Source organism: Bradyrhizobium sp. RT6a, assembly GCF_040547675.1.
In the GTDB taxonomy this organism is placed as follows: domain Bacteria; phylum Pseudomonadota; class Alphaproteobacteria; order Rhizobiales; family Xanthobacteraceae; genus Bradyrhizobium.
Genome location: NZ_JBEPQC010000002.1, coordinates 1,459,785 through 1,656,333, shown reverse-complemented (window position 1 = coordinate 1,656,333; position 196,549 = coordinate 1,459,785). Strand labels below are relative to the sequence as shown.

The 196,549-nt window shown below is 63.3% G+C and carries 188 protein-coding genes and 4 tRNA genes (1 of these 192 running past the window's edge); 104 read left to right on the top strand and 88 right to left on the bottom strand.

All coding sequences use genetic code 11. The features are described 5' to 3' along the window. Both ABIC03_RS17940 and ABIC03_RS17935 read left to right on the top strand, forming a co-directional pair. On the top strand, window positions 1-530 hold a 530-nt coding region (locus tag ABIC03_RS17940; protein WP_502917341.1), incomplete at its 5' end, for an O-linked N-acetylglucosamine transferase family protein. Between the two features lie 128 nt (window positions 531-658). Further along, the gene (locus ABIC03_RS17935; RefSeq protein ID WP_354059600.1) at window positions 659-1,192 is read left to right on the top strand and encodes a DUF805 domain-containing protein; all 534 of its coding nucleotides are present in this window, start codon (window positions 659-661) and stop codon (window positions 1,190-1,192) included. Between the two features lie 22 nt (window positions 1,193-1,214). Here the strand turns inward: ABIC03_RS17935 and ABIC03_RS17930 are convergent, their stop codons facing one another. Next, a complete protein-coding gene (locus tag ABIC03_RS17930) occupies window positions 1,215-2,249 on the bottom strand; it encodes a cysteine synthase A (protein WP_275172609.1) in 1,035 nt (344 codons plus the stop codon). Between the two features lie 628 nt (window positions 2,250-2,877). On the opposite strand from ABIC03_RS17930, the gene ABIC03_RS17925 reads away from it, so the two are divergent. From ABIC03_RS17925 to ABIC03_RS17895, 7 genes are all read left to right on the top strand, one after another. Continuing rightward, on the top strand, window positions 2,878-4,362 hold the full coding sequence (locus tag ABIC03_RS17925) for an efflux transporter outer membrane subunit (RefSeq protein ID WP_354059597.1): 1,485 nt from the start codon (window positions 2,878-2,880) through the stop codon (window positions 4,360-4,362). Next, the gene (locus ABIC03_RS17920; RefSeq protein WP_275172607.1) at window positions 4,352-5,749 is read left to right on the top strand and encodes an efflux RND transporter periplasmic adaptor subunit; all 1,398 of its coding nucleotides are present in this window, start codon (window positions 4,352-4,354) and stop codon (window positions 5,747-5,749) included. Before ABIC03_RS17925 ends, ABIC03_RS17920 begins: the two co-directional genes overlap by 11 nt. A gap of 36 nt (window positions 5,750-5,785) precedes the next feature. Beyond that, entirely contained in the window at window positions 5,786-8,935 is a 3,150-nt protein-coding gene (locus ABIC03_RS17915; protein WP_354059595.1) for an efflux RND transporter permease subunit, read from the top strand. Continuing rightward, window positions 8,935-12,039 (top strand): efflux RND transporter permease subunit, encoded by a 3,105-nt coding sequence (locus ABIC03_RS17910; RefSeq protein WP_354059593.1) that lies wholly within the window; start codon window positions 8,935-8,937, stop codon window positions 12,037-12,039. Before ABIC03_RS17915 ends, ABIC03_RS17910 begins: the two co-directional genes overlap by 1 nt. A gap of 41 nt (window positions 12,040-12,080) precedes the next feature. Beyond that, on the top strand, window positions 12,081-12,815 hold the full coding sequence (locus ABIC03_RS17905; protein WP_354059591.1) for a tRNA-uridine aminocarboxypropyltransferase: 735 nt from the start codon (window positions 12,081-12,083) through the stop codon (window positions 12,813-12,815). A 55-nt stretch (window positions 12,816-12,870) separates the two neighbouring features. Beyond that, a tRNA-Cys gene (locus ABIC03_RS17900) sits at window positions 12,871-12,944 on the top strand. A 186-nt stretch (window positions 12,945-13,130) separates the two neighbouring features. Continuing rightward, window positions 13,131-13,277: a hypothetical protein gene (locus tag ABIC03_RS17895; RefSeq protein ID WP_354059589.1), complete on the top strand. Its 147-nt coding sequence runs from the start codon at window positions 13,131-13,133 to the stop codon at window positions 13,275-13,277. An 86-nt stretch (window positions 13,278-13,363) separates the two neighbouring features. On the opposite strand, the gene ABIC03_RS17890 is transcribed toward ABIC03_RS17895, so the two are convergent. Then, window positions 13,364-13,558, bottom strand: a complete 195-nt coding sequence (locus tag ABIC03_RS17890; RefSeq protein ID WP_007591187.1) for a hypothetical protein — start codon at window positions 13,556-13,558, stop codon at window positions 13,364-13,366. 254 nt (window positions 13,559-13,812) lie between these two features. Here ABIC03_RS17890 and ABIC03_RS17885 point away from each other — a divergent pair, with 254 nt between their 5' ends. The 13 genes from ABIC03_RS17885 to ABIC03_RS17825 all read left to right on the top strand — a co-directional run bounded on the left by ABIC03_RS17885 (window position 13,813) and on the right by ABIC03_RS17825 (window position 29,736). Further along, the gene (locus ABIC03_RS17885; protein WP_354059587.1) at window positions 13,813-14,076 is read left to right on the top strand and encodes a hypothetical protein; all 264 of its coding nucleotides are present in this window, start codon (window positions 13,813-13,815) and stop codon (window positions 14,074-14,076) included. A gap of 426 nt (window positions 14,077-14,502) precedes the next feature. Next, window positions 14,503-15,420, top strand: coding sequence for an ABC transporter substrate-binding protein (locus tag ABIC03_RS17880; protein WP_354059585.1), 918 nt, complete (start codon window positions 14,503-14,505; stop codon window positions 15,418-15,420). Next, complete coding sequence (locus ABIC03_RS17875) at window positions 15,420-17,042, top strand: amino acid ABC transporter permease/ATP-binding protein (protein WP_354059583.1); 1,623 nt, start codon at window positions 15,420-15,422, stop codon at window positions 17,040-17,042. The genes ABIC03_RS17880 and ABIC03_RS17875 overlap by 1 nt, the downstream gene beginning before the upstream one ends. Window positions 17,043-17,091: 49 nt before the next feature. Continuing rightward, complete coding sequence (locus ABIC03_RS17870) at window positions 17,092-18,333, top strand: acetamidase/formamidase family protein (protein WP_354059581.1); 1,242 nt, start codon at window positions 17,092-17,094, stop codon at window positions 18,331-18,333. 258 nt (window positions 18,334-18,591) lie between these two features. Further along, the gene (locus tag ABIC03_RS17865; protein ID WP_354059696.1) at window positions 18,592-20,925 is read left to right on the top strand and encodes an acetamidase/formamidase family protein; all 2,334 of its coding nucleotides are present in this window, start codon (window positions 18,592-18,594) and stop codon (window positions 20,923-20,925) included. A 15-nt stretch (window positions 20,926-20,940) separates the two neighbouring features. Next, the gene (locus tag ABIC03_RS17860; protein WP_354059579.1) at window positions 20,941-21,339 is read left to right on the top strand and encodes a RidA family protein; all 399 of its coding nucleotides are present in this window, start codon (window positions 20,941-20,943) and stop codon (window positions 21,337-21,339) included. Between the two features lie 959 nt (window positions 21,340-22,298). Beyond that, window positions 22,299-22,667 (top strand): hypothetical protein, encoded by a 369-nt coding sequence (locus ABIC03_RS17855; RefSeq protein ID WP_275172595.1) that lies wholly within the window; start codon window positions 22,299-22,301, stop codon window positions 22,665-22,667. A gap of 134 nt (window positions 22,668-22,801) precedes the next feature. Next, window positions 22,802-22,876 (top strand) — tRNA-Asn (locus tag ABIC03_RS17850). Window positions 22,877-23,051: 175 nt separating this feature from the next. Then, entirely contained in the window at window positions 23,052-23,231 is a 180-nt protein-coding gene (locus tag ABIC03_RS17845) for a hypothetical protein (protein WP_007591158.1), read from the top strand. A gap of 135 nt (window positions 23,232-23,366) precedes the next feature. Beyond that, window positions 23,367-24,029 carry a protein-L-isoaspartate O-methyltransferase family protein gene (locus ABIC03_RS17840; protein WP_275172594.1) on the top strand — a complete coding sequence of 221 codons (663 nt, stop codon included), beginning with the start codon at window positions 23,367-23,369 and terminating at the stop codon, window positions 24,027-24,029. 214 nt (window positions 24,030-24,243) lie between these two features. Beyond that, window positions 24,244-25,635 carry a TolC family outer membrane protein gene (locus ABIC03_RS17835; protein WP_354059575.1) on the top strand — a complete coding sequence of 464 codons (1,392 nt, stop codon included), beginning with the start codon at window positions 24,244-24,246 and terminating at the stop codon, window positions 25,633-25,635. Between the two features lie 305 nt (window positions 25,636-25,940). Continuing rightward, window positions 25,941-26,714 carry a PopZ family protein gene (locus ABIC03_RS17830; protein ID WP_354059573.1) on the top strand — a complete coding sequence of 258 codons (774 nt, stop codon included), beginning with the start codon at window positions 25,941-25,943 and terminating at the stop codon, window positions 26,712-26,714. A gap of 145 nt (window positions 26,715-26,859) precedes the next feature. Beyond that, window positions 26,860-29,736, top strand: coding sequence for a valine--tRNA ligase (locus ABIC03_RS17825; RefSeq protein WP_354059571.1), 2,877 nt, complete (start codon window positions 26,860-26,862; stop codon window positions 29,734-29,736). A 2-nt stretch (window positions 29,737-29,738) separates the two neighbouring features. Here ABIC03_RS17825 and ABIC03_RS17820 read toward each other — a convergent pair whose 3' ends face one another. Next, complete coding sequence (locus ABIC03_RS17820; protein ID WP_275172590.1) at window positions 29,739-30,341, bottom strand: DNA-3-methyladenine glycosylase; 603 nt, start codon at window positions 30,339-30,341, stop codon at window positions 29,739-29,741. Window positions 30,342-30,471: 130 nt separating this feature from the next. Here ABIC03_RS17820 and lipA point away from each other — a divergent pair, with 130 nt between their 5' ends. Together lipA and ABIC03_RS17810 are read left to right on the top strand one after the other, a co-directional pair. Then, window positions 30,472-31,428, top strand: coding sequence for a lipoyl synthase (gene lipA, locus ABIC03_RS17815; protein WP_354059568.1), 957 nt, complete (start codon window positions 30,472-30,474; stop codon window positions 31,426-31,428). Window positions 31,429-31,434: 6 nt separating this feature from the next. Beyond that, window positions 31,435-31,905 (top strand): type II toxin-antitoxin system RatA family toxin, encoded by a 471-nt coding sequence (locus ABIC03_RS17810; protein ID WP_007591145.1) that lies wholly within the window; start codon window positions 31,435-31,437, stop codon window positions 31,903-31,905. Between the two features lie 17 nt (window positions 31,906-31,922). On the opposite strand, the gene ABIC03_RS17805 is transcribed toward ABIC03_RS17810, so the two are convergent. Genes ABIC03_RS17805 through ABIC03_RS17780 form a run of 6 tightly spaced genes read right to left on the bottom strand, consistent with a single transcriptional unit; the run spans window position 31,923 to window position 37,081 of the window. Then, window positions 31,923-32,738 (bottom strand): c-type cytochrome, encoded by an 816-nt coding sequence (locus ABIC03_RS17805; protein WP_354059565.1) that lies wholly within the window; start codon window positions 32,736-32,738, stop codon window positions 31,923-31,925. Further along, window positions 32,738-34,360, bottom strand: a complete 1,623-nt coding sequence (locus tag ABIC03_RS17800; RefSeq protein WP_354059563.1) for a b(o/a)3-type cytochrome-c oxidase subunit 1 — start codon at window positions 34,358-34,360, stop codon at window positions 32,738-32,740. The genes ABIC03_RS17805 and ABIC03_RS17800 overlap by 1 nt, the downstream gene beginning before the upstream one ends. After that, a complete protein-coding gene (locus ABIC03_RS17795) occupies window positions 34,347-34,922 on the bottom strand; it encodes a cupredoxin domain-containing protein (RefSeq protein ID WP_354059561.1) in 576 nt (191 codons plus the stop codon). Before ABIC03_RS17795 ends, ABIC03_RS17800 begins: the two co-directional genes overlap by 14 nt. Continuing rightward, window positions 34,919-35,095: a hypothetical protein gene (locus ABIC03_RS17790; protein WP_275172584.1), complete on the bottom strand. Its 177-nt coding sequence runs from the start codon at window positions 35,093-35,095 to the stop codon at window positions 34,919-34,921. Before ABIC03_RS17790 ends, ABIC03_RS17795 begins: the two co-directional genes overlap by 4 nt. A 7-nt stretch (window positions 35,096-35,102) precedes the next feature. Continuing rightward, on the bottom strand, window positions 35,103-36,365 hold the full coding sequence (locus ABIC03_RS17785; protein WP_354059558.1) for a cytochrome c: 1,263 nt from the start codon (window positions 36,363-36,365) through the stop codon (window positions 35,103-35,105). An 8-nt stretch (window positions 36,366-36,373) separates the two neighbouring features. Further along, window positions 36,374-37,081: a c-type cytochrome gene (locus tag ABIC03_RS17780; protein WP_354059556.1), complete on the bottom strand. Its 708-nt coding sequence runs from the start codon at window positions 37,079-37,081 to the stop codon at window positions 36,374-36,376. Between the two features lie 913 nt (window positions 37,082-37,994). Between ABIC03_RS17780 and ABIC03_RS17775 the strand changes: the two genes are divergently transcribed. Next, complete coding sequence (locus tag ABIC03_RS17775) at window positions 37,995-38,420, top strand: GFA family protein (protein ID WP_354059694.1); 426 nt, start codon at window positions 37,995-37,997, stop codon at window positions 38,418-38,420. A gap of 17 nt (window positions 38,421-38,437) precedes the next feature. On the opposite strand, the gene ABIC03_RS17770 is transcribed toward ABIC03_RS17775, so the two are convergent. Both ABIC03_RS17770 and ABIC03_RS17765 read right to left on the bottom strand, forming a co-directional pair. Continuing rightward, window positions 38,438-39,046, bottom strand: a complete 609-nt coding sequence (locus ABIC03_RS17770; RefSeq protein WP_354059554.1) for a CinA family protein — start codon at window positions 39,044-39,046, stop codon at window positions 38,438-38,440. Window positions 39,047-39,049: 3 nt separating this feature from the next. Next, window positions 39,050-40,231 (bottom strand): bifunctional 2-C-methyl-D-erythritol 4-phosphate cytidylyltransferase/2-C-methyl-D-erythritol 2,4-cyclodiphosphate synthase, encoded by a 1,182-nt coding sequence (locus ABIC03_RS17765; RefSeq protein ID WP_354059552.1) that lies wholly within the window; start codon window positions 40,229-40,231, stop codon window positions 39,050-39,052. 281 nt (window positions 40,232-40,512) lie between these two features. Between ABIC03_RS17765 and dusB the strand changes: the two genes are divergently transcribed. Genes dusB through ntrC form a run of 3 tightly spaced genes read left to right on the top strand, consistent with a single transcriptional unit; the run spans window position 40,513 to window position 44,138 of the window. Beyond that, window positions 40,513-41,514, top strand: coding sequence for a tRNA dihydrouridine synthase DusB (dusB, locus tag ABIC03_RS17760; RefSeq protein ID WP_354059550.1), 1,002 nt, complete (start codon window positions 40,513-40,515; stop codon window positions 41,512-41,514). Beyond that, a complete protein-coding gene (locus ABIC03_RS17755) occupies window positions 41,511-42,686 on the top strand; it encodes a two-component system sensor histidine kinase NtrB (protein ID WP_354059548.1) in 1,176 nt (391 codons plus the stop codon). The genes dusB and ABIC03_RS17755 overlap by 4 nt, the downstream gene beginning before the upstream one ends. 9 nt (window positions 42,687-42,695) lie before the next feature. Beyond that, window positions 42,696-44,138, top strand: coding sequence for a nitrogen regulation protein NR(I) (gene ntrC / locus ABIC03_RS17750; RefSeq protein WP_007610301.1), 1,443 nt, complete (start codon window positions 42,696-42,698; stop codon window positions 44,136-44,138). Between the two features lie 169 nt (window positions 44,139-44,307). Here the strand turns inward: ntrC and ABIC03_RS17745 are convergent, their stop codons facing one another. Beyond that, window positions 44,308-44,463 carry a hypothetical protein gene (locus tag ABIC03_RS17745; protein ID WP_354059700.1) on the bottom strand — a complete coding sequence of 52 codons (156 nt, stop codon included), beginning with the start codon at window positions 44,461-44,463 and terminating at the stop codon, window positions 44,308-44,310. Window positions 44,464-44,627: 164 nt separating this feature from the next. Here ABIC03_RS17745 and ABIC03_RS17740 point away from each other — a divergent pair, with 164 nt between their 5' ends. The 4 genes from ABIC03_RS17740 (at window position 44,628) to hflX (ending at window position 50,287) form a co-directional block, all read left to right on the top strand. Then, complete coding sequence (locus ABIC03_RS17740; RefSeq protein ID WP_354059546.1) at window positions 44,628-47,021, top strand: sensor histidine kinase; 2,394 nt, start codon at window positions 44,628-44,630, stop codon at window positions 47,019-47,021. A gap of 17 nt (window positions 47,022-47,038) precedes the next feature. Further along, entirely contained in the window at window positions 47,039-48,409 is a 1,371-nt protein-coding gene (gene ntrX, locus ABIC03_RS17735) for a nitrogen assimilation response regulator NtrX (protein ID WP_007591127.1), read from the top strand. A 238-nt stretch (window positions 48,410-48,647) separates the two neighbouring features. Continuing rightward, a complete protein-coding gene (hfq, locus tag ABIC03_RS17730) occupies window positions 48,648-48,896 on the top strand; it encodes an RNA chaperone Hfq (protein WP_007591126.1) in 249 nt (82 codons plus the stop codon). Between the two features lie 11 nt (window positions 48,897-48,907). Further along, window positions 48,908-50,287: a GTPase HflX gene (hflX, locus tag ABIC03_RS17725; protein WP_354059543.1), complete on the top strand. Its 1,380-nt coding sequence runs from the start codon at window positions 48,908-48,910 to the stop codon at window positions 50,285-50,287. A 13-nt stretch (window positions 50,288-50,300) separates the two neighbouring features. Here hflX and ABIC03_RS17720 read toward each other — a convergent pair whose 3' ends face one another. Together ABIC03_RS17720 and mazG are read right to left on the bottom strand one after the other, a co-directional pair. Further along, on the bottom strand, window positions 50,301-50,717 hold the full coding sequence (locus tag ABIC03_RS17720; protein ID WP_354059541.1) for a hypothetical protein: 417 nt from the start codon (window positions 50,715-50,717) through the stop codon (window positions 50,301-50,303). Window positions 50,718-50,729: 12 nt separating this feature from the next. Continuing rightward, window positions 50,730-51,566, bottom strand: coding sequence for a nucleoside triphosphate pyrophosphohydrolase (gene mazG / locus ABIC03_RS17715; protein WP_354059539.1), 837 nt, complete (start codon window positions 51,564-51,566; stop codon window positions 50,730-50,732). A gap of 139 nt (window positions 51,567-51,705) precedes the next feature. On the opposite strand from mazG, the gene queC reads away from it, so the two are divergent. Beyond that, the gene (queC, locus tag ABIC03_RS17710) at window positions 51,706-52,419 is read left to right on the top strand and encodes a 7-cyano-7-deazaguanine synthase QueC (RefSeq protein WP_275172574.1); all 714 of its coding nucleotides are present in this window, start codon (window positions 51,706-51,708) and stop codon (window positions 52,417-52,419) included. Window positions 52,420-52,538: 119 nt separating this feature from the next. On the opposite strand, the gene ABIC03_RS17705 is transcribed toward queC, so the two are convergent. Genes ABIC03_RS17705 through nthA form a run of 3 tightly spaced genes read right to left on the bottom strand, consistent with a single transcriptional unit; the run spans window position 52,539 to window position 54,198 of the window. Beyond that, a complete protein-coding gene (locus tag ABIC03_RS17705) occupies window positions 52,539-52,916 on the bottom strand; it encodes a nitrile hydratase accessory protein (RefSeq protein ID WP_275172573.1) in 378 nt (125 codons plus the stop codon). Next, window positions 52,916-53,575: a nitrile hydratase subunit beta gene (gene nthB, locus ABIC03_RS17700; protein ID WP_275172572.1), complete on the bottom strand. Its 660-nt coding sequence runs from the start codon at window positions 53,573-53,575 to the stop codon at window positions 52,916-52,918. The genes ABIC03_RS17705 and nthB overlap by 1 nt, the downstream gene beginning before the upstream one ends. After that, window positions 53,572-54,198 (bottom strand): nitrile hydratase subunit alpha, encoded by a 627-nt coding sequence (gene nthA / locus ABIC03_RS17695; protein ID WP_275172570.1) that lies wholly within the window; start codon window positions 54,196-54,198, stop codon window positions 53,572-53,574. Before nthA ends, nthB begins: the two co-directional genes overlap by 4 nt. Before the next feature lie 62 nt (window positions 54,199-54,260). On the opposite strand from nthA, the gene ABIC03_RS17690 reads away from it, so the two are divergent. From ABIC03_RS17690 to mdoH, 10 genes are all read left to right on the top strand, one after another. Beyond that, window positions 54,261-55,019 carry a PA4824 family protein gene (locus ABIC03_RS17690; protein WP_354059536.1) on the top strand — a complete coding sequence of 253 codons (759 nt, stop codon included), beginning with the start codon at window positions 54,261-54,263 and terminating at the stop codon, window positions 55,017-55,019. Between the two features lie 33 nt (window positions 55,020-55,052). Beyond that, the gene (locus ABIC03_RS17685; protein ID WP_354059534.1) at window positions 55,053-55,859 is read left to right on the top strand and encodes an enoyl-CoA hydratase/isomerase family protein; all 807 of its coding nucleotides are present in this window, start codon (window positions 55,053-55,055) and stop codon (window positions 55,857-55,859) included. Window positions 55,860-55,971: 112 nt separating this feature from the next. After that, entirely contained in the window at window positions 55,972-57,444 is a 1,473-nt protein-coding gene (locus tag ABIC03_RS17680; protein ID WP_354059532.1) for a DASS family sodium-coupled anion symporter, read from the top strand. A 231-nt stretch (window positions 57,445-57,675) separates the two neighbouring features. Beyond that, window positions 57,676-58,827 carry a methionine ABC transporter ATP-binding protein gene (locus ABIC03_RS17675; protein ID WP_354059530.1) on the top strand — a complete coding sequence of 384 codons (1,152 nt, stop codon included), beginning with the start codon at window positions 57,676-57,678 and terminating at the stop codon, window positions 58,825-58,827. Continuing rightward, complete coding sequence (locus ABIC03_RS17670; RefSeq protein ID WP_106943594.1) at window positions 58,817-59,482, top strand: methionine ABC transporter permease; 666 nt, start codon at window positions 58,817-58,819, stop codon at window positions 59,480-59,482. The genes ABIC03_RS17675 and ABIC03_RS17670 overlap by 11 nt, the downstream gene beginning before the upstream one ends. A 212-nt stretch (window positions 59,483-59,694) precedes the next feature. Continuing rightward, a complete protein-coding gene (locus ABIC03_RS17665; RefSeq protein ID WP_502916893.1) occupies window positions 59,695-61,989 on the top strand; it encodes a TonB-dependent siderophore receptor in 2,295 nt (764 codons plus the stop codon). 176 nt (window positions 61,990-62,165) lie between these two features. Continuing rightward, entirely contained in the window at window positions 62,166-63,458 is a 1,293-nt protein-coding gene (gene fsrB / locus ABIC03_RS17660) for a siderophore utilization protein FsrB (RefSeq protein ID WP_354059527.1), read from the top strand. Window positions 63,459-63,541: 83 nt separating this feature from the next. Further along, window positions 63,542-64,369, top strand: a complete 828-nt coding sequence (locus tag ABIC03_RS17655; RefSeq protein WP_354059525.1) for a hypothetical protein — start codon at window positions 63,542-63,544, stop codon at window positions 64,367-64,369. Between the two features lie 238 nt (window positions 64,370-64,607). Next, window positions 64,608-66,113, top strand: a complete 1,506-nt coding sequence (locus tag ABIC03_RS17650; RefSeq protein WP_354059690.1) for a glucan biosynthesis protein G — start codon at window positions 64,608-64,610, stop codon at window positions 66,111-66,113. Continuing rightward, the gene (mdoH, locus tag ABIC03_RS17645; RefSeq protein ID WP_354059523.1) at window positions 66,101-68,245 is read left to right on the top strand and encodes a glucans biosynthesis glucosyltransferase MdoH; all 2,145 of its coding nucleotides are present in this window, start codon (window positions 66,101-66,103) and stop codon (window positions 68,243-68,245) included. Before ABIC03_RS17650 ends, mdoH begins: the two co-directional genes overlap by 13 nt. 91 nt (window positions 68,246-68,336) lie before the next feature. Here mdoH and ABIC03_RS17640 read toward each other — a convergent pair whose 3' ends face one another. Further along, complete coding sequence (locus ABIC03_RS17640; protein ID WP_354059521.1) at window positions 68,337-69,533, bottom strand: M24 family metallopeptidase; 1,197 nt, start codon at window positions 69,531-69,533, stop codon at window positions 68,337-68,339. Between the two features lie 456 nt (window positions 69,534-69,989). Here ABIC03_RS17640 and ABIC03_RS17635 point away from each other — a divergent pair, with 456 nt between their 5' ends. From ABIC03_RS17635 to ABIC03_RS17625, 3 genes are read left to right on the top strand one after another with little or no spacing between them, the layout of a single operon-like run. Beyond that, a complete protein-coding gene (locus ABIC03_RS17635; protein ID WP_354059519.1) occupies window positions 69,990-71,009 on the top strand; it encodes a TRAP transporter substrate-binding protein in 1,020 nt (339 codons plus the stop codon). Window positions 71,010-71,024: 15 nt separating this feature from the next. After that, window positions 71,025-72,914 (top strand): TRAP transporter large permease, encoded by a 1,890-nt coding sequence (locus ABIC03_RS17630; RefSeq protein WP_354059517.1) that lies wholly within the window; start codon window positions 71,025-71,027, stop codon window positions 72,912-72,914. 23 nt (window positions 72,915-72,937) lie between these two features. Then, the gene (locus ABIC03_RS17625; protein WP_354059515.1) at window positions 72,938-74,587 is read left to right on the top strand and encodes an acyl-CoA synthetase; all 1,650 of its coding nucleotides are present in this window, start codon (window positions 72,938-72,940) and stop codon (window positions 74,585-74,587) included. Between the two features lie 87 nt (window positions 74,588-74,674). On the opposite strand, the gene ABIC03_RS17620 is transcribed toward ABIC03_RS17625, so the two are convergent. The 9 genes from ABIC03_RS17620 to ABIC03_RS17580 form a co-directional block, all read right to left on the bottom strand. Beyond that, on the bottom strand, window positions 74,675-75,652 hold the full coding sequence (locus ABIC03_RS17620; RefSeq protein ID WP_354059513.1) for a TRAP transporter substrate-binding protein: 978 nt from the start codon (window positions 75,650-75,652) through the stop codon (window positions 74,675-74,677). A gap of 37 nt (window positions 75,653-75,689) precedes the next feature. Continuing rightward, complete coding sequence (locus ABIC03_RS17615; RefSeq protein ID WP_275172555.1) at window positions 75,690-77,003, bottom strand: TRAP transporter large permease; 1,314 nt, start codon at window positions 77,001-77,003, stop codon at window positions 75,690-75,692. Window positions 77,004-77,005: 2 nt separating this feature from the next. Then, a complete protein-coding gene (locus ABIC03_RS17610) occupies window positions 77,006-77,599 on the bottom strand; it encodes a TRAP transporter small permease (protein ID WP_354059510.1) in 594 nt (197 codons plus the stop codon). 165 nt (window positions 77,600-77,764) lie between these two features. After that, entirely contained in the window at window positions 77,765-78,562 is a 798-nt protein-coding gene (locus ABIC03_RS17605) for an MBL fold metallo-hydrolase (RefSeq protein WP_275172553.1), read from the bottom strand. 13 nt (window positions 78,563-78,575) lie between these two features. Next, on the bottom strand, window positions 78,576-79,352 hold the full coding sequence (locus tag ABIC03_RS17600) for a TatD family hydrolase (protein WP_354059508.1): 777 nt from the start codon (window positions 79,350-79,352) through the stop codon (window positions 78,576-78,578). 13 nt (window positions 79,353-79,365) lie between these two features. Beyond that, window positions 79,366-81,363 carry a methionine--tRNA ligase gene (metG, locus tag ABIC03_RS17595; protein ID WP_354059506.1) on the bottom strand — a complete coding sequence of 666 codons (1,998 nt, stop codon included), beginning with the start codon at window positions 81,361-81,363 and terminating at the stop codon, window positions 79,366-79,368. A gap of 109 nt (window positions 81,364-81,472) precedes the next feature. Next, window positions 81,473-82,519, bottom strand: a complete 1,047-nt coding sequence (locus tag ABIC03_RS17590) for a DNA polymerase III subunit delta' (protein WP_354059504.1) — start codon at window positions 82,517-82,519, stop codon at window positions 81,473-81,475. Beyond that, window positions 82,516-83,202, bottom strand: coding sequence for a dTMP kinase (gene tmk / locus ABIC03_RS17585; RefSeq protein WP_354059502.1), 687 nt, complete (start codon window positions 83,200-83,202; stop codon window positions 82,516-82,518). The genes ABIC03_RS17590 and tmk overlap by 4 nt, the downstream gene beginning before the upstream one ends. A 2-nt stretch (window positions 83,203-83,204) precedes the next feature. Then, a complete protein-coding gene (locus ABIC03_RS17580; RefSeq protein WP_354059500.1) occupies window positions 83,205-84,467 on the bottom strand; it encodes a D-alanyl-D-alanine carboxypeptidase family protein in 1,263 nt (420 codons plus the stop codon). Window positions 84,468-84,618: 151 nt separating this feature from the next. Between ABIC03_RS17580 and ABIC03_RS17575 the strand changes: the two genes are divergently transcribed. After that, window positions 84,619-85,572, top strand: a complete 954-nt coding sequence (locus tag ABIC03_RS17575; RefSeq protein WP_354059498.1) for an alpha/beta fold hydrolase — start codon at window positions 84,619-84,621, stop codon at window positions 85,570-85,572. Here ABIC03_RS17575 and ABIC03_RS17570 read toward each other — a convergent pair. Then, complete coding sequence (locus ABIC03_RS17570) at window positions 85,569-86,504, bottom strand: septal ring lytic transglycosylase RlpA family protein (RefSeq protein ID WP_354059496.1); 936 nt, start codon at window positions 86,502-86,504, stop codon at window positions 85,569-85,571. The genes ABIC03_RS17575 and ABIC03_RS17570 overlap by 4 nt on opposite strands. 675 nt (window positions 86,505-87,179) lie before the next feature. After that, complete coding sequence (locus tag ABIC03_RS17565; RefSeq protein WP_354059688.1) at window positions 87,180-87,482, bottom strand: hypothetical protein; 303 nt, start codon at window positions 87,480-87,482, stop codon at window positions 87,180-87,182. Between the two features lie 150 nt (window positions 87,483-87,632). Here ABIC03_RS17565 and ABIC03_RS17560 point away from each other — a divergent pair, with 150 nt between their 5' ends. Further along, entirely contained in the window at window positions 87,633-88,223 is a 591-nt protein-coding gene (locus ABIC03_RS17560; protein ID WP_354059494.1) for a TIGR00645 family protein, read from the top strand. A gap of 18 nt (window positions 88,224-88,241) precedes the next feature. Here the strand turns inward: ABIC03_RS17560 and ABIC03_RS17555 are convergent, their stop codons facing one another. Further along, window positions 88,242-88,559, bottom strand: a complete 318-nt coding sequence (locus ABIC03_RS17555) for a DUF1476 domain-containing protein (protein ID WP_354059492.1) — start codon at window positions 88,557-88,559, stop codon at window positions 88,242-88,244. Window positions 88,560-88,796: 237 nt separating this feature from the next. Here ABIC03_RS17555 and ABIC03_RS17550 point away from each other — a divergent pair, with 237 nt between their 5' ends. Continuing rightward, window positions 88,797-89,021, top strand: coding sequence for a hypothetical protein (locus ABIC03_RS17550; RefSeq protein WP_275172542.1), 225 nt, complete (start codon window positions 88,797-88,799; stop codon window positions 89,019-89,021). Window positions 89,022-89,074: 53 nt separating this feature from the next. Here ABIC03_RS17550 and ABIC03_RS17545 read toward each other — a convergent pair whose 3' ends face one another. The 4 genes from ABIC03_RS17545 to ABIC03_RS17530 form a co-directional block, all read right to left on the bottom strand. Further along, window positions 89,075-89,266: a hypothetical protein gene (locus ABIC03_RS17545; protein WP_354059490.1), complete on the bottom strand. Its 192-nt coding sequence runs from the start codon at window positions 89,264-89,266 to the stop codon at window positions 89,075-89,077. A gap of 131 nt (window positions 89,267-89,397) precedes the next feature. After that, the gene (locus ABIC03_RS17540; RefSeq protein ID WP_354059488.1) at window positions 89,398-90,090 is read right to left on the bottom strand and encodes an endonuclease/exonuclease/phosphatase family protein; all 693 of its coding nucleotides are present in this window, start codon (window positions 90,088-90,090) and stop codon (window positions 89,398-89,400) included. Beyond that, window positions 90,090-92,330 (bottom strand): VTT domain-containing protein, encoded by a 2,241-nt coding sequence (locus tag ABIC03_RS17535; protein WP_354059486.1) that lies wholly within the window; start codon window positions 92,328-92,330, stop codon window positions 90,090-90,092. Before ABIC03_RS17535 ends, ABIC03_RS17540 begins: the two co-directional genes overlap by 1 nt. Next, the gene (locus tag ABIC03_RS17530; protein WP_354059484.1) at window positions 92,305-92,601 is read right to left on the bottom strand and encodes a hypothetical protein; all 297 of its coding nucleotides are present in this window, start codon (window positions 92,599-92,601) and stop codon (window positions 92,305-92,307) included. The genes ABIC03_RS17535 and ABIC03_RS17530 overlap by 26 nt, the downstream gene beginning before the upstream one ends. 305 nt (window positions 92,602-92,906) lie before the next feature. Here ABIC03_RS17530 and ABIC03_RS17525 point away from each other — a divergent pair, with 305 nt between their 5' ends. After that, entirely contained in the window at window positions 92,907-93,113 is a 207-nt protein-coding gene (locus tag ABIC03_RS17525; RefSeq protein ID WP_007591053.1) for a hypothetical protein, read from the top strand. 41 nt (window positions 93,114-93,154) lie between these two features. Here ABIC03_RS17525 and ABIC03_RS17520 read toward each other — a convergent pair whose 3' ends face one another. Continuing rightward, window positions 93,155-93,910 carry a DUF7168 domain-containing protein gene (locus ABIC03_RS17520; RefSeq protein WP_354059482.1) on the bottom strand — a complete coding sequence of 252 codons (756 nt, stop codon included), beginning with the start codon at window positions 93,908-93,910 and terminating at the stop codon, window positions 93,155-93,157. A 522-nt stretch (window positions 93,911-94,432) separates the two neighbouring features. Between ABIC03_RS17520 and ABIC03_RS17515 the strand changes: the two genes are divergently transcribed. Next, the gene (locus ABIC03_RS17515; protein WP_354059480.1) at window positions 94,433-94,612 is read left to right on the top strand and encodes a hypothetical protein; all 180 of its coding nucleotides are present in this window, start codon (window positions 94,433-94,435) and stop codon (window positions 94,610-94,612) included. Window positions 94,613-94,628: 16 nt separating this feature from the next. Further along, a complete protein-coding gene (locus tag ABIC03_RS17510) occupies window positions 94,629-94,877 on the top strand; it encodes a hypothetical protein (protein WP_354059478.1) in 249 nt (82 codons plus the stop codon). A 531-nt stretch (window positions 94,878-95,408) separates the two neighbouring features. On the opposite strand, the gene ABIC03_RS17505 is transcribed toward ABIC03_RS17510, so the two are convergent. Beyond that, on the bottom strand, window positions 95,409-95,813 hold the full coding sequence (locus ABIC03_RS17505; RefSeq protein WP_354059476.1) for a hypothetical protein: 405 nt from the start codon (window positions 95,811-95,813) through the stop codon (window positions 95,409-95,411). Window positions 95,814-96,063: 250 nt separating this feature from the next. Between ABIC03_RS17505 and ABIC03_RS17500 the strand changes: the two genes are divergently transcribed. The 6 genes from ABIC03_RS17500 to ABIC03_RS17475 all read left to right on the top strand — a co-directional run bounded on the left by ABIC03_RS17500 (window position 96,064) and on the right by ABIC03_RS17475 (window position 100,779). Further along, window positions 96,064-96,561 (top strand): helix-turn-helix transcriptional regulator, encoded by a 498-nt coding sequence (locus tag ABIC03_RS17500; RefSeq protein WP_354059686.1) that lies wholly within the window; start codon window positions 96,064-96,066, stop codon window positions 96,559-96,561. 125 nt (window positions 96,562-96,686) lie between these two features. After that, window positions 96,687-97,010 carry a hypothetical protein gene (locus ABIC03_RS17495; protein ID WP_354059474.1) on the top strand — a complete coding sequence of 108 codons (324 nt, stop codon included), beginning with the start codon at window positions 96,687-96,689 and terminating at the stop codon, window positions 97,008-97,010. Beyond that, window positions 97,007-98,806, top strand: coding sequence for a bifunctional DNA primase/polymerase (locus tag ABIC03_RS17490; RefSeq protein WP_354059472.1), 1,800 nt, complete (start codon window positions 97,007-97,009; stop codon window positions 98,804-98,806). Before ABIC03_RS17495 ends, ABIC03_RS17490 begins: the two co-directional genes overlap by 4 nt. A 289-nt stretch (window positions 98,807-99,095) precedes the next feature. Further along, on the top strand, window positions 99,096-99,536 hold the full coding sequence (locus ABIC03_RS17485) for a hypothetical protein (protein ID WP_354059470.1): 441 nt from the start codon (window positions 99,096-99,098) through the stop codon (window positions 99,534-99,536). Continuing rightward, window positions 99,533-100,093 carry a hypothetical protein gene (locus ABIC03_RS17480; RefSeq protein WP_354059468.1) on the top strand — a complete coding sequence of 187 codons (561 nt, stop codon included), beginning with the start codon at window positions 99,533-99,535 and terminating at the stop codon, window positions 100,091-100,093. The genes ABIC03_RS17485 and ABIC03_RS17480 overlap by 4 nt, the downstream gene beginning before the upstream one ends. Beyond that, window positions 100,093-100,779, top strand: coding sequence for an HK97 family phage prohead protease (locus ABIC03_RS17475; protein ID WP_354059466.1), 687 nt, complete (start codon window positions 100,093-100,095; stop codon window positions 100,777-100,779). Before ABIC03_RS17480 ends, ABIC03_RS17475 begins: the two co-directional genes overlap by 1 nt. 202 nt (window positions 100,780-100,981) lie before the next feature. Here the strand turns inward: ABIC03_RS17475 and ABIC03_RS17470 are convergent, their stop codons facing one another. The 3 genes from ABIC03_RS17470 to ABIC03_RS17460 all read right to left on the bottom strand — a co-directional run bounded on the left by ABIC03_RS17470 (window position 100,982) and on the right by ABIC03_RS17460 (window position 106,342). Then, entirely contained in the window at window positions 100,982-102,400 is a 1,419-nt protein-coding gene (locus ABIC03_RS17470) for a DUF1254 domain-containing protein (RefSeq protein ID WP_354059684.1), read from the bottom strand. Window positions 102,401-102,682: 282 nt separating this feature from the next. Then, entirely contained in the window at window positions 102,683-104,575 is a 1,893-nt protein-coding gene (locus tag ABIC03_RS17465) for an NACHT domain-containing protein (RefSeq protein WP_354059464.1), read from the bottom strand. 90 nt (window positions 104,576-104,665) lie between these two features. Then, the gene (locus tag ABIC03_RS17460) at window positions 104,666-106,342 is read right to left on the bottom strand and encodes an NACHT domain-containing protein (RefSeq protein ID WP_354059462.1); all 1,677 of its coding nucleotides are present in this window, start codon (window positions 106,340-106,342) and stop codon (window positions 104,666-104,668) included. Window positions 106,343-106,478: 136 nt separating this feature from the next. Between ABIC03_RS17460 and ABIC03_RS17455 the strand changes: the two genes are divergently transcribed. From ABIC03_RS17455 to ABIC03_RS17445, 3 genes are read left to right on the top strand one after another with little or no spacing between them, the layout of a single operon-like run. Beyond that, window positions 106,479-106,850 carry a hypothetical protein gene (locus ABIC03_RS17455; RefSeq protein ID WP_354059460.1) on the top strand — a complete coding sequence of 124 codons (372 nt, stop codon included), beginning with the start codon at window positions 106,479-106,481 and terminating at the stop codon, window positions 106,848-106,850. Window positions 106,851-106,863: 13 nt separating this feature from the next. Further along, window positions 106,864-107,196, top strand: a complete 333-nt coding sequence (locus ABIC03_RS17450) for a hypothetical protein (protein ID WP_354059458.1) — start codon at window positions 106,864-106,866, stop codon at window positions 107,194-107,196. A 6-nt stretch (window positions 107,197-107,202) separates the two neighbouring features. Beyond that, entirely contained in the window at window positions 107,203-107,856 is a 654-nt protein-coding gene (locus ABIC03_RS17445; RefSeq protein ID WP_354059456.1) for an SOS response-associated peptidase, read from the top strand. Window positions 107,857-107,877: 21 nt separating this feature from the next. On the opposite strand, the gene ABIC03_RS17440 is transcribed toward ABIC03_RS17445, so the two are convergent. Continuing rightward, window positions 107,878-108,366, bottom strand: a complete 489-nt coding sequence (locus tag ABIC03_RS17440; RefSeq protein WP_354059454.1) for a hypothetical protein — start codon at window positions 108,364-108,366, stop codon at window positions 107,878-107,880. 146 nt (window positions 108,367-108,512) lie between these two features. Here ABIC03_RS17440 and ABIC03_RS17435 point away from each other — a divergent pair, with 146 nt between their 5' ends. The 6 genes from ABIC03_RS17435 (at window position 108,513) to ABIC03_RS17410 (ending at window position 111,746) form a co-directional block, all read left to right on the top strand. Continuing rightward, on the top strand, window positions 108,513-109,058 hold the full coding sequence (locus tag ABIC03_RS17435; RefSeq protein ID WP_354059452.1) for a thermonuclease family protein: 546 nt from the start codon (window positions 108,513-108,515) through the stop codon (window positions 109,056-109,058). A gap of 28 nt (window positions 109,059-109,086) precedes the next feature. After that, window positions 109,087-109,530 carry a DpnI domain-containing protein gene (locus tag ABIC03_RS17430; RefSeq protein WP_354059450.1) on the top strand — a complete coding sequence of 148 codons (444 nt, stop codon included), beginning with the start codon at window positions 109,087-109,089 and terminating at the stop codon, window positions 109,528-109,530. 90 nt (window positions 109,531-109,620) lie between these two features. Then, window positions 109,621-110,532, top strand: coding sequence for a non-homologous end-joining DNA ligase (ligD, locus tag ABIC03_RS17425; RefSeq protein WP_354059448.1), 912 nt, complete (start codon window positions 109,621-109,623; stop codon window positions 110,530-110,532). After that, entirely contained in the window at window positions 110,529-110,837 is a 309-nt protein-coding gene (locus tag ABIC03_RS17420; protein ID WP_354059446.1) for a hypothetical protein, read from the top strand. Before ligD ends, ABIC03_RS17420 begins: the two co-directional genes overlap by 4 nt. A 2-nt stretch (window positions 110,838-110,839) precedes the next feature. Then, window positions 110,840-111,196, top strand: a complete 357-nt coding sequence (locus tag ABIC03_RS17415) for a hypothetical protein (protein WP_354059444.1) — start codon at window positions 110,840-110,842, stop codon at window positions 111,194-111,196. 73 nt (window positions 111,197-111,269) lie between these two features. After that, entirely contained in the window at window positions 111,270-111,746 is a 477-nt protein-coding gene (locus ABIC03_RS17410; protein ID WP_354059442.1) for a DUF3833 family protein, read from the top strand. Here the strand turns inward: ABIC03_RS17410 and ABIC03_RS17405 are convergent. From ABIC03_RS17405 to pncA, 17 genes are all read right to left on the bottom strand, one after another. Further along, complete coding sequence (locus ABIC03_RS17405) at window positions 111,743-112,027, bottom strand: phasin family protein (RefSeq protein ID WP_354059440.1); 285 nt, start codon at window positions 112,025-112,027, stop codon at window positions 111,743-111,745. The genes ABIC03_RS17410 and ABIC03_RS17405 overlap by 4 nt on opposite strands. Beyond that, window positions 111,999-112,217 carry a hypothetical protein gene (locus ABIC03_RS17400; RefSeq protein ID WP_354059438.1) on the bottom strand — a complete coding sequence of 73 codons (219 nt, stop codon included), beginning with the start codon at window positions 112,215-112,217 and terminating at the stop codon, window positions 111,999-112,001. Before ABIC03_RS17400 ends, ABIC03_RS17405 begins: the two co-directional genes overlap by 29 nt. 42 nt (window positions 112,218-112,259) lie before the next feature. Then, a complete protein-coding gene (locus ABIC03_RS17395; RefSeq protein ID WP_354059436.1) occupies window positions 112,260-113,498 on the bottom strand; it encodes a tyrosine-type recombinase/integrase in 1,239 nt (412 codons plus the stop codon). 153 nt (window positions 113,499-113,651) lie between these two features. After that, window positions 113,652-113,741: transfer RNA gene (locus ABIC03_RS17390), tRNA-Ser, on the bottom strand. 277 nt (window positions 113,742-114,018) lie between these two features. After that, window positions 114,019-114,342, bottom strand: coding sequence for a hypothetical protein (locus ABIC03_RS17385; protein ID WP_354059682.1), 324 nt, complete (start codon window positions 114,340-114,342; stop codon window positions 114,019-114,021). 231 nt (window positions 114,343-114,573) lie between these two features. Continuing rightward, complete coding sequence (gene ilvD / locus ABIC03_RS17380) at window positions 114,574-116,424, bottom strand: dihydroxy-acid dehydratase (protein WP_354059434.1); 1,851 nt, start codon at window positions 116,422-116,424, stop codon at window positions 114,574-114,576. A 273-nt stretch (window positions 116,425-116,697) separates the two neighbouring features. Then, window positions 116,698-117,558: an ABC transporter permease gene (locus ABIC03_RS17375; RefSeq protein ID WP_354059432.1), complete on the bottom strand. Its 861-nt coding sequence runs from the start codon at window positions 117,556-117,558 to the stop codon at window positions 116,698-116,700. After that, window positions 117,555-118,484: an ABC transporter permease gene (locus ABIC03_RS17370; RefSeq protein WP_354059430.1), complete on the bottom strand. Its 930-nt coding sequence runs from the start codon at window positions 118,482-118,484 to the stop codon at window positions 117,555-117,557. The genes ABIC03_RS17375 and ABIC03_RS17370 overlap by 4 nt, the downstream gene beginning before the upstream one ends. Further along, on the bottom strand, window positions 118,484-119,476 hold the full coding sequence (locus ABIC03_RS17365) for an ABC transporter ATP-binding protein (protein WP_354059428.1): 993 nt from the start codon (window positions 119,474-119,476) through the stop codon (window positions 118,484-118,486). Before ABIC03_RS17365 ends, ABIC03_RS17370 begins: the two co-directional genes overlap by 1 nt. Continuing rightward, window positions 119,473-120,456: an ABC transporter ATP-binding protein gene (locus tag ABIC03_RS17360; protein ID WP_354059426.1), complete on the bottom strand. Its 984-nt coding sequence runs from the start codon at window positions 120,454-120,456 to the stop codon at window positions 119,473-119,475. Before ABIC03_RS17360 ends, ABIC03_RS17365 begins: the two co-directional genes overlap by 4 nt. 3 nt (window positions 120,457-120,459) lie before the next feature. Continuing rightward, window positions 120,460-122,097, bottom strand: a complete 1,638-nt coding sequence (locus tag ABIC03_RS17355; RefSeq protein ID WP_354059424.1) for an ABC transporter substrate-binding protein — start codon at window positions 122,095-122,097, stop codon at window positions 120,460-120,462. A 29-nt stretch (window positions 122,098-122,126) separates the two neighbouring features. Next, a complete protein-coding gene (locus tag ABIC03_RS17350; protein ID WP_354059422.1) occupies window positions 122,127-122,942 on the bottom strand; it encodes a sugar phosphate isomerase/epimerase family protein in 816 nt (271 codons plus the stop codon). A 451-nt stretch (window positions 122,943-123,393) separates the two neighbouring features. Beyond that, window positions 123,394-124,671 carry a DUF1236 domain-containing protein gene (locus tag ABIC03_RS17345; RefSeq protein WP_354059420.1) on the bottom strand — a complete coding sequence of 426 codons (1,278 nt, stop codon included), beginning with the start codon at window positions 124,669-124,671 and terminating at the stop codon, window positions 123,394-123,396. A gap of 110 nt (window positions 124,672-124,781) precedes the next feature. Beyond that, complete coding sequence (locus tag ABIC03_RS17340) at window positions 124,782-125,168, bottom strand: GrlR family regulatory protein (RefSeq protein WP_354059418.1); 387 nt, start codon at window positions 125,166-125,168, stop codon at window positions 124,782-124,784. A gap of 14 nt (window positions 125,169-125,182) precedes the next feature. Continuing rightward, on the bottom strand, window positions 125,183-127,216 hold the full coding sequence (locus tag ABIC03_RS17335) for an NAD(+) synthase (RefSeq protein ID WP_354059416.1): 2,034 nt from the start codon (window positions 127,214-127,216) through the stop codon (window positions 125,183-125,185). Window positions 127,217-127,367: 151 nt separating this feature from the next. Further along, window positions 127,368-128,483: an alpha/beta fold hydrolase gene (locus ABIC03_RS17330; RefSeq protein WP_354059414.1), complete on the bottom strand. Its 1,116-nt coding sequence runs from the start codon at window positions 128,481-128,483 to the stop codon at window positions 127,368-127,370. A gap of 16 nt (window positions 128,484-128,499) precedes the next feature. Further along, window positions 128,500-129,138, bottom strand: coding sequence for a bifunctional nicotinamidase/pyrazinamidase (pncA, locus tag ABIC03_RS17325; RefSeq protein ID WP_354059412.1), 639 nt, complete (start codon window positions 129,136-129,138; stop codon window positions 128,500-128,502). Between the two features lie 254 nt (window positions 129,139-129,392). Between pncA and glk the strand changes: the two genes are divergently transcribed. From glk to ABIC03_RS17310, 3 genes are all read left to right on the top strand, one after another. Then, window positions 129,393-130,364 carry a glucokinase gene (gene glk, locus ABIC03_RS17320; RefSeq protein WP_354059411.1) on the top strand — a complete coding sequence of 324 codons (972 nt, stop codon included), beginning with the start codon at window positions 129,393-129,395 and terminating at the stop codon, window positions 130,362-130,364. Window positions 130,365-130,508: 144 nt separating this feature from the next. Next, window positions 130,509-130,712: a hypothetical protein gene (locus ABIC03_RS17315; RefSeq protein WP_018457896.1), complete on the top strand. Its 204-nt coding sequence runs from the start codon at window positions 130,509-130,511 to the stop codon at window positions 130,710-130,712. Between the two features lie 144 nt (window positions 130,713-130,856). After that, window positions 130,857-131,012: a hypothetical protein gene (locus ABIC03_RS17310; protein WP_354059408.1), complete on the top strand. Its 156-nt coding sequence runs from the start codon at window positions 130,857-130,859 to the stop codon at window positions 131,010-131,012. Between the two features lie 60 nt (window positions 131,013-131,072). Here the strand turns inward: ABIC03_RS17310 and ABIC03_RS17305 are convergent, their stop codons facing one another. Both ABIC03_RS17305 and ABIC03_RS17300 read right to left on the bottom strand, forming a co-directional pair. Further along, a complete protein-coding gene (locus ABIC03_RS17305; RefSeq protein WP_354059406.1) occupies window positions 131,073-131,450 on the bottom strand; it encodes a response regulator in 378 nt (125 codons plus the stop codon). A gap of 111 nt (window positions 131,451-131,561) precedes the next feature. Further along, on the bottom strand, window positions 131,562-132,353 hold the full coding sequence (locus ABIC03_RS17300; RefSeq protein ID WP_275171097.1) for a Spy/CpxP family protein refolding chaperone: 792 nt from the start codon (window positions 132,351-132,353) through the stop codon (window positions 131,562-131,564). Between the two features lie 482 nt (window positions 132,354-132,835). Between ABIC03_RS17300 and ABIC03_RS17295 the strand changes: the two genes are divergently transcribed. The 6 genes from ABIC03_RS17295 to ABIC03_RS17270 all read left to right on the top strand — a co-directional run bounded on the left by ABIC03_RS17295 (window position 132,836) and on the right by ABIC03_RS17270 (window position 138,991). Then, entirely contained in the window at window positions 132,836-134,176 is a 1,341-nt protein-coding gene (locus ABIC03_RS17295) for an ABC transporter substrate-binding protein (protein ID WP_354059404.1), read from the top strand. A gap of 134 nt (window positions 134,177-134,310) precedes the next feature. Next, complete coding sequence (locus ABIC03_RS17290) at window positions 134,311-135,249, top strand: carbohydrate ABC transporter permease (RefSeq protein ID WP_275171099.1); 939 nt, start codon at window positions 134,311-134,313, stop codon at window positions 135,247-135,249. Further along, entirely contained in the window at window positions 135,249-136,160 is a 912-nt protein-coding gene (locus ABIC03_RS17285; RefSeq protein ID WP_027517994.1) for a carbohydrate ABC transporter permease, read from the top strand. Before ABIC03_RS17290 ends, ABIC03_RS17285 begins: the two co-directional genes overlap by 1 nt. Before the next feature lie 6 nt (window positions 136,161-136,166). Continuing rightward, window positions 136,167-137,267 (top strand): ABC transporter ATP-binding protein, encoded by a 1,101-nt coding sequence (locus ABIC03_RS17280; RefSeq protein WP_354059401.1) that lies wholly within the window; start codon window positions 136,167-136,169, stop codon window positions 137,265-137,267. A 33-nt stretch (window positions 137,268-137,300) separates the two neighbouring features. After that, on the top strand, window positions 137,301-138,290 hold the full coding sequence (locus ABIC03_RS17275; protein WP_354059399.1) for a hydroxyacid dehydrogenase: 990 nt from the start codon (window positions 137,301-137,303) through the stop codon (window positions 138,288-138,290). Window positions 138,291-138,475: 185 nt separating this feature from the next. Beyond that, window positions 138,476-138,991: a hypothetical protein gene (locus tag ABIC03_RS17270; protein ID WP_354059397.1), complete on the top strand. Its 516-nt coding sequence runs from the start codon at window positions 138,476-138,478 to the stop codon at window positions 138,989-138,991. Window positions 138,992-139,023: 32 nt separating this feature from the next. Here ABIC03_RS17270 and ABIC03_RS17265 read toward each other — a convergent pair whose 3' ends face one another. Next, window positions 139,024-139,521, bottom strand: coding sequence for a DUF1993 domain-containing protein (locus tag ABIC03_RS17265; RefSeq protein ID WP_354059680.1), 498 nt, complete (start codon window positions 139,519-139,521; stop codon window positions 139,024-139,026). A gap of 126 nt (window positions 139,522-139,647) precedes the next feature. Here ABIC03_RS17265 and ABIC03_RS17260 point away from each other — a divergent pair, with 126 nt between their 5' ends. The 3 genes from ABIC03_RS17260 (at window position 139,648) to ABIC03_RS17250 (ending at window position 142,040) form a co-directional block, all read left to right on the top strand. Next, window positions 139,648-140,430: a transporter substrate-binding domain-containing protein gene (locus tag ABIC03_RS17260; RefSeq protein ID WP_354059395.1), complete on the top strand. Its 783-nt coding sequence runs from the start codon at window positions 139,648-139,650 to the stop codon at window positions 140,428-140,430. A 173-nt stretch (window positions 140,431-140,603) separates the two neighbouring features. Continuing rightward, window positions 140,604-141,512, top strand: coding sequence for a DUF2147 domain-containing protein (locus tag ABIC03_RS17255; RefSeq protein ID WP_354059393.1), 909 nt, complete (start codon window positions 140,604-140,606; stop codon window positions 141,510-141,512). A gap of 177 nt (window positions 141,513-141,689) precedes the next feature. Continuing rightward, complete coding sequence (locus ABIC03_RS17250; protein WP_275171105.1) at window positions 141,690-142,040, top strand: hypothetical protein; 351 nt, start codon at window positions 141,690-141,692, stop codon at window positions 142,038-142,040. A 144-nt stretch (window positions 142,041-142,184) separates the two neighbouring features. Here the strand turns inward: ABIC03_RS17250 and ABIC03_RS17245 are convergent, their stop codons facing one another. Both ABIC03_RS17245 and ABIC03_RS17240 read right to left on the bottom strand, forming a co-directional pair. After that, complete coding sequence (locus ABIC03_RS17245) at window positions 142,185-142,589, bottom strand: (R)-mandelonitrile lyase (RefSeq protein ID WP_354059391.1); 405 nt, start codon at window positions 142,587-142,589, stop codon at window positions 142,185-142,187. Window positions 142,590-142,614: 25 nt separating this feature from the next. Further along, window positions 142,615-143,313: a ribonuclease activity regulator RraA gene (locus ABIC03_RS17240; RefSeq protein ID WP_354059388.1), complete on the bottom strand. Its 699-nt coding sequence runs from the start codon at window positions 143,311-143,313 to the stop codon at window positions 142,615-142,617. Between the two features lie 247 nt (window positions 143,314-143,560). Here ABIC03_RS17240 and pxpB point away from each other — a divergent pair, with 247 nt between their 5' ends. From pxpB to ABIC03_RS17225, 3 genes are read left to right on the top strand one after another with little or no spacing between them, the layout of a single operon-like run. Then, complete coding sequence (pxpB, locus tag ABIC03_RS17235) at window positions 143,561-144,292, top strand: 5-oxoprolinase subunit PxpB (protein WP_354059386.1); 732 nt, start codon at window positions 143,561-143,563, stop codon at window positions 144,290-144,292. Then, window positions 144,289-145,326 carry a 5-oxoprolinase subunit C family protein gene (locus ABIC03_RS17230; RefSeq protein WP_354059384.1) on the top strand — a complete coding sequence of 346 codons (1,038 nt, stop codon included), beginning with the start codon at window positions 144,289-144,291 and terminating at the stop codon, window positions 145,324-145,326. The genes pxpB and ABIC03_RS17230 overlap by 4 nt, the downstream gene beginning before the upstream one ends. 32 nt (window positions 145,327-145,358) lie before the next feature. Further along, on the top strand, window positions 145,359-146,129 hold the full coding sequence (locus ABIC03_RS17225) for a LamB/YcsF family protein (protein WP_354059382.1): 771 nt from the start codon (window positions 145,359-145,361) through the stop codon (window positions 146,127-146,129). Here the strand turns inward: ABIC03_RS17225 and ABIC03_RS17220 are convergent, their stop codons facing one another. The 5 genes from ABIC03_RS17220 to ABIC03_RS17200 all read right to left on the bottom strand — a co-directional run bounded on the left by ABIC03_RS17220 (window position 146,130) and on the right by ABIC03_RS17200 (window position 151,962). Continuing rightward, window positions 146,130-146,282 carry a hypothetical protein gene (locus ABIC03_RS17220; RefSeq protein WP_007590908.1) on the bottom strand — a complete coding sequence of 51 codons (153 nt, stop codon included), beginning with the start codon at window positions 146,280-146,282 and terminating at the stop codon, window positions 146,130-146,132. Between the two features lie 200 nt (window positions 146,283-146,482). Then, window positions 146,483-148,102 carry a sulfite reductase subunit alpha gene (locus tag ABIC03_RS17215; RefSeq protein ID WP_275171109.1) on the bottom strand — a complete coding sequence of 540 codons (1,620 nt, stop codon included), beginning with the start codon at window positions 148,100-148,102 and terminating at the stop codon, window positions 146,483-146,485. Further along, window positions 148,099-149,880, bottom strand: coding sequence for a NirA family protein (locus ABIC03_RS17210; protein WP_354059379.1), 1,782 nt, complete (start codon window positions 149,878-149,880; stop codon window positions 148,099-148,101). The genes ABIC03_RS17215 and ABIC03_RS17210 overlap by 4 nt, the downstream gene beginning before the upstream one ends. Before the next feature lie 331 nt (window positions 149,881-150,211). Then, on the bottom strand, window positions 150,212-151,375 hold the full coding sequence (locus tag ABIC03_RS17205) for a CmpA/NrtA family ABC transporter substrate-binding protein (RefSeq protein ID WP_354059377.1): 1,164 nt from the start codon (window positions 151,373-151,375) through the stop codon (window positions 150,212-150,214). Next, window positions 151,372-151,962 (bottom strand): ANTAR domain-containing response regulator, encoded by a 591-nt coding sequence (locus ABIC03_RS17200; RefSeq protein WP_106944809.1) that lies wholly within the window; start codon window positions 151,960-151,962, stop codon window positions 151,372-151,374. The genes ABIC03_RS17205 and ABIC03_RS17200 overlap by 4 nt, the downstream gene beginning before the upstream one ends. 111 nt (window positions 151,963-152,073) lie before the next feature. On the opposite strand from ABIC03_RS17200, the gene rimO reads away from it, so the two are divergent. Next, on the top strand, window positions 152,074-153,399 hold the full coding sequence (gene rimO, locus ABIC03_RS17195; RefSeq protein WP_354059375.1) for a 30S ribosomal protein S12 methylthiotransferase RimO: 1,326 nt from the start codon (window positions 152,074-152,076) through the stop codon (window positions 153,397-153,399). 77 nt (window positions 153,400-153,476) lie between these two features. Here rimO and ABIC03_RS17190 read toward each other — a convergent pair whose 3' ends face one another. The 3 genes from ABIC03_RS17190 to ABIC03_RS17180 form a co-directional block, all read right to left on the bottom strand. Further along, window positions 153,477-153,920, bottom strand: coding sequence for a carboxymuconolactone decarboxylase family protein (locus tag ABIC03_RS17190; protein ID WP_275171113.1), 444 nt, complete (start codon window positions 153,918-153,920; stop codon window positions 153,477-153,479). Then, window positions 153,853-154,284 (bottom strand): MerR family transcriptional regulator, encoded by a 432-nt coding sequence (locus ABIC03_RS17185; RefSeq protein ID WP_354059373.1) that lies wholly within the window; start codon window positions 154,282-154,284, stop codon window positions 153,853-153,855. The genes ABIC03_RS17190 and ABIC03_RS17185 overlap by 68 nt, the downstream gene beginning before the upstream one ends. Window positions 154,285-154,441: 157 nt before the next feature. Then, window positions 154,442-155,389, bottom strand: a complete 948-nt coding sequence (locus ABIC03_RS17180) for a hypothetical protein (RefSeq protein ID WP_354059678.1) — start codon at window positions 155,387-155,389, stop codon at window positions 154,442-154,444. A 404-nt stretch (window positions 155,390-155,793) separates the two neighbouring features. On the opposite strand from ABIC03_RS17180, the gene ABIC03_RS17175 reads away from it, so the two are divergent. After that, the gene (locus ABIC03_RS17175; protein WP_354059371.1) at window positions 155,794-156,990 is read left to right on the top strand and encodes an acetylornithine transaminase; all 1,197 of its coding nucleotides are present in this window, start codon (window positions 155,794-155,796) and stop codon (window positions 156,988-156,990) included. A 94-nt stretch (window positions 156,991-157,084) separates the two neighbouring features. On the opposite strand, the gene ABIC03_RS17170 is transcribed toward ABIC03_RS17175, so the two are convergent. From ABIC03_RS17170 to pcsA, 3 genes are all read right to left on the bottom strand, one after another. Further along, entirely contained in the window at window positions 157,085-158,059 is a 975-nt protein-coding gene (locus tag ABIC03_RS17170; RefSeq protein ID WP_247499072.1) for a quinone oxidoreductase family protein, read from the bottom strand. Between the two features lie 75 nt (window positions 158,060-158,134). After that, window positions 158,135-158,869 (bottom strand): TerC family protein, encoded by a 735-nt coding sequence (locus tag ABIC03_RS17165; RefSeq protein WP_275171116.1) that lies wholly within the window; start codon window positions 158,867-158,869, stop codon window positions 158,135-158,137. After that, the gene (gene pcsA, locus ABIC03_RS17160) at window positions 158,866-159,633 is read right to left on the bottom strand and encodes a phosphatidylcholine synthase (RefSeq protein WP_354059368.1); all 768 of its coding nucleotides are present in this window, start codon (window positions 159,631-159,633) and stop codon (window positions 158,866-158,868) included. The genes ABIC03_RS17165 and pcsA overlap by 4 nt, the downstream gene beginning before the upstream one ends. A gap of 87 nt (window positions 159,634-159,720) precedes the next feature. Here pcsA and ABIC03_RS17155 point away from each other — a divergent pair, with 87 nt between their 5' ends. After that, entirely contained in the window at window positions 159,721-160,905 is a 1,185-nt protein-coding gene (locus tag ABIC03_RS17155; protein ID WP_354059366.1) for a UbiH/UbiF family hydroxylase, read from the top strand. Between the two features lie 5 nt (window positions 160,906-160,910). Here the strand turns inward: ABIC03_RS17155 and ABIC03_RS17150 are convergent, their stop codons facing one another. Continuing rightward, window positions 160,911-161,864 (bottom strand): AEC family transporter, encoded by a 954-nt coding sequence (locus tag ABIC03_RS17150; protein WP_354059364.1) that lies wholly within the window; start codon window positions 161,862-161,864, stop codon window positions 160,911-160,913. Window positions 161,865-161,970: 106 nt separating this feature from the next. On the opposite strand from ABIC03_RS17150, the gene hspQ reads away from it, so the two are divergent. Next, window positions 161,971-162,303, top strand: coding sequence for a heat shock protein HspQ (gene hspQ / locus ABIC03_RS17145; RefSeq protein WP_027518019.1), 333 nt, complete (start codon window positions 161,971-161,973; stop codon window positions 162,301-162,303). Between the two features lie 78 nt (window positions 162,304-162,381). Here the strand turns inward: hspQ and ABIC03_RS17140 are convergent, their stop codons facing one another. Next, window positions 162,382-163,191, bottom strand: coding sequence for an invasion associated locus B family protein (locus tag ABIC03_RS17140; protein ID WP_275171120.1), 810 nt, complete (start codon window positions 163,189-163,191; stop codon window positions 162,382-162,384). Between the two features lie 262 nt (window positions 163,192-163,453). On the opposite strand from ABIC03_RS17140, the gene ABIC03_RS17135 reads away from it, so the two are divergent. The 3 genes from ABIC03_RS17135 (at window position 163,454) to ABIC03_RS17125 (ending at window position 168,123) form a co-directional block, all read left to right on the top strand. Then, window positions 163,454-165,304, top strand: coding sequence for an extracellular solute-binding protein (locus ABIC03_RS17135; RefSeq protein WP_354059676.1), 1,851 nt, complete (start codon window positions 163,454-163,456; stop codon window positions 165,302-165,304). Window positions 165,305-165,308: 4 nt separating this feature from the next. Beyond that, window positions 165,309-166,811, top strand: coding sequence for an AMP-binding protein (locus ABIC03_RS17130; RefSeq protein WP_354059361.1), 1,503 nt, complete (start codon window positions 165,309-165,311; stop codon window positions 166,809-166,811). A gap of 85 nt (window positions 166,812-166,896) precedes the next feature. Further along, window positions 166,897-168,123, top strand: a complete 1,227-nt coding sequence (locus tag ABIC03_RS17125; RefSeq protein ID WP_354059359.1) for a GGDEF domain-containing protein — start codon at window positions 166,897-166,899, stop codon at window positions 168,121-168,123. Window positions 168,124-168,248: 125 nt separating this feature from the next. Here the strand turns inward: ABIC03_RS17125 and mfd are convergent, their stop codons facing one another. Both mfd and ABIC03_RS17115 read right to left on the bottom strand, forming a co-directional pair. Continuing rightward, complete coding sequence (mfd, locus tag ABIC03_RS17120; protein WP_354059357.1) at window positions 168,249-171,767, bottom strand: transcription-repair coupling factor; 3,519 nt, start codon at window positions 171,765-171,767, stop codon at window positions 168,249-168,251. After that, entirely contained in the window at window positions 171,764-172,054 is a 291-nt protein-coding gene (locus ABIC03_RS17115) for an FAD assembly factor SdhE (RefSeq protein WP_275171124.1), read from the bottom strand. Before ABIC03_RS17115 ends, mfd begins: the two co-directional genes overlap by 4 nt. Before the next feature lie 184 nt (window positions 172,055-172,238). Here ABIC03_RS17115 and recG point away from each other — a divergent pair, with 184 nt between their 5' ends. Further along, window positions 172,239-174,347, top strand: coding sequence for an ATP-dependent DNA helicase RecG (gene recG / locus ABIC03_RS17110; RefSeq protein ID WP_354059355.1), 2,109 nt, complete (start codon window positions 172,239-172,241; stop codon window positions 174,345-174,347). Here recG and panE read toward each other — a convergent pair. Then, complete coding sequence (panE, locus tag ABIC03_RS17105; protein WP_354059353.1) at window positions 174,344-175,273, bottom strand: 2-dehydropantoate 2-reductase; 930 nt, start codon at window positions 175,271-175,273, stop codon at window positions 174,344-174,346. The two genes, recG and panE, sit on opposite strands and share 4 nt — an antisense overlap. A 247-nt stretch (window positions 175,274-175,520) precedes the next feature. Between panE and ABIC03_RS17100 the strand changes: the two genes are divergently transcribed. Then, on the top strand, window positions 175,521-176,036 hold the full coding sequence (locus ABIC03_RS17100; protein WP_275171127.1) for a P-loop NTPase family protein: 516 nt from the start codon (window positions 175,521-175,523) through the stop codon (window positions 176,034-176,036). A gap of 28 nt (window positions 176,037-176,064) precedes the next feature. Here the strand turns inward: ABIC03_RS17100 and ABIC03_RS17095 are convergent, their stop codons facing one another. The 3 genes from ABIC03_RS17095 to glmS form a co-directional block, all read right to left on the bottom strand. Next, window positions 176,065-176,922, bottom strand: a complete 858-nt coding sequence (locus tag ABIC03_RS17095) for an NAD(P)-dependent oxidoreductase (RefSeq protein ID WP_354059351.1) — start codon at window positions 176,920-176,922, stop codon at window positions 176,065-176,067. 104 nt (window positions 176,923-177,026) lie between these two features. After that, complete coding sequence (locus tag ABIC03_RS17090; RefSeq protein WP_354059349.1) at window positions 177,027-177,797, bottom strand: DUF502 domain-containing protein; 771 nt, start codon at window positions 177,795-177,797, stop codon at window positions 177,027-177,029. An 88-nt stretch (window positions 177,798-177,885) separates the two neighbouring features. Next, entirely contained in the window at window positions 177,886-179,712 is a 1,827-nt protein-coding gene (glmS, locus tag ABIC03_RS17085; RefSeq protein WP_354059347.1) for a glutamine--fructose-6-phosphate transaminase (isomerizing), read from the bottom strand. 180 nt (window positions 179,713-179,892) lie between these two features. Here glmS and ABIC03_RS17080 point away from each other — a divergent pair, with 180 nt between their 5' ends. Further along, window positions 179,893-180,111: a hypothetical protein gene (locus ABIC03_RS17080; RefSeq protein WP_106944786.1), complete on the top strand. Its 219-nt coding sequence runs from the start codon at window positions 179,893-179,895 to the stop codon at window positions 180,109-180,111. A 6-nt stretch (window positions 180,112-180,117) separates the two neighbouring features. Here the strand turns inward: ABIC03_RS17080 and glmU are convergent, their stop codons facing one another. Further along, the gene (gene glmU / locus ABIC03_RS17075; protein ID WP_354059345.1) at window positions 180,118-181,473 is read right to left on the bottom strand and encodes a bifunctional UDP-N-acetylglucosamine diphosphorylase/glucosamine-1-phosphate N-acetyltransferase GlmU; all 1,356 of its coding nucleotides are present in this window, start codon (window positions 181,471-181,473) and stop codon (window positions 180,118-180,120) included. A gap of 174 nt (window positions 181,474-181,647) precedes the next feature. On the opposite strand from glmU, the gene ABIC03_RS17070 reads away from it, so the two are divergent. Both ABIC03_RS17070 and ABIC03_RS17065 read left to right on the top strand, forming a co-directional pair. Beyond that, window positions 181,648-182,988, top strand: coding sequence for a hypothetical protein (locus ABIC03_RS17070; protein WP_354059343.1), 1,341 nt, complete (start codon window positions 181,648-181,650; stop codon window positions 182,986-182,988). Between the two features lie 115 nt (window positions 182,989-183,103). Beyond that, window positions 183,104-183,259 (top strand): hypothetical protein, encoded by a 156-nt coding sequence (locus tag ABIC03_RS17065; RefSeq protein WP_354059341.1) that lies wholly within the window; start codon window positions 183,104-183,106, stop codon window positions 183,257-183,259. A 24-nt stretch (window positions 183,260-183,283) separates the two neighbouring features. Here the strand turns inward: ABIC03_RS17065 and ABIC03_RS17060 are convergent, their stop codons facing one another. Continuing rightward, window positions 183,284-183,430: a hypothetical protein gene (locus tag ABIC03_RS17060; protein ID WP_354059339.1), complete on the bottom strand. Its 147-nt coding sequence runs from the start codon at window positions 183,428-183,430 to the stop codon at window positions 183,284-183,286. 183 nt (window positions 183,431-183,613) lie between these two features. Between ABIC03_RS17060 and ABIC03_RS17055 the strand changes: the two genes are divergently transcribed. Further along, window positions 183,614-183,994: a hypothetical protein gene (locus ABIC03_RS17055; protein WP_063996284.1), complete on the top strand. Its 381-nt coding sequence runs from the start codon at window positions 183,614-183,616 to the stop codon at window positions 183,992-183,994. On the opposite strand, the gene ABIC03_RS17050 is transcribed toward ABIC03_RS17055, so the two are convergent. Further along, window positions 183,954-185,513 carry a glycoside hydrolase family 17 protein gene (locus ABIC03_RS17050; protein ID WP_354059337.1) on the bottom strand — a complete coding sequence of 520 codons (1,560 nt, stop codon included), beginning with the start codon at window positions 185,511-185,513 and terminating at the stop codon, window positions 183,954-183,956. The two genes, ABIC03_RS17055 and ABIC03_RS17050, sit on opposite strands and share 41 nt — an antisense overlap. A gap of 329 nt (window positions 185,514-185,842) precedes the next feature. Here ABIC03_RS17050 and ABIC03_RS17045 point away from each other — a divergent pair, with 329 nt between their 5' ends. The 3 genes from ABIC03_RS17045 to ABIC03_RS17035 all read left to right on the top strand — a co-directional run bounded on the left by ABIC03_RS17045 (window position 185,843) and on the right by ABIC03_RS17035 (window position 189,708). Next, on the top strand, window positions 185,843-186,427 hold the full coding sequence (locus ABIC03_RS17045; protein WP_354059335.1) for a beta-1-3, beta-1-6-glucan biosynthesis protein: 585 nt from the start codon (window positions 185,843-185,845) through the stop codon (window positions 186,425-186,427). A 214-nt stretch (window positions 186,428-186,641) separates the two neighbouring features. Then, window positions 186,642-189,317 (top strand): glycosyltransferase, encoded by a 2,676-nt coding sequence (locus tag ABIC03_RS17040; protein ID WP_354059333.1) that lies wholly within the window; start codon window positions 186,642-186,644, stop codon window positions 189,315-189,317. Window positions 189,318-189,632: 315 nt separating this feature from the next. Next, a tRNA-Lys gene (locus ABIC03_RS17035) sits at window positions 189,633-189,708 on the top strand. Between the two features lie 56 nt (window positions 189,709-189,764). On the opposite strand, the gene ABIC03_RS17030 is transcribed toward ABIC03_RS17035, so the two are convergent. After that, a complete protein-coding gene (locus ABIC03_RS17030; protein ID WP_354059331.1) occupies window positions 189,765-190,853 on the bottom strand; it encodes a tyrosine-type recombinase/integrase in 1,089 nt (362 codons plus the stop codon). A 113-nt stretch (window positions 190,854-190,966) separates the two neighbouring features. Further along, window positions 190,967-191,143, bottom strand: coding sequence for a hypothetical protein (locus tag ABIC03_RS17025; RefSeq protein WP_354059329.1), 177 nt, complete (start codon window positions 191,141-191,143; stop codon window positions 190,967-190,969). 456 nt (window positions 191,144-191,599) lie between these two features. Here ABIC03_RS17025 and ABIC03_RS17020 point away from each other — a divergent pair, with 456 nt between their 5' ends. From ABIC03_RS17020 to ABIC03_RS17005, 4 genes are all read left to right on the top strand, one after another. After that, window positions 191,600-192,259 (top strand): hypothetical protein, encoded by a 660-nt coding sequence (locus ABIC03_RS17020; RefSeq protein WP_354059327.1) that lies wholly within the window; start codon window positions 191,600-191,602, stop codon window positions 192,257-192,259. 90 nt (window positions 192,260-192,349) lie between these two features. Then, on the top strand, window positions 192,350-192,628 hold the full coding sequence (locus tag ABIC03_RS17015) for a hypothetical protein (protein WP_354059325.1): 279 nt from the start codon (window positions 192,350-192,352) through the stop codon (window positions 192,626-192,628). Between the two features lie 152 nt (window positions 192,629-192,780). Then, window positions 192,781-192,984 carry a hypothetical protein gene (locus ABIC03_RS17010; RefSeq protein WP_354059323.1) on the top strand — a complete coding sequence of 68 codons (204 nt, stop codon included), beginning with the start codon at window positions 192,781-192,783 and terminating at the stop codon, window positions 192,982-192,984. Window positions 192,985-193,135: 151 nt separating this feature from the next. After that, window positions 193,136-193,291, top strand: coding sequence for a hypothetical protein (locus ABIC03_RS17005; RefSeq protein WP_354059321.1), 156 nt, complete (start codon window positions 193,136-193,138; stop codon window positions 193,289-193,291). Between the two features lie 27 nt (window positions 193,292-193,318). On the opposite strand, the gene ABIC03_RS17000 is transcribed toward ABIC03_RS17005, so the two are convergent. Then, a complete protein-coding gene (locus ABIC03_RS17000; protein ID WP_354059319.1) occupies window positions 193,319-193,801 on the bottom strand; it encodes a hypothetical protein in 483 nt (160 codons plus the stop codon). A 177-nt stretch (window positions 193,802-193,978) separates the two neighbouring features. Here ABIC03_RS17000 and ABIC03_RS16995 point away from each other — a divergent pair, with 177 nt between their 5' ends. Both ABIC03_RS16995 and ABIC03_RS16990 read left to right on the top strand, forming a co-directional pair. After that, window positions 193,979-194,422, top strand: a complete 444-nt coding sequence (locus ABIC03_RS16995) for a hypothetical protein (RefSeq protein ID WP_354059317.1) — start codon at window positions 193,979-193,981, stop codon at window positions 194,420-194,422. 82 nt (window positions 194,423-194,504) lie between these two features. Further along, on the top strand, window positions 194,505-194,708 hold the full coding sequence (locus tag ABIC03_RS16990) for a hypothetical protein (RefSeq protein WP_275174535.1): 204 nt from the start codon (window positions 194,505-194,507) through the stop codon (window positions 194,706-194,708). 1,495 nt (window positions 194,709-196,203) lie between these two features. Here ABIC03_RS16990 and ABIC03_RS16985 read toward each other — a convergent pair. After that, on the bottom strand, window positions 196,204-196,549 hold the end of the coding sequence (locus ABIC03_RS16985; RefSeq protein ID WP_354059315.1) for a hypothetical protein. It continues 413 nt past the right edge of the window; only the last 346 of its 759 coding nucleotides appear in the window; the start codon falls outside the window, past its right edge; the stop codon is at window positions 196,204-196,206.

Genomic DNA, 196,549 nt, shown 5'->3' with positions numbered 1-196,549 from the left:
GCGAGGTGACGGGTTCGAGGATCATCATCAAGCATACCCTGCTTGACGATCCCATGCTGCGCGACAATTTGGTCGCACGGTTCGTGGCGCAGGGCGTTGCCGAAGACAATGTCACCTGCCTGGGCTCGTCCCCGCGCCACGAGCACCTGCGGGCGTTTGCGAAGGTCGACATATCGCTCGACACGTTCCCGCAAAACGGCGGCGTCAGCACCTGGGAATCGCTCTATGCGGGTGTTCCGGTCGTCGCCAAGCTCGGCAACGGCGCCTCATCGCGTGCCGGCGGTTCGATCGTGGCGGCGGTCGGTCTCGACGACTGGGTCGCCGAGGATGACGAGGGCTATGCTGCGATCGCCTGCAAATATGCGGCGCAGCCGGCGCATCTGGCGAAGTTGCGCGCGGAGTTGCCGGCCCGGATCGCCGCGTCCCCCGCCGGCAATGTCGAGATCTACACGCGCGAGGTCGAAGCGGCTTACCGCCGGTTCTGGCGCGACTATTGTGCTGCGGCCTCGGAAGGCGGCGAGGGCGCCTGACTCTGCCTGCAGGCCCCAAATTGCGAAGGTCAGGTTAGTCCTCCGGAAACCATGCACCGGCGCGCGACCGTGCCGGTTCATGGCTCCGAAAGCTATGTCTGGGCATATGGCGCCAAAAGGGTGCGCCTATGCTCGGTTTCGTCTTCGGCTTGAACGCCCGGCTCGGGCGATTGCATTTCTTCCTCGCCACGGTCGCGCTTGCGATCGTGATGACGGCGATCTGCTTTGCAATCGCAATGGCCGTGCTGAACAACACCTCGCCCGGCGCGATCCGGCCTGAAGACCTCACCAAGAGTTGGGCGATGATCGCCGCGATCGTCTTCTTCGGAGTTGCGACCTTCACGCTGCAATCGATGCGCATTCGCGACGTCGGCTGGGATCCGGTCTGCGTGGTGCCTGCCTGGTTCGCGCTCATGATCGTCGACCATGTCGTGGCGGGTCGGTTTCCGGCTTGGGCGATCGGGCAGGAGCACCAGGCAACGGCGGTCGGCGCGCTCGTCAACCTCGCGCTGATGCTCGCGCTCGTGTTCTGGCCGAGCGGCGACAGCGAAGGCTCCTACGGCGCTCCCGTCCCGCCGCGCACGCGCGCGATCAAGCCTTCGCTATCGAACGAGCGTCTCGCGCGGGTGTCGCAGGGATCGTCTCGCTCGAACTGGAGCTAGACGGCCGGCTTCCGGAAACGTTCTATACGAACGGCAGCTTGATATTGCTGCGCTTCTCCAGCCATTCCGGCACCGGAAGGCTCTTGGCGCGCATGAAGTCGGCGTTGAACAGCTTCGACTGGTAACGGCTGCCGGAATCGCAGAGCACGGTGACGATCGTCTTGCCGGGCCCGAGCTGTTTTGCGAGACGCATCGCGCCGGCAACGTTGATGCCGGTCGAGCCGCCGAGGCAGAGGCCTTCGTGCTGGAGCAGTTCGTAGATCACCGTGACCGCTTCGGCATCGGGAATGAGATAGGCGTCATCGACCTTTGCGCTCTCGACGATTGCGGTCGCCCGGTTGAGGCCGATGCCCTCGGTGATCGAGCCGCCCGGCGTCGCCTTGGCATCGCCCGTTCTGAAGTATTCATACATGCCGGCGCCATGCGGATCTGCGCAGGCGATCCTGATGTCCTTGCTCTTCTCTTTCAGGAAGCGGCTGGTGCCGGCCAGCGTGCCGCCGCTGCCCACGGAGCAGACGAAACCGTCGATCTTGCCACCGGTCTGTTCCCAGATCTCGGGCCCTGTGGACTCGTAATGCGCCTTCGCATTGTCGAGGTTGTTCCATTGGTCGGCAAACAGCACGCCGTTGGGCTCGGTCTTGCGCAACTCGTCGGCAAGACGGCGGCCGACATGCTGGTAGTTGTTCGGATTGGAATAGGGCAGGGCCGGCGATTCCAGCAGCTCGGCGCCGCACAGTTTCAGAAAATCCTTCTTTTCCTGGCTCTGCGTCTCCGGGATCACGATCAGCGTGCGGTAGCCGCGCGCGCTGGCCACGACAGCAAGGCCGATGCCGGTATTGCCGGCGGTCGATTCCACCACGAGACCGCCGGGCTTGAGCTCGCCGCGCTTCTCGGCCTCCAGGATCATCCATTTGCCGGCGCGATCCTTTACCGACTGGCCGGGATTCATGAACTCGGCCTTGCCCAGGATGGTGCAGCCGGTCAGTTCGGAAGCGCGCTTGAGCTTGATCAGCGGAGTGTTGCCGATGGCTTCGACAACGTCGTTTTTGATGGTCATCTCAGGGGAAATCACTGGCAAAGGGGTTGATCAGGTTGGCCAGAACCTAGTGCTTGCGCGGTCAAAGGGGAAGACTTTTGCGCTGCGGCGAAACCGGCGAAAATGCCGGTAAGCAGTGAAAATTTGGAAGGAAAGATCGCCGATGCTGCTGCTGTGCTACGCCGCGGGATATCGCTAGGAGGATGTGGCCAGCCTCTGCCAAAACATGGAAGATAAGGGTCGTCGCCAGCATGCCTTCGCCATGGACGTGAGGCGTCGCGTCGGTTTCGAGACGGGGCTGAAGCCGCATCGCGAGCGGTGCAGGCGGATTGAAGGGACTGGCGTCGGTGTGGCGGCAATATCACATGAAATCTTGGTAAGCTTGAACGCACTCTGAAATAGCCTTGAAATCGAAGAAAGTCCTGCAGGACAGCGCCCTTTTGCATTCTCTAAGTTTTGAGATCGCGGTGCTTTGGGGGCTATCTCGCAACTGCGGGACTGTCCCGCAGTTGCGCGCCCGGCTAGGATAGGCGTCAGGTTCCGCAGAAAGCATCACCGCTGTGAACGAGTTGTCCAAAGCCTCCCGATGGTCGCGCCGCGAATCGGTTACTCCCGCTGCGCGGTGGCGGCTCGATCTGCCCGGCGGGGGGTGTGTGTGACACAGGATGTTCCTGCGATCGCCGTGCGGCGGTCTCCAGGCGCCACGTCCCGGGCGCGACGTGCGGCGCGCTGGTTTGCGGTCGCTTGCCTCGCCGCGGGTTCGGGCGCCTGCGTGCTGACGCAGGATCTTCCTGATCCCGCGCTCGATGTTCCCACGCAGTACAAATACGCGGGCAAGGCGGATGCGCTGCCGTCGCTGGATTGGTGGCGCAGCTTTCGCTCCGCGGAGCTGACACAGCTGATGGAAGAGGCGCAGACCGTCAACCTCGACATTGCCGCCGCCGTTTCGCGCATCGTCCAGGCCGACGCGCAGGCGCGGCAGGCGGGTGCGGCGCTGCTGCCGAGCCTTTCCGGCACCGGGCAGGAGGCCTATTCGCGCACTTCCGGCTCCTCCGCCTCGGGGCTCACCAATGGCGGCCGTGAGGTCGTCAACTACCAGGCTTCGCTGAGCGCGAGCTACCAGCTCGATTTCTGGGGTCAGAATCGGGACGCCTTGCAAACGGCGGAAGAGACGGCAAATGCCAACCGCTTCGATCGCGACGTCGTTGCGCTGACCACGCTCGCAGGCGTCGCTAACGCTTATTTCCAGGTGCTGGCCTCGCAGGATCGCATCCGGACCTCACAGCGCAACATCGCGAGCGCGCAGCGCATTCTCGATGCCGTCAGGGAACGGCGCAAGGCCGGCACCGGCACCGATCTCGACGTTGCCCAGCAGGAGAGCGTGCTCGCAAACCAGAAGGCCCTGGTGCCGCCGCTGCGCCAGACGCTCGACCAGAACGTCAATGCGCTTGCGGTCCTGGTGTCGCGGCCGCCGGAGAGCGTGCGCGTGCTCGGGGGCTCGCTGAACCGGATCGCTATACCCCGCGTGACGCCCGGCCTGCCGTCGGAGCTCCTGACACAGCGGCCCGACATTCGGCGGCAGGAGGCACAACTTGCTTCCGCCACCGCGAACGTCGGCAATGCTCGCGCGCAGTTCTTTCCGACCATCCAGCTCACCGGCAATGGCGGCTATCAGAGCGCGGCCCTGGTCTCGCTGTTCCAGCCGCATGCGGCGTTCTTCCAGCTCGTCGGCAGCGCGACGCAACCGATCTTCGACGGCGGCAGGATCCTCGGGAATTTCGAATTTGCCAAGGCGCGGCAGGACGAACTGCTGCAGACCTACCGCAAGACCATCATCCAGTCCTTTGCCGATGTCGACAATGCGCTGTTCTCGATCAAGCAGACCACGATCAGGCTGCAATTGCAGCGTGACGTCCTCAATGCCTCCCGCCGCGCCTTCGATCTCTCCGAGCAGCAATTGCGCGCCGGCACCGCCGACATCGTCACCGTGCTCAATACGCAACTGACCCTGTTCCAGGCGGAAGACGCGCTGTCGCAGGCGCAACTTGCCCGCCTTCTTGCTATCGTCAGCCTGTATCAGGCGCTCGGCGGCGGCTGGGAGCCGAGGATGGAGAAACCGGTCAATGCTCTTTAAGCCGGATACGAAGCGAGGCGCGAAGGAGGGAACGGCGAAGAAATCGCGCGGGCGCGGCTTCGTCATGACCCTGATCACGCTGGCGATCCTCGGCGGGCTTGGCTACTACGGCTGGACCACTTGGCACCAGCAGCCGCAGCAGGCGAACGGCCGCAACCAGCGGCCCGATCTGCCGGTGCCGGTGCTGGCGGCGACACCCCGCATCCAGGACGTTCCCGTTTATCTCGACGGCGTCGGCGCGATCCGCGCACTCAACACCGTGACCGTCCGCTCACAGGTCGACGGCAAGCTGATCGCGGTCAATTTCACCGAGGGACAGGACGTCAAGAAAGGTGACGTGGTCGGTGAGATCGACCCGGCGCTCTACCAGGCGACGTACGATCAGGCGGTTGCCAAGAAGGCGCAGGACCAGGCCCAGCTCGCCAACCAGCGTATCGACCTCACGCGCTACGAGCAGTTAGCTGCCTCCAATGCCGGATCCAAGCAGCAGGCGGACACCCAGCGCGCGCTGGTCGCTCAGACCGAGGCGCTGGTCAAGGCCGACCAGGCCGCGATTGACAATGCGGCGGCGACGCTGAGCTACACCAAGATCGTGGCGCCGATCTCGGGCCGCGCCGGCCTGCGCCAGGTCGATCAGGGCAACATCATCCACGCCTCAGACACCACCGGCCTCGTGGTGATCACGCAATTGCAGCCGATCGCGGTGTGGTTCAGCCTGCCGCAGCAGCAGATCATGCGCGTCAATGCCGCCGCGTCGAAGGGCACGCTCGCGGTGGACGTCTTCGGCAATGACGGCCTCACCGTGATCGACACCGGAAAGCTCACCGGCATCGACAACCAGGTCGACCAGACCACGGGCACGCTCAGGCTCAAGGCCGAATTCCCCAACGCCAATTACCAGCTCTGGCCGGGCCAGTTCGTCAATGTCCGCCTCAAGGTCGAGACCTTGACGCAGGCGCTGGTGGTGCCGACCTCAGCCGTGCAGCGCGGACCGATCGGCACCTTCAGCTATGTCATCGGCGAGGATAACATCGTCTCGGCCAAGCCGGTGACGGTGACGCAACAGAACGAGCATGACGCGGTCATCGCCAGCGGCCTCTCGGCGACCGACAAGGTCGTCACCACCGGCTTTGCTAATTTGTCTGACGGTTCCAAAGTGGTCATCGGCCGCGACGACCAGACCCCTTCGGCCGATCTCGCGCCGCGCAAGCGCTCGCGCGGGCCGGATGGCCAGAAGAAGGAGGGCGCAAAAGACGGCCAGAAGGACGGACAAGATAAGGACGGCGAGTTCCGCGCCAAACGCAAGAGCAGCGAAGGCGACCAGAAGGGCCAGACCGGACCGGCACCAGGGCCGGGTGCATCGGGAAGTGGAGCCAAGCAGCCATGATCCCGACAACAGCCGCCTGAGCGGCAGGCGTATCCCATGGGCGTCTCCGAACCCTTCATCCGACGGCCGATCGCGACCTCGTTGCTCGGCATCGCGCTTCTGATCGGGGGACTGCTCGGCTATTTCGCGCTGCCGGTGTCTGCACTGCCGCAGGTCGATTTCCCGACCGTGCAGGTGACGACGCAATTGCCCGGCGCGAGCCCCGACGTGATCGCCTCGCTGATCACCGCGCCGCTGGAGCGGCAACTCGGCCAGATCCCGTCGCTGTCGGCGATGAACTCGACGAGCTCGTTCGGCGTCAGCCAGATCTCGCTCCAGTTCGATCTCAACCGCGACATCGACGGCGCGACCCAGGACGTCCAGGCCGCGATCAATGCCGCGGCCGGCGTGCTGCCGAAGACGCTGCCTTATCCGCCGACCTACGCCAAGGTGAACCCGGCCGATGCGCCGGTGATGACATTGGCGCTGCGCTCCGACACGATCTCGTTGCGGGCGATGAGCGACATCGCCGACACGCTTCTGGCGCAGCGGCTGAGCCAGATTTCCGGCGTCGGGCGCGTCTCTGTGCTCGGCGGACTGAAGCCGGCCGTCCGCATCCAGGCGGATCTCGCGCGGTTAGCTGCCTATGGCATCGCCATGGAAGACCTGCGCACCGCGATTGCCAATGCCAACGTGTCGGGGCCGAAAGGCTCGCTCGACGGCGCGCAGCAATCCTACATCATCGCCGCCAACGACCAGATCGCTGCCGCCGACGCCTACAAGCCTGTCATCATCGCCTACCGTAACGGCTCGCCGGTTACGATTGCCGACGTCGCCCAGATCGTCGACGGCCTCGAGAACGACCGCACCGGCGGCTGGTACCAGGGCTCGGCCGCCGTCATCATCGACATCCAGCGTCAGCCCGGCGCCAATGTGATCGACGTCGTCAGCCAGATCCGCGCGGAAATCCCAAAGGTCCAGCGCGCTATTCCGGCCGGCGTGAACCTGACCATCGTCTCCGACCGCACCGTCACCATCCGCGCCTCAGTCCGCGACGTGCAGTTCACGCTGATCCTGAGCGTCGTGCTGGTGACGCTGGTGGTGCTGCTGTTCCTGCGTTCGCTGCGCGCCACGCTGATCGCCGGCGTGGCATTGCCGCTGTCGCTGATCACCAGCTTCGGCATCATGTATTTCGCCGGTTTCAGCCTCGACAATCTGTCGCTGATGGCGCTCACCATCGGCACCGGCTTCGTCGTCGACGACGCCATCGTGATGATCGAGAACATCGTCCGCCACATGGAAAACGGCGACAGCGCGATGGAGGCTTCGCTGAAGGGCGCTAGCGAGATCGGCTTCACCGTGATCTCGTTGACGGTGTCGCTGATCGCGGTGTTCATCCCGCTGCTGTTCATGTCGGGCCTCGTGGGCCGCATGTTCCGCGAATTCGCGCTGACGCTGACGATCGCGGTCGTGACCTCCGCCGTGGTCTCGCTGACGCTGACGCCGATGATGTGCTCGCGTCTGCTCAAGCATGCCCATGAAGAGCTGGCGGTGCCGGGTCTTGCCGCGGTCAGCCGCTTCATCGATCGCACCGTCGAGTTCTATCACCGCACGCTGCTCTGGGTGCTGGAGCGCCAGCGCGCGACGCTAGTCGTCACCTTCGCCACGCTGATTGCGACGCTGGCGCTCTATGTCGTGGCGCCAAAGGGCTTCCTGCCGCTGCAGGACACCGCCTCGATTACGGCGGTGACGGAAGCCGGTCCCGACGTCTCGTTCGCGGAAATGCAGAAGCGGCAGGCCGCGGCGGCCGACGCCATCAAGGCCGACCCCGATGTAACAGGCGTGGTCTCTGTGATCGGTGCAGGCTCGGTCAATCCGACCACCAATGTCGGCCGTCTTGTCATGACGCTGAAACCGCGAGGCGAGCGGCGCGACGATGTCAGCATCGTCATCAACCGGCTGAAGGAGCGGGTGGCCGCCATCCCCGGCATGACGGTCTACTTCCAGCCGGTGCAGGACGTGCAGATCTCGACCCAGTCGAGCCGCTCGCAATACCAGTATACGCTGACCGGCACCGACGCCGCCCTGGTGTCGGAATGGGCGCGCAAGCTGGTTGCCGAGATGCGGCGCGATCCGCTGTTCCGCGACGTCTCCTCGGAGGCGCAGGAAGGCGGTCTGCGGGCGCAGCTCACGGTCGACCGCACGCGCGCCGGCCAGCTCGGCGTCAGCCTCCAAGGCATCACCGACACGCTCAACGACGCCTTCGCGCAGCGTCAGATCTCGACCATCTACGGCCAGGCCAACCAGTACCGCGTGGTGCTGGAAGCGCTGCCGATGTACCAGCGCGATCCCTCGATCCTGTCGAAGCTTTATCTGCCGGGCGCGGCGAGCGCGACCGCCGGCGCGCCCAACGCACAGGTGCCGCTCTCCGCCGTGGCGACGCTGACCCGCACCACCGCGCCTCTTGCGATTTCGCACCAGGCGCAATTCCCGTCGATCTCGCTCAGCTTCAACCTCGCGCCGGGCGCGGCGCTCGGCGATGCCGTCGAGGCTGTGAAGACCATCGAGACCCGGATCGGGATGCCCAACAGCATCGTTGGCGTCTATGCCGGCGACGCCGCCGAATTCGCCAAGGCGCTCGCCGGCCAGCCCTGGCTGCTGCTGGCCGCGGTGATCACGATCTATATCGTGCTCGGCGTGCTCTACGAGAGCTACATCCATCCGATCACGATCCTCTCGACACTGCCTTCGGCCGGCGTCGGCGCCATCCTGGCGCTGATGCTGTGCGGGCAGGATCTCTCGGTGATCGGGCTGATCGGCATCATCCTGCTGATGGGCATCGTCAAGAAGAACGCGATCATGATGATCGACTTCGCTCTGGACGCGGAGCGCAATCAAGGCATGCCGCCGCATGAGGCGATCGTGCAGGCTTGTCTCCTGCGCTTCCGCCCGATCATGATGACGACGCTGGCCGCGCTGTTCGGCGCGCTGCCGCTGGCGATCGAGAGCGGCACCGGCGCCGAGCTGCGCTTCCCCCTCGGCATCTCCATCATCGGCGGCCTGCTGCTCAGCCAATTGCTCACGCTCTACACCACGCCGGTAATCTACCTCGCACTCGACCGCATCAACCGCCGCCTCGAACAGGCGCTGCCGCCGGCGGAATCCGGCGGGCCACCCGTCGCGGGCGCGACCGAGGGGATGCAGTGATGGCATCGATCTCGGAGCCCTTCATCCGGCGCCCGGTCGCGACCACGCTGCTGTCGATCGGGTTGTTCCTGCTGGGCATCGTGGCCTACGAGTTCCTGCCGGTGGCCTCGGTCCCGAACGTCGATTTCCCCGCCATCTTCGTTTCCGCCAGCCGTCCCGGCGCCGATCCGTCCGTGATGGCCGCCACGGTCGCCTCGCCATTGGAGCGGCGGCTTGGCGAGATATCGGGCATCAACCAGATCACCTCGACCTCGTCGCTCGGCACGACCAACATCCAGCTCCAGTTCGACATCGGCCGCAACATCGACAAGGCCGCGCGCGACGTGCAGGCGGCGATCAACGCATCGCTGGTCGATCTGCCGAGCGATTTGCCGACGCTGCCGCGGTTCCGCAAGGCCAACACTGCCGGCGCTCCCGTATTCGTGCTGGCGCTGACCTCGAAGACGCTGTCGGCGAGCGCGATTTACGACGTCGCCGATACGGTTCTGGCGCAGCGTATCTCGCAGGTGCCGGGCGTCGGCGACGTGACCGTGAGCGGCGCCGATCAGCCCGCAGTGCGGGTGCAGCTCAACCCCGTCGCACTGTCCAACGCCGGCATCGCCACCGACGACGTGCGGACTGCGATCATCAACGCCAACCCGCTCGGTCCGGTCGGCATCTTCAACGGCGAGCGCCAGAGCGAGACGCTGGCCCTCAACCGGCAGATGCGGACCGCGAAAGAGTTCCGCGATATCGTCATCAAAAGCTCGAACGGCAATTTCGTCCGGCTGGCCGACGTCGCCGACATCGAGGACTCCGTCCGCAACGCCCGTTCCATCGCCTGGTTCAACAAGCAGCCGGCGGTGCTGATCCAGATCACCAAGCAGGGCGACGCCAATGTCATCGACACCGTCGACCGGGTGAAGGCGCTGATCCCCGCGCTGAAGCAGTGGATCCCGGCCGGCGTCGATATCTCCACCTTGGTCGACCGCACCAGCACGATCCGCGCCAGCGTGCTCGACATGCAGTGGACCTTGTTCGCGACGGCCATTCTCGTGATGGTCGTCGTGTTTGTATTCTTGCGGCGGCTCACGCCGACGATCGCGGCCGGAATCTCCGTGCCGCTGGCGCTGGCCGGAACCTGCGCCGGCATGTGGGTCGCCGGCTTCTCGATCGACAATCTGTCGCTGATGGCGCTGGCGATCTCCGTCGGCTTCGTGGTCGACGACGCCATCGTCATGATCGAGAACATGTACCGCAATCTCGAGCACGGCATGCGCCCGCTCCAGGCGGCGTTGGACGGCGCCCGGCAGATCGGCTTCACCGTGGTGTCGATCAGCCTGTCGCTGATCGCGGCCTTCACGCCACTGATCTTCATGGACGGCATCGTCGGCCGGCTGCTGCGCGAGTTCTCGCTGACGCTGACCTTCGCCATCCTGGTCTCGACCCTGGTGTCGCTCACGGTGACGCCGATGATCTGCGCGCACTACATCCGGCAGACCACGTCCGGCACGGCGACCCTGTTCGACCGGATCATCGAGGGCTCGCTGTCGCGCATCGTCGCTTTCTACACCCGCACCTTGCGCACCGTGCTGGAATATCCGCTGCTGACGCTGCTGGTGTTCTTCGCCACCATTGCGTTGACGGTGACGCTCTATATCAAGGTGCCCAAGGGCTATTTCCCGACCGACGATTCCGGCTTCGTCATCGGCGCGACACGTGCCTCGGCCGACATCTCGTTCCAGTCGATGCTGAGCCTGCAGCAGCGGCTCGCCGACATCGTGATGCGGGATCCGGCGGTGGCCGGCATCGGCTCCACCGTCGGCAGCGGCGGCGGGCCGGGCGGCGCGACCTCCAATCGCGGCACCATGTTCATCAGCCTGAAGCCGCCGGAACAGCGCGACCACATCTCGACCCAGGTGGTGATCGACCGTCTCAGGCGGGCGTTATACCCGGTGCCCGGCATCCGCCTGTTCATGTTCGCCGCCCAGGACGTGCGCGCCGGCGGACGGCAGAGCGATTCCGACTACCAGTACACGCTGACCAGCACCGACCTCGGCCTGTTGCAGAAGTGGGCGCCGATCGTGGCCAAACGCATGGAGAGCGTCGAGGGCATCACCGACATCTCCAGCGACCGCGATCCCGGCGGGCTTCAACTGACCTTGTCGATCGACCGCCAGAAGGCCTCGGCACTCGGCGTCCGCGTCCAGGATATCGACAACGCACTCAACAACGCGTTCTCGCAGCGGCAGATCGGGATCATCTACACTCAGCGCAACCAGTACATGACCGTGCTGGAGATCGACCCGAAATTCCAGGTCGACCCATCCAACCTCGATCGCATCTATGTCGCCGGAGCGGGCGATGCGCAGGTGCCGCTGTCGGCCGTGGTGCATGCGACGCGCGGGCTCGCCGCGCTCGCGGTCTATCATTCGCAGTCGTTCCCATCGACCACGGTGTCGTTCAATCTGTTGCCGGACGTGCAGATCCAGGCCGCAACGCAGAACATCCAGCGCGCGGTCGAGGAGCTGCACATGCCGGAGGGCATCCGCGGCAGTTTTGACGGCAATGCCGGCGATTTCGCCAAGACCAGCGGCCGCCAGCCGCTCCTGATCCTCGGCGCGCTGGTGGCGATGTATATCGTGCTCGGCGTGCTCTACGAGAGCCTCGCCCATCCGCTCACGATCATCTCGACGCTGCCCTCGGCGGGCCTCGGCGCGCTGCTGGCCTTGCAGCTCACCAACACGCCACTGACGGTGATCGCGTTCGTCGGCATCATCCTCTTGATCGGCATCGTCAAGAAGAACGGCATCATGATGGTGGATTTCGCGCTCGATGCCGAGCGCCAGCGCGGCCTGTCGTCGGCGGAGGCGATCTTCGAGGCCTGCCAGGCGCGTTTCCGCCCGATCTTGATGACGACCATGGCGGCGCTGTTTGCCGGCATTCCGCTGGTGGTCGCGACGGGCCCCGGCACGGAGCTGCGCCGTCCGCTCGGCATCACCATCATCGGCGGGCTGTTCGTCTCGCAGATCCTGACGCTCTACACCACGCCCGTGATCTACCTGCTGATCGACCGCCTGCGGCGGCGCCGCGAGCCGCGCCCGCTGGCCGCGCCGGCGGAATAGGCGGGTTGTTGAACCGCCGTGCAGAGCGTATAGCGGCGACCATGTCGAACCCCACCGCCGCCGCGCCGGCCGATCCGATCCCCGAATGCCCGTACTGCCAGAAGCCGATGCCGCTGTGCATCTGCGACAGCGTCACGCCGATCAAGAACCGGCTCTCGCTCCTGATCCTTCAGCATCCGCAGGAGCAGGACAGGGCGCTCGGTACCGCCCGGCTGCTTGCGAAGCATTTCGAAGGTGCCACGCTGCGGGTCGGCTTGTCCTGGCCGAGCCTGTCCAAGGCGCTGGCGCAGCCGATTGAGAACGCCTCGCACTGGGCCGTGCTCTATCTCGGCTCGGCGCACGCCGCCGATCTCGAGGCCGAGGGCGAAATCCTGGCGCTCAACCGCAAGGGCGAGGTCGCGGACAACCAGCGCGCGCTCCTCGGCAAGCTCGAAGGCGTAGTGCTGCTCGACGGCACCTGGAGCCAGGCCAAGGCGCTGTGGTGGCGCAACCCGTGGATGCTGAAATGCCAGCGCGTCATCCTCAACCCGGCGGCCCCGTCGCGCTACGGCCGGCTGCGCAAGGAACCTCGGAAGGACGGACTGTCGACCATCGAGGCCGCAGCCACGATCCTCTCCGTTCTGGAGAAGCGCCCGGACATCGCGGAGACGCTGAATGCCAGTTTCGAACGGATGCTAACCCGCTACCGCGAGGTCCAGGTCGAGATGCCCGAACTGGCTCCGAAGCCGCCGGTGAAGGACCGCCGGCGCGGTGTCCGGCGGGGCAAGCGAGCCTGACTCCAGTCGGGGTTGCCTAAACCCGTGATCCCCTATATTGCTCCGCCCTCGTTGGGGCCACGTGGCGGAGTGGTTACGCGCCGGTCTGCAAAACCGTTTACTCGGGTTCGAGTCCCGACGTGGCCTCCATCACAACCTCCTGATATATAAGCAATATTCGACCGTAGCGCGGCTGCCATCGCCCGCGCGGGCGACGCGTGCTGGCGGCGCACACCGGGTTTGCCCGGGGCCCGGCGGAAACCCGCCATTCAGCCCCTGGCATAGTCTTCGCATCTGCGAAGTGATGCATCCCAACGATCGAGCGCTGGAGAGCACGTGAGCGAAATCGTCCGATTTGTCCCGAAATCCGAGCTGGAGCGGGCTCGCCTCATTCGCGAGGCCCGCGCGATCTATGACAGCATCTTTCCGCCGGCCGCACCCGACCAGGGGCCGCAGGACGGCGGCGAGCGCGTCAAGACCTGATCGCGGCCACGCCGGATTTCGCAGCGTAGCCGCCATAGCAAAACGCCCGCAGAGCGCGGGCGCATCGGCTCACGGTGAAATTGGCTTCAGCAGGCCGCGTACCAGCCGTCCGGAAACGGCAGCAGGGGCCAGGCGCCCTCGTTGTCATTGGCAGCTTTGGGCTTCGCGTAATAGGTCCACGAGCGCGGCACGAAATCCTCCCCCGGCACGAACGCCAGATCTTCATGGACCATGGCGTCCTGGACGGCATCCAGCAGCAAGTTGAATTCGGCTTCGCTCATCACACCCTCCGGACCGCGGATGGCGCAATGTCGCAAAGCCGGTTTGTTTCCCGGTTGAGCCGATCGTTCGCATTTTAACGATCCGCCAATCGGGTCCCGATTGGTTAGCGAGTCATGAAATCCCCTTGGGGATATTAGGTTCCTGCCGCGTGCCCGCAGTGTGAAGGAGGTCACATCTTCCGCTGTTTGTTTCTCCTACCCCTTTGCTCACCGGCCAATGCAGGCCGGCGGGCAGGGCAGACGGGAGACTGGTCATGAAAGCGAGGTTCTTGCGGTTTGCGGGTGTGAAAAGCCGGGCGCGTCGCGCCTCAACGGTCGGGCTGTTCCTGACGCTGTTTGCCTCCGTTGCCCACGCGCAGCAGGGGACGGCCGAGCAACGCCGGGCCTGTACCCCCGACGTCTACCGACTCTGTGCCGGCGAAATCCCCAACGTTCGCGCCATCACGGCCTGCCTGCGCCGTAACAGGCCAAGCTTGAGTGAGGCTTGCCGCTCCGTGTTCGATCAGGCCGGCGGCTGACATACCGGCCCTGTGGGTTTGTGCGCAGCAAGTGGCTCGCGGGAGCTGGCGAATCCGGCATAGTCGGCCTGTGGATATGCCTGTGGTTATGCTGCGGACAGGCTGTGGACGGCAGTGATGTGGATGTCGGCCGCAGATGCGTCCTGCGATTGTCATATCTCTGTCAAATGACCTCACCAAATGATTCCCTGATCGGGCAGATCGCGGCGTAACGCAAGATCATGTGGTTCTTCCGAATTCGGAAATACATTCCGCGAGCGTCCCGCATTCACGAACAGTTTTTGGGCAGCCGCCTGCCCAAATCACGGGCTCCTCCATCCAATTTTTTGTACGCCCGCGGACAAGCTTTCCGGTCCGCTCTCCTCCTAGGCTCGCTTCCGAGATCTGGAACATGGCCATTGCCATGACAATTCGAAGGAGCTGGACATGGAAAGACCGGTATTGCCCCAGGCTTGGGGGAACGCGCGTGCATCGCTGTCTTGGCGCAAGGCCGCGCTCGGCGCTGCCGTCACCTTCGGCGCGCTGGCAGCCGCGCCCCTGAGCGCGCAAGCTGCGGCGCCTGCGGCCTGCGCCGCGCTCCAGGACAAATATCCGGACTGGAAGGGCAAGACGCTGGTCAATGCCATCAATCCGCACACGCCGGGCTATGAGACCATCGATCCGAAGAACCCCAGCCAATATATCGGCTTCGACATCGATCTGGGCGAAGCCATCGGCGAATGCCTCGGCTTCAAGCTGACCTACAAGCCGGTGACGTTCGCGGCACTCCTGACCACGCTCGCCGCGGGACAAGCTGACATCGTCATTTCCGACATCTATGCCACCAAGGAGCGCGCCAAGGCGGCCGACTTCATCACCTACTCGAAAGTGTTCGACGGTGTGCTGGTCGCCAAGGGCAATCCGAAGGGCATCAACGGCATCAACATGTCGATGTGCGGCGCCGCTGCCGCCGAAAACACCGGCTATGTCGAGGTGCCCCTGATCCAGGCGCTGATGCCCGAGTGCAAGAAGGCCGGCAAGGCCGAGCCGACCATCCAGCTCTACGACAACAACGCCAACTGCATCCAGGCGATCCTCGCCGGTCGTGCCGACACCTATGTCAACGACGTCAACACCGTCGACAGCGCGGTCAAGGCTTATCCGGACAAGCTGGAGAAGGCGACCGCGGTGACGATCCCGTATTCGGTCGGCATCGCCGTCCCGAAGGACAAGCCGAAATTCCGCGACGCCGTGCTCGCCGCCCTGATCGAGGTGCAGAAGGCCGGCACGCATATGGAGCTTTTAAAGAAGCACGGGCTCGACGTGAACAATTTCAAGGAGCCTGACATCCTGACGGCTGACTGATGTCGCTGTTCCTCCATTACCTGAGCATGCCGTATCTGCTCGAGGGCATCGAGCTCACCCTCGAGGTGACTGCCCTCGGGCTCGGCGGCGGATTGATCCTCGGATTGATCCTCGCCAGCATGCAGCTCTCCCGCTTCTGGCTGCTGGCGGCGATCGCCAGGGCCTACACCGTGATCTTCCGCGGCACGCCGCTGATCCTGCAAATGGTGTTCGCCTACGACGCGCTGCCACATATCGGCATCAAACTGCCGGCGGTGCTGGCCGCCGGCCTTGCGCTCGCCTGCAACGAGGCGCCGTTCATCGCCGAGATGCTGCGCGCCGGCGTGCTGGGTGTCGATCGCGGGCAGGTGACGGCCGGCCAGGCGCTCGGCATGACGCCACGGATCCTGATGTGGCGGGTGATCGCGCCGCAGGCGATCCGCACCATGATCCCGGCCTTCGGCAACGAGGCTGTGAGCGCGCTGAAGAACTCCTCGCTGGCCTCCGTAGTCGCGGTCCAGGAGCTGACGCTGCGCTCGACCCAACTTGCGTCCTCGACGTTCGACTTCTTCTCGATCTTCTTCGCCTCGGGCCTGCTGTATCTGGTGCTGACCTTTGCCATCAGCATCATCCAGCTTTTCGTCGAATGGCTGCTCGATCTCGATCGCACCAAAGGTCGCCAGCGCAAGCTCGCCGATTATCTGCCCTGGCGCCGCGTCGATCTCGCCACCAAGCTCGAACTTGCCGCGGTCACGGCGCATGAGCCCGAACCCGTGCAGGCGCAGCCTGTCGACACGCCGCCGCGGGCGCTGACCCGCGAGGAGCGCACCCGGCGTGCGGCGACGATTTCGCGCAACAACATCGCGGTCGAGACCAGGGACCTCACCAAGAGCTACGGCGCGCAAAAGGTGCTCGGCGGCCTCGATCTCACGGTGCGTGTCGGCGAGGTCGTCGCGCTGCTCGGGCCCAGCGGCTCCGGCAAGAGCACGCTGCTCCGCTGCATCAATCATCTCGAAAGCTGGGACGGAGGCACCGTGCGTGTCGGCGGCCGGCGTCTCGGTTTTGACGACGACGGCAAGCTGCTGCCGCCACGCGCGATCGCCAATGAGCGGGCAAGCGTGGGCGTGGGCATGGTGTTCCAGCAATTCAACCTGTTCGCCCATCTCTCGGCCAAGGAGAACATCGCGGGTCCCTTGCGCTGGGTGCACGGCATGACCCGCATCGATGCCGATCGCCGCGCCGCCGAGCTGCTCGACCGGGTCGGGCTGTCGCACCGTGCCGACGCGCTGCCGCGGCATCTCTCCGGCGGCCAGCAGCAGCGCGTCGCAATCGCCCGAGCGCTCGCACCGAACCCCAGCGTGCTGCTCCTGGACGAGCCGACCTCGGCGCTCGATCCCGAGCTCGTCAGCGAGGTGCTGGAGGTGATCCGGCGGCTCGCCATCGATGACGGCCTCACCATGATCATCTCGACCCACCAGATCCGCTTCGCCGACGAGGTCGCCGACCGTGTCGCGTTCCTGAGCGGCGGCACGATCATCGAGGAGGGGCCCGCGCACGAGGTGCTCTCCAATCCCCGCAATCCGCTGACGGCACGTTTCCTCAGCGTGATGGAAGCCGACAAGACTCCGGAGGCGGTGCGATGAGAGCCGCACCCACACCGTTCAAGACCGCGTTTCCAGAAGAGGCCACCTCATGAAGCATTTCACGCTGCCGGTTTCGCCGAAGACCGTTCACTGGGGCTATTTCTCCAAAAAGGTCGCGCCGGCCGTGACGCTGCGCTCGGGCGACCGCGCCACCATCGAGACGCTGACCCACCACGCCAACGATGATTACGAGCGCATGATCCAAGGCGATCCCGGCGCCGAGAGCGTGTTCCAGTGGACGCGCGAGCACAAGGCCGTCGCGCGGCGCGGTTCGGGCCCGACGGAAGGCCCGTTCATCCGCGGCGCAGGCGAGGGGATCGGCGTGCATCTCCTCACTGGTCCGGTCGCGATCGAAGGCGCCGAGCCCGGCGATATCCTCGAAGTGCGCATCCTCGATATCAGGCCGCGGCCGAGCTGCAGCGCCTGTCATGCCGGGCGCTGCTTCGGCTCCAACGTCGCCGCGAACTGGGGGTTTCACTATCACGATCTGATCGAGGAGCCGAAGCCGCGCGAGGTCGTCACCATCTTCGAGCTCGACACGTCAGGCGAGCCCTGCGCCAAGGCCGTCTACAATTACGTCTGGACGCCGCAGACCGATCCTGACGGCATCGTGCATCCGACCATCGATTATCCCGGCGTGCGCGTCGATCACGCCACCATCAAGAAGCGCGAGAACATCCTCGCAAGCGTCAAGGTGCCGGCACGGCTGCATTTCGGCACCATGGGGCTCGCACCGTCGGAGGCCGATTTCGTCAGCTCGATCCCGCCGGGCTATACTGGCGGCAATATCGATGACTGGCGCATCGGCAAGGGAGCGCGGATGTTCTATCCGGTCGCGGTCCCCGGCGCCTATTTCTCGGTCGGCGATCCCCACGCCGCGCAAGGTGACAGCGAGCTTGGCGGCACCGCGATCGAGACCTCGCTGACTGGCGATTTCGAGTTCGTCCTGCACAAGAAGGCCGATCTTGCCGGCACCAGCCTCGAAGGTCTCGACCATCCGATGCTGGAGACCGATCAGGCCTGGTCGTTCTACGGCTTCACCTATCCGAACTACCTCGCCGCGCTCGGCGCCCATGCACAAACCGAGATTGCCAATCACTCGAGTCTCGACCGCGCGATGCGCGATGCGTTCCGCAAGCTCAGGAGGTTCCTGATGACCGTGCACGGTTTGAGCGAGGACGAGGCGATCTCGCTGCTATCGGTCGGCGCCGATTTCGGCGTCACCCAGGTGGTCGACGCCAATTGGGGCGTACACGGCACGATCCGCAAGAACATCTTTCGGTGCGACTGATGTGCCGTAGCCCGGAGGGAGCGAAGCGTAATCCGGGTTTGTCACGGCGGACTCAAAAGGCCCCGGATTACGCTTCGCTCCATCCGGGCTACGCATCGTGCTCGACGTTGATATCCCGCTCTAACACTCTGAAGAACAGCTCGTTTCCAGGATGAGCGCGTGACCAAAGACCGTCATTTGCGGCCCGTCGCTGCGACGGATGACCGCGTGCGTCTGGCACAGAGGTTGCTTCGATCCACTGCAATCTGGGTCGATCCGATGAGCTTCCGTCCCTTCACGAGCGAGTCCTACGCGCAAGACGACCGCCCCGAAGCCTGGCGGGACGTGCTGGCCGCGGTCGGCCTGCAGCCGGCGGCGGGCCATTCCTTCCTCGACGGGCACGCAACGGCGTCGCATCGCCACGCCGCAGGCGTCGCGCTGACGCGCATGGCGGCCGGCGCCCAGACCATTGGTCCGCGCACGCAGGCCAACGAAGACCTGCCGATTGCGCTGATGCCGGTCGAAGACGGCATGGTGCTCAAGAGCGCCGGCGGCCATCGCATCGTTCCGGTCGGTCATCTCGTGCTGCTGCCGCGGAGCGGGGACTGGAGCATCGTGTTCCAGCGCGACATGCGCGCCATCGTGCTGTCGGTGACGTCGGAGGCGCTGCACGGCCGCCTCTCGGGTAGGCCGCGGCTCGGCGAACCCAGGGTTGTTCCGCCCAGCGGCTTTGCCGACGTCTTCGCGCGCTTGATGGACGCGACTGCGCGCACGCTCGACACGCTGAGCGATGCCGAATGGAATGCGGTCACGCAGTCGCTCGTCGATCTCCTGCTGACACTCGCCCATCAATTGGCGGCTTCGACATCCGACGCCGGATCGAGTGCGACGCAGTCGGCACTGCTGCACCGGATCTGCCAGACCATCGAACGCCGCCTCGACGATCCCGAACTGGTGCCGGCGCGCGTCGCGCAGGCGGAAGGGATTTCCGAGCGCTATCTGCAAAAGCTGTTCGAGACCGTCGGCGACAACTTTACTCACTACGTGCGCGAGCGGAGGCTGCAGCGCGCCTGGGCCGATCTGTCCAATCCGTCCGAGTCGCATCGCTCGATCTCGGAGATCGCCTACGCCTATGGCTTTGGCGATTCCGCGCATTTCAGCCGCGCCTTCCGCCATCGCTTCGGACTGCCGCCGCGCGAGTTTCGCCAGCAGGAGGCGGAGCGGGCGACGACGCAGCAGGGGATAGCCGGTCAGCGCGGCTGGCCGCAGGATGCGCTGGCCCAGCTTCGCGTGCACCAGGCGAGCGCCAAGGCGCGCGGCCATCTCGCTCCTACCGACATCGATGAGCCGAGAACGGCCGAACGCAAGCATCATCATCTTCCGATCGAAGCCAACCGTGTTCATTGGGGATATTTCAGTCGCGCGCTACAACCGCAGATCGAGATCAATTCGGGTGATACCGTCACGATCGAAACGCTGACGCAGCACGCCTCCGACGATCCTGAGCTGATGATCGCGGGCGATGCGGCCGCCGAAGGCGTATTCGGTTGGACCAAGGCGAGGAAGAACGTCGATCGCCGCGGCGCGGGTCCGATGGATGCCAGCATATTCGGGCGCGGCGCCGGCGAAGGCTTTGGCGTGCACATCTGTACGGGGCCTGTGTCGGTGAAGGACGCCCAGCCCGGCGACGTGCTGGAAGTGCGGATCCTCGACATCGTACCGCGCACAAGTCGTCATCCGAAACATTCAGGCCGCGTGTTCGGCTCCTCGGTCGCGGCCTGGTGGGGCTATCATTACGACGAATTTCTTTCAGGGCCGAAGCCGCGCGAGGTCGTGACGATCTACGAGATCTTCGACGACACCGATGCGCCGCATGCCCGCGCGCTGTATTCCTACCGCTGGGAGCCGCAGACCGACCCGTTTGGAGTGGTGCACCCCACCTATGACTATCCCGGCGTTCCGGTCTTGCCCGGCACGGTAAAGCGCCGCCACGCCGTGCTCGACGGCATCCGCATTCCCTTGCGCCCGCATTTCGGCGTGATCGCGGTGGCGCCGCGCGAGGTCGATTTCATCGACTCCGTGCCGCCGTCCTATTTCGGCGGCAATCTCGACAATTGGCGCTTGGGGAAGGGGGCGACCGTCTATCTTCCGGTCTCCGTTCCCGGCGCATTGCTGTCGGTCGGCGATCCCCATGCCACGCAAGGTGACGGCGAATTGAGCGGCACCGCGATTGAATGCTCGATGACCGGAACCTTCGAGGTGATCCTGCACAAGAAGGCCGACCTCGGCGGTCAGCCGTTCGCCGATCTCTCTTATCCCCTGATCGAGACCGAGTCCGATTGGGTCCTGACCGGATTCAGCCATCCCAACTACCTCGCCGAGTTCGGCGCGCAGGGCCAGAGCGAGGTCTACGCAAAGTCCTCGCTCGACCTCGCCATGAAAGATGCGTTTCGCAAGATGCGACGCTTCCTGATGAACGTGAAGGGCCTGAGCGAGGACGAGGCGATCGCGCTGATGTCGGCCGCGGTCGACTTCGGCGTCACGCAGGTGGTCGACGGCAATTGGGGCGTGCACGCGATCATCAGCAAGCGCCTGTTTCAGAACGCGCCTTAAACCGAAGGATACCCAGTGAAATTCCACATGATCAGCGGCGGACCGAAGCCGGTCGCGCCCTTCAGCCACGCGGTGGAGACCGACGGTTTTGTCTTCGTCACCGGCCAAATGCCGGACACGCCGCAAACACCGGGCGTGTTGCCCGACGGCATCGTCGCACAGACGAGGGCGGCGATGGAGAACCTGAAAGTTGTTTTGGCGGGCGTCGACCTCGGTCTCGAGCACGTCGTGATGACACGCATCTATCTCACGCGTTTCAAGGAAGACTACACCGCGATGAACGAGATCTATCGCGAATTCTTCGCGCCCGGACGGCTGCCGGCCCGCACCTGCGTCGGCGTCACCGGACTTGCCTATGACGCACTGATCGAGATCGACCTGGTGTGCCGTCGGCCGTCAGACGACAGTCCGTAGCCCGGATGGAGCGCAGCGCAATCCGGGATTCGTTCCGCGGAGACAGGGCCCCCGGATCACGCTGCGCTCCATCCGGGCTACAAGACCTTGCGTCGCCCGACGGGCAAAACACCCAAACGACAGGTCAATCCGCTCGCGCGAAAATATTCGCCTTTACAGAAATTCTGATTTATCGCATCTTGTCGGCACCTCACCCCGGTCAGAGGGGGCGTATCGCGATCGTCACGAAACGTGGGGTGAGCTGCGGTGGACGCGGGCAGCATCGGCGCGAAGGGCCTCGCAGGGCGGGAAACCGTGAGCGAAGGCGTCGCGCACACGACCGGTGTGGCTCGCGTACGGCAAAACCGTGTCGTCCTGACGCCCGGGGTCTGTGCGTCAAGTCTTGTGGTGATGTCGCTGCCCGACCGGGCACGCAGCATCAGCCATCCACAAGGCGACGGGGGCAATAGTGCATCGCTCCCCGGGGAGAGCTCGGCATAAGCCGTCAACCACTGCGCAGGGAAGGCCGTGTGTTGGGCTTCACCTGTATGCCGCTGCAGCCTCTTGTAGTGCAACCTTCGCACAGTGGACCGTGGGTGCCAGCCGGCACCCGGTCTTCCCTGCGCCCTCTGACGAGGAGGGTGTACGAGACGAAGCAAAGCTCGGGCGAGCCAAGCCGCGAGGACGCGAAGCTGTGGCCGCGACGAAAATCACATCCTGCGGTGCCGGCGCCCGCGCCGGAGACAACAAACCGCGCCGATCTATGAATGCCGGTTCATTGCTGCGGAGAATTCGAATCGATAAGAATTGGCTCGTTGCGCGTCTCGCGTCGTGCAACGAGCCGGAGGCGGATCGATCGCGTCTCGAACCTTTCGATTCCGCCTCCGACGAATCCTTCAAGGCAACGCCATTAGTTGCCGCGGCGCCTGCGCCGATCGACGTCAGGCACCGAAAGCCCGTTTCGATCGGGGGAATTTCATATGAAGTATTTTCTGTCTGCACTGATCGCGATCGGCCTATCGATTGCGGCCGCGCCGTCGTTCGCGGCTGACGCCCGGAACGTCACCGTCGTCAACGAGACTGGCTATGCCATCAAATTCCTGGGCTTCAACGCCCCGGACGATGGCATGGACGAATGGGACAACGAGTTGGAGAAGGTTTTGCAGAACCAGGCGAGCACCTATGTCGAGTTCGACGATGACGACGATGGCTGTGTCTGGAACGTCCGCGTCGACTGGCAGAACTATGACGAGACCGTGCTCTGGAAGAACGTCAACCTCTGCAAGTTCACCGCGCTCCGGCTGCGCTACGATTCCGGCACCAAGACCACTTCGTTCGTCGCCGAGTAACTTGACCTGAGGCCAGGCGGAGGAGGGGCCATGCGCCCTTCCTCGCCGCAATGTGCCAGATAGCGAATTCGTCCTTTGCAAGCGCAAGCGGCTTTGTTATACGCAGCCGCGCGCGAACGACGGGTTCGCCCTTTTCCTCGGTAGCTCAGCGGTAGAGCATCCGACTGTTAATCGGATGGTCGCTGGTTCGAATCCAGCCCGGGGAGCCAAATTCCGGCTTATTTTCAGTGGCTTGCGTCCAGACTCTGATCTGGCGTGCGATCTCGTTGCGGCAAATTCTCAATTAGATGTGTACCGGGGCGAGCCGGCATCCTCCGCGGTGACGCCAAAACGACTCAATTGAAATCGAGCTTCCAGAGGCCGGTCTTTTAGGAGCTGATTCCCATGCGAGACATCCAGGTCGACCGTTCCCCGCTGGCTCCCTCCATTTTGCCGGCGGACATCCCCGAACTCAGCGATGACGAATGCCTCGCCTGTCTGGCGCGCGCGGTCGAGACCCACGATTCGGCACGGCTGGATGAAGTCGCCGCATTGATCGGCCGTCTCGCGGTCACGATCGAATAGGCCTCGCCCTCGACATTGCGAGTTGCGGAAGGGCCCGGTTCGCGGGGCCAGAGCCATGTTGCGTTTTCGCAGGGCCTGTTCCAAAGATGCCGCCAACTTTCGTCCGCGGCATCGTCCGCCTTGCAGGGTCCGCAAATGTCCGTTTTCTCGACGGCGCGCCTAAAAATGGTCGATGGCCAGGTGCGCACCAGTGACGTCACCGACCGTCGTGTTCTCGACGCCATGCTCACGGTTCCGCGCGAGGCCTTCGTGCCGGCCAGCCGGCAGGCATTGGCGTATCTCGACCTCGATCTCGACGTCAGCGAGGGGGGCGGCAAGCGGTTCCTGATGAAGCCGCAGCTGACCGGCAAGCTGCTCCAGGCCGCCGAGATCGGCGAGGGTGACAACGTGCTGGTCGTCGGCTGCGCCACGGGCTATCTCGCTGCGCTGACCGCCAAGCTCGCCCGCCAGGTCACCGCGACGGAATGCGATTCGGCGCTGGCCAAGAAGGCCAATGACGTCTTCGCCGCCCTCGGGCTCGCTAACGTGGCCTGCAAGGCCGCGGCCTGTACCGAGGGTGATCCCGCTGCTGGCCCCTATGATGTGATCGTCCTCAACGGCGCCACCGAGGTGACGCCGGCAGGGCTGCTCGGGCAGCTCAAGGAGGGTGGGCGCCTGTTGGGGGTTTCGGCCGAATCCAGGCCGCCGCGAGCCATGATCGTGACCCATACCCACGGCGAATTCGGCCATCGGGCGCTGTTCGATGCCGCGGCCCCGGTCCTTCCCGGGCTGGAACGGGCGGCCGCCTTCGTCTTCTGACGGCCCGATAGCGGCTTTAGCCCGTTAAAATCCCGTTCTGAATCAGAAGTGTGGCCGGGATGCTGCACGTCAAGAGTTTCCACTGCGGACACCCCTCAGGTAGTTCCGTCGCGCTTGACCGCGTCCTATGTTGCGACGGGGCAACGACTCCACTCGTAGACGGTAACCCAGCTCGCGGGCACGAGCCGGGCGTTAGAATGAACGGAATTTTTGGATGCATGGGGTGAAGCTCTTCACCGGAGCAGCGGTTTCGGTCCTGCTGCTGGCGCTTACCGCGCCTACGCCTGCCTTGGCGGATACGATCGAGGCTGCGCTGGTGCGCGCCTATCAGAACAATCCGCAGCTCAATGCGCAGCGCGCCCAGGTGCGCTCGACTGACGAGAACGTGCCGCAGGCGCTGTCGGGCTATCGCCCCAGGGTCGGGGTCAACCTCAGCACCGGCTATCAATATCAGGATATTCAGCAGACGCAGAAGGCTGTGCCGATCCATAGCGACCCGCCCCTTCAGCCCAATAGCGCCAGCCTGACCATCAACCAGACGCTCTACAACGGCAATCAGACCGCCAACAGGACGCGCGCGGCGGAGAGCCAGGTCTCGGGGTCCCGCGAGGCGTTGCGCGTGCTCGAGCAGACGGTCCTGTTGCAGGCTGCCACCAGCTACATGGATTACCTTCGTGACTCCGCCACCCTCGAAGTTCAACGCAGCAATGTGCGCGTCCTCGAACAGACGCTCAAGCAAACGCGCGATCGCTTCAATGTCGGCGAGGTGACGCGCACGGACGTGGCGCAATCCGAAGCACAGCTCGCGGCCGGCAGGACCCAGGCCCTGACTGCCGAATCGAATCTCACGACGACGCGCGCGAATTTCCGCCGGATCATCGGCAACGAGCCGACGAACCTTGCGCCGGGCTCGCCGGTCGATCGTTTCCTGCCCGGGACGCTCGCCTCCGCCGTCGGTCTCAGCCTGGTGGAGAACCCCAACGTCACGGCCTCGATGTTCGGCATTGACGTCAATTATCTCCAGGTCAAGATCAACGAAGGCGCGCTGCTGCCGACCCTCACGGTTCAGGCTGGCATCACCCAGTCGTACCAGCAGACCCTGACGGTCTTCCGAACGACGACCGCTTCCGCCATCGCGACCGCCTCCGTGCCGATCTATCAGGGCGGCGCTGAATATGCGCTCATCCGGCAATCGAAAGAGAATCTGGCGCAGCAGCGTCTGAATCTCGAAACCACACGCGATCAGACCCGTGCCAACGTCGTGCAGGCCTGGGGCCAGTTGGAAGCCGGCAAGGCGCAGGTGCAATCTGCGCAGGCGCAGGTCACGGCCTCCGAGATCGCGCTGAACGGCGTGCGCGAGGAAGCCAAGGCCGGCCAGCGCACCACGCTCGACGTGCTCAACGCGCAGCAGGCGCTGGTCAACGCGCGCGTCGCGCTCGTCACTGCCCAGCATGACCGCGTGGTGGCGTCCTATTCGGTGCTCAACGCGGTCGGCCGTCTCGCGCCGCAAGTCCTCGGCCTCAACACCACGGTCTACGATCCCAGCGTTCACTACCAGCAGGTTCGCGACAGCTGGGCCGGCGTCCGCACGCCAGACGGACGCTAGAGTCCCGTAATCATCCGGTCGGCCTCGCGAATAGCGGAAGCCGACCGGTGCTTTGCTTGCAATCAGCAAAATCCCTGACATAGCCTTGCCAAGAAGATGCGGGCCGATTCGCTCCGCATCCGATGCCGTGTGCGTAAAGCATGAGTGCCGAGGGCAGGGGCGCACCGCTGCACGTTGAGCCGTCATCTGGGGACAAGTCGGGCTGCCGCGCCGAAAATGGCGGGCCGTCCATCCGGAACCGGCCAATCCTGTCGTGCTTGGTGTAAAACAACGCATGCGAGGGCGTTGATGATGTGGAGTCGGAGATGACGCAGCCTGCAAAGGTCACAGAACCCTCGATGGAGGAGATTCTGGCCTCGATCCGGCGCATCATTGCCGACGATGAGGCCAAGCCGCCACCGGCGGATGCTGCCAAGCCCGAGAAAGCTGCCGCCCCCGCCGCGCCAGCGAAGCCGCAGGCGATCAGCGATATTCCGCCATCCAAGGTCGCGCCGCCCAAACCGGCCGCCGAGAAGCCCGCACCGCCTCCGGCTGCCAAGCCGGCGCCGCCGCCGGCCCCCGCACCTGAGGCGGATGCATCCAACAATCAGGACGATATCGACGCGCTGCTGGCAGGGCTCGACACGGCCACCGCTGCGCCGGAAATCCGTGCTCCCGAGCCGGAGCCCGAACCTGAGCCCGACGTGCTGGAATTGACCGACGATATGGCGCTGGCGATGGAGCCAACGCCGTCTCCGCCGCCGCCGAGCTTCCGCAAGGTCGAGCCGCGCGACGATCTCGAATTCGCCGAATCGCCGCCGCCGCGTCCGACGCCGGCATCCTATGCGCCGGTGGACTTCGATGCGCCGCCACTGCCACCCCAACAGCCGATCCTGGCGCAATCGACGGTCTCCGCGGTCGAATCCGCCTTCAATTCCCTGGCCCACACGGTGCTCAGCAGCAATGCGCGAACCCTGGAGGATCTGGTCAAGGAGATGCTGCGTCCGATGCTGAAATCCTGGCTGGACGACAATTTGCCGGGCCTCGTTGAACGCATCGTGAAGGCCGAAATCGAGCGGGTATCGCGCGGCGGCAGGTAGATCGGGCCGCAGAGCCCTCATAAAGCCCTGCTTGTGCGTCATATTCCGACCGGACCGGAAAGCCCTGTTGCCGCCTGGCTTTCCCTGACCTTTCCGTTGACTTGTCCGTTGACTTGGACCCCGTGCGCGGCTTTCTAACAGCGCCATGATCGAGAAAAATTACCAGCCCGCCGATATCGAAGCCCGCATGTCCGTCGTGTGGGAGGATAGCCTTGCCTTCAAGGCCGGCCGCCCCGACCGCCGCGACGCAGTGCCCTTTACCATCGTGATCCCGCCGCCGAACGTGACGGGCTCGCTGCACATGGGCCACGCCCTCAACAACACGCTCCAGGACATCCTGTGCCGCTTCGAGCGCATGCGCGGCCGCGACGTGCTGTGGCAGCCCGGCACCGACCATGCCGGCATCGCCACCCAGATGGTGGTGGAGCGGCAGCTGATGGAGCGCCAGCAGCCCAGCCGTCGCGAGATGGGCCGCGAGAAGTTTCTGGAGCGGGTCTGGCAGTGGAAGGCCGAGAGCGGCGACACCATCATCAACCAGCTCAAGCGGCTCGGCGCCTCCTGCGACTGGTCGCGCGAACGCTTCACCATGGACGAGGGCCTGTCCAAGGCCGTGGTCAAGGTGTTCGTCGAGCTGCACCGCGACGGCCTGATCTATAAGGACAAGCGGCTGGTGAACTGGGACACCAAGCTGCTCACCGCGATCTCCGATCTCGAAGTGCAACAGACCGAGGTCAAGGGTAGCCTCTGGTACTTGCGCTATCCGATCGAGGGCACGACGTTCAGCCCCGAGGATCCCTCGAGCTTCATCGTCGTTGCCACCACGCGCCCGGAGACCATGCTCGGCGATACCGGCGTCGCCGTGCATCCCGAAGACGAGCGCTATCAGAAGCTGGTCGGCAAGAACGTGATCCTGCCGCTGGTCGGCCGCAAGATCCGGATCGTCGCCGACGACTATTCCGATCCGGAGAAGGGCTCGGGCGCGGTGAAGGTGACACCGGCGCACGACTTCAACGACTTCGAAGTCGGCAATCGCCACGGCCTCGCCCGGATCAGCGTCATCGACAAGGAAGGTTGTCTCGATCTCCTCGACAACGAGGATTATCTGCGAGACCTGCCGGAAGGTGCCGCGCAGTTCGCCGAGGAGTTCAACAAGCTCGATCGCTTTGCAGCGCGCAAGCGCATCGTCGAGCGGCTGGAATCGTTCGGCTTCGTCGAGCGGATCGAGCCCCACACCCACATGGTGCCGCATGGCGACCGCTCCGGCACGGTGATCGAGCCCTATCTGACCGACCAGTGGTATGTCGACGCCAAGACGCTGGCGAAGCCCGCGATGGCCGCCGTGCGTTCGGGCGAAACCACCTTCGTGCCGAAGAACTGGGAAAAGACTTACTTCGAGTGGATGGAGAACATCCAGCCCTGGTGCATCTCGCGCCAGCTCTGGTGGGGTCACCAGATCCCGGCCTGGTACGGTCCCGACGGCAAGGTGTTCGTCGCCGAGACCGAGGAGGAGGCCGTCAGCCACGCCCTCGGCTATTACGTCGAGCAGGAAGTCATCACGGTCGAGCAAGGCCGCGAGATGGCGCTCGACCGCAACAAGCGTGATGGCTTCATCACGCGCGACGAAGACGTGCTCGACACCTGGTTCTCCTCGGCGCTGTGGCCCTTCTCGACCCTCGGCTGGCCCGCAGACGCGCCGGAAGTGCAGCGTTACTACCCGACCAATGCGCTGGTGACCGGCTTCGACATCATCTTCTTCTGGGTCGCCCGCATGATGATGATGGGCCTCCACTTCATGAAGGAGGTGCCATTCTCGACCATCTACATCCATGCCCTCGTCCGTGACGAGAAGGGCGCCAAGATGTCGAAGTCGAAGGGCAACGTCATCGATCCGCTCAGCCTGATCGACCAATATGGCGCCGACGCGCTGCGCTTCACGCTGGCGGCGATGGCCGCACAGGGACGCGACATCAAGCTCGCCACCAGCCGTGTCGAGGGCTATCGCAATTTCGCGACCAAGCTCTGGAATGCGTCGCGCTTCGCGGAGATGAACCACTGCGCCGTGCCCGAGGGTTTCGAGCCGGCCAAGGTCAAGGAGACGCTGAACCGCTGGATCGCGCATGAGAGCGCGCACACCACGCGCGAGGTGACCGAGGCGATCGACGCCTATCGCTTCAACGACGCCGCCGGCAGCATCTATCGCTTCGTCTGGAACGTCTATTGCGATTGGTATCTCGAGCTCGCAAAACCCGTGCTGCTCGGTCCCGACAGTCCTGCCAAGGCCGAGACCCGCGCCATGGTGGCATGGGCGCGCGACGAGATCCTGAAACTGCTGCACCCCTTCATGCCCTTCATCACCGAGGAGCTGTGGGAGGTGACGGCCAAGCGCGACGGTTTGCTCGCGCTGGCACCGTGGCCGCTGAAGCCGGCCGGGCCGACGCCGGAGCAGCTTGCGATGCTCGCGGCGACGGCGGGGCCGACCGACGCGCTCGTCTCGCCGGTTTGGGTGCTGCCGATCTTCGACCATGCCGACTTCAACGATCCCGCGGCCGAGGCCGAGATCGGCTGGGTGATCGACCTCGTCACGCAGATCCGTTCGGTGCGCGCCGAGATGAACATCCCGCCGGCGACCCTCACGGCGCTGGTGCTCGCAGGGGCCTCGGCCGAGACGAAGGAGCGCGCGCCGCGCTGGAGCGACGTCATCAAGCGCATGGCCCGGCTGTCGGACATCGCCTTCGCCGACCGTGCGCCCGACGGCGCGGTCCAGCTCCTGGTGCGCGGCGAGGTGGCTGCGCTGCCGCTGAAGGGCGTGATCGACGTCGCCGCCGAGCGCACGCGTCTCGACAAGGAGATCGGCAAGGCCGACGCCGACATCAAGCGCGCCGAGTCCAAGCTGGCAAACGAGAAATTCGTGGCCAACGCCGCCGAGGAGGTCGTCGAGGAGGAGCGCGAGAAGCGCGAGGCCGCGCTCGCCCGCAAAGCCAAGCTGCTCGAGGCGCTGGAGCGGCTCAAGCAGGCGTCGTAAGCTTATTTCGGAAACGGCTTGCTGAGGAATTTCGAGCCCCTGACGCCATAGCGCCAGGGCAGCTCGACGGCTTTGGTGATGCCGATCCGGATTCCGGCCACGACCTCCAAATCCTCCGTCCGCGCATGCAGCGCGATCGGCGGACGGTCCAGCGGCAAGGCATTGTGCACGATGGTGATGCCGAGCGCTTCGGTCAGCTTGCCCGGGCCCGAGCACAACGCGTGCAAATCCTGGAGATGGCGCCGCCGACGCATCGCGGCGATGCCGTGGGTCGGCTCCAGCGCGCGGATCAGCACGGCGCTGGCCGAGCCTTCCTCCTCGCAGACGAAGTTCACGCACCAGTGGATGCCGTAGGAGCGGTAGACATAGGCAAAGCCGGGCGGGCCGAACATCACCTGGTTCCGCGGCGTCGGGCCTCGATAGGAGTGCGCCGCCGGCTCGGTATGATGATAGGCCTCGACTTCGACAATGAGGCCGCCGACGCCATCGACCAGCATGGTCGCACCGATCAGGTCGGGCGCGACCTCGTGGACGCTGCGTGCGAAAAAGGCACGCTTCAGGGCTTTGCCGAGCCGGGGGGTAGAGGTCTTCGAGACTGGAGCCATTCGAGGTGAGAATCGCCAGAGAACAGAGCAGGATATTGCCCATATCTGCCATGTTCCCTGAAGCGGGGCGAGCCGGGTTGCGATGCCCGGCCAGACCGACTAGGTAGGACTTGGTCAGACCGGACACCCCATGGTCGTTATTGTCGATACCATCTCGAACCCGCTGCGCCCACGTCACCCCGAAAAGGTGAATCGGCCCGATTCCGCTTCGCCGCCGAAGCCGGACTGGATCCGCGTACGCGCGCCCAACACCCGCGGCTATGCCGACACCCGCAACATCGTGCGCGCCAACGGCCTGCACACGGTGTGCGAGGAGGCGGGCTGCCCGAATATCGGCGAGTGCTGGGACAAGAAGCACGCGACCTTCATGATCATGGGCGACACCTGCACCCGCGCCTGTGCGTTCTGCAACGTCAAGACCGGCATGCCGAACGCGCTCGACGCGGCCGAGCCGCAGAACGTTGGTGAGGCCGTGGCCAAGCTCGGCCTTGCCCATGTCGTCATCACCTCCGTCGACCGCGACGATCTCGCCGACGGCGGCGCCGATCATTTCGCCCAGACCATCCGCGCGATCCGCGCCGCGTGCCCCTCGACCACGATCGAGATCCTGACACCGGATTTCTTGCGCAAGGAGGGGGCGCTGGAGGTCGTCGTCGCGGCGAAGCCCGACGTGTTCAACCACAATCTCGAGACCGTGCCGTCGTGCTATCTCACCGTGCGGCCGGGCGCGCGCTATTTCCATTCGATCCGGCTGCTGCAGCGGGTCAAGGAGCTCGATCCCACCATCTTCACCAAGTCCGGCATCATGGTCGGCCTCGGCGAGGAGCGCCACGAGGTGCAGCAGGTGATGGACGATCTGCGTTCGGCCGACGTCGATTTCCTGACCATCGGGCAATATCTCCAGCCGACCCGCAAGCATCACGCCGTGATGCGTTACGTGCCGCCGGACGAGTTTTCGTCCTACGAGAAGGTCGCCTACACCAAGGGCTTCCTGATGGTGTCGGCGAGCCCGCTCACCCGTTCGTCGCATCATGCCGGCGAGGATTTTGCGAAACTGAAGGCCGCGCGGGCAGCAAGCGCCCGCTGAATCGCCATGCCCAATTTTTCGAGCAAGCGCCGTGTCGATCACAGCGCGTCCGAGATGTTTGATCTGGTCGCCGACGTCGAGCGCTACCCGGAATTCGTGCCGCTGTGCAGCGCGCTGAAGGTCCGTCAGCGCATGGCGAAACCCGACGGCACCGAGGTGCTGGTCGCGGACATGACGGTGTCGTTCAAGCTGGTCAGGGAATCCTTCACCAGCCGCGTGACACTCGACCGCGCCAATTTGAAGATCCTGGTCGAATATCTGCAAGGTCCCTTCAGCAATCTGGAAAACCGTTGGACGTTCGAGCCCAAAGGCGAGAGCGTTTGCGATGTCGGCTTCTTCCTTGCCTACGAGTTCAAGAGCCGCATGCTGGCGCTCCTGATGGGCTCGATGTTCGACGCCGCGTTCGCGCGATTTTCCATCGCGTTCGAGAAGCGAGCGGACGCGATCTACGGACGGCGGAAGCTGGCGTCGTCGTAGTGGATTAAGAGCCCGTCTCAATCCACCGCCTTCACGACATCCGGTGGCTGCGAGGCATAGTACCCTGCGGCCTGCTCGATCTCCTGCGGCGTCATCGCACGCGCGATGTTGCGCATCTGCTGGCTGATGTCGTTACGGCGCTCACCGGTGGCGAAGGCCTGCAGTTGTGCCTTCATGTAGGCCTCGGACTGGCCTTCGAGCCACGGGCTGCCGGTCTTGTTGTCGAGGCTGCCGTGGCAGGCGCCGCAGGGCGCGATGCCGCGCATCGGTGCGCCGTAGATCACGATGTTTGGCTTGGGCAATTGCGGCGTCGGGTGATAGGCCGGCAGCCGCGGCAGGTAAGCGTAATAGTTCGAGAGATCTGCGATCTCCTGGTCCGTCAAATTGACGGCGAACGGCGACATCACTGCATTGGTGCGCGCGCCCGTGCGGAAATCGTGCAGCTCCTTGTAGATCACGGCGGCATATTGACCCGCGAGATTGGGTGAGTCCGCGCGGCTGACACCCGTCGGGCCATGACAGATCGCGCAGCGCTGCGCCAACGTGGCACCGCGGCCGATCGCCTCCTGGCTCGGGCGCGACAGCGTGTTCGACGTCAGCACGACTCCCGACAGGCGCTTGATCTGCTCCGGCGGAGTCACGCTTGCCGCGCGTTGCGGCACACCGGCCGCGCTGCAGATCGCGTCCCAGACATTGGCGAACTGAACCCAGGGCTGTGCGAAAGGCAGCACGATAAAGCCCGCAATCGCCGTCACGACGAAGAACGCGGCCGTGATGCCGACACTCGTCTTGAAATGACGATTGGTGAGGGTGAAGAGATCGCGCGCACTCATCACTGCGCTCCCACATAGACGGCGGGCACCGACGTGCCCTCGCTCAGCGCCAGATTCAGGATCGGATAGCCGTAATTGGTGAGGGTCAGCGCGATCATCAGCGCCACCCACAGCGCGTGGGTGTTGAGCGCGACCGGGACCGTTGTGGGCTGGTGCACGGCCAGCGCAAAGCGATAGGGGCCGGCGTCGACCAGCGGCGCACGCATGCCGCGGGCCAGGATAACGATGAACATGATGCCCGACGCCAGCAGGATGAAGCCGCCAATTGCCGAGAGGGTGACCGAGAGTGCCTGCGGAGCGATCGCGGGATCGCCGAAGTCGAAATAGGCCATGCGGCGCGGCATCCCGAGAATGCCGACCCAATGCCAGGGAAAGGTCGTGACGATCATGCCGATGAACCACAGCCAGAGCTGGGTGCGGATCAGGCGGAGATCGATCAGCTCGCGCCCGGTCAGATGCGGCCACAGATCATATGCGATTGCAAAATACATGATCACGATGGCGCCGCCGAAAATCAGGTGGAAATGGCCGGTGATCCACTGCGTGTTGTGGATCGACGCATCGAGCTGATAGCTCATATTGATGAGGCCGCCGGCGCCGCCGAAGCCGAGCATGACGAAGGAAAAGGCGAGGGCCAGCATCATCAGGTTGTCCCAGGGCAGGGCCCTGATCCAGCCGAACATGCCGCGGCCGCCGCGCAGGCGCGCCGCGATCTCGACGGAGGCGCAGATCGTGAACACGGTCAGCAGCGTAGGCAGCGCGACCAGCGCGGTGAAGGCCGAATGAATGAACTTGAAGCCGGCGCCGACCTGCGGATCGGCGAAGGTGTGGTGCATGCCGATCGGCATCGCGACCACCAGGAACAGGATGAAGGAGATCCGCGCCATGCTGTCGGAATAGATGCGACCACCGATCGCGCGCGGCACGATTGTGTAATAGGCGATGTAGGTCGGCATCAGCCAGAAATAGACGATGGCGTGCAGCGTCCAGGAGAAGAACACGCGCGCAAGGCCGGCGTCGATGGTGGCCTTCAGCCCGGCCGCGACCGGAATGATCTGGAGCAGCAGCTCGAGCGCGGCGCCGACCGCGGTCCAGGCCCACAGATACGAGCCCGCGACATTGGCGAACATCGCCAGCGGCACCGGCGCGCCGGGATGGGCCCTGCGCCAGACGCGCAGATTGACCGACATCAGCGCGACCCAGATCCAGGAGCCGACCACGACCAGCACGACGCCGAGATAGTAGAAGACGTTGCCGATCAGCGGCGGATAGAAGGTGTAGAGCACCGAGGCGCGGCCGAGCCCGACCGGGACCATTGCCATGATCGCGCCGACCACAATCAGCCAGAATCCCGCCCAGGCCCAGCGCACACCGACCAGCCGCTGCTGCAGCGCAGACTCGCTGATGACGTAGCCGAAGCCCATCGCGACCAGGGTCGGGAAGACGTAGCCCATCACCGTGCCGTGCGCGGTCAGCGAGCGGTAATAGAGCTCGGGATTGGACAGCCAGGTGCCGATCGGGCTGCGGATGAACATTTGCCAGGCGCCGAGCGTGAGCGCGATGCCGAACACGGCGAAGGCCAGCCAGAAATGGGCGAGGATGAGCTTTCTATTGACCAACACAGCTCAGCCTCCCGCCACCCTTAGCGCGGTTCGCGAAGTCCGCCTTGTCGATCACCTTGACCTTGCCCCACATGCCCTCGTGGCCGAAGGAGCAAAACTCCTGGCAGGGCATCAGATAGTCGCCGCTCTTGGTAAAGCGCATGAGCTGCTCGGAGATGTAGCCCGGCACCAGCATGGTGTTGACGTTGGTGCCCTGGATCAGGATGCCGTGGACGACGTCGGCGCTGGTGGCGCGCAGCGTGATCGGCGTGTCGACGGGCACCACGATGCAGGCCGGCGTGAAGGAATATTGCTGGCCGATCGCGCGCACGGTCACATTGCCATTGGTTTCCAGCACGCTGCCGAGATTGCTTTCGACAAATTCGCCGGTCAAATGCAGCCGCGAGGGATCGGTGGTCTCGACGCGCGGTTGCGGCATGGTCGCGCGATGGATGCCGGCGAATGCCGCCAGCAACGCCATCATCACGACGATGATCACCGCGATGCTAGCCCAGCGCCGCTCGACGCGGGCTGCGACCTCGGCGCTGGCGCTGCCGTTGCTGTGAGATCCCTCGACGCTCATTGCAGCGACCCGCGCGGCAGGAACACGAACAGATAGAAGGCGAACCACATCGCGACCACGCAGGCCGTAGCGATGCCGGCGACCACGATCGCGCCTGATGGGCCCTGCGCCACGACCTCCTCGATCGCCTGGTCGGCGGCGGCTGGGCTGGTCGGCGGATCGGAATTGAACATGGGGCCCTCAGTTCAGCGGTGCCGAGCGCAGCTCGTTGGCCTCGCGCGCCGAGACCGTCGTGCCGCGATTGCCCCAGGCGGTGCGGATGTAGGAGACGACGGCGGCGACCTCGTTGTCGGAGAGGAGGCCGGCGAAGGGCGGCATGCCGTAGGGCATCGGGTTGCCCTTGGTGCCAGGCGGATAGCCGCCATTGAGCACCATGCGGATCGGGTTGACCGCCGACTGCATCTCGATCGACTGGTTGTTGGCAAGCGGCGGCCAGTGCGGCGGCTTGCCCTCGCCCTGGGTGCCATGACAGCTCGCGCAATTCTTGTCGTAGACGGTCTTGCCGAGGCTGATCAGAAGGCTGCTCTCGCTGGTCGGCAGCGCCGAGCTCGCGGCCGGCGGAGGCGAGGGCTCCGCGATACCCTTGAGGTAGACCGCCATCGCCCTGGTGTCTTCGTCGTTGAGATATTGCAGGCTGTTGTGCACGACCTCGGCCATCGGGCCGTAAACCACGCCGCGCATGGAGACGCCGGTCTGGAGCAGATCCGTGATGTCCTTGATGCTCCAATCGCCGAGCCCGGCCTCACGGTTTGACGTCAGCGAGGGCGCGTACCAGTTCTGCATCGGGATCAGGCCGCCTTTGAAGGCGTCCGATTGCGAGGTGCCGCCGAGCGCGTTGATCGGCGAATGGCACATGCCGCAATGGCCGAGGCCCTCGACCAGATAGGCGCCGCGATTCCATTCCGCAGATTTCTTCGGATCAGGCTTGAACTCGCCCTCGCTGAAGAACAGCGTGCGCCAGCCGAGGATGAGCTGGCGGTTATCGTAAGGGAAACGCAATTCGTGCGGCTTGTTCTTCTGGTTCACCGGCGCAACCGAGCGCAGATAGGCGAAGATCGCGTCGCTGTCGGCGCGCGTGACCTTGGTGTAGGACGCAAACGGCATCGCCGGGTAGATCAGCCCGCCATCGGGAAAGCGGCCGCTGTGCATGGTCTTGTAGAAGTCGTCGGCACTCCACTTGCCGATGCCGGTCTCCGGATCTGGCGTGATGTTGGAGGTGTACAGCGTGCCAAACGGGGTCGGCATGGCACGGCCGCCGGCAAACAGACGTCCTTCCGGTGCGGTATGACAGGCGGTGCAATCGCCGGCCCGGGCCAGATATTCGCCGCGTGCGACGATGTCGCCTGTCTTGTCCTTGTCCTGCGCTGCTGCTGCCGTGATGAACGCGGCGATGGCGAGCAACTTGATGGACAGGAGCTTGATCGACAATTTGAAGCCCATCATCCGCCTCGTCAGTTCGGCTGGCTACCGCAGCCGAATGGCAGCGCGTAGGTGCCTTTCGGCACGGGGGCTGGGTTGGCGGGGGCAGGCTGCGTCGCAAGCCAGGCTGCGACGGCGGTGACATCCGCCTCGGTCAGGTGACCGGCCACGAGCTGCATGCAATCAGGCGATTTCGCGGTGCGGGTGCCATAACGCCAGCCGCCGAGCTGGGCGCTGATGTAGTTGGCGCGCAAGCCGAGCAGGCCGGGGATGCCCGGCTGCATCCCCGTCAGTCCCGGGCCATGGCAGCTGACGCAGGCCGGAATGTTGCGGCCGGCATCGCCGCTGGTGGCAAGCAGTTCACCGTGCGCCAGGACGTCCTTGCTGACGTCGCTCGGCGCGGGCTGTGGCAGCGGCGGGTGCTCGCTGGCAAAATATTCCGCCATCGCCTCCAGGTAGGGATCGGGCAGGAACTCCAGCAGATAGTTCATCGGCGGGTATTTGCGCCGGCCGCTGCGGAAAGCGAGGAGCTGGTTGTAGAGATAACCGGCCGGCTTGCCTGCGAGACGCGGAAAATAGACGTCGTTGGTGCCTTCGCCCTTGTTGCCGTGACAGGGCGTGCAGGCCTCCACCCGCGCCGCCATCGTATCCGGGGGCTGGTTGGCGGGTTGCGCGGCCGCACCATCAAAGGCGCTCAGGACGGCAATGGCGATTGCCGGAGCAGTGAAGCGAGCGAACACGCCGTCGCCCTCCAGAAAACAGGACCGGGTTGATTCCCGGCCGCAACGTAGAGCATCATTATTGCGCCAATAATTTTCCCACGCCAAGTTCAGACAGAAGCCAGACGTTTGGCCGCGGTTGATATCTGCGATCCCGATCGGATTCGACAAAATTTGCGTGCTTTTTGAAAACTGGACATAACGCTGCGGCCTCGCGACAGTTCCTGCCCGAGTCTGCGTGTGCGTGTCGCCCTCCTCGTCAGAGGGCGCAGGGAAGACCGGGTGCCGGCTGGCACCCACGGTCCACTGTGCGAAGGTTGCACTACAAGAGGCTGCACAGCGGCATACAGGTGAAGCCCAACACACGGCCTTCCCTGCGCAGTGGTTTGACGGCTTATGCCGAGCTCTCCCCGGGGAGCGATGCACTATTGCCCCCGTCGCCTTGCGGATGGCTGATGCGCCTGCCCGGTCGGGCAGCGACATCACCACAAGACTTGACGCACAGACCCCGGGCGTCAGGACGACACGGTTTTGCCGTACGCGAGCCACACCGGTCGTATGCGCGACGCCTTCGCTCACGGTTTCCCGCCCTGCGAAGCCCTTCGCGTCGATGCTGCCCGCGTCCACCGCAGCTCACCCCACGTTTCGTGACGATCGCGATACGCCCCTCTGACGGGGTGAGGTGGCGACAAGATGCGATAAATCAGAATTTCTGTAAAGGCGAATATTTTCGCACGAGCGGATTGACCTGTCGTTTGGGTGTTTTGCCCGACAGGCAACGCAAAGTCTTGTAGCCGCGGAACGAATCCCGGATTGCGCTTCGCTCCATCCGGGCTACGGGACTCGCGGCGGCATGATGAGGGCTTGGTGATCCTGCGCGGGATATCGTAGAAGCGATCCGAACAGGAGAGTCTAAACAGGAGACTTCGGCGTGATGGTGGGCGACACGAACGTTCGGGCTGGCCAGTGCCATTGCGGCACCGTGCGTTTCGAGGCCACGCTCAGCGACGGCTTCAATTCGATCCGCCGCTGCACCTGCTCCTACTGCCGCATGCGCGGCGCCGTCGTCGTCATGGCGGAGATGGGCGGCATCAAGTTCCTCCAGGGCGAGGATGTGCTCACAAGCTACCGCTTCCATACCGGATCAGCGCAGCACTTCTTCTGCTCCCGCTGCGGAATCTACACGCACCATCAGCGACGATCCGACCAATCTCTCTATGCCGTCAACGTCGCCTGCCTGGACGGGGTGAGCCCATTCGATTTCACCGAGGTGCCGGTCATGGATGGCATCAATCACACCAACGACACTGGTCAGCCGACGCGGCGGGCCGGCACGCTCCGCTTCATTCCGGCTGACTGAAGGCGGGGTTGCCTGGCTCAGCCGCGCGGCGACCGCGGAGTCCTGCGCTTTACGGCGTGCCGGCGCGGCGAGCGTGTTACGCGGGGGCGCAGGCGGGTTACGGCGGCTTCACGGCGCGGCTTGGCCTGGACTGGGCCGCGGGCGAGATCCATCAGCATGCGCAGCGCCTCGACCACGGAGCGCTGACGCACGGCGGTGCGGCCGATGGCGCCAAAACGATGCTCGCGGTGAACGATGCGTCCGTCGCGCGCGGCGGCGGCGAAGTGGACGAGGCCCACCGGCTTGCCCGGCGTGGCGCCGCCGGGGCCGGCAATGCCGGTGATGGCGACCGCAAGATCGACGCCGGCACGCTCCAGCGCGCCGACCGCCATCGCGGTCGCGGTCTCCTTGCTCACGGCGCCGAAGTTGGTGAGCGTGCTTGCCTCGACCCCTAACATCGCGCGCTTGGCGTCGTTGGAATAGGTGACGAAGCCGCGATCGATGACGTCGGACGAGCCGGGGATGTCGGTCAGCGCGCCGGCAACCAGGCCGCCGGTGCAGGATTCGGCGGTCGCGATCGTCAGCTTGCGCATCCGGCACAAATCGAGCAGCGAGCGGGAGAGTGCGCGTGCGTCGCTGCCGGCCATGGCCTAGACACTCCAGGGCAGGCGGATGGTGGCGCTCGCGGTGGCCGCGATGCCTTCCTCGCGGCCGGTGAACCCGAGCCGCTCGCTGGTGGTCGCCTTGACCGCTACGCGGGAGATGTCGACGCCGGAAATCTCGGCGATGCGCGCGCGCATGGTGTCGCGCAAGGGACCGATCTTCGGCCGCTCGCAGATCATGGTGACCTCGAGATTGGCGATGCGGCCGCCGCGCTGGGTGACGCGCTCGATGGCGTATTGCAAAAACTGGTCGGAGGAGGCGCCCTTCCACTTCGCGTCGCTCGGCGGAAAGTGCGAGCCGATATCGCCATCGGCGAGCGCACCGAGGATGGCGTCGACCAGCGCATGCAGGCCGACATCGCCGTCGGAATGAGCCAGGAAGCCCTTGGTGTGCGGCACGCGCACGCCGCAGATCATGAGATGGTCGCCTTGGCCGAAGGCGTGCACGTCGTATCCCGTGCCGGTCCTGATGTCGCCGAGCAGGCTCGCCAGCCGCGCTTCCTCGCGCACGAAATCCTCGGGAGTGGTGAGCTTCATGTTGGCAACATCGCCTTCAAAGGTTGCAACCGTCAATCCCGCCCATTCGGCAATCGCGGCATCATCGGTGAAATCGCTGCGCCCGTCCTTGGCCGCGCGACGATGCGCTTCGAGGATGACGTCGAAACGAAAGGATTGCGGCGTCTGCGCAATTCGCAACCGCACCCGATCCGGCGTGTCCTCGACATTGCCGTTCTCGCCGGTGACCTTGATGGTGTCGGTGACGGGAACAACGGGGATCGCAGCGCCGGTGCGGCTGGCCGCATCGATCGCGCGGGTGATCACGCCTTCGGAAACGAAGGGGCGCGCGGCGTCGTGGATCAGGACGATGTCGGGCTTGTGCCTGGCGAGCGCTTCGAGACCGGCGAGCACCGAGGCCTGTCGGGTCGCGCCGCCATTGACCGGCGCCTCGTGGCTGAGCCCTGCGACCGCTGCCGTGAACATGGCGCTGTCGTCGGGGTTCACGACCGGCTGAACCGCGAACACGTCCGCATGACGGCTGAAGGCTTCCATGGCGCGATAGATCACCGGCACGCCGCCGATCTCGCGATATTGCTTGGGACCACCGGCGCCTGCGCGCAGGCCGCGTCCGGCCGCGACGAGGACGACTGCGGTGCGCTGTGATTTCGCCATAGGACTCAAATACTCATTTGATGATGAAGAGAGTCGGGGGGTGGGTGATTGCCGCATGCCTCTAGCACGGCAGGCCCGCAAAAAAAGGGGGTTTCCCCGGATTGTGGGAAACAGCATTTTGCTGCACTGCACTTGAAAGATTGGCAGAACTGTCTAAACTGTAGGCATGACGCTTGACTGCACAAGAATTGTGCGCAAGATAGGTCATGGCAGGCGCGATGAGGCGCTGCCAACGTAACGAGACCCCTGTGACCGGCTCGGCAGTATCAGGCTTTAAGCCATTGAAGATAGGCGATATTGACGTCGCCACCCCGGTCTTCCTGGCGCCGATGTCGGGGGTGACTGACTCACCCGTCCGCCGGCTGGCCGCGGAGTTGGGCGCCGGTCTCGTCGTGTCCGAAATGACGGCCAGCGACGAACTCGCCACCGGCCATCGGATGTCCCGGTTGCGCTGCGAAGCCACGGGGATCGGTCCGCACGTGGTCCAGCTCGCCGGTTGCGAGACGCATTGGATGGCGGAGGGCGCCCGGATCGCCGAAGCCGAAGGCGCCGACATCATCGACATCAACATGGGCTGTCCGGCCCGTCACGTCACCGGCGGCCAGTCCGGTTCCGCCTTGATGCGCGACCTCGACCACGCCGTCAGCTTGATCGAAGCGACGATCGCGGCGGTGAAGGTGCCGGTGACGCTGAAGATGCGGCTTGGCTGGGACGATCGTACCCGCAACGCGCCGGAACTGGCGCGGCGCGCGCAGGCATCAGGCATCAAGCTCGTCACCGTGCACGGCCGCACCCGCTGCCAGTTCTACAAGGGCGAGGCCGATTGGGATGCGATCCGCGCCGTGCGCGAGGCCATCACCATTCCGCTCGTCGTCAATGGCGACATCACGACTTACGAGAAGGCGCTCGCGGCGTTGGAGGCCTCCGGCGCCGACGCGGTGATGATCGGCCGCGGCGCGCAGGGACAGCCCTGGCTGCCCGGTGAGATCGGCCGGCGCCTGAAGGGCGGGGCGGCGGAAGCCACGCCGTCGCTCGAGACGCAGCTGCATTATGTTCGCACGCTTTATGAAGGCGTCTGCGCGCTCTACGGCCTGCGCGTCGGACTGCGGCACGCGCGAAAACATCTGGGCTGGGCCCTCGACGTCGCCGCCGATGTGAGCCGTGCGCCGGCCGAGAAGCTGAAATCCTGGCGCCAGAAAATCCTCACCTCGGAGGATCCGCGCCTTGTCCACCGGTCACTGCAAGATGCCTTCGACGACTTCGCATGGAGCGCCGCTGCATGAGCTCAGTTGCTGAACATCGTCGGCCGTTTCCGTCCGACAGCGATGCCATCCTGGACGCACTGCCCAATCCCATGCTCATGATCGGGCCGGACGGCAAGATCGTCGCCGCCAACATCGCAACCGAGGCCTTCTTCGATATCTCGACGCAGTTTTTGAAGCGGCAGTCGCTGAAAGAGCTGGTGCCGTTCGGCAGCCCGTTGCTGGCGCTGATCGACCAGGTGCGTTCGTCGAACGCGCCGGTCAACGAGTACAAGGTCGATCTGGGCACGCCACGCATGGGCGGAGACCGCCAGGTCGATCTGCACGTTGCCCCCGTCACGGAACGGCCCGGCCATATCGTGGTGATGCTGCAAGAGCGCTCCATCGCCGACAAGATGGACCGCCAGCTCACCCATCGCAGCGCCGCGCGCTCCGTGATCGCGCTCGCCGCGATGCTGGCGCATGAGATCAAGAACCCGCTCTCCGGCATCCGCGGCGCGGCGCAGCTCCTGGAGCAGCAGGCCTCCTCGGAAGACCGCATGCTGACGCGGCTGATCTGCGACGAGGCCGACCGCATCGTGACGCTGGTCGACCGCATGGAGGTGTTCGGCGACGAGCGCCCCGTGGTGCGCGGCCCCGTCAACATCCATTCGGTGCTCGATCACGTCAAACGGCTGGCGCAGTCCGGCTTTGCCCGCAACATCCGCTTCGTCGAGGACTACGATCCCTCGCTGCCGCCGGTGCTGGCGAACCAGGACCAGCTCATCCAGGTGTTCCTCAATCTCGTGAAGAACGCCGCCGAAGCGCTGATCGACGTTCCCGACGGCGAAATCCAGCTCACCACCGCGTTCCGCCCCGGCGTGCGCCTGTCAGTCCCCGGTCAAAAATCCCGTGTATCCCTGCCGCTCGAATTCTGCGTGAAGGACAACGGACCAGGCGTGCCGGACGATCTTCTACCCAACCTGTTCGATCCCTTCGTCACCACCAAGCAGACCGGCTCGGGTCTGGGCCTCGCGTTGGTCGCAAAGATCATCGGGGATCACGGGGGCATCATCGAATGCGAATCTCAGCCGCGGAAGACCACCTTCCGCGTGCTGATGCCGATGTATTCCACATCGGTGAAACATGCCGATCAAAGCAGTCGCGACGGCTCTGCCGGGAAGTCGTCGTCTGCGTCACAGGGGGCAAAATGAGGATTAACGATGCCCGCAGGTAGCATTCTCGTTGCTGATGACGACACCGCCATCCGCACGGTTCTGAACCAGGCACTATCCCGCGCCGGCTACGAAGTGCGGCTGACCGGCAATGCCGCGACGCTGTGGCGCTGGGTCAGCCAGGGGGAGGGCGATCTCGTCATCACCGACGTGGTGATGCCCGACGAGAACGCGTTCGACCTGTTGCCGCGGATCAAGAAGATGCGGCCGAATTTGCCCGTCATCGTCATGAGCGCGCAAAACACCTTCATGACGGCGATCCGCGCCTCCGAGCGCGGCGCCTATGAATATCTGCCGAAGCCCTTCGACCTGAAGGAGCTGATCGCCATCGTCGGCCGCGCGTTGGCCGAGCCGAAGGAGCGGGTCTCGACGCCGAACGAGGACGCCGAGATGGAGGCGATCCCGCTGGTCGGCCGCTCGCCGGCGATGCAGGAAATCTATCGCGTGCTGGCGCGGTTGATGCAGACCGACCTCACCGTGATGATCACGGGCGAGTCCGGTACAGGCAAGGAGCTGGTGGCGCGCGCGTTGCACGACTACGGCAAGCGCCGCAACGGCCCGTTCGTCGCGGTCAACATGGCGGCGATCCCGCGCGACCTGATCGAGTCGGAACTGTTCGGCCATGAGCGCGGCGCCTTTACCGGCGCCAACACCCGCGCCTCCGGCCGGTTCGAGCAGGCCGAGGGCGGCACGCTGTTCCTGGACGAGATCGGCGACATGCCGATGGAGGCCCAGACCCGCCTGCTGCGCGTGCTTCAGCAGGGCGAATACACCACGGTCGGCGGCCGCACCCCGATCAAGACCGACGTGCGCATCGTCGCGGCCTCCAACAAGGATCTGCGCGTCCTGATCCAGCAGGGCCTGTTCCGCGAAGATCTGTTCTTCCGCCTCAACGTGGTGCCGCTGCGGCTGCCGCCCTTGCGCGAGCGCATCGAGGATCTGCCCGATCTGATCCGTCATTTCTTCGCGCTCGCCGAGAAGGACGGACTGCCGCCGAAAAAGCTCGACACGCTGGCGCTGGAGCGGATGAAGCAGCACCGCTGGCCGGGCAACGTGCGCGAGCTCGAGAACCTCGCCCGCCGCCTCGCGGCGCTCTATCCGCAGGACGTGATCACCGGCTCCGTCATCGACGGCGAGCTGGCGCCACCCACGGTCAGCCCGGGTGCCGCAGTCCAGCATGGCGTCGACAATCTCGGCGGCGCCGTGGAAGCGTATCTCTCCTCGCACTTCCAGGGCTTCCCGAACGGCGTGCCGCCGCCGGGCCTCTATCACCGCATCCTGAAGGAGATCGAGGTGCCGCTGCTCACGGCCGCGCTTGCCGCCACCCGCGGCAACCAGATCCGCGCGGCCGATCTGCTCGGCCTCAACCGCAACACGCTGCGGAAGAAGATCCGGGATCTCGATATCCAGGTGTATCGGAGCGGGGGCTAGCCTTCGCCGCAACGGACGGTGGCTCAGCTCCCCCTACCAAGCGGAGCTGAGCCTGTCCGGATCGCGCTGGCCGTTGTGGCTGACGCGGTGAGCAGAAGTCCCGATCGGACCGAAATGTTCCGCTGGAACATTCAAATGGTGATTTCAGCCGCGGGAAGCAGCCTCCCAATCATCTGATAAATCGGCCTGCTACCTGAATCGCGCTGGCGACGTTCGCATTGGGCTCCTGCACCCCGACACCATTGACCAGCAGGTCCGCTGCCACGATCAGCAGCAGCACGGCCGACACCATCATTGCGAGAAAGAATTTGTGCATGGTGGTCAAGCCGCCGGGGCCGAAATCCGTTCCCGTCCTCCGGCATATCGCTGTGGATGCGCGGGTCGGTCGCGGCGGGGGCGCCGCGGAATTGTCGCAATTCGGCAACAATGTGGTACGAATACATCAGTACCCGCCCGCCGCGGACCCCGTTTTCAGCACCCATTGCCGGAATGATCAGCGCAGACACCTCGGCCGCATCCTTTGACACGGCCCCAGCGGAAGAGCCCCGGCGTTGGTCGGCGCGACGCTGGCTGGCGCCGTTCGCCGTGGCCCTGGCCCTGCTGTCGGCCTTGCTCACCTTCCTGGTCCTGACCGGCCTCACCAGCATCGAACTGACGCCGCAAGTTGTCCGTTCGTTCTATCTGAGCAACGCAGCCACCATCCTGCTGCTGGTCGGCATCATCATCCGCGAGCTCTGGCAGTTGATCCTGGCGCGCCGGCGGGGCAGGGCGGCGGCGCGCCTCCATGTCCAGATCGTCAGCCTGTTCTCGATCGTGGCGGTGCTGCCGGCGGTGCTGGTCGCCGTCGTCGCCAACGTCACCATCGAGCGCGGCCTCGACCGCCTGTTCTCCGGCCCGACCAAGGAGGTGATCCAGAATTCGCTGACGATTGCGCGGGCCTACATGCAGGACCACGCGCAGCTGATCCGGGGCGACATTCTCGGCATGGCCAACGACATCGCCCACGCGCGGCCGCTCTACGACCAGGATCGCCGCTCTTTTCGCGAATTGCTGACGTCCAGCGCCGCCTCCCGCAACCTGCCGGGCGCGATGATCATCGACAAGAACACCAACATTCTCGAATCCGCCGACACCGGCATGCGGCTGGCCTATTCGCCGCCGGCGCCGGACTTCCTCAGCAACGTCAACGAAGCCGAGCCCGAGATCGCGGTGCTGCCCGATGCGAGCTTCGTCGCCGCGGTGGTCCGCTTGCGCGCCTTCAGCGACACCTTCCTGTATGTCGCGCGGCCGCTCGATCCCAACGTGGTCCAGCAGCTCAAGCAGACCGAGGTCAGCGTCGCCGAATATGCCCAGATCGAGTCGCGCCGGCTCGGCATCCAGGTCGCGTTCGCGCTAATGTTCGCGGTGATCGCGCTGACCATCCTGATGGCGTCGGTACTGATCGGCCTCAACTTCGCCAACTCGCTGGTCTCGCCGATCCGGCGGCTAATGAATGCGGCCCAGACGGTCTCGACCGGCGATCTCCATGTGAAAGTGCCGGTGCACCAGTCGGAAGGCGACCTCGCCCAGCTGGGTGAAACCTTCAACAAGATGACGGAGGAGTTGCGCAGCCAGCGTGACGAGCTCGTCAACGCCAGCGACCTCATCGACAGCCGCCGCCGCTTCATCGAGGCGGTGCTGTCGTCCGCGAGCGCCGGCATCATCGGCGTGGATAATTCAGGCAGCGTCGGCATTCTCAACCGTTCCGCCGAAAAGCTGATCGGGCACTCCGAAGCCGAGACGCTCGGCCATCCGCTCTCCGATGTGCTGCCCGAGCTCGAAGAGATGATGAAGACAGCGCGGGAAGGGACCCAGCGCCTGGTGCAGGGGCAGATCACGATCACGCGTGACGGGCAGGAACGCAATCTGTCGGTCCGCGTCAGCGCCGAGAAGACCAGCCAGCCGCACGACAGCTACATCATCACGCTCGACGACATCACCGAACTGGTCTCGGCGCAACGCACCTCGGCCTGGGGCGACGTCGCGCGCCGCATCGCGCATGAGATCAAGAACCCGCTGACCCCGATCCAGCTCTCCGCCGAGCGTATTCGCCGCAAATTCGGCAAGGACATTACCGAGGGCAAGGACAAGCAGATCTTCGAACAGTGCACCGACACCATCGTCCGCCAGGTCGACGATATCCGCCGCATGGTCGACGAGTTCTCCCGCTTTGCGCGGATGCCGAAGCCGGTGATGGAAGGTGAGGACGTCGCCGACACAGTGCGGCAGGCGGTGTTCCTGATGAAGGTCGCTCACCCCGAGATCGATATCGAGGCCGAGTTCAGGGAAGACCCGCTGCGCGCCCAGTTCGACCGGCGGCTGATCTCGCAGGCCGTCACCAACATCGTCAAGAACGCCACCGAGGCGATCGAGCAGGTCCCCCTCGAGGAGCTCGGCAAGGGCCGGATCGACGTCGTGGTCTCGCGCGAGGGCGAGGACGTGCTGATCGACGTCGTCGACAACGGCATCGGCCTGCCCAAGGTGGCGCGCTCGCGCCTTCTCGAGCCCTATGTGACGACACGCGCCAAGGGCACCGGCCTTGGGCTCGCGATCGTCGGTCGCGTGCTGGAAGACCATGGCGGGCGCATCGAACTGAAGGATGCCTCGGACTTCCGCGAGGGCCAGCGTGGCGCCTGGATGCGGATGCGTTTTGCGATCTCCGGCGCTCCCGCGAAAAGCGAGGGGGCCGAACCGGCAGCCGCGGCAACGGCCAAGCCGGAAATCGGTGAAACGGCCACGCAATCCGTCAAGGATCCGGAAACAAAACAGGCGGCCGCCGAAACCAAAGAGCCGGCTGAAAAGACCAATGATTCAACGAAGATCGAAGCCTCAACAGGCAGCTGAGAAAACAGGCGCGACCCATGGCAAGTGAAATTCTGATTGTCGATGATGAGGCCGATATTCGGGATCTCGTTGCGGGCATCCTCGAAGACGAGGGCTTCGTGACCCGGACCGCGCGCGACAGCGATACGGCGCTCGCTGAGATCGCCAACCGCAGGCCGCATCTGGTGTTCCTCGACATCTGGCTGCAGGGCTCCAAGCTCGACGGCTTGCAGCTCTTGGAGCAGGTCAAGAAGGACAACCCCGATCTCCCGGTCGTGATGATCTCCGGCCACGGCAACATCGAGACCGCGGTCGCCGCGATCAAGCGTGGCGCCTACGACTTCATCGAGAAGCCGTTCAAGACCGACCGGCTGATCCTGGTCGCGAACCGTGCACTGGAGAACTCGCGGCTCAAGCGCGAGGTCAAGGAGCTGAAGCAGCTCGCGCCGAGCGCAAGCTCGCTGGTCGGCCGCTCCCCCAGCATGAACCAGCTGCGCCAGACCATCGAGCGTGCGGCCAAGGCCAACAGCCGCATCCTGATCGTCGGCCCCGCCGGCGCCGGCAAGGAACTGACCGCGCGCACGCTGCACACGGCCTCGGGCCGCGCCGACGGCCCCTTCGTCGTCATCAACGCCGCTGCGATCACGCCCGAGCGGATGGAGCACGAGCTGTTCGGCATCGAGCAGTCCAACGGCGAGCACGCGCGCAAGCCCGGCGCGCTCGAAGAGGCCCATGGTGGCACGCTGTTCATCGACGAAATCGCGGACATGCCGCGCGAGACCCAGAACAAGATCTTGCGCGTGCTGGTCGAGCAGTCGTTCCAGCGCGTCGGCGGCAACGGCAAGGTGCAGGTCGACGTCCGCATCATCTCGTCCACCGCGCGCAACCTCGAAGAGGAGATCGCGGCCGGTCATTTCCGCGAGGACCTCTATCACCGGCTCTCGGTGGTCCCGATCCGCGTGCCCGCATTGTCGGAGCGGCGTGAGGACATTCCGGAATTGATCGACTATTTCATGGAGCAGATCTCCGCGGGCAGCGGCCTGCCCAAGCGGCAGATCGGCCAGGACGCGATGGCGGTGCTGCAGTCGCATGTTTGGCCGGGCAATGTGCGCCAGCTCCGCAACAACGTTGAGAGAGTCATGATTCTGGCCGCGGGCGGGCCTGAAGTCATCATCACGGCCGACATGCTGCCGCAGGACGTCGGCTCCATGGTGCCGGCGATGCCGACCAGCAACAATGGCGAGCACATCATGGGCCTGCCGCTGCGCGAAGCGCGCGAAGTGTTCGAGCGCGACTATTTGATTGCACAGATCAGCCGTTTCTCAGGAAATATTTCTCGCACGGCCGAGTTTGTTGGCATGGAACGCTCGGCACTGCACCGGAAGTTGAAGGCGCTCGGCGTCGGCTAACGCTGCGACGTCGTTGGAATAGGCGAGGAAAATCATCGATTTCCGTAGTTTTTCGGGGCAATACGGCGTGGGCTGCCGCGTGAAGCGGCTTGCCTAATAAGCCTACCTGTCCTCTAATTGAACCGCTGTTCCTCCGAGGGGGATCTCATGAGGGACGGCAACCGGACGAGGACCCCCAATTTTCAAAAGAGGGCCGCAACCGGCGCAATAAAAAGAAACTCAAAGCGAGAAAAAAACAATGGCGGCAGACCGCGCACAAAACCTGCAGGACACCTTCCTTAATCACGTTCGCAAAACCAAAACGCCACTGACGATCTTTCTGGTCAACGGAGTGAAGCTCCAGGGCATCGTGACCTGGTTCGACAATTTCTGTTTGCTGCTTCGGCGCGACGGTCACTCGCAGCTCGTCTACAAGCATGCGATCTCGACCATCATGCCGGGCGCTCCGATCCAGTTGTTCGAAGGCGGCGAGGACCAGCCGGCTTGAGAGTGATCTGATTGGAACCCCGGAATTTCGACGGGGATGCCGACCGTCCGCGGTCGGCAGGGGATAAGCAGACGGGGCGGGTGCTTGTCATCGGTCCCTATTTGCGAGTGCGCGCAGGCAATGCCGACGCGCAATCGGAAGCTCATGTCCTGCGTGACGCGGAAGCCCGGCTCGACGAAGCTGCCGGCCTCGCGCGCGCGATCGATCTCGTCGTTGCCGATGCCATCATCGCGCCGATCAACCAGATCCGCCCTGCGACCTATATCGGCAAGGGCAAGGTCGAGGAGATCGCTGCGCTCGCCAAGAGCCTCGACGTCGAGCTCGTGGTGATGGATTGCGCGCTTGCGCCGATCCAGCAGCGCAATCTTGAGAAGGAGCTGCAGGCAAAGGTGCTCGACCGCACCGGGCTCATTTTGGAAATCTTCGGCCGCCGCGCCAAGACCAAGGAAGGCTCGCTCCAGGTCGAGCTCGCGCATCTCAACTATCAACGTTCGCGCCTGGTGCGCTCATGGACCCATCTCGAACGCCAGCGCGGCGGCTTTGGATTCATGGGCGGTCCCGGCGAGACCCAGATCGAAGCCGACCGCCGCCTGATCCAGGAGCGCATCTCCAAGCTCGAGGGCGAGCTGAAGAAGGTGCAGGCCACACGCCGCCTGCATCGCGCAGGCCGCCAGCGCGTGCCATACCGCGTCGTGGCGCTGGTCGGCTACACCAATGCCGGCAAATCGACGCTGTTCAACCGTCTAACCCGCGCCGACGTGCAGGCCGCCGATATGCTGTTCGCCACGCTGGATCCTACCCTGCGCGCGCTCACGCTGCCGCATGGCGGCAAGGCGATGCTGTCGGACACCGTTGGTTTCATCTCCAATTTGCCGACGCAGCTCGTCGCCGCCTTCCGCGCCACGCTGGAGGAGGTGCTGGAAGCCGACGTCATCCTGCATGTGCGCGATATCTCGCACGACGACGCCGAGGCGCAGCAGAGCGACGTTGACGCCGTGCTGCGCCAGCTCGGCATCAATCCCGATGATTCAGGCCGCATCATTGAGGTCTGGAACAAGATCGACCGTTATGGTCCCGAACAGCGCGAAGAGCTTTTGAACATCGCCGCGCGCAGGCCGGAGGATCATCCGGCGATGCTGGTGTCGGCCGTGTCGGGCGAGGGGGTCGACGCGCTGCTCGCCGCGATCGAGGAGCGCTTGGCCGCCAAACGCATCACGCTCGACCTCTCGATCGATGCCTCCGACGGCGCCGGCATCAGCTGGCTGCATCGGAATTCCGAGGTGCTGGCCAAAGAGCTGCACGACGGCCGCTTCGACATGACGGTGCGGGTGGACGAGACCAAGCGGGACATCGTGGTCAACCGCTTCGACGCGGTGCCGCATCCGATCTAGCCCGTCTGGCGGGTCAGTCGTAGTCCTCCACCCACAAGCACCCTCCGTTGGCAAGACCAATTACGAGGACACCGAGATCAATGGTGGCGTCAGTCGCGGGACTAAATTGGCAAAAGTCTGATGATCGGCAGTTTGTCAGAAATTGTACGGGTTCATCGAACAACGCCGCGAATTGTTGCCAGAGTTCGGCTGCACGCGAGGGTTTCATCTCTTCTCCGCCAAAGGTAAGCGATGTAGTCAACACGTAGGTTACGAGAGCCGCAGCTTCATCGCTCGTGACGGTAGTATAGATTTCAACATCGTCTGAAAGTCCGAAAGCCCGTGCGACTTCCAGTGGCGTGACCGGCCCTGGAATCACGCCGCATCTTGTCTTGCCAAAGGGCCGCTCGGTCGCGATCTGGCGACAAACTTCAGGCTCAGGCACAACCATAAGAAGTTTTCCTCAACCCGGAGCGACCGGCTTCTCGTCCGCCTTCGCCGCATCCCACAGCGCGTCCATCTCCTGTAGCGACGCCTGCTCCAGCGTCCGCCCCTGCGCCTCCAGCGCGCGTTCGATATAGGCAAAGCGCCGCTCGAACTTCGCATTCGTCGCGCGCAGCGCAGCTTCCGGATCGGCATCGACATGGCGGGCGAGGTTGACGAGCGCGAACATCAGGTCGCCGGTCTCCTCCGCCAATCCCTTGCTGTCGTTGCGATCAAGCGCGGCCTCGATCTCGTCGGCTTCCTCGCGGATTTTTGCCAGCACCGCGCGCGGATCGTTCCAGTCGAAGCCGACAGTGGAGGCCTTGCGCTGCAGCTCCATGGCGCGCGTCAGTGCGGGCTGGCCGGCCTTCACGCCTGACAGCAGCGACTTGTGGGACGGCGCTTCCTGCGGCGGCCGGCGCGCGGCGCGCTCGGCTTTCTCCTCCGCCTTGATGCGGTTCCAGACTTCCTTCACGTGGGAGGAGGCGAGGTTGCCCTCCTTGTCGGCGAAGACGTGGGGATGGCGCCGGATCATTTTTCGCGTGATGACCTCGACGACATCGCCAAACGCGAACGCGTTCTGCTCCGACGCCATCTGGGCGTGGAAGACGACCTGGAGCAGGAGGTCGCCGAGCTCCTCGCAGAGATCGTCGAGGTCGCCGCGGCTGATGGCCTCGACCACCTCATAGGCTTCCTCGATCGTATACGGCGCGATGGTCGCAAAATTCTGCTCGAGGTCCCAGGGGCAGCCGGTCACCGGCGTGCGCAGCGCCGCCATGATCTCGATCAGGCGGGAAATGTCGCGGGAAGGGGTCATTGCGGGGCAGTCTCCTGGCTCCCAAGCCTTATGCCAAAAGCGGGCCCTCGTTCCCAGCGCAGCGCGGCGGAACAAGGTGATTTCCACCGGTTGGCGGGCCAGATTGGCGAGCCGTGCGCGCAGTGCTAAAGCGCGGGCCATGAATGACGCATCTTCATCCGAAACCGCGCTGGTGCTGTTTTCCGGCGGCCAGGATTCCACCACCTGCCTCGCCTGGGCGCTGAACCGCTTTGCACGCGTGGAGACGCTGGGATTCGATTACGGCCAGCGCCACGCCATCGAGCTTGCCTGCCGCGACCGGCTGTTCGACGGCATCAAGGGCCTGCGCGTGGATTGGGCTTCCAGGCTTGGCGAGAGCCACACGCTGTCGATCCCGACGCTGGCGGCGGTGTCCGAGACGGCGCTGACGCGCGACGTCGCGATTGCGATGGGCGCTGACGGCCTGCCGAACACGTTCGTGCCCGGCCGCAACCTGGTGTTCTTGACATTCGCCGCGGCGCTGGCCTACCGGCGCGGCATCAGTCACATCGTCGGCGGCATGTGCGAGACCGACTATTCCGGCTACCCCGATTGCCGCGACGACACCATCCGCGCCATGCAGGCCGCGCTGTCGCTCGGCATGGCGCGCAAGTTCGAGCTGCATACCCCGCTGATGTGGATCGACAAAGCGGCGACGTGGAAGCTCGCTCACGACCTCGGCGGCGACGGGCTGGTCGATCTCATTCGCGAGCAGTCGCACACCTGCTATCTCGGCGAACGCGGCGCGCAACATGATTGGGGCTACGGCTGCGGCGAGTGCCCGGCGTGCAGCCTGCGGGCGAAGGGGTGGCGGGAGTATGTGGCGGGACGGTGACACGCCTCACTCCGCCGTCATTGCGAGGAGCTCTTGCGACGAAGCAATCCAGACTACCTTTGAGGAGGGATTCTGGATTGCTTCGCTACGCTCGCAATGACGGAATATGTCGAGGCAGCTTACCGAAAATCCTCCGCCTTCAGCTCGATCGGCTTGCCGTGCGGGGTGCGATCCGCCGCGTGGTCCCAGGCGTCGCGGTAGCGGTGCAACGTCTCCGCAGACGCAACGCCCTTGCCTGCGACGAGGCCCTCCAGCGTGGCGAGCCAATGGAGATAGTAGGTCTCGCCCGTGTCAGGATCGCCGGCCGCCTGCGCGCGCTTGATCTCGGAGGCCAGGGCTGCCGCCCATTCGGGCCAGGTGAACACGCCGCGTTCGTGCAGGGTCAGCGCCATCGCGAAGGCGTGCGCCTCCCAGGGTGCGCGAAACACCGGGCCGTCATCGTCGCGCGGAATGCTCGGGATCGCTGCCGTCGCGGCAGCAGCAGCCGTGCTGCTCATCACGCCGGGTCCAGATACGGCTCGAACGCATCGATCGAGACTTTCGAGGTCGGATCGCCGTCCGCGCCCCAGAGATCGCGGCCCTCGAATACCACCGTGTAGAGCCATTGCGGATTCTCGCCGAGCTCCATCGCCGCCGAATCCGGAAACACGTGGCAGCCATGGTTCAGCTCGACGACGCCGACATGGCCGCGCACGTAGCGCGGCAGGCGGGTGTGGGTCGCGGGATGAATGTTCTTCGCACGCACGCGGTCGCCGATGTTGAATTTGGCCGGCGCCGAGGCAGGACGGGCGAACTTGCCGCGCACCATGATGCGTTCGACCTGGCCGAGATCGAACTTGCCGTGCTTGAGCGCCTTGGCCGGCTGCATCGCGTGGCCGGCGGCGACTTCCTCCCGGGTGAGATACCCTTTCTCGATCAGCATCTCCTCGAGCCCGAGAAACCATTTCTTGTAATAGGAGCTCGAGAGATAGACGTGCGGCGGGATCGTCTCGCGATAGAAGCGCGAGGTGTCGATATTGAAGGCGCCGGCCGCGCCCATCGCCCGCACCATGGCGAGAACACGCGACTCCCATTCTTCGTGGAACACCGGCTCGTTCGGCTCGGGCTCGACCTTGCCGAAGCCGTCCATGCCGCCCATGTCGTGCACGCCGTTCATGACGGCGCTCCGGGCACCTTGGGAAAGCCGGTGCCGATCATGGAATCGCGCGTGACCAGCTCGGCGAGCTGCTCCTCGCTCCAGCCATCGGTCCCAGCGGGACGCATCGGCAGCACAAGAAAGCGCGTTTCGGCGGTCGAATCCCATACTCGGATTTCAACGTCCTTGGCGACCTGCACGCCGAAATCGGCGAGCACGCCGCGCGGGTCCTTCACCGCGCGGGAGCGATAGGGTGCGGCCTTGTACCAGACCGGCGGCAGCCCCAGCATTTCCCAGGGGTAGCAGGAGCACAGCGTGCACACGACCATGTTGTGACGCTGCGGCGTGTTCTCGACCACGACGAGGTGGTCGCCGACGCGGCTGACATGGCCGAGCGTGCCGATCGCCTTCGAGCCGTCCTCCAGCAGTGCCGTCTTGAAAGCCGGATCGCTCCAGGCCTTGGCGACGACGCGCGCGCCGTTATGGGGACCGATCCGGGTCTCATAGGCCTGGATGATGGCGTCGAGCGCGGCCGGCTCGACATAGCCTTTTTCGGTCAGGATCGTCTCGAGCGCGCGCACGCGCAGCTCGGTCTCCGACAGCTCGGAATGGTCGTGATCGTGGTGATGATGATGGTCGCTCATGGGGCGAAGATAGTCCCAGAATCCGGGCGTTGTCGAGGCGAAGACTCTGCTAACATCGCACCATGGGTTGGGCTGCAAGAACCGGAATAACCGCCGCAATCGCCGCTCTTGGCGCATTCGCGGCGCAGGATGCGCGCGCCGCGAATGGCGCCTATGCGGTCGATGCCGCCGACATTTCCGACGTCGGCTCCTGCAAGGTGGAAAGCTGGCTGTCGACGGCTTCCAACACGGATTTTTCGGCGGTCGCCAATCCCTCCTGTGTCGTCGATCCCTTCAGGCCGATCGAGCTGAGCCTGCAGACCGTCCGGGCCCGGAGCGATGGCGACTGGAGCACGACGCTCGCTCCAAAGGCCAAGACCAATTTCGTCCCGACCGGATTAGGCCGATGGGGATTGTCGGCCTATGGCGGCGGATCATTCGACGCGTCGACCGGCGATGCCCTGTCCGCCTTTGTCGTCATCCCCGCGACCTTCCGCCTGTCGGACACCACGCGCATCAACATCAACGGCGGCTGGCTCTGGGATCGCACGGTGGATCGCCATTACCTGACCTACGGCGTCGGCTTCGATTGGAAATTCACCGACACCCTGCAATGGACGATCGAGGCGTACGGCCAGGCCGACGCCTCCGAGATCACAAGCGTCGTGCAGCCGCGTTTCCAGACCGGTGTCCGCTACCGTCCGAACGAGATATTCTCCCTCGATGTGATCTATGGCCGCAACATCACCGGCGAAAATGCCAACTGGATCACCATCGGGACCACGGCCCGGTTTCCGGTCCATGGAAGCGAACCCGAACATCGGCGTACCGGGCATCTGTGAGCACCAAAAGGACCAAGACCAAGGGAGATTGCGTTGCCTGACTATGTGAAGATCGAGAAGGGCCTCGGGCCGGAGGGGCGGATTGCGGTGGTGCGGTTCGACCGCGGCGACGGCATCAACGCGCTGTCGCCGGAGGCGCTGCGCCAGCTCACCGCGGCCGCGCGCAGTTTCGAGGATGACGCCGCAACCTCTGTCGTGGTGCTGACAGGCAGCGCGGACGCGTTCAGTGCCGGCTTCGACCTCAAGGATGCCGAAGGCCGCTCGCGCAAGGACATGGACCTCGGCACGCTGCGGCGGCATCTCAAGCTCGGACCGCGCCTGACCCACGCCTGGCAGGAGATGGAGCAGATCACGATCGCCGCCATCGAGGGCTTTTGCGTCGGCGGCGGCGTGGCGCTGGCTGTCGCCCTCGACTTCCGTGTCATGGGACGCGATGCCCATCTGCGCGTGCCCGAGATCGGGCTCGGCATGAACATGAGCTGGCAGAGCATCCCCCGCATGCTGCACCTGATCGGCCCGGCTCGCACCAAGCAGGCGGTGATCCTGGCCGATCAGCGCATCAGCGCGGATGAGGCCTATGAGTGGGGCCTGGTCGAGCAGGTGGTCGATCCCGGCCATGCGTTCGATGCCGCGATGGAGCTTGCGCGCAAGGTGGCAGCGCAGCCGCCGCTCTCCGTCGCCATGACGAAACTCACGGTCAACCGGCTGGCGCATGCGCTGGATAATCTCGCCAGCCATATGGACGTCGACCAGTTCGCCCTGGCAAGCCTTAGCGACGACCACAAGGAGGGCGTCGAGGCGTTCCTGACGCGACGCAAACCGAAGTTCAGAGGGCGGTAGAAGCCGGCGCGGTCCATTGATTGCGCCGCAGACAAAACGTATACGCCGCGCTGGGACAAAAGCGGCTCGGTCAACGGGCCGGTAGAACATGACGGCAATCGAGGGAGGGCCTATGACCACTAGCTCGCAGGCGCCTGAGGCGAAAGGGTTTCGCTGGAAGCTGATCGCGCCGCTCGCGGTATGGCTGGTGATCTATCTGTGGCCGGTGCCGGCAGGGCTCAACGCCAATCAGTGGCACTATTTTGCCGTCTTCGCGGCCGTCATCACCGGGCTCATCCTGGAATCGATGCCGGTCGGCGCGGTCGGCCTGATCGGGCTGACGGTTGCCGGTGTCGGCGGTTATATCGATCCCGACCCGACCAAGTCGCTGCGCTGGATGCTGGCGGGCTTTGCCGAGAGCACGGTGTGGCTGATCGTCGGCGCCTTCGTGTTCTCGATCGGTTATCGCAAGAGCCAGCTGGGCCGCCGCATCGCGCTCGTGCTGGTGCAAAAGCTCGGCCGCAACACGCTCGGCCTCGGCTATGCGGTGGCGATGTCGGACTTCTTGCTGGCGCCGGCGACACCGTCCAACACCGCGCGCAGCGGAGGCATCGTCTATCCCATCATCAGCAACATCCCGCGCATCTACGGCTCCGAGCCTGGACCGACCGCCGGCAAAATCGGCACCTACGTGATGTGGACCGCGTTCGCGTCTACCGCCGTCACCAGCTCATTGTTTTTCACCGCGCTCGCGCCCAATGCGGCGGCGCTGGCCATCGCCAAGAAGACCGCCGGAATCGACGTCAGCTGGGCACAGTGGTTCTTGGGCTTTGCGCCGCTCGGCCTCCTCCTGATGGTGCTGGTCCCGCTGCTCAGCTACGCGGTCTGCCGCCCCGAGGTGAAGAGCAGCCCGGAAATTTCCGAATGGGCATCGAAGGAGCTCGCGGAGATGGGCTCGATGTCGCGCAACGAGTGGATCATGCTGGCGCTGATCCTGCTCGCGATGTTCCTGTGGATCGCGGGCTCAAGCCCGGACATCCGCGTGCCGCTTCTGGGCTCGAATTTCGTCAACGCCACCACCGTCGTGTTCATCGTGATCTCGCTGATGCTGGTGACGGGCGTGATCGAGTTTGCCGACATCGTCGCGGAAAAGAGCGCCTGGGAGGTGTTCTTCTATTTCACCTCGCTGTTGACGCTGGCCTCGGGCCTCAACGAGATCGGGTTCATCAAATGGTTCGCGACCGAATATGCAAAGCCGCTCGCCGGGCTGTCGCCGTCGACCGCGATGCTTCTGCTGGTCGCGCTGTTCTTCTGGATCCATTATTTCTTCTCGAGCATCACCTCGCATGCCGCCGCCGTGCTGCCCGTGGTGCTCGCGGTCGGATCCGGCATCCCCGACCTGCCGGTCACGACGCTCGCCATGCTCTGCATGTATTCGCTCGGCCTGATGGGGGTGATCTCGCCTTACGCGACGGGGCCGGCGCCGATGTATTTCGGCAGCGGCTATATCGGCAAGGGTCAGTTCTGGGGTTTTGGGCTGATGTTCGGGGTGCTCTATTTCGCGGGGCTCCTGCTGATCGTATGGCCTTGGTTGCGGGTCACCTGAGCCGGGCGCGAGGCCAATACGGCGGCAGATGAATTTTCTTCAGCGGGGAGAAATTTGGAAAACTTCGTCCAACTCCCCGCAGATATCTGACATTGCCAGAGAGAGCTGAAAGGGCGATGGTGCCTGCTGCGGTGCAGCGCGCTCCAGCCGAGTCCTCATCGCGGTTTCACTCTCCGTCGCTTGATGCGACCGGTTCCCGGATGCCCCAAGGGGGCAAGCGGAACTATGTGCATGAAGGCCGGCTCCATGAACGTCCACCCGTCGCTCGCGATCGGACAACCGATCGAAAAGCTTGACGCGATCTCGCCTGCCGCGACTGCGCCCGACGCGATGGTCCGCTTCGAAGGTATCTCGAAAACCTATCCGGCCTATCGCGGCAAGCCCGGCGTCAATGCCCTGCAAAACATCGACTTCGCGATCCCGCGCGGTTCGATCACCGGCGTCATCGGCCGTTCCGGCGCCGGCAAATCGAGCCTGGTCCGGCTCATCAACGGGCTGGAGAGGCCGACCACGGGCCGCGTTGTCGTCGATAACAGAGACATCTCGGCCCTCTCAGGTCGCGAACTGCGGCTCGCGCAGCGCTCGATCGGCATGATCTTCCAGCACTTCAACCTGCTGTCCTCACGTACCGCAGCCGCCAACATCGCGCTGCCGTTGGAGATCGCCGGCTGGGCCAAGGCCGATATCCGCGCGCGCGTGGCCGAGCTGCTTGCCCTCGTCGGGATCGGCGACAAGCACGACCGCTATCCATCAGAGCTCTCCGGCGGCCAGAAGCAGCGCATCGGCATCGCGCGGGCCTTGGCGACGCGACCGAGCGTGCTGCTGTCGGACGAGGCGACCTCTGCGCTGGATCCGCAGACCACGCGGGCGATCCTCGATCTGCTCGCGAACATCAACCGCGAGCTGGGCGTGACCATCGTGCTGATCACCCACGAGATGTCCGTGGTGCGCCAGCTCGCCAAGGACGTCGTGGTGCTCGATGCCGGCCGCGTCGTCGAGAGCGGCCATGTCGCCGACATCTTCACCCACCCCAAGCATCCGATCACGCAATCCTTCCTGGCTGAAGCGATCGGAGACAGCCTGCCGGTGTCGCTGGCGAGCCGGATCGTTTCGGTGCCGCTTGCGGGCGGACAGGCGGTGATCCGCGTCCAGGTGCGCGGGGCAGGGGCCGGCGACACGCTGGTGGCGCGGCTGGCGCGCGAGCTCGGCCTCGACGTGTCGCTGCTGTCGGCCCGCATCGACGAGATCGGCGGCCAGCACGTGGGCTCGCTGACGCTTGGTATCCCTCTCGGCACGTCCGGCGGCGAGGACGCGACGACGCGCACGCTGGCCTGGCTCTCACAATATCAATTCCCCGCGGAGCGTCTCGGCTATGTCGCCTGAACTCATCAACCTGATCGTCCAGGCCACCGGCGAGAGCTTGTACATGGTCGGGCTCGCGGCGCTGATCGGCACCGCCTTTGGCCTGCCGCTCGGCGTCTTTCTCGCGACCAGCCGGAAGGGCGAGCTGTTCGCGGCGCCCGTCGTCAATCGGGTGCTCGGCATCGTCGTTAATGCGACGCGGTCCACGCCCTTCATCATCCTGGTCGTCGCTATCATCCCGTTCACGCGGCTGGTGGCCGGCACCTCGATCGGATCGACGGCCGCGATCGTGCCGTTGACGATCGCGTCGGCGCCGTTCATCGCGCGCCTGGTCGAGGCCGCGATCCGCGAGGTCGATGGCGGCCTGATCGAGACCGCGTCTTCGTTCGGGGCATCGCCGATGCAGATCGTGCTCAAGGTACTGATTCCCGAAGCGCTCCCGGGTCTTCTGCTGGCACTGACGCTCGCGGTGGTCAGCCTGCTCGGCTATTCCGCCATGGTCGGCGCCGTCGGAGGCGGGGGCCTGGGCGATCTCGGCATCCGCTACGGCTATCAGCGCTTCATGCCGGAGATGATGCTCGCCGTAGTGGTGGTGCTGATCGCGCTGGTGCAGCTGGTCCAGAGCGCCGGCGATTATCTCGCGCGCCGGGTCAATCGCCGGCTGCGACATCGCTGACGCCCTTCCAGACATTTCGAACAAGCAGGTTCTTGTCGGTCTGGAAACATTCCAAACTTCGCGACACGACTGAGCGCATTCGTCGCACGCGTTGCGCACGCGTCTGGAGAAATTCTAACACGGTTCCTATCGCACTCCGAAATCGCCTGCGTTAGGGCGAGGCATCAAGAACGATACCGGCGAAGCCGGCAGTGCGTGGGGCCTCGACAAACGTGACCGACTTCCAACTTGCTTCGCGTTCCGACACGCGTCGTCGACAGATACGGATTCTCTTCCTCGGGGCGGCCAGCACATTTGCTCTCGTCATTCCCTTCGGTGCCGTGGAGGCGCAGACGCAGATTCCCGCCGTCACCGTCGAAGCCCCGGCTCAGCGCGCCCGGCCTGTAGCTGTCGCTTCATCGCGAAGGTCAGGCGCGACACGCACCGCGCGCGCCGATCGTCGCTCCCCGGCGCAGCAAGCCGCGCCAACCCAGTCGGCATCCTCGAACGGCGTCACGGGTGAACGCGCCAATGGTCCGGTGCGCGGTTTCGTTGCGACGCGCAGCGGCACCGCGACCAAGACGGATACACCGCTGATCGAAACCCCGCAGTCCGTCTCCGTCGTCACCACCGACCAGGTCCGGAATCAGGGCGCGGTCTCGATCGGCGAGGCGCTGCGCTACACCGCCGGCGTCAGCGGCGACGTCAATGGTGGTTCGGACACCCGCTTCGGCGCCCTCCAGATCCGCGGCTTCGACACCACCATGTCGGGCCTCTACGTCGACGGCTTGCGGATTCCCTCAAGCAATTACGTGCACTTCAACGGCCTCGATCCCTACGGCGCCGAGCGTCTCGAGGTCCTCAAGGGTCCGTCCTCGGCGATGTATGGCGGCAGCGGCACCGGCGGCATCCTCAACTACGTCACCAAGCTGCCGACGGCCCAGCAATTCGGCGAGGTCTCGATCTCCGGCGGCAGCTTCAACCGCTATCAAGGCCAGTTCGACATGGGCGGTCCCGCCAACAAGGACGGCACTGTGCTGTGGCGCCTGACCGGCGTCGTCCGTGACGGCGAGACCCAGGTCGACTTCACCAAGGACAACCGCGTCTTCATCGCGCCGGCCGTCACGTTCAAGCCGAACGAGGACACCACCATCACGATTCTCGCCAACTACCAGCGCGACCGGGCAGGGTGGGGCCTCCAGTTCCTGCCGGCCTCGGGCACCGTGTGGCCGAACAACGGCAGCGCCATCCCCGTCTCGTTCTTCGCGGGCGTACCGAGCTTCAACGCGTTCAACACCGAAATCGCGACCGCCGGCTACCAGCTCTCGCACAATTTCACCGACAACATCACGTTCCGGCAGAATTTGCGCTACGCCTATCAGCACAACGAGGAGAAGGTGTTCTTCGGCGGAGGCTATACCGACGAGGCCGCGGGACAGCTCGCCCGTTTCGGCAGCTACAGCAACTCCTACATCAACTCTTTCGCGGTGGACAATCAGCTCCAGGGCAAGTTCACCACCGGCTTCCTCAGCCACACCACGCTGGTGGGGATAGACTATCGCAACACCAGATTCCGCGACACCGCCTTTGGCGTCACGACGTCCGCGCCCGAGATCAACGTCTTCAACCCGGTCTACAGCTACGACTGGACCATGGGCGCCATGAGCGACGACACCGGCGTCAAGCAGTCGCAGGTCGGCCTCTACGCGCAGGACCAGATCAAGCTCGGCCGGCTCTCGTTCCAGCTCAGTGGGCGTCAGGATTTCGTGACGACGCAGGTGGACAGCGGCATCTTCAATACGTCGGTCTCGAAGGATGCGTCGGCGTTCACCGGCCGCGCCGCATTGATGTACAATTTCGACAACGGCATCGCGCCTTATTTCAGCTACTCCGAGTCATTTCTGCCGGTGCTCGCGACCGGGATGACCGGACAGCTGCTCAATCCCGAGACCGGAGTGCAGTACGAGGTGGGCGTCAAGTACCAGCCGCTCGGCTGGAACGCGCTGTTCACCTTCGCCGCCTTCGACCTGACGCGCGACAACGTCGTCACCTTTGCGCCTCCGCTCAACATTGCCGAACAGACTGGGCAGGTAAAATCGCGCGGCCTCGAACTCGAAGGCACGATGTCGCTCGCCGACGGCTGGAACCTGCGCGCGGCCTATGCCTATGTCGATGCAACCGTCACCCAGGATCCTGTCAATGTCGGCAAGGCGCCGGTCACCGTGCCGCTCAACCGCGCCTCGCTGTGGAACGATTACACGCTTCAGACCGGGCCACTCGCGGGCCTGCAGTTCGGTGGCGGCGTCCGCTATGTCGGCGCGACCTGGGGCGATGACGCCAACACCTTCAAGGTCGGATCCGCGACCGTGCTGGACGCGCTGCTCGCCTACACCAGGGACAATTGGCGCCTGTCGCTGAACGTCACCAACCTCGCCGACACCCGCTATGTCGCCGCCTGTTACAGCCTGTCGGGCTGCTTCTACGCGGAGGGACGCAAGGCCATCGGCAAGCTGACTTATCGGTGGTGAGTTGAAATGAGGACGATGAGGCTCCACGAGAGGTCGTCATCGCCGGGCTTGTCCCGGCCATCCAGGATCTTTCACGCGGCACTAAGAACGTGGATGCCCGGGACAAGCCCGGGCATGACGTTGCGGAAGCTTCGGCACTCACACACTTTGCTCGTGTACTTGGCGAGATCTGAACGATGAGAGCGATATTCGGCAAGCTACATCGCTGGGCGGGACTGCTCACGGCCGGCTTCCTGTTCTTCTCCGGCATCACCGGGGCGATCATCTCCTGGGATCATGAGATCGACGAGGTCCTGAACAGCCATCTGTTCGACGTCAGCAGCAAGGGCCCGGCGATTCCATCGATCGATCTCGCGAAGATGATCGAGCAGCGCGATCCCCATGCGCGCGTGGTTTACCTTTTCATGACGCCGGAGGAGGGCCACTCGCTGTGGTTCTTCGTCATGCCGCGGATTGATCCCGCGACCGGCAAGCGCTACGCGCTCGACTACAATCAAATCTTCCTCGACCCCAACACCGGCGCGGAGCTCGGTCGGCGCTATTGGGGCGCGGTATGGCCGGTGACGCGCGAAAACTTCGTCTCGTTTCTCTACAAGCTGCACTACACCATGCACATCCCGGAATTCTGGGGCAGCGACCGCTGGGGCATGCGCCTGCTCGGAATTATCGCCATCATCTGGACCATCGACTGCTTCGTCGGCCTCTACCTGACGCTGCCCTCGCGGCGGCGTGCCAGCGCGGCCCGGGCGCCCCAAGTCACGCGCCAGCTCGAACGCGGCTTCTGGGCGCGTTGGGCGCCGGCGTGGACCATCAAGACGTCAGGCAGCGCCTACCGGATCAATTTCGACATCCATCGCGCTTTCAGCCTGTGGACCTGGGGCGTGCTGTTCATCATCGCCTTCACGGCATTCTCGCTGAACCTCTATTTCGAAGTGTTCTCGCCGCTGATGAAGATGGTGTCGAACTACACGCCGACGCCCTATGAGCAGCGGCCGTATCGCGATCTCGACGATCCCATCGAGCCCAAGGTGAGCTTCGCCGACATCGCCGCGCGCGCGGCGGTCGACGGCAAGGGGCGTGGGTGGACCGTCCCGGTCGGCTCGGTCAATTACGGCCCGGCCCATGGTGTCTATGCCGCGGCCTTCTTCCATCCAGGCGACGATCACGGCGCCGGCGGCGTCGGCCCGGCGCAGCTCTATTACGACAGCGAGGACGGCCGTCCGATTGGCGAAAGGCTGCCCTGGGTCGGCACCGCCGCCGACATCTTCGTGCAGGCGCAATTCCCACTCCATTCGGGCCGCATCGTCGGGCTGTTCGGCCGCATCCTGATCTCGATCATGGGGCTGGTCGTGGCGGCGCTCTCGGTCACCGGAATCGTGATCTGGTGGCGCAAGCGCCGCGCGCGTGTCCGCGTACGGGAGATGGCAGCGATGCGCCCGAGTCGGCAGCAACTGACGCCGGCGGAGTAGGGCGTTCGTCCGGCGCGGATGAACCTTCCCGCCCGGCACCGGCACAAAGACTGGAGATCACACCCCGTTTTGCCGGAAATCGCATGAGATCGCTCGCCTTGCTCTGCCTGCTCGTTCTGGCCGCGCCTGCCCATGCGGCTGGCCCCGAGCAGCGCTATCTCGACCTCCGCGATCGCTACATCGCAAAGTTCTCGAAAGCCAAGGAGAACGACGAGACCTATAAGCAGCACGATGCGGCGCTCAAGGAGTTGACTGGCGTCCTGCGCGGTCTGGTGGGCCCCGTCGCGATCAAGGGATTGCCGGCCGATGGCAAGACGAACGCGGACACGCTCTTCAAGGGCGACTCCGGCTTCGGCCATCTCGACGGGCTCGGCTTCGCCTCCGAAGGCGACAAGATGCAGGCCGTCGTGACCACTACCGCCCTGCTCAAGCACTGGCTGCGCGAGCACCGCGAGGACGGCATGCCGCAGGAGATCGGCGCGGCATTCAAGTCGGACCGCTTTTACTATCAAGCCATCCAGGACTCCGCCTTCGCCAAATATGCCGAGTTGCCGATCACGAAGCCCACGGGGACGAGCGTCGCGGTCGCCGTGCTAGGCGTGCGCGGCAATGGCGACCTGAAGGGACCTCCGCAAGAAATCGACGTCGTCGCGATTCAAGGCGACAAGGTCTACTTCCTCGCCGCAAACGATGCGGTGAAGACAGCCGAGATCCCGACCTGCGAGAAAGTCTGGAAGCAGATGATGGCCAAACCCATCGACAAGAAGGACCCGCGCGGCGACATCACCCGCGAAGACAATGCGATGACCGCGTACACGGCGTGCTTCGCCAAGGAAGCGCCAAGCCAGGGCTGGTTCGCAGCGGCCGTCAAGAAGGCGCAAAGCCAGTTGGAGCTGCTGCCGCTGCGCTAGAGCGATCATTCAATTACCTTCGAACGCTGCAGCGTTGCGCGCGGCGCCATCGCTCGAGAATGCGCAATCGGAAATTGCAGCTCGTCCCCCAGATGCAACCGAGGCCGAGCAGCGCGAAATCACCCCGAGCCGCATCGACGAGGTCGTCGGCAACACCGTGGTCGGATTCGGCGACGACCCTGGAACTCGTTCGCGACGAGGGGGTTGCACTGCGGTTGGAACCGAACGGGTAGCACACTTGAATCGTCGACAATTCCTGGAAGCCTCGGCATTGCCATTGGCAACGCTGCTACCTGGCGCAGTCTCTGCGGCATCGGCGGCGGAGTTGCCGTTTGGCCCCTCTTATGTCCGCGAGCTTGCCCGCAATTTGGCGAGTAAGCCCTTTGCGCCACCAGAGGAAAAGGTCCCGGACGCGCTTAGGGATCTCACCTACGATCAGTACCGATCAATTCGCTTTCTGCCGGAGCGCGCGGCTTGGCGCAGCGAGAAGCTGCCCTTCGAGGTCCAGTTTTTCCACCGCGGCTTTTTCTATAAGAACAAGGTCGACATTTACGAGGTCTCCGGCGGACGAGCGGTACCGATCAGGTACCGACGCGACGATTTCGCATTCGGTGACAATATCGGTCAGGTACCGGACGCCGATCTCGGATTTGCCGGCTTTCGCATTCACGCCCCGATCAATCGGCCCGACTACTACGACGAGGTTTGCGCGTTTCTCGGCGCCAGCTACTTCCGTGCCGTTGCCAAAGGCGAGACCTATGGCCTGTCCGCGCGCGGTCTTTCGATCGATACCGGCGAGAGCAAGGGAGAGGAATTTCCTCTCTTCAAGGCCTTTTGGCTGGAGAAGCCCGCGCCGGGTGCCACATCCGTCGTGGTACATGCGCTGCTCGACAGCAAGAGCGCTACGGCAAGCTATCGCTTCACTATCAGGCCAGGCGCTCCGACGGTCTTCGACGTGGAAATGTCGCTCTATCCGCGGATCGAGCTGCAACATGCCGGCCTGGCGCCCATGACGAGCATGTTCTTTTTCGGCCCGAACGACCGACACGATGTCGACGATTTCCGTCCTGCCGTACATGACTCCGATGGGCTCGCCGTGTTCAACGGAAAGGGCGAGCAACTCTGGCGTCCGCTCAACAATCCACGCGATCTGCAGGCCAGCACATTCAATGACCTCAATCCGCGCGGCTTCGGTCTGATGCAGCGGGAGAGAAATTTCTTTGCCTACGAGGACATCGAATCGCGCTTTGAGCGTCGCCCGAGCGTCTGGGTCGAACCGATTGGAGATTGGGGAGAGGGCAGTGTGGTCCTCTTTGAGATCCCGACGAAGGAGGAAGTTCACGACAACATCGCCGCCTTCTGGCGCCCGAAGACGGCCCTCCAGGCCAAGAGCGAAAACAACTACACCTACCGCCTGCACTGGGGTCCGGACGCGCCGAAGCCCAATTCGCTGGCCCGGTTCACCCGCACAGGCGTTGGCGCGCGGGGCGACGACAGCAAATTGTTCGTGCTCGAACTCGTTGGTGACGGACTGAAGGCGGTCGATCCCAACAAGGTAAGGGGTGCCGTCAGCGCCGACAAATCCGAGATCAAGAACGTCGTCACACAACCAAACCCGGAAACGGGTGGGTGGCGCCTTAGTTTTCAGTGCGCCGTGAAGGACGCGCCGATCGAGTTGAGGGCGATCTTGATGCAGGGCGACCAACCGATCTCTGAAGTCTGGGTTTACCGATGGGCGCCCTGACGTCGTCACCCGCGCTCTCGCCTGAGCTTGGCATTCGGTATCTTCCCGATGAAACGCCTCTCCCGATGCTGCCCTGCCGATTGGACGCGACCAATCGTGCCGATCCGGGGCGACTGCGGACCGCCCCTGCCGTTACAGCGCGGCGCCTGTTCATTCTTGGCGGAACGGTCGCTATTACCGCTGCGGGCGCTGTTGAGATGTACGATGTTCTCAAGGTTGGTGGCGTCACGGTCCTCGAAGGCATGGTGTTCGGGCTGTTCCTCGTGCTGCTCGCCTGGATCGCGTTTTCGTTCGTGTCTTCAGTGGCCGGCTTTTTTGTGCTCCTGCGGGGCCGACCGGATGTGCTGCCAATTAACAGCCACGGTCCGCTGCCCGCGATCACCGGCCGAACGGCTATGCTGTTGCCGACCTATAACGAGGATCAGCACCATCTCATGGCGCGCCTCCGCGCTATGTACGAGTCGGTAGGCGAAACCGGACAGGCCCCGTTGTTCGATTGGTTTCTGCTCAGCGACACGACAGATCCGGACATCTGGATTGCCGAGGAGCTTGCGTTTCTGGAGCTGCAGCGAAACTGCGGTTCGGGCCATCTCTACTATCGTCACCGATCCGACAACACCGCTCGAAAGTCCGGCAACATTGCCGAATGGGTGAGGCGGTTCGGTGGCGCCTACGACTACATGATCATTCTGGACGCGGACAGTCTGATGAGCGGAGAGACCATCGTTCGGCTGGCCGGCGCGATGGAAGCGAACCCGCAAGCCGCGCTGATTCAGACGCTTCCGATCGTCGTCAATGCGCGAACCCTGATCAGTAGGCTTCAGCAGTTCTCGGGTCGGTTGTACGGTCCGCTGATCGCGGCCGGGAACGCCTGGTGGCACGCCTCAGAGGGCAACTACTGGGGACACAATGCCATCATCCGCGTGCAGGCTTTTGCGCAAGAGGCGGGCTTGCCCGAATTGCGCGGGAGGAAGCCTTTCGGCGGGCACATCCTCAGCCATGATTTTGTCGAAGCCGCACTGATGCGGCGGGCGGGGTGGGGGATTTTCATGGCCCCCGATCTCGGTGGGAGTTTCGAGGAGGTGCCACCGTCGCTACTGGATTTCGCCGCGCGTGACCGCCGCTGGTGTCAGGGCAATCTCCAGCACCTCGCCGTTCTGCCGGCCCGAGGCCTACACTGGGTCTCCAGGCTTCACCTGTTGACCGGGATCGGCTCTTATCTCACCGCCCCCCTGTGGCTGCTGTTTCTATTGCTCGGAATCCTGATCTCCTTGCAGGCCTATTTCGTCAAGCCGGAGTACTTTCCCAAGGGCTTTTCTTTGTTTCCAACGTGGCCCGCACAGGATCCTGTGCTTGCCGCCTGGGTCTTTGCCGCGACGATGGGGCTGCTTATCGTGCCCAAATTGCTGGCCTACCTCGTTTTGCTCACCAGGCGTGCGGAACGGCAGGCATTCGGCGGCGGATTTCGCGTGCTGCTGGCGGTGGTCGCCGAGAGCCTGCTTGCCGCGTTGATCGCCCCATCCATGATGATCTTTCAATCCACCGCTGTGGCGGAGATCCTGCTGGGGCGTGATGCGGGCTGGCAAGTGCAACGGCGAAGCGATGGCAGGATCACGCGCGACGAAGTCTATCGTAAATTCACGGTGCCGACCCTATGCGGTCTGGCCATGGCGGCAAGCGCCTATGCCGTGTCGCTTCCGCTGCTGCTCTGGATGTCCCCGGTGATCATCGGCCTGGTGTGTGCCATTCCGATCGGTCTCGTCACGTCGACGGCGCTGCCAATCGCGCATCTGTTTGCGACCCCGGAGGACAATCGCGTGCCGGCACTGCTGCAGAGGGCGAGAGAGCTTGCCGGCCTGGATCGGATCCGGGCACGCGCGGCTCTGATCGAACTTAGACAGAACCCCGCGTTGCTGGGACCGCACATGCAGTCCCTCGAAGCGCCGCCGCGCAAATCGGGCCGGATCGACATAGATCTCGCGATCGCCCGTGCAAAGATTGAACAGAGCGACGATTTCGAGGAAGCCGTCAACAGCCTCAGCGCACGCGAGACCCTTGCCGTGCTGAAGCACCGACACGCCCTCGAGCAAGTCATGCGAATGCCGCGAGCTACCGCTTCCGCGGATGTCTAGGTCATCGCGTTGTAGGTGAGGGCGTTGACGACCCGGTGGTGCTCGGGCAGAGGGCGAGATTTCTGCTGTGAGCGCGGTGGGTGGTGCCAGCCTACAGCGCGCTGCCGCCGAGATTCCACCCACGACCACCCTCGCCAAAGATCTCGTAGCCCGTTGCCGTCACTGCAACCGTGTCCTCGAGCTTGATGAACCCGCGCTTCGGATGCTTCATCGTGGTCTCGATTGACACCACCATGCCTGTTTCGAGCGGCAGCCGGGCATCCGTGTCGTCGTAAGGGATCGGGCCCTTGGCGGTCAGGCGAGGGGCCTCGTGGCTGACGAGGCCCATGCCGTGAGCCAAAAAGTCCGTGCAGTCACGCTGGCTGATCTTCGCGAGCTGCCGCTCGGCTGCGACGTAGATGTCGCCGCCCATGGCGCCGGGCCGGACCGCGGCGAAGGCGGCGCGCTGGACGGCTTCGATCTCGGCCAGACAGTCCTTCAGCTCGGTACCGGGATCGCCGAGCACCGCCATGCGCGCGAGATCGCCGATATAGCCGTGATAATTGCCGCCGGAATCAAGCGACAGCACGTCACCTTGCTCCCAGCGCTGAGCCGATGGCGCCCGGTTGTGACTATTGCCGCAGGCGAGCAGGCAGTATTCGAATGTCAGGCCGCGATTGGCCTCGGCGATGCGCAAGGCGTCCGACAATTGTTGCTTGGTCGTGCCCGGCCCGTGCCCGGCGATCACCTCCAGCATCGAGGCGATCACCAGTTCGGACGCCGTCTTGAGTTTTGCGAGCTCGTCGGCCGACTTGACTGCCCGCAGCCGCTCCAGCACCAGCAGCGCGTCCTTGAGCTCGGCACCGGGCAGGGCGTCACTGAGCGCCCGGCCCGCATCCATCGGCAGGAACGCCATCTCGACCCCGACCCGCTTCAGGGGCACGCCGGCGCCGCGGATCAGGCTTACGGCCCGCGTGATGGCATCGACCGAGCCGTTGGACTCGGTCCGGACCTGCGCCACCCATGGCGGCGCTACGGCGCGCTGATGGGTCTCCAGCCGGTGCCCGACATACACCGCGTGCTCCGGTGCGCCCTTGGGATAGATCAGAACCGGCAGATAGCGGCTGACGCCCAGCGCATCCATGTAGTCGAAGAAGATCGCGCGCTCGGCACCCAGCAGGTACTGCACATTGTGCTTGGAGGTCGCGACCAGGACGTCGAGGCCGGCGGCCTCCATCAGACGGTCTAGTTTGGCGGCATCGAATGGAATGGCCCGCGAGCGGTCTGCGCGGGCGACGTTCTCCTGCATGACGAACCTCCAAATGCTGCCGTGGCCTCAACCGCTGCGTCGGTTTGCCCGGGGATTGTTGATGGCAAGTGTGAGCCGAGAGAGGGGTTCTGGGTAGGTGTGGATTTATCTGGCCTGATCTGCACAGCCATATCCACGATTCGCATAAGGTATATTATGGAATATCTTTATATACAATCAGATCAGTTGTTTAGCTTGAATTCCTCTCGCTGCACCTTCGTTCCACGTCCTTTTCCGGCCCAGCCGTCGCACGTCGTCCCGGCTTTCGACGGCTACTGTGCATGGGATTGTTTTTCGGTTTTTGAATCCGGCCCATGCCTCCGAAAGCCGATATTGCCGTGACGATGTCCGGCTGCAATAAGCGAGGCTTCGCGAGATCGCAGATGACCTTCTGACCTTCCGTCCGTATAGGTTTGCATCTCAGAACAACAACAAACTTTCCGAGGAAGCAGACCCATGAGCTTTTCCCGCCGCACGCTTCTCAAGGCCTCCGCCGCGACCGCGGTCCTGGGCGGCCTCAGTGCGCCCCATGTGGCCCGCGCCCAGAGCGCCGAGTTTACCTATAAATACGCCAACAACCTGCCAGACACCCATCCGCTGAACGTGCGCGCCAAGGAGATGGCTGCGGCGATCAAGGCCGAGACCAACGGCAAGTTCGACCTCCAGATCTTCCCGAACAACCAGCTCGGGTCCGACACCGACATGCTGAGCCAGATCCGGTCCGGCGGCGTCGAGTTCTTCACGCTGTCCGGACTGATCCTGTCGACCCTGGTGCCGGCGGCGTCCATCAACGGCATCGGCTTCGCGTTCCCGGATTACGGCACGGTCTGGAAGGCCATGGACGGCGATCTCGGCGCCTTCGTCCGCGGCGAGATCAAGAAGGCCGGGCTCGAGGTTATGGACAAGATCTGGGACAACGGCTTCCGCCAGACTACGTCGTCGAGCAAGCCGATCACCGGTCCGGACGATCTCAAGGGATTCAAGATCCGCGTGCCGGTGTCGCCGCTGTGGACCTCGATGTTCAAGGCGTTCGATGCGGCGCCCGCCTCGATCAACTTCGCCGAGGTCTATTCCGCGCTGCAGACCAGGATCGTCGAGGGCCAGGAGAACCCGCTGGCGATCATCTCGACGGCCAAGCTCTACGAGGTGCAGAAATACTGCTCGCTGACCAACCACATGTGGGACGGCTTCTGGTTCCTGGCCAACCGCAAGGCGTGGAGCAGCCTGCCCGAGGATGTGCGCACCATCGTCGCCAAGAACATCAATGCCGCGGCGCTTAGGGAGCGTGAGGACACCGCCAAGCTCAATGCCAATCTCCAGCAGGAGCTCGCGACCAAGGGCCTGACCTTCAACCAGCCCGCGGTCGCGCCATTCCGCGATAAGCTGCGGTCCGCCGGCTTCTATGCCGAGTGGAAGGGCAAATATGGCGACCACGCCTGGGATCTGCTGGAAAAGGCCGTCGGCAAGCTGTCTTAACGCGTTGGAGCCGTCATGGCTCATATCGAGGTCCAGGTGAGCGGAGTGGCGGGCGAGGCGGCTGTTCGGTCCCCTCGCCGATCTCCCTTGCTGGCCTCGACGGAGCGCGCACTCGGCCTCTTCGTTGAAATCCCGGCGGCCATTTTGGTGGTCGCCGAGATCGCGATCCTGTTTGCCGGCGTGGTCGCGCGCTACGGTCTGCACCGGCCGCTGATCTGGTCGGACGAGCTCGCCTCGATACTGTTCCTGTGGCTCGCCATGCTGGGCGCGGCGGTCGCATTCCGCCGTTCTGAGCACATGCGCATGACCGCGGTCGTCGCCAGCACCAAGCCGGCCACGCGGGCCTGGCTCGATCTCGTGGCGACCTGCGCGGCGCTGGCCTTCCTCGCGCTGATCGTCTGGCCGTCCTGGGACTACGCCTACGAGGAAAGCTTCATCACCACGCCGGCGCTGCAGATCTCCAATATGTGGCGCGCCGCGGCGCTTCCGGCCGGCATCTGCCTGATGGCGGTGTTCGCGCTGTTGCGGCTGCTTCGCGCAGCCGATTACCGCATGGTGCTGACGGCCGCGGTGTCCGTGGCTGTCGTCGTCGGCTTGTTCTGGCTGGCGCAGCCTTATCTCCGACCGCTCGGCAACCTCAACCTCGTCATCTTCTTCGTCGGCGTCGCCGGCTTCTGCGTTTTTGCCGGCGTTCCCATCGCGTTTGGCTTCGGGCTCGCCATCTTCGGCTATCTGGCACTGACCACGCGCACGCCCGTCATGGTGCTGGTCGGGCGGATGGACGAGGGCATGAGCCACCTCATTTTGCTCTCGGTGCCGCTCTTCGTATTTTTAGGGCTCCTGATTGAAATGACCGGCATGGCACGGGCCATGGTCGCGTTCCTGGCGAGCCTGCTCGGCCATGTCCGCGGCGGGCTGCATTACGTCCTCGTCGGCGCGATGTACCTGGTCTCCGGTATCTCCGGCGCCAAGGCGGCCGACATGGCGGCGGTCGCGCCCGTGCTGTTCCCGGAGATGAAGCAGCGCGGCGCCAAGCCCGGCGATCTTGTCGCGCTTCTTGCGGCCACCGGCGCACAGACCGAAACCATTCCGCCGAGCCTCGTGCTGATCACGATCGGATCGGTCACCGGCGTCTCGATCGCCGCGCTGTTCACCGGCGGCCTCCTGCCCGGCGTCGTGCTCGCCATCACGCTGTGCATGCTGGTGTGGTGGCGCTACCGCCACGAGGACATGAGCCATGTCCGCCGCGCCACGGGCGGCGAGATCGGCAAGACCTTCGTCATCGCCCTGCCCGCGCTCGCGCTGCCCTTCGTGATCCGCTACGCCGTGGTCGAAGGCATCGCGACCGCCACCGAAGTCTCCACCATCGGCATCGTCTATGGCGCCCTGGTCGGCCTCCTCGTCTACCGCCGCTTCGACTGGCGGCGGCTGTTTCCGATGCTGGTCGAAACCGCTGCGCTGTCTGGCGCGATCCTGCTGATCATCGGCACGGCCACCGGCATGGCCTGGGGCCTGACGCAATCAGGGTTCTCGCGCTCGCTGGCGTCCGCCATGACGGGATTGCCGGGCGGCGCGGCGACCTTCATCGCCGTCTCAATCCTGGCCTTCACCATCCTCGGCAGCGTGCTGGAGGGCATCCCGGCGATCGTGCTGTTCGGGCCGCTGTTGTTTCCGATTGCGCGTGCGGTCGGCGTGCACGAGGTGCACTATGCGATGGTGATCATTCTCGCCATGGGTATCGGGCTATTCGCCCCACCCTTCGGCGTCGGCTATTATGCCGCCTGCGCCATCGGCCGCGTCGATCCGGCCGAAGGCATCAGGCCGATCTGGGGCTATTTGCTGGCGCTGCTGGTAGGACTGATCGTCGTCGCCGTCTTTCCGTGGATCTCCATCGGATTCCTGTAGGCCGGCGCGTGAGGGAGGTGTCGATGAGCGAGCGGCAGAACCAGTACAATATCGGCCTCGACAAGACGCCCGCCAACTACGTGCCGCTGAGCCCGTTGAGCTTCCTCGCACGCAGCGCCGCGGTCTATCCCGATCATTTCAGCACGGTCTACGAGGGCCGCAGCTTCACCTGGCGCGAGACGCATGAGCGCTGCAAGCGCTTTGCTTCCTATCTTGCCGGCAAGGGCATCGGCGTCGGCGACACCGTCGCGGCGATGCTGCCGAACATTCCGGCGATGAACGAGGTGCATTTCGCCGTCCCCATGACGGGTGCCGTGCTCAACGCGCTGAACATCCGGCTCGATGCCCCTTCGATCGCATTTCAGCTCGACCATGGTGGCGCAAAGATCATTCTGGTCGATCCGGAATTCTCGGGCGTGATCACCGATGCGCTCGCGCAGATGAGTGGCCCAAAACCGTTCGTGATCGACGTCGACGACGCCGCGTTCAAGGGCGGCAGGCGCGTCGGCGAGATCGAGTACGAGACCGCCGTCGCGCAAGGCGATCCCGATTTCACCGCCATCCCGCCGAAGGACGAATGGGACGCGATCGCGCTGAGCTACACGTCGGGCACCACGGGCAATCCCAAGGGCGTCGTGACCCATCATCGCGGCGCCTATCTGAATGCCGTCAGCAACATCCTCGCGGGCCAACTTGGCCAGCATCCGGTCTATCTCTGGACGCTACCGATGTTCCACTGCAACGGCTGGTGCTTCCCCTGGACCATCGCGGCGGCCGCCGGCATCAATGTCTGCCTGCGCAAGGTCGAGCCGACGAAGATCTTCGAGCTGATCAAGCAGCACGGCGTCACGCACATGTGCGGTGCACCGATCGTCTATAACACGCTGATCAACGCGCCTGATGCACCGAAGGGCGGCGCCGCCCGCCGCGTCGTCGGCCTGATCGCCGGTGCCGCGCCGCCTGTCGCGGTGCTCGAAGGCGCCGAAAGCATCGGCATCAAGCTGACGCACGTCTACGGACTGACCGAGGTCTACGGCCCCGCCTCGGTCTGCGCCGAGCAGCCCGGCTGGGATGATCTGCCCGCAGCCGAGCGCGCCAGCCTGAAGCGGCGGCAGGGCGTGCCCTACCCGCTCGAGGAAGCCGTCACCGTCATCGATCCCCAGACCATGAGGCAGGTGCCGCGCGACGGCGAGACCATCGGCGAGGTCATGTTCCGCGGCAACATCGTGATGAAGGGCTACCTCAAGAACGACAAGGCGACGAAGGAAGCCTTCGAGGGCGGCTGGTTTCACACCGGCGACCTCGGCGTGCTCGACGCGCACGGTTATGTCATCATCAAGGATCGCTCGAAGGACATCATCATCTCCGGCGGCGAGAACATTTCCTCCGTCGAGGTCGAGGACATCCTCTACAAGCACCCGGCCGTGCTGTTCGCCGCCGTGGTCGCAAAGCCCGATCCGAAATGGGGCGAAGTGCCCTGCGCCTTCGTCGAGCTGAAGGACGGCGCAAGCGCGAGCGAAGCCGACATCATCGCCTTCTGCCGCTCGCATATGAGCGGCTTCAAGACGCCGAAGGCCGTGGTGTTCGGGCCGATCCCGAAAACGTCGACGGGAAAGATCCAGAAATTCCTGCTGCGCAACGCAGCAGGATCGGCGAAGGCGATCTCGGCCTGAGCTTGTCTCGACCTCCGCGGCGTTTGCATGTCGCCGCGAAGTCGTTGCGCAATTTCGACCGCGTCGGGTTGGCCAAGCCCCCCGTCCTCACATCTTCTTGTAGGCTTCAACCAGCGCCTGGCCGTCGGCTCCCGCCTTCTTGAGCCAGTCGGCGGTGAGCTGTTCGCCGATCTTCTGGAAGCCGGCCTTCAGGGCCGGGCTCGGCGGCTCGACCGTCATGCCCTTGGCCTTGAGCTGGTCGATGTACCAGGTGCTCTTGTCCTGCCAGGCCTTCCAGCCGCGGGTTTCCGCGGTCGCGGCGGCCTTGAGGATGGCCTCCTGGGTCGGCTTGTCGAGCGCCTCGAACGCAGCCTTGTTGACGAAGGTGTAGTCCTTCGGGATCCAGGCTTGCACGTCATAGAAGTACTTCAGCGACTCCCATGCCTTCGCATCGTAGCCCGTGCCGCCTGATGACATGAAGGAGTTCACGACGCCGGTCGCAAGCGCCTGCGGCAGCTCGGCGGCCTGGATGGTGACGGACTGCGCGCCCACCAGTTCGCCAATGCGCGCGGTCCCGACATTGTAGGCCCGCCATTTCAGGCCCTTCATGTCCTCAATGGTCGCGAGCGGCTTGTTGACATAGACCCCCTGCGGTGCCCACGGCACGACGAACAGCAACTTGAGGCCTTGGGCATCGAGCTTCTTGGCAATCAACGGCTTCGACGCCTGATACAGCTTCATGGCGTCCGGGAAGCTGGTCGCCAGAAATGGCACGACGTCGACCCCGAACACCGGATCCTCGTTCTCGTGGATCGACAGCAAGACTTCGCCCATCTGCGCCTGCCCGGTCATCACCGCGCGCTTGATGTCGGGCGCCTTGAACAGCGAGGCGCCGGGATGAACCGTGATCTGGAGCTTGCCGGATGTCGCGGCTTCGACGTCCTTGGCGAACGCGACGAGGTTCTCGGAGTGCGGATTGTCGGCTGGATACGCTGCCGGCAGATTCCATTTGGTTTGAGCCAATGCGGGCGTCGCGGCCAGCACGGCACCGGCGATCAGGGATGCGCGGAACAAACGAGAGATCATGGGGCTTCTCCTCACAGTCAATTTCAAAACGGTACGCTCAGTCTGGGAAAGCGAGCTTGGGCAAGAACATCACGATCTGCGGATATTCCGTGATGATGAACACGGCCGCGAGCAGCAAGATGAAGAAAGGGAATGCTGCCCGGGCGACGGTCAAGGTATCGCGCCCGCTCATATTCTGGAGCACGAAAAGGTTGAAACCGACCGGTGGCGTGATCTGCGCCATCTCGACGTGAATGATGAGATAGACGCCGAACCAGACCAGGTCGAGGCCGGCCTGCTTGACCATCGGCAGCACGATCACGGCGGTCAGGACGATCATCGAGATGCCGTCGATCAGGCATCCCAGGATGATGTACATGATGCTCAGATACAGCGCGAGCATGCCCGGCGTGAGGTGCTGGCCCTGGACCCATGTGGCGAGCGCTGCCGGAATTCCCGTATAGGCCATCGCTGCGGTCGTGTAGGCCGCGCCTGCCAGGATCAGCATGATCATGCAGGTCAGGCGCGTCGCGCTCATGATGCTTTCGAGGAAGTTCTTGCGTGTGAGCGTGCGGCTCCACCACGCCAGCAGCAGCGCGCCGGAAACGCCCCAGGCGGCACACTCGGTCGCGGTCGCAAACCCCAACACGAGCGACAGGAAGACGGCCAGGATCAGAAGCAGGCATGGGGCGAGCTTGGCGGATTCTTGCAGCTTCCGGCGAAACGACATCGGCGGGTCGCGCGGCGGAACCTTTTTCGGATTGAGCAGCGACCAGATGATGATGTAGCCGGAATAGAGCACCATCACGAGCACGCCCGGCAAGAAGCCGCCGAGGAAGACCTGAAGCACGGAGACATTCGCCGTGACCGCATAGACCACCATCGGGATCGACGGCGGGATCAGCAGGCCGAGCGTTCCGGAGCCAGCGAGCGACCCGAGACTTAAGCCCTTGTCGTAACCACGCTTGTCCAGTTCGGGCAGCGCGATCTTGCCGATGGTCGCACAGGTTGCCGCCGACGAGCCCGACACCGCCGCGAAGATGCCGCAGCCGATCACGTTGACATGCGTCAGGCGCCCGGGCAGCCACTGAACCCAGGGCGATAGGCCTCGAAACATCTCCTCGGATAATTTAGTGCGGAAGAGGATCTCACCCATCCAGATGAACAACGGTAGCGCGGCCAGTGTCCATGACGAGCTTGCGCTCCATGTCGTCGTCGCAAGCACCGAGCCGAGCGGCAGGCTCGTGGTCAGCGCCATCGCTACGAAACCGACGAGCCCGAGCGAAACCGCGATCCAGATGCCGCTTCCCAGCAGCACGATCATGACGCCGAGCAGAATAAACGACAGTTCGATCATGCCGAGATTGGCCATCGTCAACCTCCGCCGCCCTGTGAGATCCGCTCGATGAATTCGTCCGGGGTCTCGTCCGGCGAGCCCTTCTCGTAGCTCGGCCGGTTGCCGCCGATGACACTGATCATTTCATCAATGAGCGCGATCGAGAGGATCACGAGTCCGCCGGAAAACCCGAGCTGTGGAATCCAGAGCGGAAGCGGGACGACGCCCTGCGCCACGTCGTTGAAGCGCCAGGAATCGTACGTCATCTGCACGGCATGCCGGGTGAAATAGAGGATGAAAGCGGCGGCAATACCGAGGGCCACGACCTCCGCAACCTGTTTGGAGCGCCCATGAAGACGCTCCAGCAACAGGCCGACGCGGATCATCTCTCCGCGCTTGAAGGTGTGAGCGAGGCCAAGGAATGCCATCGCGGCCATGCACCAGGAGGCGAAATCATCGCCGGCGGGAATGTTGACCGCAAACTGGCGCCCGATCGACATGATCATCATGATTGCAAAGATCGCAACCATGAAGGCCCCGGCGGCGTAGCCCGCACCGAGATAAAGGAGATCCAGCACGCGTCGCGCTGGTCCCCGGCTCGTGACATCGTCCCCTGCCAACGCGATCCCCATCCTCACACGAGGCGATTCAGACGGTCCCAGCGATCGCACGTCGCGCGCCGGTTCTGCATGAATATCGCCCCTGCCCAGCGCCTGTCTTTCAGACGTTAGATCAACATGATGGGGCTAGCGCAAGCAAGGAGTATGCCGGCTCTCGCCGGAATTACCACCGCAGGTTCAGCGCGTCTCCAGCCGCAGCCCGTCATACGCGGGCACCACTCCCGCCGGCAGCGATTGCCGGATCACCTCATAATCGACGTCGGCCGTCATGTTGGTGATGACGGCGCGCTTCGGCTTGAAACGCTCGATCCAGGACAACGCGTCGTTGATGCTGAAATGGCTGACGTGGCTGGTGTAGCGGAGGCCGTCGACGATCCAGAGATCCAGATTTTCCAGGGCGCCCCAGCTCTCGCGCGGAATGTCGTTGAGGTCGGGTGTATAGGCGGCATCGCCGATGCGATAGCCCAGCGCGGGAATGTTGCCGTGCTGCACCAGGAAGGCCGTCATCGTCACCGCGCCGCCCTTCCCCTGGATGGTCTGGCTTTCCCCGGCCTCGATCGATTGCGCCGTCAGGATCGGCGGATAGTCGCTGCCCGCCGGCGAGACGAAGCAATAGGAGAACCGCGACATGATGTCGTTCGCAGTCGTCTGATTGAGATAGGTCGGAATCCGCCGGCGCATGTGCATCACGACCGAACGCAGATCGTCCATGCCATGGGTCTGATCGGCATGCTCGTGGGTCAGGAACACTGCATCGATGTGGTCGACATTGGTCGAGAGCAATTGTTCGCGCAGGTCCGGCGAGGTGTCGATCACGATACGCGTGGTGCCCTCGCCCGAGGTCTGCTCGACCAGCAGCGAACAGCGGCGACGGCGGTTCTTGGGATTGTTGGGATCGCAGGCACCCCAGCCGAGTGCCGGGCGCGGCACGCCGGCGGAGGAGCCGCAGCCCAGGATCGTCAGCGTCAGCGTCATGCGGCTCCCAGTTCTAAGCTTTCACCCTGGAGAACAGGCGAAAGAAGTTTTCGCTTGTCTGGCGCGAGATCTCGTCAAACGACACGCCGCGTGTTTCGGCGAGCACTTTTGCGACCTCGACCACATAGGCCGGTTCGTTGCGCTTGCCCCGGAATTTGCCCGGCGCAAGGTAGGGCGAGTCCGTTTCAACCAGAATACGGTCGGACGGCAGTTCGGCCGCAAGCGCGCGCAAGGCCTCGGACTTCTTGAAGGTCAGGATGCCCGTGAAACCGATATAGAGCCCGAGCGACACCGCCTTCAGCGCCAGCTCGCGTCCGCCAGTGTAACAATGCAACACGGCGCGAAACGATCCCTTCGCAGCTTCCTCTTCAAGGATGCGGCCGCAATCCTCGTCCGCCTCGCGGGTGTGGATCACCAGCGGCAGGCCGGTGACGCGGGCGGCGGCGATGTGGGCACGAAAGCCCCTCGCCTGCGCCTCCGGCGAGCCGTTGTCGTAGAAATAGTCGAGCCCGGCTTCGCCGAGCGCGACGACCTTGGGATGCTGCGTCAGCGCGATCAGTTCGTCCGGCGCGATGCCGTCTTCCTCATCGGCGTTATGCGGATGGGTGCCGACCGAGCAATAGACGTCGTCGTAGCGCTCGGCGATGGCCAAGAGCTGGTTCAGCTTATTCACCCGCGTCGAGATCGTGACCATGCGGCCGATGCCGGCCGCTCGCGCCCGCGACACGATCCCGTCGAGATCCTCCGCAAAGTCCGGAAAATCCAAATGGCAGTGGCTGTCGACCAGCATGGTGCGAACGCCTTTAGGCTGCCGGCTCGATGTAGCGCGGGAAGGCCGGCGTCGGCGCGGGCAGCGTCGTACCGGGCGCGATGCGCGTTGCGCCGCCGAGCGCGGCGAAGTTGCGCTCCACTTCGGGGATACCGAGGCTGTCCAGCAGCAATCCCGAGGCCGTCGGCATCGCCGGCTGGGCCAGGACCGCGATCTGGCGCACGACTTCGGCTGTGACATAGAGCACCGTCCTCTGCCTGACAGGATCGGTCTTGGCGAGCGCCCACGGCGCTTCGCCCGCGAAATAGCGGTTGGCTTCCGCCACCACGGCCCACACGGCATTGAGCCAGTGATGGATTTGCTGCGTCGCCATCGCTTCGCGGGACGCCGCGAGCATGCCGTCTGCTTGTGACAGGATCGCCTTGTCGTTGTCGCTGAATTCGCCGGGCTCCGGGAGCACGCCGCCGAGCTGCTTGGCGATCATCGACAGCGAGCGTTGGGCGAGATTGCCGAGATCGTTGGCGAGATCGGCATTGATGCGCGCGACGATGGCCTCGTGATTATAATTGCCGTCCTGGCCGAACGGCACCTCACGCAAAAAGAAATAGCGCATCTGGTCGACTCCGTACTGGTCGGCGAGGTTGAAGGGATCGACCACGTTGCCGACCGACTTCGACATCTTCTCGCCCCTGCTGAACAGGAAGCCATGTGCATAGACCCGCTTCGGTAGTGGGATCCCGGCCGACAGCAGGAAAGCCGGCCAGTACACCGCATGGAAGCGGATGATGTCCTTGCCGATGATGTGCACGTCGGCAGGCCAATAGCGCCAGTTCTTGTCGCCCTCGTCGGGGAAGCCGACGCCGGTGATGTAGTTGGTGAGCGCATCGACCCAGACGTACATCACGTGCTCTTCGTCGTCGGGCACCTTGACGCCCCAGTCGAACGTCGTGCGCGAGATCGAGAGATCGCGCAGGCCGCCTCGTACGAAGCTCACCACCTCGTTCTTGCGCGAGTCGGGGCCGATGAAATTGGGCTGCGTCTCGTAGAGCTTGAGCAGCCTGTCCTGATAGGTCGACAGACGGAAGAAGTAGCTCTTCTCCTCGACCCATTCGACCGGCGTGCCCTGCGGCCCGAGCCGCACGCCGTCGTCGTTCAGGCGCGTCTCGTCCTCGGCGTAATAGGCTTCGTCGCGCACGGAATACCAGCCGGCATAGATGTCGGCATAGATGTCCCCGTTCGCTTCCATGCGCCGCCAGATTTCCTGGCTGGAGCGATGATGCTGCTCCTCGGTGGTGCGGATGAAGCGGTCGAACGAGACGTTCAGGCGCTCGTCCATCTGCTTAAAACGGCCGGCATTGCGGGCCGCGAGCTCCGAGACGGACATTTTTTCGCTGGCCGCGGTCTGGACCATCTTCTGGCCGTGCTCATCGGTGCCGGTCAGGAAGAACACGTCCTTGCCGTCGAGTCGCGCGAACCGCGCCAACGTATCGGTCGCGATTGCCTCATAGGCGTGGCCGATATGCGGGCTGCCATTGGGATAGGCGATCGCTGTCGTGATGTAGAAGACGTTGTCGCGTGCGGGGGCGACCGCGGGCGTGGTGGTCTGCGGCGCTGCGATGGACTTCGGTGCGCGCGGGGCTTTGGGCTTGGCAATTTTCGACGGCGTGGCGACAGGAGCCGGTGCTGCGGTCACGTGCGGTGCAGCCACCCTTGCGTTCTTGACCGCTTTCTTCGCCGGAGCCTTGTTTTTCGCCGAAGTCTTGGCTGGCTTTTTGGTCGCCGTCCTCACCGCCTTCTTTGCAACGACCTGCTTCTTCGCAGCCTTCTTGCCGGCCTTCTTTGCCGTCGTCGCAGCGCTCTTCTTCACGGCTTTCTTCACCGCTTTCTTGGCGGTCGTCTTTTTGGTCTTTGCGGTTTTCTCGGCCTTCTTGGCAACCTTGCGCGCCCGCGCTTTCACGGCCTTCGCGGCTTTCTTCGTAGCCTTCTTCTTGCCGCTCTTGCCTTTATTGATATTCTTAGCTCGCGTTGCCACGACGAATTCCTTTACCGGCTTCTCGAAATTTGGAAGCGAACCTGCGTTAGTTTATTGTCTTGAACATGATCCCATCGGAAAACCGCTGCACACTTTTCCGGATCATGCTCTAGCGCGTTGCGTCCGCCAGCCAGCCGAACACCGAGAAAACCAAGGGCTTTCGCTCCAGATTGTAGGTTTCGGTGTCGCGCGCGGCGCGGACGATCTTTTCCCATACCTCAGCTAGGCGCGCAAGGCGCGGCAGATTCTGGTTGGCATTGGCCTCGTCGGCGTGCAGGCGTTCCGCGATCCAGCGATCGATGCCGTCGATGAAGGCGGCAAGCGCAACGCGATCGCTGGTGCCGAGCGATTCGCCGAGCGTGTGCAATTCGCGCGGATCGACCTGCGGCAGTCGCGCCAGCAGCGCGGCCGTGCGCTGCTGGAGCTTCAGGGCGTCACCGCCGAGCAGCGTCAGCGCCCGCGCGACGCTGCCCTCGGACGCCTCTGCCGCCTCGCGCAACGCCGGATCATTCGGGTCGAGATCGGCAGCGGTTGCGGCTGCACCAATCACATCGTCGGTTGCGAGTGCACGCAGGCGTAGCTTGCGGCAGCGCGACTGAATCGTGGCGAGCACGCGCGCCGGCGCGTGGCTCACCAGCAGGAACAGCGATTGCTGCGGCGGCTCCTCGAGAATTTTCAATAGCGCGTTGGCGGCATTCGGATTGAGCTCGTCGACGGTGTCGACGATGCAGACGCGCCAACCTTCGGCCGCTGCTGTCGAGCCGAAGAAGCCAATCGTCTCGCGCGTCTCGTCCACGGTGATCACGGTGCGCATCACGCCGCGGTCGTTGGCGGTGCGCTCCAGCGTCAGCAAGCCACCATGCGAACTCGCTGCAACCTGCCGCGCCACGGCGTTATCAGGATCGATGGCGAGGTCTTCGGCGCGCTGCACGGAAGGCGCCAGCGGCTGGCTGTGAGCGAGCACGAAGCGCGCCATCCGATATGCCAGCGTCGCCTTGCCGATGCCTTGCGGCCCGCCGATCAGCCAGGCATGCGGGATGCGCCCACTGCGATAGGCGGCGAGCAGCGCGGTCTCGGCCTCGCGATGGCCGAACAGAACGCTCGTGTCGCGCGGATGAGACATGGCAGCTTCGCGCTCGGTCTGACGCGGGCTCATATGGACACCACCGATGCAGGCGTCGGAAGCAGGCGATCACGCAGCGCGGTCCAGATTCGTCCGGCAACCGTGTCGGGATCGGAATTGGCGTCGATCAGCACGCAGCGCGCGGGATCGTCCGCCGCGATCTTGCAATAGGCCTCGCGCAGGCCCTGATGGAAACCGAGCTTCTCGGCCTCGAACCTGTCTGGCGTGCCGCTGCCGCGGCGCGCGGCCGCGCGCTGCAAGCCGATCTCGACCGGCAGGTCCAGAATGATGGTGAGGTCCGGCTTGAGATCGCCGATCGTGACCCGCTGCATCGCGTTGATCAGCGCCGCCGGCACCTGGCCGAGGCTGCCCTGATAGGCCCGCGTCGAGTCGGCGAAGCGGTCGCACAGCACCCAAGTGCCCTGGTTGAGCGCGGGCTGGATCACGGTGCGAACATGGTCGTCGCGGGCGGCCGCGAACAGCAGCGTCTCGGCCTCGGGTCCGAGCAGCTTGCCCATGCCTGACAGCACCAGATGCCGCATGATCTCGGCGCCCGGCGAGCCGCCCGGCTCGCGCGTGACGAGGATGCGCATCCTGGCTGCCTTGAGACGATCGGCAAGCTTCTTGATCTGGGTCGACTTGCCCGTCCCCTCGCCGCCTTCAAAGGTGACGAAACGCCCGCGTCCGGACGGCCACTTTACCGCGCTTTCACTCATGATCAGAGCTTCTCGGCGCCCGCGCGGAACATACCGATCACGAGCTCGCTGGCGCCGTCGATCGCGCGACGCACGGTCGAGCCGGTGCCGATCGCGTCAGCGGCGTAGACCGGCGTCTCCACCGCGATGTTGCCGCTGCGCCAGACCCTGACCAGCCCGACCTTCTGGCCGGCCTCGACCGGCGCGCGCACCGGACCGCTATAGACGACGCGCGCGATAAGCTTGTCGCTTCCGTTCTTGTGCACCATCACTTTCACGGGCGTCTTGGCCACCAGTTTCACCGAGCGGCTCTCGCCGCCGAACACCTTGGCGTAGCCGACGGGCTGATCGGCCGCGATCAGCGTGCGGGTCTCGAAATTGCGAAAACCCCATTCCAGCATCTTCTTGGCTTCGGTGGCGCGATCGTCGGGGTCATCCAGCCCGTTGATGACGACGATCAGCCGCGTGCCATTCTGCACAGCCGAGCCGACCATGCCGTATCCGCCTTCCTTGGTGTAGCCGGTCTTCAGACCGTCGGCGCCTTCCATGGAATTGAGCAACGGATTGCGGTTGGGCTGGCGGATCTTGTTCCAGGTGTATTCCTTCTCGCCGAACAGTTTGTAGAATTCGGGGAAGTCGAGAATGATGTGCCGGGCAAGGATGCCGAGCTCGCGCACCGTCATCTTGTTGGCGGGGTCGGGCAAGCCGTTGGAATTGCCGAAGGTCGACTTCGTCAAGCCAAGTTCACGGGCGCGCTTGGTCATGAAGTCGGCGGCGAAAATCCGTTCGTTGCCCGCCATGGCTTCGGCCAGCGCAATGCAGGCGTCGTTGCCGCTCTGGATGATCGCCCCGTGCAGGAGATCGTCGACCGTGACCTTGCTGTTGATCGCGGCGAACATGGTCGAGCCGCCGGAGGGCGCTCCGCCCCTGCGCCAGGCATTCTCGCTGATCCGGTATTCGTCAGTCAGCTTGATGTCGCCCTTCTTGATGGCGTTGAAGACGACCTCGGCGGTCATCAGCTTCATCATGCTGGAGGGCGCGCGCAGCTCGTCGGCGTTCTTCTCGAACAGCACGCTGCCGCTGGAGGCCTCGATCAGGATCGCGGTCGGGGCGTCGCCGTCGAAGCCGGAATCATCTGTTTTCTTGGCGCCCTGAACGCTCTGGTTGGCGGCGTAGAGTGCCCCGCTCCAGCCAATGGCGGCCACCAGGGCCGTCGCGATCAACCCACGCGCCAGCGCTCCGGGGGTGAACCGGGTGCGCCCAAACGAGGAAAGATGAAATTCCATGGCCAAGCCCTGAGAGCGGCGTTCTAACAGTTGGAGCGGGTGCGAACAACACGGGGTGGCCGCTTGTCCCGAGATTGCACGATTCTCGTCCCGCCCCTATCGTGGCACCTCAGATTTTCTGACCAAACCCCTGAAACAAGGCGGAAAAGCGATGTCCTCCACCCGCGTGACCAAGGCCAACGGCATCGACCTGTTCATCCGCGAAGCCGGTCAGGGGCCGCTGGTGGTGCTGTGCCACGGCTGGCCGGAACTCTCCTACTCCTGGCGCCACCAGATCCCGGCGCTGGCGCAGGCCGGGTTTCGCGTCGTCGCCCCCGACATGCGCGGCTATGGCCAGAGCTCAGCGCCGCCCGAGGCGACGGCCTATTCGATCTTCGACACGGTCGGCGATATCGTCGGCCTCGTGCAGGCGCTTGGCGAGACCAAGGCCATGGTGGTCGGCCACGATTGGGGTGCACCGGTGGCATGGCACGCGGCGCTGTTCCGGCCCGACATCTTCACGGCGGTCGCCGGCCTGAGCGTGCCGCCGCCGTTCCGCGGCCGCGGCAAGCCGCTCGACCTCCTGCGCCAGGGCGGCATCACCAATTTCTATTGGCAGTATTTCCAGGCGCCCGGCGTTGCCGAAGCCGAGTTCGAGCATGACATCGCGCGCACCATGCGCATCGTGCTCGGCGGGCGCGGCCTTGCCGATCCCTCCGCAGCGATGTTCGTGCAGGAAGGCAAGGGATTCCTCGGCCACGGCAACCCGGAGGAGCCTCTGCCGGCCTGGCTCACCGAGACTGACCTTGCCTATTTCACCGAAGCCTTCCGCAAGTCCGGCTTCCGCGGCGGGCTGAACTGGTATCGCAACCTCGACCGCAATTGGGAGCTGACGGCGCCCTGGCAGGATGCGCAAATCCACCAGCCCTCGCTCTTCATTGCCGGCTCGAAAGATGCCGTCATCACCGGCCTGATCGGAGCCAAGCGCGTCAACGAGCTCGAGCGTGTGCTGCCCAATCTCAAGCGAAAGCTGATCATCGAGGGCGCCGGGCATTGGGTCCAGCAGGAGCGGCCCGACGAGGTGAACGCGGCGCTGGTGAGGTTCTTGAAGGAAAGCGAGGCCTAGTAGAGGCCGCGGCCGCTCAGGATGCCCCGGGCCTCGGCAGCGCCGTCCGAGGCGTAGGCACCGGACGGTGCGCTCTCGGTCGCATAGCGGCCGTCCCCGTCATAGGACACAGCGCGCGCGTTCTGGAGCGCCCGGCCCCGGTTGCGGCTGGAGGCCGACATTTCCGAGGTCGCATTGAGCGAAGCCATGTCGGCGGAGGTGTTGCCGAGATTGTAGGGCCGTCCCTCCGGCGTCGGAACTTCGCCGCGCATGGCACCGCGGTTCGATGATGGCAGCTCCGGCACGAAGGGCCTCGCCGAGGCGACACGGACCATCGAGGGTGACGGCGCCGGGGTCCCGGTGCGCAAGGTGGCCATCAGCTGGCGGTCGTCGGAGCCTTCCAGCGGCGCCCGGCCGACATATTCGACACGGACCTTGGCGATGCCATTGCCTTTGAATTCAAGCAGTTCGGCGGCCTTGTTCGAGACGTCGATGAGCCGGTTGCCGTGATAGGGCCCGCGGTCATTGACGCGGACGATCAGCGATTTGCCGTTCGATACGTTGGTCACCCGCGCATAGGACGGCATCGGCAGGGTCGGATGCGCCGCGGTCAGCGAACCCATGTCGAACACTTCGCCATTGGCGGTCAGACGGCCGTGGAAATCGTCGCCGTACCAGGACGCCATGCCCTCGGCACGGTAGTTGACGTCCTCTTCGGGCACATAGGTCCGGCCACCCACCACATAGGGCTTGCCGACGCGGTAGGCGCCGCCGCCCTTCGGGACCGGATCACCCAAAGCCACGACCCGGGGGCTCGAGGACACGCCGTATTTCGGATCGACCCGGCTGGCGAATTTGTTGGAGGACGCACAATTGGCGAGCGCAAGGCAGGTCGCGACCGCCGCAACACCGCGCGCGGCCTGCAAAACCGAATCTGACCGTCGGATCCCCATTCGCCCCAAATACCACTTTGCCGGGAGGCGTACCTAACCCGCTTTGTCTACGGGGCAGCGCTGTCCGGTCCTTTGCTCCGAGGCGGCCCACCACCGCGTCGGAAGTGGTAACGATAACGCAACCCGAACACGGCGGAAATGGGGAGCCCACAGCGATCACGCCGGGATGGTAAACGGGGCGTATGCGTTCGCCCCGTTGAAATACGGAGCGCGGGCACCCTGCTCTGTGCCATGGCCGGACATTCTGTTGCGCCAAATCCTCACTCCACCCCCATTGTCGCGCCGCTCACTGGAATTCTTTTGACTGTGCAAGGCCGCCCGCGTTTTCTCGCGTGCAGGGCGGAATGGAATGAGACGATGATCGAGACGGTTTCGGCACTGATGGGTTTGGTAAGCGCGGGGATCTTCCTGGCCCATGCGTTTGAAGGTTACCGCACGAGGGCCTGAGGCACTCGCGCGGACGGCAAGCATCACCCTTTCAAGACGGCGCGTTCGGACATTTTTAATCGATCCGATCGAGCATCCAAGACGAGAGCGGCAGGTGTCCCATGCGCAACCATGACCTCGTATCCGATGGCTTCCTGGCATTGACCGCCAGTGGTTTGGTCCTGCTGTGCTCCAGCCTCGTGGCATTGGCCTTCGCCTGAGCACCCCAGCACTTCCCGACAAATACCCTTACCGCAGTCCAAGCAGCGAACGCCGATAGAGGCTGTCGCGGGCTTCGCTCAAGCAAACGAAGCTGCCGTCAAAACCCTGGGCGTACCGCTTCTGGCCCTTGCCGTAGTAGACGCCTTTGCTGAAATCGAGCCAGACCACCCGGTCGTGCGGGCAATGACGCTGCGCCTGCGCCTCGTAGCGAAATGGCGTCAGCGGCGTGGCGGATAACTCGGCACCGCTGCAGCCGACCAGGATCGCAGCCGCGAGCGCAATCGCGCCGGGCCATTTGCCGAAGCTGCTCCAAGATACTCCGCAAGACACCACCCGCCTCCCGATCCCGGCCGTCGCACGATAGCCGCTCGGCACGGTAGCACGAAACGGTACGGTCATCGGAGGGCCTCGCGTCTTCCGCCCGCCACCTTGTCGGGCTACATGCAAGCGAGATGATCCCGGTGCGAGGATACTGCCTGAATGTCGGTTGAGCCTGGACCCAAATCCGAACTCCGCACCGAACCCCGCCTGCCCTTGCCGCGGCTGGGCTTGATCCCGATGGTCATCTTCGGCTCACGCTGGCTGCAACTGCCGCTCTATTTCGGTCTGATCGTGTCGCAGTGCGTTTACATCGCGCTGTTCCTCAAGGAGCTCTGGCATCTCTCCTGGCACGCCCTCGACCTCACCGAACAGCAGATCATGATGAGCGTGCTGGCGCTGATCGACGTGGTGATGATCTCCAACCTGCTCGTGATGGTGATCGTTGGCGGTTACGAGACGTTCGTCTCGCGGCTCGAGCTCCAGGGCCACCCCGACGAACCGGAATGGCTCGGCCACGTCAACGCCAGCGTTCTGAAGATCAAGCTCGCCATGGCCATCATCGGCATCTCCTCGATCGCGTTGCTGCGCACCTTCATCGAGGCCGGCAATCTCGGCTCGGACCGCGCCGGGTTTACCGAGACCGGTGTGATGTGGCAGGTGCTGATCCACCTCACCTTCGTCGTCTCGGCGATCGGCATTGCCTACGTCGATCGACTGAGCGACTCCGGGGCGCGCAAGCATGCGGAGTGAGGCCCGAGGGCCGGCTTGCTACTTGTCCGCTTCGAGTTGCTGCAACGCCTGGTGCAGGCATTCCTGAAGCTTGGCTGCGACCTGCTCGCGCGCGACGCCTTTGGCGGCAAGATCGCCTGACACCTTGTCGAGGATCTCGTCCATCGTCTGGTTCTCCAGATGGTCCGTCACCAACGCCGTCGCGTAGCTGGCCGCGGCATCGCCGCTGAGGCCGAGCTGGCTTGCGGCCCAGAGCCCGAGCAGCTTGTTGGACCGGGCCGTGGCCTTGAACATGAGCTCCTCGTCGTGGACGAATTTGGCCTCAAAGCCCTGCTCGCGCTTATCGAACGTGGTCATGGTCAGCTCCATTGTCGTTTTCGCTGATCGGGATCGGACTGGCTGAAAGCGAACGTCTCCGTGGTTCACGTCAGGATTATGTGAAGCTTCCGGCGGAAGCCAAACGCCGTCAAGCCTGCTGGGCGCGTCTAAGGCACCCCACCAGCTCTACGACAGCCAGCTCGGCTAGGCTGAGATGTTTACTATTCGTTAAGCAGACTCAGTGCCGCATGGCGCGGGGACATCGAGAGCTGACGCATGAACAAAGAGCTGCGGGAGTTTCGACGACTTGAACGGGTCTGCCTGGAGCAGGCAGACCTCTCCACCATGGACCTGGCGCGAAGCGGGTTGCTCAAGGTCGCAGAGGATTGTCGCATCGCAGCCGAAGCGATCGAGGCGCAATCGCCTCGCAGACCGTTCGCAACTGCTGTTCAGGCGCTGAAGCAGGCGTTGAGTGTGACGCGCGTCCCTCACCGGCACTGAGGCCGGCGCTCGCGGGCAAGGACATCTTTGATTTGACGGGGCGGCGCGTGCGGTCAGCCCTTTGCTTCCGTCTGTTCACGTGCCAACCGTTCGGCCCTCAACCGTTCCTTGTTGGCATAAAACGCCTTCTGCGCCGCTTCATGATCGCGCATGGCTTTTTCGGCTTCGATGCGGCGTGACGCATCGCGCGCCTGCCGCTGCTCGGGGGTCAAGGGCTTGCGCCGGTAGGAAATGTCTTCCGTCATGGCCAGATAACGCGGCGGTGAGGAAAGAGTTCCCTTGGTCCCGCTGGGCAGCACTGTGGGCCGACTGCATAAATGGGCGAAAACAACCCCATGCACAGTAGCCAAGTGCTTCTGCAGAAAGCACTTTTTTATCACGCTGACGATGCGTTTGATCCGGCGGCGATCTCGATGTCCGCAATAACAGGCAAATGGTCCGAATAGGCCCTTGCCCCTTCGTCGGTCCAGACTTTCCCGATCGGGCTGTCGGACGTTGCGTAGATCCGGTCAAGCCGCAGAAGGGGTAAATGCGACGGGAAAGTTCGCAGCCGCGTCCGGTTTGGACAGGCCTGCGCGAGCACGCGCCGCACCGATTTGATCCAGAACCAGTCGTTGAAATCCCCGAGGACGACGGTCCTTCCAGGTCTCACCAGGCTCACCAGTGCCTGAGCCTGCGCATGGCGCTCGTGGATACTCAAGCCGAGATGCGTGGCGACCACGCGGACATCGCCAACCGGCGTCAGCAGTCCCGCGGCGATCGCTCGGCGCGGCTCGCGCTCACGATACGACACGTCGACGATCTCGGGCGGGCCGGAGAATGGGAAGCGGCTCAGGAGCGTCTGGCCGTATTCGCCATCAGCCGTGACGATCGACTTGGCGTGAACACGGTGATCGCCGACGACACTCGCCAGCTTCGCAAACGGATCGTCTGATCGCGATCGCGAATCCACCTCCTGAAGCGCGACGACATCGGGAGTCCATTTGCGAATGATGGAGCAGATACCCTCCAGATCGAACTTCGGATTGAGATTGAAGGTGCCATGCACATTCCACGTCATGAAGCGCATCAGCGCCTCCCGGCGAGCCACGTCGCGACGAATTGCGCGCCTGCGCAGATCGCGAGCCAGCCCAGGAACGCCAATGCGAGCAGCAATATGTTGACCCAGGACGCATTCCTGGCGAGATCTGCGATCTGAGCCCCCAAAACTGCCATGGCGAGAATGCCGGGCGTCATGCCGAGCAGCGTTCCGACCAGGAAATCACGCAGCGGCAGCGTGCTCGCGCCAGCCACGACATTCACCACCGAGAACGGCGCGATCGGAATCATCCGGATGACGACGACAGCCAGAATGCCCTTGCCGACAACACGTTCCTGGATGCGCGCGGTACGTCGTCCGAGCAAACGCTGCAGGCGTTCGCGGCCGAGTGCCCGTCCGATCGCAAACAGGACAAAGGCGCTGAGCGAGACGCCCGTCATGGCGGTGACGAAGCCTAACCATGGTCCTAGCGCGGCAGCAGTTGCCGCAATGAGCACGAGAACCGGAAAAACCACCAGCCCGCCGACGACGAAAGCTGCAATCGCGAATGGCGGCCCCCAGATGGACTGCGCGTAGCCAGACAGCAATTTCGACATCCGGCCTGCGTCGGCGAAATCGCTCAATGACGTGTACGACCAGGCCATCGCCAGGCCAAAAAGCGCCACGGCAATCGATACCACCCCGATGATCGTCTTCGTGTTCCACATGCGAGATGCCGCCCGCTCCAGATGAAGAGGCCGCTCAGGGTCCGCCACGGGCTGAACCATTGTGGCCAGAGTGCTGGTCAGGACCGAGGATTCCACGTCCCGCAGCGCCTTCGTCCCACCGGCTTTGGAGACGTCGTCCAGGAGCGCAAGAAGACGGTCTTGGTTTTGCGCGACGGTCTGTTCGTCCAGATCGCAGAAGTGGGCGATCAGGCGACGGCGCACGGAGGCGATGAAGTTTCGATGCTCGTCTGATGCGGCTTCAAAGATCAGGTCACATTCGCTGTCGGCGCCCATCGATCGATTGTTCAAATTGGCCGAACCGATCCTCAAGATCCGATCGTCGACGATCATGAGCTTGCTGTGCACCATCACGGCCGCTTCCGTATCCCCATTCCCCGACACCGGATAGACGAAGCGAATGCGATCGGCGATGCCGGCCGAACTGAAGCAGTCGATGAAGGCACCCCGGCCGTTCTGCATGGCCTGGGATTCCAGCCACGAGGAATGCAGTTTTGGCGTGACGACCAGAACCCGAAGCGAAGGCACGCGCAGCATCTGCTCCGCCAGTTCGCGCGCGATCTTGGTCGCGCTGGTGAACTGGTTCTCGATGTACACGAAGCTCGTCGCGGACCGGATCGCTGCGATCAACGAGCGTTCGACCTCCCGGAGCGTCGAACCTGCCGGACAAACCACCTCGGTCCTGGCGATACCGACCGGCATATGCTCAGCCTCGACCGGCACATTCGCCGGCCAACGCAAGCTCTTCAGCGGGCGCCGATCGTCAATCTGTTGGCCTGCCGCGCGCCAGCGTTCCTCCACGAGTTCGCACAGCCACGCCGCCGCGTCCCCGTCGACCATGCATTGAACATCATGAAACGGAAGGTATGGCTTGCCCTGGGGATCACAGCGCGATGCGTGATCAGCGCGATGATCACTCGTGTCCCAGCGCCTGATCGTCAAATCGAGCCCGCCGACGAACGCCAGTGAACCGTCGACACAGACGATCTTCTGGTGTTGGGCCGAACCAAACGGAAGCGTGGAATCCAGGTGAAACCGGACGCGGCCATCCGTGTCGGCGGTAAACTTGGCCGCGGAATTCCATTCCCTCTCGGAAGCGTAGAACGAGACGAAGTCCCAAACCAGAATGTTGATCCGCAAGGTGGGACGGCGTTGGACCAGCGCGCGCAGGAATGGGCCGAGCTGTTCCGGCAAGCCATCATCCGCTCGCCCGGATTCTCCGACCAGCCTGGTCTCACTATGGATATCCCAACCGACGATGTAGACGAGATCCTGCGCCTGCAGCAGCGACTCCCGCAGGGCCGCGAAATAAGCGGCAGCATCGTTCAGAACCGCTACACGCCGCGCCTCGCACCGCCGCCAGACGGTGTCGCCGGGGATCAGGGTCGATGAGCTCTGAAGCAGGTCAACCTCGCCATTCGCATTCGCGTCTAAACGCGCTGAACGCTGAACGGGTTCCTTGTCTTCACGGCCGGGGCTCGCGTGCGGCGCGCCCGTATGCTGGAGCGCACGATTGCCGCTACTTGGTTCGGACAGACTTTGCACCGGCGCCTTTCAAGGCGTCTGCAATCTTTTCAGGCGCATCGCCGTGAAAATCCACGGAGACCTCGATCGGGCCTTCCAGCTTCTGGTGCCCCTCCGGCGCAGGCGCGGCCTTGGCGTCAGGACCGGCCGGGCGTGTCCCCGATGTGTTCGCGCCACCGACGGCCTGGACGAAGACATCGGTTCGCGGCACGCCGCATTCCTGCACGACATGCTCAACCGCGAGCTCGGCGCCGCGGCGCGTGTCGAATTCTCCGATGATCGTACTTTCCAAGGGCGCCCTCCGTGGCTGGACCAGAGTGCCAACAACAGGCCAGCGCGGGCCAGGTTCCTGAACGCGCGGGCGTTTAGAACCGAATGATCCCAAACATGAACAGCAGCGCGAGAGTGATCAACCCGGAGACCAGCAGCGAGCCGAGACATCCCAGCCGATTCGAGAAAAAGAAGAACATGCCTCGCCGATCCCATAGCTTCGTGACGGGCTAAGTTCTCCCATTCGACAGCGTTCCTGGGCGTTTTGGGACGCGCGAACAAGTACCAATCCAAGAACCAATCATCGCGCGGGACGTTGAGTCCGCGATGTCAGACGCTTTTGATTATTTCCGAGCGCATGCGGTTCGAGCCCTTTGCAAGGCCCGGGCGATGCCGCGCGGACGAATGAAACATCTCCAAACCGTCGTGGCCCGCATCTACCATCTGCTGACCAAGGAGGCTGCGTACGGGCCGAACCTGCAGCATATGGACGACTTCCGGGCAGCCCAGAAACTCGAGAAGTCGATCGACTGAACTGCAATGACGGTGACGCTGCACGCCCTCCCCCGACGCGTTCAGCTTCCTTTGGGAGCGGTTCTTGACTGCGATTCGCCAAGGGACTTGCCGAGCCCGGGATTGATGGCGAGCGATGCTCCGGCGGCGCCGCCGGCTTCATAGGCCGTCATCGACACCATCCGGCTGGTGCTGCGCTGGGTCCGCATCCTCAGGTCGAGCTTGTCGAACTCCGCATCGACCACCGAGGTCTTGAGAACCACCAGCCCGCGGCCGGTGCTTTCGTTGACCTGATCGCGCCTGCCCTTGATCGCCAGCAGCCTGTCCGCGATCGACGCCACCATCCCGAGCGCGAAGGAGGCATTGGCCAGATGCCGCTCCTGGTGCCGGAACCTGCTGTAGTCGACCGAGGTCTTGAAGCGGCCAAGTTCAGCGCGCACGGCGCCGTCGATCAATTCGGCCAGATAATGCGCGACCTCGATATCAGCGCCGAGACCGAAGAACACATAGCGGCTCTCGCCGGCCTCATTCTTCTCGCGCCAGACCCGACAATCGCAGAAATGAGCGATCGCGCCGATGCAGTCGTCCAGGGGAATGCGCTTCTTGCGAAAAGTCTCGTAGACCCTCCGTTCGCATGGCGACGCGCGCAGCTCGACGTCCGAGAGCGACAGATCGTGGCGATCCAGCAGCTCGGCGACCTTGGCGGCCGCAGACAGCGCTTCGTCCTCGGTGCAGCCATTGGCGATCGTCTTGGCACGCAACGCCTGAATGCGGAGCTTCAGCTTGTCGAGCGCGGCCGGATTAGAGGTCTGATGCACTGATTACCTGTCCGGGAAAGCCCGACGGATAGAACCCGGTCGGATAGACTGGCGGAAGGGGTGTCTTGTCAACTGTATTGATCTTCGACTTTTTTCGAACGGACCTCACTCCTTCTACGTGCGGTGCACGACTCGCCGCACTGACCATAAAATGCAGAGACGAGGCTTCACTACAATCGACGTTCTCGTCTATTTCCACCGCAGCTGACAAATCACTGTCGGGAGCAGACCACCACACGCCGAACGAGGTTGGGTTGGCGCCTTGGCATTGGCGGCTGCGTCTTGTTCACAGTATTTCGAGCTTGCAGTCAGCCGGCTTTGATCCCTGCGCTTGCTGAGTAGTCGGCAGCAGCCTGGTGGATTGAAAGACGCACTGATCAAGGCCGTCGATCGGTTTTGTGCCGCGACACATTCCTGAAGGGACTGGACCCACTGTTAAGGTTTAGCGGTCAGGTTAACCCCAGCGAACGTTTTGCTGAGAGCGTCGAATTCGATATGACCTCGAAATAGAGGAATATTCGAATGTCCAATAGAACCGCATTTCAAATTGCAGATGCAGACGAGCCCCACAACTTTTTTGATCCCGTCATTCCCCTCACCTTCAGCGCTGTAGCCCTCCTGGCCACAGCTGTTTCGCTGGAGGCGATTGGGTTCATCGCTTGGCAGCCAGCCACCTTTTTGGTTGCCTATATCTTTGGCTGACGCGCGATTGGCTGGCATGAGCGAATTCGAAGGCCTATCTGACCAGTTCATTCTGCGGATGCACGAGTTCATCCGCCAAGAGGTGCAAGCAGATAGGCTAGCCGGCACGCGTTTTGTCGGATTGCCAGCGAGGCTGCGCGCGGAAGCTCTTGCAGGGGAAATCGAGCGACGCGGCTTGTTCTGCACGGCAATTGAATGGCCTCAGCATCTTGAGCCTGGAGCGGACAAATACGCACCGACCATTGGACACCGGAAGACGATCTAAAAGGCTCCCGCGTAGCGGCCTCGGTCTAACCAGTCCCCGGCCCCTCCGACCCGGGGCCGCCTCTCCATGAGCCTACCGCCTGGTTGGCGCCTCGCGCAGCTAACTCCCGGTCCAGATCTTTCAGTCGCCCGAGCAGGTTCTCGACGATCTCCATGCAATCGGAATGTCCCAACGACTGCACGCCATTTGAATGCTCACGAAATCTCCGCCGACTTCGCCCCAGAGACGGTACGGCTCAAATTAGAAATGGGTTTCGCTAAAGCGAAAGGCCGCAGGGTGGTTCCAGCCCCCACTGCGGCCATCCCGGTCAAATTACAAACTGGTACTTAAATCTCGCCGGTGTTCTCACAGTAGAACACCGTGTTCCGAAAAAGGATTCCGTAAGACTACCGGAATTCAAGGTGGCCCGGATTGTCACTCGGGCGCAAAACTGGCACCGATTCCTCACCAGCCCCCATGCTCCCGGCTGCCGATCAATTGCGGATCAGAGCGCCGGGAGCGACGCTAGGACTTCCCAGACTCCGGAGGTCGCTATCGCCACAGCCGGCGCGTGATGTTGAACAACGCCGCAAGCGGGACGCCCGCCAAGACACCCAGCATGCTGCACGACGTGACCAGCAGCGCAGCGCTAAGCGGCCCCGCGCTTGTCACAAATCCGCAGGCTGCGCCTAAGCCTCCCAGCGTTCCGGCAAAGACGACCATGTTGAGGTCGTTGCGCGCCTCGACGTTATAGATCGGGGGCCCTTTGCGGTGAAGAATGGGAGACCGAACGGCACCTTCGAGCCGCAATTTGGGCAGGCCGACGCACTCGGTGAAACCGGGTGGTCGCAGTCGTGGCAATCGATCAGCTTTTTGATCCGTCCCATGCCGCAAATCGTAGCGGCGGGGCGGCCAGTCCACAAGTTCGGCAGCTACTCCCAGCACACCGTCCTGCATGACCACAGCAGGGCCGCTCTGATCCCCGCATTCCCCGCGTTTGACTGGCGTTGAAAACCTGCGCGCCGTGCGCCATCGGACTAGGAGATGGCGGAAGGGGTGTCTTTCTGAAAAATAGCCTAAGACACTGAAAACACCATGCATTTATTAAACATGCACTGATTATACCCGGGATCATACCCGGTTGTCTCAGCATCGGACTTTGCCCGGCGTTTTCTACGGTGCGATGTGAAGCTAAGGCTTGCGCAAAGTGCTGCTCATCCCAAGCTGTGAACGCTCAAGGTCCACGCGAAAATTAGAAGTACCGACCGCTGGTCGCAAATTTGGGCGATCTGAAGTAAGACATCGCTTCTTCGGTAACAGCGTTGGCACACCGCACCAGGCGCGTTTTTGCCCGCCTTCGCTTAAGTATGAGAACCGACAGAACGAAGGTAACTGGCGAGCGCCGGATTATCTACTTGCATTGGTGACGCTGCCTGACCGCAGCGTGACTTCGCGCGTTTACATAAGGAGAAAAACTTACGTGCATCTTCATCAGACATTATCACAAACCTCGTCGCAAGCAATCGCGATTGATCCTTTGTTGAGATTGCCGCAAGTGCTCGCTGCAACAGGACTTAGTACCTCATCCATCTACCGAAAGATCGCGGCAAGTGAATTCCCTCGACCGCTAAAGCTCGGAAGGAACAGCGTTTGCTGGCGCACGTCCGAGGTGGTGGATTGGATTGATGCGTTGACCCACCACTAGCGCTTTTAAGCACGGCAAAAGCCCTACCCTTCCGCTTCGAAATACATTTGGTCCGCTCAACTCGTTGACGCGGCAACAACCGCGCGCGCGCCCGGTCGATCCTATGACGCGCCCATAAGGACGAGATGATGAAATCACAATGTGAAAATTCGCTACGCTGGAGTCTCAATCGAACAAGCGTATGGCGCAGCGGCCTCGCTAAGCGCTACGCCGGCGATTATCGTAACACCGATGCGGCCGACCGGTGCCGGCATATCGCATCACTCGGAGGCCACCTCTCCGAAGCACAATGGCATGAGCTTCGGCCCTACTTCGATCCGAATGGCAGAGTTTGGTTGGAAGCGATCACGCGCGCGACGCGGGAAATTGGCTTCAGGACGAACCCGAGTTCGTTGAATGATTTCGCGGATTTACTGATCGGCGTGCTTGAAGGAGAAATGGCATCGTGAACCCATTGGAAACTGCGCTTAGCTTCGCAAACGATGGTGTGCCCGTCTTTCCGTGCAACCCTGAAAACAAGAAGCCACTGACGGCAAACGGCTTCAAAGATGCAACCATTGACAAAGACAAGATCAGCGCGTGGTGGACGAAGCATCCCAATGCGATGATCGGCGTCCCAACCGGCGCTAAATCACGCGTGTGGGTGCTCGATATCGACCTTAAGCCGGGTGCGGACGGCGCAGCTTCTCTTGCTGCGCTGGAATCCGTCCACGGCAAGTTGCCGGTCACAAAGATCGTGAGGACGCCATCCGGCGGCTTACACATTTACTTCAATCACGTCGATGGAATCGGAACCCGCGTCAACGTCGAGCCCGCAATCGACGTTCGCGGCGAAGGAGGTTACGTCATCGCGCCCGGTTCGATCCGCAGTGATGGCTGTTTCTATGAGTTGGAATCGGACGCTAAAGTGACAAATGCACCCGAATGGCTGGTCAAGCGGGTCGCACGGCCGCTTCTAACGCTGAAGCGCAACGTTGCTTCTTCAAATTCTGCATATTCGAGTGCAGCAATCGTGAACGAGCTTCAGAAGCTGGTCAATACGCCATCCGGGCGAAATAACCAGTTGAACGTGTCGTCTTTCGCCGTTGGTCAATTCGTCGGTGCTGGCGAAATCTCGGAGGGAGAAGCGGAACAGCGTCTGTTGGGTGCAGCCATGGCCAATGGCTACGTCGGCAAAGACGGGCAACGTGATGCACGCGCGACCATTCGAAGCGGCCTAGAAGCTGGTAAGCGCCAGCCCCGCGAAATCCCGCCACCCACATTCAGCGTGATCCATGAGACTGAGCAACCTAAACCGCGAGCGGCCAATGACAACAATCGCCGGAAGACGATTGACGGCGATACGTTGCTCGCCAAGCGATTCGAAAAGCTCCACTACGTCGTACCTCACTACATCGTTGAAGGGCTAACCATTGTGGCTGGCAGACCGAAACTCGGAAAGTCATGGCTTGTTTATGATATCGCGGTTGCGGTCGCCACCGGCGGCTTAGCAATGGGCTCAATCGAATGCGAGCAAGGCGACGTGCTTTACCTCGCCCTCGAAGACAACGAACGTCGAGCGCAAGGCCGGTTGCTCACTGTTGCTCCGCCGGGCGCCAGCTTAAGGCGATTAACGATGCAATTCAGTGCGCCACAAATCGATAACGGCCTTCTTGCCGAAATTGATGACTGGCGGCTGAAGAGCGAGAAGCCGCGCCTGGTCATTGTTGACGTGCTCGCCAAGGTGAAGCCAGATCAGAAGCGCACACAAAGCGTTTATGGGGCGGATTACGAGGCCGTCAGCCCCTTGCAGCAATATGCCAGCGAGCACCGCCTCGCTTTCATTGTGGTCACACATACGCGCAAAGCCGAAGCAGAAGACGATCTTGAGACCGTCAGCGGAACGAATGGCCTCACCGGCGCCGCCGACTCAATTTTGGTGTTGAAGCGGGGAACAGGAGGATCGACCCTTTCGGGACGGGGCCGAGACATTGAAGAAGTGGAGACTGCATTGCAATTCGAAGGCGGATTGTGGCGCATTCTCGGCAATGCTGGTGACGTGGCGAGGTCGAACGAACGCAACCGTATTATCAGCGCCATTAAGGAAGGCGGTAAGCTGAAGCCATCCGAAATCGCTGACAAAATCGGCGCTGACGCGGTGAACGTTCGTCAGTTGCTCGGCAAAATGGTGACAGACGGCCAGGTGACGAAAATCACGAACGGCGTTTACTCTTTGCCGCCTGAACCGATTGCGCAAGCCGCTTAAGCCACCCCGATCACTCCGGTCACTCGATCACTCTTCCTCCCACACCATTCTTTGGTCACTGGTAAAAAGAGTGATTGAAGTGATCGGTGTGACCGGAAGTTAGAGCGTAGCGTGGTGTCGCGTAGCTTACCTACCGAACGCCAGGTGACAAAAGTACGTTTCGTGTTAGATTGAAATTGAACGCGTAAACTCACTCATGAGTCGCGTTCGACGCCCCACGCGGCGCTAGTCGGCTACAGTTTCTGCCGACGATATGAAATGATCAAAACCCATAAGTGAGATTTCAAGTATGAAGAGTGTAACCGTGCCTATTGGCACGGCGGCGAAAGCAATTGGCATTTCGCCTAAGGTGATCCGGCGTTGGCTAGATCATCGAACAATCGAACTTCGTCGCAACGATGTTCGATCACGCGGGACCGGCAGTTATTGTGGCCTGTCGCGCAATCGAGTGATGCAAGTCGCAATCACCCATCACCTGACCGAACTCGGTCTTCCTCCGAAACGCGCGGCCCAAGCGGCGTTTGAATTTACCGATGTTGGCGAGCGTGACCGCGAACCATGCGCCCTTCACGACTTCGGCAGGACCGTACTAGTGCTCGGTCCAGAACGCATCCGCATCGCAAACACGGGCTTTGACGTTGGCATTGCCGACTTCGTGCCTGCCGCCGTGATCTTAGACCTCAATACCATTGTCGCATCTGTCGATGCCAACCTTCAGGAAACATCATGACTTTGAACATTCCCGATCTTTATCATATCTGCCCGAAGCTTCGCGAAGCTGAGCAGCGCGCCGAAGAACTGAAAGCCCGCGCGATTGCTGAACGCGCGAAGTGGCAGCAAATCCACGACAGGCGTTTGAATGGCCCGTCCGAATCCGACAGGGCATCGGCCATTGAAGCGGTGCTTGCTGGACGTGAGTTGCCAGACGACGAAGCGGAATTTCGCAAGCAACGTGATATTACATTTGCCGTTGAAGACGCCGCCGAGCAGGCTGAAAAGTCAGTACCCGCCATCCGGCGCGCAGCCGGTCGGGAATATACAAACACACTGCGACGCGATCACGACAGGATGCAGAAAGCCTTCTTCGCAAAATTGATCGACATGAAAATTGCATACGACGAATTGCATGACCTGAAGCGTGCCATTCAATCCCAAGGGGTTGGGGTGCATGATCTTTTTCAAGTCGATGCGCAGCAACTTCTTGGCGTTCCAACCGATCCATCTTGCGAACTGAACTATCTCATTCGTGAAGGCCACAAGGCCGGTTATTGCAAAAAGGTGGTTTGATGGTCTGGCATCGGAATTACGAAACGGCCGCGATGGGGCCGTTCGGCCTGGAATTCGGTGGCGGCGGATATATCACTGCCATTGACTCCAAAGCTGACACGTCGGGCACTGAAGTGTGTTCGCAACACTTGCAAGGCTATGGCCTGCGCTGGCGCTCGATTGTCGAGCACAACGGTCAGTTGATCTATTTCGAGCCGCACGCCATCAAAAATCCAATGTGGGGCGAGGCGAAGAGATTGTTGTTCGATCACGACGAAAGCGAGATTTACGCGACGACGCAGACGGGGCTGCAACTGCATTGCGATGACCACGGCTTGGCGATGCGGCTTGTTATCGGAAACGATCCGAAGCGACGTAAAGCGTATGAGACCGTCAAGCGCGGCGAGCGCACTGCCCTTTCGGCCGGGTTGGTGATGCACGGCGGTGAATTCTTCAATATTGAAGGCGCTCGCATCAAGGTGATTAAGTCCGCAACGCTTCAGGAACTGAGCTTGGTACCCGTTGGTGCATGCAAACCTGCATTCTGCGGCCTGATCGATGCGGATGGGGCGCGCTCACTTGAAGACGACGCAGATTCGCTTCGCATTCTCACAGACGGTTCAGCACACCGCGTGACAAAGGCGTTAGCCGCACTCCAATTAGCACTTCGAAACGAACGTCACTCAACTACGGGTGTGACGGTCTAGCGCTCACGGCGTCCCGACGTTGAGTGCGGCGGCCCGGCGGGTGGTGAGAGCCACCGGCCGGGTTAGTTCAAAGGGTGGATCGGGGGAAAGCGGACTCGGATTGCCAATCGAAATAGTTTGCTTAGTCAGGAGCGGACGTGCTTGGCGGGCAAGAGAGGGCGCTCAATGCACGTCGCTCATCTTGTGTCCGCCATTGTTTGTTTCAGTGAGCTGTCAGGCTCGACACACCTTGCGTTTTAACTATTGAAGGCGGGTTCCAACGGCCCGTGAGCGCCTCCGATTTCGGACTGTAAAGTCGCATAGTCAGATTGAAGGGCCCCTTGGGTGCAGGTAGCCAATTTGCTTCCCTGTCCTTTCCGGGAGTTTCGTTTTGGAAATAAAGGTCAAGTGAGCCATCAGTGTTGTATTTAAAAGGCATCCAACTGGATACCGTGAAGCGGTTCAGAACGTTTCCAACTTGAAAGCCCTCCCCGTCGTAAAGTGTGATCGACCAGAAGGCATTAACGGGTGGCGCTGCACCCTTCTCAAAAGTGACTGTGTATTTGTTCGCGCCATCGAGCGGCTTGCCGGTGTCGTCCCCGATGTTGAGAGGATAGATCGCGTCCTCCACAAGATTTGCGCCAAGCCCAAGCTGAGCGACAATAGCCCTCTTCAGATAGTAATTGCCATACACACCCATTGTGTCTGTGTTCATTGACCAGCCATTTGCAACCCGTGCCAAGGTCGGCACTTTCCAAGCCATCACCTTCTGCGCGTCCGCCGGCGAGGTCTCAAGCCCCCTCTGCACGACCGGATCGAGCTTGCCGATGTCGAAACTCTTCCCTACCTCGATTCCAATCCTCTTCATCTGCGCGATAATCGGTTCATCGGTCACATGCGGAGGAATAAGCTTAAGCAACTCGGCGGCATAAGCGAAATAGACCCCTGCTGTCATCGTATCTACCTGGGTTTTCGGCGGCGTCTTCATATCGATGCTGGAGTCAATTTTGACTTCAGGCGGCTTAGGCGTTTTGCCAAATTCGGAAAGCAACGCGACCTTGTAACCCGCCTGGATTTTGTGGACCGCATCGTAATCGGACGGACCGTCGGTTTTTGTACGACCAATGATCCAGACGTACGGCGTCGGTGCCTCAATGCGCTGGGTGTCCTTCGGCAGCTTGAACTCGTCGGTGAGGCGGTCACGAAGATCGGGCCGCCAACCGGGAGGCGTTACCAAATAGGTTCCGGCTTGAGTGCCAGTCGTTCGCAAGCCCGGAGAGGCGAAAACGTCGCTCCACAAATCGAGCATCGGCAAAAGGTAGTAGCGGCCGCCCGTGTCCGGTACGCTGACCACGACGGGCTCCTTGGTCACGTCGAGCCATGCGATGGAATACAAAGTATCGAAGTTGGGTCTCACGACCCCTTTGTAGTCTGCAGGTGGGTACTCCGGTATGTTGACGAACATATTCATCGGGCCTTTGCCAAATTCCTTGCCCGGTTCAATGTTGGTTGACTGCTTCCGGGTAATGTCCATCGACAAAAGCGAATAAAAATAAAGATAGGCATTGACGCCGATATCGTGAGCCTCTTGTTCTGTTATGGCGCTCTGAGCCTTCGCATTCAGTGCCAAGGCTGTCGGCATGAGCAGACTCAAAGCCAAGGTAATCGCGATCTTTTTCAAATTAGCCTCCACCAGCCCGCATGATCCTGACGCGGTTTCGTAAGATCATGATCACAGTCGGTGCTCTTGGCTATGCAAAAACGGCTAAGAATGTCCGCTGTGGGTCCGAACTCGCACAACCGGGGCTAACACCTTTTACTGGGCCTGCACCCCACCAGGGGGGAGCCTCATCTTCAGGGAAAAAGGGGCTTCCACCGGTCCATAGGAAAATTCGCGTGTCCGCAAAATGGATGATCCAAGTATCTAGCTGAACCACCTGTCGGCTTTGGCCACGCCTCCGACCGGCTTGACCGCCTTACGTGAAGAAATTGTAGCAACGCGCTCGGCAGATTCCCAAAGCGCGTGCGGATATCGGAGAGGAGTACTTAGTATTTCGTTGGCAATATTGCCGGGCACATTTACATAGTGGCCGAATCGGTAAAGCGCGTATGTTTCGGCCCAGACGCCGCGTGCATAAGTTTCTTCGATAACCGACAGGCCCTTCTTCCAATCCAGAGTATTCGCCTGAAGTGCCTGAACCGTCCAAAGTTGCCTCAAGCGATCACCGCAGACGGCACCGCTATCAAGGCAGAAGTGGGCATAGTACCAAGACGCAAAGTGGGGATTGCGTATGGCGACCAGGCACAATGCTCGCTGCGATTGGAAGATCGCTTTAAGTTTATCAGCATCGAGCCTGTCATTGAATGAACGCTGATCGCAAACTGAGTCAAAGAGCGCCCGGAACTCCAACCATTCAGTCTCGGTCAGTTCGTCCAAAAGGTCAGCGGATTTCTTGGCGCAATGCTGTATGGAATCGTAAGTTGCGTCTCGAAAGTGAGAAAGGAGCAGCAATTTCCTCGACTGTGCAGATGTGGTCTCAAATTGGGCGGCCCACCAGGAACTTCTGGACCGCCTCGCTTTGCCCGCGCGCAGGCATTTTACTGCCGAAACTTCCTTATTGAAGTCGAACTCGGCATCGCTTGCGGTAACTTTGCGGCTGCTCACATGTAACCATATCGCCCTGACGACGGCGGGTTTGCTGCCCCAAAGTGAATACATATGATCAAAAAGTTCGTCATAAAGCCGACGCATCCGCTGTGGCGAGGGTTCGTCTGCTAGCGCCCCTAACCGCATCGACAATCCATAGCATTGCTGGACAAACGTCGGTTGCCCTGCGACGCTTTCTTCGAAGCTCTTGAGATTGGAAGTGATCTTTGAGAGTCCCACTCTATTCAGAGGCAAGTCGAAGCTTGGCTGAGTTTCAAGCAGAAGCGGTACAGAATAAAGTGGCCATTGGCCTAGCCTGGGTGAATGGAGGTCAGGTTCGCTAAGATATACTTCCTTTAGCAGTTCACTGTGCTGTTCACTCTGCACGATGCAGTCGAATCGATCCGCTTGAACAAGGAGCGCTACGATACGCTTCGAGTAAGCGCCGCCCATACGTTCGAGAATACTGCGTTTGTCGGCATTGCGTAGGGCATCCGTGTGCACACCTATGGAAAGCCATTTGCTGAGCTTGTCCTGTTGCAGCGGGCTCGCGAGCCATCTGGCGACGACCTTTTCCGAAGGGGCCTGATCGGCGACAACCCTTGCGATGGAAGACAGTTGATCCCCCTGCATTTCAACTTGCTCCAGAATTTCGAAGCCCTTGGTAAAAAGCAGGGAGCCGCCCGAACGTTCAGGAAGCGTTACGGTTTCCCCGGATGCATATTGCAGCCGAGGGGAAAGCCTGCGTAAGGCGTCAAGCGAGCAGAGCGGGTCAGCAAGTTGATTGACGGCTTTGGGAGATTGAGCAAATACCCAGTCGGACAGCAGCATCGCAGCGAGATTTACGGGATGCCGCGTCTTGCCGAGCAGCGCGTCGCTCATTAGCTCTTTCACGCGGTCGGCAAGGTCGAGCAATTCACCTTTGCTAAAGCAGCCACAAAAAAAACGAACGACGTTGAGCCAATAAAAGTTCCTTGCAATTGCATCGAACCGGTCAGGCTTTGTGCCTTTCCTTTCCCGGCCGGGCGGGGAATAAGACGCCGTGTTGTACAGGTACCGCGCCGCGAAGTATTCCCGGAGGGGCTGTACTTCAAACTCATAGGTGCCCTGTATTCGTGATACGATCATAACAACACGCTCAACCATCGCGTTGAATACTTCGTTGATCACCTCTAGGCCGTGATCTTCTTCTGCTAGATAAAATGAAAGTAGTGATCGTAGGTCTTCATCGGAGACTCGGCCGGTGGATGCCCGCCTATCTTACTCTGTGCGCGAGTGGATCGCCCAGCCTAGAAAGCCATGCAATTCCTTCAGCAAATCAATATGTCGGCGGACGGCTGCGCTTTTCGAAGCTTCACGACTAAAGAAGAGGTCCACATAAGCATCATACAGACTTGTGCGCTTATCAGGCAAAGCTGACCCTTGAGTGAGAATCAAACTAAGCAAGATCGCAAGCTGCATGGGGTTTCTTGCGAGGTCGCGAAGATGAGGAGCCTCCATCTTCTCAGAAAGGATCGTGGTGAACTCTATCCTCTCCTTGGCCGACAGCTTTCGAGCGTCCATCCAGCGCTCTGAATAGGTAGAAATTTGCTTGCGACTTACTGATCGCAATTGAAGGTGGGGAAATGCTTGGGAGTCGAAACCCGGTGAATTCGCGAAGGCGGCCGGTCTCGATGTAATAACCAATGTGAGTCCTGAACAAACTTCGCGTATCCGAGCAGCGGATTTACTGACGGCTGTCACAACGTCCGACCGCTGTTTGATGTCAACAACCTCGTCCAGACCATCCAAGACTATTAGAAGAGGGGTGATTTTTGAGGACTCAAAAAGATCATGGACGGTAAAATCAACTCCTCCCGAGTGATGACTTACCAACTTCGCCAAAAACGCTTCCAATGTCCTTGAATGATCACTTGCCGTTTCAGATACAGACGCCGAGAACGGATTTAACCCCATCAGCCAAGCACCGAAATCGCGCAGGTCAACTTTGACGGGCAGCTTGAGTGGCGACACACGATGCGTAGGAGGCAACCTTTCAAGGTCATCCGCTTTTTGTAGAAGCCGAATTCGGTGTACTTGGCAAAGGTATTGAGCAAGCGTCGATTTTCCTTGTCCAGGCGCGCCTTCGACAATAATTTGCTTGCTCATTTCAGAGTCGTCATTGAGCAAAAACGCTGCGGTGCCCTCGCCGTCCGCAGCATTTTCCTCACTTTCAATTACGTAATTGCCTCTGTTGATAACGCGAATTGTTGCCGAAATATTCAGTGGTTTCTGAGGGAGAGCGTTGACCCGAATTCGAAATGGTAGGTCGATAAACAGATCAAGCAACTTGTTGTGCAACTCGATTTGTTTGAACTTTACATCAACGTCTTCCTCATATTGATCAGCCAAGAAGGATTTAAGGGCATTCGTTCGCCTCGTATGATCTTGGCCTTTCGTGCTTTCGACTAAGATGCGGAAGAAGTCGTGCCCGGACAAAACCTCTGGGAAACGTAGCTTTATGTCCCATTCGCCGTCCAAGCGGCGATTAAGATCGTCTCGCCACCAACATTGAATGGGAATAGAAAAGCGCTGGCGAAGCGCGTCGAGTACTTTGTCGATTGAGCCCGAGTCTAGGTGTGCAGAGCCTTGCACATTTGTGACCAGAATATATTCGCTCGCGCCTCGGCCCGTAAGCTCAACGATTTTGGCTTCTTCGCCATCGATCTTGTCTAGAAGCCAATCGACAACATCTTCAATCTCCCTAGGAGACTTGCTGTATTTCACCTGGTAGACGATGAAACCTTCATCATCCGCCGCTCCGCCGTCTACTGCGTCTCGCCCGCCGTCGGGCTGGGCAATGGGGTAGCAGATAGTTTTTGGAAACGCGGATTTTAGAACGGATTGGACGAGCTGCTGAAATCGCTCTGGCCCGAGATTTTCTAATTGATGATCCAATGTTTTGCCCCTGAGTCGCCGACGCATATGTAACCTAGGCGTGGTTGGTTGCGAAAGGGCAACTATCGGTGTAAAGACCGGGCGAATGCCTCCACATTAACGTTGCGCCGCACAATTAGGGAATCGTCGGCCGGACATGATGTCAGCCGAGCGCGCCAAAGAGGCGCGCAAAGCCGCTGACAAGCTTGCCTGCGAGGCTTGGAATTACCGCATGCTCGGGTACAAAGGACCCGCTCAGCCCTCCCCCACAATCGGCGATGCCATCAACGGTGGCTATCCGTACTTGGAAGTGCGGTGCATGGGCTGCAATACCAACCAGACCGTGGCGCTCGATATCATCCGGCGCGTAAAGACAACGCCCGTCCATGAGCTGGAGCGCTATCTGCGTTGCAGGGACTGTTCGGCGGTGCGACGATATCGGTATAAGCGCAGCGCGCTGGTGGCGTTGCGACCGAACAAGATTAGTGCTGCCAACCCGGCTTCGGTGTGGTGGCCGGGGGAACGATAAGGAGAAACGTTTGATGACCTTGACGTTGAATTTTCAATGGGAGGAGGCGCCGGGGGCAAAGACCCTAAGTAATCCCACCAAACCTCGGCCAGCGAGCGAATATGGCGATGCACCAGCCGGACAAACTGCGCGCCAGTCGGCTTTCTATAGGAATTTAGTTCGGCTTGCCGAACAGACGCAATCGAAGACGCTTCCAATCGCATTCGTGACCACGGATGGCCTGGCAAAAAGAATGGACCACGGGTGCATTAAGATCGCCGAACATGCGCGTTTCATAGAGCCGCTTCAAAATGCGGCCAGCGGTGGAGTCGAGACTGTTACCTTGAAGTGGAATCCATCAATCTGACGACGCATGTGCAATCTCTACAGCATCACCACAAATCAGGCCGCCATTGCTGCGCTCTTCCGTGTCGTCAATCGATACGTTGGCAATCTCGCGCCAATGCCAGGCGTCTTTCCCGACTATTCCGCGCCTGTAGTTCGCAACACCGAGGCGGGCACAGAGCTTACACTAATGCGTTGGGGCATGCCGCCGCCGCTTCGCACAGGTGGCCCACCGGTCACAAACATTCGCAACACGTCATCGCCGCATTGGCGAGGATGGTTAAAGCCAGAGAACCGCTGTCTTGTCCCATTCAACAGCTTCGCCGAATACGCGCCCGAAGCAAACCCTGAGACCAAGAAAAAAGACGTAGTATGGTTCGCCTTGAACGAAAACAGGCCGCTTACCGCATTCGCTGGCATCTGGACCGTCTACAAGGGTGACCGTGGCACGAAGTCGAAGCCGGTACCTGGCCCGCACAATGTTTATGGGTTTCTAACCACCACGCCCAACGCCATTGTGGAGCCGATTCACCCCAAGGCAATGCCGGTGATCCTCACGACGGATGAGGAACGGGACGTGTGGATGCGGGCGCCTTGGGACGAAGCTAAGGCGTTTCAGCGGCCGTTAGCGGATGGTCAATTGATGATCGTGCGGCGGGGAGCGGACAAGGAAGATATCTAGTGACTTCGCCTAGACAGCGGTTCACTTAGCATCGATTGGCTTCACACCTAATCGAGTCGCTAATGACTGCACTAGCGCAGTGCCCTCGGAGATAAGGCGCTTAATCTCTTGGCTTTTAGCAGTCGTAGCACCGTCTTGAGCGCACTTGCTAGTCTGCATGGTGGCGTTGATCATTTGCTGCGACGTCTTCGACTGCGCAAGGAAGCCAGAGATATCATTCATGGTTACAGCCACGGCAAGGACACGATCTTCATGTGATACCATGTTGGCGGTTAACCCGACTAGCGTAGCCAAATGGCTCAATCCATCCTGAAAAGACGCGAATGTGCCTCCCAATCTAATCATGCACTCTTGGGTGTTGACCGCAGCAGCTAATCCATTTCCCATCGGCGGGCGCGTCATGAAACTAGCTAGCTCGAAACCCACAGGACGAAATTTCACGCCCATTCTGTAAAGATCGTTGTATTCATCCAGTGTAACAAGGTTTGCGGCACCGATTGCTTGGTCCATCAAAGCGGCCTTCCGACTCGCGCTCGGCTGATCATGCTGAAGAGTGGTTTGGCTTAAGGCTGGGCAAATTACATCTGTGGAAAGCAATGTCGATGTTGAAACAAGGATGCAAAGTTTGCGATGCCACCCGTTCATAGTAGATTCCCATGTGTGGTGCGGTGAGTGTCAGGCTGTTCAAATTCTACCCGAGTTTGGTGTTCTGCGTCGTTTTTTCTGCCGGTCTGGCCTCAGCGGCTGACTTGGCCGGCCGCGCCAGCATAATCGACGGCGACACCCTCGAAATTCACGGCCAGCGGATACGCCTTTGGGGCATCGACGCTCCCGAGCGCGACCAACTCTGCCCTGGTTATGATAGCTTGCAGTATCGATGCGGCTCGATAGCCGCGAATGAGCTAGATCGGTTCATCAATTCGCGTCCGGTGGCCTGCACTCCAATCGAAGCAGATAGGTATGGTCGCACTGTTGCCTCATGCTCAGTTGGAGGCGTCGATGTAGCAGAGTGGCTTGTCTCGAACGGTCACGCCTTGGACTGGCCGCGTTATTCCAAAGGGAAGTACAGCCAGGCAGAGAAAGAAGCTGAAAAATGGTTGCGCGGCATTTGGGCTGGTAGCTTTGCTGCGCCATGGAAGTATCGGCTGTGCGTCAAGGCAGGCGGACTCGTCGGTAGTTGTGCGGATCGAGCCGTCAAATGACAATCGGTGCAAAAAGGACAAGCAACCTATGGCGACCGCAAGACAAGTGCTTGGAGAAATGGGCGAGACAATCGTTGCGAAGTCTTGTAGTTGCCCAAAATGTAAACGACAACGAACACTGAAACGGTTGCCAAACAATTTTAAATGCGCGGATCTGATTTGTGATTTCTGCGGATACCTGGCTCAAGTGAAAGCCGTCACAGTTCCGAACCCCGATGTTCTTCCACCTGCCGTGTTGGGAGCAGCTTGGGGACCACAGGCGGAACGAATGGAATCGGCGATCTACTTTCCTCTATTCCTTGTTCTAGTAGCGGACAAGAAGCATTCAATCTTCTATTTGTCGGCCGACTTGCAGAAGCCCGACATGTTCAAGCCGAGAAAGCCGCTTTCGAAGAAAGCTCAGCGCGCAGGTTGGCAGGGATTCATCTATGACTTAGCGCCGGTCCGGGAAAGCTTCGTTCGAATTGAGTGACGGATCACAGAGTACCCGAGACCGTTTTGGCCGGAATGGCGCCAACTCCCCTATGGAACGAATCCCGTCCCTTAGGCTTGAATCGGCCGTATGCGTAAGAGCCCACCAGTAGGGGTAAAAGCCCATTTTCCGGGCTATATCGAACCCGCCTTGGCTACCCTTATGGGCCGGGTACCGCGCGGGGATAGGTGGATTCACGAAATCAAGTTCGACGGCTACCGAGTTCAACTGCACATCGCGAACTCAGACGCGAAGGTCTTCACGCGCCGTGGTCACGAATGGACGCACCGTTTCCGCAAGATTGCGCATGACGCTTTCCAGGTCAAAGCTGAAACTGCGATCATCGACGGCGAAGTGGTTGTCCCTGCCGACGACGGCACGACAGACTTCTCTGTACTTCAGAACGAGCTAAAGGGCCGGTCCACCAAGATCGTGATGGTGGCTTTCGATCTTCTGTACCTGAACGGCCGCGATCTGCGGGCCGTGCCGCTCTTCCAGCGCAAAGCGTTGCTTCGTCCGATCATCAGCGGCACGGCGATCCAGTTCAGCGACAGCTTCGAAATCGACGGCCAAGAAATGTTCAAGCACGCGTGCAAGACCGGCTTGGAAGGTGTCGTCTCCAAGGTGCGCGATGGTCGATACGAAAGCGGCCGTAGTGATGGATGGGTGAAGGTTACGTGCGCCCAACGCGAAACGTTGGCCATTGCTGGCTATGCGTTAGACGGCACCAAATGGGATGGCATGTACATCGGTCGGCGCAAGGGCGATGACTTCCTATACGCCGGGAAAGTCGATCACGGATTCTCACCTGAGGACGCCAAGGAACTACAGCGAAGACTCAAGCCTCTGGTACGAAGAACACAGCCCTACACCAAGCGCATTGCACATCGCGGCATTTGGGTTGAACCAGAGCTACTTGCCGAAATCGAATACCGTGCAAAGAGCGCCGAAGGCAAGTTACGGCATCCGTACTTCAAGGGATTGAGGGAGGATTTCGGATGACCGATGCCTTCGACCAATGGATACAGTGGGCGGAAAAGCCTTGGGGTGACCGGCGCACGATCCCGGCTGATCTTTACCACTCGGTGGTGAGACTTCCACCTGAGGATCAGTTCGACCGTGAGAAGGTCAACGCTGCGGCCGAACAACGACAGGAGTTGGTGTGGATTTACGAGGATGGTCACAAGCATATCGGTGATGTGGATTGGATAAAGGTATTTGCCACCGAAGAGGCCGCAAGCGCATGGCTTGCTAAAAACGATCCTGAAGGCATCGCTTGGGCTTACCCGATTGAAGCGGAGACTTAGCCATGACGAGTGTTTGGCTATATGTCAGCGTCGCGGACGATTGCGTGAAGGTGTTCGCTTCCTGCGATTCCGCTGTCGAATGGCTTCGCGACAACGATCCCGAAGGCGCGGCGGTCGAATACCCGATTGAGGAAGAGCAAGCGCCGCCAATCGTACCGAAGCGGTCAGATATTCAGATTTTGATATCTGCGTTCTTGGAGGCGCGTTCGGTCTTGAGTGATTACTTAGAACCGAACATGCCGCGTAGCGCCGGCATCACGGTTGATAAACTGATGGATGCTTTGACCAACGACGACGTTTTGGCGGCGCTTTCGAGAATCGAAGGACGGCAGCGCTTTGGATTGGTCCAGGTCGAGTAACCGGCTGAACAGGACTTTAGGAACTTAGCCGGGACGGGATTAGTTCTCGGGTGTAAGCACGTTGGAGCCACCCATGCCGATAGAACAATTTAAAGGGACAAATCCGCTCCTTCTTCCTGAATTGTTTTTCGTTGGCCGACTAGAAGGCTGGGCCGTGCTTGAAAGTGTGGTAGGTGGGTTGCTGAAGCGTGCGACGATTTCTGGCCATGGGGAATTCGATTCAGACACGCAAACTGTCCTGTTCACGGAGGTTTACACGTTCGATGACGGGCACTCGGACACGCTGCATTGGACGATCCGAAAGGGAGACGGAGGCAGGTACACCGGATTGGAGAACCGGCTCGAAGGCGAAGCGATAGGCGAGCAAGCCGGTTGCGCGTTCCATTGGAGGTATACGCGCGACACACCGCAGGCTGGCGGTAAATCCTTCAAATTGAACTTCGACGATTGGTTCTACGCAATCGACGAGCGCGCGTGCATCGTTAGGGGTAGCGCGGGGCGTGCGGGTATCCCATTCGCGACCGCGCACGTCACGTATCGGAAGCTTTAGGACTTCGGCGTGAACTCGCGCATGAAGGCGCTGGCGTTCTCAATCTGCGTTCGGAGATATTCCGATTGAAGCGCGACGACCTCTTGCACGTTCTGCGCCGCCGCAAGCTTGCGCGCATACTCCAACGCAGTCGCTACGTTCTGTTGGGCGAAGTTCAGCGCAAGATCACCGGGCAACTTGGCTTGTTGGAAGAAAAACGAGAATGCCTTCTCGGTTTGATCTATCGTCCTTTCGACCAACTCTCGCACGTCGCTAGGCACGTCCACAATTTGGTTCTTCATCGCCTACTGCCACCGGATTGGGGGTGTACCGGAGCTTGCGCTCTGCAAGCTCCGTTTGAAGCTGTTCCGCATAGGCGCGCACGTTTGGGCCGACGAACCGGTACCGGCCGCCAGTCGCATCGTCCGCCGCGACTTGCCGTTGGATGCTTTGCCACATCGCAGCAAGCTTTGATCTGTTGAGCGTTTTCATGATCACTCCCCAACGCTACATCACCGAACAATCCGTTTTACGCTATCGGCGCGGCCCATGCAAAAGCGATCCAGCAGGCACGGCATCCGCCAGGATCAGATCGGCCCAAATCTGAAGAAGCTCGCGCCGCCGCTGTAGATGCTTTGCACGATTGTACGCTGCGGCGACCTCATTTGCCGGCTTGTGAGCAAGGACCAGTTCGATGACGGCGTGATCGCCGGGATATGCCTCGTTCATGATAGTTGAAAAGCTCGAACGCCATCCATGAGGAACGTGTTTATCCCGGTACCCCACACGGTTCAGATGATAGCCTATCGCGTTCTCACTGAGCGGCTGATGAATGTGCCGGGTGTTAGGAAATGCATACCGCCCTCCTCCCGTTATCGTCCGCAACAGATCGATCACCTCCCGCGCTTGGCGCGATAGAGGCACAAGATGGTCGTAATCATCATCTTGCTTGCGCTTCCTGATTAGCTTCATGCGGGCGGCCGGGATTGTCCACACACCGCTATCAAGCCCGTCAAATTCCGTCCAAGGCGTCGTTATCAACGTGCCCGGCCGCACTGCGGTAAGAGCGAGCAAGCGATGGGCAAGCTTGGTCACGGCGTGCGCTGGTTCTGATTCAAACTTCATCAGCACCGCGCGCACACCGCCTAGATCAGTCACCGCAGCCCGCTGGCCCTTGATCAGCGGTGCGAGGGCGCTTTGGACCATCGAGGCTGGGTCTGTATCCGCTCTTCCGCTTGCAATGGCATACACGAAGACCTCGGACATGCGCTGCCGCACGCGCCTCGCCGTTTCGATTGCGGGCCGAGACTCGATCTTTCGAAGGGTGTTCAAAATCGCTGGAGCTTGGATTTCCCTTATTGGCAACGCTCCCAAATCAGGAAACACGTCCCTTTCAAGGCTCCTTAAAACGTCACCTGCATGTACCGGAGTCCAGCGCATCTTGTTTAGGGTATGCCATTCGCGAGCGATTGACTCGAAGGTCGCTTGATCGCTGAAAGCGAGATTGGCCTTTTCTAGCTTCCTGACGACGCTGGGGTCGCGCCCTGTCCGCAACGTCGCCTTCGCGCTGTCCCGCTTGGCCCGCGCATCAGTGAGGCTGATAGCAGGATACGGCCCAAACGTGAGAACCTTTTCCTTGCCCGCAAATTCGTACCGGCACCGCCAATGCTTCCCGCCCGCCGGAGTGACATGGAGATACAAGCCACCTCCATCCGTCAGCTTAAAGGGCTTCTCGGCTGGCTTAGCCTTCCGGCACTGAGTGTCCGTTATCATACCCGGTTATCCGTCCTGCCGTACCCGACATTCTACCCGGCGAAGCCTGGGATTTGGCGACAGGGGGTGGGAACGGCTGACAGGAAGATCGCTGAAAACAATAGTAAAAACAAGTATCAGTGAGGTTGTGTGGGAGCCCATGGGAAAGCCCGCTGGCGGAAGGGGTGGGATTCGAACCCACGGTACCCTTGCGGGCACGCCGGTTTTCAAGACCGGTGCCTTAAACCACTCGGCCACCCTTCCAAACCCGGAATGGCTGTCGCTTAACGTAGTCGACGGCGCATGGCAACGCGAAGTTGGCCTGCCCCTTCCCCGGCATCCGACCTGTCAGGCGAGCGTCAGCCTGTTCCCTTACCCTGTGCCCTCTCGGCAATCCCGGACACTGGCGACATCTCCCAGGGCGTCGCCGGTTGCGAGGCCCGGTTTGGAGTCGCCTCCGTTTCCGGGCCTCGTTTGCTGGCTGCAAAGAAACGGCGCCCCGCAAGGAGCGCCGCATGGAGTTCGTCCTAACTGCGTTGGCTCAGTACCCGCAGGAAGCGCAGCCCATCTGCACCGGGGCGTAATAGGAATACCCCGGCTGGACCATCTCGACGCGCTGGCGCGTGGCGTATTGCGGCGGGATGCGCTCGTACTGGACGCTCGGGGGCGCCACCATCACGGTCTGCGGCACCATCACGGTGCGGTACTGCGCCGGCGCGCGGTGCGCCACGACGGAGCCCGGCGAAACCATCACGGTCTCGTCGACGGTGCGGTATTGCGGCTGCACGTATTGCTGCTGATAGCAGGTCGTGCACGGCGGCGGCGTGTAGCAATTGTAGCAGCCGGCGGAAGCCGCGCCGGTCATTGAAATCGCAGCGACGACGGTCGAGAAAACGACAGCGAGAGTGCGAGACATTATTGTGGTGCCCCAATTGCCCGAAATGGATTTGCGAAGGTCGCCTGCAGTATACGCCGCAAAACCTTGCTTTGCCGAAGTTCGTCGGGGCATCCTTAATGCAAACGGCCGGCTTGTGCCGGCCGTTCAGAACTTGTTGACCATGCGTGATGCTTGCGATCACGCCCGCACGAGACGCTCCTACTTCGGACGCCGCTTCACTTCGCGCACCGCGCCGCGCGCGGCGCTGGTGGTGAGCGCAGCGTAGGCCTGAAGCGCGGTGGAGACGTTGCGCTTGCGGCCGATCGCCTGCCAGGCGGCATCGCCCTTCGCCTCTTCCGCGGCGCGGCGCTTGGCCAGCTCCTCGTCGGAGACCTCGAGGGTGATGCTGCGGTTCGGGATGTCGATGGCGATGCGATCGCCGGTCCGCACCAGACCGATGTTGCCGCCCTCCGCCGCTTCCGGCGAGAGATGGCCGATCGACAGTCCCGACGAGCCGCCCGAGAAGCGTCCGTCGGTGACGAGCGCGCAGGCTTTGCCGAGGCCCATCGATTTCAGATAGCTGGTCGGATACAGCATCTCCTGCATGCCGGGGCCGCCGCGCGGTCCTTCGTAGATGATGACCACGACCTCGCCGGCAACGACCTTGCCGCCCAGAATGCCTTCGACCGCCGCGTCCTGGCTCTCGAACACGCGGGCGGGGCCGGAGAATTTCAGGATCGAGGCGTCGACGCCGGCGGTCTTCACGATGCAGCCGTCCTGCGCGAGATTGCCGTAGAGCACGGCGAGACCGCCGTCCTTGCTGAAGGCGTGTTCGAGGTTGCGGACCACGCCCTTCTCGCGGTCGGCATCGAGCTCGTCGTAGCGGCGCTCCTGGCTGAAGGCGACCTGGGTCGGGATGCCGCCGGGCGAGGCACGGAAGAAGGTGCGGACGGACTCGCTCCTGGAGCGCTTGATGTCCCAGCGTTCCAGCGCGTCGCTCATGGTCGGCGCATGCACGGTCGAGACCGAGGTGTCGATCAGGCCGGCGCGGTCGAGCTCGCCCAGAATGCCCATGATGCCGCCAGCGCGATGCACGTCCTCGACATGCACGTCGGCCACCGACGGCGCGACCTTGCAAAGCACGGGCACGCGGCGCGACAGGCGGTCGATGTCCTGCATGGTGAACTCGACCTGCCCTTCATGGGCGGCGGCGAGCAGATGCAGCACGGTGTTGGTCGAGCCGCCCATCGCGATGTCCAGCGTCATCGCGTTCTCGAACGCCTTGAAGTTCGCGACATTGCGCGGCAGCACCGAGGCATCGTCCTGCTCGTAGTGGCGACGCACGATATCGACGATGGTGTGGCCGGCCTCGACGAACAGGCGTTTGCGATCGGCGTGGGTTGCGACCACCGTGCCGTTGCCGGGGAGCGCAAGGCCAAGCGCTTCCGTGAGGCAGTTCATCGAATTGGCCGTGAACATGCCCGAGCACGAGCCGCAGGTCGGGCACGCCGAGCGCTCGATCACCTTGACGTCCTCGTCGCTGACCTTGGAGTCGGCGGCTGCGACCATGGCATCGATCAGGTCGACCGCCTTGGTCTTGCCCTGCAGGGTGACCTTGCCGGCTTCCATCGGTCCGCCCGAGACGAACACGGCGGGGATGTTGAGCCGCAGCGCGGCCATCAGCATGCCGGGGGTGATCTTGTCGCAATTCGAAATGCAGACCATGCCGTCGGCACAATGGGCATTGACCATGTACTCGACGCTGTCGGCGATCAGCTCGCGCGACGGCAGGCTGTAGAGCATGCCGTCATGGCCCATGGCGATGCCGTCGTCGACCGCGATGGTGTTGAACTCTTTCGCCACGCCGCCGGCCTGCTCGATTTCGCGGGCGACGAGCTGGCCGAGGTCCTTCAGATGGACGTGGCCGGGCACGAATTGGGTGAAGGAATTGACCACCGCGATGATCGGCTTGCCGAAATCACCGTCCTTCATGCCGGTCGCGCGCCAAAGGCCGCGGGCGCCCGCCATGTTGCGGCCGTGGGTGGTGGTGCGGGAGCGATAGGCTGGCATGGCGGTTTCCGTCCTCGGGTTTGGCTGGCCGGGCGGGGCAATTTTTCGAAGCCGCCTCAGGCCTTTCCGGCCGGATAGCGCACGGGGGGAACGCGCGCAACGGGAACTTGAGCCGGACAGGGCTTGATCGGCGTTGCGCAGGCCTCCCCTGCTCCCGGCGCGGGAGCACCGGCGGTCTCAGCCGTCATGCCCGGGCTTGTCCCGGGCATCCACGTTCTTGATGTCGCGGAAAAGGTCGTGGATGGCCGGGACAAGCCCGGCCATGACGAAGCATTATTGCAGCTCGGGATCCAGCCGGTCGCGCAGCCAGTCGCCGATCACGGAGACCGCCAGCGTGGTCACCACGATGGTGGTGGCCGGCGCCAGCATGATCCAGGGCGCCCGGGTCAGGTACTCGCGGCCGTAGCCGACCATGTTGCCGAGGCTGGTCATCGGCGGCTGAACGCCGAGGCCGAGAAACGACAGGCCCGACTCCATCAGGATCACCTCGGGAAAGACCAGCGTGGTCGAGACGATCAGGGTCGAGGCGATGTTGGGCAGGATATGCCGGAGGTAAATCCGCGCCGGCGTTGCGCCGAGCTGGCGGACCGCGGCCGCGTAGCCTTGCGCATTGGCCGAGATGGCAAGTCCCCGCGCGATCCTGGCGTAACGCTCCCAGCCGAAGAATCCCATCAGGCCGATCAGGAGCGGCAGCGAGTTGCCGAAGAAGGCGAGCACCGCGAGCGCTATGATCAGGAAGGGCATGCTGGCCTGGAAGTCGGACAGCATCAGCACGAGCTGCTCGACAGGCCCGCGGAAATGCGCGGCAAGGAAGCCGAGAGTGGTGCCGACGATGGCCGAGATTGCGGTGGCGCCGAACGCAATCAGGAGCGAGATGCGGATCGACACGAGCAGCCGCGACAGCACGTCGCGGCCGAGCTCGTCGGTGCCGAGCCAGTGCGCGACATTGCCGGGTGCAGCGAGACGATTGCGCAGGTCGAGCTGGGTATAGCCGTAGGGGGCGATCTTCTCGGCGAAGGCCGCGATCACCAGCATCGCGACGATCCAGCCGATCGCGACGGCGACCGAGACCGGGATCGCCGGGAAGCTCATGCGGCGGCGGACAGACGTGTCCTTCAGCGTCGCGTCAGTCATGCATGCGCTCCTTTGGCGCGCAGCCGCGGGTCGAGGAAGCCGTAGAGGAAGTCGACGATCAGGTTCGAGGTGACCATGGTCATCGCCACCAGCAACAGAATGCACTGCACGACGGCGAGGTCGCGGTTGGCGACGGCGACGACGAGCAGGCGCCCTACCCCCGGCCACGAAAACACACTCTCGACCACGACCGCGCCCGCGATCAGCGTGCCCACCATGAAGCCCAGAATGGTGACGGTCGGAATCGCCGCGTTCGGCAGCGCATGCGACGTCACGACTTTTCGCCACGGCACGCCCTTCGCCGAGGCGGTGCGGATATAGGGCTGGCCCAGCACCTCCAGCATGGCGCTGCGGGTGAAGCGCGCCAGCACCGCGGCGCCGCCAAGGCTGAGTGTCACGATCGGCAGGATGGCGTGACGCCAGCTGTCCTGCCCGCCCGAGGGCAGCCAGCCGAGCTGCACGGCAAAAACCAGCACGAGCAGCAGCGCCAGTACAAAACTCGGCACGGTGAAGCCGGCGACCGCCGTCATCATCACTGCACGGTCGATTCCCGAGCCCCGATGCAGCGCCGCGTAGATGCCGGCGGGAATGCCGAGCGCGACCTTGAATGCGAAGGCCGGCAGCGTCAGCGCCAGCGTTGCCGGTATTCGCTCCAGCACAAGCTCGATCGCAGGACGTCCGTCACGCATGGAACGGCCGAGCTCGCCTTTGGCGATGGCGCCAAAATAGTCGAGATACTGAAACCAGATGGGATCATCGAGGCCCCACGCCTTGCGGAAGGCGGCGAGGACGTCCGGCGGCGCTTCCGGCCCCAAAATCATCAACGCGGGATCGCCCGAGAGACGCAGCACCACGAAGGCGAAGGTGACGACGAGCACGATCGTCAACGCCGCGCGTCCGATGCGAATGGCGAAATAGCGTCCCATCACGCCGCGTCCCGCGTCTCGACTTGTGGCCCGGTCACCAGGTGGCAGGCAACCTGCCTGTCACCGCCGACGGCGGACAAGGTCGGGACCTCGCTTGCACAACGCCCGATCGCGCGCGGGCAGCGCGGATGGAAGGCGCAGCCCTGGGGACGCGCCGCCGGGTTCGGCGGATCGCCCGCCAGCACGATGCGGCCTGCGCTGCGGCGACCCGGCGCGGGCGATGCAGAAACCAGTGCCTGGGTATACGGATGCTCCGGCCGCGCGAACAGATCATCGGCGCACCCGATCTCGACGATGCGGCCGAGATACATCACGGCCACCACATTGCTGATCTGCCGGACCACCCGCAAATCGTGGCTGATGAAGAGCAGGGTCAGCGCAAGCTGCGCCTGGAGATCGGCGAGCAGATTCACCACCTGCGCCTGGATCGAGACGTCGAGCGCGCTGACCGGCTCGTCACAGACCAGGAAATCCGGCTTTGTCGCCAGCGCCCGCGCCAGCACGATGCGCTGGCGCTGTCCGCCGGAGAGCGCGCCCGGATAGCGCGCGCCATGTGCGGGTGTCAGTTCGACCGCGCGCAACAATTCGCGGACCCGCTCCTCGCGCTCGAGGCGCGTCCCGAGGCCGTGAATGTCCAAGGGCTCGCGGATTTGGGCGGCGACCGGCAACCGCCGGTCCAGCGCCCCCAGCGGATCCTGAAAGATCATCTGCATGTGCGCGCGTTGCGCACGCCATGCGGTCGTTCCGGGCGTGGCCATCGGCTTGCCGTCGAACCGCACCTCGCCGTGATCCGGCGGCTCGAGGCCGAGCACGATGCGGCCGGTGGTCGATTTTCCCGAGCCGGACTCGCCGACGAGGCCGAGCGTTTCGCCCTTGCGGATTGTCAGCGACACGCCATCGACCGCATGAACGGCGGCACTTCGGCCGAACATCCCGGAGCGTATGCTGTAGCTGCGCGAAATCGCTGAAACGTCGACGAGCGGACGGCTCATTCGGCAGCCATCCCGAGCAGCGCGCGACGCGAAGCCTCGGCGCGGACGCAGGCAACGGCGCGATCCGCCGCGATCGGTGCGAGGGTTGGGGCCGCACGGCCGCACGGCGCTTCTGCCAGCGCACAACGCGGCGCGAAGGCGCATCCATCGGGCATGCTCGCGGGATCGGGCACGGTGCCGGGAATGGCGGTCAGGCGGCGCCTTGGTCCGTCGAGCGGCGGCAGCGCGCCGATCAGGCCCTGCGCATAGGGATGGACGGGATCGGCGAAGAGCTGGTTGGCCGGCGCTTCCTCGACGATGCGGCCGGCATACATCACGGCGACGCGATCGCAGTTTTCCGCGACCACGCCAAGATCATGGCTGATCAGGACCATCGCCATGCCCATCTCGCGGCGGATGGTCGAGAGCAGCTCTAGAATCTGGGCCTGAATGGTGGCGTCGAGCGCCGTAGTCGGCTCGTCCGCGATCAGCAGGTCGGGATTTCCGGCGAGCGCCATCGCGATCATGATGCGCTGGACCTGACCGCCGGAGAACTCATGCGGATAGGCTTCGAGCCTGCGCGCCGCGTCGGGAATGCCGACCAGATCGAGCAACCGCCGCGCTTCCGCTTTCACCGCGCCGCCCGAGAGATCGCGATGCAGCGCCAGGGACTCGCAGAGCTGCCGGCGGATGGTCAGCACGGGATTGAGTGCACTCGCAGGATCCTGAAAGATCATCGCGACGCGTCCGCCCCTGATACGGTCGAGCTCGGCGGCCGGCGCACCGAGGATCTCGCGACCCTCGAGACGAACGGAGCCCGAAACGCGGGCATTCCGCGGCAAGAGGCCGAGTGCCGCAAGCCACGTCACCGACTTGCCGGACCCGGACTCGCCGACGAGGCCGAGCGCCTCGCCCTTCTGCAAGGCGAGATCGACACCACGCAGGACGGGCACGCCGTTGAAGGCGACGCTAAGGTCCCTGATGCTGATCAGCGGCGTCACCGATCAAGCCTCGAAATTGCCGGCGCGGAAATCCATCGCGAACGCCGGCGACGCCTTCCACTTGATCGATTTCGGCTTGGCCGTGAAGGTCGCGTTCTGGTGCAGCACCGTATAGGCTGGGTCTTCGCGTTCGGCGATCTCCAGCATGCGGCGGAACGCCTTCTTGCGGGCGGCGCGGTCGATCGAGGTTTCCAGGAACTCCGAAAGCGTGTTCAGCTCGGCATTGGTCCACTCGCCGATCTGCTGCTGCTGGCCGTTCGGTCCGTGCTGGGCAACCAGCGAGGACACCGGATCGTTGAAGGCGGCCGAGTTCGACCAGTCGCGTACCGCACGGGTCGGCGCACGTTCCATGATCTGCGACCAGTTCTCCTTGGTCTCGATCTGGACGTTGAGGCCGACCGACTTCCACATCTCGACCAGCACCTGCGCGGTCGCGACCTGGTTGGTGTAGTAATTGTTGAGCAGGCGATAGGGAATGGGATCGCCCTTGTAGTTGGCCTGCTTCAGCAGGTCCTGCGCCAGCTTGGGATCGTAGGCCGGCACGTTCCAGTCGGCATTGAACATGTCGCCGTAGAACTCCCACTGCAGGCCCTTCGGGACGCGGGTGCGGCCGGCCCACAGGCTGTCGACGATCGCCTGGCGGTCGATCGCGTGGGTGAAGGCGCGCCTTACAAGCGGATTGGCGAGCTGGGCGTGGTTCTTGTCGAATACGGTCAGGCGATGATTGAGGATGGTGCCACCCTGCACTTCGAAGGCTGTATTCTTCTCGATGCCGGCGATCTGGTCTGGCGGGATGTCGCAGGCGAACTGGTACTCGCCCGACAACAGGCCGTTGATGCGGCTCGCGACCTCGGGGACCTCGAGGAAGCGAATGCGCTTGAGCGGTGGACGGCCGCCCCAATATTCGTCGTGCGCTTCGAGCGTCAGCGACACGTCGGGCTTGAGCTCGACGACCTTGTAGGGACCTGTGGTAACAGGCTTGCGCGCCCAGTCGAGATAGCTCGCGGATTCAGCCCAGGCGCGACGGTTCGCGATGTCAGAGCCGTAGCGCGACAGCCGGCCCTCGATCGTGACGTCGGGCGTCGCGTTGTAGAAGCGCACCGTGTACTTGTCGACGGCATCGACGCGGACGAGATCCGGCCAGATCCGGCGTGCAACCGCCGGAACATCAGGCGGCAGTTCCTTGCCCGGCCGCGGCGTCGGGATCTTCTCGAAAGCCTGGATGGTGCTGCGGCTCTTGGCTTCGGTCTCGCCGAACATGCGCTCGCGGCTGAACGTGAAGACGACGTCCTCGGACGTCAGCTCGTCGCCATTGTGGAATTTGACGCCCTGGCGCAGCTTCACCTCGACAGTCTGGTCGTCGATACGGCGCCACTCGGTGGCAAGCCCCGGCACGGCCTCAAGGCTGCCGCGCCAGTTCTTGGAGATCAAGCCTTCCCAGATCGAGGAGAAGAACACGCGCTCGCCGACATTGGACTGCTCGCGCAGCACGTCGAGCACGTTCGAATTGGTCACCTTCTGGACGGCAATCGTCACCGAAGGACGGTTGTCGGCCTGCGCGATGGCAAAGCGCGGCAGAAGCAGTGTGCTTGCAGCAGCGCCGCCGGATTTCAGGATGGTGCGACGGGTGAACTTGCTCATGACGGGAATCCCTGCCCTGGATGATCTGGTTATTCGGCGAGACCAAGCGCGGCGAGATGGGCTGCGCCGGCGCGGACGTCGTCGTGATTGCGAAGTTCGAGGATCAGGCGGGGGTTGGAATTCAGCCGGCCCAGCGCGCGGAATACGGCCACCCACGGGATATTGCCTTCGCCCGGGGCCCAGTGCCGGTCGGCAAATCCATCGGTGTCCTGCAGATGGACATGCGTCAGCATGTCGCCGGCGGTTTCGACGTAGTAGTCGACCGGCGGCGCGCCGGTGGAGATGTGTGCGTAGTTGGCGTGGCCGGTATCGAGAGAGACCCGCACCTTACTGCTTTCGATCGCCTTGGCGAGACGCACGCGATCGCGCGGATCCTTGTCCTCGATGTTCTCGATGACGATCTCGCAGCCGATGGTTTCGGCCCGCACAATCACCTCGGCGAGTGTCGCCTTGACGCGTTCGACGATATTCACGCGATTATCTGGATAGAGATCGAGATTGTTGTGGTCCCAGGTCGTGAACGGCGAATGGATCACCATCTGCGTCGCGCCGAGGAACTCGGCGGCATCCAACCCCTGAAGCAGACGCCGGGTCACCGCCTGACGGATCATGGGATCGTGGCTGTCGATCTTGAAGCCCCAGAACGGGCCGTGAATGCCGAGCTGGCCGGTGTGACCAGCGAGCATCTGCTTGATCTCGCCGGCCGTGCTCCGCCAATCGCTGTCGAGCAGATCCGCGCGAAAGAAATCCTGGATTTCGAGGTCGCGCTGCCGTTCGAGAAGCCAGTCGCGATGCGCAGGGATCGATTTGATGGACAATGCGGCGCCCAGTACCGGCTTCGACATGGCTTGCTCCTCGGCCGTCAACAATGACGGGAGCAGCGCTAGACCAGTTCAATGACAGGCCGGTGAAATTCAGGTTCCGAAGCGCTGAGGAGATGTGGACATCCCGGCGATCGCGTGCATCGAATTCAGGCAATGCGAGTGCGGCGCGTGCAGACGCATGCATCCGCGCGCGGATCAAGCGCGTTCGAGTCCGTAGTGATCCGGAATGGAATCCTATTCCGATGTCGCGTACATCGCGGGACATCGATCGGCGGCCTTCCAAGGGCATCACCCTCTGATCGCGCTACATGGGGTTGGGGGACCACATGGGGCGGGGGGATCAAAGGCTGGGGCAAGGTTACGAGGTCCGGACTCCTAGGCACTCCGGACCTCGGGACTTTCTAGATTGAACGTGATTTCGCGCCGCCGGCTTGATCAGCCGTGCGGCGCGAAGTCGTTTTGTGGGCGTTTCTTAACGCGTCTGCGGCTCGATCGTCACCGTGCAGTCGCCCTGCCCTTGCGTCGCGACCACGATGTTGCCCGCGGGAGCGCCGAGGGCGATCGGTGCGGACGAGCCGCCGCCGGGCATCTGGACCGTCACGCTCAGGGAGTCGGTTCGCGCGGTCGAGCCTACGGTCGAGGGTTCTGCCTGGGCCACATTGCCTGACGCGTCACGCCGCATGATCTGGCAGTTCACATTACTGCCCCCGGCACTGCCCCCGGCGGCCGCCATGCTTGATGAGGTGCCCCCGCTCATTTGGGCGCGGGCTCGCGACGGATCGCGAGGCACCTGGCTGACGATGCGATGGGTCCGCGGCTCCACAATGACGACGTCGTCACCGGTTGAGAAATATTCGTAGTCTCGATACTCGGGCTCGATCGCCACGATCTCGGGCGGAAGCCTGTGGAGGCGCACGCGCGAGGGGATCGTCTCGCCCACGCGGATCGAGATGTTCAGATTACGCTCCGGCTCCGCCAGGCGCGCGCGGCTCACCGTTTCGGAGATCCGCACCTGCTTCTCGGACGTCACCTGGGTCTGCTGATTGACCTGCGTGTTGGTCTGAGTCGTCTGATTGGCTTGATTGGTCTGCGTGCCCGAGGTGGCAGGCGCGGTCTGCGCATTGTTGGTCGGGGCCGTTCGGTTCGTGTCGGTCGCGGTGGCCGGTCGGTTGTTCTGCTGGGCCGGCGGCTGCTGCTCGGCCGCATTGCGCGGCGGCTGGGTTTGGTTGCGCTCGTTCTGGTTGGCCGCCGTGCCCGGGCGCTCGTTCTGCTGGCCAGTCGAGCCGGACTTGGACTTCTCGGACTCCGCCGTTGATTTCTGCGGCGCGGACTTATCCTGCTTCGTCTCGGCGCTGCTCTTGCTGTCGCGTCCCGGCTTGGTGTTCTCGGCGTCGCGGTTGCGATCGCGCGAAGGCTCGCGGGAGGGCTCGCGGGAGTCTTGGGCCTGATCCTTCGACTTCGGCTGGTTGCGCTCGGCAGAACTGGCCGGCTGGCGCTTGTCGTCACTCGCGTCCTGCCTGGCAGCGCCGCCCTTCTCCTCCCGGCCGGCGCCCTGCGATCTCTCCTGGGCGCCCTGCGCGCGCTCTTGAACGTGCTCTTGGGCGCCGCCGCGCTGCGGCGCAGCGCCTTTCGCCGGCTCCTCGGTCCGTCTCGGCTCGTCCCTTCGCTCACCGGGCGCCTGGGCGTAGGCGATGCCGGAAGCAAGCATCAGTCCGATAGCTGCGGTCGATAACATCAAGTGCTTGCGCATGGTCCCTCTCCTCGGAAATTCGCAACAACAGACGCGAACGTTCTATGGGTGCGAAGGTTCCTGACCAGGAACGAGGGCCGATCACGCGGGTCTCACATTTCAGGCGGGTCTCACATCGGGTCCTTCAGCGTGAGCCGCGCCGTGAATGTCACGCTGGTCTTGCCAACCAGCGCCATGCCTTCGACTTCGGCGCCGTCGGCGGAATAGTCGCCTGAAAAGCCGCAGGTCACTTCCCTGCCACCGAACGCGAGCGGCTTGCCAACGGCCTCGGTGTGCTGATTGACGGTCATATCGCCGCGCCATTTCCCGTTCCGGAACGTGTAGCTGCCGGTGTAATAGAAATAGCTGTCGCCGCCCATGATACGGCCATCGCAGAGCACGACGACGCCTTTGGCCTGGCCGCGCTTGCCGTCGCGCATCTCAATCTCAAAGATGTAAAGGCCGTTGAGGACCTTCTTTGGGTTGCCGCCCTGCTCGGGCCCATCGCCGGCCGACATCGCTCACCTCCCGATCAGTTCGGCACATTCCGTTCGAGATCTTCAAGCCACGCCGCCGCGCTCGAATCCGACGGCGCACGCCAGTCGCCCCGCGGCGACAATGAGCCGCCGGCCGAAACCTTGGGGCCGTTCGGCATCGCCGAGCGCTTGAACTGGCTGAAAGCGAAGAAGCGGCGCAGGAACACCTCCAGCCAGCGGCGGATCTCCTTGAGATCATAGGCCTTGCGCCTATCGGTCGGGAACGCCGGCGGCCATTTGCCCTCGGCAACGTCCTTCCAGGCCTGCAGCGCCATGAACGCGATCTTCGACGGCCGCATGCCGAACCGCAGCGTGTAGAACAGGTTGAAATCCTGAAGCTCGTAGGGACCGACGGAGGCTTCCGTGCTCTGCGGCTTCTCGCCGGGCTCGACCGGAACCAGTTCGGGCGAGATTTCAGCAACCAGGATCGAGCCAAGCGTCCGATTGACGTCGTCGCTGAACTGCTTGGAGGCAATCACCCAGCGGATCAGATGCTGGATCAGCGTCTTCGGCACCCCCGCGTTGACATTATAGTGCGCCATCTGATCGCCGACGCCGTAGGTGCACCAGCCTAGCGCGAGCTCGGAGAGATCGCCGGTCCCGATGACGATGCCGCCATGATGGTTGGCTAGCCGGAAAAGGTAGTCCGTGCGCAGGCCCGCCTGCACGTTCTCGAATGTGACGTCGTAGACCTTCTCGCCCTTGCCGAAGGGATGACCGATGTCCTTGAGCATCTGCGTCGCCGTGGTGCGAATGTCGAGCTCCTGCCAACTCGTCTGCAACGCCGTCATCAGCGCCAGCGCATTGGTCTTGCTCTCGCTGCCGGTGGCAAAGCCGGGCATGGTGTAGGCGAGAATGTTCTCGCGCGGCAGACCAAGAAGATCGACGGCCTTGGCAGCGACGATCAGGGCGTGGGTGGAATCGAGGCCGCCCGAGACGCCGATGACGACTCGCTTGGTGCCGGTGGCGCGCATGCGCTGGACGAGGCCGGCGACTTGAATGTTGTAGGCCTCATAGCAGTCCTGCTCGAGCAGGCTCTCGTCGCTTGGCACGAACGGAAAGCGCTCGACCTTGCGCAGGAAGCCGATATCGGCGGCCGGCGGCTTCAGGGCGAAGCCGACTTTCCGGAAGAAACCCTCGCGCTGCCGGCGATTGTCGTCGAACGTTCCCATCAGCGCGCGTTCCTGCCTGAGCAGGTCGAGATCGACATCAGCCAGCGTGATCTGGCCGCCCTGGCCGAACCGCTCGCCCTCGGCCAGCAGCACCCCGTTTTCGTAGATCGAGGTCTGGCCGTCCCAGGCAAGATCGGTGGTCGATTCCCCTGCTCCGGCCGCGGAATAGACGTAGGCTGCGAGACAGCGCGCCGAAGTCGATTGGCACAAGAGCGCGCGCGAGCGGGCGCGGCCGATCGTGATCGGGCTGCCCGAGAGATTGATCAGCACGCTCGCGCCCGCGAGCGCGAGCTCGGAGGCTGGCGTCACCGGGATCCACATGTCCTCGCAGATCTCGACGCCGATGGTCAGGCCCGGAACGTCCTCGGCCGCGAACAGGAGGTCGACGCCGAACGGGGCATGCAGCCCGGCAAAGGCGACCATCTCTCCGACGATGCCGGCGCCGGAGGCGAAATGCCGTCCCTCGTAGAATTCGCGATAGGTCGGCAGGTAGCTCTTGGGTACGACGCCGAGGACTTTGCCGCGATGGATGACGACCGCGCAATTGTAGATCCGATTGCCAAAGCGCAGCGGCGCGCCAACGATCAAAACGGTCATCAGGGACGAGGATGCCTCGACGATGGCCACGAGCCCGCGCTCGACTGCATCGAGCAGCGGGTCCTGCTTCACGAGATCTTCGATCGCATAGCCGGACAGGCACAGCTCGGGAAACACGGCAACCGCCACCGACTGCGCGTGGCAGTCCTTCGCCGCCGCCAGAACCGCAGCCGCGTTTGCCGTGGGATCGGCCACATGAGAGGTGGTGACGCAGGCCGCCACGCGCGCAAATCCGTGGGCATAGATCGAGTGGAAACTCATCGAGCACAGTCCCTTTGTCTCGTCGCGGCCGGCCTCCGCCAGCTCTGGACTCCATTTAACCCATCGACATGGCCCCGTGCAGGCCATTCAACGGCATGCATAACGGATTTGCAGCTTCGCTGCCCGGCGCCGCGACCCTTTGGGGGCAGTCTCAGGCGCTGCGCGCCAGCGTGCCGGGCAGATCATCGCGCAGCCACTCGGCGATCCGGAGCCAGGCATGGGCGTGGGTCCGCGCGCCCATGAACAGGCCAAGATGGTTGCTGGGCTCGGAGGTCGCCGTGATGAAGGCCGGTGGGGTGCCGAGCAAGCCGGCGGTGGCGAGCGCCTGCGCAGCCGGCACGACGTCGTCATCGAGCCCGCCCAAAAGGAAGACCGGCGCCTTGACGTCCTTCAGATCAATCACGCGGCCGAGTGCCGTGAACTGGCCGCGCGCGATCCGGTTCTCCCGGAAAATCCAATTGACGATCTCGAGATAATAGGTGCCGGGCAGATTGAGAGGCTCGGCGTTCCAGCGCTCGAACCGTGCCAGCAGCGCCGCACCCTTCTCGCCGGAGAGGTCTCTCTGCAGCGCCGTCGCGATATCGACGCGGCTCGGCGCCTTCGACCAGACACGCAGCATCTCCTCGCCGCTGACATTGCCGCCCCCGCGCGCGACGAGCTGGTCGTAGACCATCGCCGGCGCGTTGCGGGCGAGCTGCGACAGCCTGGAGTCGATCGAGAGGTCGACGGGCGCGCCTGCTAGCACCAGCCGCCGCACCTTCGCGGGAAAGCGCGCCGCATAGAGCAGCGACAGCCAGCCACCCTGGCACAGGCCGACGAGATCGACCGGCGCGCCGATCTCGTCGATGGCGACGTTGAGATCGCCGAGATAGCTGTCGATCGAGAGATAGCGCATGTCGGGTGCGGCCGAGCGCCAGTCGGTAAGATAGACCCGGTCGATGCCGCCATTTTGCAGGGATTGCACCACGCTGTGGCCGGGGGCGAAGTCGGCGATCAGGGCCCGGTGCAGCGCATAGGGCGCGCAGACCAGTGCCGGCTGGCCGGACCCCATCCGCGTGCAATCGCGCAGGCGCATGGTCGCAAGCTCCAGCGCGACGGAGTTGGGCGTGGTCCACGGCAGGCTGCTATCGGTCGGCTCCGGCGAGCCGCGCTCGAGCCATCCGAAGCAGGCGTCCATGGCAAGCCGAGCCGCTGCGAACGGCCACAGCAGCGGGTCATCGGGGACCGGCCCCGGTGCGCGCTGCTGTTTTCCGGTCTTCTCCGCCATGGCTATCTCACGGCGCTCACAGGAAGGCCTCGAAGCTGACGAGCGAAATACCGCGCTCCCGAAAACTCTGATGGGTCGCTGCCACCGAGCCGTCGAGATCGATGCCGCGGCAGGCGTCCTCGATGACGGCGACCTCGAACCCCGCCTTGCGCGCATCCTCCGCCGAGAAGCGGACGCAGAAGTCGAACGCGAGGCCGGCGACGAAGACGGTGTTCAACTCGCGTTCGCGCAAATACCCGAGCAGGCCGGTCGGCGTCTTCCTGTCGTTCTCGAACAGCGCCGAATAGGAATCGATGCCGCGCCGAAACCCCTTCCGCACCACCAGACTTGCGCGAGTGGCATCGAGATCGCGGTGAAATTCAGCGCCCGCCGTGCCTTGGACGCAATGGCTGGGCCAGAGCACCTGGACGCCATAGTCAAGCACGATGGTCTGGAACGGCTGTTTGCTCGCATGGTTCGGGGCAAAAGAGACATGATCGCGGGGATGCCAGTCCTGGGTCAGCACCACATTGGCGAATTTTTGGGCGATCCGATTGACGGCGGGGACGACTTTCTCGCCGCCGGGCACCGCGAGCGCCCCGCCCGTGCAAAAATCGTTCTGCACGTCGATGACCAGCAACACGTCCCGGTCGGAAATCTTCATCGCAAGGTCCATTACAGGCCATCCCGCGCGACCGGCGCCGAACGCACGTCTCCAGTGTCGATCTTCCCGCGCTCCTTCGCAACCACCCGCAGGTGCGGCCATCTGCGCAAATGCCCCCGTCGGTCCCGGGATGCAACGGTTTGGGCTCATGCGTGTTGACTAGATCCACCCGGGGACGGATTCTGATAAGCCGTTCGCATCTTGCGATCGGATAGAGTGGAGGAAGCGGTTCCCGCAGCCAAAAGGGCTGCGGCAGCCATATGCACATGACCATCGGCAAGACAGGACAGATTCTTCTCGCCGATATCGGCGGCACTAATGCGCGCTTCGCGCTCAGTCAGGGCAACCAGACCGGACCGATCGACTACGTCAAAGTGGCAGACTTTCCGACCGTCCGGGAAGCCATTGCCGATGTTCTCGCGCGTCACTCCGACGGCAAACCGCCCCCAAGGGCCGTGCTGGCCGTCGCGGGCCCGGTGACCAACAACCGCTGCGTCATGACCAACAGCCCGTGGGTCATCGACGGCAACGAGCTCCAGCCGGCCCTCGGCTTCGACGGCGTCCATGTTCTCAACGATTTCGAAGTGGTGGCCTGGTCCCTCCCCGCCCTGCAGCCCGCCGACCTGATCCCGCTCGGCGGACGAGATGGCCTTCCCGGAGAGCCGTTGCTGGTCGTTGGCCCTGGAACTGGCTTTGGCGTTTCCTGCCTGGTCGAGCGCCACGGCTCACGTCTGGCCGTCGTCACCGAGGCCGGCCACGCCACCTTGCCGGCGGAGGACGAGCGCGAGGAACGCGTGATCGCGTGCATGCGCGGACGACTCGGCCACGTCTCCATCGAGCGTGGCGCGTTGTCCGGTTCCGGCCTGCAAAGCCTCTACGAGGCGCTGGCCGAGGTGGAAGGCGCTCAGGTGCCGCATCGCGATGCCGCCGCCATTACGAAGGCGGCGTTGGAGGGCAGTTGCGAGCTCAGCCGCGCGACGCTGGAGATGTTTTGCGCCATCCTCGGCTCGGTCGCGGGCAATCTCGCGGTGACCTTCGGCGCCCGCGGCGGCGTGTATATCGCCGGCGGAATCGTGCCGCGCTTTCCCGAGTTCCTTGCAGCCTCCGCATTCCGGGCGCGCTTCGAAGCCAAAGGACGCTTCCAGGATTATCTGCGCAACATCCCGACCAGGCTCGTCACGAAACCTGATGCGAGTTTCCTCGGCCTGACGATGTTTGCGGAGCACAACCAGCCTTAACGGCGCGCGTCTCCGTTCGCGCGAGTTCGAGTAATTCACAGCTGATTAACGAGCACGCGCGCCCGAAGCGGGATCATGCTTGCGCGCACGTCTCGGATGAGAAACAATCCTGGCTTGTGTGTGGCGTAGTTGCGGGGGCGTGACATGCGTAAGCAGGATTTGGGTTTCGACTATCACCGCTATCACCGCCTGCTGCTCGAGGCGGACGACGAGGGCAAGCGGCTGGCGCTGATCGAGCTCTTGATCGAGGAAAAGGCGCGTGACCGCCTCGCCGCCCAGCGCGCTTCGGACCGCGCCGCCATGACAGCCCACACCATCGCTACGGTGCTGAAGAACGGGCGCCACTGAAACGAGTGATCGCGCTCCAGTGCCTGAAAATGCGGGATCGATTGCGATTACGTTAACGATCCCTCGAAAGCTCGCGTCAAACTTTTTGCTGTAGGAGTTCCCTTACCTGATCCAATTCAGGGGCAACAAAGGGGGGGAATGAACATGAGCATGATTTCGATCGCCGCGATGCCGGCCACCATCGAAACGCGTTTGGCCGATTCTTCGTTCAAGACCATCTTGCTGTTTTGCTGCACGGGCCTGGTCGCCTCGTTCGGCCTGACGGCGCGCGGCATCGATCTCGGCGCCGGCCTGATGTGAGACCGCGACGAATTCCGTCGCGAATGGCCGCCCTGACGGGCGGCTTTTTTTGTTTTGGTCTCAGTGCGGCGTCTTCGCTACCGCTTCCGGAAACATCGAGTCGATCATCGCCTTGAGCTGATCGATTGAAATCGGCTTGCGCAGGATCGGCCGGCGCCGGAGCAAGGACGGCAGCAGCTCCGGACCGTAGCCCGTCGCGAACAGAAACGGCTTCCCGCGGCGCTCGATCAGATCGGCGACCGGATCGACGTAGACGCCCTTGAGATTGATGTCGAGGATCGCAAGATCGTACTGCGCGGTCATGGCGAAAGCACTGGCGTCCCGGACATTGTCCGCTTCCGCGGCGACGTGGTGACCGAGTTCCCCCACCATGTCCGCCATCATCATCCGGATCAACGTCTCGTCTTCGACCAGGAAAACGGAGAGTCCGTCCGCCATATCAACCCCGCAATCAGCTTCCGAAGCTAATCATAACCGAATCGCGAAGAGGATTCACGAATTCGTGGCGGGCGCCGTTAATTCAGACGCGCCCGATCCGATTCAACTTGATCAATCCAGTCCTCGTTCGTGGCTGAGCCGCACCATCTCCTGTACGAAGACCTGCTTCTGCTTGTCATCGAGGCTCGAATAGAGGGGCTCGGCGGCGTCGGCGACATTGCGCTGGTCGGCAGCGCGGTCGATCAGGAATTGCGCCTCGTTGCGCATCTGCTCGACGATGTCATCCGGCGGATCCCGCTTGGCGCGCGCAACCCGCAGGTTGAGCCGCTCGGCACCGTTATGCCCGAGGTAGTGCATGGCGCTCGAGAAGCCGTACCAGTGCTTCTCCTGGTCGGGCGTGAGGTTCAGTTCGGTCTTGATCCGCTCGATGTAGGAGTCGCTGTTGGTGACGATCTGGTCGGCGGTCAATTGCGGCGCGCCGGTCTGGGTGAGGACCGTGACATCCTTGTCCTGCGGCGCGTTCTTCGCCTCCTTGCTCGCCTTGGCGCCCTTGCCTGACTTGGCGCTCTTGGCGTCCTTGTCCTTGCCGGCACCCTGCTTGGCGTCCTTGGCAGCGTCCTTGCTCGAGTCCTTGCTCGGATCTTTGGCGGCAGGCGCCTGATTGCCATTGTTGCCAACGCCGAGCACGCCGGTGAAGACACCGACCACACCGCCGATCGCGCCGCCGAGCACGCCGCCGACCGGACCAGCCGCCTTGTTCCCCGCCGCCGCTCCTTCCTGAACCCCTTTGACCAGGCCTTGAGCGTTCGCCACCGCGGCTGCGCCGAGCAACATCACGAGAACGGACCCCAGCGCGAACCATCGTCGCAGGTTAAGCCGCGCGGGAGGCGCCGGGTTGATCATTCTGGTCTCCATCTCGATTTGTCGGGCTGTTGGGGATGAGAACCCCTTGCCAGTTGCAACTCTATCGTTTTCACCGCTTCGAGGTCTAGCCGCCGCAAATGCTATCCACGCCCGAAAAGTGTTTGGCGCGAGGCGCTTATGCAGGCTTACTCGAAACTGCGGCGTATTTGCGCATGTATCGCCCAGGCGGGACGGCGCAAAGTGTGCGTCGCAAAACGGCCGACCGTGGTTCATGGCCCGCGCACGACATCGAGCGCACTGCCGCGTTCCCGGACACAACGTTAGTTCTAGGCGCAAGCCGTTCGGCTTTCTCGACAGACGCCATCAATCATGATCTGATCGCGCTACCAATTTGCCTTCGAAGCCGACGGCATCAATAAGAAACGTCGAACAAGAAACTTTCAAAAAGAAAATCAAAAGTAGAACTCGGAAGAGTTCAGAGGAAACGCCAGAACAATAAAACACCCAAGCGAGGAAACGAGATGTCACGCAAGACACTGACGCGACGTCAATTTGTGGCTGCCACTGCAATGTCCTCTGCGGCGCTGATCACGGCGCCCTATGTCCGGGGCGCCTACGCCGCCGGTAAGCTCTCGATCGGCTTCTGGGACCACTGGGTGCCGGGCGCCAACAAGGCCTCCACCGACCTCGTCAACGAATGGGCGGCGAAGGAGAAGGTCGAGGTCTCCATCGACTACATCACCAGCAACAACAAGAAGCTCGAACTGACCGTCGCCGCCGAGGCGCAGGCGAAATCCGGTCACGACATTCTCCAGATGCCGACCTGGTGGCCGCACGCCTATGCGGACCAGCTCGAGTCGGTCAGCGACATCATGGAGCCGATCATCAAGCAGAACGGCGAGGTGAACGGCACGACCAAATATCTCGGCCAGGCCGGCGGCAAATGGCTTGCCGTCCCTGCCACCGTCGGCAGCCAGATCAAGGGCCCCTGCTCGCGCATCGACCTGATGAAGAAGCATGCCGGCATCGACGTTCAGGAGATGTATCCGGCCGGTGGCGTGCCCAAGGACGAGAACTGGACGATGGACGCCTTTCTCAAGGCCGCCGAAGCCTGCAACAAGGCTGGCGTCCCGTTCGGGATCGGCCTCGGCGAGACCACCGACAGCGTCGATACCGCCGGCGCGATCTTCCAGTCGTTCGGCGCCGAGCTCGTCAACGCCAAGGGCGACATCACCGTAAAGACTGACGCCGTGCGTCAGGCTCTCGAATTCTACAAGAAATTGATCGCGGTGCTTCCGGCGGATGCGGCCTCCTGGGATGATGCGTCCAACAACAAATGGCTGATCTCGGGCCGCGGTGCACTGATCCTGAATCCGCCGAGCTCATGGGCCGTCGCCAAACGCGACGCACCACAAGTCGCCGAGCAATGCTGGACGCACGGCATGCCGGCCGGTCCGAAGGGCCGTTTTGCACCCTTCCTGCCCTATTTCTGGGGCGTCTGGGCGTTCGGCAAGAACAAGGAAGCCGCGAAGAGCCTGCTGACCCATCTGTCGCAACCGTCATCGATCGAAAAGTTCGTCGCGGCGAGCGGCGGCTACGATCTCCCGGCTTTCGCGAACATGACGAAGCTGAAGACGTGGGCCGAGGAAGGGCCGCCGAAGGGCACGCTCTATAGCTATCCCGACCCACATGGCCGCCAGACGATGTCGATCGCGGCGTCGCCGGCGCCGCCGAAGATCGCACAGCAGATCTACTCCCAGGCGACGCTGACCAAACTGGTGCTGCGTTACGCACGGGGCGAGACCATCGAGCAGGCGCTCGCCTGGGCCGAGGGCGAGTGCGAAGGCTTCATGCGGAGCTGATGCCGGGCATGTGCCGTGGCGGTTCACGCGTTCGCGCGTGAGCCGCCCGGGATTCACCCTTTCCATCGCCTTCCAAGGGATGCCGACCGATGCGGGCGGCTTCCCTTTCGAACGTCCCGTAAGAAAGTCTGACCATGGCCGATGTCGTCGTTCAGCAAGCTCGCTCCGTCCGTGCCGCGAGCCCGCGCAAACGGGCGAGCCTCAAAAATGCACTCAGGCGGAAGTCGACGATGGCGTTCTTCCTGACGCTGCCGCTGATTCTCCTGATCGCGCTGTTCGTGCTCTATCCTGCCTTCTACTCGATGCATCTCGCCACGCTGAACAAGTCGATGCAGAAGTTCGTCGGCTTGAGCAATTTCACCTTCCTGTTCAAGCGCGACACCTTCTGGATGGTGGTGAGGCAATCCTGCATCTTCGCCCTCACCGCGGTGTTCTTCAAAGCGCTGATGGGCTTCATTGTCGCTCATTTCGTCCACAACCTTCCGGCCAAGGGCCAGCGCAAGTGGCGCGGCATGCTACTGGTGCCCTGGGTGATCCCGCCGGCGATGAGCACCCTGGCCTGGCTGTGGCTGTTCGATCCCTCCTACAGCGCCTTCAACTACACGCTGTCGTTCTTCGGTGTCGGGCCCATCCCTTGGCTTGGCGACACCTTCTGGGCCCGTTTCTCCGTCATTCTCGTCAACGTCTGGTACGGCGCTCCGTTTTTCATGATCATGTATCTGGCCGCGCTTAAATCGGTGCCGGACCAGCTCTACGAGGCTGCCGCCATTGACGGCGCCAATTGGTGGCAGAAGATCTGGCACATCACCCTGCCGATGATGCGCAACATCATCGCCATCACGACGCTGTTCTCGTTGATCGTCACATTTGCCAATTTCGACATCGTGCGCATCCTGACCTCGGGTGGCCCGTTGGATTCGACGCATCTGTTCGCCACCTGGGCCTTCCAGGTCGGAATCCAGAGCAGCGATATTCCGCTCGGCGCATGCGTCTCGCTGTTCATGGTACCGATCCTCGCAGTCGCGGCGATCTTCATCCTGCGCGATGTCAACAAACGTGGGAACGAAGCCTGATGAGCACGCTTGCAATCGACAAGGGCGGTCCCACGCGCAAGGTCAAGTACCGGAGCATGAGCCGGGATCGGACGTGGGCGCTGCGCTGGTCCTACTTCTTCCTGGTGCTGTTCGCGATTTTTTCGCTCGTCCCGCCAATCTACATGCTGATCACCTCCCTCAAGAGCAGCGCGGAGATTTCGGCGGCCACCAATCCCTGGTGGGTATTTCATCCCACCCTGGCGAACTACGTCGAGCTGTTGACCTCGAACCAGTTTTTGCGCTTCTTCTGGAATTCGGCGGTCGTCTCCATCGTCGTTGTGTGCGTCACCATGCTGATCAGCATTCCTGCGGCCTTCGCGCTGGCAAGGATGAAGTTCTGGGGCTCGACGACGCTCGCGACCGGTGTTTTTCTGACCTACCTGGTTCCGGACAGCCTGTTGTTCATTCCGCTGTTCAAAATGCTCGCAGCGGTCCAGGACATCACCGGCATCACGCTCCTCAACCGATGGTACGTGCTGCTGTTCATCTATCCGACGCTGACCGTGCCGTTCTGCACCTGGATCATGATCGGTTATTTCGCCTCGATCCCGAAGGAGCTGGACGAGGCGGCTCTCATCGACGGCGCCTCCTGGCTCCAGACCCTGACGCGGATTTTCATCCCCGTCGCCCTACCCGGCCTGATCGCGGCGACCATCTTCGCCTTCACAGTCTCATGGGCGCAGTTCCTCTATCCCCTGGTGTTCACGACATCCATCGACCAGCTCGTGCTGCCGGTCGGCATCACCACCACGCTGATCAAGGGCGACGTCTTCAATTGGGGTCAGATCATGACCGGCGCGCTACTGGGCGCGGCCCCGCCGCTGATCATCTACGCCTTCCTGATGGACTATTACATTGCCGGCCTGACCGCCGGCGCGACAAAGGGTTGATGTCTTATGGCTGAAGTTGCGTTGCGGAAGGTCGTCAAGCGTTACGATGAGGTCGAGGCGGTGCGCGGCATCGATCTCGACATCTCCGACCATGAGTTCATCGTGCTGGTGGGGCCATCGGGCTGCGGCAAGTCGACGACATTGCGGATGATCGCGGGACTCGAGGACATCACCGACGGCGACATCATGATCGGCGGGGACGTCGTCAACGACGTGCCGCCGAAGGACCGCGACATTGCGATGGTGTTTCAGAACTACGCGCTCTATCCGCACATGACCGTCGCGGAGAACATGTCGTTCGGGTTGCGGCTCAAGCACTACCCGAAGGCCGAGATCAAGGCGCGGGTGACCGAGGCCGCCCGCCTCCTCGACATCACCGACCTAATCGACCGCAAGCCGAAGCAGCTCTCCGGCGGTCAGCGCCAGCGCGTCGCCATGGGGCGGGCCATCGTGCGCAACCCAAAAGTCTTCCTGTTCGACGAGCCGCTGTCCAATCTCGACGCCAAGCTGCGCGTGCAGATGCGGATCGAGATCAAGAAGGTGCACCAGAAGGTGCGTACCACGACGGTCTACGTCACCCACGACCAGGTCGAGGCGATGACGCTGGCAGATCGCGTGGTGGTGATGAACAAGGGCCGCATCGAGCAGATCGGCACCCCGAACGAGCTCTACCACAAGCCGGCGACGCGCTTCGTCGCGGGCTTCATCGGCTCACCGGCGATGAACTTCATTCCGTGCCGGCTCGAGGACGTCGGCGGCAAGCTCAACATCCGCCTGACGGACCGCATCTCGTTCCCGTTGCCGCCGGCCCGCGCCGCCCGTTACAGCGCGCTGCCCCGAGCCGAAAACCTGTTGCTCGGCATCCGTCCCGAACATCTCACGGAATCGCATGCCCATCTGGAGCCGGGAGTCGAGACCTTCGACACTGTGCTTGATGTCACCGAGCCAATGGGAATGGAGACGCTGGTCTATTTCGGCCTGGAAGGCACGCCAATTTGCGGCCGTGTCGATCCCAATGCGGGCGCCAAGGACGGCGACCCCATGCGTTTGGCGATGGACCTCAACAATATGCACCTGCTAAACGAGGCGACCGGCGTCGTATTGTGACGACCGGTCGGGAAACTCGCGCAGGTAGGAACGATGTCGACCAACAAGAAGAAAATCTTTGTCACGCAAACTTTGTCGCAAGGGGCGCGCGCCCTCCTCACCCAGCGAGATGACATCGAGCTCATCGAGTTTCCGAACCTGATCTCCGCCAGGGATTTTGAGGCCTTGCTGAAGAGCCACGCGCCGGTCCATGGCGTGGCGCTCGGCGCCACCGCTTTCGGCGAGACCGAGCTCGAAGCCTCAAAGGATATGAAGGTGGTGACCCGGATCGGCGTCGGCTACGACGCCGTCGACGTTCCCGCCCTCTCCCGCCGCAAGGTGCCGCTGATGGTCGCGGGCAGCGCGAATTCGCCCTCGGTCGCCGAGCAGGCGCTGTTCATGATGCTGACCCTGGCCAAACGCGCGCAGGAGATGCACGCCTGCGTCAAGGACGGCAAATGGGCCGACCGCCTCGGCATGCTGCCGTTCGATCTCTACGGCAAGACCGTCCTCATCATCGGCTTCGGCCGCATCGGCACCCGCACCGCCAAGCGCTGCCTGGCGATGGACATGAATGTGCAGGTCTATGATCCCTACAAGCCCGCCGCGGACATCAAGGCAGCAGGCTGCGAGCCGGTCGCCGATCTCGATGCCGCACTGCCTCACGCCGATTTCGTCACCATCCACTGCCCGAAGACGCCGGAGACCGTCGGCCTGTTCGATGCGGCGCGGATCGGTCGGATGAAGCCGAAATCCTATCTCATCAACACCGCGCGCGGCGGCATCGTGAAGGAAGCGGCGCTGTATGACGCACTGGTCTCGGGCAAGCTCGCCGGTGCCGGCATCGACGTGTTCGAGGTCGAGCCGCCGCCGGTCAGCAACGCGCTGTTCGCGCTGCCCAACGTCATCATGGCCCCGCATGTCGCCGGCGTCACGGTCGAGGCGGTGAGCCGGATGAGCGAGCAGACCGCGCGAAACATTCTGAGTGTGCTGGACGGCGATCCCATCCGGCAGAACATCATCAATCAGGATGTCCTGGGCTGAGCTGATCTCCAGGGCGGGCGCTGCTCCTCGACGGGCGGCCGCCCCCCGCCTTCGGAACGCCAGAATGAGTCCCATTTTGGTGCAGATCGAGCCCTCACTCAGCCTTAATCAAACCCGCGTAATAGGTCCGGCCGCGGCGGCAGTGGGACAGACTTGCCGGCCGCGTGGAGCTGGAGGATGGACCCTTGTCAGAGATCGACCCGACCGACCACGCGTTGGCGACCATCGCCAGCATCCTGGAGCACCCTGAACCCGTCCTCGTCGTGCGCGAGACCGAGACCGTGCGCGAGACCGAAACCGTGACCGTGACCGAAATGGTGGTTGCTGGTGAGCACGGGGTCGCCGACGAGCACCCGTTAGTCGACGAGCACCCGATGGTCGATGAGCATCCGGTGGTCGAGGAGCAGCCGCTGGTGCCGGAGCACACCGATGCCGACGGCTACAGCAAGGTCGGGCCCGGGCCGATGGTGGCGATCCGTCTGAAATGGACGGTCCATCGCGGCGATGACGGCCAGTTCTACGTCCACGAGACCATCGGCGAGCAGTCCGTGCCCGTGGTCAGCGGCCCGATGACCGGCGAAGCCGCAGTGCATTTCGTCGACGCGCACGAGGACGAGGCACATCGGCGCTTCGAAGAGCTGCGCAGCGAGATCGCTGGCCGCAGCTCGCTCGCCGATTACGAGCGCAAGGGCGAAACCTAGCGCGCTTTCGAACGAAGTGGATGCCGGTCGGCCTATCGTCGTCCGAGATAATCCTTCTTCACGAGCTCGACGCCTGCGTGCCGCAACAGGTCGTAGGCGGTCGTAACGTGAAAGAAGAACTGCGGGACGCTGAAGGTCAGCAGCAGCGTGCGCCCGGTGAAGGGCAACTCGGTCCCGTTCTTCAGCCTGAAGAAGACATTCCGTTCCGCCGCAGCATTGATCTCCGCGCGCGGCAGGCCTTCGATGAACTCGATTGACGTCGCGATGCGGGCCTGGAGTCCGGCCATGTCGTGCTCCAGCATCGGCAGCATCACCGGCTCGCGGTCGGCCAGCAAGGCCGAGGCGACCGTGGCATGGCGGCAGGCCTCCCCGATCTGTTGCGCCAGATCGTACATGTCGGGCGCAATGCGCATGCCGAGCAGGACGGCCGGATTGAACTTCCGGGCTTCGGCATAGGCAACGCCCTTGTCGAGCAGTGCGGACAGGTTGCGCAGATACGGCACGAAGACGCCGACCGAGGCGTCATGCATCGAGATCGTCACTTCAGAATTCCCTTCAATTCCGCCTCGCCAGCGACGGGCATCTGGTCTAAATCCAACCCTCGAGAGCCGCACAATGACAGCTCGGGCATGGGTGGAAAAGAGATGATCGTTCGAATGACCCGTCGAATTTTGGCGACTTTGGCCGTGGTCCTGCTGGCAAACCTTTCGGCCCACGCACAGCAGGCGGCGCCCTCCCGCCTCGACGAGATCGTCAAGCGCGGCACTTTGCGCGTCGGCATGACCGGCGACTACAAGCCCTTCACCTATCTCGACAAGACGACGCAGCAGTTCAACGGCTTCGATGTCGACATGGCGGAGGCGCTCGGCAAGGCGCTCGGCGTCAAGGTCGAATTCGTGCCGACGGCCTGGCCAAAGCTGATGAAGGATTTCGAGGCAGACCAGTTCGACATCGCCATGGGCGGCGTCTCGGTCACGCTCGACCGGCAGAAGAAGGGTTTCTTCTCCACGCCGATCATGCGCGAGGGCAAGACGCCGATCGCGCGCTGTGCCGACGTCGCCAAATACCAGAGCATCACCGACATCGACAAGAAGGGCACCCGCGTGATCGTCAATCCCGGCGGCACCAACGAGCGCTTCGCGCGTGCCAACATCAAGGAAGCCGACATCACCGTCTTCCCGGACAACACCGTGATCTTCGACGAGATCGCCAAGGGTAATGCCGACCTGATGATGACGGACGCCTCCGAGACGCGCTACCAGCAGAAGCAGCATCAAGGCGTGCTCTGCGCGGTGCATCCCGAAAAGCCGTTCGACTTCTCCGAGAAGGCCTATTGGCTCCAGCGCGACATGGCGCTGAAGGCGTTCGTCGACCAATGGCTGCATATTTCCATGCAGGACGGCAGCTACAAGAAGATCTACGCCGCCTGGTTCGATTAGGGACCGCGTCCTCCTGTCGCTTGCCCCGGCCAAACTTTGGACCGGCTGCGGTGTTATTGAACCCGAAACCGCCGGACCACGACTCATACGGTGACAGTGATCTAGATCACTTTTTGCGATCGAACCGGGGCGTAAGCGTCGGTCCGGGGACCACCTGTTTCAGGAGACGCGAAATGAGGAAGCTGTTGGCCACGGCCGCATTCCTTCTGGCGAGCACCGCTGCGCAGGCGCAGTACACCTTCGACTATGGCGGGCGTACCATCCGCATCGATCCCGACCGCGGCACGGTGCAAATCCCCGGCGTCTACGACAACACCGGCCAGGGCAAAGCGAAGAAAACCAAGAATGATGCCAAGGGGGCTCCAAAAGCGGACCCGCAGGCACCGCAACAAGCCAAGGCTGACCCGCAGGCGCCCGCCAATCCGGCGCCGGCCCCGGCACCTGTCGCGGCGCCTCCGGTGGCCGAGCAGGCCCCCGTCCAAGCTCCCGTCCAAGCTCCCGTGGCCGTCGCGCCTCCCGTCCCGCCGGCACCTCCGGCCACCACGGCTAACAATGCTCCGGCCGAAGACGCGCTGGTGCCGCCGCCTCAGCCGGCCCCGAGTGCTGCCCCGACCGTGGCGGCAGTCCCGCCCGCACCGCCTCCGCCGCCCGCCCCAACGGTCGCAGCAGCGCCTCCGGCTCCGCCTCCTGTTCCGGCACCTGCGCCCGCCCCCGTTCAGTCGGCTGCCGTCGCGCCACCGGCTCCCGCAACCGCGCCTAGGCGCGATCTCAATTCACCGCTCGGCGTCTGGCTCACCGAGGAGAAGGAGGGCAAGGTCCGGATCGAGCAATGCGGCAGCAATCTCTGCGGCTACTCGGTCGATTCGAAATCGAACCAGAATGGCGAGCAGGTTCTGATCAACATGAAGCCCGGCAAGGACCAGAACAAGGACCAGAAGTGGTCCGGCCGCATCCTCGATCCGAACTCCGGCTCGACCTACGATTCAACCATCGCGCTGAAGGGCACCGATCGCCTGCGCGTACAGGGCTGCGCCTTCGGCGGCATGTTCTGCGGCGGCCAGACCTGGACGCGGGTGAACTGACTTTGTGGTGACACTCTGACCGAGACAAAGGGCCCGCAATGCGGGCCCTTTCGCTTTCGCCCGCCAAATCGGCGACGTGCGCGACATCACAGAGCCCGTCGCCCGCGTGATAGCCCTCACATCGCCGGTTCCGCGTCGATGTCACGATCCCCGCATGATCAACCCTAGGGGCGTGTCATGAACGGATTTCGTAAGGCTCTCTTCGCCACCATCATCGTCATCGCGTTGCCGGCCGCGCAGGCCAGCGCCAGCACTTTCGACGGCGCATGGAATGTCCGTATTTCGTCGTCGAGCGAGACCTGCGGTAACGGCTCGACCGTCGCGATCGGCATCAACAACGGTCAGATCGCCTCGAGCAGCGCAATGGTGACGGCATCAGGCCGCGTCGCGGATGCGGGCAGCATCAACGTCACCTTGAGCACCGGCATCAAGCGCGCCGTCGGCTTCGGCCGGCTCAGCGGCACCTCTGGCTCCGGCACGTGGCGCGGCAGCATGTGCAAGGGCACGTGGACGGCGGAGCGGATGTAAGTGCTCTTGTCCCGGACGCGGTGCAGCGTGCAACGCTTCTCCGCAGAGCCGGGACCAAGCATTCTTCGTGGGTCTCAAATCGCTGAGTCCCGGATCGGCGATGCATCGCCTTACGGCGATGCATCTTGTCCGGGGCACGGGACGCTAGCCGACCGGCGCCCCATACTCGGCGTCGGTCACGGGCTCCAGCCAGGTTGAGAACACGCCGTCGAGCGCTTCCTGCATGGCGATGTGGGTCATGCCGTTAGTTGGCGACCCGCCGTGCCAGTGCAGCTCGCCCGGTGGAATCCAGACGGTGTCGCCGGGACGGATTTCGATAACGGGCCCGCCCTTGGACTGGACCCGGCCGACCCCCGAAATCACATAGAGCGTCTGCCCGAGCGGATGGTGATGCCAGTTGGTGCGCGCGCCCGGCTCGAACGAGACGCGCGAGCAGTTCAGCCGCGCCGGCGCGGGCGCCATGATGACGGGGTCCTGCCAGACCGTGCCGGTGAAGTGTTCCCCGGGCGCACGACGGGTCGGCCGCGTGCCTGCAACAGTGATCTCCATTGGATTTACCTCACTTCTTTCCCGGTTACTTCTTGCTTGCGGCGTAGCGCGCCTTGGTCTCGGCGTTCATGGGATAGAGGCCCGGGAGCACCGCGCCATTGTTCACCTCGTTGACGATCCAGGCTTCCATCCGCTCCTGCTCGACACCCTCGTTGAGTACGTGCTCGAGCATCGCCTGCGGGATCAGCACGCAGCCGTCCTGGTCGGCGACCACAATGTCGTTCGGGAAGACCGCAACGCCGCCGCAACCGATCGGCTCGCCCCAACCGACGAAGGTCAGACCGGCGACTGACGGCGGCGCGGCATAGCCGTCGCACCAGACCGGCAGGTTGGTGCCGAGCACGCCCTCGACGTCACGCACGACACCGTCGGTGACGAGTGCGGTGACGCCGCGCTTCATCATGCGCGCGCACAGGATGTCGCCGAAGATGCCGGCGTCGGTAATGCCCATGGCGTCGACTACGGCGACGCAGCCCTCCGGCATCGCCTCGATCGCGGTGCGGGTCGAGATCGGCGACGACCAGGATTCCGGCGTCGCCAGATCCTCGCGCGCCGGCACGAAGCGCAGCGTGAAGGCCGGTCCCACCAGGCGCGGCAGACCCGGGCGCAGCGGACGCGCGCCGCGCATCCAGATGTTGCGCAGGCCCTTCTTCAGCAGGACCGTTGTGATGGTGGCAGTGGTGATGCCGGCGAGGGTCTTGCGGGCTTCGGGGGACAGCGACATGGAAACAGACGAGCTCCGGATGGGCGGGAAAGCACGCGCGCATCTTGCGGGGTGCGGGCCTTGCGTCAAGGGCCAACAAGCTACCAATCATGCGGGGCCGCAGCGCTGTTATGCGTCGCGATAACAAGGCTTTATCGTCTCCCCCTGCATTAATTTATTGGACTTGCGGGCACATTTACGCGAAGCAGGAACAAGCGGAGCTCAAGGCCGAGCCCGCGTATCTCCAGAAGCCCGATTTCGACACCCCATGTCCGCGACGCTTCCCCCGCCCCGCCTTCTGCCCAGTGGCGACAGCGCCGTCACGGTCGAGTTCAGCCGTACCATTGACGACGACGCCAACCAGCGCGTGCTGGCGCTCGACAAGGCGCTCGCGGCAAGCGCGATTGATGCCATCACCGAGTCCGTGCCGACTTATCGCTCGCTGCTGGTGCATTACGACCCGGGCAAGATCGGCTTCGACGCGCTCGGCGAAAAGCTGCTCGCGCTCGCCAGCCAGCCGCTGCCGCCGGCCACCAAAGCGCGCCGCTGGCGTATTCCCGTCGCCTATGGCGGCGAGCACGGCATCGACCTCGAGGACGTCGCGAAGGCGCTGAATACCACACCCGACGACATCGTCGCGCGTCACGTCGCCGGCGACTACAAGGTTGCCATGATCGGCTTCACGCCGGGGTGGTCCTATCTCAGCGGCCTCGACAAATCCCTGCAGATGTCGCGGCGACAGAATCCGCGGCTGCTGACGCCTGCCGGCACGATCTCGATCGGCGGCATCCAGGCCGGAATCCAGTGCCTGGCAGCGCCGAGCGGCTGGCACCTGCTCGGCCGCACTCCAGTGCGGACCTATCAGCTCCACCGCAATCCGACCTTCCTCACCGAACCCGGCGATCGCGTGACGTTTTTCGCCATCGACCACAAGACGTTCGAGGAACAGGACCGCGCCGCCGAAGCCGGCGAGATCATTGCCGAGCAGGTGGTCGCATGAGCCGGCTCGTGATCGCCAGCATCGGGCCTGCAAGCTCGGTCCAGGACGGCGGACGCCATGGAGCGCAGCGCTATGGCCTGACGGTCAGCGGCGCGATGGACCGCCTCTCGCTCGCGGCAGCGAACACGCTTGTCGGCAACGAACCGTTCGCAGCCGTTGTCGAGGTCGGCCCGTTCGGCGCCTCGTTCACCGCGCGCGACGGTGCCGTGCGCGTCGCCATTTCAGGCGCGCCGCGCAATGCGGAAATTGCCGGCAGTCCGGTCGCCATGGACACATCGGTGACGCTGAAGGACGGCGAGACGCTGACGCTGGGTTTTGCCCGCGGCGGGGCGTTCACTTATCTGGCGATCGAAGGCGGGATCAAGGGCGAGCCGGTGTTCGGCAGCCTTGCGGTCAACGCCCGTGCCGGTCTCGGCAGCCCCTACCCGCGCCCGCTGCAGGCCGGCGACGAATTCACCGTCGATGCCGCAAGCGGTGCACCGGACCTGCGCATCGAACTGCCGAAGCCATCGAGCGGTCCGATCCGCGTCCTGCTGGGACCGCAGGACGACGAGTTCGACGACGCCAACAAGGCGCTGTTCCTCGACAGCGAGTGGAAGATCTCGGCGACCTCCGATCGCATGGGCTACCGGCTCGAGGGCCCCGCGATCAAGCATCTGCATGGCCACAACATCGTCTCCGACGGCACGGTCAACGGCAGCATCCAGGTGCCCGGCAACGGCGCGCCGATCGCGCTGATGATGGATCGCGGCACCTCCGGCGGCTACCCGAAGATTGCGACCGTGATCACGGCCGATGTCGGCCGTCTCGCGCAAACCTCGGCAGGAACCGCGTTCCGCTTCAAGGCGGTCAGCATGGCCGAGGCGCAGGACGAGGCGAGAAAATTCGCGCAGCTGATCCGCAACCTGCCCGATCGCCTGCGCTCCGCCGACACCGTCGCGCTCAACATCGAAGCGCTCAGCGATGCCAACGTCGCGGGCTATGCTGTCAGTGCCGTCGACGCCCGGACCTGGCAGGTTGCGGCCGAGCCGTAAACGACAAGACGACCAGAGATGGAGAGCACCCCATGAAGACGATCGATCTCAATTGCGATCTCGGCGAAGGTTTTGGCGCGTGGGAGATGGGCAACGATGCCGCCATGATCGAACTGGCGAGCTCGGTCAATGTCGCCTGCGGCTTCCACGCCGGCGATCCCGATATCATGCGCCGGACGGTCGAGCTGGCGAAGGCGCGCGGCGTCTCGGTCGGCGCGCATCCTGGCTATCGCGACCTGCACGGCTTCGGCCGCCATCCTATCGCGGGCCTGAAAGCCTCCGAGATCGAGAACCTCGTCGCCTACCAGATCGGCGCCCTGCAGGCGATCGCGACCGCGGCCGGCCACAAGGTGACGCACGTGAAGGCGCATGGCGCGCTCTCCAATGTCGCCTGCGAGGACGACATGACCGCGAAGGCGATCGCCGCCGGCATCAAGGCGGTCGATCAGAGCCTGATCTTCGTCGTGCTCGCCAATTCGAAGCTGGTGAAGGCCGGCGAAGCCGCCAATCTGCCGATGGTGCACGAGGTGTTCGCCGACCGCGCCTATGAGGACGATGGCAATCTCGTCTCGCGCAAGAAGCCGGGTGCGGTGCTGCATGACGTCAAGGCGATCGCCGACCGCGTGGTGCGCATGGTACAGGACGGCGCGGTGGTCTCGGTCACAGGCAAGGTCATCAAGATGCGCACCGACACGGTGTGCATCCACGGTGATACGCCGGGCGCCGTCGACATCGCGCGCGGTTTGCGGCAGGCCTTGAAGGATGCAGGGATCGAGGTCGCGCCGTTCAAGCGCGGGGCGTGATCAGAACGGGTGCACCGACAGCGTGCCGAACACGATCGCGGCGATAACCGCGAAGGCGCTGTACATCGCGGCATGATGCACGCTCGCCCCGGTCCGCCGCGAGAGCGAACGCGCGTAGAAGTGCAGCCGGGCTTCCGCCGATAGTTCGCGCATGGTCGATCTCCAACGCCCCATATGCGGGATTATGAGGGATCAACCGGGGTGGCGGGCAAGAGACCCGCGGAAATAGCGATGCGGGTTCTCTGAAAACCCCGCATCGCAGGAGCAAATTCTACCCGCCCGCAGGTTCCGAGAATCTTATTCGTTCAAATCCGAGCCAGTTGGAACCGGCTCGGATGACGGTGGGATGACAGCTAGTAGACGTCAGCCTGGAAGCGGCCCGTCTTCTTGAGCTCGGCGACAAAACTGACGGCTTCGTCGGTCGAACGCGCCCCGAACTGGGCGACGATATCGACCAGCGCGCGCTCGACGTCCTTGGCCATGCGCTTGGCATCGCCGCAGATGTAGAGATGCGCCCCCTCGGCAAGCCACGTCCATAGCTCGCGGCCGACCTCGCGCATGCGGTCCTGCACGTAGAACTTCTTCTCGCCGTCGCGCGACCAGGCCAGCGACATGCGCGTGAGCAGGCCCGAGGTCTTCATCGCGTTGAGCTCCTCCTGGTAGAAGAAGTCGCAATCGCTGCGCTGGTGGCCGAAGAACAGCCAGTTCTTGCCGGGCGCACCGGTCGCCTTGCGGTCGAACAGGAAGGCACGGAACGGCGCAATGCCGGTGCCGGGGCCGATCATGATGATCGGCGTCTTCGGATCCTGCGGCAGGCCGAAATTGTGCGCCTTCTGCACATAGACCTTGAGCTTCTCGCCCTCGGCGATGCGCTCGCCGAGGAAGGTCGAGGCGACGCCGATGCGCTTGCGTTTGCCGATCACGTAGCGCACGGAATCGACCGTCAGCGAAAGCTTCCCAGGCGTCGCATTGTGCGAGGACGAGATCGAATAGAGCCGCGGCTGCAGCGGCTCAAGCGCCTCGACGAAGGCTTCAGGATGCGGCCGCGTACCCGAAAACTTCTGCAGCGCAGCCATGACGTCGAGCGCGGCGGCGTCGCCATCGGGATCCTCGCCCTGCGCCAGTGCCCGTGCCCTCTCGCGCTGCGCGCCGCCGGTGATGAAGGAGAGCAGTTCGAACAGCGTGTCGGGCGCCGGCGAGAGCGAAACGTCGTCGATCAGCACCTCACGCAGCGTCTTGCCGTTGACCTTCGTCGTGTGGGAGGCACCGAGCAACGCGATGACCTGGTCGACGAGGCCGAGCTCGTTGCGGGCGAACACGCCAAAACTGTCACCGACGACATAGTCGAGCTTGCTCTCGGAAAGATCGAACTCGACGTGATAGGTTTCCTTCTCCGACTTTCCCTTGTTGAGAAGACGGCGCGACAGGAAGGTCGCCGCAACAGGATTGTCGCGCGAGCGGCCGGGCTCGGCGATCGTCACGGTCACGGCGGGGGCCGCCACCGCGTCGACCTTGTCGGACGCCTTGTCGCCAGCCTTGGCCGCCGGCGCCTTGTCCAGCTCTTCGTGCAGCGACTTCAGCATCCGCGCGGTTTCCTTGCCGCCGGGGACGCAGAGGTTGAGCCGCGCTTCACTGCGGCTCGCGATCGCCTCCGAATAGTCGTGGCAATTGTAGCCGCACTGCCCGCAATCCTGCTGCGCCATCGCCGCCATCATCTTGCGCCGCACGGGACGGCCTTCGGCGAGCTTCATCCGATCGGCGATCGGCATGGTCTGGTCGTGCCAAGGCGCTTCACCGTCGTCACCATCACCGGCTTGCATGACCGCGGCGCCCTGCTCGGCCGACAGCGGCGCGGCCGCGTCAGGCGACAGCAGCCCGGCAAAGAAGCCGTTCAGCCAGGAGCGTTGGGCGTCGGAGAACGGGGCGCTCGTGGGAATGATGTCGAGTTTCGGCGGAGGGCTGATCTGGTTCATGAAGACACCTCGGCATCGGCAAGCTTGCGCAGCGTCTCGCCGTCGTGGCGGCGCGCAAAGGACAGGAAGGTTTCGTCGGAAGACGAGCGATGGGCGATATAGGCCTTGAGCAGTCCTTCGACTGTCTTCGGCGCGTCCTCGGCCTTGAGGTCGTGATAGACCTCCTGCCCGACGTCGGCGTCAGGACCGAACCCGCCGCCGGTGAAGAGATGATAGCCCTCCACCGTGTCCTCCTCGTTGACAGGCACGCGCGCCCCGATCAGGCCGATGTCGCTGATGTAATGCTGGGCACAGGAATGGTGGCAGCCGGTGACGTGGATGTTGACCGGCTTGTCCATCTCGACGCGCGGCTCGCACCAGTCGCCGATCTCGGCGGCGTGGCGCTTGGTGTTGGAGGCGGCGAAGCGGCAACCGGCATTGCCGGTGCACGCGATCAGGCCGGCGCGGATGTGCGAAGCCTCGACCGCAAGCCCGATCTGCTTGATCGCCGCGATGGCAAGCTCGACATTCTCGTCGCGCACCCCTGATATCAGCAGGTTCTGCCAGACGGTCAGACGGATCTCGCCGTCGCCGAGGTCCCGCGCCACCTTGGCGAGGCCCCGCATCTGATCGCTGCTGATCTTGCCGAGCGTCAGCGACACGCCGATCCAGTTCAAGCCGTCCTGCTTCTGCTTGTGCACGCCGATATGCGCCATGCGGTCCGCGGCCGGCCGCGGCGCAAACGCCTCTTCCGGCACGCGCGTGAATGGTGTCTTCAGCCGTTCCTCGACGATCTTGAGAAAGCCGTCATGGCCCATGGCGTCGAGCACGTATTTCAGCCGCGCCTTGTTGCGGTTGGTGCGGTCGCCGTGCTCGATGAACACGCGCACGATGGCGTCGGCAACGGCGGTGGCGTCTTCAGGCTTGACGACGATGCCGGAATATTTGGCAAAGTCCTTGTGGCCGGTGATGCCACCGAGGCCGAGGCGGAACCAGATCCCGGGCTCGACGCCGAAGCCGTCCTGCACCTCATATGCCGTGAAGGCGATATCATTGGTCTCCTCGAGCACGGCGATCCTGCCGGCGCCGTCGAAGGCGACGTTGAACTTGCGCGGCAAGCCATACAGCGAGCGATCGTTCAGGATGTGGTAGTGCCACTCGCGCGCATAAGGCCGCGTGTCGATCAGCTCCTGCGGGTCGATGCCCGCCGTCGGCGTTCCCGTCACGTTGCGGATGTTGTCGGCGCCGGAGCCGCGCGAGCACAGGCCTAAGTCCTGAATGCCTTCGATCAGCTTCACGGCGTTCTTCGGCGGGATCTCGCGAAGCTGCAGATTGGCGCGAGTCGTGACGTGGCTGTAGGGCCCGCACGTTTCATCGGCGAGATCGGCAAGGCCGGCCAGCTGCCAGTGCTTCATGATGCCGTTCGGAATGCGCAGACGGCACATGTAGGAGTCCTGCGTCGGCGCGACGTAGAAGATGCCGTAATAGCGCCAGCGGAAATTGTCCGCCGGACTCGGCGGCGTATTGTCGAGCGCCTGCTGGCGGAGACGCGGATAGGCATCGAAGGGATGCTCGTCGCGCTTGACCTTCTCCTGGTCGGCGAGCTTCTTGCCCGCCGCGATGACCTTGTCCTGCGCCTTGATGTGCACGGCATCGGGACCGGTGGGCTCGGCGTTCGCCTTGCCGGCGCCGCCGCCAAGACCGCGACCGACGCGACTGATCTGCAGACCGGTCGTGAAGCCTTCGAGGTAGCGTTTCTGGTCGTCGGTAAAGTCGACTGAGACGGTGTCGATTTTCATGGTCAGTAACGAAGCTCCTGCGGCCACCTGAGTGGTATCGACGGAAAGTGCACGACCCGCGAGGAGCTCGGCTGGCTCGAGAGCCGGCTGCGCACCCAACGGTCCGATCAGCTTCGTTGCTGGGGACTGGCGCAGCAGGCATCTGTGACAGGCTGGCCGCACTGCAACATTCAATTTGCGTGCCAGCTTTGACGAAATGAAAATGTGTCTAGTATCAAGCAGCTAAGAGCACAAAAGGGAACTCAGGGCCCTGGAGCTCTTACGAAATTCGAGCAGTCGGCCTAAAATTTAGACGCGGATCCCCAGCGCTCAAAAACGATGCAGGCCCGAATCACGCCTTCCAGCGACCCACCTCGAAGGCCTCAAGATGACCCCGAATATTGGCGGGATCAAAAGCCGGCCCGGCGAATGCGCCGAATGCCGCGGGGGCCTGGCCGGGGGGCTGGCGGCCGAGGGCGCCGTCGTAGAGGTCGGGCCTGAACACGGCCATGGCCGTCTTGACGCCGTCGGGCGTCAGCGTCGTCTGCCCCCAGCGCACCATCTGCGCATAGAGCCAGGCGGCCTGGACCGGATCGGGGCGCCCTGCTTCCTCACGTCCCACCAGAAGGTAGCTGCCGCTCTCGCGAACGGTGCCGTCCGGCGAAATCTTGAGGCGCCCGGTGAGGGTGCGCTGGATGACTTCGGCATCGACGCCGATCCGCTCGGGCTGCGCCAGGATCTGCGCCGCTTCGGTCCGGTTTTCCGGATACTCGATGAACTCCGCGGCTTTCACCGCCGCGCGCACCAGGCTCGCGACCACGTCCGGATTCTTGTCGGCCCAGACCTGGCGGAGCGCCAGCACCTTCTCCGCCGCATGGGCCAGGATGTCGGAGACGAAATGCAGGATGTGGCCGATCCCGAGATCGACCGCGATCGAATTCCAGGGCGCGCCGACGCAGAACGCATCGACATGACCGTTGGCGAGACTGTCGACCATATAGGGCGGCGGCAGCACCACCAGCCGCACGTCCTCGTCGGGATCGACGCCGGCCGCCGCCATCCAGAACCGCAATTGATAGTTGTGGGTCGAGAACGGGAAGGTCATACCGAAGGTCAACGGATCGGCCCCCGCTTTACGCCGCTTGGCGACCACGCGCGCCAACGCTTTTGCCGTGGCGAGCGGATCGAAGCGGTCGCCGTCGATCTCCTCCATCAGCGCGGCATGAAGCGCCGGCGAGACCGTGATCGCATTGCCGTTGATGCCGAGATTGAAGGGCGCCGCGATCGGCACCTTGACATGACCGAGCCCGAGCGAGGACGCAATCGCGACGGGCGCGAGCAGATGCGCGGCGTCGAACAAGCCGATATTGAGCTTGTCGCGGACGTTGGACCAGGAGACCTCGCGGACCAGTTCGACCTCGAGCCCTTCGGCCGCGGCAAATCCCTTGTCGACGGCGACGATCAGCGCTGCGGCATCGACCAGCGGAATGAAACCGATGCGGAGGGGAACGGTCATTTCAGCATCTCCGACGCGGTGATGATCGACTGGGCGATCTCACCGATTTTCTTTTTCTCGCGCATCGCGGTAGAGCGCAGCAGCACATAGGCCTCGTCCTCGGTCAGGCCCTTCACCTTCATCAGGATGCCCTTGGCCTTCTCGATGACCTTGCGATCCTCGAGCTGCGACTTGGTGCGCTCCAGCTCCTCCTGGAGTTTTGCGAAGGCATTGAAGCGCGACACGCAGAGGTCGAGGATAGGCTTGATGCGCTCCTTCCTCAGCCCGTCGACGATGTAGGCGGAGACCCCCGCCTCGACTGAAGCCTGGATCGAGGATGAATCGCTCTGATCGACGAACATCGCGATCGGGCGCCGCACGGCGCGGCTGACCTGGAACATCGCTTCCAGCACGTCGCGGCTGGGGTTTTCCAGATCGATCAGGATGATGTCAGGGTCGACCGCATAAATACGGGCGAGCAGGCTTTGCATCTCGCTGATATGGACGATCTGCGTGAATCCGGCCTCCCGCAACCCTTCCTCGAGGATCGCAGCCCGGATCGGGCTTTCGTCGACGATCACGATTTTGGGCGACTGTTCGGCGCTCATTGCTCACTCACCACCAGTGATTCATCCATAGCATGCCCTCAGGCCCTGCAAAGGGTTGTAATTATGGGCAATTGGGACTAGCTCAACCCTGTCAATCAGGCAGATTTGGATATGGATCAGACGGCTGCGCCCAAGGTCAGCTTCGTGTCGCTCGGGTGCCCCAAGGCTTTGGTGGATTCCGAGCGCATCATCACGCGCCTGCGCGCCGAGGGTTACGAGCTCGCCCGCAAGCATGACGGCGCCGACATCGTCATCGTCAACACCTGCGGCTTCCTCGACAGCGCCAAGCAGGAATCGCTCTCGGCGATCGGCGAGGCCATGGCCGAGAACGGCAAGGTGATCGTGACCGGCTGCATGGGCGCGGAACCCGAGCAGATCGAGCAGGCCTATCCCGGCGTGCTCTCCATCACCGGCCCGCAGCAATATGAGAGCGTGCTGGACGCCGTGCATCGCGCGCTGCCGCCCGCCCACAATCCGCATCTCGATCTGGTGCCGCCGCAGGGCATCAAGCTGACACCGCGCCACTACGCCTATCTGAAAATCTCCGAGGGCTGCAACAACCGCTGCACCTTCTGCATCATTCCGAAGCTGCGCGGCGATCTCGTCTCCCGTCCGGCCAACGACGTGCTGCGCGAGGCCGAACGCCTGGTCGACGCCGGCGTCAAGGAACTGCTGGTAATCTCGCAGGACACCTCGGCCTACGGCGTCGATCTCAAATACGCCGAGAGCCCGTGGAAGGATCGCCAGGTCCGGGCCAAATTCATCGACCTCGCGCGCGAGCTCGGCGAATTGGGCGCCTGGGTCCGCTTGCAATATGTCTACCCCTACCCGCATGTCGACGAGGTCATCGCGCTGATGAACGAGGGCAAGGTGCTGCCCTATCTCGACATCCCGTTCCAGCACGCAAGCCCCGAGGTGCTGAAGGCGATGAAGCGCCCGGCGGCGCAGGACAAGACGCTGGCGCGCATCAAGCGTTGGCGCGAGCAATGTCCCGATCTCGCTCTCCGCTCGACCTTCATCGTCGGCTTCCCCGGCGAGACGGATGCCGATTTCGCCCATCTGCTCGACTGGCTGGACGAAGCCGAGATCGATCGGCTCGGCTGCTTCAAGTACGAGCCGGTCGCCGGCGCGACCGCGAACGCGATCGAGAACCCCGTGCCGGAAGAGATCAAGCAGGAGCGCTACAATGCGCTGATGGCGCGCCAGCAGAAGATTTCCGCACGCAGGCTGAAGCGCAAGGTCGGCACGCGCCAGCAGATCATCATCGACGAGGTCGGCCCGACCGTCTCAAAAGGCCGCTCCAAGGCCGATGCGCCGGAGATCGACGGCGCCGTCTACCTGTCGAGCCGCCGCCCCTTGCGCGTCGGCGAGATCGTCACCGCGAAAATCGAACGCGCCGATCAATACGACCTGCACGGCAGCGTCGCGGGATTCTAATCTTCCGCTGACGCGGCCGTTGCAGCCACGAACTCGCTGCTCCCTCTCCCGCAAGCGGGAAAGGGAGCGGGTCATCGCTAAGCTACGGCAGCATCACGCTCGCCGTTCGCTTCTCCCGACGCCTGCTGTTCGTCACGCGCGGCGAACACTTCCTTGGCTGCGAACAGCCCGTTCAGCGCCGCCGGGAAGCCCGCATAGACGGCCATCTGCATGATGATCTCCACGATCTCGTCGCGAGACAGCCCGACGTTCAGACCCGCCTCGATATGCACCTTGAGCTGAGGCGCGGCATTTCCGAGCGCCGTCAGCGCGGCGATCGTGGCGATCTCTCGATCGCGCAGGCCGAGGCCGGGGCGGCAGTAAATGTCGCCGAACGGAAACTCGATCACGTATCGTGCGAAATCCGGCGCGATGTCGGCGAGTGAAGCGACGACCTTTTCGCCGGCGCTGCCGTCAATGCGTGACAGGGCGCGCTGGCCGCGATCGAACCGGCTTGCGTCTTGTGTTTGGGCGTGCGTCATTTTCCTTCGTCCTCTGTTCGTCGCTGGCATAGCCGGCGATCTTGGTATCAAGGACGAGCAGGCATTCCTGGAGTTCGGCAATCTGCGTGCGCACCTGTTTGCGGTGGACTTCCAGGATCCGCCGCCGGGATGTCCCGGTAGCGTCGCCTTCGTCACGAAGCGCCGCGTAACGCAACATGTCCCGGATCGGCATTCCCGTGGTCTTGAGCCGACCGAGGAATTCGATCCATCTGAGGATCGATGCGTCAAAGTCACGCTGGCCGGAGCGATCCCGGTCAGCGTATGGCAGCAGCCCGATGCGCTCATAGTAACGCAGCGTGTGCGTCGATAGGCCGGTTCGTTTTGCGAGGTCGCCGATCTTCATGTGTGCCCGTTCTCGTACTGACGCACGTACAGATACCCCTTCGAGCGCGCTCTAAGTCAAGGGGGATCGAAGGTACCGTTCCCGCGAGGTCAAGATGGCGCGACAGCGGAAGATTTCGACGCGCCGGCTGGGCGGCAGCATCGCGGGATTCCGAGCTTCAGGATCCCGCCAGCCATTTCGGCACCCAGCGCTCCGGCCGCGGCGCGCGGGCAAGATCAGCTTGCGCCTCCGACAGATTCGCAGGCTCGCCGTCGATGCTCGGGCGAATGTCGTATTCGAAGTTCGGCATGACGCGGCCGTCGGCATAGAGGCCGAATTTCATCGCGTACCACAGCCCGAGCTCGGGCTGCGCCTTCCGCATCTCCTCGCGCAGATCGCGCAGCAGGGATTCGATTGAGGCGGCTTCCTCGAACGGTTGCGGTCCGCGCGTCAGGACGCGCGCCTGGTATTGCCTGCCGACGATCGCGATCTCGAAGCTCGTCTTGTCCCAGGGCTTCTTGCCCTTCGGCAGATGCGCGGCGAGGCGCCAGCCGAGTTCGGCCATCAAGCGATGATTGGCCCAGTAGTCTTCGCGATCCCGGCTCCATTTTTCCATGAAGCCGCGAAAGTCGGGCAGCTCCGACGGATCGTCATCGGGCGCCGCGATCTCCCCGCTCAGCCGCCCGGTGAGCCATTGCGCGAGCTCGACCGTGTGGCATTCGACTTCGTCGTGCGGCAGCAGATCGTGCCACGCCTTGTCGAATTGTTGCGACGTCAGTTTAGCGAGCAGGCCATCGAGGCTCGGCGCCAGCAGCTCGTAATCGCCCTCGGACCCAAGCCCCACGATCGGCGGATTGTCACGGTCGAGACCCGCGCCATACCAGCCGCCAACAGCCGAGCCATCCGGCAGCCGCATGAACAGCGAAAACCGGTCGCGCAAGGGACTGCCGTCGACAATCGGCGCCTGATCGGAAAACTGGCCCTGCAGCGAGAAGCAGCCGACGCTGCCCCAGGGGCGCCCGTTCAGCCATCCGGCGAAGTCCAGCAACAGCGACGGCGCCTCGATGCCCGGCGGAAACGCGCCGCGAATGCTGTCGAGGTCGATCGGATAAGGCGTGTCGGACAAGGCTTTAAAAACAATCTGGTTGGTCCCGCCCCTCTTGGTCCGAACCGTCATGCGTTCGGTTCGAACCAATTCGCGTGCTGTGATCACAAACGCGCTAGGGACGTAATGGTTTCCAGGCGAGCATCTTTCACCTACCCCATGCACGCTGCGCGTGTGGCCTGTAAAGCGCCCGCTTGACAAGCCGTGCCATTCGCATGTATTGCCGCGCCCCATGATCAACGCTCGGACCCATCAGCGCACCGAAATGCTCCGCCGTCGCTTCCGCGACGATGAGAGGGTGCGCCATGTCCGACGACGCCGCTGAACCACTAAGTTCAGCCCCGTTCTCGAAAAGGCCGCACCCGCAAGGTGCGGCCTTTTTGCTTTTCCCGCGGCCTTTCCACCCATCTCCAGAGGAGTTCGACATGACCAACGCCACCCATCCGTATGCCGCGTTGATGGACATCACCGCACGGCCCAAGACCGTGTTCGTCCGCGGGGCCGGCTCCTACCTCTGGGACGACAGCCGCAAGCGCTATCTCGATTTCGTGCAGGGCTGGGCCGTCAACTGCCTCGGCCACTCCCCGCCCGCGATCGCCGACGCGCTTGCCGCGCAGGCCAAGCGGCTGCTGACGCCGAGCCCTGCCTTCTACAACGAGCCCAGCCTGAAGCTCGCTGAGCAGCTTGTCGCAAACAGCGCGTTCGACCAGGTGTTCTTTGCCAATTCGGGCGCGGAAGCCAACGAGGGCGCGATCAAGCTCGCGCGCAAATATGGCAGCATCCATCGAGGCGGCGCGTTCGAGATCATCACCTTCGAGGGCGGCTTTCACGGCCGCACGCTGGCGACGATGTCGGCCTCAGGCAAGAAGGCCTTTGAGCCGTTGTTCGAGCCGAAGGTCGCCGGTTTCAAGAAGGCGAAGCTCAACGACATTGCGTCGGTCGAAAAGCTGATCAACGACAACACCGTCGCCGTGATGCTCGAGCCGATCCAGGGTGAATCAGGCGTATGGCCGGCGACCGATCAGTTCTTGCAGGAGTTGCGCGCCCTCACCGGTGCGCACGGCCTCCTCCTGATCTTCGACGAGATCCAGACCGGGATGGGCCGGACCGGGAAGCTCTTCCACTACGAGCACACCGGCATCGCGCCCGACATCATGACGCTCGGCAAGGGCATCGGTGGCGGCGTGCCGCTCGCGGCGTTGCTCGCGACCGAACGCGCCGCCTGCTTCGAGCACGGCGACCAGGGCGGCACGTTCAACGGCAACCCGATCATGTGCGCGGTGGGGCTCGCGGTGCTCGACGAAGTCAGCAAGCCGGAGTTCCTGAAGACGGCGACCGAAACCGGCCTGCTGCTCGAAAGCGAATTGCAGAAGGTCTCGGCGCGGCACGGGCTCGGCGAAGTGCGTGGCCGCGGGCTCCTGCTCGCGCTCGACCTCAAGCTGCCGATCGCACCCGGCATCGTCGCCCAGGCATTCGAGGCCGGCGTGCTCCTCAACGCGCCGCAGGTCGACACGTTGCGCTTTATGCCGACGCTGAACGTCACACGGGCCGAGATCGCCGAGATGATCGATTGTCTCGATGGGATCTTGACCAGAGCCGGCGCGGCACGGCGGGTGGCGTAAGCTCGTCATTGCGAGGAGCGCAGCGACGAAGCAATCCAGACCGCCTCAACGGAAAGATTCTGGATTGCTTCGCTTCGCTCGCAATGACGGTGAATTACGGCTTCAAGATCGATGCGCCGGTGGTCTTGCGGCTTTCGAGATCGATATGCGCCTTGGCGGCGTCCTTAAGCGCGTAGGCATGGTTGATCGGCACGTGCAGCTTGCCGTTGATGACGGCGGCGAACAGCGTGTCGGCGCCTTCCAGCAGCTCCTTGCGCGTACCGATATAGTCGTTGAGCTTGGGCCGGGTCGCAAACAGCGAGCCGTGAGTGTTGAGTTCGGCGATCGAGAATGGCGGCACCGGGCCTGAGGCATTGCCGAAGGAGACGAACATCCCGCGCGGCTTCAGGCAAGACAGCGAGCCCGGGAACGTCGCCTTGCCGACGCCGTCATAGACCACGTCGCAGCCCTCGTTGCGGCTGATCTGTTTGACGCGCGCAACGAAGTCTTCCTCGTTGTAGAGGATGACATGGTCGCAGCCATTGGCCTCGGCAAGCGCAGCCTTCTCGCGCGAGCCGACGGTACCGATGACGTGGGCGCCCATTGCCCTCGCCCATTGGCAGGCGAGCAAGCCGATGCCTCCCGCCGCGGCATGGATCAGCACGCGATGATGCGGCTCGACCTTGAAAGTCTTGTGCAGCAGATACCAGACCGTCAGCCCCTTCAGCATCAGCACGGCGCCCTGCTCGTAGGTGATGTGGTCGGGCAGCTTGACCAGCCGCTCCCAGGGGATGTTGCGCTCCCCGGTATAGGCGCCGAGATTGTGGTAGTAGGCGACACGGTCGCCCGGATGGAAATTCGTCACGCCCGGCCCGACCGCGACGACTTCGCCCGAGGCTTCGTTGCCGGCGATGAAGGGCAGCCCCGGCGCCTTGTAGAGGCCGGTGCGGTAATAGACGTCGATGAAGTTCAGGCCGACGGCATGCTGGCGGATGCGCACCTCGCCGGGCCCGGGCGCCGGAACATCGACGCTCTCATAGACCAGGGCTTCGGGGCCTCCGACCTTGTGCACACGGACGGCTTTGGTCATCACCTGACCTCCTCTTCTGGCGGGCCAGCGAAAGACATCGCGCCCGCCTTGTCAACTCGACGCCGGCTGGAACGTCTAGACCGACGGCTTGCGGCTGTTCCTGCGGTTGCGTTTCGCCAGCACGTTGAAGAACTCGACCGCCGCCGAGAACGCAATCGCGAAATAGATGTAGCCGCGCGGGATGTGGAATTGGAATCCGTCCGCAACCAGCGCCACGCCGATCAGCACCAGGAAGGCCAGCGCCAGCATTTTCGTGGTCGGATGCTCCGCGACGAATCGCGACACCGGTCCGGACGAAATGTACATGATCACGCAGGCGATCACGACGGCCGCGATCATGATCTCGATGTCCTGCGCCATGCCGATCGCGGTGATGATCGAGTCCAGCGAGAACACGATGTCGATGATCACGATCTGGACGATGACCCAGAAGAAAGCGCTACGAGGCGACCTCGCGTCGCCCTCGCCGTCATCGGCTTCGACCTCGCCGTGGATCTCGTGCGTCGCCTTCGCGATCAGGAACAGGCCGCCGCCGATCAGGATGAGGTCGCGCCACGAGAAGCCGTAGCCCGAAAACGAAAGCACCGGGGCGGTCAGGCCGATCAGCCAGACCAGGAGGCTGAGCAGGATGATGCGGAAGATCAGCGCCAGCGCGAGGCCGACCTGGCGGGCGCGGTGCGCCTGCTTCTCGGGAATGCGCGAGACGATCACCGACAGGAAAATGACGTTGTCGATCCCGAGCACGATTTCGAGCGCGGTCAAGGTGAGGAGCGCGGCCCAGGCTTCGGGGCTGGTCAACAGGTGCATCATGCGAAGGATCTTGTCAGCCGTATCAATGCGTCGCTGAAGCTGATCCAGAGTGCGATCGCGCAGAGCGCGACAGTCACGCCGGTGCCGACGCGAAAGTCCATCTGCAGCGTGTAGAAGGAGAGCAGAGCCCAGATCGCAATCAGCGTCATCGTCAGCCAGCGCAGCCGCACGACGCGCACCGGATGCAGCACATGGAAGGGCACGAAGGTCAGCACCACCAGGCTTGCGACCAGCAGCGTCGACAGCAGCGGCGGCCAGTGCAGCAGGAACAGATAGAACGCCGCCGCATTCCACAGCGCCGGAAAGCCGCGGAAATGATTGTCGTCCGCCTTCATGCGCAGATCGGCGAAATATAATGCGCTGGTGACGATAATGGCGACGCCGAGCAAGGGAGCAGCGACCGGCAGCAGCAGGCCGCTGGCCACGATCGCATAGGCCGGCACGAAGACGTAGGTGACGAAATCGACCACGAGATCGAGCACGTCGCCCGACCAGTTCGGCTGCACGTCCTTGACGTTGAGCCGGCGCGCAATCGGCCCGTCGATCGCGTCGATGATGAGGGCGACGCCCAGCCATTGAAACATCGCCGCCCAGTGCTCGCGCACGGCCTCAAGCATCGCCAGCAGCGCGATCGCCGCACCGAACGCGGTGAAGATGTGCACCGAGAAGGCAGCGGCGCGGATCGCGGGCCTGGGCTTCAGGGAATCCTCTTGGCTGTCCATGGCTTCTGCTATCAGAATGACACCGATTTGCACATAAGCCATTGCGGCGCCCGGTCGCACAATTCGTCATAAAATCAGGGAAATATGACTGGGCTTGAATTTGCCGCGGGGCGTGTCCAATGTCGTTCCATGACAGATGCATCGACACTCTTTGACGCCGCCGTGATCGGCGGCGGACCGGCGGGACTTGGCGCGGCCATCGCATTGGCGCAGGCGGGCGCACGGACCGCGCTGGTGGCGCGTCGCGTGCCCTATGCCGACAATCGCACCACGGCGCTACTCGGTGCCTCCGTCGATCTGCTGGAGAGCCTCGACGTCTGGCCGCGCTGCAAGGACAAGGCGGCCGCGCTCGAAATCATGCGGCTCGTCGACGACACCGGTCGGCTCTTCCGCGCGCCCGAGGTCCGGTTCTCCTGCCACGAAATCGGCCTGGATGCCTTCGGCTACAACATCGACAATCGCTCGCTGATGCTGGCGCTGGAAGCGCGCGCGGCCGAACTGCCCGGTCTCGTCCGTTTCGACGACGAGGCCGAAACTGTCGTCATCGAAGCCGATGACGTCGCGATCCGCACCGCCGCTGCGCAATTTCTCTCGGCCCGCCTCGTGGTCGGCGCCGACGGCCGGCATTCGCTGTGCCGCGAAGCCTCCGGCATCGCGGTGACGCGGCGCGAACTGACCCAGACTGCGCTGACCTTCAACGTCGGCCACGCGCGGCCCCATCGCAACGTCTCGACCGAGTTCCACACGCCGCAGGGCCCTTGCGTGTTCGTGCCCCTGCCCGGCGATCGCTCCAGCGTCGTCTGGGTCTCGGCGCCTGCGGACGCCGAGCGGCTTCGTGGCCTGAGCGACGAGGAATTGTCCGCCGCGATCGAGAAGCAGTCGCATTCGATCCTCGGACGCATGACGGTCGAGCCGGGCCGCCATCTGTTCCCGCTGGCGATCGAACGTCCCAAATCCTTTGGCCGCGATCGCATCGCGCTGGTCGGCGAAGCCGCCCATGTGGTTCCGCCGATCGGCGCCCAAGGCCTCAATCTCGGCCTCCGCGATGCCGCCGACATTGCGCGGCTTGCGGGCGAGGCCATCGCGTCCGGTCAGGATCCTGGCACAGCAGACGTGCTCAAGCGTTACGACCGGGCACGGCGTCCGGATATCCTGAGCCGGACCTTTGCGATCGACATCGCCAACCGCTCTCTGCTCAACGATTTCCTGCCGCTCCAGCCGGTCCGCGCGGTCGGCATGCACCTGCTCGGTGCGATCGGCCCGCTCCGCCGCTTTGCGATGCGCGAAGGCCTGACGCCGACTTGGCGGCGATAGGCCGCTTACGGAAACGCCAGCCGGCCGGTCTGGATCGCCCACATCACGCTGGTCAGGGTGACTACGGACGCAAACGTCCCAAGCAGCACCGCGACGGAGGCGGATTCGATCCAGGCGTCGTTCTGCCGGGCGATGACGAACACGTTCAGCGCCGGCGGCAGCGAGGCCATCAGCACGGCGGTCGCGGCCCAGGGCTGCGCAAACGGGCCGAACGCAAGCATCAGGCCGAACGCTGCGAGCGGGTGGATCAGGAGCTTGACCGCGATCACGCCCGGCACTTCCCACGGGACCCGATCGAACGGACGAAGCGCCACGGTCACGCCGAGCACGAACAGCGCGGTCGGGGCGGCTGCGTTCTGGAGGAAGGTGATGGTGCGATCGAGCGCGACGGGCATCTCGATATGCAGCGATGCGAAGGCCGCGCCAAAACAGGCCGACATGATCAGCGGATTGAGCACGATCTGCTTCAGCACCACGCCGAAGGCATGCACGATCGAGGGATGGTCGCGGTCGGAGAGCTCGATCAGCAGCGGCACGATCGTGAACAGGAAGATGCTGTCGCAGCAGAAGATCAGCGCGGTCGGCGCCGAGGCCTTGGTCCCGAGCACGGCGAGCGCCAGCCCCGGTCCCATGTAGCCGATATTGCCATAGCCGCCGGAGAGCCCGGCGAGCGTCGCCTCGCGCAGCGTCAGCCCGCCGAGAACTTTGCCGACGACCAGCGCGAGTGTGAACGCCGCAACTGTCGACAGCGTGGTCGCGACCAGGAACGGCGGGTTGTTCAATTCCGAGAACGGCGTCTTCGACATGATCGCAAACAGCAGCGCCGGCAGCGACACATAGAGCAGGAAGAAGTTCATCCAGGCGAGGCCCGATTCCGGCAGGGATTTGACCTTGCCACAGGCGAATCCAACGAAGATCAAGCCGAAATAAGGTAGAGCCAGATTGAGGATATCGACCATTGATGAAGTGTTTTCTGAACATTGGGGGGCTATCTGCCCCGCAACCGCGGGTTAATTCCAGATCAGGGCACTAGCATCGGCCACAATCCTGGTCTATCGACGGGGAATGATTAAAGCGCGGACCGCCAAATTCCAGATCGGACAGGTCGTGCGCCACCGGATCTTTTCGTTCCGGGGCGTGATCTTCGACATCGATCCGGAATTCAACAACACCGAAGAGTGGTGGCTGTCGATCCCCGAGGAGGTGCGGCCCCACAAGGACCAGCCGTTCTATCACCTGCTAGCGGAGAACGCTGAGTCGGAATACGTCGCCTACGTTTCCGAACAGAATCTCGTGCCGGATGATTCCGGCGAGCCGGTCCGGCATTCCCAGGTCGCCGAGATCTTCGTCAAGGACAAGACCGGCGGTTACCGCCCGCGCAATCCGTCGCTGAACTGAGTTTTCGCAGCCATCAACTGGCCAACAAAAAGGCGCTCGAAACCGAGCGCCTTTTTCATGTCCGGGATCGGGTCCCGATTACTTCTGGCCGGCGGGCGGCGTGCCCTGCTGCTCGAGCTTCTTGCGCTGCTCGTCAGCCTTCTTCTGAAGCTCTTCCTGGAGCTTCTTCTGGGTTTCCTCGAACACCTTCGGATCCGTCGGCGGACCATCATAGGCCTTCTGGAATTCGCCGGCGAGCGGCAGCGGCAAGGTCAGCGGTGCGCCGTTCGCATTGATCGCCTGAACAACGAGGTTCTGGCCCTTCTTCATGTTGTTGATGAACTCGGGCGTGGCCTCGTAGTCGGACATGCAGCCGTTCTGGAAACAGATCACATAAGGGCTCTGCAACGGCGGATTGTTGTCCACGATGATGCGGGTACCGTGCACCAACTGCATGCCGAGCGGCAGCGTCACGCGCAGGATCTTCTTCGGCTCGCCTTCCGGCTCGATGATGACGGCCGCGATGACCGGCTGGCCCGACTCGATACGACCGTCCTTGCCGGTGAAGCAGACCTGCTTGGCATTGGCGTCCTGGCCCTTGAGGCAGAACTTGGTCCAGGGGGCATAGATCAGCTGGATCTGCTGATCGGCCGGCTGGGCCGCACCCTGCTGGGCCGGCGCTCCTTGTTGGGCGGGAGCCGGCTGGGCGGGTGCCTGAGCGGCCGGCGCCGGCGCTTTTGGGGCAGCCTTCGGAGCGGCCTTCGGGGCAGCCTTGGGCGCGGGCGCGCCCGGAGCTGGCGCGGGAGCCTGGGCCTCGGCGGCAAACGGGACGGCCAACGCCGTCGCCGTCAACAAGGCGAGAAGTCGCCCGCGCGGCCGGACGGACGCGGCCAAGTAACGGAAATTCATTGCGGAAAACCCTTTCTGAACGGGAAGTGCCCGAACCGCTTCGACGCACCGAGCCTGGCCGCGTTGGGCGCGGCTCTCTCCCCGTCAAATGAGGCGGATAAGTGACGGGCTCGGCGCTCTTGCGCGATTGCGTGCCTTCTTAACGTGGCCGACGAAAAGATCAATGCCGACAACCGTCTTTGGCCGCGTGCCGGCGTGGGCCCCGGGGAAAATCCCTGTGATAGGATTCAGGCCCGCCCGGTCCTCGAATCAACGTGTGCAGATGTTCATGTTCCAGCGCCTTCTCGAGGGCCGCCCAGTGGGTCTTTGCGTCCGCCTTTGTGTCCTGGCTTTCGCCCTGGGGCTTCCGGCAAGCGGTGCAGGGGCCGGGGAAGCCCACGCCATCGCCATGCACGGCAAGCCGGCGATGCCTGCCGATTTCACCCACATGCCCTACGTCAACCCTGGCGCCCCCAAAGGCGGCCGGCTGACCTGGGGCGTTCTCGGCACCTTCGACAGCCTCAATCCCTTCATCGTCAAGGGACTGGCCGTGCAGCCTGTACGGAACTACGTGGTCGAGAGTCTGCTCGCGCGCGGCAATGACGAGCCGTTCACGCTCTACGGCCTGCTCGCCAGATCGGTCGAGACCGATGACGAGCGCAGCTTTGTCACGTTCCACATCGACCCCCGCGCCCGCTTCTCCGACGGCAAGCCGGTCCGCGCCGAGGACGTGCTGTTCTCCTGGCAGTTACTGCGCGACCACGGCCGTCCCAACCACCGGCAATATTACGGCAAAGTCGCAAGTGCCGAGGCGCCGGATCCCCTCACCGTCCGCTTCGACCTTGCGGGCGCCAATGACCGCGAACTGCCGCTGATCCTCGGCCTGATGCCGATCCTGCCGAAACATGCGGTCGACGTCGCGACGTTCGAGGAGACGACGCTGACGGGCCCGGTCGGCTCCGGCCCCTATCGCGTCACCGCAGTGAGGCCCGGTGCCAGCGTGACGCTCACCCGCAATCCCGACTATTGGGGCCGTGACCTCCCCATCAATCGCGGGCTCTACAATTTCGACGAGATCAGGCTCGACTATTTTCGCGAGGCCAACGGCCAGTTCGAAGCTTTCAAGCGCGGCCTCTATGATTTCCGCATCGAGCACGAGCCGCTGCGCTGGCACGACGGCTACGACTTTCCCGCGGCGAAGAATGGCGATGTGATCCGCGACACCTTCAAGCCGGGCGTGCCGCAACCTTCCGAATTTCTGGTGTTCAACACGAGGCGTGCCATCTTCGCCGACATCCGCGTGCGCCAGGCGCTGACGCTGCTGTTCGATTTCGAGCTGGTCAACCGCAACTACTTCTTCAACCTCTACTCGCGCGTCGCTGGCTATTTTGCCGGCTCGGACCTGTCAGCGTATGGCCATCCCGCCGATGCGCGCGAGCGCGAGCTGCTCAGGCCGTTCGCCGCGCAGATCCCGCCTGACATCCTGGACGGCAGCTACCGCCTGCCGGTGACCGACGGTTCTGGGCGCGACCGCACCACGCTACGCGCGGCTCTGAAGCTGTTGTCGGAGGCCGGTTACGATCTCGACGGCACCGTGCTGCGGAACCGCGCGACCAAGGCGCCCTTCACATTCGAGGTATTGGTCACGACCCGCGACCAGGAACGCGTCGCGCTTGCCTTCCAGCGCGACCTCAGGCGCGCCGGCATCGAGCCCAGCGTCCGATCGGTCGATCCCGTGCAGTTCGACCAGCGTCGGCTCGCCTACGAGTTCGACATGATCCAGAACCGTTGGGACCAGTCGCTGTCGCCCGGCAATGAGCAATATTTCTACTGGGGGAGCGCTGCCGCCGACAATCCGGGCACCCGCAACTACATGGGTGCCAGGGATCCCGCGGTCGATGCGATGATCGCCGCACTGCTGGAAGCCCGTGAACATACGGATTTCGTATCCGCAGTGCGGGCGCTCGATCGCGCTTTGATCTCGGGTTTCTATACAATCCCCCTGTTTAACGTATCCGAGCAATGGATCGCGCGCTGGAATCGGATAGAACGGCCAGAGGCCACCTCGCTGTCCGGCTATTTGCCGGAGACCTGGTGGTCGAAGGGGCAGCCGCAAGCTCATCAAGCAAAGTGACGCCGTGAACCAGCCAGCCGTATCGCCGACGCTCGACACGTTGTTTCAGCGCACGCTGATGCGGCAGCCGCACGCGACCGCTCTGCTCGACCCCCTGAACAAGTTCCGCGTGACCGGGCACCAGCCGCGGCGGATGAGCTATGCCGAGGCTGACACGGCCATCGAGGCGCTGTCGGCGTATTTCGTCGAATCAGGCCTGCCGGCCAATTCCGTCATCGCCGTCCAGCTGCCGAATACGGTCGAGTTCGTGCTCACCGTTCTCGCCGCCCATCGCGCGGGACTCGTCGTCGCCGTGCTGCCGCTGCTCTGGCGCCATGCCGAACTGACCGCCGCTCTGAACCGCACCGCGGCGCGCGCCATCGTCACCATGAGCAAGGTCGACGGCGTCAACTATGCCGACCTCGCAATGCATGCGGCCGCGGAAGCCTTCTCGATCCGCCATGTCTGCGGCTTCGGGACCGACCTGCCCGAAGGCATGGCCTCGCTCGACGACGTCTTGGCCCGTCCGCCCGGCACCGCGCGCGCCGTGATTCAGGATGGCCGCAAGGCGGCGATGATCTCCTTCGACGTCACCGCGGAAGGCTTTCGTCCGGTGCCACGGCCGCATTTCAGCCTGATCGCCGGTGGGCTCGCGATGTCGCTGGAAGCCGACATCAGGCAAGGCGCGACCGTGATGGCGGCGTTCACGCCGATGTCGTTCGCAGGGCTCGCCTCCTCGCTCGCGGTGTGGCTGCTGTGCGGCGGCACACTGGCGCTGCATCATCCGTTCGAGAACGACGTGCTGGAACAGCAGATCAACGCGCACGAATGCGACGTGCTGATCGCGCCGGCGCAGTTCGCCCAGCGGCTCGGCGATTCCGATCTGGCGGCGCGGATGCCGACCTTGCGCAACGTCATCGGCCTGTGGCGTGCCCCCGAGCAGGTGGCGGCGAGCGAAGCATGGATCGCGCCGCACGCGCCGTTCACGGACGTCTATCTGTTCGGCGAGGCCGGATTGTTCGGCGCCCGGCGTGGCGAGGACGGCATGCCGGTGCCGGTGATGCCGGGACCGCACGGCGCGCCGCGCGAGCAGTCGGGTTCGTCGATCGCCGGCGAGATTCTGCTGACGCCGAAAGGCACGCTCGGCCTGCGCGGCCCGATGGTGCCGATCGCGGCCTACGCCCCGCCGCCGCCGGTCGGCGACACCCTGATCGCGCAGCCGCCACGCGACTATGTCGATACCGGCTATGCCGCGCGGCTCGACCGTCCCAGCGGCGCGATCTGCATCACCGCGCCGCCCTCCGGGATCATGGCCGTCGGCGGCTACCGCTTCCTCTCCAACGACCTCCAGGAATGGGCGCGCCGGCTCGGCCAGGGCGCGCTGCTGACCGCACTGCCCGACCGGCTCTCCGGTCACCGGCTCGCGGGCCGGGCCCAGGACAATGCCCGCGCCCGCGAGGCGCTCAGCGAACTCGGGCTTAACCCCCTGATGGTCGAAGCTTTTCGCGATCGATCCGGGCCGGTCTAAGCGAAGTTTCGACCGTTCCATTGACGCTGCATTAAGGCGGCCGGACTAGATTGCGCGGCACCTGTTGCGTGATCAGAGTCTCTCGATGTCCCAGGCTGGCCCGATCCTGTTTGTGTCCAATGGCGAACGGCCGGCCTTCATTGCGGCGCTGGACGAGGCGCGATTCTTCCCCGTGATCGACACCGGCTGGGCCGGCGCGGCGCGCGCGGTCGAAGAGGTGCAGCCGGCCGTGGTTCTCGCCGCGATGCATGCCGGGCACGAGCCGCATCTGGCGCTGCTCGCCAGGAAGATCGCGGAGCAATCACCCTACCTCCCCTTCGTGGCGCTGGATGCGGCGGGCGCGCTCCCGCACAACGCCCTGCCTTTCTCCTCCTCGCGCGGCGGCCATTCCGAACGCCTGATCGCGCGACTTCGCGCCGCGCTGCGCATTCGCACGCTCCACGCCACGGTGCTGCGCCGGCTGCCGGAGGTGAAGGTCGCACTGCCGGAGGCCGATCCCGCACGCGATGCTACGGTGCTTCTGATCGGCCGCGGCGCGGCTTACCCTGCGCTTTCGGTCGCGCTCGGCGAGCGCGTCGGCGTCGTCGGAGCGCTCTCCATCGAGGCCGCGGCCAAGCATCTCAACACCCGCGACCTCGACGGCGTCGTGCTCGCGGAAGGTTTTACCGCCCGCGTGACCGATGCCTTCCTCACGGTGCTCGCCGAGGACACCCGCTTCCGCAGCCTGCCCGTGATCCTCACCGCGCATCAGTTGACGCAGACCTACGACCTGCCCAATCTCGAACTGATCCCGGGCGAGCCGGCGAAAGTCGCCGCCAACGCACTGCCCCTGATCCGCCAGCACGCGATGGAAGCTCAGCTGAGCCGCACGCTGCGCTCGATCGATGCCGGCGGCTGGCTCGACCCGCGCAGTGGCCTGCTCACGGTGGAAGCTTTTGCGCGCGATTTTGCCAAGGCTGTCGAGCAGACGCTGGCCCGCGGCGGCGGCCTCTCGGTCGCGCGCTTCGCCTTCGACCCCGGCAATTCCCGCGCCCAGCTCGATGCCGCGCGCATTCTCAGCCGCCTGATGCGGCAGATGGATTTTGGCGTGGCGCAGAAGGACGGTTCGGTCATCGTCGTGTTCGCGGAGACCGACTTCCGCACCGCGCACATGATCGCCCGCCGTCTCTCCGCGGTGATGCGGCACACGTCCAACGGTAAGCACGAGATGCGCAGCGATCCCGTCGTCTCGGTGGATTCGCTCTCGCCGTCGGATACGGCAAGATCGCTGCTCGGACGGCTGTCGGCCGACGCGTCGCGCGCGGCGTCGTAGTTACCTCGCGAGCTGCCACAACAAACACCGTCATTGCGAGCGTAGCGAAGCAATCCAGACTGTCTCCGCGGAGGGACTCTGGATTGCTTCGCTGCGCTCGCAATAACGTGGTGAGACCTGAAGCCTCACGCCGCCTTCTTGCTTTGCGCGAGCTGCGCCAGCTGGCGCATGATCTCGGTGGTGCCGGCGAGACGCTCTTCCGGCGTTTCCCAATCCTGCAGGAACACCACCTTCATGTCCGGCCGCACCTTCGCGGCCTGGCCGTGGCTGCGGATGAAGCTCACCAGGCGATCGGGATGGGCAAACGAATTGTCGCGGAAGGCGATGACGGCGCCCTTCGGGCCGGCATCGATCTTGCCGACATTGGCCTGACGGCAGAACGCCTTGATCGCGGCGACCTTGAACAAATAGCGCACCTCGTCCGGCAGCACGCCGAAACGATCGCGCATCTCGGCGCCAAAATTCTCGATCTCCTCCTCGCTGTCGAGGTCGGCGAGCCGGCGGTAGAGTGACAGCCGCACCGAGAGATCGCCGACATAGTCCTCCGGAATGAGCACGGGCATGCCGATGGTGATGGTCGGCGACCAGCGATCGGCGGCGGGCTCCGACACGCCGGCCTTGAGGTTGACGATCGCCTCCTCCAGCATCGACTGGTAGAGTTCGAAGCCGACCTCCTTGATATGGCCGGACTGCTGCTCGCCCAGGATGTTGCCGGCGCCGCGGATATCGAGGTCGTGCGAGGCGAGCTGGAAGCCCGCGCCCAGCGTCTCCAGCGATTGCAGCACGGTGAGCCGGCGCTCGGCCTGCACCGTGATCTTCTGCTGCGCCGGCAGCGTGAACAGCGCATAGGCCCGCAGCTTGGAACGGCCGACGCGGCCGCGGAGCTGATAGAGCTGGGCGAGGCCGAACATGTCCGCGCGATGCACGATCAGCGTGTTGGCATTGGGGATGTCGAGGCCGGATTCCACGATCGTGGTCGACAGCAGAATGTCGAACTTGCCGTCGTAGAACGCGGTCATGATGTCCTCGATCACGGCGGGCGGCATTTGCCCGTGCGCGACCGCGACCTTCATCTCCGGCACGTTCTTGTCGAGGAAGTCCTTGACCTCGGCGAGGTCGTCGATGCGCGGCACCACGTAGAACGCTTGGCCGCCGCGATAGCGCTCGCGCAGCAGTGCCTCGCGGATCATCAAGGGGTCGTGCGGGGCGACGAAGGTGCGGACCGCGAGGCGGTCGACCGGCGGCGATGCGATGATCGAGAGCTCGCGCACGCCAGTGAGCGCCAGCTGGAGCGTGCGCGGGATCGGCGTCGCCGACAGCGTCAGCACGTGCACCTCGGCGCGGAGCTGCTTCAGCCGCTCCTTGTGGGTGACACCGAAATGCTGCTCCTCGTCGACGATCAGCAGGCCGAGATCCCTGAACTTGATCGACTTGCTGAGCAGCGCATGGGTGCCGACGACGATGTCGACCGAGCCGTCGGTGAGCCCTTTCTTGACCAGATTGAGCTGCTTGGCCGGGACCAGGCGGGAGGCCTGCGCGACCTGGACCGGGAACCCCTTGAAACGGTCGGTGAACGTCTTGTGATGCTGACGGGCGAGCAGCGTGGTCGGCACCACGACCGCGACCTGCTTGCCTTCGAGCGCCACGGCGAAGGCGGCGCGCAAGGCCACCTCGGTCTTGCCGAAGCCGACGTCGCCGCAAATCAGCCGGTCCATGGGACGGCCGAGCTCGAGGTCCTTCAGCGTGGACTCGATCGCGCCAAGCTGATCCTCGGTCTCGTCATAGGGGAAGCGCGCGCAGAACTCGTCGTAGAGGCCCGGCTGCACCGGCAGCTTCGGCGCCTCGTGCAGGTGGCGCTCGGCGGCGATCTTGATCAGCTCGCCCGCGATCTCGCGGATGCGGTTCTTGAGCTTGGCCTTGCGCGTCTGCCAACCCGAGCCGCCGAGACGATCGAGTTCGACCGAGGTCTGGTCGGAGCCATAGCGCGACAGCAGCTCGATGTTCTCGACCGGCAGGAACAGTTTTGTCTCGGCGGCATAATGCAGCTCGAGGCAGTCATGGGGCGCGCCGGCGACGTCGAGCGTCTGCAGGCCGATGAAGCGGCCGATACCGTGATCGACGTGGACCACGATGTCGCCGGCGGCGAGGCTCGTCACCTCCGAGATGAAATTGTCGAGCTTGCGGTTCGCCTTGCGCGGCCGGACCAGGCGATCGCCAAGGATGTCCTGCTCGCTGATGACAGCGATCTCGTCGGTCTCGAAACCGCTTTCCAGGCCGAGCACGGCCAGCATGGTCTCGTTGCGCGGGGTGGCCTGCACCGTGCGCCAGCTGTTGACGCTGGTCACTGGGGTGAGCTTGTGATCGCGCAGCATCGAGGTCATGCGGTCGCGCGAGCCCTCCGTCCAGAGCGCGATGACCACCTTCTTGCGGCTTGTCAGCAGCACATGCACATGTGCGACGACGGCTTCGAAGACGTTGACCTTGCTATCGTTGCGCTCCGGCGCGAAGTCGCGGCCCTTGCGTGCGCCGGCATCGACCACGCTGGTACCATCTGCAGGCACCGAAAACTGCGTCAGCCGCACCAGCGGGATCCCGCTCTCGCGCTTGCCCCACTCCTCCTCGGTCAAATAGAGCCTGTCAGGCGGCAGCGGCTTGTAGATGGCGCCGCCGCCCGGATGCTCCATCGCATCGCGGCGGGCCTGGTAATAATCGAGGATCTGCTTGAAGCGCTCGCGGATGGCATCCTCGGCCTGCGGCTCGATCGCGACGGCTGCCCCTTGCAGATAGTCGAACAGCGTGTCCATCCGGTCCTGGAACAGCGGCAGCCAATGTTCCATGCCAGGATGGCGGCGGCCCTCGCTGACGGCCTCATAGAGCGCGTCGTCGCGCTCGGGCGCGCCGAACTCGGCGACATAGCCCATGCGAAAGCGACGGATAGTGTCGGTGACGAGCTGGAATTCGGAGATCGGCACGAGATCGAGCGCGCGCATGTCGAGCAGCGTGCGCTGGGTCTCGGCATCGAAGGTGCGGATCGATTCCAGGCTGTCGCCGAAGAAGTCGAAGCGGACGGGCTGGTCGAGGCCGGCCGGAAACAGGTCCAGAATGCCGCCGCGCACGGCGTATTCGCCGGGCTCGCGCACGGTCGAGGAGCGGTTGTAGCCGTTGTGTTCGAGCCAGGCCACGATGGTGTCCATCGGCACGACGTTGCCCGGCGCGACCGACAGCGCCTGCGCCGCGACGAGCTCGCGCGCCGGCACGCGCTGGACGACCGCGTTCACCGTGGTCAGCACGATCAGGGGCTTGTCGCTGCCGGTCAGTGACGCCAGGCGTGCCAGCGTCGTCAGGCGCTGGGCGAGAACGCCACCATGCGGCGAGACGCGGTCATAGGGCTGGCAGTCCCAGGCGGGGAAAGTCAGCACGGGCAAATCGGGCGCGAAGAATTGCAGCGCACGTTCGAGCTGCTGCATCCGCGGCCCGTCGCGGCAGATCACCGCGAGGCTGACAGCCGGCTTCTTCGGCCGCGCCGCGATGGCGCGCGCGAGATCGGAAACGACGAGGCCCTCGGCGCCCTCGGCGACATTGGCAAGCGTCAGCGCGCGGCCGGGCGTGAGCAGCTCGGCCGGCGATTTCATCCCCTGCTTCATACGTCGCGGTCCGCGATCGGAAACGCCTTGATGCGCGCAAACAGCGGGCCGATGACTTCGGCGGGAAGCACCTTGTCGCCGGTGATGGCGGCATAGAGGTCGGGATCGGCCTCTTCGAGCAGGGTCTCGAGCTGCGTCAGTTCGTCATCGGACAGATTGCCGATCTCGGCATCCGCGAAGCGGCCGAGGATCAGGTCCATCTCGCGCGTGCCGCGGTGCCAGCAGCGGAACAGGAGCCGCTTGCGGCGGTCGTCCAGCCCGTTGCTCGATCGTGTCGTTCCCGTCATGTCTCAATTCCAGTCAAACGCCAAAAGCCCGGACGTGCCGGGCCGGGGTGATATAGCCACTCGGGCGGGTCCTGTCAGCCCTCGATTTGTCATGGCCCGCTGCCGCCGCAGGGACACGAAAAAACACGTGGATGCCGGGCATAAAGCCGGGCATGACCAGCGAAAACGATCCTAGGTTCGCCTGATGCGCCCCAGCCTGCTCAATCCGCTGTTTGCCCCCGTGACCAGCCTGTCCGGCGTCGGTCCGAAGCAGGACAAGCTGCTGCAATATCTGCTCAGCCGCAATGAGACGCCGCGGCTGGTCGATCTGTTGCTGCATCTGCCGAGCCAGGTCATCGACCGCCGCGCCCGGCCGAAGATCCGCGACGCCGCGCAGGGAACCATGGTGACGCTGGAGGTCACCGTCGACCGCCACCGCCCGCCCCCGCCACGCAATGCGCGCGCGCCGTATCTGGTTTACGCCAGCGACGATACCGGCGACGTCGTGCTGACGTTCTTCCGCGCCAAGCCCGGCTATGTCGAGAAGCTGCTGCCGATTGGCGAGAAGCGCTTCGTCTCCGGCACGCTCCAGATGTACGACGGCATCCCACAGATCGTGCATCCCGACCGGGTGCTGGACGAGGAGGCGATTTCAAAACTCTCCGGCATCGATCCGGTCTATCCCCTGACCGAAGGCCTTGCACTCGGCTCGCTGCGCCGCGCGGTCGCGCAGGCGCTGCAAAAGCTGCCGGCGCTGCCGGAATGGATCAGCCCGGAGGTGCTGCGCCGCTGCAATTTCCCGCCGATCACCGAGGCGCTCACCCGGGTGCACCAGCCGGTCGAGCTCACCGACATTCTGCCCGACCAGCCGTTCTGGTCGCGGCTCGCCTTCGACGAGTTGCTCGCCGGACAGCTGGCCCTTGCCTTGATCCGCGCCCAATTGCGTCGCCCGGCCGGTGTGCGCAACGCCGGCGACGGGCACCTCCGCAACAAGATCATCGACGCCCTGCCCTACGCGCTCACGATCTCCCAGCGCAATGCTGCGGCCGCCATTGCCAATGACCTGCAACAGCCGGTGCGCATGTTGCGTCTGCTCCAGGGCGACGTCGGCTCCGGCAAGACCGTGGTCGCGCTGCTCGCCGCCGCTGCCGTCACCGAGGTCGGCAAGCAGGCCGCCCTGATGGCGCCGACCGAAATCTTGGCCCGTCAGCACATCAAGACCATCGCGCCGCTCGCGGAGCGCGCGGGCATGCGGGTCGCGATCCTCACCGGCCGCGAAAAGGGCAAGGAGCGGCGGGAACTGCTGGCACACCTCGAAGCCGGCGAGATCGATCTGCTCGTCGGCACCCATGCGCTGATCCAGGACGACGTGATCTTCAGCGACCTCGCCCTCGCCGTCGTCGACGAGCAGCATCGTTTTGGCGTGCGCGAGCGGCTGGCGCTGACGTCAAAGGGCGAGGCGGTCGACGTGCTGGTGCTGAGCGCAACGCCGATCCCGCGCACGCTGGTGCTGACCTATTTCGGCGACATGGACATCAGCGAGCTCAGGGAGAAGCCCGCCGGCCGCCAGCCGATCGAAACCCGCACCATCTCGATGAGCCGTCTCGGCGAGGTCACCGACAGCATCGGCCGCGCGCTCGAATCCGGCAAGCTGGTCTACTGGATCTGCCCGCTGGTCGAGGAATCCGAGGCCGAGGGCACCGAGCACCTGACCAATGCGACCAAGCGCTTCGAAAGCCTGCAAAAGCGCTTCGGCGACCGCGTCGGCCTCGTCCACGGCCAGATGAAGGGCACCGAGAAGGACCGCGTCATGGGCCAGTTCGCCGCCCACGAGATCGGCCTGCTGGTCGCGACCACCGTGGTCGAGGTCGGTGTCGACGTGCCGGCGGCGACCATCATGGTGATCGAGAACGCCGAACGCTTTGGCCTCGCCCAGCTTCATCAATTGCGCGGCCGCATCGGGCGCGGCTCGGAGGCCTCGACCTGTCTGCTGCTCTACTCCGAGCCGCTCGGCGAGATGTCGAAGGCGCGGCTGAAGGTGATCCGCGAGACCACCGACGGTTTTCGGATCGCCGAGGAAGACCTGAAGCTGCGCGGCGAAGGCGATGTGCTCGGCGTGCGCCAGAGCGGCCTGCCCGGCTACCGCATCGCCCGCTCGGAGGTGCACGGCCAGCTCATCACCCAGGCCCGCGACGAGGCGCTGCGCATCCTGAAGGACGATCCGAAGCTCAAGGGCGAGCGCGGCGAGGCGCTGCGATGCCTGCTGTATTTGTATGAGCGGGATGAAGCGATCCCGCTGATCGGGGCGGGCTAGCTGGCCGCTCTCTGTCGCCCGACCTCATAGGCCGCCACATGCGCCCGGGCGAGATCCAGCAGGGGCGTGTCGATGCCGAGCGTACGGGCGCGGTTGGCCATATCGCCGAGGATGTGCTCGGCCTCGGTGATCGACCCGCGCTCGATATCACGCAGCATCGAGGCCTTGAGCGGAGAGTCTGGAGTCGTGAACAGCTTCCGGTCGAACTCGATGAAAGGCGCTCGTGGCTCAAAACCCGAGGCCGTCGCGACGGCGCAGCATTCGGCGAACAGCCGGAAGATGGATTGCTCGCCGTTCGGCACAGCCAGAATGTCTCCGATGCTTGCACGCATCAGGCAGGTGATGCCGGCGAGCGTGCTGAGCTGGACGAATTTCTCCCACATGTCCTGCATGATCGCTTCGCTGGCGCGCACGTCGATACCGGGCACATGCAGCAGCGTCTCCAGGGCGAGCACACGCTCGCTCAACGAACCCCCGATCTCGCCGAAAACAATGGTCTGATTGGCCATGAACTGAACGACACGGCCATCCGCATCGAGCCCGGCACTGACGTTCGCGAGCCCGCCGAGGACGCAGCTCGTGCCGAACCGCGCAGTCAGGGCATCGACATGTTTCAGCCCGTTGAGGATCGGCAAAATCATCGTGTTGGCGCCAACCGCCGGGGCAAACTGAGCCATCGCATCGTCGAGCGAGTAGGATTTCACGCCGACGAGCACGACGTCGAACGTTTCCTTGAGATCGTTGGCCAGGATGACCTTCGGCTGTACAGCAAAGTCGCCGTGCGGGCTCACGACCTGCAATCCATTCCGCCGCAATTGCTCCGCACGCCCGGCCCGCACCAGAAAGGTCACGTCGCCGCCGGCTCGGACCAGGCGCGATCCGTAATAGCCTCCAAGCGCTCCCGCGCCGATCACAAGTACTCTCATTCGAACTCCCGTTGCGGAGGAATTGGCTCCGCAGAAACAATAACAGATGGGCCACGCGCCGTCTCCTCCCCGTCATTGCGAGCGCAGCGACTTGTCCGCCGAAGCTTTAGCGAAGGCGGAAGCAATCCAGAATCTTTCCGCCGAGGGACTCTGGATTGCTGCGCTTCGCTCGCAATGACGATGCGGATAAGCCCGGCTCTTAAGACTCCCCCTTTCGTCGCGGCTGGCTTTGTGAAATCTTCCCATCATGCGCCGGATCATCGTCGTAGGCTGTCAGGGTAGCGGAAAGACGAGCCTCTCCCGGAATCTCGGGCGAATGCTCGGGCTGCCCGTGGTGCATCTCGACGTGCTCTACTGGCGGCCGGGATGGAAGCCATCCGACAAACCGAGCTTCCGGGCGCGTGTCACCGATGCGATCGCGGGCGACGAATGGGTTGTCGACGGCAGCTTCTCGGGACTCGCATTCGATCTCACACTCGCGCGTGCCGATACGCTGGTCGTCATCGACCGCCCGCGCTGGCTCTGCCAGTGGCGCATTCTCCTGCGCTCCGCCCTCGATCGCGACAAGACCCGGCCTGACCTCCCGGAGGGGTGTCCCGAACAGTTCGACTGGAAATTGATGCGCGAGGCGTGGCGCTACGACACCGAGCGCGCGCCTGTGATCGAGGCCGAGCGTGTGCAGTACGGTGCTGACGTCCCGGTCGTGCGCTTGAGACGCGATCGGGACATCCAGGGTTTTCTGGATTCGGTGCACGGCACATGATCGACGGCCGTGACGTGAGACCGGACGATCAGGATTTCTTCTGCGCGATACGCGCGGCGAATGCCTTCATCAGGTCGGTATCCGCCGCCTCGCCTTTCGCGTCCTCGGCGAGATGCTCGAACCAGCGCGCGAAGCCTTCGTAAACTTGGCTGGCCGGATGATCGGGGCCGAGGAAGCCGGAAATCTCCCGCATCTCCGCCACCCAGCGATAGGCTTTCGGGATCATGTCCGGCAGCGCGACTTCGAGCCGGGCCAGAACCGCGGGCTGGCTGAGTGCGAGTTCGTCGCGCAGCGCATCGGCCGCGCCCGCTTTCGTTGCCGCGACCACCATCGCCGAGCCGATGCCGGCGAGGCCCTTGACGATACCGGCGTAGGACATTTTTAGCGCGGACGCGGCGCCGACCGGCCCTTCGACGATCCGCACGTCGAGCCCGAGGTCCTTCAGCACGGCGACGTCCTTGGCGTGCTCGCCGGACATGTAGAAGGCCGGGCTCTTGCTGCCGGGCTGGGGCGGGAACCCGATGATGCCGGCATCGACGAACGGCGCCTGTGTCGAGCCGATGATCTCCTCGATCCTCATCACGGTATCGACGTTGACGGCGTTGCAATCGACCACGACCGGCTTCTTCTCGCGCCGGACGATCAGCGCGGCCAGCCGCTCGGCGAGCGCCACGGCTTCGCCCGGCGGCACGATCGAGAGGATGATGTCGGCGTCCGCGATCGCGTCGTCCTCGGCGCCGATCATGCCGGCATCCGCCGCGCGTTTGCGCGTTGCCTCGCTCCGCCCATTCAACGACGTCAGCACCCGCGCACCGTGCTCGCCGAGACGTTGGGCCACCGCACTGCCCATGGCACCGGGCGCGAGGATCGCAATGGTTTTGGACATCGTGCACTCCAGATCGAATTCCGAGCAATGCGCTCGGTTCAACCGGAGACTAGCAGAGGACGGGACGCCCGCGTGATCGGCGGCCATCCCGCAGAGGAATGGCCCTACTCCACCTTCGCAGGCTGAGGCTGGAGCGCCGAGGCGTTGGCAATACGCGCGGCATTCGCCATGCCCGCCAGCGCCGCTGCCTTCTTCGAATCGGGCGCCGAGCCCGGCTGCACCACGCCGGCCGACATGATCAACGTCGCGGCGTCCTCGGTGCTCATGTCGACCTCGACGATCTTGCTCTTCGGCACGTAGAAGAAGAAGCCGGTCGTCGGGTTCGGCGAGCACGGCAGGAACACCGAGACGTGCTCCTCCTGACCCGGCAGGCTGCGGGAGACATCCTCGTTCGGCGATTGCGAGATCAGCACGATCGACCACATGCCCGGCGAGGGAAACTCGACCAGGCCGACTTTGCGGAAGCTCGAGCCCTTGCCCGAGAACAGCGTCTCGAACACCTGCTTCAGGCCACGGTAGATGGCGCGCACCGCCGGGATCCGGCCGAGGAAGGTCTCGCCGACATCGACCAGCGTTCGGCCGATGAGATTGGCCGCGAGGAAGCCGACCAGAGTCAGCGTGAAGAATGCGACGATCAGTCCCCATCCGGGGATGACGTACGGCATGTAGGTTTCGGGTCGGTAGGCCAGCGGCACGAACGGCCGCACCACGCCATCAACCCAGGTGACGAACCACCAGACCAGATAAAAGGTGATCGCGACCGGTCCCGTCACCACGAGACCGGTGAGAAAATAATTGCGGAAGCGGCCCATCAGGCCGGTATGCGGCTCCGGCAGGGGATCAAGAGGCGCAGACGCGTCGTCACGGGGGTTCATTCGGGTTCCAGGTCGGTCGCTTCGTCCAAGCTAGGGTCTTCTAGCAGGTTTTGGAAGACCACGAAGCGTTCCGGCCCGGCCCTTCTGCCTATTCCACCGTCACGGATTTCGCGAGATTGCGCGGCTGGTCGACATCGGTCCCCATGATCACCGCCGTATGATAGGCGAGCAGCTGAACGGGGACGGCATAGACCATCGGCGTGAACGCTGCCGCCATATCAGGCATGACGATGGTGACGAGAGACTCGACGGTCGCCTCCGCCGCGCCTTTGGCATCGGTCATCAGGATGATCTTGCCGCCGCGAGCGGCGACCTCCTGCATGTTGGAGACGGTCTTCTCGAACACACGGTCGTAGGGCGCGATAACGACGACCGGCATGGTCTCGTCGATCAGCGCGATCGGCCCGTGCTTGAGCTCGCCGGCGGCATAGCCCTCGGCGTGGATGTAGGAGATCTCCTTCAGCTTCAACGCGCCTTCGAGCGCGAGCGGGAAGCTGGTGCCGCGGCCGAGATAGAGCACGTCACGCGATTTGGCGATCTCGCGGGCGAGCTTCTCGATCTGGACCTCGGTGGTGAGCGCATCCGACATCAAACGCGGGATCTCGACGAGCCCGTGAACGAGCTTGGTCTCGTCCTCGTCGGAGAGTTCGCCGCGGGCCTTGCCGGCGGCGATCGCAAGATTTGCCAGCACCATGAGCTGGCAGGTGAAGGCCTTGGTCGAGGCGACGCCGATCTCGGGGCCGGCCAACGTTTGCAGCACGGTCTCGCTTTCGCGCGCGATCGTCGAGGTCGGCACGTTGACGACGGCCACGGTGTGCACGCCTTCGGCCTTGGCGTAGCGCAGCGCGGCCAAGGTATCGGCGGTCTCGCCCGACTGCGAGATGAAGATGGCGAGGTCGCCCTTGCGCAAGGGCGCCTCGCGGTATCGGAATTCGGAGGCGACATCAACCTCGACCGGCACGCGCGCGAAACGCTCGAACCAGTATTTTGCGACGAACCCGGCGTAGCTCGCGGTGCCGCAGGCCGTGATGTTGATGCGCTGGATATTCTTGAAGTCGAACGGCAGCTTGACCGGCAGCGAGACCCGCTCGGTCGCCATGTCGACATAGCGTGCCAGCGTGTGGCCGACCACTTCCGGCTGCTCGTGGATCTCCTTGGCCATGAAGTGGCGGTAATTGGCCTTGTCGACCAGCGAGGTCGAGGCGGCGTGCTTGGTCTTCTCGCGCTGGACGGCGTGGCCGTCCTTGTCGAAGATCGCAGCGCTCGTGTGGGTCAGCACGACCCAGTCGCCGTCCTCGAGATAGCTGATCGTGTCGGTGAACGGCCCGAGCGCAATGGCGTCGGAGCCGAGATACATCTCGCCGTCACCATAGCCGATCGCGAGCGGCGGACCGTTGCGGGCGCCGATCATCAAATCGTCCTCGCCGGCGAAGATGAAGCCGAGCGCGAACGCGCCGCGCAGCCGCGCCAGCGCCAATTTCACCGCTTCCACCGGCTTGTTGCCGCGCGTGAGCAGATCGTCGACGAGATGCAGCACGATCTCGGTGTCGGTCTGGGTGTGGAACACCGTGCCTTTCTTCTCGAGCTCCTCGCGCAGCTCGCGGAAATTCTCGATGATGCCGTTGTGAACCACGGCGACACGCTCGGTCGCGTGCGGGTGCGCATTGTTCACGGTCGGCTTGCCGTGGGTGGCCCAGCGGGTGTGACCGATTCCGGTCGTGCCCTTGAGCGGCTCGGCTTCGAGCCGCTTCTCCAGATTCTTCAGCTTGCCCTCGGCGCGTCGGCGCTCGAGATGCTTGCCCTCGAGCGTGGCGACGCCCGCGGAATCATAGCCGCGATATTCAAGACGTTTGAGCGAATCCACCAATTGCTCTGCAACCGGCTCGCGCCCGAGAATGCCGACAATCCCGCACATGCGGATCACTATCCCCCAAATCGTCGAAAAATCGCCTAAACGACGCGCTCGGTTTTTAGCGAAGTTCCTAAGGAACCAGATACTCAATAATTATTGCTGATTGAGACAGCACCCTAAACCGCGCGCGTTAACTTGTTGTCAACAAATTTGGCCAACCCTCGCGTATCAAGGAGAGAGGCCATGAAAGGCTCATCCGACCGCAAAAGTCTGTCATCGATGTCTGTGCGCGCCAGCGAGACCACCGGCACGCACCTTGCGCACTGGCCGCCGCCCCAGCGCGGCAAGGAAAGCAAGCCCGTCTTCATCAAGCACGTCGCCGGCGAGCCGGCGAAACGTGCCAAGCCGCGCGGCTGGCGCCTGACGCGCGCGATCTTCTCGGAATTCGCCGACGACGAATAGCGCCGCTCATTTCGCCGGCTTATTCCCTCGCGTCTTCATCTCGCGATAGCGCGCCGCACCACCGTCGCGGATGGTCTGCGGGCTGCGCTCCAGCGCCATGGCGTCGTCGGGCACGTCGCGCGTGATCACCGAGCCCGAGCCGATATAGGCGCCGTTGCCGATCGTCACCGGCGCGACCAGCGAGGAGTTGGTGCCGACGAACGCGCCCTGCCCGATGATCGTCTTGTGCTTCTTGAAGCCGTCGTAGTTGCAGGTGATGGTGCCGGCGCCGATGTTGGAATTGGCACCGATTGTGGCGTCTCCAATGTAGGAGAGATGGTTGACCTTGACGCCGGCCTCCAGCGTCGCGGCCTTGGTCTCCACGAAATTGCCGATGCGCGCGCCGTCGCCGAGCGAGGTGCCGGGCCGCAGCCGCGCATAGGGGCCGATGGAGACCTTCTTGCCGAGCGACGTCTCGACGATATGCGAAAAGGAATGGACCACCGTGCCGTCGCCGATCGAAACGCCGGGGCCGATCACAACGAAGGGCTCGATCGTCACGTCCTTGCCGAACACGGTATCCGCGGCGAGGTAGACGGTGTCGGGCGCGATCAGCGTCACGCCGGACTCCATCGCTGCCTTGCGCAACCGCGCCTGCATCACGCTTTCGGCCTCGGCGAGTTGCGCCTTGGTGTTGATGCCGCGCACTTCGTCCTCGCTGGTTTCGATCACCACGGCATCCCATCCCTGTTCGCTGACAATGCCGACCGCGTCGGTCAGATAATATTCGCCCTTGGAATTCGCATTGCCGATCTTGTCGAGGATCGCGAGCGCGCGGCGGCCGTCGATCGCCATGACCCCGGCATTACACAGGTCGATCCTGCGCTCCTCTGCGCTGGCATCGGCCTGCTCGCGGATCGCGACCAGGCGGTCGCCCTCGACGATGAAGCGGCCATAGCCGGTGGGATCGGCGGCGCGGAAGCCGAGCGCGGCGATTGCGGCGCCGTTGGCGAGCGGCGCGCGCAGCCGCGCAAAGGTCTCGGCCGAGATCAGCGGCGTGTCGCCGAACGCAATCAGCAGATCATCCACGCCCCCCGCAATGGCATCACGCGCCGCCAGCACCGCATGCGCGGTGCCGAGCCGGTCCTGTTGCACGAAGGTGAGCGCGTCGGGGCGGATGCGCTTTGCTTCGTCCGCCACCGCCTGATGGTCGGGTCCGATCACGACCGCGAGCGAGGTGCCGGTTCCCCTGGGCGCCGCGGCAAGCACGTGGGCGAGCAGGCTCTGGTGCGCGACCGGATGCAGCACTTTCGGCAGGTGTGAGCGCATACGCGTGCCTTCGCCGGCGGCGAGCACGATCGTGAGGCTGGAACGGGCGGTCATCGAAATCCTGTCAATCGGCCGAATCGATCGGCGCCAGCGGGCGACGGGCCGCCCTCATCAGCTATCGCCTTGCTACCCCCGCAAACGCCCGGAGTTCAAGTGCGACACGCTTTTCCTGTTAATGTTCCCTGATTGATTCGGGGAAGCCGGACAGGGGTTGGGCACTTAACGTTCATGGCAAAGGATTCCGACCCACTGGCGGATGCCTTCGGCGACAAGGAGACCGGCGGGCTGTTCTCCGGCCTCGTGGCCGAGGAGAGTTCGTTCGATCGCGGCATGATGTGGCGGCTGGGCTCATGGGGCGTGGCGGCCGTCGGCGCCGTGGTGATTGCCGTGTTCGCCAACCAGGCCCAGCTCGGCTGGCGGCGCGACCAGGTTGCGTCCGCCGATCTCGCGCGCCAGGCCGACCGGCTCCAGATGCTGACCAAAGAGAGCCAGAACGAGGCCCGACGCCTCGCCTCCGCCATCGAGACGCTGAACACCGATCGCGACCGGCTCTATTCGCGCGTCACCGTGCTAGAGCAAGGGCTGGATTCCGTCACCGGCGCCATCGCCAAGCAGACGACAACGCCGCCGCAGGCATCCGTTGCGAAACCTCAGGACGCGCCGGCTTTGATCGGGCCGCCGGCGCCCGGCATCGGGCCGGTCGCCTCGACACCGGCTTTGGCCAACGACAAGCCGCGCGCAGAGGCTGCAAAGGAGCCATCGAGCCCGCCGCCACAAAGCGCGGCCGCGGCCTCGCTGGTCGCGCAGTTGCCGGCAACGAATTCGGCACTGCCGATGCTTCCGCTGGTCCCATCCAAATCGATCATGGCGCCGCCCGATCCGGCCGCCCCGAAACTGGTTCAGCCCGAGACCACTGAGAAAGCTGCCGAGAAGAAGCCCGATCCGGCGCCCGCGCCCATCGAAGTCGCCGCTGCACCAGCCAAGCCGCCGGAGGCCGCCGAAAGCGAGGCTCCCGCGATCGCGGTCCAGCAGACGCGCTTTGCGATTGATCTCGGTGGCGCCAACTCGCTCGAAGGCCTGCGCGCATTGTGGCGCGGGGTCACCAAATCCAATCCTGAGATCGCAGCGTTGCGGCCGATCATCATGATCAAGGAAGGCAACACCGGCCTCGGCATGCAGCTCCGCCTCGGTGCCGGCCCGCTGATCAATGCAGCGGCTGCAGCAAAACTCTGCGCCGGCCTCGCCGAGAACGACCGCCACTGCGAGACCACCGTGTTCGACGGCCAGCGGCTGTCAATGCGCGGCGGGCAGGAAAAGGGACAAGAGAAGACGCAAGACAGGGTTCAGGAGAAGAACTCCGACAAGAACCAGGACTCGGTACCGCAAGCCGAGACCGTCCCGGCGCCCGCGCCCGCCGCGAAGCCCGACAAGCATCGCCGCGGCTATTCCTCAAAACGCTCATCGAAGCGCGAGGAGCCCGCGCCTGCTCCTGCGGCGCAGCCGGCCGCACAGCCGAAGCCGGAGACGGCGTCGGCGGGATCGACGCTGTCGTCGTTCTTCCGGCGGTAGACGCGGCATCCGCTCTGCGGCGGTGAAGACGGTCTCGCGGCCGACGTATCAAACGATACGAAGCCCTCCGACTCAAAACGGCAGTATCCGCGACGAATAATGATTCGGAGCGGAGATGGCGGACGAGACGTTTCTGCGCGAGCACCTCGCGCTGATCCGCGAGCTGGCCGAACAGGCCGACCCCCATATCAAGAAGCGATTGCTGGCCTTGGCTGAAAAATACGAACGTCGGCTGAGGGATCAGAACCGGGCGGTGCAAAATCGGCCTTGATGGCTCATCGGCGCACGCAATCACTTACTCCATGCGCGCCTTTTCCTTCAGGTCGCGAATGCGGTTCTCAGCTTCATCCCTCGACCGGACCAGTTCCGACCAATCCTCGACCCGAGCTTCCTTGCTCAGCCTCTTGAGTTCGTCCAGTTGCTCCTGAGTTGGCTTTTCCATGCTCGCTCCTTGCATGCAGCATGCGTTGCGCGGTCACACCGTTTCCAACCTGCGCGACCCCAGCCTGTTCCTGGATAAGTTCGGGCCGGGCGCGGCCGCCTTGCTCATTCCGCAAGGGCCCGCGATCGACATAAACTCACCTTCCCTGTTGCCCGCCCGCGCTATCCCGACCATATTGCCGCCATGACAAAAAAGCCCTTCCGCCTCACGCCCTATCAGGTGCAGTTCCTGATCGTCGTGGGCTTCGCCAGCGTCGGCTATGCGCTCTATCTGCGCTACCTCGGAATCGAAAACTCGCAGGTCGGTCTCGCCTGCGACGCCGGGCTTCAGACCCTGGTCTGCAAGGCGCGCTCGGTCTCGACCGTGCTGTTCAAGAATTCGGTGTTCGGCATCGTCGCGCTGGTGGTGGCGACGTTGAACCTGATGCGGCCGTCGATCGTGCTGCTCACCGTCGGCATCATCGCCGCCGGCCTCGGCATCGTGCTCTACAATGTCGTGCTGTCGGGCCTGGCGATCGGCCTGCTCATTCTTGGATTTGCTCGGCCCGCGCCCGCCACAGCGTGAGCGCGAACAAGAGGTAGATCGCGCAGGTCCACAGCGACTGCCAATTATCGCGGCCCTCGTTGAAGAGCACATAGGACGCCGACAGCGTCAGCACGCCGGCGAACACCGACTCCGCGATCGGACGCTGGCCGATCTGCGGCCGGTTCAGCATCAACAGCGCGAACGGCACCACCGCCATCGTCAACGAGGCGTAGGGGAAATCGTGGTAGCGCGGGTCGAACACGAAGCCGAGGGCGGTCTGTGCCGCAATCACCGCCGTCACTGCCAGCGTCAAGCCGAGCACAGCGGTGAGCTTCGACCATTTCCGGCCCTCGCGCGGACCGAGCAGATCGAGAAAGGTCGGGAGGCTGCGGCCGATCACCATCGCCTGCGCGCAGAAGATCGGCGACAGGATGCCGGCCGCCAGCAGCGTGCCCCACAACAGCCAGCCGCCGATGCCATAGCTCTCGTAGTACATCTTGTCCGCGCCGATCCCGAGCAGGATGCCGGCCGAGGTCGCCGAGATCGCCACGCCGAGCCAGGCCGAGAAGCGCGGCGTCCAGGGCCTGCGCCGCAACGTCAGGCCGGCGACCGCGAACACCAGCACGGAGAGGCCCATGCCGGCGCCCATGTACCATTTCCAGTACGGGAAATTGCTGATCGGCTGGCCCGGCGGATATTTCAGGCTCCGGCGCCCCGAGTCATAGAGGCCCCAATAGCCGCCGACGGTGCCTTCCAGCTTGCGCTTCCACGGCTGGTCGTAGGACTCGATCAGATTGACGCGGAACTTCTGCGCTTTCGCCAGGCTCAGGATCTCCGAGACCACGCGCGCCTGGTTGGTGCGCGACGGCAGCGCGCCCTCGCGCATGCGCCCTTCGCTCGGCCAGCCGGTTTCGCCGATCAGTATCTCCTTGCCGGGAAATGCGACCGCCATGCGCTCGCGGATCTGTTCGACATGGGAGGCGGCAAACTTCGCCTTGACCGGGAAGTCCTCCCAATAGGGCAGGATGTGGATCGTGACGAAGTCGACGGCGTCATAGATCTCGCGATTCCTGAGCCAGAACTCCCAGACATCGGCATAGGTGACGGGCACGCTGACCTGCGCCTTCACCGAGCGGATGATGGAGACGAGGTCCGCGGTCGTCATCTCGCCGCGCAGCAGCACTTCGTTGCCGACGATGATGCTGGTGATGATTCCGGGGAAATCCTTGGAAAGACGAATGGCGAGCGCCGCCTGCTCGAAATTCTTGGTGCGGTTGCTGGAGAGCCAGATGCCCTGGAGCACCTTCAGCCCGCCGATCCGGGCCGCGATCGCCGGCACCTGGTCGAGCCCGTTCTCCATCGAATAGGTGCGGACGCAGTCGGTGATCTCCTTGAGCTGGCGCAGGTCCTGCTCGATCTGGTCGGCCTCGATATGGGTCCATGCGTTCAGCGGCGACTGCTCGCCGCGGAACGGCGCGTAGGAGACGCATTGGACCTTGTCGGCGGGATCGATCGGGGCGCGCGCGAGCGAGATCGGCGTGGCAAGCCACCACCACACGGCAGCGATCGCACCCAATGAAACGAGCAGAAGCGCCAGTGGCGTACGAAGAGAAATCGGTTCCGTCCTCCGCGAAGGGCCGTCGATTACCTGCTAGCACGGCGTCTGCCAAGGGGGTGACTCCGTTATGGATCCATCCCTCCCCTGAGGAATTTACCTGCGGCCGTTCGACCGAGGCCTAGGATCGTGACTTTGCTGGACAAAATTCCAGATTCAGGCCATGGACTCGGGAGGACTTTTCCGCCGCATTGGAGACCCATTTGGACGCCATCACCGGGCGCGTCCGCGAAGGTCCTGACGCGGACGGGCAGTGATATATTGGGGAATTCATGCGGCAACGGGTGTTCGAGTTACGAAATGCGGTCCTGCGGCAGTTCGCCGCCACCTTGGCCGTTTCTTCCCTTGTCATCCTGATGGGTATCGGCGCGGCCTCCGCCCAGAGCGGCACGCCCGCTCCAGACCAGAGCAAGGCAGCCGCCCAGCCCGCCGACGCGGCCAAGGATGCCGCCCAGAACCAGCGCCGCACCGACGAGTTCGCCGAAGCAGCCCAGGTCATCAACGGTCCGGCCGGCAACCCCGAATGCGTCTGGCTCGGCCGGCGCGTGGTGCGGCTGATGTGGCGGGATGACCTCGATACCGCATTCCGCCATCTCGACCTCTACGATCGCTTCGGCTGCCCCGGCGGCCACATCCAGGCCGCCTTCCGCTGCTTGACCCGCTTCGGCGGCCAGATCGATCCCAAGGTCGCCGAGACCCTGGATAGCCGTGTGCACGCTTGCTGGATCAACCCGGCGTCGCAGCCGCAGCAGGCGGCAGCCGCAGCCTCGCAGGCGCCGGCAGCGGGCAATGCGCAGCCGCAGCCGGCCGCGAGCCCTTCGCCGGCGGCAAGCCCGTCACCGGCGCCCCCGAAATAGCCGCGATTGTTTCAGCCTCCGTTCAGGAACGATCGGCGATAGAGGCAATTGGCACTGCTGCGAATTTCGAAATGTGCATGCCCTCATACGGTCATGAGGCGATGACAGTTGTGAAACCGCGCGGCAGAGGTATGCTCCATTTGCCGCGGACTTGGTCGGATCTCGGGGTCGGATCCGCTTCCCTGCCCCCTCAGCCCCTTTTGGTTTAGCCGCGATGCGGGTTGTCGCCGCCGTTCTGTTGCTTGTGTCCGCGCTCCACGCCGGCCTCTGGGGAGTCTTGCGCGACAAGGAACCCGCGCCCGACTTCAAGGGCTTGCTGCCCAGTGTCTCCTACGCGCCGTTCGAGGGCTCGGCTCACCCCGACATCGACAACATTCCGTCGGTGGAGAAAATCCGCGCCGACTTGAAGACGCTGTCGACGATGACGCGCGCGATCCGCCTCTATTCGTCCACCGGCGGCGTGGAACTGGTGCCGCCGATCGCGGCCGAGTTCGGCCTCAAGGTCACCGTCGGCGCCTGGATCGACAAGGACAAGGATCGCAACGAGCGCGAGATCAAGGCCGCCATCGAGCTCGCCCGCAAGAACAGCAACGTCAACGGCGTCGTCGTCGGCAACGAGGTGATCTATCGCGGCGAGCAGAAGGTCGAAGACCTCATCGAGATGATCAAGAAGGTCAAGGGCTCGGTCCGCGTGCCCGTCACGACCGGTGAAATCTGGAACATCTGGCGCGACAATCCCGACCTCGGCTCCAACGTCGACTTCATCGCCGCCCACGTGCTGCCCTATTGGGAAAACTTCCGCTCGGACCAGGCGGTCGACCAGGCCGTCGACCGCTACAATCTGTTGCGCAACCTGTTCCCCGGCAAGCGCATCGTGATCGCCGAGTTCGGCTGGCCGAGCGCGGGTTACAATCTGCGCAACGCCGACCCCGGTCCGTTCCAGCAGGCGCTGACCTTGCGCAACTTCGTCAGCCGCGCCGACGCCATCGGCATGGAATACAACATCGTCGAGGCCATCGATCAGCCCTGGAAATACTTCGAAGGCGGCGTCGGTCCGTACTGGGGCATCCTCAACGCCAGCCGCGAGCCGAAATTCGCTTGGACCGGGCCGGTGGAGAATCCCGACTATTGGAAGCTGATGGGCGTCGCCCTCCTGGTCGGAATCCTGCTGTCGCTGCCGATCCTGCGGCTGCAGCAGCCGACGGCGAAGCAGGCGTTCCTGCTGTCGGCCACCGCCAATGGCGTCGGCGCCTGGGCCGCCACCGTGTTCGCGTTCTGGAACGGACACTATTTCATCTTCGGCTCCGCCTTCGCGCTCACGCTCGGCATGATCCTGCTTGTTCCCCTCGTGCTGATCGCGATGGCGCGCATCGACGAGATCGCGGCCGTCGCGTTCGGCCGGCCGCCGCAGCGGCTGCTCACGAAAGGCAAGCCGGTCGAGGACGTGCCCGAGAATTATTACCCGAAGGTCTCGATCCACATTCCCGCCTATTTCGAGCCGGTCGAGATGCTCAAGCAGACGCTCGATGCGCTGTCGCGGCTGAATTATCCGAACTACGAATGCGTCGTCATCATCAACAACACGCCCGACCCTGCCTTCTGGCAGCCGATCCAGGATCATTGCCGCGCGCTCGGTGAACGCTTCAAGTTCATCAACGCCGAGAAGGTGCAGGGCTTCAAGGCCGGTGCGCTGCGCATCGCGATGGACCGCACCGCCGTCGACGCCGAGATCATCGGCATCCTCGACGCCGACTACGTCGTCGATCCCGACTGGCTCAAGGACCTCGTGCCGGCGTTTGCAGATCCCAGTGTCGGCCTGGTGCAGGCGCCGCAGGAACATCGCGACGGCGACCTGTCGATCATGCACTACATCATGAACGGCGAATATGCCGGCTTCTTCGACATCGGCATGGTCCAGCGCAACGAGACCAACGCCATCATCGTGCACGGCACGATGTGCCTGATCCGCCGCGCCGCGATGGACATGGCCGGCGGTTGGTCGTCCGACACGATCTGCGAGGACAGCGATCTCGGCCTTTCGATCCAGCAGCTCGGCTGGACCACGCACTACACCAACCACCGCTACGGCCAGGGCCTGCTCCCCGACACCTACGAGGCCTTCAAGAAGCAGCGTCACCGCTGGGCCTATGGCGGCCTCCAGATCGTCAAGAAGCACTGGCGGAACTTCCTGCCCGGACGGAGCCGGCTGACGCCCGACCAGAAGCGCGAATATGGCCTGGGCTGGCTGAACTGGCTGGGTGCCGAAAGCCTCGGGGTGGTCGTGGCGCTGCTCAACCTCGTCTGGGTCCCGATCGTCGCCTTCGCCGACATCGCCATCCCCGACAAGATCCTGACGCTGCCGATCATCGGCGCCTTCGTCGTCTCGCTCGCGCACTTCTTGTCGATGTACCGCGCGCGCGTCGCGATCAAGCCCGGCCAGATGCTGGGCGCGATGATCGCGGCGATGAGCGTGCAGTGGACGGTGTCGCGCGCGGTGGCGCAGGGACTGATCACCGAGCACATTGCGTTCGCGCGCACGTCCAAGGGCGGCCTGTCCAGGATGTCGATCGAGTTCCAGGCGTTCTGGGAGGCCGTGATCGGCGCCCTGCTCCTGATCGGCGCCGGCGTGCTGGTGGCCTCCAACAGCTATCGCCAGATCACCGAGATCTACATCTTCGCCGGCGTACTGGTGCTCCAAAGCCTGCCGTTCCTGGCTGCGGTCGCCATCGCCATCCTCGAGCTCAGCCGCATCAACTCGTTCCAGTTCTGGCGCGACAGCGCGATCCGCACCGCCGAGCTGATCGGCCTGCGTCCGGTCGCGCTGCCGACCCCCGCCGGCACGCCGCAGCAAGTGCCGGTGCCAAGCGAGGTCCGGCGGGAGGCGAACTGACGGGGCTCCGAACGCGGCATCCGGCCCATGGGCGGACGTCGCGGGTTCTTCGGCGTGGATGGCGGCCCGCCATTCCGGTTGAAAATCCCGGCTCAAGCATTGGAAACGGCGAGCGAATTCCCGCTGTTGCCTTCAACTTCGGCACCCTCGCCTGCTATTGACCTCCGCGCCCCATCCCCCTACACAGCGCGGGCCGAAAGCATGATCCGGAAACAGCCGGTTTTCCGCAACGCTTGCGTCGAATTGGCGGCAAGACATGCTTTTCCAAATGACCGAAGACGATGGCGATCTCTTCAAAGCCATCAGCGGCCATGGGAGCGCGTAGCTCAGCCGGTAGAGCACGTGACTTTTAATCACGGGGTCCTGGGTTCGAGCCCCAGCGCGCTCACCAAAGTTTCAATCACTTAGCCGATGTCCAAGATGTCATTCCGACATCGCGTCACCTGCTCATTCCGATATTTGCCCACCTTTCGTTCTCGAGTTTCGTCGCAACCGCGCCGCAGCGCGTCGCTGTTGCATCGAATTTTGGGTGTAGAGAATGGTCATGTTCGGCGAGCGATGGCCGGACAGAGCTCTAAGTTGCGCATCGGTTAGACCAGCGTCGCCGCCCTCGGTGTTTCCGCCTGGTCGAAGTCCCATGAACTTGATCTCGGCATCGATGCCGGCCACTGCTTTGATCTCGGCAACCCTATCGGCAAAATAGCGGTATTTCCACGGAAGCCTGATGCCCCTCAGCCGGTCGATCCCGTCTCGGGTTACGATCAACGTGCCGTGGCGAGGAGCGGCGTCTAGGCGCTCAGTGAGTTCGGGCCAAAGATCGCTGCCATCCTCGTCGACCAGCGGCATGTCGACAGGCTCGCCAGTCTTGTGATGAAAGATCTTAGCTACCGACGCTCCGCTCGGCCGATATTGCGACCATGTCAGCCGGCCCAGAATGTCCCGCAGGCGCTGCAGCCAGAAAAAGGCGATCATCGCGGCTGTGCCGACGGAAGCTTCACCAGCCGCGTCCGCAGCAGCGACAAATCGCATTAAGTCGTCGTAGTTGAAGGGCCGAGTCGGCTTGGCCTTGTAGGAAAGTCCCATTTTGGCGAAAGGATTCTCCGCCGGCACCACTTTTGGCTCCGAACGCCGCGCCACGTTCCAAGCCCGCTGGCAGACCTTCATAGCGAGAACGGCGGTCTTGTTGCGCTCGCCCCCGCCCGGTTTCTCCCGTACCCGCTCGTAAAGCTTATCGGCGGCTCCTGGTGTGATCGACGGCAGGAGCAGCGCCCCGAAGGCACGACCATCTTTCAGCGGAAATTTCGAGACCAGCGACAACATCCGGTCGTAGCTCGACCGTGTGTCTCCTGGCAGCTTCGTGAACTTCGGTGAGCGCTTATAGACGGAAACCAGCCAATCGAAGGATCCGCGCGCGGCCGCCTCGCCCTCGGCGCTCGGAGCACCTTCGCCATTGAGCCAAGCGCGGTAATGCGGGTTGAGAATTTCGTCGCAGTACCTCTTTGCGTCGCCGTAGTCCTTGCCCAAGGCCTTCGGCACGATCGGGCACCTATCCCGCACATGCGGCGACGGCGCCCAGTAGTACGCGATGCCCGACTTCGTAGGCTTCGCGACCATTAGATCTGGCCAACCTGGAGGTTTTCGCTTCGGCATCAGAGCAGATCTTCAGCGCTTTCCGGCGGTTGCTTGTTGTTACCTTCTTGCTCGAAGTGCAGGACAATTCGGTTCGGCTCTGCCTCCAGCCGTCCCACCCTCTTGCCGGCCTTAGCGGTCGCCTTCAGCAATTTGACGACCTCGGTCTGTGTGAACGCTTGCGTTCGCGGTGCCATTTTTCGCTCTCAAATGCCCCGAATGGGCAGATTGAGTTTTACGGCGCCACTGACACCGCCCGGGATGAAAAAAGATCGGCCCCAAAAGTCATCACCGGATTCTTGATTGGGCCCGGCTTGACAGCGTGTAGCTGAGACCTTGCTGCCAGCTGTGTTGGGACCAGGAGAAAGGTAAATACCTTCAGGCGGGTAACTGTCGAGCACGTTCCGAACGAAGGTGAAGCGCACGCCCATATTGGCTTCTCACCTGGCGCAAAAAAGAATGACCGCAGCGAACTCAAAGTTCTGCTTAAGGGTAAGTTTGGACCTCTCGATGCGCACACATGCGTCTAGCGAATCCTGTGAATAAGGGCCTGCATTAACCCCGCCGGCTTTTGACAGTGGCAGGATCATCGCCCGCGAATCAATACGGATGCGGACCATGACGACCGGATCCCAGCAAGGCCGAGAAGGTTGATGCCCGACGACAACACAAAGAAGTGGCAGGATCATCCGGTCCTCATCGCCATCTGCAGCGGCGCCGCTGCCCTGATTTTTGCGCAGACCGTGATCTTTCCGACGATGACAGCGTCGCTTCAAAACGAAGTCTCCTCGGCACGCAGCCAAATGCAAGAAGTTGCGACGTTAAGGGACCAGTTCAAGAAAGCGACTGAAGATACCGCGAAGGCCAAACTTGAGCTCAAGGCAGCGCAACTCAACAACGTCTTCTCGGTGGGTAACCCTTACCCCATTGGCTTGGACAAGCTGAGGATTGGAGACGGGCTCGATGCTATCTTCGCCAACTTTTCTGAAGCATCCGTCACGAAAAATTCGGCGTCCTATTGGTCTGTTAAACTGGACCACGCGGCATTTAGGGAGGTTGTGTATTATTTTGACCAACCGTCATCGAGGAATTTGAAGGACAGAAAAATCCGAGCTTTGCTTTTTTTCGCCGGCGACCGATCTTCCGGAGTCGTCCGCGAAAAATTGACCGCGGCTCTCGGTAATCCTTCCACATCAGGTCCAAAACCGGATTGTGTTGTGTGGACGTTGAGCAAAGACCTTTTGGTCAGAGCGGACGGCAATTCGCTTTTTATTGCAAACACACAACCGAGTTGCGCTGTCGAGGAGAGATAGACCTAGCTGCTCCACGGCGGCACGGCCAAACGGCACGCTGCGGGGGACCAAAGTCTGATCCTCAATGAAGCACCTTTAAACGGAGGCATCGTGAAACACCTTGGTTCGCTACAGGGGACTGGACGCGTCGAAGTTAAAGGTTTGGATGTTGGCGCAATCGACTACTCGATTGACGTTTGGCTTGATAATCGGCAGCGCAAATCGGCAGAAGGTCGCGCGGAGCACGGCATAAATGCTCTAATGGCGGCATTTAACGCTGGCACCGCGCAGCTTCACTTAGAACGAAGCGGCACGGTAGATATCATCGTGACGAAACTCGGCGTTCATGGTGCAGAGTTTAAGGTGAGCGGTCCCGTTCCGGGCTTTTAGCCATTTGTCGTCAACGAATCCGAGGACTCGTACCCCGGCGCGCTCCCCTATCCCTGAGGGAGTGGACGGCCGCATCGGGTACGAGGCGGCCAGCAGAGAGGATCAAAGGGCGCCGTCGATAGTTGCAAGCGCAGCCCCCTACGGAGTTCACGATGCCATCACCGAAGGTTGCCGAGTTCCTGGAGCGGGCTGAGCAATACCGAGGGCTCAAAGAGCAGATGGTCCATCTGCCCACCCGCCACCTCTACGAGCAGATGGAAAGCAGCTACCGCATTCTGGCCCGGAGCCAAGAACAGTTGGAACGGTCAGAGCAACACGTCGAAAATCTGGACCGTCGTACATTTCCGCGCCCCTGAGGGATATGCCTACTTTATGGGCAGGTCGCAACTGTCGCAGCGACGATGTCACTCGCGCCGTGCTAACGTTCAGTATCACCGCACGGTTTGTGGCCTCGATCGGTGACTGAGAGCCGAAATGCTCCCGCCTTCTATAGAACGGGAGGCGGCGATGGGAAAAGAGGCCAGACCTTTCTTAGAGACCGGGCTGACGATTATGGAGCGCTATAAGCGCGCAGCGCGTGAGGACATGGACGGTCCCGAACTCCTCAAGTTGCTCAAGGAGCTTGAGGACGAGATAGGAAAGCGGGCCCGCCGAGGCCGTTGAGGTCCGCAATCCTGAGGAGAGCGAACATCAGAATTCGATATCTTCTTCGCTCACAACGCCAAATAGGTCGAAAAACCCGAGCTTGATCTCCTCAGCCTCTGCACCGAGCTTCTCCAGCAAGGCGGTTTGCTCGATGTACCCTTGGGATTTTAGCTGCGCCCTCGACACGTGATGCAAGGTGCCACCATTAAAGTGCGGCATCCACAAACCGTGCGCGACTCTCACCCGCTGCTCGTTGATCTTATAGAAGCGGTTGAGCAGCTTCTCAGCGAGCTCATACCGCTCCTTCGCAAAATTGGCCTCAAACACTCGTTTTGCCACAGCGCAGAGCAAGGCAACGTCATAACTCTGCATGACGGTGGCAAAGTGCTTTTCCTCAATCTTCAGCTCACGACCGACGTAGTGTCGGATTGTATACTCAGTCTGCGAAAATTCGAAGATGAAGTACCCTATTGCGCCGTAGGTTTTCTCGGCAACCAACAGCTCGCGCTCAGCATATTCGCCAGACATCGCGCCCCCCAAGCCTTCAGAACCTTCAGTAGCAGGATGCTCTTGGGTTTGCGACCCTGAAGAGAGTGGGCCGATATCCCTGAGGGAGTGACTGAGAAAGGGACAATTTTAGAAAAAGTCGGAACGGCCCCTCAAAGCTTGCCCGATAGTGTGCGGGTCAGGACTTGGGGACATGCTATGAAATACCTGCTCTGTGCCGCCACGGCGGCCTTTCTGTGCCAGCCAGCAAGCGCAAGCTCGTTGTGCGTCAAGGACCGAACGCCATTTGCATTGGCCTCCGACACTATGACCTGGAGCATGACCATTGCGCCCAGCCAGGACTGCATCCAGGGTCTCCGCTGGTCTTACATGCAGATTTATGACGTCTCGGTCGTGCAAGCTCCAAGCAAAGGACGGCTCGTTGTTGTCGGATCAGGCTTTCGGTATTTCGCTGGCGGCTCAGATGATCAGAACAGTGTCGACAAGTTCACGCTGCTGATTTCAGGGAAGAACCGGCACGAAGTCGGTTCTTCGACCCTGGAAGTCGAGGTCCACCCTACTGCAATGACCTCCGGCCACGCTGCAACTGATCGCTCTGCCGCGGCCGCTACGGCCGCCGAACTTAGCCCCGCAGGGAGTTAGCACGCAGCCCTGAGGGAGTGAACGGCCGCGGTTTGGCCGCACTTCGGTTTGACAGATGATGGCTTCCTACAGGAGGCGTCCCATGAAGATCATTTCTCAGGTAGCCGTCGCCGTTACACTGCTCATTCACACCGATGCGCTTGCCATGGTTCGCGATGCCTCAATCGATCATGATCTTGGTGGTGTAAGGGAGCAGTTCAAAGCAATGCTTCGATCGCACGAGGGTCAGGCGACCGATCGCGCGAATGCAGTTGCGGCCGTCCGCGACGCAGAGGTGCCTCGTTAAGCGCGTTGCCGCCTGCAGGAGGCTTGGCTAACCGCCGGGCGGCAGGCTTGAAGGGAGTGAACCGGTACCAGAGACCGTTGCTAGCTAGGTCATGCAGCTTTAAACTCTGGGTAGATGCATAGAATTTTGGATAATTGCCATGCGAGCAATCTCGATCGTCGCTGTCGCGCTGATCTTACCTGCGTCCCTTCTGGCCCAGGAAAAAGAGAAACCGTCCAAACCGCCACCATGCTCATACTCATTGATGACAGGTCAGTATGTTGAGGTGCCAGTTGGCTCAACTGTTTGCCGCCGCGCCCCAGCACCGTACCAAGATTTGTACGGGCTCCTGCAATGCATTCCTCCGCTGAATGAGGTCGAACAAGTAAAGCGCGGCGATCCACGCTGTGAAAAATACGATGATCGGCCGTAGCGGGATCCTCGCGGCGATACTCGCAATTTTCGACTGGCGGGGCTACGACAGGCTACGCCATTCCATCTCCCGCCGCAGGCGTCAGCGCCTAAGGCGCTCCGCCCATTCAAGAGAGTGGACCTTATCACCCGATGACGACGAACCAACGTCCCTCAGGGAGCGGACAAGGCCATTAAGGTTGACTGGTCAGGTTAATTTCGCACACCTGAACATCAATCTAAGCCAACCGCTGGACGGCAATCCAAGGTTATAGCTATAGAGGATGCTTTGCTGTTGAGGTTCTGTTTTGAAGCCCTCGCTTGCTTGCGCTGCTATTATCTCGTTCTTTACTGTCAGTGCAGCGGCTGCTGACGACGGGATGACGCTTGACTTTTCGTTCAAGGGAACGAGAGGCTGCATCACTCTCTATGCCAATCCAGAAATTCGAATCCGGAACGTACCTCCGGGTGCCACAAGGGTCTTGCTTCGGTTGATAGGGCCAAACGGCAGGGACCTTGGAGGTCAGGAGACGGCGCTCCTATCAAGCGGCATCATTTCTGCAGGATCAATCCGCACATTCGCTCCGTGCGATCCAGGTCTCTACATGTACCAAGCGATTGTCAAAGCAGATGATGGTCGCACGATTGCGGTAGGGGAGATGGAGCGTTTGTTCGGGCGTGAGTGAACGGCCATGCCGCCTTGGCATAGAGCGACGTCAGTATGGCGACGCGGGCGCAGAGCACGAAAGGTCGACGGCACCGAGCCACCCGTGGGTTGATTGAGAAGGAGCAGCATTTTTGGCGCTCTATCTGTTCGAGGCAGGTCTTACGCGCTTACCCTGAGGGAGTGCATTGGGCCGGTTCTGCCCCTTAGCGGACCTATGCTGCACGCCGTTGCATGGGCAGCTTTTGACCCTCAGCGGACATCCATCAACTCGTCTAGTTCTGCCGTGTTCCGTTCTGGTATTCCTCTTGACCCTTTAGCGGATATCGCTCCGGCAGGGCTTGAAATCAGCTTGTGATCTTAAGCTGCACTGCCGGAGACGACGTGCTCAGGACGGTTCGCACAGATTCGTATGTTTTTCGGGCAAGCGCTGGAATGAGCCTATCTAAGTGATTTAACGTAGTCCGCGAGTTGCTCGCTCGTCTTCGCTGTTGTGTCTCTGAGCAAACGATACTCTTTTCCGGCTTTTGTGAGTGCTTCGAGTTCTTCATGCGAAAGCGGCGCCGGTAAGGCGTTCAACTGATCCAGTATGTTAATCCTTCCACGGAGCGCTTGCTGTATTCCTCTGTACGCATCCTCCAAAACAAAGTCATTTCGGAGTTCGCTCACTTGTTTCAGCAATGCATCGATGTGCGCCATTACGATCTGCACCTTAAATACCACTCCCAACCAGTGCCTAGCTGCATTTTCCACACTTGGCCGAGGGGTCTGCGACACCAGTTCAACA

Excerpts from the sequence above, each read along its gene's own strand:
- ABIC03_RS17790 (WP_275172584.1), bottom strand. The coding sequence starts at position 35,095 with ATGTTCAATTCCGATCCGCCGACCAGCCCAGCCGCCGCCGACCAGGCG.
- ABIC03_RS17805 (WP_354059565.1), bottom strand. The coding sequence starts at position 32,738 with ATGAGTGCGCGCGATCTCTTCACCCTCACCAATCGTCATTTCAAGACG.
- ABIC03_RS17200 (WP_106944809.1), bottom strand. The coding sequence starts at position 151,962 with ATGAGCGCCGAACAGTCGCCCAAAATCGTGATCGTCGACGAAAGCCCG.
- ABIC03_RS17410 (WP_354059442.1), top strand. The coding sequence starts at position 111,270 with ATGCCGATAGAACAATTTAAAGGGACAAATCCGCTCCTTCTTCCTGAA.
- pxpB (WP_354059386.1), top strand. The coding sequence starts at position 143,561 with ATGTCCGCGACGCTTCCCCCGCCCCGCCTTCTGCCCAGTGGCGACAGC.
- ABIC03_RS17255 (WP_354059393.1), top strand. The coding sequence starts at position 140,604 with ATGAGGAAGCTGTTGGCCACGGCCGCATTCCTTCTGGCGAGCACCGCT.
- ABIC03_RS17040 (WP_354059333.1), top strand. The coding sequence starts at position 186,642 with ATGCGGGTTGTCGCCGCCGTTCTGTTGCTTGTGTCCGCGCTCCACGCC.
- ABIC03_RS17845 (WP_007591158.1), top strand. The coding sequence starts at position 23,052 with ATGCGAGACATCCAGGTCGACCGTTCCCCGCTGGCTCCCTCCATTTTG.
- ABIC03_RS17840 (WP_275172594.1), top strand. The coding sequence starts at position 23,367 with ATGTCCGTTTTCTCGACGGCGCGCCTAAAAATGGTCGATGGCCAGGTG.
- ABIC03_RS17240 (WP_354059388.1), bottom strand. The coding sequence starts at position 143,313 with ATGTCGCTGTCCCCCGAAGCCCGCAAGACCCTCGCCGGCATCACCACT.
- ABIC03_RS17670 (WP_106943594.1), top strand. The coding sequence starts at position 58,817 with ATGTCGCCTGAACTCATCAACCTGATCGTCCAGGCCACCGGCGAGAGC.
- ABIC03_RS17345 (WP_354059420.1), bottom strand. The coding sequence starts at position 124,671 with ATGCGCAAGCACTTGATGTTATCGACCGCAGCTATCGGACTGATGCTT.
- ABIC03_RS17280 (WP_354059401.1), top strand. The coding sequence starts at position 136,167 with ATGGCTGAAGTTGCGTTGCGGAAGGTCGTCAAGCGTTACGATGAGGTC.
- ABIC03_RS17330 (WP_354059414.1), bottom strand. The coding sequence starts at position 128,483 with ATGGCGGAGAAGACCGGAAAACAGCAGCGCGCACCGGGGCCGGTCCCC.
- ligD (WP_354059448.1), top strand. The coding sequence starts at position 109,621 with ATGCGTAAGAGCCCACCAGTAGGGGTAAAAGCCCATTTTCCGGGCTAT.
- ABIC03_RS17625 (WP_354059515.1), top strand. The coding sequence starts at position 72,938 with ATGAGCGAGCGGCAGAACCAGTACAATATCGGCCTCGACAAGACGCCC.
- ABIC03_RS17220 (WP_007590908.1), bottom strand. The coding sequence starts at position 146,282 with ATGCGCGAACTATCGGCGGAAGCCCGGCTGCACTTCTACGCGCGTTCG.
- ABIC03_RS17740 (WP_354059546.1), top strand. The coding sequence starts at position 44,628 with ATGATCAGCGCAGACACCTCGGCCGCATCCTTTGACACGGCCCCAGCG.
- ABIC03_RS17225 (WP_354059382.1), top strand. The coding sequence starts at position 145,359 with ATGAAGACGATCGATCTCAATTGCGATCTCGGCGAAGGTTTTGGCGCG.
- ABIC03_RS17510 (WP_354059478.1), top strand. The coding sequence starts at position 94,629 with ATGAGCGAATTCGAAGGCCTATCTGACCAGTTCATTCTGCGGATGCAC.
- mdoH (WP_354059523.1), top strand. The coding sequence starts at position 66,101 with ATGGGCGCCCTGACGTCGTCACCCGCGCTCTCGCCTGAGCTTGGCATT.
- ABIC03_RS17590 (WP_354059504.1), bottom strand. The coding sequence starts at position 82,519 with ATGAGCCCGCGTCAGACCGAGCGCGAAGCTGCCATGTCTCATCCGCGC.
- ABIC03_RS17855 (WP_275172595.1), top strand. The coding sequence starts at position 22,299 with ATGAAGTATTTTCTGTCTGCACTGATCGCGATCGGCCTATCGATTGCG.
- ABIC03_RS17720 (WP_354059541.1), bottom strand. The coding sequence starts at position 50,717 with ATGGTTGTGCCTGAGCCTGAAGTTTGTCGCCAGATCGCGACCGAGCGG.
- ABIC03_RS17250 (WP_275171105.1), top strand. The coding sequence starts at position 141,690 with ATGAACGGATTTCGTAAGGCTCTCTTCGCCACCATCATCGTCATCGCG.
- ABIC03_RS17400 (WP_354059438.1), bottom strand. The coding sequence starts at position 112,217 with ATGAAAACGCTCAACAGATCAAAGCTTGCTGCGATGTGGCAAAGCATC.
- ABIC03_RS17025 (WP_354059329.1), bottom strand. The coding sequence starts at position 191,143 with ATGGCACCGCGAACGCAAGCGTTCACACAGACCGAGGTCGTCAAATTG.
- ABIC03_RS17190 (WP_275171113.1), bottom strand. The coding sequence starts at position 153,920 with ATGACGCACGCCCAAACACAAGACGCAAGCCGGTTCGATCGCGGCCAG.
- ABIC03_RS17055 (WP_063996284.1), top strand. The coding sequence starts at position 183,614 with ATGACAAAAAAGCCCTTCCGCCTCACGCCCTATCAGGTGCAGTTCCTG.
- ABIC03_RS17165 (WP_275171116.1), bottom strand. The coding sequence starts at position 158,869 with ATGATGCACCTGTTGACCAGCCCCGAAGCCTGGGCCGCGCTCCTCACC.
- ABIC03_RS17335 (WP_354059416.1), bottom strand. The coding sequence starts at position 127,216 with ATGAGTTTCCACTCGATCTATGCCCACGGATTTGCGCGCGTGGCGGCC.
- ABIC03_RS17305 (WP_354059406.1), bottom strand. The coding sequence starts at position 131,450 with ATGGCGGACGGACTCTCCGTTTTCCTGGTCGAAGACGAGACGTTGATC.
- ABIC03_RS17880 (WP_354059585.1), top strand. The coding sequence starts at position 14,503 with ATGGAAAGACCGGTATTGCCCCAGGCTTGGGGGAACGCGCGTGCATCG.
- panE (WP_354059353.1), bottom strand. The coding sequence starts at position 175,273 with ATGAGAGTACTTGTGATCGGCGCGGGAGCGCTTGGAGGCTATTACGGA.
- ABIC03_RS17545 (WP_354059490.1), bottom strand. The coding sequence starts at position 89,266 with ATGACGGAAGACATTTCCTACCGGCGCAAGCCCTTGACCCCCGAGCAG.
- ABIC03_RS17830 (WP_354059573.1), top strand. The coding sequence starts at position 25,941 with ATGACGCAGCCTGCAAAGGTCACAGAACCCTCGATGGAGGAGATTCTG.
- ABIC03_RS17185 (WP_354059373.1), bottom strand. The coding sequence starts at position 154,284 with ATGAAGATCGGCGACCTCGCAAAACGAACCGGCCTATCGACGCACACG.
- ABIC03_RS17315 (WP_018457896.1), top strand. The coding sequence starts at position 130,509 with ATGCGTAAGCAGGATTTGGGTTTCGACTATCACCGCTATCACCGCCTG.
- ABIC03_RS17910 (WP_354059593.1), top strand. The coding sequence starts at position 8,935 with ATGGCATCGATCTCGGAGCCCTTCATCCGGCGCCCGGTCGCGACCACG.
- ABIC03_RS17935 (WP_354059600.1), top strand. The coding sequence starts at position 659 with ATGCTCGGTTTCGTCTTCGGCTTGAACGCCCGGCTCGGGCGATTGCAT.
- ABIC03_RS17175 (WP_354059371.1), top strand. The coding sequence starts at position 155,794 with ATGACCAACGCCACCCATCCGTATGCCGCGTTGATGGACATCACCGCA.
- ABIC03_RS17905 (WP_354059591.1), top strand. The coding sequence starts at position 12,081 with ATGTCGAACCCCACCGCCGCCGCGCCGGCCGATCCGATCCCCGAATGC.
- ABIC03_RS17470 (WP_354059684.1), bottom strand. The coding sequence starts at position 102,400 with ATGCCGACAGCCTTGGCACTGAATGCGAAGGCTCAGAGCGCCATAACA.
- ABIC03_RS17455 (WP_354059460.1), top strand. The coding sequence starts at position 106,479 with ATGATGTCAGCCGAGCGCGCCAAAGAGGCGCGCAAAGCCGCTGACAAG.
- ABIC03_RS17125 (WP_354059359.1), top strand. The coding sequence starts at position 166,897 with ATGTCCCAGGCTGGCCCGATCCTGTTTGTGTCCAATGGCGAACGGCCG.
- ABIC03_RS17095 (WP_354059351.1), bottom strand. The coding sequence starts at position 176,922 with ATGTCCAAAACCATTGCGATCCTCGCGCCCGGTGCCATGGGCAGTGCG.
- ABIC03_RS17140 (WP_275171120.1), bottom strand. The coding sequence starts at position 163,191 with ATGAATTTCCGTTACTTGGCCGCGTCCGTCCGGCCGCGCGGGCGACTT.
- ABIC03_RS17475 (WP_354059466.1), top strand. The coding sequence starts at position 100,093 with ATGGTCTGGCATCGGAATTACGAAACGGCCGCGATGGGGCCGTTCGGC.
- ABIC03_RS17810 (WP_007591145.1), top strand. The coding sequence starts at position 31,435 with ATGCCCAATTTTTCGAGCAAGCGCCGTGTCGATCACAGCGCGTCCGAG.
- ABIC03_RS17915 (WP_354059595.1), top strand. The coding sequence starts at position 5,786 with ATGGGCGTCTCCGAACCCTTCATCCGACGGCCGATCGCGACCTCGTTG.
- ABIC03_RS17245 (WP_354059391.1), bottom strand. The coding sequence starts at position 142,589 with ATGGAGATCACTGTTGCAGGCACGCGGCCGACCCGTCGTGCGCCCGGG.
- rimO (WP_354059375.1), top strand. The coding sequence starts at position 152,074 with ATGGATCAGACGGCTGCGCCCAAGGTCAGCTTCGTGTCGCTCGGGTGC.
- ABIC03_RS17555 (WP_354059492.1), bottom strand. The coding sequence starts at position 88,559 with ATGACCACGTTCGATAAGCGCGAGCAGGGCTTTGAGGCCAAATTCGTC.
- ABIC03_RS17355 (WP_354059424.1), bottom strand. The coding sequence starts at position 122,097 with ATGAGCAAGTTCACCCGTCGCACCATCCTGAAATCCGGCGGCGCTGCT.
- ABIC03_RS17155 (WP_354059366.1), top strand. The coding sequence starts at position 159,721 with ATGACAGATGCATCGACACTCTTTGACGCCGCCGTGATCGGCGGCGGA.
- ABIC03_RS17505 (WP_354059476.1), bottom strand. The coding sequence starts at position 95,813 with ATGCAGGACGGTGTGCTGGGAGTAGCTGCCGAACTTGTGGACTGGCCG.
- glmU (WP_354059345.1), bottom strand. The coding sequence starts at position 181,473 with ATGACCGCCCGTTCCAGCCTCACGATCGTGCTCGCCGCCGGCGAAGGC.
- pcsA (WP_354059368.1), bottom strand. The coding sequence starts at position 159,633 with ATGGCTTATGTGCAAATCGGTGTCATTCTGATAGCAGAAGCCATGGAC.
- ABIC03_RS17090 (WP_354059349.1), bottom strand. The coding sequence starts at position 177,797 with ATGAACCCCCGTGACGACGCGTCTGCGCCTCTTGATCCCCTGCCGGAG.
- ABIC03_RS17370 (WP_354059430.1), bottom strand. The coding sequence starts at position 118,484 with ATGGGACGCTATTTCGCCATTCGCATCGGACGCGCGGCGTTGACGATC.
- ABIC03_RS17540 (WP_354059488.1), bottom strand. The coding sequence starts at position 90,090 with ATGCGCTTCATGACGTGGAATGTGCATGGCACCTTCAATCTCAATCCG.
- ABIC03_RS17820 (WP_275172590.1), bottom strand. The coding sequence starts at position 30,341 with ATGGCTCCAGTCTCGAAGACCTCTACCCCCCGGCTCGGCAAAGCCCTG.
- ABIC03_RS17230 (WP_354059384.1), top strand. The coding sequence starts at position 144,289 with ATGAGCCGGCTCGTGATCGCCAGCATCGGGCCTGCAAGCTCGGTCCAG.
- ABIC03_RS17275 (WP_354059399.1), top strand. The coding sequence starts at position 137,301 with ATGTCGACCAACAAGAAGAAAATCTTTGTCACGCAAACTTTGTCGCAA.
- ABIC03_RS17680 (WP_354059532.1), top strand. The coding sequence starts at position 55,972 with ATGACCACTAGCTCGCAGGCGCCTGAGGCGAAAGGGTTTCGCTGGAAG.
- ABIC03_RS17100 (WP_275171127.1), top strand. The coding sequence starts at position 175,521 with ATGCGCCGGATCATCGTCGTAGGCTGTCAGGGTAGCGGAAAGACGAGC.
- ABIC03_RS17825 (WP_354059571.1), top strand. The coding sequence starts at position 26,860 with ATGATCGAGAAAAATTACCAGCCCGCCGATATCGAAGCCCGCATGTCC.
- ABIC03_RS17010 (WP_354059323.1), top strand. The coding sequence starts at position 192,781 with ATGCCATCACCGAAGGTTGCCGAGTTCCTGGAGCGGGCTGAGCAATAC.
- ABIC03_RS17480 (WP_354059468.1), top strand. The coding sequence starts at position 99,533 with ATGACTTTGAACATTCCCGATCTTTATCATATCTGCCCGAAGCTTCGC.
- ABIC03_RS17525 (WP_007591053.1), top strand. The coding sequence starts at position 92,907 with ATGTCAGACGCTTTTGATTATTTCCGAGCGCATGCGGTTCGAGCCCTT.
- mfd (WP_354059357.1), bottom strand. The coding sequence starts at position 171,767 with ATGAAGCAGGGGATGAAATCGCCGGCCGAGCTGCTCACGCCCGGCCGC.
- ilvD (WP_354059434.1), bottom strand. The coding sequence starts at position 116,424 with ATGCCAGCCTATCGCTCCCGCACCACCACCCACGGCCGCAACATGGCG.
- ABIC03_RS17620 (WP_354059513.1), bottom strand. The coding sequence starts at position 75,652 with ATGATCTCTCGTTTGTTCCGCGCATCCCTGATCGCCGGTGCCGTGCTG.
- ABIC03_RS17890 (WP_007591187.1), bottom strand. The coding sequence starts at position 13,558 with ATGAGCGAAGCCGAATTCAACTTGCTGCTGGATGCCGTCCAGGACGCC.
- ABIC03_RS17655 (WP_354059525.1), top strand. The coding sequence starts at position 63,542 with ATGAGATCGCTCGCCTTGCTCTGCCTGCTCGTTCTGGCCGCGCCTGCC.
- ABIC03_RS17705 (WP_275172573.1), bottom strand. The coding sequence starts at position 52,916 with ATGAGCAGCACGGCTGCTGCTGCCGCGACGGCAGCGATCCCGAGCATT.
- ntrC (WP_007610301.1), top strand. The coding sequence starts at position 42,696 with ATGCCCGCAGGTAGCATTCTCGTTGCTGATGACGACACCGCCATCCGC.
- ABIC03_RS17575 (WP_354059498.1), top strand. The coding sequence starts at position 84,619 with ATGTCCTCCACCCGCGTGACCAAGGCCAACGGCATCGACCTGTTCATC.
- ABIC03_RS17350 (WP_354059422.1), bottom strand. The coding sequence starts at position 122,942 with ATGTCGAAGCCGGTACTGGGCGCCGCATTGTCCATCAAATCGATCCCT.
- ABIC03_RS17260 (WP_354059395.1), top strand. The coding sequence starts at position 139,648 with ATGACCCGTCGAATTTTGGCGACTTTGGCCGTGGTCCTGCTGGCAAAC.
- ABIC03_RS17770 (WP_354059554.1), bottom strand. The coding sequence starts at position 39,046 with ATGGCCGGCAGCGACGCACGCGCACTCTCCCGCTCGCTGCTCGATTTG.
- ABIC03_RS17205 (WP_354059377.1), bottom strand. The coding sequence starts at position 151,375 with ATGACCGTTCCCCTCCGCATCGGTTTCATTCCGCTGGTCGATGCCGCA.
- ABIC03_RS17045 (WP_354059335.1), top strand. The coding sequence starts at position 185,843 with ATGCGGCAACGGGTGTTCGAGTTACGAAATGCGGTCCTGCGGCAGTTC.
- ABIC03_RS17485 (WP_354059470.1), top strand. The coding sequence starts at position 99,096 with ATGAAGAGTGTAACCGTGCCTATTGGCACGGCGGCGAAAGCAATTGGC.
- ABIC03_RS17395 (WP_354059436.1), bottom strand. The coding sequence starts at position 113,498 with ATGATAACGGACACTCAGTGCCGGAAGGCTAAGCCAGCCGAGAAGCCC.
- mazG (WP_354059539.1), bottom strand. The coding sequence starts at position 51,566 with ATGACCCCTTCCCGCGACATTTCCCGCCTGATCGAGATCATGGCGGCG.
- ABIC03_RS17765 (WP_354059552.1), bottom strand. The coding sequence starts at position 40,231 with ATGGCGAAATCACAGCGCACCGCAGTCGTCCTCGTCGCGGCCGGACGC.
- ABIC03_RS17070 (WP_354059343.1), top strand. The coding sequence starts at position 181,648 with ATGGCAAAGGATTCCGACCCACTGGCGGATGCCTTCGGCGACAAGGAG.
- ABIC03_RS17615 (WP_275172555.1), bottom strand. The coding sequence starts at position 77,003 with ATGGCCAATCTCGGCATGATCGAACTGTCGTTTATTCTGCTCGGCGTC.
- ABIC03_RS17385 (WP_354059682.1), bottom strand. The coding sequence starts at position 114,342 with ATGACCGGCGCGGCTTCCGCCGGCTGCTACAATTGCTACACGCCGCCG.
- ABIC03_RS17290 (WP_275171099.1), top strand. The coding sequence starts at position 134,311 with ATGGCCGATGTCGTCGTTCAGCAAGCTCGCTCCGTCCGTGCCGCGAGC.
- ABIC03_RS17640 (WP_354059521.1), bottom strand. The coding sequence starts at position 69,533 with ATGCAGGAGAACGTCGCCCGCGCAGACCGCTCGCGGGCCATTCCATTC.
- ABIC03_RS17020 (WP_354059327.1), top strand. The coding sequence starts at position 191,600 with ATGCCCGACGACAACACAAAGAAGTGGCAGGATCATCCGGTCCTCATC.
- ABIC03_RS17630 (WP_354059517.1), top strand. The coding sequence starts at position 71,025 with ATGGCTCATATCGAGGTCCAGGTGAGCGGAGTGGCGGGCGAGGCGGCT.
- tmk (WP_354059502.1), bottom strand. The coding sequence starts at position 83,202 with ATGAGTGAAAGCGCGGTAAAGTGGCCGTCCGGACGCGGGCGTTTCGTC.
- ABIC03_RS17560 (WP_354059494.1), top strand. The coding sequence starts at position 87,633 with ATGTCGGTTGAGCCTGGACCCAAATCCGAACTCCGCACCGAACCCCGC.
- ABIC03_RS17515 (WP_354059480.1), top strand. The coding sequence starts at position 94,433 with ATGTCCAATAGAACCGCATTTCAAATTGCAGATGCAGACGAGCCCCAC.
- ABIC03_RS17300 (WP_275171097.1), bottom strand. The coding sequence starts at position 132,353 with ATGATCAACCCGGCGCCTCCCGCGCGGCTTAACCTGCGACGATGGTTC.
- ABIC03_RS17215 (WP_275171109.1), bottom strand. The coding sequence starts at position 148,102 with ATGAACCAGATCAGCCCTCCGCCGAAACTCGACATCATTCCCACGAGC.
- ABIC03_RS17375 (WP_354059432.1), bottom strand. The coding sequence starts at position 117,558 with ATGACTGACGCGACGCTGAAGGACACGTCTGTCCGCCGCCGCATGAGC.
- ABIC03_RS17170 (WP_247499072.1), bottom strand. The coding sequence starts at position 158,059 with ATGACCAAAGCCGTCCGTGTGCACAAGGTCGGAGGCCCCGAAGCCCTG.
- ABIC03_RS17210 (WP_354059379.1), bottom strand. The coding sequence starts at position 149,880 with ATGAAAATCGACACCGTCTCAGTCGACTTTACCGACGACCAGAAACGC.
- glmS (WP_354059347.1), bottom strand. The coding sequence starts at position 179,712 with ATGTGCGGGATTGTCGGCATTCTCGGGCGCGAGCCGGTTGCAGAGCAA.
- ABIC03_RS17450 (WP_354059458.1), top strand. The coding sequence starts at position 106,864 with ATGACCTTGACGTTGAATTTTCAATGGGAGGAGGCGCCGGGGGCAAAG.
- ABIC03_RS17435 (WP_354059452.1), top strand. The coding sequence starts at position 108,513 with ATGTGTGGTGCGGTGAGTGTCAGGCTGTTCAAATTCTACCCGAGTTTG.
- ABIC03_RS17495 (WP_354059474.1), top strand. The coding sequence starts at position 96,687 with ATGATGAAATCACAATGTGAAAATTCGCTACGCTGGAGTCTCAATCGA.
- ABIC03_RS17115 (WP_275171124.1), bottom strand. The coding sequence starts at position 172,054 with ATGACGGGAACGACACGATCGAGCAACGGGCTGGACGACCGCCGCAAG.
- ABIC03_RS17885 (WP_354059587.1), top strand. The coding sequence starts at position 13,813 with ATGAAAGCGAGGTTCTTGCGGTTTGCGGGTGTGAAAAGCCGGGCGCGT.
- ABIC03_RS17835 (WP_354059575.1), top strand. The coding sequence starts at position 24,244 with ATGCATGGGGTGAAGCTCTTCACCGGAGCAGCGGTTTCGGTCCTGCTG.
- nthB (WP_275172572.1), bottom strand. The coding sequence starts at position 53,575 with ATGAACGGCGTGCACGACATGGGCGGCATGGACGGCTTCGGCAAGGTC.
- ABIC03_RS17065 (WP_354059341.1), top strand. The coding sequence starts at position 183,104 with ATGGCGGACGAGACGTTTCTGCGCGAGCACCTCGCGCTGATCCGCGAG.
- ABIC03_RS17875 (WP_354059583.1), top strand. The coding sequence starts at position 15,420 with ATGTCGCTGTTCCTCCATTACCTGAGCATGCCGTATCTGCTCGAGGGC.
- fsrB (WP_354059527.1), top strand. The coding sequence starts at position 62,166 with ATGAGAGCGATATTCGGCAAGCTACATCGCTGGGCGGGACTGCTCACG.
- pncA (WP_354059412.1), bottom strand. The coding sequence starts at position 129,138 with ATGGACCTTGCGATGAAGATTTCCGACCGGGACGTGTTGCTGGTCATC.
- ABIC03_RS17870 (WP_354059581.1), top strand. The coding sequence starts at position 17,092 with ATGAAGCATTTCACGCTGCCGGTTTCGCCGAAGACCGTTCACTGGGGC.
- ABIC03_RS17605 (WP_275172553.1), bottom strand. The coding sequence starts at position 78,562 with ATGACGCTGACGCTGACGATCCTGGGCTGCGGCTCCTCCGCCGGCGTG.
- ABIC03_RS17445 (WP_354059456.1), top strand. The coding sequence starts at position 107,203 with ATGTGCAATCTCTACAGCATCACCACAAATCAGGCCGCCATTGCTGCG.
- ABIC03_RS17690 (WP_354059536.1), top strand. The coding sequence starts at position 54,261 with ATGGGTTGGGCTGCAAGAACCGGAATAACCGCCGCAATCGCCGCTCTT.
- ABIC03_RS17610 (WP_354059510.1), bottom strand. The coding sequence starts at position 77,599 with ATGGGGATCGCGTTGGCAGGGGACGATGTCACGAGCCGGGGACCAGCG.
- ABIC03_RS17785 (WP_354059558.1), bottom strand. The coding sequence starts at position 36,365 with ATGATGGGCTTCAAATTGTCGATCAAGCTCCTGTCCATCAAGTTGCTC.
- recG (WP_354059355.1), top strand. The coding sequence starts at position 172,239 with ATGCGCCCCAGCCTGCTCAATCCGCTGTTTGCCCCCGTGACCAGCCTG.
- queC (WP_275172574.1), top strand. The coding sequence starts at position 51,706 with ATGAATGACGCATCTTCATCCGAAACCGCGCTGGTGCTGTTTTCCGGC.
- ABIC03_RS17580 (WP_354059500.1), bottom strand. The coding sequence starts at position 84,467 with ATGGAATTTCATCTTTCCTCGTTTGGGCGCACCCGGTTCACCCCCGGA.
- ABIC03_RS17920 (WP_275172607.1), top strand. The coding sequence starts at position 4,352 with ATGCTCTTTAAGCCGGATACGAAGCGAGGCGCGAAGGAGGGAACGGCG.
- ABIC03_RS17865 (WP_354059696.1), top strand. The coding sequence starts at position 18,592 with ATGAGCTTCCGTCCCTTCACGAGCGAGTCCTACGCGCAAGACGACCGC.
- ABIC03_RS17440 (WP_354059454.1), bottom strand. The coding sequence starts at position 108,366 with ATGGACCAAGCAATCGGTGCCGCAAACCTTGTTACACTGGATGAATAC.
- ABIC03_RS16995 (WP_354059317.1), top strand. The coding sequence starts at position 193,979 with ATGAAATACCTGCTCTGTGCCGCCACGGCGGCCTTTCTGTGCCAGCCA.
- ABIC03_RS17930 (WP_275172609.1), bottom strand. The coding sequence starts at position 2,249 with ATGACCATCAAAAACGACGTTGTCGAAGCCATCGGCAACACTCCGCTG.
- lipA (WP_354059568.1), top strand. The coding sequence starts at position 30,472 with ATGGTCGTTATTGTCGATACCATCTCGAACCCGCTGCGCCCACGTCAC.
- ABIC03_RS17405 (WP_354059440.1), bottom strand. The coding sequence starts at position 112,027 with ATGAAGAACCAAATTGTGGACGTGCCTAGCGACGTGCGAGAGTTGGTC.
- ABIC03_RS17135 (WP_354059676.1), top strand. The coding sequence starts at position 163,454 with ATGTTCATGTTCCAGCGCCTTCTCGAGGGCCGCCCAGTGGGTCTTTGC.
- ABIC03_RS17285 (WP_027517994.1), top strand. The coding sequence starts at position 135,249 with ATGAGCACGCTTGCAATCGACAAGGGCGGTCCCACGCGCAAGGTCAAG.
- ABIC03_RS17295 (WP_354059404.1), top strand. The coding sequence starts at position 132,836 with ATGTCACGCAAGACACTGACGCGACGTCAATTTGTGGCTGCCACTGCA.
- ABIC03_RS17635 (WP_354059519.1), top strand. The coding sequence starts at position 69,990 with ATGAGCTTTTCCCGCCGCACGCTTCTCAAGGCCTCCGCCGCGACCGCG.
- ABIC03_RS17340 (WP_354059418.1), bottom strand. The coding sequence starts at position 125,168 with ATGTCGGCCGGCGATGGGCCCGAGCAGGGCGGCAACCCAAAGAAGGTC.
- ABIC03_RS17600 (WP_354059508.1), bottom strand. The coding sequence starts at position 79,352 with ATGCTGGTCGACAGCCACTGCCATTTGGATTTTCCGGACTTTGCGGAG.
- ABIC03_RS17415 (WP_354059444.1), top strand. The coding sequence starts at position 110,840 with ATGACGAGTGTTTGGCTATATGTCAGCGTCGCGGACGATTGCGTGAAG.
- ABIC03_RS17265 (WP_354059680.1), bottom strand. The coding sequence starts at position 139,521 with ATGCATGACGCCTCGGTCGGCGTCTTCGTGCCGTATCTGCGCAACCTG.
- nthA (WP_275172570.1), bottom strand. The coding sequence starts at position 54,198 with ATGAGCGACCATCATCATCACCACGATCACGACCATTCCGAGCTGTCG.
- ABIC03_RS17675 (WP_354059530.1), top strand. The coding sequence starts at position 57,676 with ATGAAGGCCGGCTCCATGAACGTCCACCCGTCGCTCGCGATCGGACAA.
- ABIC03_RS17550 (WP_275172542.1), top strand. The coding sequence starts at position 88,797 with ATGAACAAAGAGCTGCGGGAGTTTCGACGACTTGAACGGGTCTGCCTG.
- ABIC03_RS17430 (WP_354059450.1), top strand. The coding sequence starts at position 109,087 with ATGGCGACCGCAAGACAAGTGCTTGGAGAAATGGGCGAGACAATCGTT.
- ABIC03_RS17755 (WP_354059548.1), top strand. The coding sequence starts at position 41,511 with ATGAGCTCAGTTGCTGAACATCGTCGGCCGTTTCCGTCCGACAGCGAT.
- ABIC03_RS17775 (WP_354059694.1), top strand. The coding sequence starts at position 37,995 with ATGGTGGGCGACACGAACGTTCGGGCTGGCCAGTGCCATTGCGGCACC.
- ABIC03_RS17080 (WP_106944786.1), top strand. The coding sequence starts at position 179,893 with ATGAAAGGCTCATCCGACCGCAAAAGTCTGTCATCGATGTCTGTGCGC.
- ABIC03_RS17000 (WP_354059319.1), bottom strand. The coding sequence starts at position 193,801 with ATGTCTGGCGAATATGCTGAGCGCGAGCTGTTGGTTGCCGAGAAAACC.
- hspQ (WP_027518019.1), top strand. The coding sequence starts at position 161,971 with ATGATTAAAGCGCGGACCGCCAAATTCCAGATCGGACAGGTCGTGCGC.
- ABIC03_RS17310 (WP_354059408.1), top strand. The coding sequence starts at position 130,857 with ATGAGCATGATTTCGATCGCCGCGATGCCGGCCACCATCGAAACGCGT.
- ABIC03_RS17365 (WP_354059428.1), bottom strand. The coding sequence starts at position 119,476 with ATGAGCCGTCCGCTCGTCGACGTTTCAGCGATTTCGCGCAGCTACAGC.
- ABIC03_RS17795 (WP_354059561.1), bottom strand. The coding sequence starts at position 34,922 with ATGAGCGTCGAGGGATCTCACAGCAACGGCAGCGCCAGCGCCGAGGTC.
- ABIC03_RS17005 (WP_354059321.1), top strand. The coding sequence starts at position 193,136 with ATGGGAAAAGAGGCCAGACCTTTCTTAGAGACCGGGCTGACGATTATG.
- ABIC03_RS17420 (WP_354059446.1), top strand. The coding sequence starts at position 110,529 with ATGACCGATGCCTTCGACCAATGGATACAGTGGGCGGAAAAGCCTTGG.
- ABIC03_RS17060 (WP_354059339.1), bottom strand. The coding sequence starts at position 183,430 with ATGGAAAAGCCAACTCAGGAGCAACTGGACGAACTCAAGAGGCTGAGC.
- glk (WP_354059411.1), top strand. The coding sequence starts at position 129,393 with ATGACCATCGGCAAGACAGGACAGATTCTTCTCGCCGATATCGGCGGC.
- ABIC03_RS17150 (WP_354059364.1), bottom strand. The coding sequence starts at position 161,864 with ATGGTCGATATCCTCAATCTGGCTCTACCTTATTTCGGCTTGATCTTC.
- ABIC03_RS17570 (WP_354059496.1), bottom strand. The coding sequence starts at position 86,504 with ATGGGGATCCGACGGTCAGATTCGGTTTTGCAGGCCGCGCGCGGTGTT.
- ntrX (WP_007591127.1), top strand. The coding sequence starts at position 47,039 with ATGGCAAGTGAAATTCTGATTGTCGATGATGAGGCCGATATTCGGGAT.
- hfq (WP_007591126.1), top strand. The coding sequence starts at position 48,648 with ATGGCGGCAGACCGCGCACAAAACCTGCAGGACACCTTCCTTAATCAC.
- ABIC03_RS16990 (WP_275174535.1), top strand. The coding sequence starts at position 194,505 with ATGAAGATCATTTCTCAGGTAGCCGTCGCCGTTACACTGCTCATTCAC.